Genomic DNA, 229,644 nt, shown 5'->3' with positions numbered 1-229,644 from the left:
TCAACTGACTCCCCTGAAACGTGATTGATAAGGTGGTGGGAATGGCCACGGGGCCATTCCTTCGATCGATTCTCAGCGCTGCGACGGGTCGCGGTATTCCTGGTATTGGCGCTGGGTCGCGATGTGCCCGGCGACATGTTTGGCATCGTGCCAAACGCCCCAGATAAAGCTCGAACCCCGACGTGACAGCCACGGCAGACCGACGAAATAAACCCCGGGCTCACTCGACACGCCACGTTGATGACGAGGCTTGCCCTTGGCGTCGAAGGCGTCGACTTGTAGCCAGCTGTAATCGACTGCATAGCCGGTGGCCCAAATGATCGAGGTGATACCCGCTTCCGCCAGATCCAGTTCAAGAATCGGGTTTGTAACGCAGTCAGGATCAGGAAGGGTGAAGCGGGCTTCAGGCTCTTCCGGCAGGTCCAGGCCATTGCGCGCCACGTAGGCATCTGCGGCATCCAGCAGCGACAAGTAGTTCTCGTCGCCAGCAGCGATGTTGCGCGCGAGGTCCTGCTGGAACGTCACCACGCCGTCGTTGAACGACTGGGTCAGCCCCACCAGTTTGACGCCTTGCTGTGCCAGTACCCGGAAATCCACGGTTTGCCCGCCACGCGCGCCGCTCACGGCAATGGTGACGTGCTCACGGCCCGGCTCCATGGTTTCCAGGTCCCACAGCCCCAACACCCCCAGCCACCAGCAGAAATCACGGTTGCGATAAGCACGAGGTGGGCGGTCATGTTGGCCGACCGACAAATAGACTTGCTTGCCGGCGCGCTGCAATTCATCAGCGATCTGCACACCGGAAGAACCTGCACCGACCACCAGCACAGCACCTTCGGGAAGCTGCTGCGGGTTGAAATACTGAGCCGAGTGAATTTGCGTGATGGTGTCGTCTTTCGGAGCAATCGGTGGAATGACCGGGCGCTGGAAAGGACCGGTCGCCGCCACCACCCGGTTGGCCTGAATCACGCCTTCGGAGGTTTCGATGGTGAAGCCCGGACGGTCACTGTTGCGCACCACTTTTTTGACTTCTACACCGGTACGAATCGGCGCTTCGAATTTCTCGGCATAGGCCTCGAAATAAGCCGCCACCTGATCTTTTGAGGCGAAGGCATCCGGCTCCAGGTCTTCGAAGGCCAATCCGGGAAAGCGGTCATGCCAGACCGGGCCGTTGGCCACCAGCGAATCCCAGCGCCCGGTGCGCCACGCTTCAGCGATGCGATTACGCTCCAGGACGAGGTGCGGCACACCGAGTTTGCTCAGGTGCTCGCTCATGGCGACGCCAGCCTGGCCGGCACCGACAACAAGCGTATCTATTTCTATCTTTTTATCATTCATGCTTGTGTCCTTCAGAGAGGCGACTATGGCGCGGCAAGTCGCGACAAATCAGCTGTTTTAATATTTGAATACCGCATCGATAACTTTACTGGCGGGGTCGTTTTATTGTGCTTAGCGAATGCCAATAGCGAAAATATGATTTTTGTAGTTGCTACCCATTAAAAAACTAACTCGCAACTAAACTCGGTATTCACTGAATGAATGCAATCATTGTGGGAGCGAGCCTGCTCACAAAGAACTTGAAAGCCCCGCGTTTATTCAGGCAATACGCGTAATCATTAATGACCTTCGCGAGCAGGCTCGCTCCCACATTTAAAGGAACGAGCCTGATAGTGGTTTAGAGCACGCCAATTTCCTTAGCGGTTCTATCGACGGCAATCTTCGTCTTGCCAATCAGTTCATCGATTTCAACGCGCGTTGCGATCAATGCCGGCGCCATGATCATGCGGCCGAGCGTCGAGCGAATAATCACGCCCTCTTCAAAGCCAATCGTGCGGCAACGCCAGGCGATGTCACCTTCGTTGGCGAAGCGCTTGCGGGTTGCCTTGTCCTCGGCAAACTGCAACGCAGCCACCAGGCCAACGCCCTGGATCTCACCCACCAGCGGGTGATTGCCAAATACCTCGCGCAGACACTGTTGCAAGTATGGGCCGGTGTCGCTTTTCACTTGGGTGACGACACCCTCATCGCGCAACGCCGTGAGGTTGGCAATCGCCACGGCCGCCGCCACCGGGTGACCGGAATAGGTCAGGCCGTGGGCAAACACACCGCCCTGCTCGACCAGCACCTCAGCCATGCGTCGGCTCAGAATCAGGCCACCCATGGGGATGTAACCCGAGGTCAGGCCCTTGGCGATCGACAGGGTGTCCGGCTCGAAATCAAAGTGCTGGTGGGCAAACCATTCGCCGGTACGACCGAAGCCACCGATCACCTCGTCAGCACACAACAACACGTCGTATTTGCGGCAGATGCGCTGGATTTCCGGCCAGTAGCTCTCTGGCGGGAAGATCATGCCGCCAGCGCCCTGGAAAGGTTCGGCGATGAACGCCGCGACGTTCTCCGCGCCCAGTTCGAGAATCTTGGTTTCCAGTTGCTGAGCGGCGCGCAGGCCGAACTCGGCCGGCGTCAGATCACCTTCATGGCCGAACCAGTAGGGTTCATCGATGTGCGCGACATCCGGAATCACCCCGCCCATTTCGTGCATGAACTTCATCCCGCCCATCGCGCTGGCCGCCAGGGTAGAGCCGTGGTAGCCGTTCCAGCGCCCGATCATGATCTTCTTCTGTGGCTTGCCGAGCACCTGCCAGTAACGACGCACGGTGCGGATCAGCACCTCGTTGGCCTCGGAGCCGGAGTTGGTGTAGATCGCGTGGCTGTAGTGCTTGGGCAGCAGGCTGAACAGCAGCTCGGAAAGCTCGACCACCGCCGGGTGAGTGGTGTGGAAGAACATGTTGTAGTAGGGCAACTGCTCCAGCTGACGGGTCGCCGCCGCGGCGAGATCCTTGCGCCCATAACCGAGGTTGGTGCACCACAAACCGGACATGCCATCGAGGTAACGATTGCCGTCGTTGTCCCACAGATGCAGACGGTCGCCACCGACGATCACGCGCGGCCCCTCTTCGTTCAACGCCTTCTGATCGAGGAATGCGTGAATGTGGTGGGCGGCGTCGGCCGCTTGATAGTCCTTGGTGTCGCGCTGGGGTTTGTAGTCAGTTGTCATCTCTTATTCTCCTGAATTGAATAAAGGTTCAGTTCCCGGTCACGGTAGTCAGCGGTGCCACGGCGGGCACGCGGCTGTCCTGCGATTCGTCTTGAATGAGTGGCTCTGGCGTGAACAGTGGTTTGCGCATCACGAACTTGACCCACACCACGGCAATCACCGATATCACGCCCAGCACCACACCGGCGCAAGCAAAAATACTGGCGGTCATCTCTGGCGTTGGCGATACGTGGTAGATCGCAAACAGCATGCCCAGAATGCCGACGACCTGTGGCCATGGATAAAACGGTGAGCGGAATGGACGCGCCAGATGGGGATAGCGCCGGCGCAAGGCGATGACATCGATGTGCACGATGATGTAGGCCAGCAGCCAGGCGAGCGCGGCCGCCAACAGCAGCAAGCTGATCGCCGCCGCGTCGTGCCCCAGAATGAGGATCGGCAGACCGGTGATCGCTGCAACGAACAGCACCGCCACCCACGGCGTACGACCGCGCGCCGTCAGCTTCTTGAATTGCGGGAATGCCTGACCGTTTTGCGCCATGCCGTAAAGCATGCGCGGCAACGCCGCCAGTGACGAATTCACGGTGCTGCACGTCGCGGTAATGGCCGCGACAACCAGGAACAACTTGCCAGCCTCACCGAAAACCGTGGTCGCCAGCAGGTAATGCGGCAAGGCATCACTGGCCAATTGTTCACGCGGGATGCACAGCAAAGCGCCGAAGCAATACAGGGCAATCACGCCGAAAATCACGGTCAGACCAATGGTCATCGAGCGTGGAATATTACGCTCCGGGTTGCGGGTTTCTTCCACCAGCGGGCAGACGAACTCAGCCCCGACAAAACCCCACACCGCCATCGCCGCCAACGTGATTGCGCCGAACTCCAGCGGGTTCCAGCCTTGATCCAGCGGCAGCTGCAAACTGGCCTGACCGTTACTCAGCGACGCCAGGCCCATGGCGACGAGAATCACCACCATCACCAGCGCCAGCACGTTCTGCAGCTTGGCGAAGACATCAATGCCGAACAGGTTCAAGACGGTGAACAACCCCAGCACGCCGTAGGCCACCACCATGTGCGGAATGACATCGGGATAGACCTTGCTGATCACCAGATCCAGCAACAGCAGTTCGGCGGAGAGCGCAAACATCGCCACCACCATGTAGCCCGAGAACGTCGCGAGAATCGCCGGAAAATGCCCGATCGCCACTTCGGTGTAACTGCTGAGGCTGCCCGCTCGCGGAATCATCAAGGCCAGTTCGGAGAACGACCAGGCATAGGTGATTGCCAGCACATAGGCGATGGCCAGCGGAATGATGAAGCCGAAACCGGCGATGCCCGCGCCTTGCAGCATCAGCACCATGACGCCTTGCGACACCACGACGCCCACCGCAACGGCCAGCAACGAGCCCAGCCCCAGGACCCGGCGCAAACCACCGGACGGCGCCTGGATGGACGCGGTTGTACTTGAACTCATGACAAACTCCCCGTGTTTTCTTGTTGTTGATCGCCTCCGCGTGGAAGGCAGGGATGAACATCGCGACTCATCCTTGAGTGGCGATTGAAGACAACAGCGGCTTAGCGGGCCGCCCAGGCGTTGAAACGCTCCTCAAGCTCTTCGCCGTGATCGACCCAGAACGTGGCATCCACCAGTTGACCTTCAGACAAATTGGCTTGAGCCGTGGGCAGTTGGGCGAGCGTGTCGGCCGGCAGTTGCGCCAGGACATCCTTGCGGATCGGACCGTAGGGAATCTGCGTGGAGAACGACTTCTGACCGCTCGCCTGGCTGGCAAACACGATGAAGCGCTCGGCCAGCGCCTTGTTCGGACTGCCGCGAACGATGGCCCAGTGATCAGGATCGTAGAGGTGACCGTTCCAAGAGATGGCCAGTTTCGAACCTTCCTTTTGCGCCACGGCAATCCGGCCGTTGTAGGCGGCCGACATCACCACGTCACCGGCCGCGAGCCATTGCGGTGGCTGGGCGCCGGCTTCCCACCACTGGATCGAGGGCTTGATCTGGTCGAGCTTGTGAAACGCCCGATCCACGCCTTCCTTGGTGCCCAGCACTTTGTACAGGTCATCCTGCTTGACCCCATCGGCGAGCAGCGCCACTTCCAGCGTGTACTTGGCGCCTTTGCGCAGACCACGCTTGCCGGGGAATTGCTGCAGGTTCCACATGTCCGCCCACGACGTTGGCGCCGCAGCCACCTTGTTCGAGTTGTAAGCGAGCACCATCGACCACACGTAACTGGCCACGCCGCACTCGCTGACCGCGCCCGGCAAATAGTTTTTTGAATCGCCGATCAGCGCCGGGTCCAGGCGCTCGAACAGCCCTTCTTCGCAGCCGCGCAGCAGCTCAGGGCTTTCAACTTCGACGACGTCCCAGCTGACCTGGCCGACATCGACCATGGCTTTGACTTTGGACAGTTCACCGCTGTACTCGCCGACCACAACTTTGCCGGCACCACTTTGTTCGAAGGGTTTGAAATAAGCCCCCTCTTGCGCGGCCTTGGTCGCGCCACCAAATGAAATAACCGTGAGACTTTCGGCCTGTGCAACTAACGGCACCGTACCGACCAGAAGCGCAGTTAAACCCGCCGCTGCTGCAACACTCGAAGTTGAATATTTGAACATGGAAGCTCCCTCACTTTTTAATTGTGATTAGTTACTGAGGCAGTCACGACCACGCGGCCGCAAGTACGCGCACTACAAGCCGCGCGAGAACATCTTTTTATTCTTTAACCGCACGCCAATAACGTGCGGCTATTCACTCAGGAAACACTCAACGCAATTGAAACCAGGTGGTTTTCAACTGGGTGTACTTATCAAATGAGTGCACTGACAGGTCCCGGCCGAAACCCGATTGCTTGCCACCACCGAACGGCACGCTGACATCGAGGGCATCCACGGTATTCACCGAAACCGTGCCGGCCTTCAGTGCACGCGCCACTCGGTGTGCGCGATTCAGGTCATCGCTCCACACCGAAGCGGCCAGGCCATAGATGCTGTCGTTGGCCAGGCGCACCGCTTGCTCTTCGCTGTCGAAGGTGGAAATCGCCAGCACCGGCCCGAACACTTCTTCGCGGGAGAGGTGCGAGTCATGATCGACGTCGGCAAAAATGGTCGGCTCGATAAAGTTGTCGGAGCCGTTGAAGCTCAAGCGACGGCCACCGGTAAGCAGTCGGGCGCCGTCTTCGTGGGCGCGCTCGATAAAATTCATCACCCGTGATGCCTGTGCCGAATCGACAATGGCGCCAGCGGCGCTCGCAGGATTCAGTGGATCGCCGGGCATCCAGGCTTTGGCTTTCTCCAACAGACGCTCGATAAACTCATCTTTGACCGAGTTCTGCACATACAGCCGCGAGTTGGCCGAGCACACCTCGCCCTGATTGAAGAAGATGCCGAACGCCGCTTTCTCTGCGGCCAGATCCAGATCCCGGCAATCGTCGAACACCAGGCTCGGGCTCTTGCCACCGCATTCAAGCCAGACTTGCTTGAGGTTCGATTGCGCGGCGTATTGCATGAAGTATTTGCCGACCTGAGTCGAGCCGGTGAACACCAGGCAATCGACATCGGGGTGCAGGCCCAACGCCTTGCCGGCGGACTCGCCCAGCCCCGGCAGCACGTTCAGCACGCCAGGTGGCAAACCGGCTTCCAGCGCCAACTCGCCCAGACGCAGCGCCGAGAACGGCGATTGCTCGGCGGGCTTTAGCACCACGCTATTGCCGGCCGCCAGCGCCGGGGCCAATTTCCAGGCGGCCATGTCGAGCGGGAAGTTCCACGGCACGACGGCCGCAACGACACCCAGCGCTTCACGGGTGATGGTCGCCAGCGCCGATGACGCGGTGGGCGCGACCTGATCATAGAGCTTGTCCAGTGACTCGCCGTACCAGGCGAACACATGGGCGGCACCGGGGACGTCGATGTTGTAGGCGTCCATCACGGGCTTGCCCATGTTCAGCGAATCCAGCAGCGCAAGCTCTTCACGGTGAGCCAGCACCAGCTCGGAAAGACGCAACATCACCCGCTTGCGCTCGACCGGCGCCATCCGTGCCCACGGGCCTTCGTTGAAGGCGCGACGTGCACTGCGCACGGCCAGTTCCACTTCCACTTCGCCACACGCGGCGACACGGGCAAGCAACTGATGGGTCGCCGGGTTGATCGAATCGAAGGTCGCACCTGAAGCGGCAGCGACCTGCCGGCCATCGATCAAGGCTTTATCAGAGAAGGTTTGCCGGGCAGCTCGTTGCTGCCAATAGTCGAGGTCGAACACGCTACGCTCCCTTTACGACCGCCTGGGTGGTCGGGGTTGTTATCAGAGGTTGTAGAGATAGTGCGGCAACCGTACGCAGAGGAAAATTATTAAAAATGTGCTCGGGGTATAAGAAAAAACTGGGTAAGCGCTGACCCAGTCCGGAACCCGCATAGGGTAAGGTTCAGTCAAACATCTGTGCGGCGGCCATTCGGTCTTGCAGCGCTAAACAAAGCAGAACGAGGTGCGTGTGGCTTCCTATACATTGCGGCAACTCAAGTATTTCGTCACAACGGTAGAAGCCGGTAGCGTCGCCGAAGCCTCGCGACAGCTGTACATCGCGCAGCCCTCGGTTTCCACCGCGATCAAGAGTCTGGAAGAGTCGTTCAACGTCCAGCTGTTCATCCGCCACCACGCCCAGGGCGTATCCCTGACGCCCACCGGCACGCGCTTCTACCACAAGGCGCAAGAACTGCTGCGGATGGCCAGGGAATTTGAACAGAATGCGCTGGCGGATAACGACACCGTGTCCGGTCAAATCGACATCGGCTGCTTCGAGACCGTCGCGCCGTTGTATTTGCCACAACTGATCGCCGGCTTTCGCAAGCTCTACCCGGGTGTGGACATCCGCATCCGCGATGGCGAACAACAAGAGCTGGTGCAAGGCCTGACCGCAGGCACTTTCGACGTGGCCTTCCTCTACGATCACGGGCTGGACGGCACCATCCAGACCACGCCGCTGATGCCACCGCAAAAGCCTTACGTCCTGTTGCCTGAAGGCCACCGCTTCGCCGACCAGAAAGAAGTATCGCTGCGGGATTTGTGCAGCGAGCCGATGATTCTTCTTGATGTGCAACCGAGCCGGACTTACTTCGTGAGCCTGTTCCACGAACTGGACCTGACGCCCAACATCGTGTTCAGCTCACCTTCGATCGAGATGGTGCGCGGCATGGTCGGCCAGGGTTTCGGCTTCTCGATCCTGGTGACCCGCCCGCATTCGGAATGCACTTACGATGGCAAGAAGGTGATCTCGGTGAACATCAAAGAACCGGTGACAATGTCCGGCCTGGCGTCCGCTCACCTCAAACGCAGCCAACTGACCAAGCCTGCGCAGTTGTTCGTGGACTTCTGCCGCGAACAACTGAGCCAGAAAGTCGCAAGCTCCCTGTAGGAGCGAGCCTGCTCGCGATGGACTTGAGAGCGCCGCGTTAAGCCAGTAAACACGCGTCATCGTTAACGACCATCGCGAGCAGGCTCGCTCCCACAATTAAATCTCGCCACTCAGGTAGTCAGCCAACCGCAGCAACATCGCATCGCAACCACTCAACTGCGCCAGCGCAATGAACTCATCAGGCTTATGCCCTTGATCCATGCTGCCCGGCCCACACACCACAGTGGGTATCCCGGCCTGGTCAAACAGCCCGCCCTCGGTACCAAACGCGACCGTGCCAAACGCTGAAGAATTGCTCAACAGCGCCAGCAACCGCGCCGCGTCACTCTCGGGCGGTGTCGCCAAACCGGGGTAAGCGCTCAGTGGCCGCAATCGAATATCCGTGTCCGCCTGCACCGCGCGCATCTTCGGCAGCACATGTTCCTCGGCGTAGGTTTGGAGCTGGTCCGCAACGACTTGAGCATCAAAGTCCGGCAGCGCCCTGACCTCAAAATCGAACTCGCATTCAGCAGGAACAATATTCAACGCCCGGCCACCTTTGATCACACCCGTTTGCACCGTCGAAAACGGCGGATCGAAACGTTCGTCGTGATGATCAGGATGCGCGAGCCCGGCACCGATGACGCCCAACTGGCCAATCAACTGCGCGGCATATTCAATCGCGTTCACGCCGTACGGCGCATACGCCGAATGGCAGGCGGCACCGCGCACCTCGCAGCGCATCGCCAACTTGCCCTTGTGACCCAGCACAGGTTTCAGCTCCGTCGGCTCGCCGATCAGGCACAGTTTGGGCTTGAATGGCCGCTTCTCCAGCTCGGCCAGCATGGGCCGGACACCCAGGCAGCCGATTTCCTCATCGTAGGAAAAGGCCAGGTGCACCGGACGCCGAAGCGGACGCTGCACGAAGGTCGGCACCGCCGCGAGCACCGAGGCGATGAAGCCTTTCATGTCCGCGGTGCCACGGCCGTACAGGCGCCCGTCCTTTTCCGTCATCTGGAACGGATCGACCGTCCAGGCCTGCCCGTCAACCGGTACCACATCGGTGTGGCCCGAGAGCACGACGCCACCGGATTTGAGCGGGCCGATGGTCGCGAACAGATTGGCCTTGGTGCCTTCTTCGTTGAAGAACAGCTCACTCTGCACACCATGCCTGGCCAGATACGCCTCGATGAAACGAATCAATTCCAGGTTGGAATCGCGGCTGACGGTGGCGAAACCGATCAGGCGTTCCAGCAGGTCGCGACTGGACGCCTCACTCATCGCCCGGCACTCCGTAGCTCGGTGCCGTCGTCGGGTTGAGTGCGCGCGTCAGGTAGTCCTGCATTTGTGGTCGATAGGCTTGCCAGAGGCCATCCAGCTGCCCGATGGGATCTTCCTCGGCCCAGTCGACCCGCAAGTCGATGATCGGCCACGTGTGATCACCCACCACTTTCAGCGCAGCGGAATGCACCGGCCCCGCCTCACCACCGGCCGTCATCGCCGCGTGCATGGCCGCCAGCAAACGGTCCGCCAACTGACCCGGCTCAGCCTCGAACGCCTCGACCATCGCCTCGATGACCTGCACATCGCTGAGCAAATTACCCGCCGCGACACACTGCTCGCCTTTCACCGCGTTGTGTACACCCAGCGACTCCTTGCCGCTGAACAGCGCAATCCGGCCCGACGCATCGATCACCGTCACTTGTCGGTACTGGCTCCAGCCATTGGACGTCAGCGCCCTGTCCAGCGCCGCTTCAGGTTCCAGATGCTGATGCTCCAGCAAATCCAGGATCTGCGGCCCCAGCGCCGGCAGCGTAATGTTCTGCGTAGACACCGCACCGACACCCGCCCGCGCCCATGGGCAGCGAGCGCCCACCGCAATGCTTGAAGAGCTGATGGCAATACCGAGCTGCCCGGTTTCAGGGCAGCGTCCGATAATCGAGAACGTCATGACTCACTCCTTAAAATTCCAATGCACGCGCAACTGCATTCTGTGCATGCACTGGAATGGGAGAAAGCAGGTTTTTTGTGGCTTTGGGGAAGGAAAAAACTGGTCAGGCCTGACGTGCTACTCAGGCGGATCAATCTGATCCAGCACCCGATTGGCGGTGATCTCCGCCAGCATCACGCTGTTGGAAATCCCCAGCAGGGCATTGCGCGACCCGCCGTCCAGGTGATCGACCAATTGATGGACCATGACGTCGATCGAGGCCAGGGTTTCGACCAGATAAACCGCAAGGGTTTCGGTGGAGGCCTGGGGGTCGACGGTAAACAGCGTACTGACGGAGCGCGGCGTGGCCTTGATGTCGGCGGTCGAGGGGAAGTGGAAGCTGAGGGCGCGTTCGGCGGCCTCGTTGAGTTTTTTCGAATCGGGTTCGTACGGGGATGCCGGATCGGTTTCCGGCGGATTTGGCGTTACCTTGAACATAATTGCGTCCCTTCTGAAGTAGGGCTGCAACCATCTCGCTACTAAACGAAAGGGTGGCAGCGGTGCGCAAGTTAGTAGACCGGCAAGGGAAAGCAAAAACCGGCGCGTCCGAGGACGCCATGCGCACAGCTGCCATAGAGTGCAGGTGATTACCTGACTGATGACGCTCGTGCGACCGCTTTACCTTAGCCGGGCTACTAAACCCGATCACTGATGAGCAGTGACACGAATCAAGTTACCGATGGCCCCCAGAGCGCACAAGCCGGCGGATTCTGGCGTACCCGTAGGCAACGGCGCAAGGTCTTGTAGCTTGCAGGAAGTATCCTTAAACGCCTTTCAACACGGACCATCCAGCGGAAAATCTGTAGGAGCGAGCTTGCTCGCGAAAGGCTCAAGGGCACCGCTGTGCATCTGGTTTTACGCGTTATCGTTTACGACCATCGCGAGCAAGCTCGCTCCTACAGGTTTACTTGCGCGGTTTGATCCGCGCAGTGGCTTCAGCCACCAAGGGATCATCCGGCCAATAGTGCTTCGGGTAGCGCCCCTTCAAATCCTTCTTCACCTCGGCGTAGGTGCTGCGCCAGAAGTTCGCCAGATCCTGCGTCACCTGCACCGGTCGCCGCGCCGGGGATAACAGATGCAGCTTGACCACTTGCCGGCCGCCGGCGATGCGCGGGGTTTCGGCGAGGCCGAACAGCTCCTGCAAACGCACCGCGAGAATCGGTGGTTGCTCGCTGTAATCCAGACGAATCGATGAGCCCGACGGCACGCTCAAGTGATGCGGCGCCTGCTCATCGAGCCGTTGCGGCAGCGGCCACGGCAGCAGGTTGTGGACGATGCTCGACAGGTCGAGGTTGGCGAAGTGGCTAAGCCGCGAGACCTTGCCCAGATACGGCATCAGCCAATGTTCGAGTCCCTTGAGCAACGCCGCGTCGCTGACGTCCGGCCATTCGCTTTCGCCCTTGCCGGCCATATCCAGCTGACGCAACAACGCCACCCGCGCCTGCCACTGACGCAGCTCCGGCGTCCACGGCAACAGCTCCAGGCCTTTGCGTCGCACCAGGTTGACCAACGCCTGGCTGCGGGCGGTTTCGTCGAGGCCGGTCAGCGGCTCGCGGCTGAGGATCAGCTCGCCGACCTTGCGCTGGCGTTCGGCGCGCAACACGCCTTCGCGCTCGTCCCAATCCAGTTGGTCGACAACGCGCACCTGTTCGGCCAGCACTGAATCGAACAGCGCCGGGTCGAAATCCGCGGCCAGATAAATCCGCTCTTCACGCTGCCCCTGACGACTGCCGAGGTCGGCGATCACCAGCCACGCTTGCTTCATCAAACTGTCCGCTTCGGCGAACAACGCCGCGCGACCGTTGGCCAGTCGATACTCGGCGCCACCGGCACGGCGCTGCTGGGCGACGCGGTCGGGATAGGCCAGCGCCAGCAGCGCGCCGAGCCAACGCGGATGATCGGGATCGCTGACCGGCTCCGACGCCTTGCCCCGCAGATAACCGCGATACTGCCGCGCCAGCTGTCGCGCTCGCTGCACGCCACCCTGAGCACCGCGTGCGGCGCGCTCTTCGCCAGACAAGAGCACCAATCGGCTGTGCAGATCCGCGCCAGCACCGCGCAAGATATCGCGCTCGCCGAGCAATGCCGCGACGTCACACGCCATGTCGGCCAAACCGAGCGCCTGGCCGCGCAACAGCAAATGGGCGATGCGCGGATGCGCCGGCAGTTCGGCCATGGCCTGACCGTGGCGGGTCAGCGCATCGCCCTCCAGCGCGCCCAAGCGTTCGAGCAAATCCTGAGCCTGTGCATAAGCGGCTGCCGGTGGAACGTCCAGCCAAACCAACTGGCCCGGCGTCACGCCCCAACGACCAAGTTGCAAGGCCAACCCGGCGAGGTCCGCCGACAGAATTTCCGCACTGCCGTAGGCCGCCAGTTGCTCGTGCTGATCCTGCGACCACAAGCGATAACACACGCCCGGTTCCAGTCGCCCGGCCCGGCCCGCGCGCTGCGTGGCGCTGGCCTTGGAAATGCGCTGGGTGTCGAGGCGGGTCATGCCGCTGCCGGGATCGAATCGTGGCACCCGCGCCAGCCCGGCATCGATCACCACGCGCACGCCATCGATGGTCAGGCTGGTCTCGGCGATGTTGGTGGCCAGCACGACTTTGCGCTTGCCCGGTGGCGCCGGATCAATCGCCGCACGTTGCGCGGCGAGGTCCAGTTCACCGTGCAACGGGCAAAGTAAAACCTGAGGGTTATCGCCCAGCGCATCAGCCAATTGCTGATGCACGCGCCGGATTTCCGCCTGCCCCGGCAGAAATACCAGCACGCTGCCGGTTTCGTCGTTCAAGGCTTCGAGGATGGTCTGCACCAGTCTCGGCTCGATGAATTCACCGGCCTGAAACGGTCGGCCCCAGCGCATCGCCACCGGGTACATGCGCCCCTCGCTGCGCAGGATTGGCGCATCGTCGAGCAACCCGGCCAGACGTTCGCCTTCGAGCGTTGCCGACATCAAGAGGATTTTCAGCGGCTGGTCGTCACGGAACAGTTCCCGACCGTTCAGGCTCAGGGCCAACGCCAGATCGGCGTCGAGACTGCGTTCGTGAAATTCATCGAAGATCAGCAACCCCACGCCGTCCAGCGCCGGGTCGTCCTGCAAGCGCCGGGTGAGAATGCCTTCGGTGACCACTTCAATTCGAGTCTTGGGACCCACCTTGCTGTCGAGCCGAATGCGATACCCCACGGTCTCGCCAACTTTCTCACCCAGCTCACTGGCCAACCGCTCCGCCGCCGCCCGCGCCGCCAGGCGACGCGGTTCGAGCATCAGGATGGTTTGCCCGGCCAGCCAAGGCTCATTGAGCAAGGCCAACGGCACGCGGGTGGTTTTACCGGCACCGGGCGGCGCTTCGAGCACGGCTTCATGGCGCGTAGCGAGGGCTGCACGCAGGGCGGGTAAAACTTCATCGATCGGCAAAGAAATCATGCTGGCTCCCAAACAAGCCGCGCAGTATAGCGACGAACAGCCCTATACCTTGAATGCTGAACGTATGCGCTCTGCGACTTCAGTGATAGTGACACCACGCAGCCCCACGGCTTTCATATCGACGTCCAGAGAGGGCATAACGTCGAGAAAGCTTCGCAAGTCGTTTGCGATGCTTTCCGGCAGATCAACATCTGATTCCGCCGAAAGAAGACGAGACAGAAGCAAAACGTCCTTCAAGTGTTTATTGCTTTTGCGGCCCGCCCCCTCCTCCACGCAATCCGGATGACTGAGATTGGTCCATGCCTGCGCCTTGAGCGGAATAAGCCGGTCAACGCCGATGTAGGCGAGATCGTTCGTATGATTGCGACCCGCGACGATGAAGCTGTAATAAGCATCGTCGAGCAAAATGGCCGATAAATCGGAAATCTCTCCATCGATTGGAACCGGGGTCAGATCAGCATTTTCTGGCAGCGTTAAACCGTCGGGTGCCCTTGAGAACAATTCTAGAAGAACCGGGTAACGTTCATCAGAAGGCTTGCCGAACCTGTACCGCTTTGACGGACCATCAAGCTCCTGTCGCTCGGTATAACCTCCGCGCTTGATGAACTCCCAGAACTCGGCACAGAACACTTCATCCAATGCTTCGATGATGAGCACGATGTCCAGATCTCGCGTTGATCGGAACTCAATGCCCGCCTCCTCAAGAGTAAGGCTGGCTGCAACGCCGCCGATGAGCACATATCGGTCCGCATGGCCGGCAAAGGCTTCGCGGAAGGTATCCAATCCTTTTACCATTCGATCTTCTCCATCATTTCATCAAGGCTCAGTTGAACCCGGTCGTCGACGTTGTTCCTCAGGCTCAGATAAAGAGACAGAGGATCGACGCTTTCTGGTGACATCGGAATTCGGGTTTGCCCTGTAATGTGATCAGGGGAATAGCTCCAGATCTCGACCTCAACGACCGGTTTGTCGAATGGGTCAACTTCCGCGCGACCGGAGCGAGCGACTTCCAAATCCCAACTTTCTTTGGTGAATGCAATAACGGGTATTGACGGCTCGTCCAGCAAGGACAGCCTGCTGAGCGCGGACAATCCTGCGACTCTTTGCGCCACGGGTTGCCAATCTGCATACACCACCCGCTTCACCGGGCTTTGCAGAACCGGCAGGGATTTTTCCCATAGGGTTTTAGGCGCAGCAACGAAACGCCAGAGTATTGATTTGCTACTGGATACCGGCTCTATCAATCCGAACGAATGAAGCTCTTTCATCGCCCTGGATATCGTCATTTTGGAGTAGAGGTCTGCGTCGACCAGATCGGTCCCCCGGAAGGTTTCATTCTCCTCCCAGCCTCGATTGAGGGTTGCGATGAGCACAGCCTGGCTAGCCGGGCTCAAGACAGTTTTTGCTGCCTGCCTGCTGCGATAGAACTCACGCATATCAAGCCCGAGCTGCGGTGCGAACAATTGGTTGCCAGGAACAACGAATTGAACACCGGCCTCAATAAGACGCTTGCGCTCAAATGACTGGAGTGCGCCGGTCGCATAGAGAATCGGGTGATCGATGATTTTTTTCAGAATGTCGATGTGCTTGCGAATCTTCGCTGCATTTTCGAAGGGCTCATGAGCGAGTAACACCACGCATTGACACCCATGCAATGTCACTACGTCGAAGGCGTACTCATCCAAGAGATAAAAAGGCAAGCCCTTGGATTTCGTCCAACGCTTAATCTCGGGCTTTACCCCGAAAATCAACTCGAAATAATTTTGAATCTCTTGCCGGCTAGTTCTCATCTCAGCACCAAGCAACACGATTGACGCACAGTAACAGCGCAAATGTTACCGTACAACTATCATGTTACAACTCAAAACAGTTTGCCTAATCGCACACCAATACAGCTTCATGGCGCGTAGCGAAGGCTTCACGCAGGTCGGGTAAAACTTCATCGATCGGCAAAGAAATCATGCTGGCTCCCAAACAGAGCGGCGAGTATAACGGCGAACTGCTCAGTGTTCGTTGCGGTCCTAATTCATATCGACGACGCTTCGTTTTGAAATTACCCAGGAGATTTCATATGCGTGTTCCCTTTCGCCTGATCGGCGGTGTTTTGGTCGCGACCTTGCTGACTCAACTGACCGCCTGCGGTTCGATTTTCTATCCCGATCGCCGTGGCCAGATCGACGGCAAGATCGACCCGGCGATTGCCGTGCTCGATGCCGTGGGGCTGCTGTTCTACATCGTTCCCGGCCTGATCGCGTTTGCGGTGGACTTCGCCACGGGCGCGATTTACTACGCACCGGGCGAGACCGCCCAGGTCGCCCCGGAAAAACTCCAGGAGGCCATCGGCGCCGACGGCAAGGTCGATAACCTCAAGTTGCAGACTATTCTGGAACGTGAGACGGGCCGCAGCCTGCCGCTGGACGATCCGCGCCTGATCCAGCACAAGGGCAGCACCCAGCAACTGGCCCTGCTTGGCCTGCAACCTGCCGCGTAATCGGTGCACTTGAAGGAACGACCGCACTCATGATCTCCAGCTCCGAACACGCCCGCCTGCTGCGGCTGGCGACCCGTGCCTCGGTGGCGGTGGCTTGCGCGTTGATCATCGCCAAAGCCATCGCCTGGTGGCTAAGCGGTTCGGTGAGCATGCTCGCCGGGTTGACCGACTCGGCACTCGACGGCGTCACCTCGCTGCTCAACTTGCTGGCGGTGCACTACGCCTTGCGCCCGGCCGATGACGATCATCGCTACGGGCATGGCAAGGCTGAATCACTGGCCGGCATGGCGCAGGCGCTGTTCATCGGCGGCAGTGCGGTGCTGATTGCGTTGCAGGCGTACGAACGTGTCAAGCATCCGGAACCGGTGGGCGCGCCGTGGATCAGCATTGGCGTGATTATCTTTTCGCTGGCCCTGACCCTGGCACTGCTGATGTTGCAGCATCGAGTGGTCAAGGCCACCGGCTCCAACGCGGTGCGCGCCGACTCCCTGCATTACCGCTCGGACATGCTGCTCAACGGCAGCATTCTGGTGGCGCTGGTATTGGCCGGATTTGGCTGGCATCAGGTCGACGCCTGGTTCGGCTTGGGAATTGCCGCGTATATTTTCTGGAGCGCGGTGACGATCGCCCGGGAAAGTTTTGCGGTATTGATGGATGAAGAACTGCCGCCGGATGTCAGCCAGCACATGCTGGAACTGGCGTGCAGCGTGCCGGGGGTGCTGGGCGCGCATGATTTGCGTACGCGGATTTCCGGCAACCAGTGGTTTGTGCAGTTGCACCTGGAACTGCCGGGGGAATTGACCTTGTCAGTCGCCCACAGCATCAGCGATCAGGCCGCCGATGCGATTCACGCCGCTTACCCGCGAGCCGAAGTGCTGGTGCACGCCGACCCGCAGGAAGTGGTGAATGCCGCCCGGGCTCAGAACGTCACGCGATAACCTCGACTGCTCAGGCAACCGCCCTGGGCTTGCCGGTAGGTTTGCACGACGGTCGGGTCCGGTTGATAGGTGTCGACACGCGGGTCGAAACCACTCTGCTCGACCGCCCAGCGGTAGCAATCGTAGCCATCCTGATTGACCTGCTCCGGCGACTGGCCGTTGGCCGGGTAGGCTTCAACGTCGATGCCATTTCCGGTTGCCAGCGGCTGTCCGGGCGGCTCGACCACCACGTAATCCCTAGTGCTCTCCTGATAGGCGTAGTACGAACCGGCCGCCAGGAACAACAGCGAGCCACCGATCCAGACTTCTCGGGCGTAATCAGGCAAATACTGGATGCGAATCCCGCGCGGCGGTTGCACCACCACGTAACGCGGGCCTTGCGGGCGATACCAGTAGCCACCGGAGTAGAAATAATCGCGACCGCCATAAGGCACGCGATAGTCACGATCAGGAAAGCGGTCGATCACATGCCCCGGCCGATACTGGGGGCCAGGTCCCCAGCCATTGCCGTGACCGCTCGGGCGACCTTGCCACTTGTCGTTACCGTTGGACGGTGCGCCTATGTAGCCATTCCAGTGCGGGTTGGGATCGTTGCGCCGCGGTTCGTCCTTGTAGTACCCACGGCGCGGCTCTTGGGTTTGCTGCACGGTGTCGGGCCGAGGCTGAATGGGCAAATCATTGGCCGGCAGTTGCGGCGGTGGTGGCGGCGAACGTACCCGGCTGTTGTAGTCGGGCGGTGGACGGCTCTGCCATTGGCCGTTGTTCTGGTTTTGATTCTGGCCTTGACCGTTGTGTTCGAACTGGCGGCTGTTGTCGCCACGGATGATGTCGTTGTTCTGTGGGCGCGGCTGATTGTTGCCGCCGTGCCCCTGATTATTGTTGCCCTGACGACCGCCGTCTCCATGCTGGCCGCCATCGGGGCCACGGTTCTGCGGCTCATCGGCCAGCGATTGCACAGTCACACTGACACACAGCAAACCAACACCGGCCAAACGCCAGATGCGCGACTTCATGCTTTTCCTCACTGCGGGTTAGGGCTTGTACGTAAGACTGGAAATGCACAGGCCGGTTCTGCAACAGGTTATCAGTCGCGAAACTTATTTATTGAGGGGGAAACGGCAAATTTCGGGCAAGAAAAAGGGGAGACCCGTCGGCCTCCCCTTGAGAACTTCGTCCGTGCTCGACGCTTATGACGTCGGCTCACCTCACGCCGTCTTCTGGACAGTGTGTAGCTCGGGGGCCTGCGCATCCCCGGTGGGGGTGGCGGCCGCGACTGGCCTGATTGGGCGAGTCGCACTGGACTGTTTGTCCGAGCAGTGATTCTGGTGATAAGAATAGGCTCGAGTCGCCGGCAGAGGATTGCGAAGATTGCTGAAATAAACATCACTTGCGCAATTTTTAACCCTGGATAGATAATCTGCCGCAATAGATACGACAAGGGACCGTTTGATGAGCAAACTCGACCGATACGACCTGAGCATTTTGGCTGAATTGCAGCGCGATGCGCGCATCTCCAATCAGGAGCTGGCCGAACGCATCGGCCTGTCACCTTCGCCCTGCTCACGTCGCGTCAAGCAACTGGAAGACGACGGCTACATCTCCCGCCAGGTCGCCCTGCTCGACCGCAAGATGCTCGGCCTGAGTCTGACCGCTTACGTGCTGATCGGCATGGACCGGCACACCCCGGAGCGATTCGAGAATTTCGAAGCGGCGATTCGTACCTTGCCGCAAGTGCTGGAATGCAGCCTGGTGACCGGGATGGATGCGGACTACCAGCTCAAGGTGGTGGTGCCGGACATGGATCATTATCAGAAGCTGCTACTGGGGCATTTGACGCGCATTGAAGGCGTGACCAGTGTTCGGTCGAGTTTTGTGTTGAATCAGGTTTTGAACAGCACCGAACTGCCTTTGACTCATTTGCGCAGCTAAATAGAGGGTTGTGGGGCTGACTGTGGCGAGGGAGCTTGCTCCCGCTCGGCTGCGAAGCAGTCGCAAGCCCGACACATGCGGTGTGCCTGAGATAACTCGATTGCAGATTTCAGGGCCGCTCCGCGTCCCGGCGGGAGCAAGCTCCCTCGCCACAGCCGCGACACACTGCCGCAGGCCAATACTGCACGCAATCTGCAAGGCGTATACTCCACGCGCCCTTTTAGCCTCGCCTGCGCTGGAGAAGTTCGATGGATCCTGCTGTATTCGAAGAGTGGATGATGACCGGACTGGTCAGCATCCTGATCATTTTCATGGGTTTCATCGTCTGGGATCTGGCGAAGAAGTCCAAGGCCGGGCGTTTCGGCTCATTCATTCTGTTCTTCGTGCTGGGCCTGGGCGTGGCGGCGTTCGTGATCAAGAGCGTGGTGATCGGCATGATCGAATCCGGCTCTTTATAAGCGCGCCGGCACTTCCTTCCACTGGCCCTGATCGAGCCCTTCGATCGTCCAGTCGCCGATCCTGACCCGCACCAGCCGCAACGTCGGCAAGCCCACCGCTGCCGTCATGCGCCGCACCTGACGGTTGCGACCTTCGCGAATCACCAATTCCAGCCAACAGGTCGGCACGCTTTTGCGAAAGCGTACTGGCGGATTGCGCGGCCACAACTCAGGCTCTTCCAATTGCCGCGCCTCGGCGGGCAAGGTCATGCCGTCGTTCAATTCAACGCCGTCGCGCAAACGCTGCAACTGCTCGGCGCTCGGCTCGCCCTCCACTTGCACCCAATAAGTCTTGGCCAGTTTGTGCTTGGGGTCGGCGATGCGCGCCTGAAGCTGACCGTCGTTGGTCAGCAGCAGCAAGCCTTCGCTGTCGCGGTCCAGTCGCCCTGCCGGGTAGATCCCGGGAATCTCGATGTAATCCTTGAGTGTCGCGCGCCCTTCGCCGTCGCTGAATTGCGTCAGCACATCGAACGGCTTGTTGAACAGGATCAGCTTCGGCTCGGCCGGTGGTGCCTTGGCAACACGACGCGCGGCTGAGGGAGATGGCTTCGCGCCAGGGCGGCGGGAAACGGGACGTTGTGGACGGGACATGGCGAAGAGAACATCTAGCGGTCAGGGCCCACTATGCTAGTGGCCTGACCGCCAAATGACCACGAGAACAATCAGCGGAACGGCGGCTCGTCGAAGCTACGCAGTTTGCGCGAGTGCAGCGAATTGAGTTCGGTGCGCAACAGATCCACCGCTTCGATACCGATCTTCAGATGCTGGCTGACAGCGCGCTCATAGAAGGCGTTGGCCGAGCCCGGCAACTTGATCTCGCTGTGCAGCGGTTTGTCCGAAACGCAGAGCAACGTGCCGTAAGGCACCCGCAAACGATAACCCTGGGCGGCGATGGTGCCGCTTTCCATGTCCACCGCCACGGCGCGGGACAGGTTGATCAGCGGTCGCTCCTGAGCCCAACGCAACTCCCAGTTACGGTCGTCGTAGGTCAACACGGTGCCGGTGCGCAGGCGCTTCTTCAGTTCGTCGCCCTTCTCGCCGGTGATGTTTGCCGCCGCTTGCTGCAAAGCCATCTGCACTTCGGCCAGGGCCGGGATCGGAATGTTCGGCGGCACTACCCGGTCGAGAATCCCGTCGCGACGCATGTAAGCATGCGCCAGCACGTAGTCGCCAATCGTCTGCGACTGACGCAAGCCGCCGCAGTGACCGATCATCAGCCAGCAATGTGGACGCAGCACGGCCAGGTGGTCGGTGATGTTCTTGGCGTTGGACGGGCCGACGCCGATATTCACCAGCGTCACGCCGTGGCCGTCGGTGGCGATCAGGTGATAGGCCGGCATCTGGTAGCGGTGCCAGACCACACCGGCGGCAATCGCCGAGGCTTCGCCGTGATCCATGCTCTTTTCGATGATCACGTTGCCCGGCAACACCATGCGCACGAAACGCGGATCGCTGCGCAACTGCTCCAGGCCATGGACGATGAACTGGTCAACGTAACGGTGGTAGTTGGTCAGCAGGATCCACGGCTGCACATGGCGCCAGTCGCTGCCGGTGTAATGCACCAAGCGGCGCAGGGAGAAATCCACTCGCGCGGCGTCGAACAACGCCAGCGGCAGCGGATCGGTGTTTTCCCAATCGTACAGGCCATCGGCGATGCCATCAGTGGCGGCCGACAGATCAGTGCTCGGGAACACCCGCGCCAGCACGGCAGCGGTCACGCCGGAGCCGGCCAGCTCATCGCCCTGCTCAACCACGTACGGATAAGGAATGTTTTGCTGGCTGACACCGACTTCCACGGTCACGGTGAAGTCGTGCATCAACGGCACGAGCTGTTCCAGCAGGTATTTACGAAAAGCCGCCGGATGGGTAACGGTGACGCTGTAGGTACCTGGCAACTGCACCTTGGCGTAGGCGCGGGTGGTCTGCGGGACTTCGCCCTGGCAATGGTAGGTCAGGCGCAATTCGGGATAACGAAACAGAGCACGCTGCTCGGCATCGGGCTCGACACGATCCTTGAGGTAGCGCTTGAGCGCCTGATTGAGCGCGGTGGTTGCACGATTGTGCAAAAGCGCAAGCCGATCCACGGCTTGCTCGGCGGTTTGAACGACAATAAAAGCTTCGGTCACGATCAGCATCCTGTGTTCTGACTTGCAGAGCTTCATCTTGCCTGCATCGCTGCTTCACGGGAACAGTGGCCACAATACAATTGCCTTGAACACCGCTCCCACAGGGGGCCGATGGTGATCAGAAACCTTGCGGAGTCGAACGGGCGACAATCGCTTCCACATCCAGGCCCCGCGGCAACGCGCCGTAAACCCGGCCACCGCCATTCAGGCGGCTGGCGATAAAAGCATCACTGACCGCCGAATTCCCCGCTTCCAGCAACAGCTTGGCCTGCAACCCAAGCGCAATGTCTTCGGTCAACTGCCGGGCGCGATATTGAATGTCAGTGGTGTCCTTGAACGCCGCCTGCAATTGTTGGATGTGCGCAGCCAGGCGTTTGTCGCCGTGCCCGTCGCCCAATTCGCTGAACAACGCATCCAGCACACCCGGTTCTTTCGACAGCGCGCGCAGCACGTCAAGGCATTGCACGTTGCCGGAGCCTTCCCACGTCGAGTTGACCGGCGCCTCGCGGTAGAGGCGCGGCAGGATGCTGTCTTCGACATAACCGGCACCGCCCATGCATTCGGCGGCTTCGTTGATCATGGCCGGCGCGCGCTTGCAGATCCAGTACTTGCCCACCGCCGTCACCAGGCGGGCGAATTTGGCTTCCTGGGCATCGTCCAGATGATCCAGCGCCCGGCCCATGCGCAAACTCAACGCCAGCGCCGCTTCGCTTTCCAGCGCCAGGTCCGCCAGCACGTTTTGCATCAAGGGTTGTTCGCTGAGCAATCTGCCGCCCACCGAGCGGTGAGCGCAGTGATGGCTGGCCTGGGTCAGCGCCTGGCGCATCAGGGAACTGGAACCGACCATGCAATCGAAGCGGGTCATGGCAACCATTTCGATGATCGTCGGCACGCCGCGCCCCTCTTCGCCGACCATCCATGCCAGCGCGCCCCGGAATTCCACTTCGCTGGAAGCGTTGGAGCAGTTGCCGAGTTTGTTTTTCAAACGCTGGATGTAGAACTGATTGCGCGTGTCATCCGGACGATGGCGCGGCAACAGGAAACAGGTCAGGCCCTTGTCGGTCTGCGCCAGGGTCAGGAAGGCATCGCACATCGGCGCCGAGCAGAACCACTTGTGCCCCACCAGTTCGTAGGCCTGGCCCGGACCGCTGGCACCCACCGGATAGGCCTTGGTGGTGTTGGCGCGCACATCGGTGCCGCCCTGTTTCTCGGTCATGGCCATGCCAATGGTCACCCCCACCTTGTGGGCCATGCCGACGTTACGCGGGTCATACTCAGTGGCGAGGATTTTCGGCAGCCATTGTTCCGCCAGATCCGCTTGCAGACGCAGCGCCGGGACACTGGCGAAGGTCATGGTCAACGGGCAACCGCTGCCGGCTTCGGCCTGACTGTGCAAATACGTCATGGAGGCGCGGGCCACGTGGGCGCCGGACTGCGGATGGGCCCAGGGCAACGAGGTCAAGCCATGCTCGACCGCCGTGCGCATCAGCTCGTGATAAGCCGGGTGGAACTCCACCAGGTCGATGCGGTGCCCGTATCGATCATGGCTGCTGAACACCGGTTTGTTCTGATTGGCCAGAAACCCGGCTTCCATCAACGGTCCACCGGCCAGTGCGCCATACGCGTCGATCCGCGACTCGGCCCAACCGGCACCGAAACGCCGCGACCACTCCTGTAACGGCAAGTCGATGCGATACAGGTTGGCACCGTCCAGTGACGGCGGCTGATTGGTGACTTCGTGGGTTTCGGCGAACTGATGCAGGTTCATGACGGGGCTCCTTTGGTCAGCCAAGGGATTTCAGTTAAGCACCGCCCCCCGGCTGAAAAAAGTGTCATACCCGCCTAACTGTCGGCGCTTTCGCCCTGTTGAGAACAGAGCACCCGGCGGTAGAGCGCCACCTGCAAGTCTTCGAACTTCACCGGTTTGCTCAGGTAATCGATCAGCGCACCGGTCGGACAGCGCTCGCGATCCACACCCTGGGCAATCACGAACACCGGCAATTGCGAACAACCCGGCAACGCGCGAATCTGGCAGCACACGGATACGCCGTCCATTGGCTGCAACTCGTAATCGAGCAACACGGCGTCCACCGTTTCACGCTGCAGGAAATCCAGCGCAGCGCTGGCGCTGTCAGCGGTGCGCACGCGAAACCCGAGCTTGAGCAACATGCCGCGCATCACCAATTGGTTGACGTTGTTGTCATCGACCAGCAACACCGCGCAGTCCTGCGGCAGTCGCAGACGCGAAAGATCCTGGGGCATGAAGGACGAAGGAGGACGCTCCAGCGCCGGCACTTCAAACTCGACGTCGAGCTGGAAGCGACTGCCGCGCCCCGGCTCCGAGCGGTGCGTCAGGCGACCGCCGAGCAGTTCGACCAATTGGCGACAAATCGCCAGGCCGACCCCCAGACCTCCGTATTCACGGGTCATCGAGCCGTCGAGCTGGAAGAAGCGCTGGTACATCGTCGCCTCGCCCAGATCGGTGAAGCCGATACCGGTGTCGATCACCGCGAACGACAACGCCAGCCGATCGGGCGTGACTGTTTTTCCGGACACCCGCAATGCCAGCCCGCCGACCCGGGTGAACTTGATCGCGTTATCCAGCAGGCACTCCAGGCATTGCGCCAACTTGGCGCTGTCACCGTGCAAACGATCCGGCACACCGGGCGCCACATCGACCTTGAAATCCAGCGACTTGCTCGTCGCGTTGCCGTCGAACTGCACACGCAATGCCTCGACCAAGCCGCGCAAGCTGAACGTCGACGGCGATGCCTTAAGCTTGCCGGCCTGCAACTCGGTCAGGGTGAGGATGCCGTTGACCATGCGCATCATCTCCCGCGCCGATCCGGCAGCGGTTTGCTGATATTGCTCGAGCTCCGGCTCCATCTCGACGGTTTGCATCAGCTCCAGAGAACCGATCACGCCATTCATCGGCGTGCGCAGCTCGTGGGTCAAGGTGGCGAGGAATTCGTCCTTGAGCTTGTTGCTGTGGGCCAGTTGCTGATTGAGCACTTCAAGCTTTTGTCCTGCGTCGAACAGGGTTTGCGCCTGCTGTTCACGCATGGCGTTGATGCGGTCGGCCAGGGCCAGGGACAGTAGCGCCACTTCGATGGCCGAGCCGATCTGGCTGGAGTACATGGTCAGGAAGACGTTCGGCAGATACCCCAGCACCATCATCGTGTTGATGATGCCGCCAAGCAAAAATGCCGACCAGGCAATGATGAAGTACCGTGCAACCCGCAACCCGCGCAACCAGGCAAATATCCCGGCGGCGAAGATCACCACGGTGAAGGTCAGCGCCAGGGCTGTCGCCAGGCGCAGGGCCAGGGCATAACTGGTCATCAGCGACAGCCCGACCACCAGCGCACTGAACGCCACCAGCGCCAGCAGCAAGCGGTCGAGCCCGCGGCTGTGGGTCGACGTCTGCAAGAAACTGCGGGCGAACTGACTGCCGAACAACCCGGCACAGCCAATGAAAAACGGCGTCGCGGCATTCGCCCACCAGGGATTGTCCGGCCAGAAGTACTGCACGGCCGCGCCGTTCACCGACAGCTGATACAGACCGAACGAAGCGATATAGAAGATGTAATAGAGGTAGCTGGTGTCACGCACGCTGAGGTAGATGAACAGGTTGTAAATCAACATGCCCAGCAATACACCGTAAATCAGCCCCAGCACATAGAGCCGCACGGGCTGCTCTTCGAGGTAGGCCGTGCTCGACCACAACGTGACCGGCGCCTGGATCGAGCCCTGGCTTTGCAGGCGCAGGTACACGGTTTGCGTCTGGCCGGGCGTGAAGTCCAGATTGAACAGGTAGTTGTTCTGGCGAATCTCGCGACTGGCAAATGGCAAGGCATCGCCCGTCTGCCGGACCCTCTGATAGTCGCCGGCGGCATCGGGCAAATAGAGATCAAGGTGGTCGAGCGGCGGATAGGCCAGTTCCAGCAGCCAGGTGCGTTGCGCCGCCGGGTGGGTCGGGCGGTATTGCAGGTCGATTTTCAGCCAGAACACCGAGCGCGAATAGCCGGCGTTGAGCGTGGCTTGATCATGAGGCTGGAAGTTTCCGGCGGCCGCTTGCGCGCGCACCTGGGCAATGCTCGCCTGACCGTCTGCGTCTTCAAACACTTGCAGGGATCGGCCCAGGGGAAGGCTCTGTGTGAACTCATCGAATTCGACGGCGTTCGCCAAAAGGGGCAAACACAACAGCAACATCAGCAAATAGCGCATTTATGCCCCAGCGTGGCCTGACCGGTTCTGTCAGGAAGCCCCCCATTCCTTTTGAGTAGACGTAAAACCGGTGTTTTCTGTTATTTGTTTGGATCCACTCTAGCATAGCCGTTGATGGCTATTGAGCACTACAGGAATTTTTCCTACAAAGGCTCTAGAACGGGCGTTCCAGCGACACAAACAGCCACATGAGGGAGACTGTGGCGAGGGAGCCAGCTCCCTCGCCACAATGGCGTGTCGCTACACCCGGAAAAACATGTTTGGTGGTAAGCTCGCGCACCATGAATATCTACAGCTCTCGCCCCGTTGTCCTCTGTCTCTCCGGCCACGACCCAAGTGGTGGCGCCGGCTTGCAGGCAGATATCGAAGCCCTGCTCGCTCAGGGTTGCCATGCGGCTCCGGCCGTCACCGCCCTGACCGTGCAAGACACGGTCAATGTCACTGACTTCCGCGTCCTCGACCGTGAGTGGGTGTTGGCCCAGGCCAATGCCGTGCTCAACGACTCCGAAGTGGCGGCCGTCAAACTGGGCATGCTCGGTTCCCTGGAAATGGTCGACACCGTGGTCGAACTGCTTTCGGCTAACCCGCACCTGCCAGTGGTCTGCGACCCGGTGCTGCGCGCCGGCGGTGGCGGACGACTGGGCAAGGATGAGGTCGGCTACGCCATGCGCGAACGCCTGCTGCCGCTGTCAATCATCGCCACTCCTAACCTCCCCGAAGCCCGCATCCTCGCCGAACTGCCTGAAGGCACCGCGGACGAATGCGCTGAAAAACTGCTGCCGTTCGTCAAACACCTGCTGATCACCGGCGGTCACGGCGACGAGACTGAAATCCACAACCGCCTCTACACCCGCGACGGTCTGCGCGAAACCTTTATCTGCCAGCGCCTGCCGGGCAGCTATCACGGTTCCGGTTGCACCCTGGCCAGCGCGCTTGCCGGTCGTCTGGCACAGGGCGAAAACCTCGCCAGCGCCGTACAGACCGCGCTTAACTACACGTGGCGCACCCTGCGCGATGCCGAGCAGTTGGGCAAAGGTCAGTTCGTACCGCGTCGCTTGCCGCTGGATTTCTGTTCGTAACTTTCAATTAGTGATGCGGTGAGGCTTGCCTGATGAAACTACGTGGCCTGTACGCCATTACCGACAGCCAGCTACTGGCCGGTAGATTTCTTTCGTACGTGGAGGCGGCGCTGGAAGGCGGCGTCACCCTGCTGCAGTACCGCGACAAGAGCAGCGACGAGGCCCGTCGCTTGCGCGAAGCCGAGGCCTTGCGCAACCTGTGCGATCGCTACAAGACCCAGCTGATCATCAATGACGATGCCGAACTCGCCGCGCGCCTGAACGTCGGCGTGCATCTGGGCCAGACCGATGGCCCGCTGTCGCCGACCCGCGCACTGCTCGGTTCCAAAGCGATCATCGGCTCGACCTGTCACGCGCAAATCGAACTGGCTGAGCAAGCCACAAAAGAAGGCGCCAGTTACGTCGCCTTCGGCCGCTTCTTCAACTCCAACACCAAACCCGGCGCACCGACCTGCAGCCTCGATCTGCTCGACCAGGCCCGCAAGCAACTGCACCTGCCGATCTGCGCGATCGGCGGCATCACCCTTGATAACGCCGCGCCGCTGGTGGCCCACGGGGTCGATCTGCTGGCGGTGGTGCATGGCCTGTTCGGCGCCGAGAGCACGGCAGAAGTGACCCGCCGCGCCCGCGCCTTCAACGAATTACTGAAAATCTGATTTGAGAGCCCGATCATGTCTCGTTCCGAAACCCTGTTTGCCAATGCCCAGAAACACATTCCCGGTGGCGTGAACTCGCCGGTTCGCGCGTTCAAGAGCGTCGGCGGCACGCCGCTGTTCTTCAAACACGCCGAAGGCGCCTACGTCACCGACGAAGACGACAAGCGTTATGTGGATTATGTCGGCTCCTGGGGCCCGATGATCCTCGGCCACAGCCACCCGGACGTGCTGGACGCAGTGCGCAAGCAGCTGGAGCACGGCCTGTCCTACGGCGCGCCGACCGAGATGGAAACCCAGATGGCGGATCTGGTCTGCTCCCTCGTGCCGTCGATGGAAATGGTGCGCATGGTCAGCTCCGGCACCGAAGCGACCATGAGTGCGATCCGCCTGGCCCGTGGTTTTACCGGTCGCGACAGCATCATCAAGTTTGAAGGCTGCTACCACGGTCACTCCGACAGCCTGCTGGTCAAGGCCGGTTCCGGCGCCCTGACCCAGGGCGTACCGAGTTCAGCCGGTGTGCCGGCGGCGTTCGCCAAACACACCCTGACCCTGCCGTTCAACGACATCGACGCCGTTGCAGCGATGCTCGCCGAAGTCGGCGAGGACGTGGCTTGCATCATCGTCGAGCCAGTGGCCGGCAACATGAACTGCGTGCCTCCGGCTCCGGGCTTCCTCGAAGGCCTGCGTACCCTGTGCGACAAGCACGGCGTGGTGCTGATTTTCGACGAAGTGATGACCGGTTTCCGCGTTGCCCTCGGTGGCGCCCAGGCTCACTACGGCGTAACACCGGACCTGACCACCTTCGGCAAGATCATCGGTGGCGGCATGCCGGTCGGCTGCTTCGGCGGCAAGCGTGAAATCATGCAGCGCATCGCTCCGCTGGGCCCGGTCTACCAGGCTGGCACGCTGTCCGGTAACCCGCTGGCGATGGCAGCCGGCCTGACTACCCTGCGCCTGATCAGCCGCCCGGGCTTCCACGCCGAGCTGACCGACTACACCACGCGCCTGCTCGATGGCCTGCAAGTCCGCGCCGATGCGGCGGGCATTCCGTTCGTGACCACCCAGGCCGGTGGCATGTTCGGCCTGTACTTCAGCGGTGCCGACGATATCGTGACCTTCGAAGACGTGATGGCCAGCGACGCCGCCCTGTTCGGTCGCTTCTTCCATCTGATGCTCGAAGGTGGCGTGTACCTGGCACCGAGCGCCTTCGAAGCCGGCTTCACCTCGATCGCCCACGGCGAAGCCGAACTGAAGCTGACCCTGGATGCCGCCGAGCGCGCATTTGCTGCACTGAAGTAACGCTGTTGTACTGACGCCGGCCAACGCCGGCGTCAGCTTTTCCCTGCACTCCTGCCCTTTTTCCTGTTCATCTGCTAATAATCCCCCGCAAAGTGGGCGATATATTTCCCGCGCAGCAGAAAAACGAGTAAAGACTTTGTAAGGTTGGCCCTGCTTATTTCATAATGCGCGCTTATTGGATCCCCTCGATGGGTCCGCGCGCCCTTCAGAGGTAAGTCGATTCCCATGAACCGCACCGGCCGCGCCCTTTCACTGGGCTGCCTGTTGCTCCTTCAGCCCCTGCTCGCGCTCGCACAAGCAGGTGGTAACTCGTTGTTAATCCCAGCGATGGGTCGCTGCACCCTCAATACCCAGCCGCAAGACCTGGCACAGGCACTCGCTGCCTGCCAAAAGGCGTCGGATGAAGGGGATGCACAAGCGCAATACGAGTTGGGTGAGTTCTATTACGAAGGCAAAAACGCGCCGCGCGACCTCAATCAAGCCCTGAGCTATTTCGAGAAGGCCTCACTGCAAGGTCACGCCCAGGCGCAATTCAAACTCGGCAGCATGTTCTTCCATGGCGAAGGCGTCCCGGCCAATAACGTTCAGGCGTATATCCTGCTGAAAATGGCGGCGGTCAACGGCGCTGAAGAGGCATTGGATACTGCGGACGAGGTCACCGAAAAGATGCCCCGCGAAGAACTGGAAGTCGCTACCCAGGTGCTTGGGCAAATTTTCCGTAAATATCTGATGGAGTTGCAAAGCGCCGACGGGCGTACGCCGTTCGCGCCTCTTCCCTGAATTGAATACGCCCCCTGTGGCGAGGGAGCTTGCTCCCGCTCGGCTGCGCAGCAGTCGTCGAATCAACCGATATGATCTACCGGCAAGAACGCGTAAGCTGATCTCAGGGCCGCTTCGCGCCCTAGCGGGAGCAAGCTCCCTCGCCACAGAAGCGCTCTAGCGTTTTACTTCTCAGGCATCGGCATCGGAAACGGCATGACATTGCCGACCGCGCCGCGGGCTTCGCTGATTTTCGGTGTTCCCAGGCGCTCGACCTCATCGATGCGCACGATCGAATGCATCGGCACAAAACTGCGCACCACGCCTTCGAACTGAGCCTTGAGCTTCTCTTCGCTCGGATCGACGACCACTTGCGTGCGCTCGCCAAAGACGAACTCTTCCACTTCCAGAAAGCCCCATAGATCACTTTGATAGATCTGCTTGGCGTACATTTCGAACACCTGGCCCTGGTTGAGGAAAATCACCTTGTAGATTGGAGCTTCACGTTTGGTCATGGTGGGCGAGCAACACATCGGGGGATAAAAATGAGGGCGCGAACTATAGCATAGCCATCGGACGCGTAGCGGTAGGAACCTGGGTTCATGTTCCCTATAATGCGCGGTTCTTTGAATCACGTGATGACTCTATTCCATGGCCAAGAAGCTTTACATCGAAACCCACGGTTGCCAGATGAACGAGTACGACAGCTCGCGCATGGTGGATCTGCTGGGTGAACACCAGGCCCTGGAAGTCACCGCTCGCGCTGAAGATGCAGACGTGATCCTGCTCAACACCTGCTCGATCCGCGAACGTGCCCAGGACCGGGTTTATTCGCAGCTGGGCCGCTGGCGCGAACTGAAACTGGCCAACCCGGACATGGTCATTGCCGTCGGCGGTTGCGTGGCCAGCCAGGAAGGCGCGGCGATTCGCGATCGCGCACCCTATGTCGATGTGGTGTTCGGTCCGCAAACCCTGCACCGCCTGCCGGAAATGATCGACGCCGCGCGCAGCAGCAAGTTGCCGCAAGTCGACGTCTCGTTCCCGGAAATCGAAAAATTCGACCACTTGCCCGAACCGCGCATCGATGGGCCGAGCGCCTATGTGTCGGTCATGGAAGGCTGCAGCAAGTACTGCACGTTCTGCGTGGTGCCCTACACCCGCGGCGAAGAAGTCAGCCGGCCGTTCGACGACGTGATCGCCGAGATCATTCACCTGGCCGAAAACGGCGTGCGCGAAGTGACGCTGCTGGGGCAGAACGTCAACGGTTATCGCGGCAAGACCCACGACGGGCGCCTGGCCGACTTGGCCGAGCTGATCCGCGTGGTCGCCGCTGTCGACGGCATCGACCGCATCCGCTACACCACCTCGCATCCGCTGGAGTTCTCCGACAGCCTGATCCAGGCCCACGCCGACGTGCCGGAACTGGTCAAACACCTGCATTTGCCGGTGCAATCAGGCTCGGACCGCATCCTCGCCGCGATGAAGCGCAACCACACCGCGCTGGAATACAAATCCAAACTGCGCAAACTGCGCGCCGCTGTGCCGGGGATCTGCATCAGTTCGGACTTTATCGTCGGCTTCCCGGGCGAAACCGAGAAAGATTTCGAACAAACCATGAAGCTGATTCAGGACGTGGGCTTCGACTTTTCCTACTCGTTCGTCTACAGCCAGCGTCCGGGCACTCCCGCCGCTGACCTGGCCGACGACACCCCGGAAGAGTTGAAAAAAGAACGCCTGAACGCCCTGCAACATCGCCTGAACCAGCAGGGTTTCGAAATCAGCCGACAAATGGTCGGCTCGATCCAGCGCATTCTGGTCACCGATTACTCGAAAAAAGACCCTGGCGAGCTGCAGGGACGGACCGAGAATAACCGGATCGTCAACTTCCGCTGCGACAATCCGACCCTGATCGGCCAGTTCGCCGACGTGCACATCGATGCCGCGCAGCCGCACTCGCTGCGGGGCTCATTGCTGCAATGACCCAACCTGTAGGAGCCGGCTTGCTGGCGATGAACGATAACGCGGTTCATCTGGTCCACCGCAATGCATCCATCGCCAGCAAGCCGGCTCCTACAGTGCAGTGTGCGCCGCCCTGTTATTTAAGAGCTTTCGCACCCGCGCCACTGGCGCTATCCTTGATTCATCACTATTGCCCCAGGGCGGCTAAATACGACCTTGAACGCACCCATCGAACCACATCGTTTCATCCTCGAGCCTTTTGAAGCTCGCCGCTTCGCCAATCTGTGCGGGCAATTCGACGAGCATCTACGTCTTATCGAACAGCGCCTGACTATCGAGATCCGCAATCGCGGCAATCAGTTCGAGCTGATCGGCGAGCCCAAACACACCACCTCCGCGGAAAACCTTCTGCGCCGCCTGTACCGGGAAACCAAGGGTACCGAGCTGTCGCCGGACATGGTTCACCTGTTCCTGCAGGAATCCGCTGTCGAAGAGCTGGACAATCACTCGCCCGCCGAAGCCTCCGTCGCCCTGCGCACCAAAAAAGGCATGATTCGCCCTCGCGGCTTGAATCAGCTGCGCTACGTGAAAGAAATCCTCGGTAACGACATCAACTTCGGCATCGGTCCGGCCGGTACCGGCAAGACCTATCTGGCCGTTGCCTGCGCGGTGGACGCCCTGGAGCGCGAGCAGATTCGCCGCATCCTGCTGGTGCGCCCGGCGGTTGAGGCGGGTGAAAAGCTCGGCTTCCTGCCTGGCGATCTGTCACAGAAGATCGACCCGTACCTGCGCCCGCTCTACGACGCACTGTATGAAATGCTCGGCTTCGAATACGTGGCCAAGCTGATCGAGCGCCAGGTCATCGAAGTTGCGCCACTCGCCTACATGCGCGGCCGGACGCTTAACAACAGCTTCATCATCCTCGATGAAAGCCAGAACACCACCGTCGAACAGATGAAAATGTTCCTGACCCGGATCGGTTTCGGCTCGACGGCCGTCATCACTGGCGACATCACCCAGGTCGACCTGCCACGCGGCACCAAGTCAGGTCTGCACCACGTGATTGAAGTGCTCAAGGACGTACCGGGCATCAGCTTCACTCACTTCCAGCCCAAGGACGTCGTGCGCCATCCACTGGTGCAGCGGATCGTCGAAGCCTATGAGCGCTTCGAAACCAAAGCGGCCGACGATGCAGCCGCCAAGGAAAGCCGCCGCGATGCTTGAGCTTGACCTGCAAATCGCCACCCAAGCCAGCGCCCCCAGCGAAGCCGAGTTCCGCCAATGGTGCGAACTGGCCTTGCGCCAGCGCACGGCGGATTCGGAAATGACCATTCGCCTGGTCGACGAAGCCGAAGGCCGCGAGCTGAATCACACGTGGCGGCAAAAAGATTACGCAACGAACGTCCTGTCGTTCCCGGCGGACGTGCCGGACGAGTTTCTCGACATTCCGCTGCTGGGCGATCTGGTGATCTGCGTGGCCGTGGTTGAACGCGAAGCCGCCGAACAAGGCAAGGAACTCAAGGCCCATTGGGCCCATCTGGTGATTCACGGCTGCTTGCATCTATTGGGTTACGACCATATAGAGGATGAGGAAGCCGAAGAAATGGAAGCACTGGAACGAACGTTGCTTGCTGAACTGGGCTTTCCCGATCCGTACGCGGACGACGAAACCGACGCATTCCCTACCGAAACAACAAAGGATTCAGAGTAATCGCTATGAGCGAAGATCGATCGAGCAACGGGCAGAAGTCATGGCTGGGTAAGCTCACCCAGGCTTTTGCCCACGAGCCGAAAAACCGCCAGGAGCTGCTGGAGCTGCTGCGCGATGCACACCAGAACAAACTGCTGGACAGCGAAGCGCTGGCCATCGTCGAAGGCGCCATCCAGGTTGCGGACCTGCAAGTACGGGACATCATGGTCCCGCGTTCGCAGATGATCAGCATCAAGGCAACCCAGACACCTCGCGAGTTCCTGCCGGCCGTGGTCGACTCGGCTCACTCCCGCTACCCGGTCATCGGCGAAAGCCACGATGACGTGATGGGCGTGTTGCTGGCCAAGGACTTGCTGCCGTTGATCCTCAAGGAGAACGGCGACAGTTTCAACATCAAGGACCTGCTGCGCCCGGCCACCTTCGTGCCGGAGTCCAAGCGCCTGAATGTGTTGCTGCGCGAGTTCCGCGCCAACCACAACCACATGGCCATCGTCATCGACGAGTACGGCGGTGTTGCCGGCCTGGTGACGATCGAAGACGTGCTGGAACAGATCGTCGGCGACATCGAAGACGAGCACGACGTCGAAGAAGACAGCTACATCAAGCCGCTGCCCAGCGGTGACTTCCTGATCAAGGCCCTGACGCCGATCGAGAACTTCAACGAGTTCTTCGACAGCGAATTCTCCGATGATGAATTCGACACCGTGGGCGGTCTGGTGATGAGCGCGTTCGGGCACCTGCCTAAACGCAACGAAATCACTGAAATCGGTGCCTATCGTTTCCGTATCCTGAATGCCGACAGCCGTCGGATTCACCTGCTGCGCCTGACGCCCATTGCTCGCTAAGGATTGAAATGCGCTGGACAACCCGCCCCGGCTGGCCCGGTAACCTGCTGGCCGTGGCGGCCGGTGCAATCACCACCCTGGCGTTGGCGCCGTTCGATATCTGGCCGCTGGCGTTGCTGGCGGTCGGGCTTTTCTACGCAGGTCTGCGCGAGCTGACGCCCCGCCAGGCCCTCGGCCGTGGCTGGTGCTTCGGCTTCGGCCTGTTCGGCGCAGGTACCAGCTGGATCTATTACAGCATTCACCACTTCGGTGGTGCATCGGTGCTGCTGGCCGGTTTCCTGATGCTGATCTTCACGGCGGCGATTGCCTGGTTCTTCGCCCTGCCGGCCTGGCTTTGGGCGCGCTGGCTACGGCGTAACGAAGCCCCGCTGGCGGACGCCCTGGCGTTTGCGGCGCTGTGGGTTGGCCAGGAGGCATTCCGCGGTTGGTTCCTGACCGGTTTCCCATGGCTTTATTCCGGCTACAGCCAGCTCGACGGCCCACTGACCGGGCTCGCCCCCGTCGGTGGGATGTGGCTGATCTCCTTCTCCCTGGCCCTGACCGCCGCACTGATCTACAACGGTGTGCGCCTGATCCGTGCCGGACGTAAAGGCTTCATCGTGATCGGCGCGTTGCTGCTGGTCGCCCCATGGATCGCCGGCATGGCCTTGAAGCACCACGCCTGGACCACCCCGGCCGGTGCGCCCCTGAGTGTCGCGGCGATTCAGGGCAACATCGAACAGAACATGAAGTGGGACCCGGCGCAACTCAACGCACAACTCGCGCTGTACCGCGACATGAGCCTGAGCTCAAAGCGTGTCGACCTGCTGATCTGGCCGGAAACCGCGGTACCGGTGCTCAAGGAATCCGCCCAGGGCTACCTGGACATGATGGGCAAATTCGCCGCAGAACGGGATTCGGCCCTGATTACCGGCGTCCCGATCCGCGAAGTGGTCCATCAGGAGAAGCGCTTTTTCAACGGTATTACCGTGGTCGGCGAAGGCGATGGCACCTACCTCAAGCAGAAGCTGGTGCCGTTTGGCGAGTACGTGCCGCTGCAGGATGTACTGCGCGGGTTGATCGCGTTCTTTGATCTGCCGATGTCGGACTTTGCCCGCGGCCCGGCCGATCAGCCAATGCTGCAAGCCAAGGGTTATCAAATCGCGCCGTTCATCTGCTATGAGGTGGTGTACCCGGAATTCGCCGCAGGCTTGGCCGCCCAGAGCGAGCTGCTGCTGACGATCAGCAACGACACCTGGTTCGGCACCTCCATCGGTCCGCTGCAACATCTGCAGATGGCACAGATGCGCGCCCTGGAGGCCGGACGCTGGATGATCCGCGCCACCAACAACGGCGTCACCGGGCTGATCAATCCGTTTGGCCAGATCACCGAGCAGATCCCGCAGTTCGAACGCGGCATCCTGTACGGCGAAGTGGTGCCGATGCACAACCTGACGCCTTATCTGCAATGGCGCTCGTGGCCGTTGATCATTGTTTGCGTGTTGCTGTTTGGCTGGGCGTTGATTGCCAACCGGATGGCGAAGACGGTCTAAACCCTGTGGCGAGGGAGCTTGCTCCCTCGCCACAGGTTGTTGACTATCGCTGTTACCGATAGAACAACGAATACCCCACCTGCCCCACCGCCTCATTCATCAACTGCCCGCTCTGCCAGATCGACTTGAACTCCGGCAACCAGCCTCCGAATAGCTGGGCGTCATCCGTGCCTAAAAAGCCCATCGGCGCCGGCACCACCTCAAACCCGGCCTTCTGGAAACTCCAGACCGCTCGCGGCATGTGCCAGGCGTGAGTCACAAGCACCACGCGCTTGACCCCTTCGGGCAACAACACCTCGGCGCTGAACTGCGCATTTTCCCAAGTCGTGCGGCTACGGCCTTCCTGCCAACGCACCGACACGCCGAAATCATCACGCAACGAGTCAGCCATCATCTTGGCCTCGGTGGGCGGCGTACCGTAATGCAAGCCCCCACTGGTCAAAATCGGCAGGCCCGAGGCTTTGGCCAGGCGCGCCGCATAGCGTTGACGCTCCAGGCCTACGCCGGTCGGCTGATCGGCGCCCCACGCGGAATCACCGCGCTCGCGCCCCGACCCCAGCACCACAATCGCATCAGCGTGTTGCGCCAGCGTCGCCCATTCGTCGAGTGCCAGCGGCGGCTCGCGCTCCAGGCGTGCAGCGCTCCATTGCACGACAATCGGCAGGCTCATCAGCAAAAAGCCGCCAAAACCCAGGGCAAAACACACGGCAGCCAGCCTTGGCCTTGAGCGCCGCCACCACCAGGCAAGCGCCAGCAGCAGCAAAAGAATGCCGGGGGGCAAGAGAAGTTGTTTGACGAAATAACGAAAAGGCATCGAGCATCTCCTTAAAGATGCCCGAAGCCTAAGTGGGTTGATGCAGTGCGACAATAAATATGCAAGGACTATGCTTCAAAAAACCCTGGAGCATGGCTCGGTGCCTTACTTGAACTGCAGGGACCGGACCTTTACCGCGTCTCTGCCGGGTACTTTGTCCTTGAGCCAGATAATCTTGGCTGAGCGTGGTGCGTCGAGTTGCTTCACTGCCTCGGACAAGCATCCGTGTGTCTCACGCTCGCTGCGATCCAGGTACGCCTTGACCAAAGCAAATTCTGCGGGGCTCAAGCCGCGCAATTCCAGCTCCAGTGGACGTTCATCACGCAACCGGCCTGCGGTTTTTGCCGCTTCCAGGGCCATTCCAAGACGATCGATCAGTCTTTCGTACAACTCCGGTTTAGTAGCTTTTCGTTGTGACTCAACCATCCCTCACCTCATTGGAAGATAAGACCTACTCCCCAGTTAGAGCTTAGCTTCCATGCACAAACCGGCTGAGCGCCGCGACCAACGGCCCTCGCGGCGTTTTTCGCAAGACGCGCGGCAGCAATCAGGGTTTCCCTCGGTAGAGTGCGGTCATGTATGCTACGGCGCTTCCTGTAACTCCACTTCCAGCGCGACTGGACACCGAAACGCCGAATTGGCGTGATCACCGTCCAGCGTTGCATTGAAGAGGATTAGGCCACCCCTATTCAGTTCAAAAGTAGCCATGCACGAACAATATCAGCCCCGTGAAATCGAAGCCGCCGCCCAGTCGTTCTGGGACGAGCAAAAGTCCTTTGAAGTCAGTGAACAGCCAGGCAAGGAGACCTACTACTGCCTGTCGATGTTCCCTTACCCCAGCGGCAAGCTACACATGGGGCACGTGCGCAACTACACCATCGGCGACGTGATCTCCCGCTACCAGCGCATGCAAGGCAAAAACGTTCTGCAACCGATGGGTTGGGACGCCTTCGGCATGCCGGCGGAAAACGCCGCGATGAAGAACAACGTAGCGCCCGCCAAGTGGACCTACGAGAACATCGCCTACATGAAATCCCAGCTGCGCAGCCTGGGCCTGGCAGTGGACTGGTCGCGTGAAGTGACCACCTGCAAGCCCGATTACTACCGCTGGGAGCAATGGCTGTTCACCCGCCTGTTCGAAAAAGGCGTGATCTACAAGAAAAGCGGCACCGTGAACTGGGACCCGGTCGACCAGACCGTCCTGGCCAACGAACAGGTGATCGACGGTCGCGGCTGGCGTTCCGGCGCGCTGATCGAAAAGCGCGAAATCCCGATGTACTACTTCAAGATCACCGCCTACGCGGATGAGCTGCTGGAGAGTCTCGACGACCTGCCGGGCTGGCCTGAACAGGTCAAGACCATGCAGCGCAACTGGATCGGCAAGTCCCGCGGCATGGAAGTGCAGTTCCCGTACAACGTCGATTCCATCGGCGAAGCCGGCACGCTGAAAGTGTTCACCACCCGTCCGGACACCCTGATGGGCGCGACCTATGTCGCCGTAGCCGCCGAGCACCACCTGGCCACCCTGGCCGCCCGCAACAATCCCGAGCTGCAAGCGTTCATCGCCGAATGCAAGGGCGGCAGCGTTGCTGAAGCCGACGTCGCCACCCAAGAGAAAAAAGGCCTGCCAACCGGCCTGTTCGTCGAACATCCGCTGACTGGCGAAAAACTGCCGGTCTGGGTCGCCAACTACGTCCTGATGCACTACGGCGACGGCGCGGTGATGGCTGTTCCGGCCCACGACGAACGCGATTTCGAATTCGCCCACAAGTACAACCTGCCGGTCAAATCGGTGGTGCGCACAAGCGCAGGCGACACCAACCCGGCGCCATGGCAAGACGCCTATGGCGAACACGGCACGCTGATCAACTCCGGTGAGTTTGACGGCCTGGACTTCGCCGGTGCCTTCGACGCCATCGAAGTGGCGCTGATCAAGAAAACACTGGGCGCCTCGCGCACCCAGTTCCGCCTGCGCGACTGGGGCATCAGCCGTCAGCGCTACTGGGGCTGCCCGATCCCGATCATCCACTGCGCCGCTTGCGGTGACGTGCCGGTGCCGGAAGATCAACTGCCTGTCGTGCTGCCCGAAGATGTCGTACCCGATGGTGCCGGCTCGCCACTGGCGCGCATGCCCGAGTTCTACGAGTGCAACTGCCCGAAATGTGGCCAGCCTGCCAAGCGTGAAACCGACACCATGGACACCTTCGTCGAGTCCTCGTGGTACTACGCCCGCTACGCCTCGCCGCACTTTGAAGGTGGCCTGGTGGAAAAATCGGCGGCCGACCACTGGTTGCCGGTGGATCAGTACATCGGCGGTATCGAACACGCGATTCTTCACCTGCTCTACGCGCGCTTCTTCCACAAGCTGATGCGCGACGAAGGCCTGGTGAGCTCCAACGAGCCGTTCAAGAACCTGCTGACCCAAGGCATGGTGATCGCCGAGACTTACTATCGTCGCGAAGCCAACGGTGCCTACACCTGGTTCAACCCGGCGGACGTCGAACTCGAGCGTGACAGCAAGGCCAAGGTCATCAGCGCCAAACTGAAAACCGACGGTTTGCCGGTGGAAATCGGCGGCACCGAGAAGATGGCCAAGTCGAAGAACAACGGCGTCGACCCACAGTCGATGATCGACCAGTTCGGCGCAGACACCTGCCGCCTGTTCATGATGTTCGCTTCGCCACCTGACATGAGCGCGGAATGGTCTGACTCCGGCGTCGAAGGTTCGCACCGCTTCCTAAAGCGCGTCTGGCGCCTGGCGCAAGCCCACGTCAGCCAGGGCCTGCCGGGCAAACTGGACGTCGCCAGCCTGAATGACGAGCAGAAAGCCGTTCGTCGCTCGATCCACCTGGCCATCAAACAAGCCAGCCAGGACGTCGGCCAGAACCACAAATTCAACACCGCCATCGCCCAGGTGATGACGCTGATGAACGTGCTGGAAAAAGCCGCACAAGCCACCGAACAGGATCGCGCGCTGATTCACGAGGGCCTGGAAACCGTGACGCTGCTGCTGGCTCCGATCACGCCGCACATCAGCCACGAGCTGTGGAATCAACTGGGTCACGCCGACCCGGTGATCGACGCCGGCTGGCCGGTGCAGGACGACAGCGCACTGGTGCAGGACAGCCTGACGCTGGTGATCCAGGTCAACGGCAAGCTGCGTGGCCAAATCGAAATGCCGGCCACCGCGACCCGTGAAGAAGTCGAAGCCGCCGCACGCGCCAACGAAAACGTGCTGCGCTTCGTCGATGGTCTGACCATTCGTAAAGTGATTGTGGTGCCCGGGAAACTGGTCAACATCGTCGCCAGCTAATTGGATCAGGCGCCAGGTCATGCCTGGCGCCGAGTAAAACCTTTCGGGCCGCATCATCGGCCCACATGGTTTCAAGGGGAGCAACACAATGATCAAACGCAACTTGCTGGTGATGGGCCTCGCGGTCCTGTTGAGCGCCTGCGGATTCCAGCTGCGCGGCACCGGCACCACCGAACTGGCGATCAAGGAACTCGACCTGAGCGCCCGTAACGCATACGGCGAAACCGTGACCCAACTGCGCCAGGTTCTGGAAAGCAGCGGCGTCAAGGTTTACACCGGCGCACCTTACAAGCTGTTCCTGGCCAACGAACAGGAAACCCAGCGCATCCTCAGCTATGCAGGCGCGGGCCGTACTGGCGAGTACCAGGTGACCACGGTGCTCAACTACGACATTCTTGGCCAAGGCAACCTGCCACTGATGAGCGACAAGCTTGAAGTGCAGAAAATCTTCATCCACGACGGCAACAACCTGGTGGGTTCTGACCAGGAAGCCACCGACGCTCGCAAGGAAACCCGTCGTGAGCTGGTTCAGCGCATGATGCTGCGCTTGCAGCAACTGACGCCGGCCCAGCTGGACCAGTTGCAGCAAACCGCTGATGCCAAGGCCAAGGCAGAAGCCGCGGCACTGGAAGCGGCGCAGAAGGCTGAAGCGGAAACCCCGCGTCAGTCGCCTATCGAACTGCCGCAGCAGTAAGTCTTACGGGGCGCTCAGGCGCCCCGTTTGCCGCCTTCTATGAAACTCGCTCCCGCCCAACTCGGCAAACACCTGCAAGGCGCTCTCGCGCCGGTCTACGTCATCAGTGGCGATGACCCTTTGCTGTGCCAGGAAGCCGCCGACGCTATCCGTGCCGCCGCCCGTCAACAGGGCTTCGATGAACGCCAGGTCTTTGCCGCCGACGCCAGTTTCGACTGGGGCACGTTGCTGCAAGCCGGTGCGAGCATGTCGCTGTTCGCCGAAAAACGCCTGCTGGAACTGCGCCTACCCTCCGGCAAGCCCGGTGACAAAGGTGCCGCCGCGTTCATCGAATACTGCTCACGACCGGCCGAAGACACGGTGCTGTTGATCAGCCTGCCAAAGCTCGACGGCAGTGCGCAGAAAACCAAGTGGGGCAAGGCGCTGGTCGAAGGCCCGCACACCCAGTTCGTGCAAATCTGGCCGGTGGATGCCAGCCAGTTGCCGAGCTGGATCCGTCAACGCTTGTCCCAGGCCGGGTTGTCCGCCAGCCAGGATGCCGTTGAACTGATTGCCGCACGGGTTGAAGGCAACTTGCTGGCCGCCGCCCAGGAAATCGAAAAGCTCAAGCTGATGGCCGAAGGCGGTCAGATCACTGTCGAAACCGTGCAGGCTGCGGTTGCCGACAGTGCGCGATTCGACGTCTTCGGGCTGACCGATGCGATTCTCAACGGCGAGGCCGCCCATGCCCTGCGCATGCTTGAAGGCTTGCGCGGTGAAGGTGTCGAGCCACCCGTGATCCTTTGGGCCCTTGCTCGCGAACTGCGGCTGCTGGCCAATATTTCGCTGCAATACAGCCAGGGCACCCCGCTGGACAAGGCCTTCAGCCAGGCCAGACCACCGGTTTGGGACAAGCGTAAACCGCTGATGAGCAAAGCCCTGCAACGTTACTCGGCGCAACGCTGGGCGCAGTTGTTGCTCGAAGCACAGCGCATCGATGCACAGATCAAGGGCCAGGCGGCGGGTTCGCCGTGGATGAGCCTGAGTCGGTTGACGTTGTTGATGGCGGGTCAGCGTTTGACGTTGCCTGCCGAGTAAGGTTTTGTAGCGAGGGAGCTTGCCCCCGCTGGGTGGAGCAAGCTCCCTCGCAACAGGTCGTCATTTCCTACATCGCGGGACTGGACAGAACCCCAACTTCGGCCGATGATTTGCCCCGCAAAAACCATTACTTGCGAGAGGTCATCATGAGCAAAAAGCCGTCCAAACGCGGCCCCAACAAGGCCAAATCCATCATCGCCCAGCCCCTGTTCCGCAGCCGACAAGAACGAGCCGGCAAGGGCAAAGGCAGCTACCGCCGCGAAGCCTTCCAGTCTGACAACTGGGAGGCTTCTTACTTTCTGGCGGCCTGAAAGGCATGCATCCGCTCAACATGTTAAGGTCTGCACTTGATCCGTTTTCCCTGGACCCGTGCATGCCCCTTTGTCTTTCCCGTCGTTGGCACCTGCGCCAATTGATTGCTGCCTCCAGCCTCGTTTTGCTAGTCGCCTGCGCGGAAAAACCCACCGCCGCCGATGCCCAGCCATTGAAGACCCTGCCTGTCGCCACCGCCCCCGCGGTTCTTCCGCCTGTGGTTCCCAACGGTGAAAATCTCGACATCCAGCCAACCCAGACCTTCGCCGAATGGCAGGCGGGTTTCCGCAAGGATGCCCTGGCCGCCGGCATTCGCGCCGATTTGTTCGACCGTGCCTTTGCCAATATCAGCTTCGACTCCAGCGTGATTCGCGCCGACCGCAGCCAACCCGAGTTCGCCAAACCGGTGTGGGAATACCTCGATGGCGCCCTGTCGCCGCTGCGGGTTCGCAAAGGTCAGGCGCTGGTCGACCAGTACGCCGACATCCTGCAAAGCATCGAGCAGCGCTATGGCGTCGATCGTCAGGCCCTCGTTGCCGTGTGGGGCATGGAAAGTAACTTCGGCCAGTTCCAGGGCAGCAAGTCGGTGATCAACTCGCTGGCGACCCTGGCTTATGAAGGTCGTCGCCCGGGCTTCGCCCACGCGCAATTGATTGCTGCGCTGCAAATTCTGCAACAGGGTGATATCGAGCCCGAGAAAATGCTCGGCTCGTGGGCCGGCGCCATGGGTCAGACCCAGTTCATCCCGACGACCTACAACACCCACGCCGTTGACTTCGATGGCGACGGGCGTCGCGACATCTGGGGCAGCGCCACCGATGCCCTGGCCTCGACCGCCCACTACCTGCAAAGCTCTGGATGGCAGAAAGGCCAGCCGTGGGGCTTTGAAGTGCAACTGCCAGGCAATTTCAACTACGTGCTGGCCGACGGCGCAATCCGTAAGAGCGTCGCTGAGTGGCAGCAATTGGGCGTCACGCTGCCCAACGGCGGCCGGGTTCCGGCAGGCTCTGAAAACCTGTCCGCGGCCCTGCTGCTACCGGCCGGCTACCGTGGCCCGGCCTTCCTGGTGCTGGACAACTTCCGCGCGATTCTCAAGTACAACAACTCGTCGTCCTATGCGCTGGGTGTGAGCCTGTTGTCCGAGCGGTTCAATGGCGCCGGCCTGATCAGCGGCTCGTGGCCAAAGGATGATCTGCCGCTGAGCCGTACAGAAAGGATCGAGTTGCAAAACCTCCTGAGCGCGCAGAATTACGACGCAGGCACGGCGGACGGCATTATCGGCGCCAACACGCGTAAAGCGATCCGCAGCGCCCAGCAGTCGTTTGGCTGGCCGGCGGACGGGTATCCGACGCACAAGCTGCTGGAAGGGTTGCGTAACCGTTAAAAGCTTCGCGGGCAAGCGCGCTCCCACAGGTTATTCGCAATCCCTGTGGGAGCGGGCTCGCCCGCGATGACTGACTATCAGGCGATGAAACTCTAAGGCCTGACCACCACATCCTGCTCCAGCATCAATTCCTTGCTCCCCGCATCCAGCCTGACCAGCGCCCCCATCGGCAGCGTCAGGTTCGGATCACAGTGGCCGCTGCGCCACCCGGACAACACCGGGATCCGCAAAGGCTCGAACGTCTGCTTGAGCAACCGCTCCAGCGCTGGCACGTCCACCCCCGCCACATCACCCACCAGCACCCCGCGCAGCTTGCCCAGTGTGCCGGCCAGTCGCAGGTGAGTCAGCAGCCGGTCAATGCGATACAGCGGCTCGTTGATGTCCTCAATGAACAGAATGACGCCCTCGGCATCGATTTCGTATGGCGTGCCCATGGTCGCGGCGATCATCGACAGATTGCCCCCCAGCAAACGCCCATGGGCAATGCCCGGCTCGATTGTGGTCAAGGGGTGGGCCACCGGATGCGCCAAAACGCTACCCGCTTTCACCTGCCCGCGCAGCATGTTGAAAAAAGAAGGCTCGGTGGGCTTCTGCCTGTCGCCCAGCAGATCGGCATTGAGCAACGGGCCATGAAACGTCACAAATCCTGCATAGCGACTGATCGCCAGGTGCAGCGCAGTGATGTCGCTGTAGCCGATGAAGGGTTTGGCGTTACGGCGCAGCAACTCGAAATCGATGCGATCGAGCAACCTCGGCGTGCCATAACCACCGCGCAGGCAAATGATCGCATCGACCTCGTCATCGGCGAACGCCGCGTGCAAGTCGTTGAGGCGGACCTCATCGCTGCCAGCCAGGTAACCCTCCTTCTGGTAGACACCGGGGTAAATCTTCAGTGAATAGCCTCGGGCGCGCATCCATTGCACGGCTTTATCAGTGTCCAGCGGCGCCGGCCCGGCAGGCGCAATGACGCCGATCACCCCTTGCGACGGCAAGGCCGGGACCGGGGTGTGAGGACAAAGGGTGTGGGTCGGTCGAACGGTCATCCATGAATCTCCCTGCGTGAACACTTGAGCACACAGTAGTCAGGAACGGGGACAAACAGAAGAGCGATTGTCGCCCCGCAGGTTGCAGAAAAAGACGGCAGTGGCCGTGGGCAGGCAAAAAAACGCCCGCAAGACTGAATGCCTTGCGGGCGCATTTTATTTCTTTCGGCGGATCAGGACGACATCAGCTCGGCCTTGACCAGCTTCGCCTGCTCGTCGGCGTGGTAGGACGAGCGAACAAGCGGACCGGAAGCGACGTTCTTGAAGCCCATCTTGTAACCTTCCTCGGCGAACCAGGCGAAGGTGTCCGGGTGCACGAAGCGCTGCACCGGCAAGTGGCTGCGTGATGGCTGCAGGTACTGGCCCAGGGTCAGCATGTCGATGTCGTGTTCGCGCATGCGCTTCATGACTTCGATGACTTCTTCGTCGGTTTCGCCCAGGCCCAGCATCAGGCCGGATTTGGTCGGAATATGCGGCATCATCTGCTTGAAGCGTTGCAGCAGGGTCAGCGACCACTGGTAATCCGAACCCGGACGCGCAGCCTTGTACAGGCGCGGCACGGTTTCCAGGTTGTGGTTGAACACATCCGGCGGCTCGGCGGCGGTGATTTGCAGGGCGATGTCCATGCGGCCACGGTAGTCCGGCACCAGCGTTTCCAGCTGCACGTTCGGCGACAGCTTGCGGATTTCGCGGATGCAGTCGGCGAAGTGCTGGGCACCGCCGTCACGCAGGTCATCACGGTCTACCGAGGTGATCACCACGTATTTGAGTTTCAGGTCGGCGATGGCGATGGCCAGGCTTTCCGGCTCATTGACGTCCAGTGGCTTCGGACGACCGTGACCAACGTCGCAGAACGGGCAGCGACGGGTGCAGATGTCGCCCATGATCATGAAGGTCGCGGTGCCACCGGAGAAGCACTCGCCCAGGTTCGGGCAGGAGGCCTCTTCGCAGACGCTGTGCAGCTTGTGTTTGCGCAACAGAGCCTTGATACGGTCGACTTCCGGGGACACCGGGATGCGCACGCGAATCCAGTCAGGCTTTTTCGGCAGCTCAGTGGTCGGAATGATCTTGACCGGGATGCGTGCAACCTTTTCGGCGCCGCGCAGCTTTACGCCGGCTTCAACCTTGGCACGCGGGGCCGGACGCTCGGTGACATCCTGCGTCGGGATCATGGTTTGCACTGCATCAGTAGTCATATCAGTCGATTCCGCCCGTTAGGGTCGTCTGCTCAGCATAGTCGAGGTGTTTGACGAGCTGCGCGCGCAGCCGGGCACTTACCTCGGCAAATTCAATCGATCCTGCGTGATCGCTCAGCTGGGTCATCGCCAGCCCGGCGTAGCCGCAGGGATTAATCCGTCGAAACGGTTCCAGGTTCATGTCCACGTTCAAGGCCAGGCCATGAAAGGAACAACCGTGGCGGATCCGCAGACCCAGAGAAGCGATTTTCGCGCCGTCGACATAGACACCCGGCGCATCCGGCTTGGCTGCCGCCGTCACGCCGTAGCTGGCGAGCAGCTCGATCAGGCATGACTCCATGCGGCTCACCAGGTCCCGTACACCAAACCCCAGCTTGCGCACATCGAGCAACAGGTAGGCCACCAGTTGTCCGGGGCCGTGATAGGTAACCTGCCCGCCCCGGTCGACCTGCACCACCGGGATATCTCCCGGCAGCAACAAATGTTCGGCCTTGCCAGCCTGGCCCTGTGTGAAGACCGGCGGGTGCTCGACCAGCCAGATCTCGTCGGCAGCATCAGTGCCACGTTCGTTGGTGAAGCGTTGCATGGCATGCCAGACCGGCTCGTAAGCCATCTGACCAAGTTCGCGAAAGCCCAGCGTGCGGGACATCACAACACCATGTGCACGAAACCGGTGGCCCGCAGTTCGCTGTTGATGTTGTACAGCTGGTCCTGGTCGGTCGCGACAATATGCAACTGGATCGTGGTGTATTTGCCGTTGGTGCTCTGGCGCTCATCCACGCGGTCATGGTTGATCGTCGCGTGTTTCATGACGATCTCGATGATTTTGTCCTTGTTGCCCACACCGGTATCGCTGATCACCTTAACCGGGTAATCAACATTGGGGAATTCGATCTTGGGCGCCTTTACTTCAGTATCGGTCATGGCGTAACGGCCTCGTAAGCGTAAGCCGTGGCGACGGCAAAGCCCCGCGCCGGATCAGCGCGGGGCTTTGCAGGTGCACACTATCAGTTGAACAAGCCGTAGAAGAATAGACGGATGCTATCCCACATGCGACGGAAGATACCACCCTCTTCGACGCCGTCCAGTGCGATCAGATCAGCGCTGTGCACCACCTTGTCGTCCAGTTTGACTTCGACTTTACCGATCACGTCGCCCTTGGCGATTGGCGCAACCAGTTGCGGGTTCATGGTCATGCTGGCAGCGAGCTTTTTCAGCTGGCCTTTCGGCAGGGTCATGGTCAGGTCTTGCGCCAGGCCGGCCTTGACCTGGTTGGTCGAACCTTTCCAGACAGGAGCCTGAGCCAGCTCGGCGCCTTTCTGATAGAAGGTCTGGGTTTCGAAGAAGCGGAAACCATAGGTCAGCAGCTTCTGGGTTTCAGCGGCGCGAGCCACTTCGCTGTTGGTACCGAATACCACGGCGATCAGACGCATGCCATCACGCACGGCCGAGGACACCATGCAGTAGCCTGCTTCGTCGGTGTGGCCGGTTTTCAGACCGTCGACCGTCTTGTCACGCCACAGCAGCAGGTTGCGGTTAGGTTGCTTGATGCCGTTCCAGAAGAACTCTTTCTGCGAGTAGATCGCGTAGTGAGCCGGGTCTTCGTGGATGATCGCGCGAGCCAGCACGGCCATGTCGTGAGCCGACGAGTAGTGCTCCGGGTTCGGCAGACCGGTCGGGTTCATGAAGTGGCTGTTGGTCATGCCCAGGTCGCCAACGGTTTTGTTCATCATGTCGGCGAAGGCATCTTCGCTACCGGCGATGTGCTCGGCAAGTGCAACACTGGCGTCGTTGCCCGACTGAATGATGATGCCGTGCAGCAGGTCGCTGACAGTCACCTGCGAGCCAACCTTGATGAACATCCGCGAACCGCCGGTACGCCAGGCGTTTTCACTGACGGTGACCGGATCGTTTTCACCGATCTGGCCGCGACGGATTTCCAGGGTCGCGATGTAAGCCGTCATCAGCTTGGTCAGGCTGGCTGGCGGCAGACGCTGGTCACCATTGTTTTCGACCAGCACGTTGCCGCTGCTGGCGTCCATGAGCACGTAGGCCTTGGCGGCCAGTTGCGGTGGCGACGGCATCATCTCGACCGCGAAAGCGGCAGGCGAGAGGAGCAGCGGGACTAGAAGGCACAGGCGTTTGGCAAAGGTGGTGATGTTCATCCGTCTCTCGAAATCGCTAATGGAAACTTGCCCGAGGGCAAAACTATTCAGACAGCCTTCTAACGGGCCATCGCGTGTTCAGTTGCTCACTCAGTAACCCTTGCCGGGCTTTTGTTCTTCAACGAGCCAACAACCTGGTTCACCCCCCAAAACCGCAGATGAACCGTCAATCAAGTTCTACGTATTGTTCAGCGGCTTACTCGGTCACTACGCTTGGCGAACCGAGATTGGCCAGGCGCACACTGTTCTGCACTTGCTGGATTTCACCCGGCGAACCGATTGGCCCCATGCGCACCCGATGCAGGGTCTGCTGATTGCGCACGATCGAACTGATGAACACCGGAGCGCTCACCATCCCGCTGAGCTTCGACCTCAGCAGTTCTGCAGCGTCCGGGTTGGCGAACGCGCCCACCTGCAGATACTGGCCAGACGCTGGTGCAGAAGCGTTTTTTTTTGCATCGATTTGTACAGGAACGACAGCGGCGGCGTGTTGTTGCGGCGGCGGAGTCCATTGCTCTACGGTACCGGCCGAAGCCGTAATGACCGGGGCGCTATTCTGCGCGACTTGCGGCTCGTTGAGCATTAAAGGCGCCGGACGGCCCTTGGCGGCCCACCATTGTTGCGGATCGATGCCTTCGACCTTGACCCGTGCGGTGCCGGTTTCGGCGTAGCCGAGCTTCTTGGCGGCGGCGTAGGACAAGTCGATGATGCGGTCCGAATAGAACGGCCCGCGGTCATTGACCCGCAGGATCACAGTCTTGTTGTTGTCCAGGTTGGTCACCCGAACGTAACTTGGCAGTGGCAGAGTCTTGTGGGCGGCACTCATGCCGTACAGGTCATAGACTTCGCCGTTGGCGGTGTTCTGACCATGGAACTTGGTGCCGTACCAGGACGCCGTGCCCGACTGCACGTAGGTTTTGGACTCTTGCAGCGGGAAGTAGGTTTTGCCCAGTACCGAATAAGGCGCGGCCTTATACGGGCCGGTGTGCAAGGTTGGCGTGGCATCCGGGATGCGCGAAACGTCGACGTCCCACCAGGGTGCGCCATCTTTGTGAGCCCGGTTGATGTCCAGCCCCGGCGTCGAGCGCACGGCAGTGGAGGACTTCTGGGCCGGCGCGCGGCTGGTCGAACAACTGGCGACCAGCACCGCCAACGCGGCAAATGCCATTAGCTTCAGGGGTTTATTCATAGGCATTGCCCGCATTACTTGACGCCCCGTGCTTGGACCAGCTGTTCAGACAGTTGATGTACGGCCATGGCGTACATCACGCTGCGGTTATATCGCGTGATCGCGTAAAAATTCTTCAGGCCCATCCAGTATTCAGGGCCATTCTCGCCTTCCAGTCGGAATGCGGTAACCGGCATATCATCGCGCAGCGCATCATGACTTGACCAGCCCAAGGCCCGCAACTCTCCAACGGTTTTAGTCGGCTCGATGCCGGTGGTCAAACCTTCATCGACCTGCTCGCCCCGCACATCGGCGCGGCTGACCACCGGTTCGCCGGCGACCCAGCCGTGACGCTTGAAGTAACTGGCGACGCTGCCAATGGCATCGTCCGGGTTGTTCCAGATATTGATGTGGCCATCACCGTCGAAATCCACCGCATAGGCGCGAAAGCTGCTGGGCATGAACTGCGGCAGCCCCATCGCCCCGGCGTAAGAGCCTTTGAGGGTCAACGGGTCGACCTGCTCTTCACGGGCCAGCAGCAGAAACTCGCGCAATTCCTTGCGGAAAAATTCGGCACGGGGAGGATAGTCGAAACCCAGGGTCGATAAGGCATCGATTACCCGGAAATTGCCGGTATTGCGGCCGAAAAAGGTTTCAACGCCGATGATCGAGACGATCACCTGGGCCGGCACGCCGTATTCCTGTTCCGCCCGGGCCAGCACTGCTTCGTGCTGGCGCCAGAAATCCACGCCGCGGGCGATGCGCGCATCGGTGATGAACATCGGGCGGTATTCGTTCCACTGCTTGACCCGCTCCGCGGGTTTCGAAATGGCGTCCAGGATCGACTGTTTGCGCTCGGCCTCGCGGAACACGCCCATCAGCTGTTCACCGGCAAAACCGTAGTCGCGGGTCATTTCACCGACGAATTCGGCCACTTGCGGTGAGCCTTCGTAATCGCCGGCCACCGCGTCCTGCGCAGTGCCAAGGATGCTTACCAGGCCGACCCACGGCGCATATCGAGTCGCCCAGCCACGCATTACTTGCATTGAACTCTTCACCTTATTCAAACCTGTGCGATCCACTTACGATGGGTATGGATCGACATCAAAACCCCAAACGCTGACAGCAGCGTCACCAGCGAAGTTCCTCCGTAGCTAATGAACGGCAACGGCACCCCCACCACCGGCAACAAGCCGCTGACCATACCGATATTGACGAAAACATAAACAAAAAACGTCATGGTCAACGCGCCGGCCAGCAATTTGCCGAACAATGTCTGGGCCTGGGCGGTAATCACCAGCCCGCGCCCGATCAATAGCAGATAGATCAGCAGCAGCGCACAGATGCCCACCAGGCCGAACTCCTCACCCATCACCGCAATAATGAAGTCGGTGTGGCTTTCCGGAAGGAAGTCCAGGTGCGACTGGGTGCCCAAAAGCCAACCCTTGCCAAACACGCCGCCGGAACCGATGGCGGCTTTCGACTGGATGATGTTCCAGCCAGTGCCCAGCGGATCGCTCTCCGGGTCGAGGAAGGTCAGGACTCGCTGCTTTTGGTAGTCGTGCATGACGAAGTACCACATGGCGACTGACACCGGCACAGCGGCGGCGAGCACACTGAGGATCCAGCGCCAGCGCAGCCCCCCCATGAACAGCACGAATGCGCCACCGGCCAGAATCAACAGCGACGTGCCGAGGTCCGGTTGGCGCACGATCAATATGAACGGAACACCGATCAACAGAAGGCTGATGCCCACGTGCTTGAGCTGCGGTGGCAGCGTGCGTTTGGACAGGTACCAGGCGATGGTCGCCGGCATCAGGATCTTCATGAACTCCGATGGCTGGAAGCGGATGACACCGGGGATGTTGATCCAGCGCGTGGCGCCCATGGCGTTGTGACCCATCACATCCACCACTACCAACAACAGCACGCCGATCACATACCCGACCGGTACCCAACGGGCCATGAAACGCGGTTCGAGCTGAGCGATGACGATCATCGACACCAGGCCAATACCGAACGAAGTGGCCTGTTTGGCCAGCAGATCCCAGCTCTTGCCACTGGCCGAATACAGCACGAACAGGCTGCCAGCGGCGAGGGTCAGCAGCAGGATCAGCAGCGGCCCGTCGATGTGCAGGCGTTGCAACAGCGTCGCGCGACGCCGCATCACATCCTCGCTGGAGAGCATGCGATCAAAATTATTCATCACGGGCAGTAGCCTCTGCACTGATAGGGTTGGCGTACTCGGCTTTGAGGTGGCCGTCCTGATCCAGCAGCCACGCATCCATGATCTGACGCACGACCGGCGCAGCCACGCCGGAGCCCGACTCACCGTTCTCGACCATCACCGAGACCACGATTTTCGGATCGTCGGCCGGTGCGAAGCCGACGAACAAAGCGTGGTCGCGATGGCGTTCCTGGACCTTGGAGCGGTCGTATTTCTCGCCCTGCTTGATCGCGACCACCTGAGCCGTACCACTTTTGCCGGCAATCCGGTATTGCGCACCAATCGAGGCCTTGCGTGCAGTCCCTCGGGCACCGTGCATAACCTGCTGCATGCCATGGTTCACTCGGGTCCAGTCCGCCGGGTCGCGCAGGATGATGTCCGGCATAGGGTTATGATCCACCGGCTTCTCGCCTTCGATGGTCTTGGCCAGGTGCGGGCGTTTCCAGATCCCTTTGTTGGCCACCAGCGCAGTGGCCTGGGCCAGTTGCAACGGCGTCGACTGCATATAGCCCTGACCGATCCCGAGAATCAGCGTCTCCCCCGGGAACCACGCCTGACGACGTGTTGCACGCTTCCACTCTCGCGTCGGCATCAGGCCTGGCGACTCTTCGAACATGTCCAGGGAAACTTTCTGGCCAATGCCGAACTTGGTCATGTAGGCCGACAGCCGATCGATCCCCAGCTTGTGCGCCAGATCATAGAAGTAGGTGTCGTTGGAACGCATGATCGCCGTATCGAGGTCGACGAAACCGTCGCCGGTACGGTTCCAGTTGCGATACTTGTGATCGTAGTTGGGCAGCATGTAGTAGCCCGGGTCGAACACCCGGGACGAAGCTGTCACCACGCCCGCGTCCAGACCGGCAATCGCCACCGCCGGCTTGATCGTCGAACCTGGCGGATACAGACCGCGCAGCACGCGGTTGAACAGCGGCCGGTCAATGGAATCGCGTAGCTCGGAATAGGCCTTGAAACTGATGCCAGTGACGAACAGGTTCGGATCGAAACTCGGCTGACTGACCATCGCCAGCACTTCACCGGTCTTCGGGTCCAGCGCCACGACAGCGCCGCGACGCCCGCCGAGTGCAGCCTCGGCGGCTTCTTGCAACTTGATGTCCAGGCTCAGGACGATGTCCTTGCCGGGAATCGGATCGGTACGCTTGAGCACCCGCAATACGCGGCCCCGAGCATTGGTTTCCACTTCCTCGTAACCCACCTGGCCGTGCAGTTCGGGCTCGTAAAAGCGCTCGATACCGGTTTTGCCGATGTGGTGGGTGCCGCTGTAATTGACCGGATCGAGGGTCTTGAGCTCTTTCTCGTTGATCCGTCCCATGTAACCCACCGAGTGCGCGAAATGCGCACCCTGCGGATAGTGACGAACCAGTTGCGCAACCACTTCCACACCCGGCAGGCGGAACTGGTTAACGGCGATCCGGGCGATCTGTTCTTCGGTCAGCTCAAACAGGATCGGCACCGGCTCGAACGGCCGGCGCCCCTGGCGCATGCGCTTCTCGAAAATCACCCGGTCCTCGGGCGTCATCTCCAGCACTTCGACGATGACGTCGAGCACTTGCTGCCAGTCGCCGGACCGCTCGCGGGTCATGCTCAGGCTGAAACTCGGCCGGTTGTCGGCAATCACTACGCCGTTGCGGTCGAAAATCAACCCACGGGTCGGCGGAATCGGCTGCACGTGGACGCGGTTGTTTTCCGACAGGGTCGAGTGGTACTCGTACTGGATCACCTGCAGGAAATACAGACGCGCGATCAGCACGCCGATCAGCGCCACCACCGCAATTGCCCCGAACACGACACGGCCACGCACCAGACGGGCGTCTTTTTCGTGGTCCTTGATGCGGATCGGCTGAGGCATGAGGGCAGAACTACTTGTGGTAAGGGTGGCCGGACAGAACTGTCCAGGCACGATACAGCTGTTCGCCGATGAGGATTCGCACCAACGGATGTGGCAACGTCAACGGCGAGAGCGACCAACGCTGATCGGCACGGGCACAGACTTCCGGCGCCAGCCCCTCGGGGCCACCCACCATGAAGTTGACGGTGCGCGAGTCCAGCCGCCAGCGATCGAGTTCCACCGCCAGCTGCTCTGTACTCCAGGGCTTGCCGTGGACTTCGAGGGTGACAACACGCTCGTTCGGCCCGACCTTGGCCAGCATGGCTTCGCCTTCCTGACGGATAAAGCGCGCCACGTCGGCGTTCTTGCCCCGGGTGTTGAGCGGAATTTCCACCAGTTCCAGCGCCAGCTCGGACGGAAGACGCTTGGCATATTCATGCCAGCCTTCTTCCACCCACTTGGGCATGCGAGAACCGACGGCGATCAGTCGCAGTCGCACAGCCGTTCCTTATTCCTGGTCTTTGTTGAGCTTGTTGAAATGCTCGTGACCAACTTCAGGGCTGTGGTGTTTGCCGTCGGCGGCACGGCTCTGCTCGGCACCTTTCCACAGGCGCTCCAGGTCGTAGAACTGACGGGCGTTGGAGGTCATCATGTGAACGATCACGTCGTCCATGTCCAACAGTACCCAGTCGCTGTCGCCCTTGCCTTCTTCACCCAGCGGCTTGATGCCCAGGGCTTTGACGGCTTCGCGAACCTTGTCCAGCATCGCGCCGATCTGGCGGTTGGAGGTACCGGTGGCGATAATCATGAAGTCGGTGATGCTCTGCTTGTCGCGGACATCGATGACCAGCACGTCCTGGGCCTTGACGTCTTCCAGAGCCGCCACGGCGATCTTGACCAGCTCGTCGCCTTTAGGCGGCTCGGCAGCCAGGACCTTCTCAGGCAGCGGGGCACTCTTGAACGTGCCTTTGCGCTTAACTTTGTTTACGTCGTTGTTCGTCATATAAAACTCGTTTTGCTCGTATGTTCGGGCGCTTCAATACACGTTGTTGCTACGTGCCTTGAGGCACTCCTATTCAGTTCGACGCACGGTAGAGTCCGTGCGCATCGATGTAGGCCAGGACCGCGTCGGGCACCAGGAAACGTACCGACTTACCGCTGGCCAGCAGTTGACGGATCTGGGTGGCGGATACCGCGAGCGGTGTCTGCCAGACGAATGCAATCTGTCCGCTCGGCCCTTTGAGGGCCAGCGGGTCGCTCACCGAGCGCGCTGCCAGCAGGTTGCGCAAGGCATCCGGCGGTTCGCTGTCGGCATCCGGGCGTTGCAACACCAGGATATGGCAATGCTGGAGCAACTCTTCCCAGCGGTGCCAAGTGGGCAGGCCGCAAAATGCGTCCCAGCCCAAAAGCAGAAAAACCTGGGTCTCTGCGGCCATTTCGGCACGCATCAACTCCAGGGTATCAATGGTGTAGGACGGTTTGTCCCGCTGCAATTCGCGGTCATCCACCACCAACGGTGCCACGCCGGCCACCGCGCACTCGACCATCGCCAAGCGGTCCTGCGCCGACACCTGCGGCGTATCCCGATGGGGTGGCCTGGCACTGGGTGTCAGGCGCAGTTCATCGAGAGCCAGGGTTTCGGCGACTTCCAGCGCACCACGTAAATGACCGATGTGCACCGGGTCGAACGTTCCGCCCAGCACGCCAATACGGCGAGGCAATGGCTCGCTGACGGTCGACGGGGCTGACGGGTCGAAGTCGCCCAAGTCAGGCCGGCTCCTGTCCGCGCAGCTGGCCATCACCGACCACGACATACTTCTCGCAGGTCAGCCCTTCGAGGCCGACCGGGCCGCGGGCGTGCAGCTTATCAGTAGAAATGCCGATCTCGGCACCCAATCCGTATTCGAAACCATCGGCGAAGCAGGTCGGGGTGTTGATCATCACCGACGACGAATCGACTTCAGCCACGAAACGCCGGGTGTCGCCCTGGTGTTCGCTGACAATCGAATCGGTGTGGTGCGAGCCGTAATGGTTGATGTGCTCGATGGCCTGCTCCAGTCCGTCGACCACGCGGATCGACAGAATCGCCGCCAAATACTCCGTGCTCCAGTCTTCTTCGCTGGCCGGCACGGCATCGATGATCGCCCGGGTGCGTTCGCAGCCACGCAGTTCGACGCCTTTTTCGCGGAACTGGGCTGCCATCGCGGGCAAGAAATCTTTGGCAACGGTTTGGTCGACCAGCAGCGTTTCCATGGCACCGCAGATGCCATAACGGTAGGTCTTGGCGTTGAACGCGATGCGTCGGGCTTTCGCCAGGTCGGCGTATTCGCCCACATAGACGTGGCAGATGCCGTCCAGGTGCTTGATCACTGGCACGCGGGCGTCACGACTGACACGCTCGATCAGGCCGCGACCGCCGCGAGGCACGATGACATCGACGTATTCAGGCATGGTGATCAGTGCGCCAACGGCAGCACGGTCAGTGGTTTCGACCACTTGCACCACAGCGGCCGGCAAATCGGCCTCGGCCAGGCCGCGTTGAATGCACGCCGCGATGGCACGGTTGGAATGAATGGCTTCGGAGCCACCGCGCAGGATGGTCGCGTTTCCGGACTTCAGGCACAGGCTGGCGGCGTCAATGGTCACGTTGGGACGGGATTCGTAGATGATCCCGATCACGCCCAATGGCACGCGCATCTTGCCGACCTGGATACCCGACGGACGGAAGCTCATGTCGCGGATCGCACCAACCGGGTCCGGCAGCGCGGCCACCTGACGCAAACCGACGATCATGCCGTCGATGCGCGCCGGGGTCAGCGCCAGACGCTCAAGCAGCGCCGACTCCAGACCACTGGCGCGACCGGCCGCCAAGTCCAGCTCATTGGCTGCAGTCAGCTCGGCGCGGGCGGCGTCCAATGCGTTGGCGGCAGCCTGCAGGGCGCGGTTTTTCTGCGCTGTGCTGGCACGGCCAATCACGCGAGACGCTTCGCGGGCGGCGCGACCCAAGCGGGTCATGTAGTCAAGAACGGACTCAGTCATGGTCTGGGCGTGGTCTTTTCTAAGGTCTTGGTAAAGAGTAAAGCGGCAGATTATAGCTGTCGTGCCTCCTGACTAACAGCGGTGACGGGCGGATGGTCGAAATGGAGGGCAAATTGCCGAGGTTCAGCCGGGATTAAGCTGCAAATTGTTATCATCACGACTCAATCAGCCCTGATAAACACTGTTCATCATGTCCAACCTGACTGTCCGAACGTCCGCTGCGGGCCTGCCTATGGGCCTTCCGGACGCGTTTTTCGACCGCGACGCGCAAATTCTCGCCCGGGACCTGCTCGGAAAAGTCATTCGTCATCGAGTTGGCGAACTGTGGCTCAGCGCCCGGATCATCGAAACCGAAGCCTATTACTGCGCCGAAAAAGGCAGCCATGCGTCCCTCGGCTACACAGAAAAACGTAAGGCTTTGTTTCTGGATGGCGGGCACATTTACATGTATTACGCCCGCGGTGGCGACTCCCTGAACTTCAGTGCCCAGGGCCCGGGCAACGCGGTACTGATCAAATCGGCCTACCCGTGGATCGATGAACTGAGCGGGCCGGCGAGCCTGGCGCAGATGCTGCTGAACAACCCCGACGCCCAAGGCCGCCCTCGCCCCTCGCAAAAGCTCTGCGCCGGGCAAACGCTGCTGTGCAAGTCGCTGGGTTTGAAGGTGCCGGTCTGGGATGCCAAACGCTTCGACCACGAGGTGCTACTGGTTGAGGACGTCGGCCAGCCCCCTGGCCACATCATCCAGACTACGCGCCTGGGCATCCCCCATGGGCGAGACGAACATTTGATGTACCGCTTTGTCGACGCGACCTACGCTGCCTGGTGCACGCGGAACCCGCTGCGTCGGGGGCAGGTCGAAGGGCGCGACTATTTTGTGCTGACTTGAGAATGGAAAGATCCCTTGTGGCAACGAGCCTGCTTGCTCCCACAAGGGGCGGACTGAAATTTCAATGGAGTTGTTTTTATGGGCTCATGGCTCGATAGCGTGACCGGTTGGCTGACGGTCAACCCGCAATGGCTGGCGGCGGCGGTGTTCATCGTGGCTTTTATCGAATGCCTGGCGATTGCCGGCCTGATCGTGCCCGGCACGGTATTGCTGTTTGCCGTCGCGGTACTGGCCGGCAGTGGCGCGTTGTCGCTAAGTGAAACGCTATTGCTGGGCTTCCTCGCTGGCGTACTGGGTGATGTGGTGTCGTATTTTCTCGGACGCCACTTCCATCAGAACATCCGGCGCCTGCCAGGCTTGCGCCATCACCCCGAGTGGATCGCCGGGGCGGAGTCGTACTTCCATCGCTACGGCATCGCCAGCCTGTTGGTCGGACGCTTTATCGGCCCGCTGCGTCCCATGCTGCCGATGGTGGCCGGAATGTTCGACATGCCCTTCCCGCGTTTCTTCGCCGTCAGCCTGCTGGCGGGCGCCGGATGGTCGGTGGCGTATCTGCTGCCAGGCTGGGCCACCGGCGCGGCCATTCGCTTGCCGCTGCCCGAAGGTTTCTGGCCGGAGGCCGGGATCGTTGCCGGCGCCATCGCCGTCATGGTCGGATTGAGCGCAACCAGCAGTTTGCGTCGACATCGCAACGCCACGGTATTCATTACCGGGATGAGCCTGCTGATTCTCGCCGGGCTGTTTATCGGCTTTCCCCATCTGACCGCGCTGGATCAAGGCGTCATGACCCTGGTCCAGGAACATCGCAAGCCCGTGCTGGATGAAGTTGCCGTGGTGCTCACGCTGATCGGCGAATTCCGCAATATGCTGTTGTTCAGTGCCCTGCTGGTGGCGCTACTGCTGATCACCCGGCAATGGCGTCAGGCGATCTTCGCTTGCAGTACGCTGCTTTTCACGGCGCTGGCCAACACCGCCACCAAAAACTTTTTCGCCCGCGTGCGACCGGAGGTGTTGAGCGACCCCCTGACCAGCTACAGCATGCCCAGTGGCCATGCATCAGGTGCCTTTGCGCTGTTCCTGACCCTGGCCGTGCTGGCGGGCCGCGGCCAACCCCCGCGGATGCGCCTGACCTGGTTGCTGGTGGCTTGCCTGCCGGCGCTGGCGATCGCCCTGTCGCGGGTGTACCTCGGCGCCCATTGGCCAACGGATGTATTGGCAGGTGCGATGCTGGCGGCATGCGTCTGCGCGGCGAGCTTGTGGCTGATCCAGCGCAAGGCGTCGCTCAATCCAATGCCGCCAAGAATCTGGTGGCTGATATTGCCGTCGCTGGTGGCTATGTTCGGGTTCTTCGTATTGCGGCATTTACCGCACACGATGCTGCGGTACGCCTATTAAAAAGATTCTTCACGCATTCCCAGGAAACACAGATAACGCGAAATCCGCAGGAGCCGGCTTGTTGGCGATAGCTGTGCGTCAGAAACAGCGTTGTCGTTTGAACGGTCGCCATCGCCAGCAAGCCGGCTCCTACAGGGAAGCTGCGCACGAACCAGATAGACAGGCCGGCCGGTAGGCCGCCTCGCGGCGCTCTGGCGGTTTTCGCCCCCTCGCGAGGCCGAGCGCAGGTTCTGCGCAGTGGGCAACCCGGCATGGATGCCGGGTTAGCCGCCCCCGGCCATGGATGGCCGATGGCGGCGGGCCCACGGAGCAGGACCGGAGCGAGGGCATGCCGAGCCACAGCGAGGCACCGAACGAAAGGGGCAAAAGCGCTTGGTTACTTGGCGCTTTTCCAAGTGACCCGCTGTAAAAGCGGAACCATAGGTGGCCGTTACCGCAGCAATGGATATGAACACTCTCAAAAAATACCAAGACAGACACACCGCCATCGCCAGCAAGCCGGCTCCTACAAGGGGAACGCGTTGGTAACGCATCAACGGAGATGCAGGTGTTTGATCGGAATACAGCGGGCAAAAAAAACCTTGAAAAAAAACACCCCGACCTGTCAGGCCGGGGTGTTTCTTAAAACATCTTCAGCTCATCGATGCTCAAGCACTTTGACGCTTGCGCATTTCAAGAATCAGGGCATCGGCGACTTGACCTGCGACGACTGCGGTGGCCTCAAAAGGCTGCATGTAGCTGGCATGTTTAAGCATGTAGCCCACGGCAGCGGCTTCCCAGGCAGCACGTTCGGTTGTGTAGATCGTCATGGTTGTAATTCCTTTTAGTAATGAAATTGGCCACTTCGTGTGGACATACGCAAACTAAATACATCCTTCGCGCTCTGCAATGCTGGCGATCCAGTCCAATCATTGCCAATTGCTGCTCAGGCAAACAACTCGCCCTGCAGCTCATCCAGTAGCGCTTGAATCGCATCCAGTCGTTGCTGCGGATCATCGAGTTGCAGCAAGTCGATCTTGTCGAGTTCGGCGAAGGGCAACAGGTAAGCCAACTGATTGGCCAGCGACTGCTGCCCGGTAGCTTCAGTGCCCATGTTCAGTGCTTCGACCATTGGGTGTTCAGCCAAGGCCTTGAGCAAGGCCACCAGATCGGCATCTTCATCCTGTAGCGGCTGTTCCGGCTCTTCGTCCAGCCACTCGACCTCGGCCACGATCAACTGATCCCGCTGTAATTCGGTGCGCAGTACGTTGAAGCGCCGCCCGCCCTGAACCCGAATCCCCAACAGACCATTGTCCTGGGTCTTGAAGTCGGTGATCAGCGCCTCGCATCCGACCAGCGCGTATCCTGCCGGGGCGATGCCGACTTCTTCGCCGTCGAGAATGCAGACCACGCCGAAGCCGCCGCCCTGTTTCATGCAGCGACCGATCATGTCGAGGTAGCGCGCCTCGAAAATCTGCAAGTCGAGGATGCAACCGGGAAACAACACTGTGTTCAGCGGGAAAAGCGGCAGGTTCATAGACATTTCCTTTACACCACCATCGACACCGCCAACGGCAGCAACACCGCCGTGGCCACGCCCATCAAACTCATCGCCAGCGCCGCGAAGGCGCCACATTCTTCACTTTCCTGCATCGCCACCGCCGTGCCGACTGCGTGGGCGGTCATACCCAGTGCCATGCCCCGGGCCTCGGGGCTGTGGACGCCGAGCCGGGTCAACAGACTCGGACCAAAGATCGCGCCGATCACCCCGGTGATCAACACAAACACCGCGGCCAACGCGGCGACACCGCCAATCTGCTCGGCCACCAACATCGCTATCGGCGAGGTGACCGACTTCGGCGCCATGGTCATCAGGATCATGTGCTCGGCTCCGAACCACCAGCCCAGCAGCACGCCCAGAACGGTGGCGACCACACCGCCTATCACCAGCGTAGTAAATATCGGCCAGAACAACTGCCGAATCCGCCGCAGATTCAGGTAAAGCGGCACGGCCAGCGCGACCGTCGCCGGCCCCAGCAGGATGCTGAGGATCTCGGTGCTCTTGCGGTACTCGACATAGGTCAGGCCGCAGCCCACCAATACACCGATCACCAGCAACATGGAGACCAGCACCGGCTGCAAAAAGATCCAGCGGGTTTTCTCGTAGGCGGCCAATACCAGCTGATAGGCGCCGAGGGTGATGCCGATGCCGAACAAGGGATGATGAATCACCGACGCCCAGGCGCCGTGCCAGTCGAAGATCATTGGCTGTCCTCGGGATGAACGTGGCGTTTGACCAGCCGCTGCATCAGCACACCGGCAAACGCCATCGACAGCAGCAGCGACAGGAACAGCGCGCCGACAATGGCCCAGAAGTCCGCGGCGATGTCGGTGGCATACACCATCACGCCCACGGCCGGCGGTACCAGCAGCAAGGGCAGGTAGCGCAACAGGCTGCTGGCCGCCAGGTTCAGCGGCTCACCCACCTGCCCCCGGCTGATCAGAAACACCAGCAACAGCAGCAGACCGATGATCGGCCCCGGCAGGAACGGCAAAAACAAATGGTTGATCGCGGTGCCGAGCAATTGAAACAGCACCAGCCAGGTCAGGCCACGTAACAACATCTTTCATCTCCCGCAAATCCGTCACCCGCATTGGCCCGGGCATTATAAGCATGCCTGCCCTATACATCGGCATTCGCCAAAAGCATGGTCGGTTGACCGGAGCGAATTGCCATGTTGATCTAAAGTGGTAATCCGGGCGGTCAAATCCCCCACCTTAAAACTATAAAACCGATGAACCCAAGGAGAGTCTCAATGCCCTATGTTCCAGTTGCAGAGCTCAATGATTATGTCGGCAAGGAACTCGGACGTTCCGAATGGCTCACCATCGATCAGGAGCGCATCAACCTGTTCGCCGAAGCCACCGGGGATTATCAGTTCATCCATGTCGACCCGGTCAAAGCCGCGCAAACGCCGTTTGGCAGCACCATCGCCCATGGCTTCCTGTCGCTGTCGCTGATTCCAAAACTGATGGAAGACATTCTCGTCCTGCCTGAAGGCCTGAAAATGGTGGTCAACTATGGCCTGGACAGCGTGCGTTTCATTCAGCCGGTCAAGGTCAATTCGAAAGTGCGCCTCAAGGTCGACCTGACCGAAGTCACCGAGAAAAAACCCGGCCAATGGCTGCTCAAGGCCACCGCCACACTCGAAATCGAAGGCTCGGACAAACCGGCGTACATCGCCGAACCGCTGTCACTCTGCTTCGTATAAATCTTACGGGATGCGAAGCAGCTCCCGCTGTTTCGCGTTTCCTGCCTCTGTATCGACTGTATAAGGACACATAGCTGCGGCATACTCGGTCGCCTAATTGCCCGGAACCCGCTATGCGCTCACTTGCACTCATTGCCTTGACCCTGATGCTCACCGCTTGCGGTGACGGCGAATCGCTGCTGCCGCCTGACGCCCGCCTGCCGGACGGCGGACGCTATCGCGGCGACTTGGTCAATGGCTTGCTGCAAGGCCAGGGCCGGATCGATTACCCGAACGGCAGCTGGTACGCCGGTGAGTTCGACAAGGGCCAATGGCACGGCCAGGGTGAATGGCACGGCAGCAATGGCGAGGTCTTTCGCGGGCAATTCAATCAGGGCCTGTTCGACGGTCAAGGCACACTGACAACCAACGGCAGCAGTTACAACGGCGGCTTCAAACTCGGTCGTCGCGACGGTGAAGGCACGCTCAAAGAAAACGGCATGACCTACCGCGGCGAGTTCAAGGCCGATCAATTTTCCGGGCTCGGCCGTCTCGAACTCGATGACGGCAGCGCCTATCAAGGCCAGTTCGCCCACGGCAAACCCAACGGTGAAGGCCAGCGCGGCGACGCCAGCGGCAACCAATACACCGGGCACTTCGTCGACGGTCAGCTGGAAGGTAAAGGAACATTCAACAGTGCCGACGGCGATATCTACGTCGGCGGTTTCAAGAACAATCAATTGCACGGCAAAGGCCGCTACGAAAACGCCGATGGCGACGTCTGGCTGGGGCAATTCAAGGAAGGCTCGCTCAACGGCAAAGGCGAGTTGATCGGCGCAGACGGCAGTCATTACATCGGCCACTTCAATGACTGGCGCTTCAGCGGTCAGGGCCGGCTGAACCTGGCCGACGGCAGTTTCTACGTCGGCCAGTTCGACAGCGACAGCTATCAAGGGCGCGGCACCCTGGTGCTGACCGATGGCTCGGTGCTCAGCGGCACGTGGGTCAACGGCCAGCGCGTGCGCGATGCCGATGGCAAGTTGCTGCCGGACACCCTCGAACTCGGCCTGCTGGCCCAGGGGCGCCTGCTTGAAGAAGCACTGGGCAACGTACCGGCCTCGACGCCAGCGATAGAGCTGTACACCCTGACCCTCGGCGGCGACGGCAAGCAGAGTGTGTTTCTGCGCGAATCCGACTATGTCGCCAACATGCTCACCAGTCGATTCGGCGCCTTTGGCCAGATCCGCCTGGTCAACCATCGCGACCACCTCGGCGACCGGCCAATGGCCACCCGGGAAAACCTGCGCCGCGCCGCGCTTACCCTGGCCGAGCGCAGCGGCCCGGAAGACCTGATCTTCATCTACCTGACCAGCCACGGCACCAGCGAACACGAATTGGTACTCGACCAGCCGCGCATGGAGCTGGCCGATCTGCCGGCGGATGAGCTGGCGGCCGTCCTCGCCCCGCTGAAGAACCGTGACAAGATCGTCGTGATTTCGGCGTGTTACTCCGGTGGCTTCATTCCCTCCCTTAAGGACGAGCGCACCCTGATCATGACCGCATCGCGGGCTGACCGCGTGTCGTTTGGCTGCTCTGAGGAAGCCAATTTCACCTACTTCGGCGATGCCTTGTTCGCCCAGGCATTGAACCAGACCGACGACCTGGAGCAAGCCTTCAAGCTGGCCAAGGCCACCGTCGCCGAGCGGGAGCTGGCCGACAACTTCGAGGCCTCCGAGCCGCAGATCTGGGCACCGAAAACCGTCCTCTCACACTGGCAGCTTTTGCGTAAACAACAGGCACGAAAAGCGCTTCAAAGTGTCTCCATTGACAACAAGGACGCAAAGAACAACTAAGCTGATCAGTATCAAGGGAGAAACACTATGTACTTGACGCCTCAGCATGTGCTGCTTGCCGGAGCCACCGGTTTGACCGGTGAACATCTACTGGATCGCTTGCTCAACGAGCCAACGATATCGCGAGTATTGGCCCCCTCACGCCGGCCGCTGGCCAAGCATCCACACCTTGAAAACCCGGTCGGCGACCCGGCGGTGTTCCTGCCGCAGTTGAACGGCCGGGTCGATATCGCCTACTGCTGCCTGGGCACCACCATCAAGCAGGCCGGCTCCGAAGAGGCATTTCGCGCCGTGGACTTGGACATGGTCGTGGCTTTTGGCAAACGCGCGCGGGAGATGGGCGCACGGCACCTGATCGTCATCAGTGCGCTGGGAGCTGATCGAAGGTCCTCGATTTTCTACAACAAGGTCAAAGGCGAGATGGAGCACGCATTGCGCGCGCAGGACTGGCCGCAACTGACCATTTGCCGACCATCATTGCTATTGGGCGAGCGTCTCGAACCGCGCCTGGCCGAGAAAGTCGCCGGTCCGCTGTCTCGACTGATCCCCGGCAAATACCATGGCATCGAAGCCTGCCAACTGGCCCGTGCGATGTGGCGCCTGGCGTTGGAGGAGCAAGATGGGGTGCGGATTGTCGAGTCGGATGAATTGAGGAAGTTGGGTAAATAATCGACGAACCTTGTGGCGAGGGCGCTTGCTCCCTCGCCACAAAAGCCAGGTTCGCCCCTACAGCCCGCCCGTCGCCTGAAAACTCACGCCGATCACCGTCAACAACGAAAGCGGCAACAGCAGCGTGTCGAGCAACGCACTGGCCGGCAGATCCACACCCGGATAGCTCGGCGCCTCCGCGCCGAAACGATCTTTCGCGCAGCAACCGCCATTCAACGCATACAAATCCAGCCGCGTTCCGGCGTACACCACCGGCGCGCCCGGCTTGGCCGCATCCAGCGTGCGCGCCGTGGCGCATCCGGCCAGCTGCAATGCCAGCACAACCACCAACAGCTTATTCATCGCTGGTCAGATGGTGCTCGCCCCAACGTGGCAGCATGTCCTGGGGAATGTTCAGCAGATTAAGGATTCGCGCCACGACGAAATCGATCAAATCGTCGATGGTTTGCGGCTGATGATAAAAGCCCGGCGAGGCCGGCAGAATCGTCACGCCCATGTTCGACAACTTGAGCATGTGCTCGAGGTGAATGCTCGAATACGGCGCTTCACGGGGCACCAGAATCAACTGGCGACGTTCCTTGAGCGTTACGTCGGCAGCACGTTCAATCAGGTTGTTGCAGGCGCCCGTGGCGATGGCCGACAAGGTGCCCGTCGAGCACGGCACCACCACCATCGCCGCCGGTGCGCCGGAGCCCGAAGCCACTGGCGACATCCAGTCTTCCTTGCCGTACACGCGAATCTGCCCGGCCTGAGCGCCGGTGTATTCGGTGAGGAAGGCCTGCATCATCTGTGGCTTGGCCGGCAACGTCACGTCGGTTTCAGTGGCCATCACCAACTGCGCAGCCTTGGAAATCAGGAAGTGCACTTCGCGGTCTTCGCGCACCAGGCAGTCGAGCAGACGCAAGCCGTATTGAGCGCCAGAAGCCCCCGTCATCGCCAGCGTGATGCGGTCCGGACCATTGTTCATTTCAGCGCCTCGGCGAGTTTGCCGTGCAGGCCACCGAAGCCGCCGTTACTCATGATTACCACGTGAGTGCCGGGCTGGGCCTGGCTCTTCACGCGTTCGATGATGCCTTCCAGCGAATCGCTGACGATCGACGGCACGGTGCACAGCGCCGCGGTGCCGGCCAGGTCCCAGCCGAGGTTGGCCGGTGCGTACCAGATCACCTGATCGGCATCAATCACGCTTTCCGGCAAGCCGTCACGGTGCGCGCCGAGCTTCATCGAGTTGGAACGCGGCTCGATGATCGCGATCAACGGGGCGTCGCCGATGCGTTTGCGCAGGCCATCCAGTGTCGTCGCGATTGCGGTCGGGTGATGTGCGAAGTCGTCGTAAATGGTGATGCCACGGACTTCCGCGACTTTTTCCATCCGCCGCTTTACGCTTTTGAAGGCGCTCAACGCCGCGATACCCATGGACGGCACCACACCCACGTGGCGCGCGGCAGCCAATGTGGCCAGGGCGTTGGCGACGTTGTGCTGGCCGGTCATGTCCCACTCCACCACGCCTTGGGAGATGCCTTCGAACATCACTTCAAACTTCGAACCGTCCTCGCTGTGCAACTTGACCTGCCACTGCCCGCCCGCGCCGGTGGTTTGCACCGGGGTCCAGCAACCCATGTCGATGACGCGTTGCAAGGCCGGCTCAGTGGTCGGATGGATCACCAGGCCTTCGCTCGGGATGGTCCGCACCAAATGGTGGAACTGGCGCTCGATGGCCGGCAGATCGGGGAAAATATCGGCGTGGTCGAATTCCAGGTTGTTCAGGATTGCCGTGCGCGGACGGTAGTGAACGAACTTGGAACGCTTGTCGAAGAAGGCACTGTCGTACTCGTCGGCTTCGATGACGAAGAACGGCGTATCGCCCAGACGCGCCGACACCGAAAAATTCTGCGGCACACCGCCGATCAGGAAGCCCGGGCTCATGCCCGCGTGCTCCAGCACCCAGGCAAGCATGCTGCTGGTGGTGGTTTTGCCATGGGTACCGGCAACCGCCAGCACCCAGCGACCTTGCAGCACGTGATCGGCCAGCCATTGCGGACCGGAGACATAAGGCAGGCCTTTGTTCAGTACGTATTCGACCGCCGGATTGCCACGGGACATGGCGTTGCCGATCACCACCAGGTCAGGGGCCGGGTCGAGTTGCGCCGGATCGTAGCCTTGGGTCAACTCGATGCCTTGAGCCTCAAGCTGCGTGCTCATCGGCGGGTAGACGTTGGCATCGGAGCCCGTCACGTGATGGCCCAGCTCTTTGGCCAGAACCGCCATCGAACCCATGAAAGTGCCGCAGATACCAAGAATATGAATGTGCATAGTCGACCTCGTAAAACATGGCCGCAGGTTAGCTTAGGGTGGGAAAATTCGCACTCTTTAGCTGAGATTAACCGCGATCACTGTGGCGAGGGAGCTTGCTCCCGCTGGGCTGCGCAGCAGCCCCAAACCGGTGCCCACGGATGCTGTGGCTGATCGCATCATGGGGCGACGGCTTCGCCGCCGAGCGGGAGCAAGCTCCCTCGCCTCAAAAGCGGTTTACCGGGCGATACCGTGTTTACGCAGTTTTCGATAGAGGGTGTTACGGCTTACGCCAAGCTGCTCGGCGGTATTGGTCATATGCCAGCGCGTCTGCTCTAGCGCATTGAGCAACGCCAGCCGTTCGGCATCCTCCAGCGGATGCTCCGATGGCTCTTCGACCACGTGCGCCACCGCCGATCGGGCCGAACGAATCATCGCCGGCAAATCTTCCAACCCGATCCGACCGTCGTCACACAACGCCGCCAACGTGCGCAACACATTGCGCAACTGCCGCACGTTGCCCGGCCAGGCAAAGCCCAGCAGGGCTTCCCGCGCAGGCTCATCAATCACCACCGTTTCACCGCGCGCTTCTTCGGCCAGTAAAAAGTCGAGCAGTTGTGATTTGTCACTGCGTTCACGCAATGCTGGCAGTGCCACCTCCAGGCCGTTGAGCCGGTAATACAAATCCTCGCGGAAGCTGCCGTCCTGCACCCGTTCCAGCAGATTGCGGTGGGTGGCGCTGATGATCCGTACGTTGACCGATTCCGGCTCGCCGCCGATCGGCACCACCAGGCGGTCTTCCAGCACCCGCAACAACCGTGTCTGCAGAGCCAGCGGCATGTCGCCGATTTCATCCAGGAACAAGGTGCCGCCATCGGCCTGCTGCAGCTTGCCGCGCATGCCTTCCTTGCGTGCGCCGGTGAAGCTGCCGCCGCGATAGCCGAACAATTCGCTCTCGATCAGACTTTCAGGAATGGCTGCGCAGTTGAGGGCAACGAAAGCTTTTTCCGCGCGTTGGCTGGCCTGATGGACCGCTTTGGCGAAGGCCTCTTTGCCCGAGCCGGTTTCACCGTTGATCAGCAGCGGCACGTCCCGCTCATAGACACGCAAGGCCTTGCGAAAGTCCGTCTGCAAACCGCTGTCGCCCAGGCAGATGCCAGCCAGCGCGGTCCGGTCCTCAATAACCGGAGCAGGCACCACCGGCAACGGCACGCGGCGCGACTCACCGCGCAACACGGCGAACAGTCGGCGCCCGTCACGGGTTCGCAGCGGCCAGCTCGCACTGGCAGTGATGCTCGCGCGGCCGAGCAATTCATCCAGCGAGCAGTCGAAAAACGCGTCCACCGGTTTGCCCAGCAAGCCACTGCGCACCACACCCAGCAGGTTCAGGGCGCTCTGGTTGACCGCGCTGATCCGCCCCTCGCCATCAAACGCCAGCAGCCCTTCGCTGAACAGCCCGACGGACTCGGCCTGCAAATGAAAACGCAGCAGCCACTGGTTGTCGAAACATCGCAGGAAATAGCAGCTCTCAATCATCTTCGCCGAAAGATTGACCAGGGCCATGGTGTGAAACTGACTCTGACGCGAGACATCGTGCCGCGCCGAGGACACGTCGAGCACGGCCAGCAGTTCGCCATGCGGGTCGAACACCGGGCTCGCCGAACAGGTCAGGCCCGTGTGACGACCACGGAAGTGTTCGTCCTGATGAATGGTCAGCGCCTGACGCTCCACCAGGCAGGTGCCGATACCGTTGGTGCCTTCGCAGGCTTCGCTCCAGTCGGCGCCGAGCCAGAGCCCGGCACGCTCGAAAATCTTCCGTTCGGTGGGGGCCGTCACGCAATTGAGGATCACCCCGCGCGCGTCGGTCAACAGCACCGCATGACCGGCGCCGGAGAGTTGCTGATGCAGGCTGGTCATTTCATTGCCGGCGATGTGCAGCACTTGCTGCAGGCGCTCGCGGCTTTCGAGGACGCGCCCATGCTCCAGCACCGTCGGCGCCATGGTCAGGGCCGGGTCGAGGTGATAATCCTCAAGACAGCGCAGCCAGGAACGGGCGATGGACGGATCGCTGCCTGGACCGTGCAGGTGGGTTTTCCCCTGCTTGACGGTCAACACTTGCTGGGCATGGCGACTCAAATGATTGTCGTGCATTTCTTATTATTCTCCCCGAAAGCAGTGCCCGCCCTTAAAGGAGTGGACACACACCTTGTGGCGAGGGAGCTTGCTCCCGCTCGAGTGCGAAGCGCTCGCCAGAATCTTGGCCGGCCGACTTTTTTTGGGGCCGCTGCGCGGCCCAGCAGGAGCAAGCTCCCTCGCCACAAAGCAGCGTCCCGTCGCCGAGCATCCTCCAGCCGGGCGCGCATTGCAATGCTGGCAAGACGCGTCAGTCACAGGATGTGCCATAAGCGGTACAAACTGTCACAGAGGGTGTACCGAAAGCGTCACAGGCGCCACCCGCCCGTCCGAGAAAAAATGCGCAAGGCCTTGATTTGCCTGAGCTGCGGGGCAGTGGCCCGACCTTTGCTCTACGCTTATAGCAAGCGCCCATGCGCTCTTCCTTACAAATACAAAAAGCCAAGGAGAAAACATCATGCGTTACGCTCACCCCGGTACTGAAGGCGCTATCGTTTCGTTCAAGAGCAAATACGGTAACTACATCGGCGGCGAGTTCGTCGCGCCTGTCAAAGGTCAGTACTTCACCAATACCTCGCCAGTGAATGGCCAACCGATTGCCGAATTCCCCCGCTCCACGGCCGAAGACATCGACAAGGCCCTGGACGCTGCCCACGCAGCGGCCGATGCCTGGGGCGCCACGTCCGCCCAGGCGCGCTCGCTGGTGCTGCTGAAAATCGCCGACCGCATCGAGCAAAACCTGGAACTGCTGGCAATCACCGAATCCTGGGACAACGGCAAAGCCGTTCGCGAAACCCTCAACGCCGACATCCCGCTGGCTGCCGACCACTTCCGCTACTTCGCCGGGTGCATCCGCGCCCAGGAAGGCAGCGCTGCCGAGATCGACGGAAACACCGTGGCTTATCACATCCATGAACCCCTGGGCGTGGTCGGGCAGATCATCCCGTGGAACTTCCCGATCCTGATGGCTGCCTGGAAACTCGCCCCGGCCCTGGCCGCCGGTAACTGCGTGGTGCTCAAGCCTGCCGAGCAAACGCCGTTGGGCATCACCGTGCTGATCGAACTGATCGGCGATCTGCTGCCACCGGGCGTGTTGAATATCGTCCAAGGTTTCGGCAAAGAGGCTGGCGAAGCCCTGGCCACCAGCAAACGCATCGCCAAGATCGCCTTCACCGGCTCGACCCCGGTCGGTTCGCACATCATGAAATGCGCGGCCGAAAACATTATTCCGTCCACCGTGGAGCTGGGTGGCAAATCGCCGAACATCTTCTTCGAAGACATCATGAAGGCCGAGCCGTCCTTCATCGAAAAAGCCGCTGAAGGCCTGGTGCTGGCGTTCTTCAACCAGGGCGAAGTCTGCACCTGCCCTTCCCGTGCGCTGGTACAGGAGTCGATCTACGACGACTTCATGAAAGAAGTCATGAAGAAAGTCCTGTCGATCAAACGTGGCGACCCGCTGGACACCGACACCATGGTTGGCGCCCAGGCGTCCGAGCAGCAATTCGACAAGATTCTTTCGTACCTGGAAATCGCCAAGGGCGAAGGCGCCGAGCTGCTGACCGGCGGCAAGGTGGAAAAGCTCGAGGGCAATCTTGCGAGCGGCTATTACATCCAGCCGACCCTGCTCAAGGGCACCAACAAAATGCGCGTGTTCCAGGAGGAAATCTTTGGCCCGGTGGTGAGCATCACCACCTTCAAGGATGAAGCCGAAGCCCTGGCCATCGCCAACGACACCGAGTTCGGCCTCGGCGCCGGCCTCTGGACTCGCGACATCAACCGCGCCTATCGCATGGGCCGCGCCATCAAGGCCGGTCGTGTGTGGACCAACTGCTACCACCTGTACCCGGCGCACGCCGCGTTTGGTGGTTACAAAAAATCCGGCGTCGGCCGTGAAACCCACAAGATGATGCTCGACCACTATCAGCAGACCAAAAACCTGCTGGTGAGCTACGACATCAATCCGCTGGGCTTCTTCTAAACGCGTCACTGCCATCGCCAGCCCGCCGGCTCCTACAGACCGCGTACACCTGTAGAAGCCGGCTGGCTGGCGATGGCATTTCGAACGACACACCACCCACAGCCTGGCTGCTCTGGCACGGGCCTTGCCTGTTCGCTCTACACGCAAATGCGCCGGCTATCTGGACTTCCAACCGAATCCGCGCAGGCACCACAGGACGCTATGCTCGACAGTATTTAAATACACCGGCACCGGAATATGGACCGATGCCTGCTTTATTACAGTGCACAGAGGCCCCTTCTGGACGCGAGCTTGCGCCTACAGGGATTGTCAGTGCTCTCAACGAATTGGAGGACACCGCCCATGGCCGTATATGCCCATTCCGTCGGCGCCCAGACCTATCGTTTTGACAACCTCAAGGACGTGATGGCCAAGGCCAGCCCGGCGCGGTCCGGGGATTTTCTGGCCGGCGTCGCCGCCCTCAACGATGGTGAGCGCGTCGCGGCGCAAATGGCGTTGGCCGATATTCCGCTGAGCCATTTCCTGCAGGAAGTCCTGATTCCCTACGAGGACGATGAAGTCACCCGCCTGATCATCGACACCCACGACAAGCAGGCCTTCGCCGTCGTCAGCCACCTCACCGTGGGCGGCTTCCGCGACTGGCTGCTCAGCGATGCCGCCGACGAACAAGTCCTGCGCGCCCTCGCCCCCGGCTTGACCCCGGAAATGGCGGCGGCCGTGTCGAAGATCATGCGCGTGCAGGATCTGGTGCTGGTGGCGCAGAAAATCCGCGTGGTCACGCAGTTTCGCGGCACTCTCGGCCTGCGCGGACGCCTATCCACTCGCCTGCAACCCAACCACCCCACCGACGAACCGGCCGGCATTGCCGCGAGCATTCTCGATGGCCTGCTACACGGTAACGGCGACGCCATGATCGGCATCAACCCGGCCACCGACAGCATCGCCTCGATCTGCGCGATGCTGGAAATGCTCGACGCGATCATCCAGCGCTACGAAATTCCGACCCAGGCCTGTGTGCTGACCCATGTCACCACGTCCATCGAAGCGGTCAATCGTGGCGTGCCTCTGGACCTGGTGTTCCAGTCGATCGCCGGCACCGAGGCTGCCAACGCGAGCTTCGGCATCAATCTGAATGTGCTCAAGGAAGGTTACGACGCCGGGTTGAGCCTCAATCGCGGCACCCTCGGGCAAAACCTGATGTATTTCGAAACGGGCCAAGGCAGCGCTTTGTCAGCCAACGCCCACCATGGCGTCGATCAACAGACCTGCGAGACCCGGGCCTACGCCGTAGCGCGACATTTCAACCCGTTCCTGGTGAACACCGTCGTAGGATTTATCGGCCCGGAATACCTCTACAACGGTAAACAGATCATCCGCGCCGGCCTGGAGGACCACTTCTGCGGCAAGCTGCTGGGGGTGCCGATGGGTTGCGACATCTGTTACACCAACCATGCCGAAGCCGATCAGGATGACATGGACACCTTGCTGACGCTGCTGGGCGTGGCCGGGATCAACTTCATCATGGGTATCCCCGGTTCCGACGACATCATGCTCAATTACCAGACCACCTCGTTCCACGATGCGCTCTATGCCCGGCAGACCCTGGGGCTCAAGCCAGCGCCGGAGTTCGAGCAGTGGCTGGCGAAAATGGGCATCTTCACCCAGGCGGACGGCCGGGTGCTCTTCGGCAACAGCCTGCCACCGGCCTTCCGCCAGGCCTTGGCGCAATTGGGATGAGTGTTGATATGGAAAAACCACCCTACGACCCCCACAACCCATGGCTGGAACTGCGACGCCTGACACCCGCGCGCATTGCCCTTGGCCGCACCGGCACCAGCATGCCCACCCGCGCGCAGCTGGACTTTCAATACGCCCACGCCCAGGCGCGGGATGCGGTGCATCTGCCGTTTGACCATGGCGCACTGCGCTCGCAACTGGCCGAACGCGGGCATGAAAGTGTTTTGCTGCACAGCGCGGCAATCGACCGCAACAGCTATCTGCAACGTCCCGATCTTGGGCGAAAACTGAGCGATGCGTCGGCACAAGTCTTACGTGATCACGCCTCGGCCCATCCGGGCGGCGTCGATCTGGTGATTGTGGTCGCCGATGGTTTGTCCGCTCTGGCCGTGCATCGCCATACGTTGCCGTTTCTGGCACGGCTGGAGGAACAGATTCGCGCCGAAAACTGGTCTGTCGCCCCGGTCGTGCTGGTGGAACAGGGCCGCGTAGCCGTGGCCGATGAAGTGGGCGAACTGCTCGGCGCCAAAATGACGGTGATCCTGATCGGCGAGCGCCCTGGCCTGAGCTCGCCGGACAGCCTGGGGTTATATTTCACATACCATCCAAAGGTCGGTCTGACAGACGCTTACCGCAACTGCATCTCCAATGTGCGCCTGGAAGGCTTGAGTTATGGCATGGCGGCACATCGTTTGCTGTATTTGATGCGCGAAGCCTGTCGGCGGCAGCTATCCGGGGTCAATCTGAAGGACGAAGCGCACGTTCAGACGCTGGAGTCAGACGCCGGTGCGGACATGAAAGGTAATTTCCTACTGAGCCCGCCGGATGCCTGAAGCGCTTCCGCATTGCACATTCGTTCCAGTTTCAGGCAGGATCGACCGACGGCTGCCAGTGTGTACCCTTTGCCGCCAGAGCACGTGAAGACAGCCACTTGAAGACGAGACCTACCATGCGGATTATTCAAGCGACCCTCGAACACCTGGACCTGCTGACCCCGTTGTTCGTCAAATATCGCGAGTTTTATGGCTCCCTGCCGTACCCGGACTCGTCCCGGGCGTTTCTCGAAAAACGCCTGCGTCGCAAGGAGTCGGTGATTTACCTGGCCCTGTCCGATGATGACAACAACAAACTGATGGGCTTCTGTCAGTTGTATCCAAGCTTCTCATCGCTTTCGCTAAAACGCGTGTGGATCCTCAACGACATCTATGTCGCCGAAGACGCACGCCGCCAGTTGGTCGCCGATAACCTGATTCGCACCGCGAAGAAAATGGCCAAGGAAACCAACGCCGTGCGCATGCGGGTGTCCACCAGCAGCGACAACGAAGTGGCACAGAAAACCTACGAATCCATCGGGTTCAAGGAAGACACCGAGTTCAAGAACTACGTGTTGCCGATTAGCGACGAGTTGTAGCCCCTCGCGGGGTCGGTCTCTACAACGAAGAGGCCGGCCCAGATCGCCTGAGATGCCTGGCGACCATCAATCCACCTGATGGAATTTTCCTTATCCCTCAAACTCAAGGGTTCATGGCGTCTTGTTGAGGGTTATTAATTGTCACCAGACTCACGCACGCTCTATCGACATGCGCCGCTACAATCTCGACGCGCTTTTCACCACCCAACTCGTATAATGCCGACCTTTCCGGCTTGTAAGAAAAACTACACCCCTCCGTAGGCTTTCGCGAAGTCATCCGCACAGGCCCGCAGACCCGGACCGTTATCACAGGTGCTTTCCATGGATTTCAACCCGCTCGACCTTATCCTGCATCTCGATGTTTACCTCGATTTGCTGGTAACCAATTACGGGCCATGGATCTACGCCATTCTGTTTCTGGTGATCTTTTGTGAAACCGGCCTGGTGGTGATGCCATTCCTGCCGGGCGACTCGCTGCTGTTCATCGCCGGCGCAGTCGCCGCAGGCGGCGGCATGGACCCGGTGCTGCTGGGAGGCCTGCTGATGCTGGCGGCGATACTGGGCGACAGCACCAACTACGTGATCGGACGAACGGCCGGCGAACGCCTGTTCAGCAATCCGAACTCGAAGATCTTCCGCCGCGACTATCTGCAGCAAACTCACGACTTTTATGAAAAGCACGGCGGCAAAACCGTGACCCTGGCGCGCTTCCTGCCCATCATTCGCACCTTTGCACCGTTCGTCGCCGGCGTTGCGCGGATGCCTTACCCGCGGTTCTTCGGGTTCAGCGTACTGGGCACGATCCTTTGGGTCGGCGGCCTGGTCACCCTCGGTTATTTCTTCGGCAACGTTCCGTTCATCAAGTCGAACCTGTCGTTGCTGGTTGTCGGCATCATCCTGCTGTCGCTGGTGCCGATGATCATCGGGGTCGTGCGCAGTCGCTTCGGCAACGCAGCGTCCAAAGCTCACCCGCGCTGACGTTAGATGTGGTCCCTGAGCGCCTGGCGTCGCCGGCGCATCCTGGCCAGACACCCGATTGCCGACGATCTGTGGCAACGGGTGCGCCATCATCTGACCTTTCTCGACGGCATCACCGCCGCCCAGGACCAATGGCTGCGTGAAGCCAGCGTGCTGTTCCTGGAAGACAAGCACCTGACCGCCCTGCCCGGTGTCGAGTTGCACCAAGAACAACGCCTGCTGCTCGCCGCCCAGGCGCAACTGCCTTTGATGAACCTGGGTGACCTGAACTGGTACCAGGGTTTTCACGAAATCGTCCTTTACCCCGACGACTTCCTCAGCCCCCAGCGTCATCGTGACGCCAGTGGCGTCGAACACGAATGGGACGGCGAACACAGCGGCGAGGCCTGGCAGCAAGGGCCGATCATCCTCGCCTGGCCCGGCGTGATGGCCAGCGGTGGCTGGGAAGGCTACAACCTGGTCATCCACGAACTGGCACACAAACTCGACATGCTCAACGGCGATGCCAACGGCCTGCCACCGCTGCATGCCGACATGCGGGTCAGCGACTGGGCCAAAGTGATGCAGGACGCCTACGACGATCTCGACCGGCAACTGGAGCGCAATCCGGACGCCGAGACCGCTATCGACCCGTATGCCGCGGAAAACCCTGCCGAGTTCTTCGCCGTCACCAGCGAATACTTCTTCAGTGCCCCGGATTTGCTGCATGAGGCTTACCCGCAGGTGTATGAACAGTTGCAGCTTTTCTATCGTCAGGACCCGCTCGGGAGATTGAAGCAACTTCAGGCCCATGATCCGGTCTATCAGGCACACGACTAAGGTCTACACGACCTCTGGTACATGGCGTCGGCGTAGGAATATGCCTATAATCGCCGCCACTTTTTGGTCAATCCGGCCAAGTGTTTTTGGTCAACTAACGGGGGCAACGCCCAATGAGCTACAGCAAGATTCCGGCTGGCAAAGACCTGCCGAACGACATCTACGTCGCGATCGAGATTCCGGCCAACCACGCGCCGATCAAATACGAAATCGACAAAGACAGCGATTGCCTGTTCGTTGACCGTTTCATGGCCACCCCAATGTTCTACCCGGCCAACTACGGTTACATCCCGAACACCCTGGCTGACGACGGTGACCCCCTCGACGTGCTGGTCGTGACCCCTTACCCGGTTGCGCCAGGCTCGGTGATCCGCGCTCGTCCAGTTGGCATCCTGAACATGACCGACGACGGCGGCGGCGATGCCAAAGTCATCGCTGTTCCACACGACAAGCTGTCCCAGCTGTACGTCGACGTGAAGGAATACACCGACCTGCCAGCACTGCTGATCCAGCAAATCGAGCACTTCTTCGCGAACTACAAAGATCTCGAAAAAGGCAAATGGGTGAAGATCGAAGGCTGGGCCGGTGCAGACGCCGCCCGCGAAGCGATCACCAAGTCGGTTGCTGCCTACAAAGGCTAAGCACTGCTGCGAGCTTCAGGCTTCAAGAAAAACCCCGGTTGATCCGGGGTTTTTTGTGGGCGCTCATAAAGCCTGATTAAACCGTCGGTGTAGGCCAGATTGGCTTCGGTTTTTCTTGTTTAATTTTCCCCGGGAGCGTCTTACATTCGGTCGTAAAATTCTGGCGAAATTTGAACGCCTCGTTGAACCAAAGCCTTACGCGGCGCCGGTAGACTCGCGTTTATGAAAAAGAATAAAACCTGCGGTCCGCGATTCAAAATGCTCCTCGAAGAGGCGAATATCACGACGACGGCATTTGCCGAATTCTTGAATATTCCCAAGCCACAAAATGTCCATAACTGGTACACCCGCGGAGTGCCTCACTACCGCATGGAAGAAGTCGCAAAAAAACTGTCCGTCAACATCAAGTGGCTGAAAATCGGCGAAGGGCCCAAAGACGCAATGGAACTGCGTTTGCTCGACGATTCCGGCAACACCCTCGACGCTCAGGCAATGCGCGGCTCTTACAAAGTCATCGAGCCCAATGATGTGGAACTGCCCTTCTATAAAGAAGTGGCGATAACACCCGGTGAGCTAAAAACCCACGTTATCAGAGATCCCGAGCAATCCATCCGCATGCTGCGCAGTGATCTCGACTCCCTGGAAATCAAGCACGCAGATGCCATCTGCACCCGCATGATCGGCAACAGCATGACCGAAAAAATCGAAGACGGCTCAATGCTAGCCATTGATCGCGGACTCACGCAAATTGTCGATGGCGAGATTTACGCCATTGAGCACGATGGCATGCTACGAATCAAATACCTGCACCGAGTCCCCGGCAATGCGTTGCGCATGCGCAGCCACAACAGCGCCGAGCACCCGGACGAAATCTTCAGGGCCGCGCAAATCGAAGAACAGAACATCAGAGTCCTGGGTTGGGTGTTCTGGTGGTCGACACTGAACAAGCGCAGGCCGGAAGTGCCATTTCTGTAGCGCCCGTACACCAGACTGGGAATTCCCCAAAAAAATCAGTATGCTGCGCCCCACATTTGCGCATCGACCCGCCCCGCGGCCCAGATCGCACCGACAAGGCAGATGATTTTCTCGCCAAGTCCCACAGCCGGACGCAAGATCCGGGTGTACGTTTTGAAGGCTGGCGCGGTTTACCAAAAATGATCCAAGCCAGTCCCCGAGAAGCCGGCCACAAGCCGGCTTTTTAATGTCTGAAAAAAAGCAAATTAAAAACGAGCAGTGCCCGCCCCGTCATCACAATCCCCCTCACGGATAACTAAACCCCTTAACCAACGTCAACTCCCCCACCGCCCTCATCGGCACCAGAAACGTCTCCATCTTTTCATCAGGCGTCCCCTCCTCGGTAATCACCGTCACCTGCGCCGTTGTCAGCGGTTGCACCGCATCCTCCTGCCCTGCTTCATCACTGCGGTAACCACCACCAAAGTAATTCACATACACCAGGTACTGGCCCTTGATCGGTGCGGGCATGGCGAAGATTTCCGGGCCGTAGCCGGTGGTGACGTCGACGTCGAGGGCTGCTCCGTTTGCGACGGCGCGGTCGCCGTACCAGATGTGGGCGCCGTCGGGGGTGATCAGGTGCAGGTCCAGGTCGGTGCCGTCGCTGTCCCAGGCCAGCAGTACGCGCAGTTTGGCCGGGGTGGCGCCGCCGCTGGCGTTGAGGAATTGCGTGCGGTGGCGTTGTTGGCCATCGGGGCTGCGCACTTCCACGCTGTTGCTGCCATTGGGAAACGAGAATGGGCGATCGAAACGGCCGGCGGGGTCGATTTTCAGGGGCATGCTGACGCCGTTGACGATCAGCCGACCGGGCTCGGGGGATTTCGGTGTGGCGTGGATCTGGCCACTGATTCGCGCGGTATTGGCTTGCCCGGCCGGGGTGTTTACCGACGAGGCGGGGTAATTGACGGTCTGGCGGAAGCTCTCGCCTTCACCTTCGGGCATTCCGGTTCGCCAGCCGCCGCTGGGGGTGTCGAGTTTGATGCCTTGCGCCATTGACCACGGCAACGCCGTCAGCGAACAGAGCAACAGCAAGACCTGTGAATAACGAAGTGTCATGGTCTATTCCAGCAAAAGGTGGCGGGCGAGCCCTTCGATGTAGGTTTCATCCTGGCCGTTGGGGTGTGCTTCGAAGGCCAGGTGCAGGTATTCGTGCGTCAGGTCGAGGCGGTCCTGCAAGGACAGCACGCCACGCACATAAATGCGCTGGCGTTCGCGGTCGACAAACGGGCGACCAAAACTCAGGCGGCAGACGGCGAAGGTGCTGACTTCGTTGTAGCCCACTTCGCCTTCCAGACGAGGACGCCAGCCGCGTCGCTGTTTTTGCAGCCACTCTTGCGCGGCGGGCAGTGCATCGCAGGAGGCCACGGGGTTGTCCCATCGGCTGAGGCTGGCGCGCGGGTAGGCGTGCAGCAAAATGGCGTCATAACGCTGGCCGGCGCGGGCCTGCTCGACGGCGTGTTGCCAGGACAATTTGTCCGGCCCGGGTTGATCAGAATGGTAAGTGACGGCGCTGCCCGCCAGCACCAGGTCGCTGGTCCACGCAGCGATGTTGCGCGCTTCGGTGGTGGCCGGTCGTGGGGCAACTCGTTGACGCTGGCTGCTGTCGTCGATGCTCAGGCAATCGCCGTGACGTGTGGCGTTTTGCAGCAGGTAAGTGCGGATGGCGACGGCCAGGGCTTTGGCGGCTTCGACCGGTTCAGGGGTGGCTTCGCGTTGAAGCACCCGCGCGACGTATTCCTCGCGATCCAGCCGGGCGACGAGTTTTTTATTGATCAGAAACAGTTCGCCGTCACTGTGGATATCGAGCTGGTTGCCATTGACGAACTCAACACGCAAATCGCCCTGAAGCGGCCCGGAAGACTGCGCACGATCACCCGACATTACGCGCCGAAGCGGGTAGCGAGAGAACAACTCGACCTCCACACACTTCCCGGTTTCCGCAGGCCGGGACGCAGGCACCACCGTCGCCAATGCCTGCGCAAAATCGCGCAGCACGCGCTGACTGGTCCCACGTCCGCCGGCCCAGATCGGCGTGCCGTCCGCTGTCCAGCCCGCGAAACCACCCTGACGTGATGTGGGGTCTTGATCGCCCAGCCAGCTCCAGGTTTTTATCCGCAAGCGGCTACCCAGCTCGCCGACGACATTGCCATCAGCCGCGCTCAGCACCACATCAAGCAACACTCGCCGCGCCTGCACCTGCGCCGGCATCACGGCCAGCGCGCGGAGCAACTCAACCACCGAAACACGGGTCGAAGGCTGCAAAGTAGCCAAATCCACTAACCATGGAGGTGCCTGCCGAGCCTGCCAATAACTCCGCCACTCAACCGCGTCGATCCCCAATCGTGCTGGCTCGAAATACAAACCGCAGGATTTCACCAACGCCTGATCGCGCTCGATTTTGCCACCGGCGGTGCAGCAATAGACTTCCTCTTTCGATTGTCCGTGACACTCATACGCCGGCTCACGGGTGCCGGTGTCTACCAGCCAGCCATAGACAAACAACTTCCACACGCTGCCCAACGGTGTCTGCAACGACTCCGACAACGGTTCGCGGGACATCAACTGCGACCGATTCAAAGACAACAATTCGTCCTTGAAGGCCAGGCGCAACGGTTCGTCCTGCGCCAGCGTCAGCGCAGGGATCAAACACAGCAGCCAGCAGACCAGAGGCCGGAACATGTCAGTGGACCGTGACCTGACCGAGTGCCGGTTTCTTTTCCTGGGCTTGATGCTGCGGGGCGTACACCTGAGTGAAGCGTGCCGCCGGCAGGTTGAACTGGCCTTTCTGCGAGAAACGCACCAAATGTCGCAAACGCAATTCGCCGCTCAGCGCATCGACGGGCACGGCATAGGCCAGTTGTCCCGGTTCGAAACGTGCTTTCTCCAGTGCCGTCGGTTCAGTGCCGGATTTGCCTTGCAGCTTGATGCCCCAAGTAGTGCGCTCGACATCGGCACCCGGTGGCAGCGGCACTTCGAGCAGGCCATAGCGCAGCGGCTTCGCTGCTTTGCTGGTGAGAATCACTTCGTCCAGGTACAGGCTGTCGCTGGACAGAGGTGCGTTGCCGACAGCTTCCAGTTTGAACGTGAAGGCTTCGTCACCCGGCACCAGTCGCGACAGGCGGCGGGTGATGGTCACGGCCATCGGATCGACTGGCGGCTGTCGGGTCAGGAAGCTCAATGCCGCACGCAGCGGACGCTCCTGCGCGCCCGACAGCGACAACACACTCGGCACCGGCGCTACGCCCTGCCACGTCCAGTACATTTCACCGGTGACACCGTGTTGCTTCTTCCAGCCCTCTCCGGGCGCCAGTGCGATGGTTGGCGAGGCCTGCTCGATACTGCGTTGCAGCCAGGTCAATGCCAGTGCCCGTTCGAGGGTCGATTGCTGCGGCAGCAGGCGTTGCAATAACGCTTGAGCGCGCGCCTGATCAAAGGGTTGCAGCGACAGGTTCAACGCTTCGGCGAACGGCTGCGAGCTGACGGCCAAACGCTCCTGCGCGTCCGCCAATTGACGATTGAACGCTTCCGGTAACGTCACCTTGGACTGACGCGCCAGCGATGCCGTCAACACACGCGCCGCCGCCAGCCCCAACGCCGAATCCGGATCACTCATGACAATGCTGTCTTCGCCGTCCTCCATCAGGTTCGCGGCATGGCCCTCGCCGGCTTTCGCCAGATCGTCCATCAAGCCGCTGAGCAAGGTGTCAACCGGCAACTGCATCTGTTTGGCGAACGACAGAATCAACGCGCGCTGCAACAGCGGGGTGTTCTTCGCCTGCTTCGAATAGACCTCCAGCACCCGCTGCCAATGCTCCGGTGGCAGGCTCAATTCCAGCACCTGGCTGGCGTGCCAATCCGCGTAATAGGCATAGGCCGTAAGGAACGCATCCGGTTCGCCATCCATGCCCCACCAGGTGAAACTCGCCGCAGGCCCGGCCATTTGCACCAGGCGCAAACGGCTGTTCTGCATGATCAGGCGCAAGCGATCACGGGTCTGCGGATTCGACGACAGCGTCGGATAGGCGATGCTCAGCGGTAACAAACGACTGGCCGTTTGCTCGACTCCACCGTACGGATAACTCAACAGATCATCCAGCGCCGAGCGGAACAGCGCCTGCGGGCTGTCATCCAGACGCAGGCGAATGTCCGTGGCGTCTGCCGGCAACGCCAGCGGCGTATCACCGCTGGCGACATCCAGACTTTGGCTTTGCGTCACTTGCCAGCCTTCGCCGCTTGCGCTCAAGCGCACAGCCAGGGCATCGGCGATTTTGCCGTCCTGCAGCAGTTCGGCGGTCCACTCGCCGCTCGTCAGCGCGAACGCGGGTAGCGGGATGTAGTTGATGCCATTGCTGAGCGTGACAGGTATGCGCTGCTCGCTGCCCGCGTAATGCGTCACCAACTCGGCCTTGACCGGGGTTTGCGCCTGACTGAAGGCAAACACACCGAGATCCGGCTGGTCGCCCGTGCGGAACTTGCTCGGCCCGCTCCACTTCAGGTACAGCGGTTTTTCCGAGCGCACGAACTGCTTTTTCTGCCCGACCTGACCGTCGTCGGCGATGGCCCGCGCGGTGATGCGCCAGCGGGTCAGCGAGTCCGGCATCTTGAAGGTGAATCGGGTTTTGCCCTCGGCATCAGTCAGCAGTTCCGGTTGCCAGGCGGCGGTGTCGACGTCTTCGCGACGAGGGCGCTCCAGCACTTTCACCCCGCGTTCGCTGCGGTTGGCTTTGCCCGGGGCACCGGGGCTGCCCGGCAGCGCGACGTCATAGCTGATGAACGACAGGCTGGCACTGGTGCGCACGTTGTTGCGTCGTGGGTGATAGAAGAACTGGTCGATGGTGGGTGCCACTTCCGGTTGCAGCGCGTAGACCATTTCATCGACCACGCTGACCGTCAGATGCGCCGGAATCGGCTTGCCGGCGAACTGCGTCGTCAGATCGACAGAAACCGTTTCGCCCGGCTGGTACGTTTCCTTGTCCGTGCTGATCGCCACGTCGATCTGCGGCGTAATCACCTTGATCCCGGCGTTCTGGAAGCTGTACTGCCCCCCCTTGGTGTACAGCACCGAGAACGTCAGGTTCGGTGCGAAACCGTCCTTCACCGGAATGCGCGCGCGGTACTGGGTGTCGCTGAGTTTTTCCATCTTCAACCAGTCGCCGCCCTTGGACAGCAGCGCGGTGGCCTCGACCTTGTCACGCTCCAGCGACAGCAGCGCATCGTTGATCGGCTCGGGGAAGGTGATCAACGCCAGCGCTTCATCACCGGCCTTGTACTCCGGTTTATCGAGGACAATTTCCACGGTACCCGGTACGGCTTTGACCCCGTCGCCGGTGACTGAATGCCCGGTGGCGCCGAGGGTTCGGCCGTGGTCGTCACGAAGTGTCAGGTTGTAGGTGCCGGGCCGTTCAAAGGCCAGGGTGAAACTTTTATCGGCGGCCGCCAGCTTGCCTTCGCCGGTGCTCTGGTCTTCCAGGCGAACCCAGCCGTAACTGCTCGGGGTAACCGCTGCGCTCTGTTCGCTTTCGTTGACGAAGCTGAACGCAACCTTGTCGCCCACCGCGCTGAACCGCTGCGGCGCGCTCAAGCGGAAATTCGCCGCACCACGATCGATGAGAATTTCCTTGGTGGTCTTGACCCGATACGCCGCGCCGTCACTGGCAAACACGGTGAGCATGTAGCGGCTCGGTTTGTCGGCGGCCGGCAGATCCAGAGTCGCATTGCCCTTGGCGTCGGTGGTCAATTCGGTGCTGCTCAGCTCCACCGGGAATTGCCCGAGGTATTGCAGTTCGTTGTCGACCATCGACAGTTGCTGGGCACGCAGGCTGAGGCTCAATTTGGCATTGGCCACCGGTTTGCCATCCGGGTACAGCAGCACCAGACTGCCCTTGACCGGCTCACCGGTGCGGTAATCCTGCTTGGCCAGGTTGAGGGAAATTTCGAAGTGCGGCTTGATGTATTCAGCCACGCGGAAGGCGCTGCTGTAGGCCTGATCCTTGTAGCTGAAGCGCAACTCGTAACCACCGGCCACGGCGTTGTCCGGCAACTGGAAGCGGCCTTGGGTACCGGCCTTCGAATCGAGTTTCAAATCCAGGGTTTGCAGTGCGGTGCCAGTCGCATCCAGCACAGTCACGCTGACGTCGGCAGCGCTTGGCTGCACCGAATCGCGGGCATTCTTGAACTCGCGACCGACGATTTTCAGCGACACCCAATCACCCGGCCGATACAGCGGCCGGTCGGTGAAGGCATAGAGTTTGGTGTCGTAGATTTCGCTGTCGTAGTAGAAGTTTTCCGAGACGAAAACCCCGCCCTCTTCGTCCTCGCCAATCACGAACGAGCGCTCGGGGCTGACGTGTTTCAGGCGCAGCAAACCCTCCGCATCGGTGGCGCCACTGCTCATCACGCCGAGGCCGTCGGTCCACAGCACATTGACCTTGGGCACCGAACTGCCTTGGTGTTTGCGCGCGGCCCACACCAGCAATTCATCACCGGCAATCTTGCTCACCGCGACGGTGTTGGAGACGAAGACCATGGTGGTGGCGCGGTACCTGCCGATCAGCGCTTCCACCAAATACAGCCCCGGCTTCAAATTGCCCAACGGGATGTAAACGTTACCCGGCGCGACGCTGACAAATTCGCTGGAAGAACCGGCCAGGTTCACGCCTTGCGGCGGCTGGATCGGTTTGGCTTGCCACAATGGATAGCGGAATTGGCTGACCACTGGCAGGCCCGGAATCAGCGCGAATTGTGGTGGCGCGTCGTAAGGCGTCGGCGCGGCCATGGCGGCGCCCATTTTCAGTTCCGGCACTTCCTCGGTGACCTGTTTGCGCGACTCATAGGAGAACGCCCGCTGCATCACGCGACGGGATTTTCGATACCAGTTGTCCCACAGGTACGCGAGCGTGTTGGACAAGCCTTCGCCCTTGAACTGGCCATCGCTGACCACGCGGTGCAGGTTCTTCTGGCGCTTGAGGAAGTCCAGCGGTTTGTCGATGCGATACACGCGAATGTCGGCGCCGCCGTAAGGCTCCATGCGAAAGCGCCGGTAGTCACGACCTGGCGCTTCGAGGCGCACCATCGCTTGTTCGTCGCTGGCAAAACTGCTGTCGGCCAACAGGAAAAAACTTTCGCCGGGGACCGGCGTGTAGCCGCTGGGTTCGACAGTGTCTTCGGCGTTGACCGCCGAGAAAGGCAACACCATGACCAACAGCAGAGACAGAAAACGCAGCATGCGGGCACCGGTCATTGGGAGAGAAAATTCAGTCGATAAACGCCGATGAAGTTGGGGTTGGCTGCATCGGGTATCCATCGGGTGTCCTTCCATGTCATGAGTTGTTGCAGGCTTGCCGAACGCATGCCGTTGTCGGTGGGAGTGGTGGTGCCGGTGTGATAGGCGATGAAGCGGCCCATCCAGATCATCAGGTGCTGGTCGTCGCCCTGATCGAAAAACATCAGGTCGCCGGGCCGTGCTTGCGCAACATCGCGACCCACCAGGTGACTGTTGAACTGAATCAACTTGATCGCATTGACGTACGGCCCGACCTTGCCGCCACCCTGTTGCCATTGTTGAGCGAGGCCACGCTGGGCGTCGCTCAATTGCAATTCCGGCGGCAGATAACGGTTGGACAGGCCATTGCTGCGCAGCCATTTGTCGTCGTGGACTTTCAGTGCCTCGTTGGCGGCAAACCGCACCAGCCCGGCGCAGTCCTGTTGGTACCAGCGCGGGCTCGGGCCCTGGCTCAGTTGCTCCTGGGCGATGCGCACAAACCAGGCGCGGAACACTTGGGATTGCTGCACATTCAGCGCGGGTGTTTCGATCGCCCAGGCACCCGCGCTTAGCAGCAAAGCGAGGAAACCGAGGCTGCGGATCAACGTGTTCACAGGGCTTTCCATTCCAGCGGCAGCCATTGCCAATGACCGTCCGGCTCGCTGCCTTCAGGCAGGGTCAGGGCGTACTTGCCATAGCCGCCGAGCTTGCGCAATTTCGGGATCAGGTAGGTTTGCGCGGCGTTGTAGAACACCGGTTCCATGTCCTGGGGCAGGCTGTCGAGAGTTTCCTGCTGCATCAGTTGCGCCATGGATTCGGGGCCGAAATACACCGGCATCAGCAGGTCTTTGGGCACCACATCGGCCATCGGCGGGAAGCGTTTGTCGAGGGTCCCGAGTGCCTTGTCCACCAGCTTGTCGTCGAGGGAAAACAGTAGCGTCGAACCATGCCGCGCGAGGCTCACGCGCATGAACGCCTTGCCGCTGATCGCGTCCGGATTCTCGGCAGCCTTGGCCGCGTAGGGACCGAAACTGGAGCTGACCTGACGCTGCCATTGATGGCTCTGGCCTTCCTGTTTCTCCACCACCGGGAACGCATGCTCATCAACCTTGCCTTCGTAGGCGCCGACCATCGAACCGAACAACTTGCCCAGATCGCCATCGAGGCTGGCACTGTCTTCATCCTTGAGACTGGCCACCAGCAGCGGCGTGTACAGGCGCGAGTCGGCGTACCAGCAAAGCCCTGCAGCACCGCCCATGTGCTCGGTCAACGCTTGAGCGGCGCGCTCTTCGGCACCGAGTTTTACCAGCAACGGTGTCTGTTGTTCAGCGGCCAGCGGCAGCGCCACACAAGCGCTGGCGCCCATGGGCATGGCTTGCCAGACCGGTTTGAAATCGAAGTCTGGCTGATTCTCCAGTTCATCCATGGCCAGGAAGCTGTGCCAGCCTTTATCGTCCATGTCGAAACGCAAGCCGGCGAAGTTGGGAATGAAGCGCTGATAACCCATGGCCAACACACTGGCGTTGACCGACAGACGCTGTTTCACCTCCGGCGCACGGGGTGGCAGGCCGAAGGCTTCAGGGAACAGTTTTTCGCCGTTGAGCAGCGCCGCGATGGCCTTGGTTGAAACGCCGCCCGCTTCCAGTGTCACGCCACTGTCAGGATCGTAAAGCCTGGTCGGGTTGGACAGCACCACCAGTTTGTCGCCATGGGAGCCGAACACCAGCGCCTTGCTGGCGTTGTAGGTGAGCTGGTAAAGCACCACGTCATCGGTGCCGACTTTCACGTCTGCGACTTTGCTGAGTTGCGAATCATCCAGCGCCACTTTTGCCAGCGGTTCCAGCACTTTGGCCAAGCCACCGCGATCCATCACCAGCAGGAAATCCTTGAGCCGCCCATCCGCCCCGCGCCACAGCGCGACGTCCGCCGGTTGGTCGAACAGTTGCTCGATCAGCGTGTCCTGCAACTTCAGGTCATGTTCGTAGATGATCCGCCGCAGGCTGCCGATCAGGCCGAGGCGATCGGCGTGGGCTTCGTAATAGAAGACGAAATCTTCGGTCAGGGTTTCCTTGAGGAACGGCACGGCCAGCAAATCCTTGGGCAATTGGCTCAAGGAACGGGTTTCGAGCAAACCATCGGGGCGGCTCATGCCCAGTTTTTCCGCCGCCAGTTGCGGCGCCGGCGCGGTGCTTTTTTTCATCAGCCAGCCCATGCCAGCGGCCACACCGGCGACCAGGCACAGCCCGACCACAATGGCCGGCCAGCGACGGGACGGTTTGGCGCTCGGTGTTTCGGCAGCCGGGGTAACAGAGTTATCGCTCATTTCACAAAACCCGATGTCATCCGTGGTGCGGGATGCTTAATAGTTGAAAGTCTTGACCAGCAGCAGGTCACCGATGGCCCGCAAGGGCACGATGAAAGTCTCGCGTTTTTCGTCGACGGTGTTTTCGTTGAGCACCAGGTTGATCTGCGAAGTGATCACCTCGTTCTGGTTGCCAGCCTCATCGAAGTTATAGCCGCCGCTGCCAAAGTTGCCCCAATAGTTGACGTAAACCAGATAGGTGCCATGCAGCGGCGCGGTCATGGTGAACATTTCCGGGCCGGGACCGTCGACGCCGTCCGGGTCGAGGCCGCCGCCGTTGGTCAGCGCCGAGTGAGCCCAGAACGCGTGTTGGCCGTCAGGCGTGATGATGTGCAGATCGAGTTCGGCCTTCGGATCATCCCAACCCAGCACCACGCGAATCCGCGCCGGCGTGCGCAAGTTATTGGCTTCATAGAATTGAACGCGCTTGAGCGACTGACCTTCTGCACTGCGCACTTCGACGCTGTTGGAACCGGCACCGAACGCATACGGCCGGGCGAAACGGCCCTGGTCGTCGGTGTACAGGTTCAGCGGATTGCCATTGACCGCCAGCGTGTGGGGCCCGCGTTGCGTACCGATGGCCTTGAGCTGGCCTTCGATCATCGTGCGATTACGCTGCACGCCCCGGTCGATGGGTGGCGTGGGATAGGCGACTCGCGGGTTTTCCGTGCGGTCCAGCAAACCGTTAAAGCGCCAGCCGCCCACCGGTTCCGACACTTCGGCACCCGGCGCGGCCATTGCCGGCACGCAGACCCACCCGATCAGCAGCAAAAAAAATGAGCGCATGTGACGCCTCCTGCCATGCATGACGAAACCTTGCGCCTGATCCTCGGCGCGTTACAGATGGAGATACTGCGTTTCGTCTGAAAGACCCGTGACGGTTGGGTCGTACAAGGCGCGAAGGTTAGACGCTGCTGCGCATCATCACAATCGGATCCCTTTGAAAATGCGGCGGGAATCACGCTGATCAATGGATGGTGAGCCGAATAATGCGTCTATTCGGCTCACAAAATGAGCCGAATCATTCGAAATGCCTGATTCACCGCTCACCTGTGGCGAGGGAGCTTGCTCCCGCTCGGCTGCGAAGCCGTCGCAAAATCACTGGATGGGCAAGTCAGTCAAAATTGCTGTGCCTGGTTTGGGGCCGCTGCGCAACCCAGCGGGAGCAAGCTCCCTCGCCACAGGGTTCAGCCGCCAAATCACCCCGCTCATTTGCCCATAAACCCCCTATCTGCTAGTGTCGCGCCGGTTTAACGTCAACCGGAAATCGCCGCCATGGCCCGCAAAAAAGCTGCACTGGATTTCGAACAATCCCTCGCCGACCTGCAAACGCTGGTCGAGCGTCTGGAGAATGGCGAATTGTCGCTGGAAGATTCGTTGACCGCTTTCGAGCAAGGTATCGGTCTGACCCGCGATTGCCAGGCGGCGCTGGCTCAGGCCGAGCAAAAGGTTCAGGTGCTGCTCGAGCGTGATGGCGAGTTGGCCGAGGAACCCTTCGACGCGGACCAGCCAGAATGATTGCAGCGTATTCGGCGACCAGCCAGGGTCGGGTCAATGCGGCACTGGAAACCCTGTTCACTGCACCGGGCCCTGAGCTGGCGCGGTTGTACGAAGCCATGCGCTACAGCGTGATGAACGGCGGCAAGCGCGTTCGTCCCTTGCTGGCCTACGCGGCCTGCGAAGCGTTGGGCGGCAAGCCCGAGCAAGCCAACGGCGCAGCCTGCGCGGTGGAGTTGATCCACGCTTACTCGCTGGTGCATGACGATTTGCCGGCCATGGACGATGACGACCTGCGTCGCGGCCAGCCAACCACCCACAAGAAATTCGATGAAGCCTGCGCGATTCTCGCCGGCGACGGCTTGCAGAGCCTGGCCTTCAGCGCCCTGCTCGACCCGCGCCTGAGCGATGCGCACGCGCAGATTCGCCTGCAAATGGTCAGCGCTTTGGCCAAGGCCGCAGGCCCGGCGGGCATGGTCGGCGGTCAAGCCATCGATCTTGGCTCAGTCGGCCTGAAGCTTGATCAAAAAGCCCTCGAATACATGCATCGGCACAAGACCGGTGCGTTGATCGAAGTCAGCGTCAAGCTCGGTGCCCTGGCCAGCGGCCGTGCCGAGAAGGACGAACTGAAATCCCTGCAGACTTATGCACAGGCCATCGGCCTGGCGTTCCAGGTGCAGGACGACATTCTCGACGTCGAAAGCGATACCGAAACCCTCGGCAAGCGCCAGGGCGCGGACATTGCCCGGGACAAGCCGACCTACCCGGCCCTGCTTGGCCTCGACGCGGCCAAGGCTTACGCGCTGGAACTGCGCGATCAGGCCCTGCACGCGCTGCGACCGTTTGACGCGGCGGCAGAGCCGTTGCGCGACCTGGCCCGGTATATCGTCGACCGGCGCAGCTGACGGCGTATCCGCCAAAAAAGACCAACGCGTGGGCAGGGGCCGATGCATCAGGTAAACTGCCGCATCTTTTATACCTATAACGATTCGCCTGATGCCCACGACGTTTCATGAGATTCCCCGCAAGCGCCCGACCACGCCCCTGCTCGACCGCGCGAACACGCCGGACGGCCTGCGCCGGTTAGGCGAAGCCGAGCTGGAAACCCTGGCCGATGAGTTGCGCCTGGAATTGCTCTACACGGTCGGCCAGACCGGTGGGCATTTCGGTGCCGGCCTGGGCGTGATTGAGCTGACCATCGCGCTGCATTACGTTTTCGACACCCCGGACGACCGGCTGGTGTGGGACGTCGGTCATCAGGCTTATCCGCACAAGATCCTCACCGGTCGCCGCGAGCGCATGGGCACCCTGCGCCAGAAGGACGGCATTGCCGCGTTCCCGCGCCGCTCCGAAAGCGAGTACGACACCTTTGGCGTCGGCCACTCCAGCACGTCGATCAGTGCCGCGCTGGGCATGGCGATTGCCGCCCGCCTGCAAAACAGTGATCGCAAGGCGATCGCGGTGATCGGCGACGGCGCGTTGACGGCCGGCATGGCGTTCGAAGCGCTGAACCATGCGCCGGAAGTGGACGCCAACATGCTGGTGATCCTCAACGACAACGACATGTCGATCTCGCGTAACGTCGGCGGCCTGTCGAACTATCTGGCGAAGATTCTTTCCAGCCGCACCTACGCCAGCATGCGCGAAGGCAGCAAAAAAGTGCTGTCGCGCCTGCCCGGTGCCTGGGAAATCGCCCGGCGCACCGAAGAATACGCCAAAGGCATGCTGGTCCCCGGCACGCTGTTCGAAGAGCTGGGCTGGAACTACATCGGCCCGATCGATGGCCACGACCTGCCGACCCTGATCGCCACCCTGCGCAACATGCGCGATCTGAAAGGCCCGCAGTTCCTGCACATCGTCACCAAGAAAGGCAAAGGCTTCGCCCCGGCGGAAGTCGACCCGATCGGTTACCACGCCATCACCAAACTCGAACCACTGGACGCCCCGGCCGCTGCGCCGAAAAAGGCCAGCGGGCCGAAGTATTCCGGTGTATTTGGCGAGTGGCTGTGCGACATGGCGGCGGCTGACCCGCGCCTGGTCGGGATCACCCCGGCAATGAAGGAAGGCTCCGATCTGGTGGCCTTCAGCGAACGCTTCCCGCTGCGCTACTTCGACGTCGCGATTGCCGAGCAACACGCCGTGACCCTTGCGGCCGGCATGGCCTGCGAAGGCGCCAAACCGGTAGTGGCGATTTATTCGACCTTCCTGCAGCGCGGCTATGACCAGTTGGTACATGACGTCGCCGTGCAGAACCTCGACGTACTGTTCGCCATCGACCGCGCCGGTCTTGTTGGCGAAGACGGCCCGACTCACGCCGGCAGCTTCGACCTGTCGTTCCTGCGCTGCATCCCCGGCATGCTGGTGATGACCCCGAGCGATGAGAACGAACTGCGCAAAATGCTCACCACCGGTCACCTTTACGAAGGCCCGGCGGCCGTGCGTTATCCACGCGGCAACGGCCCGAATGCAACCATCGAGAAAGACCTCGAACCGATCGAAATCGGTAAAGGCGTCGTTCGCCGCCAAGGCAGCAACGTCGCCCTGCTGGTGTTTGGCGTGCAGTTGGCCGAAGCGCTGAAAGTTGCAGAGAAGCTCGATGCAACGGTGGTCGACATGCGTTTCGTCAAACCGCTGGACGAAGACCTGGTGCGCGAAATCGCTGGCAGCCACACATTGCTGGTGACCATCGAAGAGAACGCGATCATGGGCGGCGCCGGTGGCGCGGTCAGCGAATTCCTCGCCCGCGAGAACATCCTCAAGTCGATGCTGCACCTCGGCTTGCCGGACATCTACGTCGAACACGCCAAGCCTGCGCAGATGCTCGCTGAGTGTGGGCTGGACGAGGCCGGCATCGAAGCTTCGATTCGCGAGCGCCTGCAACTGCTCAATCTGTAAACCCGATCTGCTCTTGTAGGAGCCGGCTTGCTGGCGATGGCGTCTTTGAAAACGCCATCGCCAGCAAGCCGGCGCCTACAGGACTGTGTACTCCCTTCGCTGCTACGAAAAACTATGAATTTCTCTCGCCTAGCCCTGACGCTGACCTTGCTGCCAGCCGGGCAACTGCTGGCCGACACCTTCGAACGCGATCAAGCCCTGAAGCTGCCCGACGTGCTGATCAGCGCCAACCGCCAGGTCGAAGCGCGTAACGACAGCAGCGCCGCCAACACCGTGTTCACCCGCGAAGACATCGACCGCCTGCAACCGAACAGCGTTACCGAACTGCTGCGTCGGGTACCTGGGGTGCAAGTCGCGCAAACCGGCGGACGTGGCAGCCTGCCGGGGATCTACATTCGCGGCACGCAGTCGGCGCAGAGCCTGGTGCTGGTGGATGGTCAACGCATCGGCAATTCGTCCTCGGGCGACAGCAATCTGCAGCACATCAACATTGAACAGGTCGAGCGCGTAGAAGTGCTGCGCGGCTCGCGATCGGTGATTTACGGCAGCGACGCGATTGGCGGGGTGATCCAGATTTTTACCCGGCGTGGCAGCGAACCGGGGTTGCGCCCGCAGATGCACGTTGGCTTTGGCAGCAACCAGACCTGGGAGCGCAGCCTTAATTTGTCTGGCGGCAATGAGCAGACTCGCTTCAATCTCGGCGCCAGCCTCGATGAAACCGCCGGGATCGATCGCACCCATGAGTCGTACCCCAGCGACAGCGATCACGATGCGTACCGCAATAAATCGTTCAGCATGAGCGTGAGCCATGCGTTGAGCGATGACGTCGAAATCGGTGCCAACTTGCTGGATAACCGGGGCAAAAGTGAATACGACAATCCGTTTGGCCGCTTCGACCTGAATACCTTCGAGTCCGTCCAGGAGCAGCCGTACAACAGATTCGATGTGAGCAGCGTCAGCAGCTACGTCGACGCGCGGGTCAACGACCTGTGGAAAACCCGGATTGAGTTCGGCCACAGCGAAAATCGCGAGAAAACCTTCGACAAGCTCAGCGATGAACGCAGCGTATTCAACACTTATCGCGACTCGGTGAACTGGCAGAACGACCTGACACTTAACGAAAGCAATAGCCTGATCCTCGGCGGTGACTGGTACGAAGACCGGGTCAACAGCAGCACCGCGTTCGACGAAGACAGCCGCTGGAACCGTGCGGCATTCATCCAGCATCGTTATCAGGCGGACAGGTTCTCCACCGAGCTGGGCCTGCGCCGCGACCAGAACCAGCAATTCGGTGGCCAGAACAGCTGGAGCGGGACCCTCACCCTGCCGCTGAATCCGGACAACGATGTGCTGCTGACCTACAGCGAAGGTTTCCGCGCCCCCACCTTCAACGACCTGTATTACCCCGACTTCAGCAACCCTGACCTGAAGCCGGAAACCTCGAAAAGCTATGAGCTGCAATGGCGCAGCCAATTGACCGAGAGCAGCCGACTGGAAGCCTCGCTGTACCGCACGGACATTGAAGACGCGATCATCTTCGGCAGTAACTCGCGCCCGGAAAACGTTGCTTCGGCACGGATCAACGGTTTTGAAGCCGCGTTGAAGCAGGATTTGTTCGGCTGGCAGAGCAACCTCGGCGTGGCGATCATCGACCCACGGGATCGCGACACCGGGCATACCCTGGCCCGTCGCGCACGACGCACCTTGAGCCTGGACCTGGATCGGCAGTTCGATCGACTGGGCCTCGGTGCCAGTTGGCAAGCAGTGAGCAGCAGCTACGACGACTTGAACAATCAACAGCCGTTGGGCGGCTATGCCTTGCTGGGGTTACGCAGCAGTTGGGCGCTCAATCGCGAGATCAAGCTGGAGTTGAAGGTGGATAACCTGCTGGACAAGGGTTACAGCCGCACGCTGTACAGCCATGACGGCAGCCAGTACGGGTATCGCGAAGAAGGTCGGGCGTGGATGTTCGGGGTGACCTGGACGCCGGAAATCTGAGCTTGAACACGTGACGTTTTGACTGGCCCCCATGAGGCCAGTCACCCGCTGAAACGTTCAGATCAGTGTGTCAGCCGCGCGCCTGAAGCCCTTCGACGAAGCCTGCGATACGACGACAGGCATCTCTCAACGCAGCATCGGAAACGGTGAACGAGATCCGCACAAATCCGGCGGTGCCGGCGCCGAACGCGCTGGCGTCGAGTACCGCAACCCCGGTAGCACGGAACAGCTGCCAGGCAAACTCGGTGCTCGACAGCCCGCACTCGCGTACATCCACCAACATGAACATGCCGGCTTCGGGCACCTTGCACTTGAGCAGCGGCACATTGCGCAAGCCTTCGACCACCAGGTTTCGACGTCGCAGATACAGTTCCCGCGCATGGCTGACCACCTGCTCATCCAGCTCCAACGCCTTGAGCGCAGCCGCCTGAATAAATCCCGGCAGCCCGTAGAGCATGCACAGCAGCAGGTTATCCAGATGACCGATCAGCGCTGGCGGACCCACCACCCAGCCGACCCGCCAGCCTGTCATGGCGTGGGACTTGGATAAGCTATTGAGCACCACGGTGCGGTCGGCCATGCCTTCGAAGCTCGCCACGCTCTGGTGCGGACGATCATAGGTCAGCTGACCGTAGACCTCATCGCTGATCACCCACAGGTTGTGACGCTGAGCGACCAGGGCAACAGCTTCGAGCTCCTCTTTGGTGTAGACGTTGCCGGTGGGGTTGTTCGGCGTAGCCAGGGCGATGCCGCGCGTCTTGTCGGTGATCACCGCTTCGATGGCCGCGAGGGTCAGGCGGAAATCATCTTCCCCCGGCTGGGCAATCGGTACCAGCAGCGCCCCCGAGGCCTGGATGCTCGCCGCATATGTCAGGTACATCGGCGCCGGTACCAGCACTTCATCACCCTGTTCGAACAGGCACATGGCGGTCGCGTACAAGCCATTCTGCGCACCGGCCACCAGCGCTACGTTGTCGGCGGACACCGGCTGGCCGAGCAAGGCCGTCTGTTTCGTGGCGATGGCTTCGCGCAGTTCCGGGCGACCGATCACATGGGTGTAGTGGGTGTCGCCTGCGTTGATTGCCTGAACCGCTGCCGCGCAAATTTCATCGGCAGTGGCGAAATCCGGATCGCCGATGCTCAGCACGATCGCATCTTCACCCCGCGCCTGCGCATCGCATGCGGCGTAGTGGATGTCCCAGGCTGTGACGGTTTCGCCGCTGATGCGCTCGACCATGGACGAGTATTTCATGTGAAGCTCCTTGAAAACCCTCGGGTTGACGTTCCTTTCAATGTTCAAGTCAGGCCTGACGTTGGGGTGTTTTGCCGTTACGAGCAAAGTCCTGTTCGATGACAATAGTTCGTTCGACGAAACCTGCGGTCACCCGTGGCGTCGCTGGCAGAACAGTTTGCCGGTCGTTTCCCGTTAGCGGTACGACGCAGGTGGCGCGCGGGCTGCGCCTCGGCCTAGCGATCGGGGGCGATCAATTGGCACAGCCTGGCAGTCGCCTCGACCATCTGCCCGCTTGGGCGTTCCAGGCCTTTGTCCGTCACCCGTCGCAACTGCCCCTGTTTTACAGCCGCCACCTGCGGCCAGGTTTTCCATGCATCGAGCTGCGTCTGATCGCTGGCCAGAATCACCTCGGGATTGCGCTGCAACACTGCCTCTACACTGACTTGCGGCGCTGGCAATGTCTGCTCGTCGAATACATTTCGCGCCCCGCAGACTTGCAGCGCATCGCTGATGATCTGCCCACCGCCGATGGTGTAAAGCGGCCGATCCCACACTTGGTAGAACACCCGCAACGGCTGATCCCGACGATAGCGTTGGCGCAGGTCCGCCAGTCGCTGACGCAAACCGGTCGCCAGCGCCGCCCCCCGCTCCGGTCGCCCGAGCTGAGCAGCTATCGCTTCGATCTGCGCGGTGAGCTGTTGGAAATCGTGGGGTTCGGCGACGTAGGTCGGGATATTCAAGCGTTTGAGTTGCTCACGCTGGGCCGGGCCGACGCTACCGGGCCAGAGCAGCAGCAAATCGGGCTGCAGGCTGAGCAAGCGCTCCAGGTCCAATTGGCCGTAGCGGCCAACAGAAGGCAGGTGCTTGAGTTCGGCGGGACGTTCGCCGGCATCCAGAACGCCCACCAACAGGTCGGCCGAACCCAGTTCAACGACGATTTCAGAGAGAGAAGGCGCGAGGCTGACAACTCGCTCGACCGCGACTGCCGAGCCGCTGAAGGCCAACAGCAAAACCGTCAGCCAGATCGCACGCATCAACCGAGCTGACGCGGAATACGGTAAAGATAGAACAGCACCGTGGTCGACAGCGCCAGCAACATCAGCGGTACCGCTTCAAGCCCCACGAACACGGCCAGTGCACCGATCCATGCCGGCAGGCCGGCGGCGAGGAAGGCCGTACGGCGCTTGGCTGCCAGGCTGATCCACGCGGCGGGCTCTTCAGGGGTATCGAGGGCTTTCTGGGTGGCGATCAATGCGTGTTTGTAGCCACCAAAAAATTTCAGGCTGACAAACATCGAGGCGACACCCGCGATGAACAACGGCATCGCCAGCACCGGCAAAATCGCCTCGCTCTGGCCGAATACAGCGTTGATCACGAACAGCGGCAACAAGGCTAGCGCCAGGTATTGCCACCAGTTGACGGACAGCCGCCGCCGTACCTGACCGCGCGTCACGCCCGATCTACCTCGCCCTGATGTTCGTTGCCCATCATGTGGTCGAGTTTGCTGGCCTTGGTCGCCAGGTAGAGTTTGTTGTGCGGGTTATGGCCGGTGTGCAGCGGCACGCGCTCGGCAACCACGATGCCCATGTCGGTCAAGGCTTTGACCTTGCGCGGGTTGTTGGTCATCAGGCGCAGGGACTTGACGCCCAGGTGCTGCAGCATCGGCAGGCACATGGCGTAATCGCGCTGGTCGGCGGCAAAGCCCAGGCGCTCGTTGGCTTCAACGGTGTCGGCACCGCCATCCTGCAATTCGTAGGCGCGGATCTTGTTCAGCAGGCCAATGCCACGGCCTTCCTGACGCAAGTACAGCAACACGCCGCGGCCTTCACGGGCGATGGCCTGCAGGGCGGCCTCAAGTTGCGAACCGCAGTCGCAACGCTGGCTGAACAAGGCATCGCCCGTCAGGCATTCGGAATGCAACCGGCCGAGTACCGGTGCACCATCGGCGATCTCACCCAGGCTCAGCACGACGTGCTCGCGGCCGGTGGCTTCGTCGAGAAAACCGTGCATGGTGAATTGCGCAAAAGGCGTTGGCAGCTTGGAAGCGGCGACAAAAACGACAGGCACCGGTGTGCTCCTGATCTAAAGAGTCTTAAGATTCGCAGGTCGGCATTGTAACAGCACGTTCCAGGCGACGCTTAGGCTGAATTATCGGCAATAACTATCAAAAAGTTTGATGTCCGCCCCGACAAACTCCATCCCTTGGGGGGAATCGCCGACCGCCAAGTCCGTGTTAATACTCTGCAAATGGATACGGTTGTTTCCAGCGTTCGAAGATCGGCTTGAGCTCGCCACTTTTCACCAGCACCTCCATGCGCTGATCAAACAGCTTCGCCAGGGCGCGGGCATTGGGGGTCTTGGCGAAACACAGGTACAACGGTAATTCCGCGATATGGGTGCTGCGCAACTGCGATGGATCCTTGGCCCGACTGCGCACGAAATCGACTTCTGTCAGCGCATCGATGTAAAAGTCGGCACGATTCTGAGTCAGCATAGAGACAATGCCGGTACGCCGCAGCACTTCGTTGTAACGGCGAACGTTGGGCAGATAATCCTGGAAGTCATAGCCCCGGACCCAGGCCAATCGATAGTCGCCCAGGGTCTCCGGCGTGGGCACCGGGCTGCTGGCCAACCCCAAGGCATAGATGTGATCGGTGTCGAAATTCCACTTGGGATAGATCAGCTCGGGGGATTCATCACGGTAGGAGCCGACACAGGCGTCGACTTCACCGCGCTCGGCCAGGCCCATGGAGCGCAAATAAGGTTCGGTGCGGATCTTCAGCGTGACGCCTGCCGGCTCAAAGACCTTGCGCAGCACGTCCCAACCGAGGCCGTGCCCATCGGCGGCGGTGTAGTCTTCCCATCCTTCGCTGGCGAGCTGAATCATCGAAGGCGTCTTCGCTGTCACCTCACCCGCCTGGGCGAATGAGCACAACAAGGCGAACACCATCACCATCAACCCGCGCCGAACCATCCCTAGATCTCCCACTTAACCCCTTAGGCGAAAATCCACACCAGCCCTTGCATCGCCAGCCAGGCAAACACCCCGGCCAATACGTCATCGAGCATGATCCCGACGCCGCCGTGAACGTGCCGGTCGATCCAGCGAATCGGCCACGGTTTGAGAATATCGAAGAAGCGGAACACCAAGAACCCCGCCAGCAACCACTGCCATCCTTCGGGCACCAGCCACAGGGTAATCCACATCCCGACCATTTCGTCCCAGACGATGCCTTCATGGTCGTGTACACGCAAATCATCGGCCACTTTGCCGCACAGCCAGAAGCCGAACAGCATGGTGATGCCCAGCATCAACCAATACCCCCAGTCGGGCAACATCTGCCACAGCGGGATAAAAGGTAGCGCAACTAACGACCCCCAAGTACCCGGAGCCTTTGGCAGCGTGCCCGAGCCGAAGCCGAACGCCAGGAAATGCCAGGGATTACGCCAGACCGACGGCGGTACGAATTCCGCCGGGACCTGTTTGGGATGATCTGTCACGGTGACTCCCGAAAATGTTGGTAACCCCGGGTTTGCGGGGTGATGTCCTGTCCATCGGCATCCAGCAGCGTCACGCCCTGCCCGATCACGACGCGGCCGATCACATGGATCGGCCAGCCGTTGGCCAGCAGCGCCGGCAACTCGACGGACGGTAAGGTGAACGCCAGCACATAATCGTCACCGCCGCTCAGGGCCGCGCTTTGTGCAGCGGACTGGCCAAGGAATGCCACCAGCGCTGGCGACAGCGGCAGCAGGTCGCGCTCAACCAGCAGGCCGGCTTTTGACGCGAGGGCGATATGCCCGCAATCCGCGAGCAGGCCATCGGAAATATCCATCGCCGAAGTGGCCTTGCCGCGCAAAGCCTGGCCCAGACCAAGCTGCGGTTGCGGCGACCAATAGTGCGCCAGCAACGGGTCGGCGATGGACGCAGGTGCCGTTCGCTGACCGAGCACCAGCGGCAACGCACCCGCCGCATTACCCAGCTCGCCACCGACACACAACAGGTCGCCCGGCTGTGCACCGCTGCGGGTCAACGCCTGGCCGGACGGCACGCGACCAAACACGGTCATGGTCAGGCTCAAGGGCCCGCGAGTGGTATCGCCGCCCACCAACGCCACGCCGCAGCTTTGCGCCATCTGGTTCAAACCACGGGCATAGGCTTGCAGCCAATCGGCGGTCACCGTCGGCAAGGTCAGGGCAAGGGTAAAGGCAACCGGAGTGGCGCCCATGGCGGCCAGGTCGCTAACGGCCACGGCCAGCGAGCGCTGACCGAGCAGAAACGGATCGCAGGGGTCGGCGAAATGCACGCCGGCCACTAACGTATCGGTAGAAATGGCCAACTGCTCCCCGGGAGGAACAGCCAGCAAGGCGCAGTCATCGCCGATCCCGAGGGCAACGCCTTCGCCGCCCTGCGCACAAGGCGCGGCGGCGAAGAAATGGCGGATCAGTTCAAACTCACCCATTGCTGAATCAAGCGCTGGTTAGCGCTTGAACGCCTTGACTTCAGCTTCACGCAGACGCGGGGCCAGCTTGTCGAGCACACCGTTGACGAACTTGTGGCCGTCGGTGGAACCGAAGACCTTCGCCAGTTCGATACCTTCGTTGATCACAACGCGGTACGGCACGTCGACGCGCTTGAGCAGTTCCCAGGTCGACAGGCGCAAAACCGCCAGTTCAACCGGGTCCAGCTCTTCGATGGTCAGATCGAGGCAAGGGGTGAGTGCGGTGTCGATTTCAGTCTTGAACTGCGGAACCCCGTGCAGAATCTCGCGGAAGTACGCGCCATCGACATCGGAAAAATCGTTATCGACCCGGAACTGCGCTTCGATCTCGTTCAGCGACTGCTTGGCCATGTGCCATTGGTACAGCGCCTGTGTCGCGAGCTGACGAGCTTCGCGACGCTTGACGCTTTTCGATGGCTTGCCGGCATCCGCAGGCTTTGGATCGCGCGGGTTGAAACGATCGCTTTCGTCGCTAATCACTTGGCCTCCAACTGCGCCAGCAGGCTGACCATTTCCAGAGCGGACAGGGCAGCTTCAGCACCTTTGTTACCGGCCTTGGTGCCGGAACGTTCGATGGCTTGTTCGATGGAATCAACGGTCAGGACGCCGAAAGCGACCGGTACGCCGAACTCCATGGACACCTGGGCCAGACCTTTGGTGCACTCGCCAGCCACGTATTCGAAGTGCGGAGTACCGCCACGAATGACCGCGCCCAGGGCGATGATTGCTGCGAACTCGCCTTTCTGAGCGACTTTCTGCGCAACCAGCGGGATTTCGAAGGCGCCAGGGGCGCGGATGATGGTGATGTCGCTTTCGCTCACGCCGTGGCGAACCAGGGCATCAACTGCACCGCTGACCAGGCTTTCAACGACGAAGCTGTTGAAACGGCCCACTACCAAAGCGTAGCGGCCTTTAGGGGCGATGAAGGTACCTTCGATGGTCTTCAGGGTCATTCGTTAGATCTCTTAAAGAGCCGGGACGCGTCTCGTACGCGTCCCTCAGTGATATTTGAACCGCGAATCCAGCGTCGGATCACGCATCGGCGTTCACTTGCAATCGTTGTGGCGAGGGAGCTTGCTCCCGCTGGGCTGCGTAGCGGCCCCTTTTGTGGGCGCTGCGCACCCAAGCGGGAGCAAGCTCCCTCGCCACAGTAAATCAAACAAGCCTTAAGTGAACAACGATGCCAAAACCCGATGCCTTATTCGGAGGGCACGTATTCTACAACTTCCAGATCGAAACCGGATATCGCATTAAATTTCATCGGTGCCGACATCAGGCGCATTTTGCGCACACCGAGGTCGCGCAGGATCTGCGAACCGGCACCGACAATGCTGTAGGTGGTCGGTTTTTTAACCTCGGTGTGATCGGCGGTTTCGCGGATATGCGCCAACAACACATCGCCATCGAGCGGGTGACCGAGCAACAGCACCACACCGCTGCCAGCCTCGGCAACCTTGGCCATGGCGGCGCGCAGGCTCCAGCGGCCGGGCTGATTGACCATCAGCAAGTCGCGCAGCGGGTCCATGTTGTGCACCCGAACCAGGGTCGGTTCTTCGGCGCAGACATTGCCCAGGGTCAGTGCCATGTGCACATCGCCTTCCACGGAATCACGATAGGTCACCAGGTTGAATTGGCCCAGTTCGCTGTCCAGCGGCTGCTCGGCAATCCGCTGAACGGTACGTTCGTGGATCATCCGGTAGTGAATCAGGTCGGCAATGGTGCCGATCTTGATGTCGTGCTCAGCGGCAAACGCTTCCAGTTCGGCACGACGGGACATGGTGCCGTCGTCGTTCATCACTTCGCAGATCACGCCGCTCGGCTCGAAACCGGCCATGCGCGCCAGGTCGCACGCGGCTTCGGTGTGGCCGGCGCGAGCCAGCGTACCGCCGGCTTGAGCCATCAGCGGGAAGATGTGGCCCGGGCTGACGATGTCATCGGCCTTGGCATCACGGGCCGCAGCCGCTTGCACGGTGCGTGCGCGGTCGGCGGCGGAGATGCCGGTGGTCACGCCAGTGGCGGCTTCGATCGATACGGTGAATTTGGTGCCGAACCCAGAACCGTTGCGCGGCGCCATCAATGGCAGCTTGAGCAGTTCGCAACGCTCGCGGCTCATCGGCATGCAGATCAGGCCACGGGCGTGCTTGGCCATGAAGTTGATGTGCTCGGGCTTGCAGCACTCGGCGGCCATGATCAGGTCGCCTTCGTTCTCGCGGTCTTCGTCATCCATGAGGATGACCATCTTGCCTTGGCGGATGTCTTCAACCAGTTCTTCGATGCTATTGAGCGCCACAAGGCACCCCCCTTCTTTCGAAATTAGAGCTCAGGATTTGAGGTAGCCGTTGGCGGCCAGAAAGCTTTCGGTGATGTTACTGGAAGCAGGCTCTGCGGCCTTGTCGCCCAACAACAGGCGCTCCAGGTAACGGGCCAGCAAGTCCACTTCCAGGTTCACCCGGCGACCCGGCTGGTACGACGCCATGATGGTTTCGCTCAGGGTGTGCGGAATGATGGTCAGCAGGAACTCGGCGCCATCGACCGCGTTCACGGTCAGGCTGGTGCCGTCGACGGTGATCGAGCCTTTATGGGCGATGTACTTGGCCAGTTCTTTTGGCGCGCGGATGCGGAATTCCACGGCGCGGGCGTTCTCGGTGCGGGCAACCACTTCGCCAACGCCATCGACGTGACCGCTGACCAGGTGCCCGCCGAGGCGCGTGGTCGGGGTCAGGGCTTTCTCCAGATTGACCGGGCTGCCGCTTTTGAGGTCGTTCATGGCGGTGCAATCCAGGGTTTCACGGCTGACATCCGCCGCAAAGCCGTTGCCCGGCAATTCAACGGCGGTCAGGCACACGCCGTTCACCGCGATGCTGTCACCCAGCTTGACGTCGCTCAGGTCGAGCTTGCCGGTTTCGACGTGAACCCGTACATCACCGCCCTTTGGGGTCAATGCACGAATACTGCCGATGGATTCGATGATGCCGGTAAACATGAGGTTCTCCTCGAGAACAAAGCCAGCGCTATAGCGATGGCCGGGAATTATACGCTGGCTGCTGGCGAAGGAATGGCAGTGACCCGCCAGTCATCGCCAACCGCGCGAATTTCGGTGATTTTAAGCTCGGGCGCATCCTTCATTTGCGCGAGCGGCCAATCCAGCAACGGCCGCGCCGAAGAGCCCAGGAACTTGCCGGCGATGAAAATCTGGAACTCGTCCACCAGCCCGAGCTGGGCAAAGGCACCCGCCAGCCGTGGACCGGCCTCGACCAGCACTTCATTGACCTGTCGGTTGGCCAGTTCGACCAGCAACTGACGAAGATCGACCTGCCCATCGTAACCCGGCACGATCAGGCATTCCGGGCCGTTGGCGTATTGCTCTTCCACCGCCACACAGGTAGCGACCAGTGCCGGACCGGCCTTGAAGAATGGCGCATCCAGCGGCACCCGCAGGCGGCCATCGACCAGCACACGCAGCGGCGGCCGGCTCATGGCCAATGCGGTTTGTTCGGCATCCAGACCGAGTTCATCGGCGCGCACGGTCAAACGGGCGTTGTCCGCCAGCACCGTATCGGCGCCAGTCAGCACCACGCTGGCCTGGGCACGCAGGCGTTGCACCGCCGAACGCGCCGCCGGGCCGGTGATCCATTGGCTTTCACCGCTTTGCATCGCGGTGCGGCCGTCGAGGCTCATGGCCAACTTCACCCGCACGAACGGCAAGCCGTGTTCCATGCGTTTGAGGAAGCCTTGATTGAGTTTGCGCGCTTCGCTTTCCAGCACGCCGCTTTCGGTGGCGATGCCCGCCTGTTCCAGACGTTGCAGGCCACGACCGGCGACTTCCGGATTGGGGTCCTGCATTGCCGCGACCACCCGCGCCACACCGGCATTCACCAGCGCATCGGCGCAGGGCGGCGTGCGGCCATGGTGACTGCAAGGTTCGAGGGTGACGTAAGCCGTGGCGCCCCGGGATCGCTCACCGGCGGCGCGCAAGGCGTGGACTTCGGCATGGGGTTCACCGGCACGCTCATGCCAGCCTTCGCCGACAATCTGCCCGCCCTGGACGATCACGCAGCCAACCCGCGGATTGGGGTGTGTCGTGTAGTGACCCTTTCGCGCCAGTTCCAGCGCGCGAGCCATGTAGTGCGCGTCGAGGACGGCCTGTTCGGCGGACGTGGTCATTCTTTCACCGGCTCACGGGCCAGGCGATCGATCTCTTCGCGGAACTCGTTGAGGTCCTGGAAGCGGCGATACACCGAAGCGAAACGAATATAGGCGACTTCGTCGAGCTTCTGCAGCTCGGCCATCACCAGCTCACCGACCACGAGGGATTTGACCTCGCGTTCGCCGGTCGCGCGCAGTTTGTGTTTGATGTGCACCAGCGACGATTCGAGGCGCTCGACACTCACCGGGCGCTTTTCCAGCGCACGCTGCATGCCGGCGCGGAGTTTTTCTTCGTCGAACGGCTGGCGACTGCCGTCGGTTTTGATCAGGCGCGGCAACACCAGTTCAGCCGTCTCGAACGTCGTGAAACGTTCGCCGCAGGCCAGGCATTCACGCCGGCGGCGCACCTGTTCGCCCTCGGCGACCAGACGCGAGTCGATGACCTTGGTGTCGTTGGCACCGCAGAAGGGACAGTGCATGGTGGCAGGCAACAAAAAAAGGGAGGGCCATGGTAGCGCATCCCGGTGGCAAGACAAGCCATAGGGTTTGCGGTATACAGACGGGATGATCATTTGATCCATGGATTTCATCATTCCGGAGCTGCCCATGTCGTTACGTCCGCTCGTTTTGCTCAGCCTTTTGAGCCTGTTGGTGGCCTGCAGCAGCGATGCACCGCAGCCCCAGCCACCGCCCCCGGGCCCTGCGCCGCAACAAGCGCAGAAAAAAGCCAAGGAAGCCGCCGAACTCGGCCCGCTGCCCGCGTACCAGCGCGAGTTGAGCGGCACCCTTCAGGGTGTGCCAACCGGCGCTGTAGTCGAACTCGCGCTGCTGGTGATCGACGACAAAGACCGGCCGCAACAATTGCTCGCCAGTTCCAGCCTGATCGGTAACAACCAGATATTGCCGTTCCACCTGCGCTTCAATCCGGAATCCTTTCCAGTGGGTGCCCGGGTTGAACTGCGTGGCCGCGCCAGCCAGTCCGGTCAGTTGATCCTGCACCTGCCGTCGCAACTGATCAGCCAGCCGACAACCCAGACACTGGGCCAGCTGCAGTTCGTCAAAGCCCCATGAGTGCACCGCTCGACCTGCAACAGGCGTTGGGTGAGTTGCTCGGTGATGCGCAATTGGTCGCCTGTGAACTTCCGCAGACCGACCTGAAGCTGTGGCTGATCGATGGCGACAACATGGACCGCGCCTTCAGCCCGGAAGAAACCCGGCGCATCCTGCACGAGCCGCCCTACTGGAGTTTCTGTTGGGCCAGCGGGTTGGCCGTGGCCCGTTACCTCGCAGAACACCGCCATTGGGTCGAAGGCAAGCGGGTGCTGGATTTCGGCGCCGGCTCTGGCGTGGCGGGGATTGCCGCGGTGAAGGCCGGGGCGCTGGAAGTGGTGGCCTGTGACCTCGACCCGCTGGCGATTGCCGCCTGTCGGGCGAATGCCGAACTCAATAATGTACAGCTCAGCTACTCGACGGATTTTTTTGCCGAGGCCGATCGCTTCGATCTGATCCTGGTGGCGGACGTGCTGTACGACCGGGCCAACCTGCCGCTGCTCGATGAATTTCTCAGCCGTGGCCGCGAAGCGCTGGTGGCGGATTCTCGGGTGCGGGATTTTCGTCATCCGCTGTATCGGCGTATCGAAATGCTTGAAGCGATGACCTTGCCGGACCTGGCCGAGCCGGAAGAATTTCGGCATGTGAGCCTGTACCACGCGCAGCGCGGCTAAGAGCATCGCGGGCAAGCCCGCTCCCACAATGGTCGGTGTGAACCACAAATTTTTTGACGACCCCAATTCCTGTGGGAGCCGGCTCGCGATGACGTCCTGTCACACGAAGCATCTCTAACGAACACCCCGCTTCCGGCGCGACCCCGCCAAGCCGTATAGTTGCCCCATTCACGCTTCTACGAGATTGCCCATGAGTCAGGAAACGCCGTACATCTTCGACGCCACGACTGCCGATTTCGACCAGTCAGTGATCGAGAACTCTTTCCACAAACCGGTACTGGTGGATTTCTGGGCCGAATGGTGTGCGCCGTGCAAAGTGCTGATGCCGATGCTGCAGACCATCGCCGAGAGCTATCAGGGCGAGTTGCTGCTGGCCAAGGTCAACTGCGACATCGAACAAGACATCGTCGCCCGCTTCGGTATCCGCAGCCTGCCGACGGTGGTGCTGTTCAAGGACGGTCAACCGGTCGACGGTTTTGCCGGAGCGCAGCCGGAGTCTGCTGTACGCGCCCTGCTCGAACCCAATGTGCAAATGCCGCCACCGGCCGCCGCCGATCCGTTCGAACAGGCCCAGGCACTGTTTGACGACAGCCGCTTTGCCGATGCCGAAGCCTTGCTCAAAGTGATCCTGGGCGAAGACAACACCAACGCCAAGGCGTTGATCCTGTACGCCCGCTGCCTCACCGAGCGCGGTGAGCTGGGGGAAGCGCAGGCGGTGCTCGACGCGGTCAAGAGTGATGAGCACAAAGCTGCCCTCGCCGGAGCCAAGGCGCAGATCAAGTTTCTCGGGCTGGCCAGGGACTTGCCGGATGCCGCTGATCTGAAGGCGCGACTGGCGAAAGACCCGCAGGACGACGAAGCGGTCTATCAACTGGCGATCCAGCAACTGGCCCGCCAGCAATACGACGCCGCACTGGATGCCCTGCTCAAGCTGTTCATCCGCAACCGCAGCTACAGCGAAGGCTTGCCACACAAGACCTTGCTGCAAGTGTTCGAACTGCTGGGTAACGATCACCCGCTGGTGAGCACCTACCGCCGCAAGTTGTTTGCTGCCCTGTACTGATCTCGACCTGTAGGAGCCGGCTCCTACAGCCAGCGGTAGAGCGGTGTATCCCCGCCGCTCTCCACCTTCACGTCCGGGCTATGGCGCAAACGCACCAACAGGCGTTTGCCCGCCGACGCATTGCCGGTCAGCCCTTCCAGTTGCTCCAGCAAATCCGGTCCACTCAACTGCCCTGCCTTGCGCAGCAGGTCCCTGGCGATCTGCCACAGCGCATCGTCCTGATTCTGCGGTTTGGCCGGCGCGGCGCTGACCTCGGTTTTTTCCACGGTCAACTGCGCACCCAGCTTCGCCCAGTCGGCATCATCCATCTCCAGGGTCAAATCCACCGGCCAGTCGCCGATGCTTCCGCGAATTCGCAACATGAGTCTGCTCCTGCACATTTCTGACCTGCATGCTCCCATGGGACTTGTGCAACGCCAAGCAGCCAGTCAAACTCCCCACACTTACGTTATAAGATTACATAACAAATTCTTCATTCAACTTTCGGAGACTCGCCATGCGTCGTCTGCTGCTCGCTTTGCCGTTTGCCTTGCTGCCCCTGGCTGTCGCCCATGCGGCTGACGAGCATGACCACGATCACGATCATGAACACGGCAGCCTTGGCGCCCACGAGCACGGTGTCGGTCGCCTCAACGCAGCACTGGACGGTCAGACCCTGGAGCTGGAACTGCAAAGCCCGGCGATGAACCTGGTGGGTTTCGAGCACGCCGCCACCACCGACGCCGATAAAGCCAAAGTCGCCGCCGTTCGTACTCAGCTGGAGAAACCACTGGCACTGTTCGACCTGCCGAAAGCCGCAGGCTGCGTGGTGAAAAACCAGGAACTGGAAAGCCCGCTGTTTGGCGATAAACCGGAAGTCGATGATGACCACGACGAGGACGCCAAGGATGAGCATCACCACGATCACAGCGAAATCCACGCTCACTACCAGTTCACCTGTGCCACACCAGCGGCGCTGAAAACCCTGGACCTGGCGAACATTTTCAACGCCTTCCCGGCGACCCAGAAAATTCAGGTACAACTGATCGGCCCGAGCGGGCAGCAAGGGGTTGAAGTGACGCCCAAGGCTGCCAGCCTGAAATTCTGAATCCACTGAAGATCCCCTGTGGGAGCGAGCTTGCTCGCTTCTACGCGGGCTCATCTCTCAACAGACCGGCTCCATATGACCCAAGCACTCATCGAACTGTCCGACCTGGGCTTCAGTTGGCCCGGTCATCCGCCGCTGCTGGACATCCCGGCGTTTCGCCTGGAACCGGGCGAAACCCTGTTTCTCAAAGGCCCCAGCGGCAGTGGCAAGACCACCCTGCTTGGCTTGCTCGGCGGCGTGCAAAAACCCGACCGCGGCAGCATCCGCCTGCTCGGCCAGGAGCTGACCGAACTCTCGGCCGGTGCCCGCGATCATTTCCGTGTCGATCACACCGGCTACATTTTCCAGCAGTTCAACCTGCTGCCGTTTCTGTCGGTGCGCGAGAACGTCGAACAGCCCTGCCACTTCTCGAAACTGCGCGCCGAACGGGCGAAACAGCGTCACGGCAGTGTTGATAAAGCCGCCGCCACCCTGCTCGCCCACCTGGGCCTGAAAGATGAAAACATCCTCGGTCGACGTGCCGATTCGCTGTCCATCGGCCAGCAGCAACGGGTGGCCGCAGCACGTGCATTGATCGGTCAGCCGGAACTGGTGATCGCCGACGAACCGACCTCGGCGCTCGATTACGACGCCCGGGAAAACTTCATTCGCCTGCTGTTCGCCGAGTGCCGCGAAGCCGGCTCGAGCCTGTTGTTCGTCAGTCATGACCAGAGCCTGGCGCCGCTGTTCGATCGCAACCTGTCGCTGGCCGAGCTTAATCGCGCCGCCACCCCGTCCGAGGTCTGAGATGTATTTGTTTCGTCTAGCCATGGCCAGCCTGGCTAACCGCCGCTTCACTGCGATCCTCACCGCGTTCGCCATTGCCCTGTCGGTGTGCCTGCTGCTGGCCGTGGAGCGCGTGCGCACCGAAGCCAAGGCCAGTTTCGCCAGCACCATCAGCGGTACCGACCTGATCGTCGGCGCGCGTTCCGGCTCGGTCAATTTGTTGTTGTACTCGGTGTTCCGCATCGGCAACGCCACCAACAACATCCGCTGGGACAGCTTCGAACACTTCGCCAACAACCCGAAAGTGAAGTGGGCGATCCCGATGTCCCTCGGCGATTCCCATCGCGGCTATCGGGTGATGGGCACCACCGAGGCCTACTTCGAGCATTACCAGTACGGCCGCCAACAACACCTGGAACTGGCCGACGGCCGACCCTTCGCCACCGACCCCTTCGAAGTGGTGCTCGGCGCCGAAGTCGCGCAGGCACTGCACTACAAACTCGGTGAAAAACTGGTGCTGGCCCACGGTGTCGCGGCGATCAGCCTGGTCAAGCACGACGACAAACCCTTCACCGTGGTCGGCATTCTCAAGCGCACCGGCACACCGGTGGACCGCACACTGCACATCAGCCTCGGCGGCATGGAGGCGATTCACATCGATTGGCACAACGGCGTACCGGCCCGGGGTAACGGGCGGATCAGTGCCGAGCAGGCCCGTAACATGGACCTGACGCCACAAGCGATCACCGCGTTCATGCTCGGCCTCAACAGCAAGATTTCAACCTTCGCCTTGCAGCGCGAGATCAACGAATTCCGTGGCGAACCGATGCTAGCGATCCTGCCGGGCGTAGCGCTGCAAGAGTTGTGGAGCCTGATGAGCACGGCGGAAAAAGCCTTGTTCGTGGTGTCGCTGTTTGTGGTGCTGACCGGGTTGATCGGCATGCTCACGGCGATTCTCACCAGCCTTAACGAACGCCGCCGCGAGATGGCGATCCTGCGTTCGGTGGGCGCGCGGCCGTGGCATGTTGCGACGTTGCTGGTGCTTGAGGCATTTGCCCTGGCGCTGTCCGGCGTGGTGGCAGGCGTGGCCCTGCTTTATGCGTGCATCGCCGTGGCCCAAGGTTACGTGCAAGCCAACTATGGGCTGTTTTTACCGTTGGCCTGGCCCAGCGATTATGAATGGACGCTGCTCGGTGGCATTCTGATCGCCGCGCTGCTGATGGGCAGCGTGCCGGCCTGGCGCGCTTATCGCCAATCCTTGGCCGATGGCCTGTCGATCCGTTTATGAGGACTTTGAAAATGCCCCGCGCTTTCCTTGCGCTGTTGATGCTGGTCGCCCTGCCCCTGTGGGCGGCCGAGCCGAAAGAGCTGACCTGGTCGGAAATGATTCCACCGGACGCGCCGCCGGAAGTGCCGAACATGACACCGTTGCACGACATGTCGAAGATGAGCGATGCACTGTCCGCCGAGTCGGCACCGGCAGCCAGGCAGGACATGCCCAACGCGCCGGTTGTCAAAGCGCTCGACGGCCAGAACATTCGCCTGCCGGGCTACATCGTGCCGCTGGAAGTGAGTGAGGACGGCCGCACCACGGACTTCCTGCTGGTGCCGTATTTCGGCGCCTGCATTCACGTGCCGCCACCGCCGTCGAACCAGATCGTGCATGTCAAAAGCGAGGTCGGCGTGAAGCTCGATGAGTTGTATCAGCCGTACTGGGTCGAAGGACCGATGCAGGTCAAAGCGTCGACCAGTGAATTGGCGGATGCCGGGTATCAGATGGAGGCGGACAAGATTTACGTGTATGAATTGCCGGAGTGAATCCGGCAGGTTTGCGCAGTCAGTAACACCGTCATCGCGAGCAGGCTCGCTCCCACATTTGGAATGCAATTTCCTGTGGGAGCGAGCCTGCTCGCGATGGGGACATCAAAAACACCACAAAACTAACCCCATTCCACTTTCATTGAGCTGCGTCAAAAGACCAAATAGTTAGCCGGCTTACCATTGGACATCGAAAATTTTTAACGTCCTTTGGAGCCCCCATGAACAAGTCCTTGCTCGGTGCCTCGCTGGTTGCCCTTGCGCTCGCAGCCCCGCTTGCCCACGCCCATGAGGCGGGCGACATCATCCTTCGTGCCGGCGCGATCACCACCAACCCAACCGCTGACAGCTCCAGTGTCAAGGTCGATCAAGGCCCGCTGAGCGGCGCCGACCTGGGTGGCAAGGCGACCATGAGCAGCGACACGCAACTGGGCCTCAACTTCGCCTACATGTTCACCAGCAACTGGGGTATCGAACTGCTCGCGGCGACGCCGTTCGAGCATGACGTGAAACTGAAAAACACCGCGCTGAGCGCCGCCAACGGCAAACTGGGTACGCTGAAACACCTGCCGCCAACCCTGAGCGTTGTGTACTACCCGCTGGACGCTAAATCCGACTTCCAGCCGTATGTCGGCGCAGGTATCAACTACACCTGGATCTACGACGAACACGTTGGCAGCGAAGCCAGTGCCGCCGGTTTCAGCAACTTCAAGGCGAAGAATTCCTGGGGCATGGCCTGGCAGATCGGCGCGGACTACATGCTGACCGATAACGTGATGATCAACGGCCAGGTGCGCTACATCGACATCGACACCCGCGCGACCGTGGAAAATAACGCAGTGGCACCGGGCACCCGGGCACGGGTGAACGTGGACGTCGATCCGTTCATCTACATGGTTGGTCTGGGTTACAAGTTCTAAGGATTCACGTGGTGGTGAATGGGTCGTTCCACGCCCTGCACGGGAACGATCAGCAACAAAAGAAGGCGCCTGTCAGGCGCCTTTTTCTATCGTCCCAGCAACCGCGCCAGGCCGACACTCATCGGCGTTTGCTCGGGGGCTTTGAAACGCTCCAGCAGTCGCTGGTTGTTCGCCCGCGAATGGCGAATGTCACCGGAGCGCGCCGGGCCGTAACTCACGGGCGGCAACTGGCCGACCACGACTTCAAGCGCGGCGAGCAACTGCTTGAGACTGGTCGCCTGATTCCAGCCAACGTTAACGGCGCCGACGTCAGCCTGCGGTTTTTCGATGCCCTGCATCAGCAGCTTGACCAGATCTTCGACGTAGAGAAAATCCCGGGTCTGCTCACCGTCGCCAAACACGGTGATCGGCAAACCTTTCTGCGCGCGCTCGCTGAAAATACTGATCACCCCGGAGTACGGCGAGGACGGATCCTGGCGCGGGCCGAAAATGTTGAAGAAGCGGAAGATCACCGGTTCAAGACCATGCTCGCGGCGGTAGAAATCGAAGTAATGCTCGCTCGACAACTTGTCCGAGGCATAGGGCGTCAACGGTGCCTTGGGCGTGTCTTCATCGATCGACTCGCCTTCGCCGTTATTGCCATATATCGCAGCGCTGGAAGCAAACAGCACGCGCTTGACGCCCGCCTGGCGCATGGCTTCGCAGACATTCAGCGAACCGATGAAATTGCTCTGGTGCGTCTTCACCGGATCGTCCACCGACGCCTGCACCGACGCCACGGCCGCCAAGTGCGCCACGGCGCGGCAACCGGCCACAGCCCGAGCCACCAGCGCGGCATCGGCGACGTCGCCGACGATCAACTCGACCTTGGGATTGTCCAGCGGCAGGTTGCTGCGCTTGCCGGTCGACAAATCATCAAGGATGCGTACCGAATGGCCCTTGGCGAGCAACGCGTCGGTCAGGTGCGAGCCTATGAAACCGGCGCCGCCGGTGATTAAAACGGGACTGTCAGCCATGGCGATAGAACCTGTCCAGTAGTCCGGGAAGTGCCGCACGCCAGGCGCGTGGCTTGATTCCAAAAGTGTGCAGAATTTTCTTGCAGGCCAGCACCGCGTGTTGCGGCTCTTCGGCGGCGTCCGGGCGCGCGGCGTGGGCCTGGGCGGTCGGTGCCTCGATGGCCAGCGCATGCAAGGCCCGCGCTTCAGTGAGGATAGCCTGCCCCAGCGCCAGCGGCGTGGTCGCCTCATGCCCGGCGTAGTGGTAGGTCCCCCACAGTGGCGCGGCGCAGTCGAGTTGCTTGAGCACCGAAATGATCACCCGGGCAGCGTCGTCCACCGGCGTCGGATTACCCCGACGGTCGTCGGCCAGCAACAACTCTTCAGGCTGTTCGGCCCGTGCGAGGAAACGTCCGAGGCTGCCGTCGGGACTGTCATCGAGCAGCCAGCCGAAACGGAGTAGCACGTGCTGCGGGCAAGTGGCGCGCACGCTTTGTTCGATCCGCCACAACGCCTGACCGCGCAGGCCCAAGGGCACCGGTTCGTCTTTTTCGCTGTAGGCGGTGGCGCGAGAACCATCGAACACGCGATAGCTCGAAGGCTGCAACAACACGATGTTGTGGTGCTGGCACAGCTCGGCGAGACGCTCGACCGCGCGCTCTTGCCCGGCCAGACGCTGCTCGCTGACCGCCTCGGCCTGGAACCAGTCGAAGTAGTAGGCGAGATTGATCAACGCGTCCGGGCGGGTGTCGTCGAGCAGTTGCGTCAGGCTCGCGGCGTCCCAGCCGTCTTGCGGCGGGCGGGGGGCGAGGAAACCGATGTCTTCCTCTGCACCGAGGCGAATCAGCGCCTGCCCAAGGGCATTTCCACCGCCCAGTAACATAAGGCGCATTCGCATAGAGTCAGCAGGCCCAGTCTGATTGAAACAATGGCTGTATCGACAACGCCCACGGGCGATGCCGTTGATAGATGCCGGAATCGTTGCATTTTGCGGGTTTAGTGCGCAACCGTCATCCGTAAAGTGTAGATGTCCGGGATTTCAGTGCGCCCCCTGTGGCGAGGGAGCTTGCTCCCACTGGGCTGCGAAGCGGCCCCAAATTGCTGGCGACTGCTACGCAGTCGAACGGGAGCAAGCTCCCTCGCCACAGGGGGGATTAATAAACCGAGCGGTACTTGCATCTGCCCGTCCCCACCCGCATAAATCACTCCATGAACCTGCCCATCCCCGCAGACAGTGCCCTGAACGGCTTCCACCCCGCCGTCAGTGCCTGGTTCAATCACACCTTTCCCGCGGTCACCGCCGCTCAGGCCCGGGCGTGGCCGTTGATTCGCCAGCGCCGCTCGACGTTGATCGCGGCGCCCACCGGTTCCGGCAAGACCCTCACCGCCTTCCTCGCCGTCATCGACGACTTGGTGCATCGCGGCCTGGAAAGCCCCGAAGGCTTGCCCGACGCAACCCTGGTGGTCTACATCTCGCCACTCAAGGCACTGTCCAACGACATCCGCATCAACCTGCAAAACCCGCTCGCCGGCATCACCGAACAATTGCGCCTGATGGGCCTGCCGCCATTGCAGATCACCACCGCCGTGCGCACTGGCGATACGCCGCAAAAAGACCGCACGGCGATGCGCAAAACCGCGCCGCACATTCTGGTGACCACTCCGGAATCGCTCTACGTGCTGCTCGGGTCCGATTCCGGCCGACAAATGCTCCGCTCCACGCGCACGGTCATCGTCGACGAAATCCACGCCATCGCCGCCAGCAAACGCGGCAGTCACCTGGCCTTGAGCCTCGAACGCTTGCAGGCGCTGTGCGCCGAGCCGCTGGTGCGCATCGGCCTGTCGGCCACGCAGAAACCCATCGACGCAGTCTCGCGCTTTCTCGCAGGCCGCGACCGTCCCTGCGAAATCGTCGACATCGGCCACGCCCGCCCACGGGATCTGGACATCGAAGTGCCGCCAGTGCCGTTGTCGGCGGTGATGGCCAATGATGTCTGGGAGCTGGTCTACGACCGCCTCGCCGCCCTCGCCCGAGAACATCGCACCACGCTGATTTTCGTCAACACCCGACGCCTGGCCGAACGCTTGAGCCGACACCTGAGCGAACGCCTGGGCAAGGACGCCGTGGCCGCCCACCACGGCAGCCTGGCCAAGGCGTTTCGCCTCGACGCCGAGCAGCGGCTCAAGCGCGGCGACTTGCAAGTGCTGATCGCCACGGCATCGCTGGAACTGGGCATCGACATCGGCGATGTCGACCTGGTGTGCCAGATCGCCTCGCCGCGTTCGATCTCCGGGTTTCTGCAAAGGGTTGGCCGGTCCGGACACCAGGTGGGCGGCACGCCCAAGGGTCGTTTGTTCGCCACCACTCGCGACGACCTGATCGAATGCGCCGCCTTGCTGGACTGCGTCCGCCGGGGCGAACTCGATACGTTATTGATCCCCGTGGCACCGCTGGACGTTCTGGCGCAACAGATCATCGCCGAAGTCAGTTGCCAGGAGTGGCAGGAACAGGCGTTGCTGGAGATGTTGCGTCGCGCTTCGCCCTACGCCGAACTCGACGACAAACACTATCAGGCACTGCTGCACATGCTTGCCGAAGGCTACAACGGCCGTCAGGGTATCCGCAGCGCTTACCTGCACCGCGACGCCGTCACCCGCAGCCTGCGCGGGCGCCGTGGCGCGAAGCTGACGGCGGTGACCAGCGGCGGGACCATTCCGGACAACGCCGACTACAGCGTGCTGCTCGAACCCCAAGGGCTGAACATCGGCAGCGTCAACGAAGACTTTGCCGTGGAAAGCATCGCCGGGGATATCTTTCAGCTGGGCAATACGTCCTATCGCATCCTGCGCGTGGATACCGGCAAAGTGCGGGTCGAAGATGCACAGGGCCAACCGCCGACCATTCCGTTCTGGCTCGGCGAGGCGCCGGGACGCAGTGCCGAATTGTCGGTGGCCGTCGCCCGTTTGCAAGTGCATCTCGATGAGTTGCTGGGCGCCACGCCGGGCAACTTGCAACCGAGTCTCGATTGGCTGACGGACACCCTCGGCCTGAACCTGGCCAGCGCCGGGCAATTGGTCGAATACCTCGCCCGGGCGCGCCAGACCCTCGGCGCCCTGCCATCGCAAGATACGCTGCTGATGGAGCGTTTTTTCGACGAGTCCGGCGGCACGCAATTGATCATTCACAGCCCGTTCGGCAGCCGCATTAACCGCGCCTGGGGCCTGGCCCTGCGCAAGCGTTTCTGCCGTACCTTCAACTTCGAACTGCAGGCCGCCGCCAGCGAAGATGCCATCGTACTGTCGCTGTCCACCAGCCACAGCTTTGAGCTGGACGACGTCTGGCGCTACCTGCACAGCAACAGTGCCGAGCACCTCCTGATTCAAGCGGTACTCGACGCACCGTTGTTCGGCGTGCGCTGGCGCTGGAATGCCGGGGTGGCCCTGGGCCTGCCGCGCTACAGCGGCGGACGTAAAGTGGCGCCACAAATCCAGCGAATGAAAAGTGAAGACCTGATCGCCAGCGTGTTTCCCGACCAGATCGCCTGCGTGGAAAACCTCGCCGGCGAGCGGGAAATTCCCGACCATCCGCTGGTGGAACAAACCCTCGACGATTGCCTGCATGAAGCCATGGACTGCGAAGGCTGGCTGGCCTTGCTGCGGCGCATGGAGCGCGGCGACGTTCGCCTGATCAGCCGCGACTTGCCGGCGCCCTCGCCGCTGGCTGCAGAAATCCTCAGCGCTCGCCCCTACACCTTTCTCGACGATGCGCCGCTTGAGGAGCGCCGCACGCAAGCGGTGCTCAACCGACGCTGGAGCGATCCGCAATCTACCGACGACCTCGGCGCGCTGGATGCCGAGGTGATTGCCGCTGTGGGCGAAGAAGCCTGGCCGACACCCGGCAACGTCGATGAGATGCACGAGGCATTGATGAGCCTGGCGTGCATCACCGACACCGAGGCCCGGGCCAATCCGCACTGGCTCGACTGGCTGCAAACCCTGGCCGACGGCGGACGTGCCTGCCAGATCAATCGTGCCCTGTGGCTGCCACGGGAACGCCTGACCTGCCTGCGGGCAATCTATCCACAGGCCGAGATGTGGCCGGAGCTGGGAGCGTTGCCGGGTTTTGATGAGCCCTGGGAAGTGGACGACGCCGTGCTGGAAGTGATTCGTGCGCGGCTCAGCGCTTTCGGCCCGTTGCCGCTGAAGGCGATTGCCGGACCGCTCGGGTTAGCGACGATTCAAGTCAACCAGGCCTTGGCGCAACTGGAGCGCGAAGGCTACGTGCTGCGAGGCCGATTCACCCCGGGCTGCGCCGAAGAAGAGTGGTGCGAACGGCACCTGCTCGCGCGGATTCACCGCTACACGGTCAAGCGTCTGCGGCGGGAAATCGAGCCCGTGGCGTTGCAGGATTTCATGCGGTTTCTGTTCGACTGGCAGCATCTGTCCAGCGCGACCCAAGGTCAGGGCACTGCGGTGTTGCCGGCGATCATCGCGCAATTCGAAGGCTACCCCGCCGCCGCATCAGCCTGGGACAGCGACATCCTCCCGGCGCGCATCAAGGACTATTCGCCGACCTGGCTCGATGAGCTGTGCCGCAACGGCAAACTGGTGTGGACTCGCCTGACCGCGCACAACAAGAGCGCTGGCACCGCCCTGCGCAGTACGCCCATTGTGTTGTTGCCGCGCAACCGGGTCGGGCTCTGGAGCGAGTTGACCGAGCAGACGCCGGTCAGCGAACTGTCGCCGAAAACACAAAAGGTCCACGCGGCCCTCAGTCAGCATGGCGCACTGTTTTTTGACGAGCTGACTCATGAAGCGCACCTGCTGCGCTCGGAACTGGAAATCGCCTTGCAGGAGCTGGTTGGTGCCGGGCTGGTGAACGCTGACAGCTTTGCCGGTCTGCGGGCGCTGATTACTCCGGCCAGCAAACGGCAGAACCGCAGCAGCCGGCGCGGACGCGGGGCCTTTGTCGGGGGGATGGATGACGCCGGGCGCTGGGCGTTGCTCAGGCGTGGTGTCGCTGCGCCGGTTGTGGATAATCCGCGTCCGGCGGCAACTCCCGCCGAGACCCTCGAACACATCGCCATGACCTTATTGCGCCGCTATGGCGTGGTGTTCTGGCGATTGCTTGAGCGGGAGGCAGACTGGTTGCCGAGCTGGCGGGAATTGCTGCGCACTTTCCATCGCCTGGAAGCCCGGGGCGAGATTCGTGGCGGGCGGTTTGTCAGTGGCCTGGCGGGCGAGCAATTTGCGTTGCCTGAGGCCATACCGTTGCTGCGGGAAGTCCGGCGTCGGCCCCATGACGGGAGCTTGATTGCGGTGTGCGGGGTCGATCCGCTGAACCTGGCCGGCACGCTGTTGCCGGGCGCTAAAGTGCCGGCGCTGGCGAGTAATCGTCTGGTGTATCGCGATGGGTTGCCGGTGGCGGCGGAGATTGCGGGCAAGCAGGTTTTCTGGATGGAACTGGAACAGTCGGTCAGTGCCGAGATCAGTAACAAGCTGATCCGGCATTGATGTTGTCTGGGCCGGCCTCTTCGCGGGCAAGCCCGCTCCCACAGGGTTTTGTGAACAACAGAAATCTCTGTGGGAGCGGGCTTGCCCGCGATGAGGCCAGCACAGCCGACACACCTATTGAGGATGCGCCCGACCCGGCATCAACAGCGCCGAATGCTCTGGTTCCTCAACGCCATCCAGCGGCGGCTCTGGATGCCGCGGCATCAAAACCTGCTGTGGATAAGTCTGCGCGAAATGCACCCACGGGCTGTTATCCACAAGCTTTTTCAAGCGTTGGTTGAACGCTCGGCTCACCGCATACTGACCACCCGACACGGTACGGAACTGCGCCGTCAGCACCACGCCATTGAGGTCCATTTTGTCGACGCCAAATACATCCAGTGGCCCCTGCAAGTTGTACCTGAGGAACGGGTCTTCGCTGATGGAATGCCCGGCCTCACGAATCAGCTCAATCGCCTTGTCGACATCGGTGTCGTAGGTGAACTGCACCGAGAAGAACGCATAGGCGAACTGCCGCGATTGGTTGGTCACTGCCTTGATCTGACCGAACGGCACCGAGTGCACAAACCCCTTGCCGTCGCGCAAGCGCAAGGTCCGGATGGTCAGGCCTTCGACCGTGCCGGCGTGTCCAGAATCGAGCACCACCCAGTCGCCGATGGACAAGGTGTCTTCGATGATGATGAACAAGCCGGTAATCACGTCCTGCACCAGTTGCTGGGAACCGAAACCGATCGCCAGGCCGATCACCCCGGCACCGGCCAGGAAAGGCGCAACGTTGATCCCCAGGTTGGCCATGGTGGTGATTGCGCAGATCACCACCAGAATGATTTTGATCGCGTTGCGCAGCAGCGGCAGGATGGTTTTCACCCGTGTGCTGGGCTGGCGCGCCGAGCGTTTATTGGCCGGGGGTTTCAGGGCTTCCTGGATCGCCGTGTCGAGCACGACCCAGACCATCCAGGTGATCAGGAAGATCAGGCCGATATGACTGAGCGAATCACTGATCGCCCGGCCGACCGAATTGCTCACCGCGAAATCGAACAGCGATACGCCCCAGATGCGCCCGAGGATATCGATGAACACGATGGCCATGGCGATGCGCAGCAAGGCGTGGGACAAGTTGAGAAAACGCGCTTTGTAGACACTGCTGCGGCGCACGTCGGCGGCACTGCGCGCCTTGAACAGGTGATGCAGCGTGGTGCTCAAAAACACCGTGGCAATCAGCAGGACCGTGGTGAACAGCGCACTGCGCAGTACCTGCTGATTGTCTGCACTGACGCTGATCAGATTGATGATCGAGACCAGCACCATCAACAGAATCGGCCAATACCAGAGCCCGGAAAAAATCCGCAGCGTTTCACGCAGTGCCGGCTGTTTTCGCCGTTGCGCCAGCGGCAGAATCCGAATCAGATGAGCGACCGGGCGGCGCATGCGGATCACCAGCAGACCAAAAGAAAACGAGGCTGCCAGACCGGTAAACACTGCGATGCTGCTGGTGAGGTTGTTGCCCAGCTGATGAGCGATCTGCGGGCTGGTCAGGGCATCACTGAGCGCGACAAGAAAACCGATCGCAAACAGCGGTCGCGGACTGTGCTGGCGAATAATATGTACTGCCTGGCGTTTGTGCCCGGTGTTGAACAGCACCACCAGCGACATCACCAGCGATGCCGCAAACACACCGCTACTGGTGGCATAGGCAAAGCACAACGCGAGCGCCCGCCCCGCGGATACCGGTAGAAACTGACTGGCATAAATTGTCAGTGGCAGGCTGACCAACGCCGCAATGCTGTAGGGCAACACGTAACCCAGCAAGGCCTGGCCACGCTCGCGAGTGAGTAGCAGCCGGTGTTCACACAGACGTTGGGCGGACCATTTGCCGAGCAACCATAGCGAGGCAAAAACAGCGGCCCAGACAAAGGTGAGCAACAGGAAATCACCGGTCACGTTCCAGCTCGAACGAGCAGACGGGCGATTGACCAACTGATCCACCTCATCCGCCGCGCGATCCGCGCGCAGACGCCAGGCGTCGACCAGGTTTTCATTGAGGTCGAGCTTGTTTTGCACCTCGTCAATGCTGGAACTGATGGCGCCCAGCAACCCGCCCTGTACCAGCGGTTGAGGGTGGGCCGGGGGCGTCGCGGCGGTGGCACTTGCAGGCACGCCCGGGATGGCGGCCGCTTCCAGCTCCTCGCTGCCCAGAAACAGCAACGCACCCAGTAACATCGCGGTCTTGAGCTTGATCAAGGCATCCGCTCCTTTGGATAAGACTGTAAGGAACTGATCAAGAAATGGCGGACTAGTTCGCCAGCGGCCCGTAACTGCCCGGCGATCTTCGCGCTATAGCCCGCAAGCCGGCGTCTACAGGTGTTATGGCAATCTCGCAAACGCATGCCGTTCATAGCCCCACCGAAACTTTCGTCGTCGCCCCGCAGTCAGCAAAAGAATGGGGCACTCAGACGGGAGGCGACATGGCGGCGATTCACATCGGAATTTCAGGTTGGCGCTACACACCCTGGCGGGGGGATTTCTACTCAATGGGCTTACCCCAGAAGCGCGATCTGCTCACCGCTCCCGGCGAACCCGCCGCCGAAGGAGTGCTGCCATGAGCATGTCCGAGCCGATCGGCGTCACGGACGAGCAAGCGTCCGTTAACACCGTCGTGCACCGTTTTACCGTGCTGACGGTCAACACACACAAGGGTTTCACGGCATTGAATCGCCGTTTCATTTTGCCGGAATTGCGTGAAGCGGTGCGCAGCGTCTCTGCTGACGTGGTGTTTTTGCAGGAAGTCCACGGCACGCACGAACAGCACCCAAAGCGCTACAGCAATTGGCCGGCGATGCCGCAGTATGAGTTTCTCGCCGACACGCTGTGGCCGCAGTTTGCCTACGGACGCAATGCGGTTTATCCGGCGGGCGATCACGGCAACGCGCTGCTGTCGAAATTCCAGATCGTTCGCCATGACAACCTCGACGTAACCATCAGCGGTCATGAAAACCGCGGCATCTTGCATTGCGTACTGCGCCTGCCCGGTGAAGGGCCGGAGGTCCACGCGATCTGTGTTCACCTGGGCCTGCGAGAAACCCACCGCCATGAACAACTCAAGTTGCTCGCCCGGCGCCTGGAGGAACTGCCAAGTGATGCGCCAGTGATCGTCGCCGGCGATTTCAACGATTGGCGCCAGCGCGCCGATGACCTGCTCAAACCCTGCGGATTGTACGAGGTGTTCGCCCAGCACCACGGCAAACCGGCGCGCAGTTTTCCGGCACGCCTGCCGGCCCTGCGCCTGGATCGCATCTATGTGCGCAACCTCAAGGCCAGCCGTCCGCAAGTGCTGACGACCCGGCCCTGGTCCCACCTTTCGGATCACGCACCGCTTTCGGTGGAGATCGAGCTATGAGCATCCCGTCGATGGAAAAAACCACGTTGGAAACGATTGCCGCGCCCCCCACGAGTGCGCCGACGGCGGTCGACGTCGAGTACGGCTGGCAAGGCAACAACCGGGTCGAACTGCTGGAAAACGGCGAAGCCTATTTCCCTCGGGTGTTCGAGGCGATGCGTCAGGCAAAAACCGAAATCCTCCTGGAAACCTTCATTGTCTTTGAGGACAAGGTCGGCGATGAATTGAAGGAGGTGCTCATCGCAGCGGCTCAACGGGGCGTGCGCGTCACCGCGAGTTTCGACGGGTTTGGCTGCGGCGAACTGAGCGCCGCTTACCTCACCGCCCTGAGCGGCGCCGGCGTGCACTTGCAAATGTTCGACCCGGCACCGAAGCGTTTGGGCATTCGCACCAATTGGTTCCGGCGCCTGCACCGCAAGATCGTGGTCGTGGACGGGACGATCGCGTTCATCGGCGGGATCAATTTTTCCGCCGACCATCTGGCCGATTTCGGCCCCGAGGCCAAGCAGGATTATTCGGTTGAAGTGCAAGGCCCGGCGGTGGCCGACATTCATCACTTCGCCCTGCTGCAATGCGGTCGCCCGGCGCGTGCCAAATATTGGTGGCAACGCCGACGACAACGTCGCTCGGAACTGGCCGTGACTGATCACGATGGCCAGGTGCGTCTGGTGTACCGCGATAACGCCGAGCACTCGACCGACATCGAAGAGGTTTACCGCCTGGCGTTGCGCACGGCGCAGCGGCGCGTGGTCATCGCCAACGCGTACTTTTTCCCCGGCTACCGGTTGCTGCGGGAAATCCGTAACGCGTCTCGCCGGGGGGTTGAAGTACGCCTGATTCTGCAGGGGCAGCCGGACATGCTGGTGGCCAAACTGGCAGCGCGCATGACCTACGATTACCTGCTCAAGTCCGGGGTGAAAATTTTCGAATACTGCGACCGGCCGCTGCACGGCAAAGTCGCGTTGGTGGACGAAGACTGGAGCACCGTCGGCTCCAGCAACCTCGACCCATTGAGCCTGTCGATGAACCTGGAGGCCAACGTGTTGATCCGCGACCGGGCATTCAACCGTGACCTGTTCGAACGGCTCGAAGAACTCAGCGACAACCATTGCAAGGCCATGTCGGTGGACAAGGCTCCGCGAGGGCGCATCTGGCATATGACCGTGGGGTTTCTGGTGTTCCACTTCCTGCGGCATTTCCCGGCCTGGGCCGGGTGGTTGCCCGCCCATAAACCACGTCTGAAAGCGTTCACCCCACCGACCGGGAGCGATCAACATGAGTCGCACTGAAGCACACGCGGCGCCCCACGCCGATCACCCGGCCAAGTCGCGTCTGGGCCGCTGGAAAAGACCGCTGACCCTGCTGTTTTTTCTGGCGCTGATCGTCCTGTTGACGATGTTTGCCCAGCGCATCGAATGGGCCGAAGTGCTCGAAACCCTGGCTGATTTCAAGGTGCGTACCTTGATCATCGCGTCGAGCCTCACCGCGGTGAGTTTTCTGGTGTATGCCTGTTTCGACCTGATCGGCCGCACTTACATCCGCCAGGACCTGACGTGGAAACAGATCCTGCCGGTGGGGATCATCAGCTACGCCTTCAACCTCAACCTGAGCGCCTGGGTGGGCGGCATCGCCATGCGTTATCGCCTGTATTCGCGGCTTGGCGTGAGCAAAGCCAACATTGCGAAAATCCTCGGGCTGAGCCTGGCAACCAACTGGTTCGGCTACATGCTGATCGCTGGCGTGGTGTTCAGCAGCGGACTGGTGCGGATGCCGCCAGGCTGGCAACTGAGCAGTGGTGCCCTGCAAGCGGTGGGCGTGCTCCTGCTGTTGGTGAGCGCCGGGTATCTGGCGGCGTGCCAGTTTTCCAGGCGTCGGGAATGGTCGATCCGCGGCGTGGAAATCAATCTGCCGTCGCTGCGCATGGCGATCCTGCAACTGGCCCTCGGTGCCTTGAACTGGTCGCTGATGGCGGCGGTGATTTTCACTTTACTGCCGAGCAAACTGGATTATCCGTTGGTGCTTGGCGTGTTGCTGATCAGCGCGATTGCGGGAGTCATCACCCACATCCCGGCCGGGCTTGGTGTACTGGAAGCGGTGTTCGTTGCCCTGCTGCAACATGAAGCATCGCGAGGCAGCCTGGTGGCGGGGTTGCTGGCGTATCGGGCGATCTATTTTCTACTGCCGCTGTTGATCACGCTGGTGATGTATTTGCTGGTGGAGGCCAAGGCCAAATCGTTGCGGATCTCGAAGAAACCCAAGTGATGGGCAGTGCCTGCTCGCGAAGGTGTCCAGAAGAACACCGGAAAATCACTTGGACTGAATAATGCTCAACCGCTCACCCACCACCATTTCCGTGATCCAGTCCACGAGGATCGAGGTGTAAGCCTGCTGTGAAACGGGATCACTCAGTGCGTGATCGGCACCGTCGATAATCCGGTGGGTCAACGAATGCGTCTGCTGGCACGCCGCGCGGTAACTCATGATGGTTGCGTGGGGAACGTAGTCATCGGTTTCCGATTCCACCAGCAGCACATCCCCGGTGAATGCCGAGCACGCATGCAAGGCGCGATTGCTGTCGGCGCGCACCAGCGTACTGCGGTAATCGCGCAGGTCGAGCTTGTCCAGATCCCGCTTCGGCGTGTGCCATTTATCGTCGCGATACAGCGCCGGCACCCGCAGCGCCAGCCATCGCACGGGGCGCAACGACGTCAGGATCGAGGCCAGGTAGCCGCCGTAACTGGTGCCCACCACGGCAATGGCCGACGTATCGAGCGCCGGGTGTGCCAGCAAGCGGTCGTAGGCCGCCAGCAAATCACGCAGATTATCTTCGCGGGTCACCCGCGACAGGGGAATGCCGGTGCCGCCGGTGTGGCCGCGCAGGTCGAACGTCAGACAGACACATCCAAGGCCGGCGATCCCCTTGGCCCGCTCAAGGTCCCGCTCCTGACTACCGCCCCAACCGTGCACAAACAGCACGCCGGGGACCTTCGATTTGGGACTGAGGAACGTCCCGCTCATTTGTTCATCATCGATGTCGATTTGAATGCTTTCGCTTCTAGCCGTCATAGGATTTGACCGTTACGTACTTGAGAAGAAATTCACTGTTGTGCGCCGGTCCGCGGTACACCTCGATGGCGTCCACAGGCAGCGGCTGGTCGATGTAGGTTTCCACCGAGGACACGCGAATGGCGCGCATTCCCGGGTCATTGAAAAAGGCCTGCAACGCCGCCACTTCGGCGCTGCTGGCACCGCCCATGCGCCACGATTGTTCGAGCACACCACTGCGCTGCTTGCCGTCGCTGGCCACTCCTTGGGCGATGTCGTAGTTGCGCCGCGAGGCATAGAACGCGGGATAGGCTTCATCAGCGGCTTTGTCGAACACCTGCGCTTGATGAATCGCCAGTTGCACATCATCCGGCAAGTCCAGTTTCAGCAACGCGTCATAGTCGCCCTGCACCACCAGCAGGTTGGAACCACCATAGACCTCTTCGCCGTGGGCGTCCTTGGTCAAGTATTGATCACCGCAATAACTCAGCACTTTGCCACCGATAAAACTCTGACCGACGCTGTGGGTGATCACCTGGCCCAGGTCCTGCTCCAGCACTACACCTTCGGTGAACAATGCTTTGGCCTCGGGGCGCGCGAGGACGTCGTCAAATTCATCGAGGCTGCTGATCACTTCCTGACCGCGCCCGGCGCACGCATGAATGGGCTTGATACGGATCGGCCCGGTGTAGAGCAAATGCTCCGCCGCCGGCCGTGCATCTTCGAAAGAGAACACGCTGAGGCCGTCGAGCACGACACTGCGCACCCGTTCGGAAAACAGCGGCGCCCAGCCTTTCGGCGCATGGGCGTGATGGTTCAACAGACCGTGGCTGATGGCTTTGGTGCAGATGAAATCATGCTCGACATACCCGCCCCATAAATCTTCCGGCCCCTCGACGCCCAATTGCCGAGCGGCTGCGGCGCCCACCAGGGTTTGGGTCGGCAGCAGGTAAAGATCGCGACCGTCATGCTGTTGCGGGTCGTAGCTGCCACCGAATTTGAGCCCAAGGATTTGCGCCAGCCAGCGGGCCAACGCGCGGTTGGTTTCGACTTCGTGCACCGGCGCATCGGCGTGCACTGAGTGGGCGACCACCAGTTTCTTGCAGTTTGGTGGGGTCATGCATCCCCCTCGTCGCTTGATGAGTGTAGTGGTTGGGGTGCAGAGATCAGGCCAACCGCAGCGGTTGAAAAAGGTTTTTCCAATCAGTCGGTTGCAGGATCGGTGATGGCAGGACGCCTGCTTTATTCTGCACGACCGCTACGCCATTTCTTGCAATTTGCACGATTGATAGGTGAATACGATCCCGCAGGGGATTTGTCGTGATGCCTCTATCGAGCCGCGTTACTCGGCGTCACCCCAAACCGCGTCCGGTAATCACTCGGTGCCAGCCCGGTAATTTTCTTGAACGTCGAACGGAACGCCCCCGGATCCTGATAGCCCACGGTCCAGGCAATGTGATCGATGGTGCCATTGGTGAACTCAAGCATTTCCCGGGCCTTGCCGACGCGCAAATGCTGGCAGTACTCGGTGGGTTTGAGCCCCGTGGCCGCACGAAACCGGCGCAGAAACGTGCGCTCCTCCAACCCTGCCCGCTCAGCCATCGTCGGGAGCGAAACGTCGGTGGCGCCGGTGCTTTGCAGCCAGTGCTGGACCTTGAGGATCGACCCGTCGCCATGGTTGAGGATTGGCGCAAAGTTGCTGCCGCATTCGCTGGCGCTGTCGCTGTGCTCGACCACCAGGAAACGCGCGGTGCCCGTGGCAATGCTGGGCCCCAGCAGACGATCCACCAGACGCAGGCCCAGCTCGGACCAGGCCATCAGCCCGGCGGTGGTGATCAGGTCACCATCGTCGACAATCGGCGTGTCGGCCTTGAGCTTGATGGCCGGATAGCGTTCGGCAAAGGCCTTGGCCGAAGTCCAGTGGGTCGTGGCGCTGCGACCGTCGAGCAGACCACTTTCGGCCAACAGCAGTGAACCCACGCAGACACCGCCCAAGGTCGCGCCGCTGGCATGTTGTTGGCGAAGCCAGCCGAGCAATTTTTGCGGTGCCTGGCCTTCGGAGAACCCGGCGATTGACGGCGGAATCATCACCGCCACCAATGCGCGGTCGGTGCCGGGGTGGCTGTCGTAGACCCGCACCGGTTCCTGATCACCCTCGACCCGCCAATGGCTGACACGCAACAGCGGCAAATGCGCTGCCGGATGCTCCTCGGCGATTCGGTTGGCCACCCCGAACAGGTCCGTCAACCCATGCACCGCCGCCATTTGCGCACCGGAGTAGATCAGCACACCCAGCTCGGCGATTGCCCTTTGTGCATCCATTGTCAGTTTTCCCCTTTCTATTGTCGGTGCGGCCAATCCTCGAAAGGCCTGCCAAAGCCAATACTTCATTCCACACCCAAACCGCACTTCGAGGAAACAGTCATGGCCAAGCAAGCACTCATCGTAGTTGATATCCAAAACGACTACTTCCCACAAGGCAAGTGGCCGCTGGTCGGCGCAGATGCCGCCGCAGACAACGCCGTTCGCCTGCTCAAGGCCTTCCGCGAGGCCGGTGATTCGGTGGTGCACATCCGCCACGAATTCACCTCCGAGCAAGCGCCTTTTTTCACCCCGAACTCCGAGGGCGCAAAACTGCACCCCAAAGTCCTCAACCAAGCCAACGAGCCGGTGGTACTCAAGCACTTCGTCAACTCGTTCCGCGAAACCGAACTACAGTCAATCCTCGACGAGCAAGGCATCAAGGAACTGGTGGTCGTCGGCAGCATGAGCCATATGTGCATCGATGGCATCACCCGCGCCGGCAACGACCTCGGCTACAGCGTCACGGTGATCCACGATGCGTGTGCCTCACGTGACCTCGAATTCAACGGCGTAACCGTTCCAGCGGCACATGTTCATGCCGCCTTCATGTCGGCCCTGGGCTTTGCCTATGCCAGCGTGGTGTCCACCGATGAGTTCCTCGCCCGTTAATTCAGCGCTTGCCAAGGGCTAGCCCGCATCAAAAAAGCAAAAGCCCATGGCCGCAATGCCATGGGCTTTTTACCAGTGAGTCTGGACGATCTGCATCGAACGCAATACTGCCAGAACCCTGAAAAGTCATGCCGAAGCCAACAATGTCCCCACTCCCAACGCATCCGCGCAGGAGTGTTGCTTTCACCCCATGCCACTTTCAAGACAACTCACTGGAAGCCTGAACAATGAACAGCACGACGATAAGCACTGACAGCCTGACGAAAAAAACCCTCGGTCTGACCACCCAGGCGATCGGGACCTACGGCATCTACTTCGCCCTCGCCGTTATCTACTTCTGGTTCGGCGGTATGAAATTCACCCACTACGAAGCACAGGGGCTGGTTCCGTTGGTGAGCAACAGCCCGTTCCTGGGTTGGGTCTATCAGCTTTTCAGTGTCGATCTGTTTTCCAGTTTGCTGGGTGTCCTGGAGGTTTCGATCGGCGTACTGATTGCCGGTCGCTTGCTCTCGCCAAAGCTCTCATTGATCGGAGGTGCCTTGTCGGCCGTGCTGTTTCTCACCACATTGAGTTTCATGTTCTCGACACCCGGCGTGATTGAGCCCGGTCTTGGTTTCCCGGCCATAACCGTAGCGCCAGGCCAGTTCCTCCTCAAGGACATCGGTTTGCTTGCTGCATCCCTGTTCGTGGCGGGCCACTCGCTGACCCGACTGGAGACGCCTTGAACTGACAACGTCGCCCGCCGATGACCTGTATCAGTTCATGGATTCAGGTCATCGCCGCCCTCGGCAAGTACCGCTCCCTCAACGGTCAATGATTTCATCCAGTCCCGTGGACTGCAGCCGGTCTTGCGGCGAAAGGCACGGGCAAGAGCCGATGGACTTTCATAGCCCACCTCATCGGCGATCAGCGTGATCGGCCGCCCCTCCCGCAGACGCTTCTGCGCCAGACTGATCCGCCAGCTCAACAAATAATCCAGCGGGGTTTGTCCCAGGACCGCACGAAAATGCACTGCGTAGGCGGCGCGCGACATGTTCGATTCGTCCGCCAGTTCGGCCACGGACCAAGGCCGTTGAGGTTGGTTGTGCATCTTCATTAGCGACCGCGCCAGGCGCACGTCGGCCAACCCAGCCATCATCCCGGTACTCAACTGCTGATGGTCGAGCAAATGCCGGAACAGCAGGATGATCAACAGTTCGAACAGGCGATCAAGTACCGCCTCCCGGCCACAATGCCCACCCGAGGCCTCACTGAACAGCCATCTCAAGGTGTCCGCCAGTTGTGGCAGCTCATCCAGGGGCAGCACCAGCAGGTCCGGAAGCGAAGCACATATCGGATTGCTTACGCCGCCATCAAACAGCATCGACGCGCACAACAGTTGAGCACCTTCAGCCTCACTGGCGATGAGCTGATGACGACTCGGGCGCGGCAGGAAAATCAGGCTCGGGCAAACCAGTAACAAGTCACTTTTGCCAGGCCCTTTGAGCGTGACAGTGCCACCTTGCAACAAATGAATAAGACCGCGTTGATCGGCCCCATCATAGGAAGACACTCCGCACAGCTTGCCGCTGTAAAACAGGTGTGCGCGTACGCCGAACTGTGACAACAACGTGGAAAGGCGATCCATGGGGCAACTCTTCACAGGAACTACATCTGAAGGAGAGTATCACCGCACGTAGAAGCTTGGTCAGGCCTGGACCTCGGCAAGATTTGCCAGGTTAAAAAACAAAAAGCCCGGCATCCATCAGGAGGCCGGGCTTTTCAGGTTCTATTCCGGGTTGCAGGAATCAGAAGGGTAGTTCACATAAGGCGGAAAATTAGAAAGCGATAACTCTTCTAACACCCTGACTCTATGCGAATTTCCTGACCGTACGCGTGAGCACTACAAAAAAATGTAAAGAAAGTCCGCGCGGGACTGAATGCGACTGCTTGCCTTCCTTTCCCCCCACTCTTGCGTAAAGCATATGCTTTACAGAAAAAGAACGCCGACCGCCTGACGCTAGCATCGGCAAGACTGGCTGACCGGGAAGAATAGCTAGCAGACAAACCTGCTACACCCACATCCCTGCCATCGCAATCTATCCGATTCCCCCCTCCAACGACTAAATCCGGCTACTCACGAAGGATTAGCACCCTGAGCCTCCTCTTAGAACGCACCAACGAACGTTTTCACGAGATGCGCACTGTAGAGACTTTCCGATTGCCAAGTCGATTGGTGCCTCGCCCTGCTGAGAAACTTGGTGCAAAGCCGAAACCGCCTTCTTAATCGGCCGCATCGAATCCGGTGGGTAGCTGGCGCGAATGGGGGGGAAACGATGCCTGGATTACTCCAGCTCTTGATCCACGAGCACCGCTGACCACCTAAAATGTCATCAAGAATCGTCCACCTGAGGGCGAGGGAATAAAGGAGGCAAAGGGTGTCCTAATGCCTCCGCGATCTCGACCATGGGTGCAACAATGGACGACGATCGCCAGAACCCCTCGAGCTCATCCATCTGTCGACCTCCCCATTGATAAGAAAGTAAACTGGCTATGCTCGAATCTGCTAGAAGACTCTAAAGCCCGGACCACAATGCGAGAAAAGGACAGTGATGATAAATGTCAACGAGGAAGTAGCTGATTCTGAAGCTGAACCTATTGAAGGCCTAGACAAGGATGAGGATATTTCCTTTGGCGATTATCCAATCGATACAGTATTAATCCGGAACGAAAACAGGACAGTCCATGATGTCCTGCGTCGCATCGAGAAAGGAAGTTTTGTCATGGACCCAGACTTTCAGCGAGATTTCATTTGGGCCGAAGACAAGCAATGCAAGCTTATAGAATCGGTAATGATGCGAATACCTCTACCGGTTTTCTATCTAGCGGAAAATATCAAGGGACAAATGATAGTCGTTGATGGCCTCCAGAGACTATCGACTTTCCAACGCTTCGTGAATAACGAGCTAAAGTTAAAACTACCGCACCAAAGCGAACTCCACAATAAACATTTTCAAGACTTATCTCCAAAACTGCAAAATCGAGTCGAAGACTGCAACTTAGTATTATATGTTATTGACGCCAAGGTTCCCGCACAGGCACTACTCGACATATTTGAACGAGTAAATGGAGGCGTGCCTCTTACCCGCCAACAAATGCGAAACTGCTTGTATTCCGGCAAGGCTACACGCTTTTTGAAAGAAGAATCAAAAAACAACGCATTTATAAAATCCACAGGCGGAAGCCTGAATAAAAAAACGATGCGCGATCGCGAACTAATAAATAGATTCTGTGCTTTTGAGCTTTTAGACTTGTCCCGCTATAAAGGTGACATGGATGACTTCTTAGCGCAGGCTTTAGAAAAGATGAATGAGCTATCAGAGCGTGAGCTTGAGCAGCTTTCGGCACGATTCAGAGCAAGTATGCGAAACAATTTTCTAATTTTTTCAAAGCATGCGTTTCGGAAGCATTCATCGCCTTACGATAGCAGGAGTGTGATTAACGCTTCACTTTGGGACGTGATGTCAACAGGCTTGAGTCGTTACCCAGAGTCATTGGTGGAAGCTCATGCAGAGGAGCTGCATAGTGGATTCTATACGCTTATGGAAAACGCTATATTTAGAGAGGCGATTTCCTTAGGCACAAATCAGGTCGCGCGCGTCAGCTCGAGATTCGACCTGACCAAAAAAATGCTAGAGGAGGTTCTTGGTGATCAGTAAAATTGAACTGCGGAATTTCAAATGTTTCCAGTTACTTAAACTACCACTTGCGGAACTGACTCTGCTTGCAGGTTCAAATGCCTCTGGAAAATCCTCACTGCTGCAGGCGCTAGTAGTATTACATCAAACCATTCGAGAAAATGAATGGAGCACACGACTAATACTAAATGGCGGAATTCTTAACCTAGGCACGGTGCAAGATGTAATAAATAAAATTCACGGCCGCAACGAGTTTGATTTAGCGCTGACAAACGAGGAGTCGACATACCGCTGGACCTTTACGGGCGATAGGCCTGAAATGTCTATGGAAGTAAGTTGTCATCCCAAAAGAGATGATTCGCCCAAGGAAATCTTGAATAAACTGTTACCCGCCGGTGCAGGATGTGAACCTACAGTCTGCTCCACACTTGAGTCCCTAACTTATATAACAGCCGAGCGAATTGGTCCTCGTGACTTCTATCCTCTAGAGGATAGAAGTACTATTCAAACTGTTGGGCCAAAGGGAGAGCACGCTGTCAGCTGCTTATATCGCTTGGCAGAAAAGCCAATAACTCAAAAAATGTGTATAGACACTGCACCACCTACGTTGATGAGACAGGTAGAAGCGTGGATGCAGTACTTTTTCCCGGGGTGTGGCATCGAGGTGACACCCATTGCTCGTATGAACGCTGTATCGCTGGGCATCCGAACTTCAGCGGAAACTGACTATCATCGACCAGTCAACGTCGGATTCGGTCTCACCCAAGTTTTGCCAATTATAGTCGCTATATTATCGGCAAATGAAAACGACTTGATTCTGATTGAAAACCCTGAGGTCCATCTCCATCCAGCGGGCCAGGCATTGATGGGAAGCTTTCTAGCAATGGCTGCCGGAGCAGGATCTCAAATAATATTAGAAACACATAGTGATCACGTGTTAAATGGGATTAGGCGAGCGGTGCGAAAAAAGGTACTTACTCAGTCTCAGGTTGCATTGCACTTCTTTCGTCCTTCAACACCTGAGTTGGATCAGGTTGTCTCACCGCAGCTTGACGCTTCCGGAAATGTTGATTTTTGGCCGGAAGGTTTCTTCGACCAGTTCGATAAGGATATGAATCACTTCGCGGGGTGGGGAGAGTGAGATGGAACTTTTTTTCAATGAATGCTCGTTGCATGGTCAATTCGCGGATACACAAAGCTTTGAAGACTCCTTAGAGGTGCTGATGGCGATGCGAGGGGTAGCGAGAAAATATGATCGCGACCTTTACTGCCATCGCCAGCTAATGCAATCGATGGTAACCCACCAACTGAACCTTCCTCAGACAATGCGGAGTCTTGATAGAAATAAAGCGTCTGCATTAATGGGGTGGCTGGGACGAACAGGTCCTTTTTGGGAGGATACCCGTCGCCACCCAACAGAAGAGTATTTGGAATGTCTAAACGAAGTCGTCACAGATACGGCTATTGGTGAGTGCGCTTATCTAAGTTTTTTGAGTAAAGAGGCGCAACTTACGAGTATCTCTCCGTCAGGCTGGAGTAATTCCTTGCTTGAGGTAACCTGGCATCGAGCGGAATTGCCTACCCAAAGTAAAAATTTGATCAATCATTTCACTGCTGCGACTCTTGAAGCCGAATTGCAAAAAGCTGAGCCACCAATGCAATCATGGGAGCAACTGGCCCGGACATGTCAACAAAGATTCGGCGCCTTACACTTCTCGGCTGCCACCTTTGCCCCACTAACAGGCACTCCTTTTGTAGCTGCTGCGGCTAGAAGCATTCTGGACCTCTTAGCAATACTCACAAAATTTAAGACAACCCATATCATAGATAGCGGCAGAAATCGCGAAGGAGATGAACTTTATCAGACTTATTTCACCGGACCGAGAGCATGGTTTTCGGATTCTAGCGATCGAGAGAAACGTGATTTTGAACACGAGATGAGATTTGTGCATCCGGAGCAGCAAGGAGAGAAAATATCTGCTCCATACCACGGAAAGGTTCAAACGCCCCAAATGCGAATACACTTTTCGTGGCCTGTAACCGCTCAAACACCGCTGTACATACTTTACATTGGCGACAAAATCACCAAGTACTAATAACTGGCGGGAGGGTGGGGTATCGCCAGAAACTTTATTTCGGCAATACCCCTGCTCAATACACGGACTATCGGCGGATAGATAGTCATTCATGAGACACCAGTTCAACACTACGTAAGTCGTACTGAACTGGTCAGATCAAAGACTTCTCAGCAGCTCACATGCATCCGCCCAAGAGTATGCTCCATCCAGCGGATGATGCTCAAAAACCATTAGATAACGATAATCACGTCCAGCACACTTCTCCCATAGCTTACCAAGCTCGATCTTCGCTCCCGAGTCAGAATTATCCCTATCTCCTCCCTTCGTTTCTAACAAAATAATCAACCCTGAACTAAGCCGCAATATAAAATCAGGGTAATGATTTATAGGACCATTTAACGAAAATCCGCGGCCGCTGGCATTTCGATGCCACCACCTTACATTGTCACAGTCAGAGAGAAATTCAGACATCCTCTCTTCCAGCCCGTTTCCTTTTTCCTCGCGGACATAAAGCGAATTTGAAGCCGCGACTGACGCTATGAGACGAGGAGAAATCTCGAGGGGGAGCATATAAAAAGGTCGAGTATCTACTTTATTCAGATCAATCCAGTTTTTGAATCGTCGACGAGAAAAGGCGAGCATTTCGCTTCGCACTCGCTGCTTTATACTTTCAACATATGAGTGCTGCTGCTCTAAAATCTCATCCAGCTGACCAACACTAAGACGAGCCAATATCTTCTTAATGTAAGCTTGAAGGTCTGATTCCGCCAAGGGTGGCATTTTACCGAGCCAGCTACTGACTAGCCCAGTGAGTTGTCGTCTTTTGGCGTCAGCATCAAGGCTCGACAGGTAATCTTTTAGCTTTCGGACCTCGTTATCTTTGAGACGTATACGAGTGGGTTCGTAGTCTCCCTGCGAATCACCAACTCTCAGAAGATCGAGCTTTACTAGATCGCCACTTACAGGTGCAACTGAAAAATCATTTATGTCACAGTCAGCAAGACGAAACTCATGATCGACAAGCTGAGACTTCTCAAGGAGAACATCTCCAGCCTCATCAGCAAAAATTAGGCCGGGCGGTGCTTTCCTAAAAAACTGCGGGAGTTTTAGAGATTTGATCTCATCTAAAAACTCCGGACGGAGCGAGTACAATTCCATTGCGCTTCTTACCTCCGCAGGTATGTGACCACTCAGGTTTGCCGCGCTCGCTGCCACCAGCTCCGCATTCGCCTCCCTTGCAGCAAGCATGGTCGAAGCTAAGAAATCTTGACCTTCACCAGCATCTGTTTTGGCAGAGGTTAGATCAACTGAAGTTGAGTGTATATTAGACTTCGAAAAAAGAGGAAGATCACCAGTCGCGCCGTGCAAGGGCGTAACTTTCGCTGTAGTTTTAAGCTCTAATTTAGGCTCATCTTGACTCAAATCTGGCGTTCTGAAATCCGCGCGACTAAACCCTGCACGATTAAGCCCAGCGACAATTCGTTCAAGCGTGTTACTGAATATGCTCGACGCAGTCAGGACGTAACTCATATTTAATGGTTCGTGCCCGTGCGCGCGAACATAGGGTTGCCTTAAAATTCGGCCCAGTATTTGCTCAACATCTACAGGTGATGATCTGTCGGCAAGAGTGGCTAGGACGTAGGCAAACGGACAATCCCACCCCTCTTTTAATGCGTTCACTGTAATTACAAATCTCACAGAGCACGAGGGAGACATGAGATCAATCCCACTCAACTCGTCCCTATCAGCGGTTTTTATTTTAATCCAGTCCTCTTGAACTCCATGTTCGAGCAGTTCAGCTTTCACTTTTTCAAAAGTTTGTGCATCTGCTTTATTCCTACTTTCGGCCTGGATTAAAGCTATCGGGCGAATGTAGGATCCCCCCAGGAGCTCTTCCGCCTGCGACTCCGCCTCGAGACGAGCTCTAAGATCTATAGTGTGTGCTATTACGGAGCTTCTGCTGGGAAGGTTTCTAACGATAACCGGTAGCTTCACCATGTGCTGATCACGCATAACCAAAGCATCGACGAAACTGATGATGTTAGCTCCCATGCGCGGAGTAGCAGTCAGTTCAAAAACGAAGCTTGGGTTCAAGTTACGAAGCATATCCTGCGAAAGGCTGCTCGTGACATTATGGCTTTCATCAACAATTATGACCGGCTGTAAGCCTGCCATCGACGCGACGAGAGAAAATGGGTCGACTCCTTCACCAACTGCGATAGCAGTAGATGACAGATCATCCAAGGCGGAGTTCTCTTGGTATAGTTTTCGATCATCTTTATTACGCGCCTTCAAGCTGTCGTACGTAAGCACTGCTAAAACAAGGCCATCCTCAACTTCGTCTCGAGAAAGGTGTCCAGACAAGAGATCCCGCTTATCCATGATACTCACGCGGCCTTCAAAAAGCCGATTGAGGCTCTGCCTATACGGGTGAGTAGGATTGCGCAGCGCGCTTAACACTTGCTCCAGAATCGACAGCGAGGGAACCAGCCACAAGCACAAGCGGGCGTCGCCTTGGCGTTTCTGGAGCGATTTAAATATGCTGGATACCGCATGAAGCCCTATGAAGGTCTTTCCCCCGGCAGTGGGAACCTTGGCACAGACTTGCGGTGCCCCATGTACGGGATTCTGATACCCAGGCATCTTGGTGGCGCCCCGTGCGTCCCAATGCGCTCGGTAGGCAAACTGAGCATCGTCACAAGCAGTCCAACGACGGAGAAAGAGCTCCAAATCTTCAATGACCTGACTCTGATAGCTATTCAATTGCATTGTCTAGTTCCTCAGAGCCGAGCAATATCGCGGGGAATTTTTTTGAATCCTATGCAGTGACGTCGCATAAAATCTTCGCCTAGTGCAAGTTGGTCCGCATAAATTAGAACGGGTCCTACCTCCTTCACCAAATCGGCTAAAAGCTCGAGATCTAGGGTAGTTGCAGTTTTATCTTCATACGCAAAGAAAACCCTTAACCCATTTGCCTCGCCCAACCAATAAGGGTGTCGTGCTGCTTCAGAGTTAAGGAGAGAGGCTTTAGGTATTCCCTCTTGCCAGGCAACATACTCTCGAATAGCGGTTAGTCCGACTTTCGGATTTAGATTCCCATACTCTACGAACAGTGGCTCCCCTAAGGAATAGTACGTAAATGCACCTCCGAGCCCCGGTATCGCTTTATTTTTTCTCCGTATCCCTCCATGACGCGCTTAATCCGTTCTGCTGTCAGAGATTCGGCATAATCCATCATTTCAATCAAGACAAAGCGACGTGTACCTTCATCTTGCAAATTAGCTTTAAGCACCGCGTGCCCGGTGGTTCCCGACCCCGCAAAAGAGTCAAGTACGATCGAATCGTGGTCTGCGGCAATATCGAGAATACGAGCGATCAACGTGCTAGGTTTTGGAGTGTCAAATGATGAAGCCCCAGAAAAAATTGCTCGCATTTCATTTTTCGAGCTACGGTTGCTACCCACATCTTTTTTCCAAAGAGTCCGGGGAACTAAATCTCCAACCTCATTCAAGTAGCGCTTGATACTTGGCCGCGCGTCCCCAGTAGGCCCCCACCATACGCGCCCTTCAGAATCCAGGGATCGAAGGCGGTCCTCCGACACCCGCCAAAATCGACCTGGAGGGGGGGAAAACTCACGCCCTGTAGGACCAGAGATAGTGAACAATCCTTTTGAATATGGCTTATTAGCAAACGGATCACCCGCGATCCAGGAACCATTGGGGTCGTCATCCGGGTTTTCATATATGGAGTCCGACTCAGCCGTCCTTGCCAACCTAGCCGGCACCCAGTTGGGGCGTTTAGAGTAGACTAAGATGTAATCATGGTCGGTTGAAAACTGATTGGCAGAATTACGTGGAGAGTCAGCCTTCTCCCAAATCACGCATGTGACAAAATTTCCCACCCCGAATATTTCGTCCAGAATGGGGCGTAATATTCCTACTGCGTTGTCATCAATGGATACCCAGATCGATCCATCATCCGAAAGTAACCGATGCAATAGTTTTAAGCGAGGATACATCATGCACAGCCATTTATCTTGGCGACTCATATCCTCATTTTCTTTGCCAACAACCTTACCAAGCCATTTCTTTATACGGGGGTCATTGACATTATCGTTATACACCCAGCCTTCATTGCCAGTATTATAGGGCGGATCAATGTAAACACACTTCACTTTTCCTTCATATTCTGGCAGCAAACTCTTAAGCGCCTCCAAATTATCACCCTGAATAACTTTGTTATCCACAGTGTTCTTTGGGCACGATGATGTTGCCTTAAAAGTATAGTGATCGCGTAGAACGCGATAGGTTACATCCCGATGATGGTTTCGGACCTGATCCTTACCCACCCAGTGCAATGTCGGCATGGTGCTCGCCTTTTCCTCAAAAATAACGCATAAACCACCTCGCAAGGCAGCCGGTGATTTGACACTAATGATCACCTGCAAGGCAAGCGGATGCTGCCCTTGGGCAAAGCGCTATAACCGTCCAAGCAACGACGCACCTTTCTGACACCGTCGCTTAAGGCGATGGCTTCCACCTAAACTGAGTGGATACCATTTTGGCCGTTTCAAGCGGCCTCAAGGCTTTGGTCACCGCTCAGTGCACGCAGCCTGACCCTCGATTGCCAACGTCGCGTTGATCCACATCCTCAATGACAACCTCGTCCATAAATGGACACGCATGCATGCGCAGAAGAACCTGGCGCTGCAAACTGCCCTCATCCCAAATCAAGGCATTGCCACCGGCATTTTGTCGGGACTGATGACAGAACTGCATTGGCTATCTCTGAAGTAGCGGAATCAGGCGGGGCGGACACTTTGGCTTAGCCGCCCGCAGCACTCATCACGTTCCATTTTTGTTCCAACCGCCGTAGTGTCATGATGCCATAAGCCGTCTCGCCAGCGCTGAAGATGAGGATGGCACCCCTTGATTGGAAACCGAATGGAATCTGCGATCAATGAATGACTCGACTGGAACGCTCTCGCCCACAACATCCGAAGCCACAGCGCTTGCATCAATACTTGAATGGTCTGCCAAATGTCCGGACTGGCAGAAAGATGCCCTACGCAGGATCTATCTGAAGGAGAGACTGGACGAAGCTGACCACGCCGAGCTTTTTGAAATCAGCAAGGGAACTGTGGTGGGGATACCATTAATGGACACCCATCTGAAAGATCCTAATGCGGGTGGCGCAGTCGTGACGCTCCACCGTCTCCACGGCCTGAAGAACGTGAATGCTCTGGCGGAAGGCGAAGCATTAGCTTTTGCTAAAAAAGGGATGACTGTCGTGTATGGTGACAATGGGGCGGGGAAATCCGGATACGCCAGGGTGTTGAAACACCTGTGCCGAGCTCGCAAAGCACAACGCGATATCATTCTTCCTAATGTGTACCTTAACTCCACCGCAAAACCATCGGCCTGTGTCGACTTCGCGGTGGGTCAGCAGCACCAAAAAAGCCAATGGGTCTTCGGCACCCCCTCCGATGCTCGATTGTCGGCAGTCAGCGTGTTTGACAGCAGCACGGCCAACATTCATGTAGATGGTGCGAACAACCTTGCGTATACCCCAGTTGCGCTTGGAATCCTTGCCTCACTTGCTGAGACATGCAAGACCCTGAGCGTTCGCTACCAGCAGGAAATATCGACCATTCGGTCTCAAACACCTGCCCTCATGCATTCCCCCACCTGCAAGCCAGGAACAGGCGTTGGATTAGTATTTCGCACTTTAAGCCACAAAACAGATAAGTCGAAAATAACAGCCTTGTCCGCGATGACACCTAAAGAAATCGCACGACTTGAGAGCCTAACCAAGGAGCTCGCAGAGGACCCTCAAACCCTACACAAACAGTTATTGGGACGAAAGCGTAGGATTGAAAAGGGCTTAAAAGCACTGTCTGACCTAGACGATGCGATATCGGACGATTGTTATCTGAGCTTGATGTACGAGTTGAAAGCGCTCAAAGACGCCAAGTACGCTGCGACAATAGCTTCGACGAAGCTGTTCTCCAATCAACCGCTTCCGGATGTTGGTTCAGATGTATGGCGCACCCTATGGACTGCCGCGCGCGATTACTCGGTAAAGCACGCATACCACCGTAAGCCGTTCCCTAACGTAGATGATGGCGCGCGCTGCCCCTTGTGCCAGCAAGCCTTGTCGGACGAAGCAAAAGATCGGCTTGAATCCTTCGAGACCTTCGTCAAAGGGGAAAGCGAACGACAGGAAACGCTCGCTCAACAGACTTACAGTCTATCCCTGCGAGCATTGAAAAATGCTAGGCCGATCATCAGAAGAATTCCGGAGAGCGCCGCGTGGTACCGGGATGACCTCGGGCAGAAAGAGCTATCGCAGAAACTCAGAAAAGCCTTCGTTCAGGCCTCGTGGAGACTTCGCGCAATCATTCGCTTCCGGGATCCTGAGGACGCGCGCGAGTTACCGCCTCTTCCCGTCATGCCCATTGATGACCTCTCTGCCCTTATTATCTCCATCGATACCACCATCAGTGCGTTGACCGCAGAAAATGATTCACTTGAACGCAAAGCTCTAGTCAATGAACGTGACGAGCTAATCGACCGAAAATGGCTCGGCATAGTCATCACTGAAGTTATGCAACAGATTGACCGTCTGAAGCAGATAGAAACTCTTGAGCAGCTAGCTAAACAAACCGCTACGCATCGCATCAGTGCTCATACGACAACGCTGGCCCGTTCTCACGTGACCGACCACCTCAAAGCCTGCTTCGATAACGAGATCACTAAGCTGGGGATCTCGATGCTGGGAATCGAGCTCCGGCAAGTCAGAACTGTAGGAGGTGTGCCGCAATTCCAGGTGCGTCTAAAGGGTGAAACGAAACACGCGGCTGGCCAAGTCCTCAGCGAAGGAGAGCATCGCTGCGTAGCCCTGGCCGCGTTTCTCGCCGAACTTGCCACCACCAATACTCGCTCAGCAATTGTATTTGACGATCCGGTGTCGTCGCTGGACCACATTCACCGGCAAGCGGTGGCGGAGCGGCTGGCTGAGGAGTCAATGCATCGGCAAGTAATCGTACTTACACATGATGTGGCGTTCCTTCTATTGCTGGAAGAGGCATGCAGGGAGCTAAAAACTCCGATCGCCTACCGTTTGATTAGCCGAGGCTCCCAACAACCGGGTTATTGCAACGAAAGCCCGCCGAATGACGTACTACCGATCGATCAGGTCCTGTCGTCATTGGCGAAACACCTCACCAATGTTTCAAATCTGCACGATCGGGGTGACTCTGCTCGCTGGCGGTCGGAGGTCAACAACTTTGATGTAGAGCTGCGCACCGCCTGGGAGCGGGCAGTTGAAGAAGTCGTGAAGCCGGTACTAAGGCGATTGGGGAGGAAAGTGTCCACCGGTGGTCTTCTACAATTGACGGTACTGACTGAAGGCGATCATAAAGAGATGCGTCAGGCATATGGACGTCTATCAATGCTGCTTCACAATCAGCCTGATGGGTTGAGCGAGAAATTACCTTCACCAGACACGATACAATACGAGATAGACACCCTCTCCAATTGGGTTACTTCGATTAGAAATCGACAACAAGCCATTGCTCCGTGACACAGCGGAGCCTCCCCGCTTAGTGCACGTGCCTGACACTATCGCCCCCAAGCGATAGCGTCAGGAAGGCGTGCTCCCGGACATACACAAAGCGCTTGGTGTCGCGAACACTTCAGTTGCTCCCCTCCAGTGCGGGTAGTAGGTAGGCGTTCCGCCAACTCAGCTTGCGTGGTTGGGGTATTGCGCAGACTCGCCCATCCAATTGCATTCGACCTGACCAGCCATTTGCATGGAATTGACCACCACATTTCATGGACCTTGAGCGGCAGAGAACGACTGCGGATTCAAACAGTGGCTGTAATAATAGCCAGCCTACGCTCCGTCCTGGAGCCTGTATGCTGAAAGCAAAGCCAGAGCCGTTTGTAGGAGTCAGCGATGAAAATAACCGGAAGAGTCGAAGTCGAGACCGTCACGGATGTCGTGTGCGATGTATGCCGTTGCTCCACCCGCTTGGATACTGGCGGGCATCAGTTCGGCACCCTACAAGCACACTGGGGCTATGGCACTGCCCATGATGGGGAGCGCTATGAGCTGCACCTGTGTGAGGAATGCTTCTTCCGAACGTTGGCTTACCTCAAGCAGGAGCGGCGAACTCAACATCTGCTCAGCGAGAACGGCCAGGATCTCACCGATAATCTTGGTCTGGTCGCGAAGGATGATTATTTTGGTGACGCTGGAAGCCGATAGATAGTCTCCGTAAATCGCAAGCGGTCGGATACGAAGAAGCGTTTGCCCTGCACATCTTGCGTGGTTAGATGGACGCCCACTTATGCGGCAGGAGCTCGGTGAGGGGCAGCTACTAGGGTCGCGGTAGGGATGGCAGTTGTGCGAATGAGAATGTACTTGTGCTCGCCTAGTCACTCCAAATCGAGGCCAAAAAAAACCGCCTGAGGGGCGGTTTTCTTTTGCGGGTCTGGTTGAGAGACCTAACCTGCGGGTTCCACTAGATACAGTCACTGAGGACAATCATAAATAACGATTCCACAAGCGTCAACAAGGCTCTACAAGCGTTCACAAGAGATTTCGAGCCTAGATCGGTTGCCTGCGAGCATGGCGACAGGCCATTCTTAGCTTACGGTTTTGTCCGTTTTCTCTATTCACCCCGGTACGTATAGCGCGTGGCATGACGTCGGGCGTTGGCGCCTTGCGCTGGGTCAAAACCGCCCGTGCGCTTCGGTGAGACCTGCTCGCAGATCTTGGTAGCTCACCTATTTGAGCCACCCCTAGCTCATGCCTGAACGATAGCGTTCACGCGCAGATCCGCATAGGTGGACTCCCGCCTAATAACGTAAGCTGGGATGTGCGGATGCTCACGTTGAAACTCCACATGGAAGACTTGGAATGACTCGAATTATTGAAATCCTGATGTACACCTTAAAGCCAGGATCGGGATTGGACTTTCATCAAATAATGCAGAATGTAAGTGTTCCGCTTCACCTAGAAGCAGGCATAGATGTCGTTTCTTATGGCAGCTCATTACATGATTGTGACAGCTATCACCTAATTCGCTCCTATGAAAGCGAGAGCCATCGCCAAGTATCTCAAGATGCTTTTTACGCAAGCGCTGCCTGGAAACAGGGCCCGAGAGAAGACATTATCAGTCGAATTGAAATCAGTACAACGACAGTTATGGCGCTCGCTCAAGACGTAATTGATGCCATCAGAGCTTCCGTAGATCTATCTAGAGCCGAGGCTCGATCCGCGTAGCTGACATCGACAAAGGCAGACCCCGTAGCCTTAAACGCGGGGATCAGGAAGATGTGTTGGCCGGACGGTTACGCTACTAGGTGGACACCATCGCCCTAAGCGAGGGCGTCAGGAAGGCGTGTTTGCCGGACGGTTACGGTAGTAGTTTTGTGGACCCGCGTTAAGGTTTACATGCAAAGGGAGACTCGCTACTGAGCTTGTATCCACCAAGTTGAGGTTGGCGCGTTCCTTCTGAATCTATACCGTCCACGAGACTCCTTGCGCGTACCTGCAGCAGACGTTCCTTTGCTTGGTAACCTCAAGGATCTGGTCGCTTCATAATTGTTGTGCCGGTGGTAGCCTAGGCATTGGTTCCCTAAGTGTCCCCGCGCCCAACCAAAGCAACGGAGAAATTATTCGAATGGATTCAGCCCCCCCATTAGTGGATTCCCGATACAAAAATCCAGACAACGATCCCCGAGGGGCATACTTACTTTCAGATCTGACTGCACCGTTTCATCGCCCGGCAATGACATATCAACTGAAAGGTCATATGCCACCAGCTGGTCGATCCTGGCGTTACACCCAAGAGGCCACTGCGGCGCTGGAACTGGATGGCAGAATTGTTTTCCCATTAGCTGGTAGGCCCAGACTCAAGCGTTACCTGAGTGAAGTGATCCCCGAAAGTAAAGCTTGGACTGCTACGGAAGCGTCTTCTCGTCTTGAGGTTATTGTTAGAACAGCAATGAAAGCCATGGCTTCTGAGATAGCTAATAATCCGCTGACGCTCAGATATGTTGAATGGCGAGATCTTGAAAGGGTCATGCGAGAGATATTTGAGGAGCTTGGATTTACTACAGAATTAACTAGACCTGCACAAGATGGTGGCTTCGACCTTCGTTTGGAAACAATCGACGATGGTGAGCCCTGCGTCTTTTTAGTTGAGATTAAGCACTGGCTTCCAAGCGGACAAAAGCCGGGAACCAAAACTCTCAGTGCCTTGATAGACGTCGTTGCAAGAGTCGGCGGTCCGACCAAGGGATTGCTTTTATCAACCTCGGGATTCACAAGAAATATCCTGAGCGGGCGAACTGAAGTTGAGCAGCACAGCGTCCGGATTGCGGGGCAGAGTAAAATTGTTTCGTTGTGCCAGAGCTACCTCGAAAGCATCGAGGGAATCTGGCTACCCACCACTCACCTGTCGGAAATGTTGCTTCAAGGTTCAAGATAGATGCCCAAGAGGGATGATACGGTTGAAACTACACCGAGTTTGGGCAGGGTAAAACGTACACAGAAGAAATCGCTCAAATTTGAGCTAGGGATGGCTCAACCATGAACGCTATCGCTCAAATTTGAGCTAGGGGTGGCTCCCCCCCCAAATTTGAGCCACGGATGGCTCAATCTTGATCATCATCGTTTATCAAGCTTGCGCAGGCTCAGCGATGGGCGGGCTCGCCCAAATTTCGGCTAGTTTCCGAAAAAACCCATTCATACTCCCCTTTCACCTGACGCATCAGCGCTTCCAAAGCTGCAGAATCTTTGATTGTGTAGGCGACCGCCAAAACCGTCAGTGGGTGGACGTTCAAAACGGCAGCAAGATCTTCGACTTTCTCAAGAGTCGGGCATTTCAAACCCCTTTCGAGAGAGCTTAGGTAGGTTCTGCTGCTGATTACACCAAAGTCTTCCTGAGTCATCCCCCTTCTGTTGCGGATGAGTTTGAGAGCCGTTCCAAACGCAGGCTTCAGTTCCATGATCCATCCTAAAATGAAACATGAAGCCTCCGCGAACTCTATAGGACTACAATCTATAGGACTCATTTGCCAAAGGGACGCTCCACATGTTCACCACCCCGCATTGGGCGCTTCTTAGCGAGCCCGGTTCAGAAAGCGACGCGCTCCATTGGACCGCAGTGGAGCACACCCTCAATCTCCCATGGTTTTACCTAACCCTGCTGCGTGTTACACCGACCGGTACGCGAAGATCGATGATTCAGGTAATGGATCCGGCTCTCCTTTGCAGACTGATACAGACAAGACCACAACACACGGTGATTGAAACAATAAAACTTGTTAGTCCAGATTATTTAAATGAGTCAGGCGACTGGAGAATGGAAAAATTAGTTGATCTAACTATTTATCACTGTAGCGCCTACGGCACCGTGGAGGCATACTCAGTCGAAGGCAATAAAGTTTACTATCAGCCAAACAATCATATATCGGCCACAGATCTAATATCTAAGGCGACAGAAAAGAAGATCATCTACAAAGAACAACAACACCAATTGACCCCCTTTTAAACGTGACAGGGCGCCGCATCTACTCTTCATCTTTGGACCGAGAGTTAAGTTTCAATATTGACTGCATCCAGGCGCCTGCCAGCCGCATTTCCTGGCGCAATGATGCCAACTCAACGGAGCTTAGTGCTTGTGATTGCGATAAAAAGCAAACGGTCTCAAGCTTTTCACTAGCAGAACACAGGCGTCTAACTGTTTCTCTTGTGCAGAAGACGTTTCGTCCGCAGCAACTAGAAATATATTTAAATATCATAATATTTCACTCCCGCTCAATGTACGCTAACCAAGCTTACACCCTCCAGCTACCACTGAAAATTCCACCGTGAGATTTCAGCCGTGTAGAATTACCATTGAAACCCGAGCTTTGACATTCCATGACAACGCGAATAGAACTGGACTGGGCTACCTATCCACACTCAGTCGCCACCAAAAGTTTAGGGAGAAAGTCAGTTTTCACGTCCCTACAACACTAATCGGTATTAGCATCCAAGCTCCCCACTGGCGGAATGGGGCTATCGAGGTGCCTAAGGATGCTCTCTGCAGTACGCAGACTTGGTAGCCCCTCTAGCGAGCCGCCAGGCATATCGATGCTGCTCATCTGAGCGCCAAACCTTGCTCTGATGTTGTAGGCAATTTGCTGCCATCTCAGCAGCCATTTCGCCTCTCGATCTTTATATGCCTGCAACTCCCTTTCGAGCTGCTCAACCTTGAGCGCTAGCTGGCCAGAATCTCTAGCCGCGTTTTTTTGTTTAGCCGCCAATCCTCCCGCAAGCGAGGCCTTGGCCGCGTCGAACGCGACCTTTATTTCAAGACGCGCATTCAAGGCCTGCCGAGTAAAGCCAAATTGGTCCTCCAAGATTTTCCATCGCAACCCAGATCCGAGGTCGCCAAGAGCCCATCGATCTAGCTCTTTAATGATGGCTTTAATATCAGCGGAATCCATTCGCTTTGCAAACTTGCTCATGCCTATTCTCCAAGTGCGCTAGCTTTAATAACCTCAGCGTCCAACTGAAAATCGTCCAACATTGCTGTTAGCGTTTCGATCTTTTTCTTTGAGTGCGCCATCCACTGGTTGCTCTCACCTGGTCTGCTGGACTGGGACTTAGCCAGCGCATTTTCGTATTGAACGACTTCAACTTCAAAAGCGCGAACTACACCTGCTTTTTTGCTATCGTCGTCTTTCTCCCAAGAAAAGTCGGAACATTTTGCATGACATTCGAGATGATTCGGACATGGTGCCTGCGACAGATTACGGGTACACATGCCAGTACCAAGCTCATGAACGCCAGAAATCTTGGCTCTCAGGTAAGCCTCTTTATACTCAATTGGCAGCTGAACATAATTATCAGCAATTGCGCCGCCGATTTTACCTTCGCGAATTTTCTCTTGATATATCAGCGCTCTTTTTTCGCGCGAGGTGTGCTGATAGGCTTTAGTATCATTCGCATATCTTCGTCCAAACCACTTGGTTTGAACAAAATCACTCATTCCTCCATCGTTCAGAAGCGTGTTAATGGTGTGCCTGAAATCATGGCTTGAATAATCAGGTTTGACGCTACCATCGCCATACTCATGCGTAAGGGGCTCAAGATGGTCTCTCAAAAAAGTTGCGAACATTGAATGAGTTACGGTTGTGACCACACAGATAGAAACACCACCCGAAGACATACCTTGATATCGCAAGAATAACAAATCTTCCTGATGGAAGACTTGACCGGTGGTAGCGATGCGAATGGCATCGTTCAAGCGCGGATCAAATGTACTTTCGCAGTAGGAAATCAACCCTCGCTTTGTTGTGAAGCGCGAAGGCTTCGCTGGGCGTCTACCTTGAGATGTAAGTTTTTCAGGGTCAGGGAAAGTATGGCCATTCAATGTCAGCCAGCCGTTTGGGCGTAACACGGTAAAGCTGAAACCCAACGCTTCCAAGTCCGCAATATAAAACCTGCAGTCGTCGGCGTAAGGCGTGATCCAGCGTAGATCGGGACCGCCTGTTTTTCGCATTTCAACTGCGGTCGATCTCGCAGCCAGAGTCATTGCCGTTAATTCGCCGATCACGTCCTCAATAATTGGTGCAGCCTCGGATGGCAGCCAAACCCTGTCAATTGGGTGATGATTGTCCCCCAAACTTGTCTTCATCAAAAAATACTTTAGGTAACGCCTACCGTCTGCATCAATCGCGATTTGCTGTACAGGTAATGTAGCGACTTCACTATAGCGCCTGCCTATACATGACAAGATGACGAGCATCAGGACGTACATTCGATACTTATGGTGCCTCGGCACGTTTTGATACAGCATACCTATAAGCTTAAACACTTCAAGATCAATAATTCGAGCCCCTGAGGTCTGCTCGAGAACGTGAGGCGAATCTAATCGCTGCTGCTTAGCACCGCTGGCGTTTGCAGGGCGCTTCAATCCTGAATACTTGTACTCAAACCTAACGTTGCACAATTGATTGGCGTCGCAATGGCCCGCAAATTCGTTTACCGCCTTATGGAGATTATATGCGGTTGAGTCCTTATAGTGACTTGATATGAGCCTGCATGCAGCTTCAAGGTCTTCTACCACTAGCTTTGATAACGGACGTTTCTCTCCGCCTACGCAGTGACTGATGTAACTGATTGCCGTAACAAACATCTGATGGTTGCTGATCTTCTGGTTACCCCGATGTGCTCTCAGGGAGAAGAGTGATTTTGCAACCGTTGCCCAATCACCTTCCAAGGGAAGGCCTCCAATATTCGGAGCATGTCTGAAATAAATGCTAGGCTTGCCGGACCGACGAGCCGAAAGAATCGTAAGTGGACCAGCAGTAAACATCCAGCTTGGCTCGCCCCAGCTAATCTCTTCAAAGCCCAACATACGCAGCATCCGAGCTTTTCCTGCCAGACGACTTAGGTTTGCTACGCGATCTAGTTCAATCTTACTTAAAAAAGCCGCTACCTTTGCCATTACGCCGAGACTCCTTTGACTTCCTTACACTTCTCAACAACTTGTCCAACGGCGAAGATAATTTCGTCGAGCTGCATCGCTATGCGCTTGTTACCCGACTCGAATTTAACTTCACGCTCGTTTATCAGATACAGCAGAACGGCTTCATGATCTGCATTGATATAAGCTTGGAATTTCGGACACTTGTAACAAGAGTATGGTGGATGAAGTGAACATAGCGAGTGCTTACCACAAACACCCAAATCAATATCAGGAGCGTCTTCAATGTAAACAAATGGGATGTGCTTTCCAGCATCCTCTTCGTTTACGGCACTATGCCCTGGTGCAATGAATTCACCTCGAAAGAAACCGAGCATTTGCGCGTAAGGGCCAATCAAAGCCTTATCCAATAATTCGACTATATTTCCCGCCAGGTCGAAATAAACCTGTACATGTTGGAGGTCTGTATGATCAAGAATTTGAGCCAACTGCCGCTGAGCAACCCCGTCTTTTACAAGATTCGTGGCCAATGTATAGCGAAGGCGTCTAGGACTAAGATGCAGCAACATATTAGTAAGAGGTGAGATTATACGGTGCGTCAGAACAAAGCCCTGAAGCAGCGTCGCAAAATATCCTGACTCATAGTTGAAGAATGCCTCGCGTTGACCCGCCTTCGCCGCTGCAGTATTGACGGCGGTGTTGAAAAACAGTGGCCTGTCAAAATCTTCTGGATTTACACCCATCCACGTATCTGGCTCAGTGATTCGATTCACTGCAATGAGTTGTTGTATATAGGGTGCGAACTCTGTCGGAAGCTGCGCCTCAACAAAATCATCGCGAGGGTTTAGCAATTTCTTTTTGATACGCGGGTACTTTATTACCCAACAAGGTTCGTCCAAACCTGGAGCCACGTTGATGAGATCACTTTCTCGCAACCATGATAGATTGGCGGGGTTTCTACCATGAGCAATAAATAAAGCTAAAGCAGCTCGTTGCTGATAGTCAGAAACAGAGTTACAGGTAGTATTATGCAGCGCATTATATAGTGGCTGTAGCTCATAGACACGGTGCAGTGGGCCGGCGTCCACGTCTTCATTCTTTACCGCCGCACCTTTGGGGCCGCCCGGTATTCGGAGCGCTTCCAACACACAGGCATACTCGTCATTAAAGCCAATCTCACTAAGGTATTGACTACACCAGAGATACCAAGACTTTACGCGAGGGACTTGATAGAGCTTATGATCCCGTCTTGTGTCAGCGAGCATCTTCTCTACGTATGCGACCAATTCCTCTTCAAAATTGACGACATTAGCATCATTGAATTCTGGATTTACGAGCAGAAGGAAGCGCCAACAGTCAGTGTAAACGTTATAGGCATATGCAGCAGATATATTTTTTATGACATGCATACAGTAACGCATGAGCGCGTAGCGGAATTTTAAATTCTTAATACGATCAAACGTACACGTTGCGAATCGACCACTGGTAGACGGTAAGTGCCAGCTTAACCCACTAGTGTCGATAACATGTCCTTCTCTACTTATAATCGACTTAGGGATGGGCTCCCACTGCTCAACCTGCTCAGGCTGTTTTACCCGCGCTTGATTCGTAACTTGCATATTCTAAAAAGCTCCTCATAAGTGTGTCATGATACTTAGACTGAATAGCACTTGCTTGACGAACAATTTCTCCATGAATATAAACTTCCTGAGAGCGTACGCTGCTGTCCCCCCTTAGATAAGCCAAAACTTGTTTCCGCTCATCCTCCGGAACACCCCTCTCAGCCATCTCCCTCTCGGTCATACTTGAATAGGTGTGCCGGAGAGATTTCGGGGTGAGGTTTGAAGGAAGCTCATCCTTGAATTTCGCGCGAATAATCTGAAAGTAATTCGATATGCTGTTTCCGTGTAATGGATCCCCCTCATCCGAGACAATTAGGTACTGATGATCCTTACCAACGCGATCCATAACTTTTTCTCGATGGACTTCAACATACTCATCGATAAGTCGCAGCAGAGTCGGCTTCTGCACAATGAGATCCCGTCCATTTCGCTTAACCCTTGGTTGTGGGCGTCTTAGGTCATTGGGATCTGCCTTACGCCTTAATACTCGAAGAGCTGAGACACTTCCAAACTCGACGTCCTCCAGCCTAAGAGTCAGCACTTCCGCCGGCCGCAGACCAAAATTGAGCATAATCATTACAATTAGAAAGTTTCTAAATCTAACATGGTGATTTATGCCATATGCCTTTTCGTTTCTGAAATCGACGCACCAAATTAAGTCCTTAACCTGGGAATCCCTCAACCCCTTCGTTATCGACTTATTCTGAGGGGGATTATTTATCTCCTGGCTGCTCAGGAGTCTATCTACGTGATCTTTATGAGCACTCACTCTCACGAGCGCGGGATCGCTTGAGGCTAGCGAACCTAGCGTTACACGAAAGCACCAGCTAATAAACTGCCTAACAGTAATCAGCCGGAGCTTGTAGGTAAAAGGGGATACGGCGACCTTCCTGCTATGGCTTATAGATTCGAGCCTGGCTTGACCTGGACGGACTTTAACCCCAACCCGCAGACGCTCACACAGACTTCCCGTGATCTCAGCCTCAGTGAACATACGCTCGCCAGCCATATATGCTGAGAAATCAATACGACGCGCATCGAACCATGCAAAGAGGATAGCTAGCTCTCTAAGATTCCTTGTTAATGTGTTAGGACTAAGATCCCGCCTAGTGAGGACCCACTCATTCGCAAGTGGTATGGGCAAGCCAAAGTCATCGAGCAGGATAGGAAGATTTTGTCCCGAAGGGTGCCGCACCATCCTCACTTCCATACGTCCCCCAACCTTTACACATTATTACGTCGGCTTTTATCTTTACATTCTTTGATTGTGGGGCAATTGTAGGTCAGCTTTACACATGGCGAAAAAAAACCCTCTTAGCTTTACAGCGAAGAGGGTTTTCATCTAACTCTAAAAGATCAGCGAGTAAGGAGTTTTAACTCCTAAAGTCCCCCGCTTACCTTTACAACTAAATATTATGTAGGTTAGAACGGGATATCGTCATCAAAGCTGTCGAAATCCGGAGCCGGTTGCGGTGCAGCCTGTTGTGGGGCTGGACGCTGTGGCTGCTGTTGCGGTGCAGGGCGTGGAGCCTGCTGGCGCGGAGCGGATTGCTGGTAGTTGTTACCGCCGCCCTGGCCTTGTTGGTCGCCCTGAGGACGGCCGCCCAGCAATTGCATGGTGCCTTGCATGTCCACCACGATTTCAGTGGTGTAACGCTTGATACCGTCTTTTTCCCACTCGCGGGTCTGAAGTTTGCCTTCGATGTAAACCTGCGACCCCTTACGCAGGTACTCGCCAGCGATTTCCGCGACTTTGCCGAACATCGACACACGGTGCCATTCGGTTTTTTCGACTTTCTGACCGGTTTGCTTGTCGGTCCATTGCTCGCTGGTCGCCAGACTCAGGTTGGTCACGGCGTTGCCATTCGGCAGGTAGCGAACTTCAGGATCCTGGCCGCAAGTGCCGACCAATATGACTTTGTTAACCCCACGGGCCATTACGTTCTCCTAGGCTACGCACGCTGCCCCGGCCGGGTTGTTCACCAGGCTCTCAAGGGTGGTGCGATCCAATAGTTCGGTGTCCAATTTGATGTAAATGGCCGCTTCATCAGCGACTATCACTGCATCTGTTACCCCTACGACGGCCTTCAGGCGCTCGACCAGACCCGCTTCGCGGATCGCCTCGGGCGACAACGGCAAGCGCAGGCTTGTCACGTAGGGAGGTTCACGCATGGTAACAGCAAAGACCAGCCAAAGTGCAGCCAGCCCGGCGCAACCGAGGAACACAACCGACAAACCGCCATGCTGGAACAACCAGCCGCCGAGGATACCCCCCAGTGCCGATCCGAGGAACTGACTGGTGGAATAAACCCCCATCGCCGTGCCTTTGCCGCCTGCCGGTGAAACCTTGCTGATCAGCGACGGCAACGAAGCTTCCAGCAGATTGAACGCGGTGAAGAACACCACGGTACCCATCACCAGAGCCCGCAAGCTATCGCCGAACTGCCAGAAGAATAGCTCAGTGAGCATCAGCGTCACGACGGCGCCGAGCAAAACTCGTTTCATTTTGCGTCGCTTCTCGCCGTAGATGATGAACGGGATCATCGCGAAGAAGGAAATCAACAGCGCGGTCAGATACACCCACCAATGCTGCTCCTTGGGCAGCCCGGCCTTTTCCACCAACGCCAGCGGCAAGGCAACGAAGCTCGACATCAGCATTGCGTGCAAGACGAAAATGCCCAGGTCCAGACGCAGCAAGTCCGGGTGCTTGAGGGTCGGAATCAAAGCCTGGCGCGCCACGCCGGATTCGCGATGCTGCAACGGCCCGGTGGAGCGCGGCACCATGAACATCACGATCACGATGCCGAACAGCGCCATGCCGCCCGTGGCGAGAAACAGCCCGGACAGGCCGAAGGCGCTGGTCAACAAGGGCCCGACCACCATGGCGACGGCGAACGACAAACCGATGGTCATGCCGATCATGGCCATGGCCTTGGTCCGGTGCTGTTCGCGGGTCAGGTCCGACAGCAACGCCATGACCGCTGCGGAAATCGCCCCGGCGCCCTGCAGGATGCGTCCGGCGATCACGCCCCAGATCGAATCGGCGTTGGCCGCCAATACGCTGCCGAGGGCGAAGACGATCAGCCCCAGGTAAATCACCGGACGGCGGCCGATGCGGTCGGAAATGAAACCAAACGGAATCTGGAAAATCGCCTGGGTCAGGCCATAAGCGCCAATCGCCAACCCGATCAGGGCCGGGGTCGCGCCTGCCAGGTCCATGCCGTAGGTCGCCAATACCGGCAACACCATGAACATGCCAAGCATACGGAAGGCGAACACCAGGGCCAGACCGCTCGCCGCGCGGGTCTCGCTGCCACTCATGCGTTCGCTGTGGGGATCGTGCATGGAAAAACCTCATGTGAACCGGCGGCGATTCTACCAGTCCCATCGATTGGCAGGGTATATCGCGACGCTTTGCCGCGTGTAGATGACAGAGCTTTCATGTAAGCCTGCAATGACATCATTCGATAGTGTGCATCCATCCAGTATTTGGCCGTATACTCCTACGTTTTCGACGCCCGCCAAGCGAGGCCACTTTGGACAAGATCCTGATTCGTGGGGCTCGAACCCACAACCTGAAGAATATCGACCTGACCCTGCCACGGGACAAGCTGATCGTCATCACCGGCCTCTCGGGCTCCGGCAAGTCATCCCTGGCTTTCGACACCTTGTACGCCGAAGGTCAGCGCCGCTACGTCGAATCGCTGTCGGCGTATGCCCGCCAGTTTCTGTCAATGATGGAAAAGCCCGACGTCGACACCATCGAAGGCCTGTCGCCGGCGATCTCCATCGAACAGAAATCGACCTCGCACAACCCGCGCTCGACCGTCGGCACCATCACCGAAATCTACGACTACCTGCGCTTGCTGTATGCCCGCGTGGGTATTCCGCGCTGTCCGGATCACGATATTCCGCTGGAAGCGCAGACTGTCAGCCAGATGGTCGACCTTGTCCTGGCACAACCGGAGGGCAGCAAACTGATGTTGCTGGCCCCGGTGATCCGCGAGCGTAAAGGCGAACACCTGTCGGTCTTCGAAGAGCTGCGTGCCCAAGGCTTTGTTCGCGCCCGGATAAACGGCAAGCTTTACGAGCTGGACGAAGCGCCCAAGCTCGACAAACAGAAAAAACACACCATTGATGTGGTGGTCGACCGTTTCAAGGTCCGTGCCGACCTGCAGCAACGTCTGGCCGAATCCTTCGAGACCGCGCTGAAGCTGGCGGATGGCATTGCCCTGGTGGCACCGATGGACGACGAGCCCGGCGAAGAGATGATCTTCTCCGCGCGCTTCGCCTGTCCGATTTGCGGCCACGCCATCAGCGAACTCGAACCGAAACTGTTTTCCTTCAACAACCCGGCCGGCGCTTGCCCGACCTGCGATGGCCTGGGCGTGAAGCAGTTCTTCGACATCAAGCGGCTGGTCAATGGCGAGCTGACGCTTGCCGAAGGGGCGATTCGCGGCTGGGACCGGCGCAACGTCTATTACTTCCAGATGCTCGGGTCGCTGGCGTCGCATTTCAAGTTCAGCCTGGAAGTGCCGTTCAACGAGCTGCCGGCCGATCAGCAGAAACAAATCCTGCACGGCAGCGGTTCGCAAAACGTCGACTTCAAATACCTGAACGACCGGGGCGACATCGTCAAACGCTCGCACCCGTTCGAAGGCATCGTGCCGAACCTGGAGCGTCGCTACCGCGAAACAGAGTCTGCCTCGGTGCGTGAAGAGCTGGCCAAGTTCCTCAGTACCCAGTCGTGCCCGGACTGCCGCGGCACCCGCTTGCGTCGTGAGGCGCGGCACGTGTGGGTCGGCGAGAAAACGTTGCCGGCGGTGACCAATCTGCCGATCGGCGATGCCTGCGATTACTTTGGCGGACTGAAACTGACCGGTCGTCGCGGTGAAATCGCCGACAAGATCCTCAAGGAAATCCGCGAACGCCTGCAGTTTCTGGTCAACGTCGGGCTCGACTATCTGTCGCTGGATCGCAGCGCGGACACATTATCCGGCGGTGAGGCACAGCGTATTCGCCTGGCCAGCCAGATCGGCGCGGGCCTGGTGGGTGTTCTGTACATCCTCGACGAACCATCGATCGGTCTGCACCAACGTGATAACGACCGACTGCTCGGCACCCTGAAGCACCTGCGCGACATCGGCAACACGGTGATCGTCGTCGAGCACGACGAAGATGCTATCCGTTTGGCCGACTACGTGGTGGATATCGGCCCGGGGGCTGGGGTGCACGGCGGGCATATCGTCGCCGAAGGCACGCCGGCCGAGGTCATGGCGCACCCTGACTCCCTGACCGGCAAGTACTTGTCGGGTCGGGTGAAAATCCAGGTGCCCGCCAAACGCACGCCCCGCAACAAGAAGCTGTCGTTGTCGCTCAAGGGCGCTCGCGGCAACAACTTGCGCAACGTCGACCTGGAAATTCCAATCGGCCTGCTGACGTGCGTGACCGGGGTCTCCGGTTCGGGTAAATCGACGCTGATCAACAACACGCTCTTCCCGCTGAGTGCTACCGCTCTGAATGGCGCGACAACGCTGGAAGCCGCGCCCCATGACAGCATCAAAGGCCTGGAGCATCTGGATAAGGTCGTCGATATCGACCAAAGCCCGATCGGTCGTACACCTCGTTCCAACCCGGCGACCTACACCGGTTTGTTCACGCCGATTCGCGAGCTGTTCGCTGGCGTGCCCGAGTCACGCTCACGCGGCTATGGTCCGGGGCGTTTCTCCTTCAACGTCAAGGGCGGACGCTGCGAAGCTTGCCAGGGTGATGGCCTGATCAAGGTCGAAATGCACTTCCTGCCCGACATCTATGTGCCGTGCGACGTTTGCAAGAGCAAGCGCTACAACCGCGAAACCCTTGAGATCAAATACAAGGGCAAGAACATCCACGAAACCCTCGAGATGACCATCGAGGAAGCACGTGAGTTCTTCGATGCGGTGCCGGCGCTGGCGCGCAAGCTGCAAACGTTGATGGACGTCGGCCTGTCGTACATCAAACTGGGGCAATCAGCGACAACCTTGTCCGGTGGTGAGGCCCAACGGGTGAAACTGTCCCGCGAGCTCTCCAAACGCGATACCGGCAAGACCCTGTACATCCTCGACGAGCCAACCACCGGTTTGCACTTCGCGGACATCCAGCAACTGCTCGATGTACTGCATCGATTACGCGACCATGGCAATACGGTCGTTGTGATCGAGCACAACCTGGACGTGATCAAGACTGCCGACTGGCTGGTCGATCTTGGACCGGAAGGCGGCTCCAAGGGCGGGCAAATCATCGCAGTGGGTACACCGGAAGACGTGGCCGAAATGAAGCAATCTCATACCGGCTTCTACCTGAAACCGCTGCTGGAACGTGATCGGGCCTGAATCCGGGCCAAGAAAAAGCCCCTGTCACTTCACTAGTGACAGGGGCTTTTTTATATCCGCAGCAATCAGGTATGCGACTGCAGGTAATTCTCCAGCCCGATCAATTTGATCAGACCCAACTGCTTTTCCAACCAGTAAGTGTGGTCTTCTTCAGTGTCATTGAGCTGAACACGCAAGATCTCGCGACTGACGTAATCCTTGTGCTGTTCGCAGAGCTCAATGCCTTTGCACAGTGCGGCGCGGACTTTGTACTCAAGACGTAGATCCGCTTCGAGCATCTCCGGCACGGTTGTACCCACATCGAGGTCGTCCGGACGCATACGTGGCGTGCCTTCGAGCATCAGAATGCGACGCATCAGAGCATCAGCATGACCTGCTTCTTCTTCCATCTCGTGGTTGATACGTTCGTAGAGCTTGGTGAAACCCCAGTCCTCATACATCCGCGAATGGACGAAATATTGATCACGCGCGGCCAGTTCGCCGGTCAGCAACGTGTTGAGGTAATCGATAACGTCTGGGTGGCCTTGCATCGCCCTACATCTCCCTGCTTGAAAGTCTGTAGTTTGAACCACGACGGCGGATTGGTCACTCCGTTTACGCGATAAAAGCGAAGATATTCTGAGAAAAGTGGTTGAAATAACGCAAAAACCGCCCAATTAAGGGCGGTTCTGCTTCTCATTTAGACTTCGTTAAGCTGTACGTTGAGCAACTTTGCGATTGCTTCTCCATACGCCGGGTCGGCCTTGAAGAAATGCTGCAGCTGACGGTCGATCACGTCACTCGAAACGCTCGCCATTGCTCCAGCGATATTGCTGACCAGCAGGTTTTTCTGTTCATCGCTCATCAACCGAAACAGCGCACCGGCGTGGCTGTAGTAGTCGGTATCCGCACGATGATCGTAGCGATCAGCAGCGCCGCTCAACGCCAATGCAGGCTCAGCATAACGAGGTGCCTGTTTAGGCGACTCCACGTAGCTATTCGGCTCGTAGTTCGGTGCTGCACCGCCATTGCTACCAAACGCCATCGAGCCATCTCGCTGGTAAGTATTCACCGGACTGCGAGGCGCATTCACCGGCAGTTGCTGGTGGTTAGTGCCCACACGGTAGCGGTGCGCATCCGCGTACGCGAAAACACGACCCTGCAGCATGCGATCCGGCGACAGGCCCACACCCGGCACCATGTTGCTAGGACCGAAAGCGGCTTGCTCAACTTCAGCGAAGTAATTGAGCGGGTTGCGATTGAGTTCGAGCACGCCGACTTCGATCAGCGGAAACTCTTTCTGCGACCAGGTCTTGGTGACATCAAACGGGTTTTCATAATGAGCGGCTGCCTGATCTTCGGTCATGATCTGGATGCACACGCTCCATTTCGGGAAGTCACCGCGCTCGATAGCCTCAAACAGGTCGCGCTGAGCGTAATCCGGATCCGTGCCAGCCAGACGCGCAGCATCTGCCGGTGCCAGGTTCTTGATCCCTTGCTGGGTCTTGTAGTGCCACTTGACCCAATGACGCTCGCCGTTGGCATTAATCAGACTATAAGTGTGGCTACCAAAGCCGTGCATGTGGCGGTAACCATCAGGGATGCCGCGATCTGAAAACAGGATCGTGACCTGGTGCAGCGCCTCTGGAGAATGCGACCAGAAGTCCCACATCGCCTGAGCGCTTTTGAGGTTGCTCTGCGGCAGACGTTTTTGCGTGTGGATAAAGTCCGGGAATTTCAGCGGATCACGAATGAAGAATACGGGCGTGTTATTGCCGACAATGTCCCAGTTGCCTTCTTCGGTGTAGAACTTCAAGGCAAAGCCGCGGGGGTCACGCTCAGTGTCAGCAGAACCACGCTCACCACCTACAGTGGAGAAACGCAGAAACGTCGGAGTCTGTTTACCCACAGCCTCGAACAGCTTGGCGCTGGTGTACTGAGTGACATCACGCGTCACGGTGAACGTCCCGTAGGCACCCGAGCCTTTGGCATGTACACGGCGTTCCGGGATATTTTCGCGATTGAAGTGGGCGAGCTTCTCGATCAGATGAAAATCGTCGAGCAGCAGCGGGCCACGAGGGCCGGCGGAGCGGGAATTCTGGTTGTCGGCGACAGGAGCGCCACTGGCGGTGGTAAGCGTTTTATTTTGGCTCATGCGATCTCTTCCTTTGTCGGTCTAGAACTGCCGGCTAATCGGCTGAGAGGAAGTATTGATGATCGAGATGACATCTTCTAATTCATTGACTATTAGCAATCGATAGAGAAAGCCTAACTGGATTCGCAAGCTATCAATCAGCTTGGCAAACTTTTCGAGCGCGCACAAAAAACCGGGCACTAGGCCCGGTTCTTTGTTTCAGACTGACGTCTTACTCGGCAGATACAGCTTCGCCAGCAGTAGCACGATCAACCAACTCGACGTACGCCATAGGCGCGTTGTCGCCAGCGCGGAAACCGCACTTGAGGATGCGCAGGTAGCCACCCTCACGGGTAGCGTAACGCTTGCCCAGGTCGTTGAAGAGCTTACCAACGATAGCTTTCGAACGAGTACGGTCGAAAGCCAGACGGCGGTTAGCAACGCTATCTGTCTTGGCCAAAGTGATCAGCGGCTCGGCAACGCGGCGCAGTTCTTTAGCTTTTGGCAGAGTAGTTTTGATCAGCTCGTGCTCGAACAGCGACACCGCCATGTTTTGGAACATGGCCTTGCGGTGCGAGCTGGTGCGGCTCAGGTGACGACCACTTTTACGATGACGCATGGTTCATTCCTTACCAAACACTACGTTCGGTGATTACGACGATCAGGCAGTCGCCTTGTCGTCCTTCTTAAGACTTGCAGGCGGCCAGTTGTCGAGGCGCATGCCGAGGGACAGACCGCGGGAGGCCAGAACGTCCTTGATTTCAGTCAAGGATTTCTTGCCCAGGTTCGGAGTCTTCAACAGTTCTACTTCGGTACGCTGAATCAGGTCGCCGATGTAGTAAATGTTTTCCGCCTTAAGGCAGTTAGCCGAACGTACAGTCAGTTCCAGATCGTCAACCGGGCGAAGCAGGATCGGATCGATCTCGTCTTCCTGCTCGACAACCACTGGCTCACTGTCACCTTTGAGGTCGACGAACGCAGCCAACTGCTGTTGCAGGATGGTTGCAGCGCGGCGGATAGCCTCTTCAGGATCCAGAGTACCGTTGGTTTCCAGATCAATAACCAGCTTGTCCAGGTTAGTACGCTGCTCGACACGGGCGTTTTCCACCACGTATGCGATACGGCGAACCGGGCTGAACGAAGAGTCAAGCTGCAAGCGACCGATGCTGCGGCTTTCGTCTTCATCGCTCTGACGCGAGTCGGCTGGTTCATAACCACGACCACGAGCTACTACGAGCTTCATGTTCAGGGCGCCGTTAGACGCCAGGTTAGCGATTACGTGATCGGGATTAACGATCTCGACATCATGATCCAGCTGAATATCGGCAGCGGTAACCACCCCCGAACCCTTCTTCGACAAGGTCAGCGTAACTTCGTCACGGCCGTGCAGCTTGATAGCCAGACCTTTAAGGTTCAACAGGATTTCAATTACGTCTTCCTGTACACCTTCGATGGCGCTGTACTCGTGGAGCACACCGTCAATCTCGGCCTCGACTACTGCACAGCCAGGCATTGAGGACAACAGGATGCGGCGCAGCGCGTTGCCCAGGGTGTGGCCAAAACCACGCTCGAGAGGCTCGAGAGTGATCTTGGCGCGGGTTGGACTGACAACCTGCACATCAATGTGGCGGGGTGTCAGGAACTCATTTACCGAAATCTGCATGGATGCACCTATTTTCTAGCCCTTACTTGGAGTAGAGCTCGACAATCAGGCTTTCGTTGATGTCGGCGGACAGATCACTGCGAGCTGGAACGTTCTTGAAAACGCCCGACTTCTTCTCAGTGTCTACTTCTACCCATTCTACGCGGCCACGTTGGGCACACAGATCGAGAGCTTGGACAATGCGAAGTTGGTTTTTTGCTTTCTCGCGAACAGCAACCACGTCACCAGCACGAACCTGGTAGGACGGAACGTTAACGGTCTGACCGTTTACGCTGATCGACTTGTGCGATACCAGCTGACGGGATTCGGCACGAGTCGAACCAAAGCCCATACGGTATACAACGTTGTCCAGACGGCATTCGAGCAGTTGCAGCAGGTTTTCACCGGTTGCACCTTTCTTGCCAGCAGCTTCTTTATAGTAGCCGCTGAATTGACGCTCGAGAACGCCGTAGATACGACGGACCTTCTGCTTTTCACGCAGTTGGGTGCCGTAATCGGACTGGCGACCGCGGCGTTGGCCGTGGATACCAGGTGCTGCTTCAATGTTGCACTTCGATTCGATCGCGCGCACGCCGCTCTTCAGGAAGAGATCGGTGCCTTCGCGACGAGCGAGTTTGCATTTTGGACCAATGTAACGAGCCATTCTTTACAATCTCCTGGATTACACGCGGCGCTTCTTCGGCGGACGGCACCCGTTGTGCGGGATTGGCGTCACGTCGGTGATGCTGGCGATCTTGTAGCCACAGCCGTTCAAAGCGCGGACTGCGGATTCACGACCTGGACCTGGACCTTTGACGTTAACGTCGAGGTTTTTCAGGCCGTATTCCAGCGCAGCTTGACCAGCACGTTCAGCAGCTACTTGAGCAGCAAACGGGGTGGACTTGCGGGAACCGCGGAAACCCGAACCACCGGAGGTAGCCCAGGAAAGAGCGTTACCTTGACGGTCGGTAATGGTCACGATGGTGTTGTTAAAAGATGCATGGATGTGGGCGATGCCATCAACCACTGTCTTTTTAACTTTTTTACGAGGACGAGCAGCAGGTTTTGCCATGATTAAATTCCTGTCGATTCGCTGGGGCGATTACTTGCGGATCGGCTTACGCGGACCTTTACGGGTACGCGCGTTGGTCTTGGTACGCTGACCGCGTACTGGAAGACCACGACGATGACGCAGACCGCGATAGCAACCGAGGTCCATCAAGCGCTTGATTTTCATGTTGATTTCGCGACGCAGGTCACCTTCAGTGGTGAACTTCGCCACTTCGCCACGCAGCTGTTCAATTTGCTCGTCGCTCAGATCTTTGATCTTTGCTGCTGGGTTTACCCCAGTCTCTGCACAAATTTTCTGTGCAGTAGTGCGACCAACACCATAGATGTAGGTCAGCGAGATAACAGTATGCTTGTTATCTGGAATGTTAACGCCTGCAATACGGGCCATTCAGTGGGACTCCAATTGACAGCTACCTACGCCCCGGAAGCCAAGAAATAGGGCGCGAGATAATATCGCTGTAATAACAAATAATCAACCCGGTAGCGCACTAGCTACCGGGCTTGAAGCACAATCACACTCAGCCTTGGCGCTGTTTGTGACGCGGTTCCGCGCTGCAAATTACTCGAACAACACCTTCGCGGCGAATAATCTTGCAGTTGCGGCACAGCTTTTTCACCGATGCACGAACTTTCATCACCAACTCCTCGAACCTTATGGGTACTCAGCGCAACATGCCGCTGCCGTAACCCTTCAGGTTGGCTTTCTTCATCAGGGATTCGTACTGGTGCGAAACGAGGTGCGATTGTACTTGGGACATGAAGTCCATCACAACCACGACGACGATCAGCAACGAGGTCCCGCCAAGGTAGAACGGAACGTTGGCTGCAACCACCAGGAACTGGGGCAACAGGCACACGGCCGTCATGTAAAGAGCACCGAACATGGTCAAGCGAGTCAGAACGCCATCAATGTAGCGCGCAGACTGCTCACCTGGACGGATGCCCGGAATAAAGGCACCGGACTTCTTCAGGTTTTCCGCTACGTCTTTCGGATTGAACATCAACGCCGTATAGAAGAAGCAGAAGAAAATAATCCCTGCACTAAACAGCAGAATATTCAACGGCTGACCAGGAGCGATCGACTGCGAGATGTCCTGCAACCAGCCCATACCTTCAGACTGACCGAACCAGGCACCCAACGAAGCCGGGAACAGCAAAATGCTGCTCGCGAAGATAGCCGGAATAACACCGGCCATGTTCACCTTAAGCGGCAAGTGGCTAGTCTGCGCAGCAAACACCTTACGGCCTTGCTGACGCTTGGCGTAGTGAACAGCAATACGACGCTGACCACGCTCAATGAACACCACGAAACCGATAATCGCTACTGCCAGCAAACCGATGGCAACCAGGGCGAAGATGTTGATATCACCCTGACGTGCAGACTCGAAAGACTGCCCGATCGCTCTCGGAAGACCGGCGACGATACCTGCGAAGATCAACATCGAGATACCGTTGCCTACACCGCGCTCAGTGATCTGCTCACCCAGCCACATCATGAACATCGCACCAGCCACAAATGTGGTTACCGCAACGAAATGAAAGCTGAAGTCAGCAGTGAACGAAACGCCCTGCCCCGCCAAGCCGATGGACATGCCAATGGCTTGAACGAGAGCGAGGACGACAGTGCCGTAGCGGGTGTACTGGCTGATCTTGCGACGGCCAGCTTCACCTTCCTTCTTCAACTGTTCCAGCTGCGGGCTGACGGCGGTCATCAGTTGCATGATGATCGATGCCGAAATGTACGGCATGATCCCCAGTGCAAAGATGCTCATCCGCTCCAGCGCGCCGCCGGAAAACATGTTGAACAAGCTAAGAATGGTCCCCTCATTCTGTCGAAACAGGTCCGCGAGTCGGTCCGGGTTGATACCTGGAACCGGGATGTGTGCGCCTATTCGGTAGACGATAATCGCCAGGAACAGAAAACGCAGACGAGCCCAGAGTTCAGACATACCGCCTTTGCCGAGCGCAGAGAGAGCACCTTGCTTAGCCATTTATTCCTCGAACTTGCCGCCAGCTGCTTCGATAGCCGCACGCGCACCTTTGGTGGCGCCGATTCCCTTGCCGATAGTGACAGCGCGAGTCACTTCACCGGACAGCATGATTTTCACACGCTGTACGTTGACGTTGATCACGTTGGCATCTTTCAGGGACTGCACGGTGACGATGTCGCCTTCCACTTTAGCCAGCTCGGACAAACGCACTTCTGCGCGGTCCATGGCTTTCAGGGAAACGAAACCGAACTTCGGCAGGCGACGATGCAGCGGCTGTTGACCGCCTTCAAAGCCTGGAGCAATGGTGCCACCGGAGCGGGAGGTTTGACCTTTGTGACCACGGCCACCAGTCTTACCCAAACCACTACCGATACCACGGCCCGGACGATGCTTTTCGCGACGGGAACCCGGCGCTGGACTCAGATCATTGAGTTTCATCGATTAACCCTCGACACGCAGCATGTAGTAAGCCTTGTTGATCATCCCGCGATTCTCGGGAGTATCCTGGACTTCTACAGTGTGACCGATGCGACGCAGACCCAGACCCTTAACGCACAGTTTGTGGTTAGGGATGCGGCCGGTCATGCTTTTGATCAGCGTTACTTTAACGGTAGCCATGATCAGAAGATCTCCTTGACGCTTTTGCCACGCTTGGCGGCAATGGATTCAGGAGACTGCATTGCTTTCAAACCCTTGAAAGTGGCGTGAACCACGTTTACCGGATTAGTCGAGCCGTAGCACTTGGCCAGAACGTTCTGAACGCCAGCAACTTCGAGAACGGCACGCATTGCGCCGCCAGCGATGATACCGGTACCTTCAGAAGCAGGCTGCATGTACACCTTCGAAGCGCCGTGAGCGGACTTCATTGCGTACTGCAGAGTGGTGCCGTTCAGATCAACCTGGATCATGTTGCGGCGAGCAGCTTCCATTGCCTTCTGGATCGCAGCAGGCACTTCACGCGACTTGCCACGGCCGAAGCCAACACGGCCCTTACCATCACCAACCACGGTCAACGCGGTGAAAGTGAAGATACGGCCGCCTTTAACGGTTTTGGCTACGCGGTTAACTTGAACCAGCTTCTCGATGTAGCCTTCGTCGCGCTTTTGGTCGTTATTTGACATAACTTAGAACTCCAGCCCAGCTTCACGAGCAGCATCAGCCAGCGCTTTAACGCGGCCGTGGTACTTGAAGCCAGAGCGGTCGAAAGCCACCTGCGAGACGCCAGCGGCCTTAGCACGCGTAGCGACCAGCTGGCCAACCTTAGTGGCCGCGTCGATGTTGCCAGTGGCGCCATCACGCAGTTCTTTATCCAAAGTCGAGGCACTTGCCAGGACTTTGTTGCCGTCGGCCGAAATGACCTGGGCGTAGATGTGCTGCGAAGAGCGGAACACGCAGAGACGCACGACTTCGAGTTCGTGCATTTTCAGGCGTGCTTTGCGAGCGCGACGCAGTCGAGTAACTTTTTTGTCGGTCATTTGCTATGCCCTACTTCTTCTTGGCTTCTTTACGACGGACGACTTCGTCCGCGTAGCGCACACCTTTGCCTTTGTACGGCTCTGGTGGACGGAAGTCGCGGATCTCGGCGGCCACTTGACCTACCAGCTGCTTGTCGATGCCCTTGATCAGGATATCGGTCTGGCTAGGAGTCTCAGCGGTGATGCCTTCCGGCAGTTCGTAATCCACTGGGTGCGAGAAGCCAAGAGCCAGGTTCAGCACTGTGCCTTTAGCTTGCGCTTTGTAACCAACACCGACCAGCTGGAGCTTGCGCTCGAAGCCTTGGCTTACGCCTTGGACCATGTTGTTTACCAACGCACGAGTGGTACCAGCCATTGCGCGAGTCTGTTGATCGCCATTGCGAGCAGCAAAACGCAGCTCACCGGCTTCTTCAACGATCTCAACGGACGAATGGATGTTCAGTTCGAGAGTGCCCTTGGCACCCTTCACCGAAAGCTGTTGGCCTGCGAATTTTACTTCGACACCGGCTGGCAGCTTAACGGGGTTCTTAGCGACGCGAGACATGCTTATCCCCCCTTAGAACACAGTGCAAAGAACTTCGCCGCCGACACCGGCAGCGCGCGCAGCACGATCAGTCATCACACCCTTGTTGGTGGAGACGATAGACACACCGAGACCGCCACGAACTTTCGGCAGATCTTCGACGGACTTGTACTGACGCAGGCCTGGACGGCTAACGCGCTTCACTTCTTCGATAACCGGACGGCCTTCGAAATATTTCAGCTCGATAGACAGCAGTGGTTTGATTTCGCTGCTGATCTGATAACCCGCAATGTAACCTTCGTCCTTCAGGACTTTGGCAACAGCTACCTTCAAAGTAGAAGATGGCATGCTTACGACGGACTTTTCAGCCATCTGGGCATTACGGATTCGAGTTAGCATGTCCGCTAACGGGTCCTGCATACTCATGGGCTAGACGCTCCTAATACAGAAAAATTAGCCTTGCGGCTACTACGTGTCGCCGAGAATCTCCGAGCGTATAAAAACACGGGCTCAGGCGAGCCGGGTATTCTAGACACACCCCAGAAATGAATCAAGCCCCAAAAGGGGCTTGATTCAGATTCAAGGCCACCGGCGGTCAGGATCTTGCGAACCTGAACACCGAGACTTTGACAGTACTTACCAGCTGGCTTTAACCAGGCCTGGTACGTCACCACGCATTGCCGCTTCACGCAGTTTGTTACGGCCAAGGCCGAACTTGCGGTAAACGCCGTGTGGACGACCGGTCAGGCGGCAGCGGTTACGCATGCGCGAAGCGCTTGCGTCACGTGGCTGCTTCTGCAGGGCTACTGTAGCTTCCCAACGCGCTTCTGGACTTGCGTTCAGATCAACGATGATTGCTTTCAGTGCTGCACGCTTTTTGGCGTACTTGGCAACCGTGAGCTGACGCTTCAGCTCGCGGTTTTTCATGCTCATCTTGGCCATGGTCCTACTCCAATCAGTTGCGGAACGGGAATTTGAACGCACGCAGCAGAGCGCGGCCTTCATCATCGTTCTTGGCAGTGGTGGTCAGGGTAATGTCCAGACCGCGGAGAGCATCGATCTTGTCGTAGTCGATTTCCGGGAAGATGATCTGCTCTTTTACGCCCATGCTGTAGTTACCACGACCATCGAAGGACTTGGCATTCAGGCCGCGGAAGTCGCGAACCCGAGGCAGGGAGATCGACAGCAGACGATCCAGGAATTCGTACATACGCTCACGGCGCAGAGTCACTTTGACGCCGATCGGCCAACCTTCACGGACTTTAAAGCCAGCGATGGATTTACGAGCGTAGGTCACAACGACTTTCTGGCCGGTGATCTTTTCCAGGTCAGCAACAGCGTGCTCGATGACTTTTTTGTCGCCGATCGCTTCGCCCAGACCCATGTTCAGGGTGATTTTGGTAACGCGCGGAACTTCCATCACGTTCGAAAGCTTAAGTTCTTCCTTAAGTTTCGGAGCGATTTCCTTCCGGTAAATCTCTTTTAGTCGTGCCATGGTCTTCTACCTAGCAGTGTTCAAGCATCAACCGCTTTTTGGGTCGACTTGAAGACACGAATTTTCTTACCGTCTTCTACTTTGAAACCAACGCGGTCAGCCTTGTTGGTTTCGCCGTTGAAGATGGCGACGTTGGAAGCGTGCAGTGGCGCTTCTTTCTCGACGATACCGCCTTGTACGCCCGACATCGGGTTAGGCTTGGTATGGCGCTTGACCAGGTTCAGACCACCAACAACCAGACGGTTGTCAGCAAGAACCTTCAGCACCTTACCGCGCTTACCTTTGTCTTTGCCGGCGATCACGATGATCTCGTCGTCACGACGAATCTTTTGCATGTCGGATCTCCTTACAGCACTTCTGGGGCGAGCGAGACGATCTTCATGAACTTCTCAGTACGAAGTTCACGGGTCACTGGCCCAAAGATACGGGTGCCGATCGGCTCTTGCTTGTTGTTCAGAAGAACAGCAGCGTTGCCATCAAAGCGGATAATGGAGCCATCAGCACGACGTACGCCGTGACGAGTGCGGACTACAACAGCAGTCATCACTTGGCCTTTTTTCACTTTACCGCGAGGAATTGCTTCCTTCACGGTAACTTTGATGATGTCACCGATACCAGCGTAACGACGATGGGAGCCACCCAGCACCTTGATGCACATAACGCGGCGAGCGCCGCTGTTATCGGCCACATCGAGCATGGATTGAGTCTGAATCATATAATTTCTCCGACCCCTAGTCCTTAGACTTCCACAGCGCGTTCGAGAACATCAACCAGCGCCCAAGACTTGGTCTTGGCCAAAGGACGAGTTTCACGAATAGTGACTTTGTCGCCGATGTGGCACTGATTGGTTTCGTCGTGCGCGTGCAGCTTAGTCGAACGCTTAACGTATTTACCGTAGATCGGGTGCTTAACGCGACGCTCGATCAGAACGGTGATGGTTTTGTCCATCTTGTCGCTGACAACACGGCCAGTCAGCGTACGGACAGTTTTTTCGGCTTCAGCCATGATTACTTACCTGCCTGCTGGTTGAGCACAGTCTTCACGCGAGCGATGTCACGCTTAACTTGCGAGAGCAGATGAGACTGCCCCAACTGGCCAGTTGCTTTCTGCATACGCAGATTGAACTGGTCGCGCAGCAGGCCGAGCAGTTGCTCGTTCAGCTGCTGTGCGGATTTTTCACGAAGTTCATTCGCTTTCATCACATCACCGTCCGTTTAACAAAGGAGGTGGCGAGCGGCAGCTTTGCAGCAGCCAGGGCGAAAGCCTCACGCGCCAGCTCTTCAGAAACACCCTCGATTTCATACAGGACTTTGCCTGGCTGAATCTGGGCAACCCAGTATTCCACGTTACCCTTACCTTTACCCATACGAACCTCGAGAGGCTTTTTGGAGATCGGCTTGTCCGGGAATACACGGATCCAGATCTTGCCGCCACGTTTTACGTGACGGGTCAGAGCACGACGCGCTGACTCGATCTGACGAGCGGTGAGACGACCACGAGCAACAGACTTCAGCGCGAACTCGCCGAAGCTGACTTTGCTACCGCGCAATGCCAGGCCACGGTTGTGACCAGTCATTTGCTTGCGGAACTTCGTACGCTTTGGTTGCAACATTTGGCGTACCCCTTACTTAGCAGCTTTTTTACGAGGCGCTGGTGCTTGTGGTTTCAGCTCTTCTTGGCGACCACCAATTACTTCGCCTTTGAAGATCCAAACCTTTACACCGATCACACCGTAAGTGGTGTGAGCTTCGTAGTTGGCATAGTCGATGTCGGCACGCAGGGTGTGCAGTGGCACACGACCTTCGCGATACCATTCAGTACGTGCGATTTCAGCACCGCCGAGACGACCGCTCACTTGGATTTTGATGCCTTTGGCACCAATGCGCATGGCGTTCTGTACAGCGCGCTTCATAGCGCGACGGAACATTACGCGACGCTCCAGCTGCTGAGCTACGCTCTGCGCAACCAGCATACCGTCGAGTTCCGGCTTGCGGATCTCTTCGATATTGATGTGCACAGGCACACCCATTTGCTTGGTCAGGTCCTGACGCAGTTTCTCAACATCTTCACCTTTCTTCCCGATAACGATACCTGGACGAGCGGTGTGGATGGTGATACGTGCAGTTTGGGCCGGACGATGGATATCGATACGGCTTACGGACGCGCTTTTTAGTTTGTCTTGGAGATACTCACGCACCTTCAGATCAGCGAACAAGTAGTCCGCATAAGTCCGACCGTCTGCGTACCAGACGGAGGTGTGCTCCTTGACGATTCCCAGGCGAATGCCAATGGGATGTACTTTCTGACCCATCTCTTCGACTCCGTTACTTGTCAGCAACCTTGACAGTGATATGGCAAGACCGCTTGACGATGCGATCAGCACGGCCTTTGGCACGTGGCATGATGCGCTTCAGCGAACGCCCTTCGTTGACGAAAACGGTGCTGACCTTCAGGTCATCAACGTCTGCGCCTTCGTTATGCTCGGCGTTGGCTACGGCCGACTCCAGCACTTTCTTCATGATCTCGGCGGCTTTCTTACTGCTGAAAGCCAACAGGTTGAGCGCTTCGCCCACCTTCTTCCCGCGGATCTGGTCGGCGACCAAGCGGGCTTTCTGGGCGGAGATTCGAGCGCCCGACAACTTAGCGGCTACTTCCATTTCCTAACCCCTTAACGCTTGGCTTTCTTGTCTGCCACGTGCCCACGATAAGTGCGGGTACCGGCGAACTCGCCCAGTTTGTGGCCGACCATGTCTTCGTTAACGAGAACTGGGACGTGTTGACGACCGTTGTGTACTGCGATGGTCAAACCGACCATTTGTGGCAGGATCATCGAACGACGCGACCAGGTTTTAACTGGTTTGCGATCGTTCTTTTCCGCCGCCACTTCGATCTTCTTCAGTAGGTGAAGATCGATAAAAGGACCTTTTTTCAGAGAACGTGGCACTGTCGTATCCCTCTATTTACTTGCGACGACGGACGATCATTTTGTCGGTACGCTTATTACCACGAGTCTTCGCGCCCTTAGTCGGGAAGCCCCATGGCGATACCGGATGACGACCACCAGAGGTACGACCTTCACCACCACCATGTGGGTGGTCAACCGGGTTCATGGCAACACCACGAACGGTTGGGCGAACGCCACGCCAGCGTTTGGCACCAGCTTTACCCAGCGAACGCAGGCTGTGCTCGGAGTTCGAGACTTCGCCCAGGGTCGCACGGCATTCAGCCAGCACTTTACGCATTTCACCGGAACGCAGACGCAGGGTAACGTACACACCTTCACGAGCGATCAGCTGAGCCGAAGCACCAGCGGAACGAGCGATCTGTGCGCCTTTACCTGGCTTCAATTCGATGCCGTGTACGGTAGAACCGACTGGAATGTTGCGCAGTTGCAGAGCGTTGCCTGGCTTGATTGGAGCCAGGGCACCTGCGATCAGCGTGTCACCAGCACTCACACCCTTAGGGGCGATGATGTAGCGGCGCTCGCCGTCTGCGTAGCAGAGCAGTGCGATGTGAGCAGTACGGTTTGGATCGTATTCGATACGCTCGACAGTGGCGACGATGCCATCTTTGTCGTTGCGACGGAAATCGACCATACGGTAATGCTGCTTATGACCACCACCGATGTGACGAGTGGTAATACGGCCATTGTTGTTACGACCACCAGTCTTCGACTTCTTCTCGAGCAGCGGTGCGTGAGGAGCGCCTTTATGCAGCTCCTGGTTGACCACCTTGACCACAAAACGGCGGCCAGGGGAAGTCGGTTTGCATTTAACGATTGCCATGATGCACCCCTTCCTTACTCAGCACTGCTGCTGAAATCGAGATCTTGGCCTGGCTGAAGGGAGATAACTGCCTTCTTCCAGTCATTACGCTTGCCCAGACCGCGAGCAGTGCGCTTGCTCTTACCCAGAACATTCAGGGTAGTAACACGCTCTACTTTCACGCTGAACAGGCTTTCGACGGCCTTCTTGATTTCCAGCTTGGTTGCGTCAGTAGCAACCTTGAAAACGAACTGACCTTTCTTGTCTGCCAGAACCGTAGCCTTCTCGGAAACGTGCGGGCCAAGCAGAACTTTAAATACGCGTTCCTGGTTCATCCCAGCAGCTCCTCGAATTTCTTCACGGCCGACACGGTGATCAACACCTTGTCGTATGCGATCAGACTAACTGGATCGGAACCTTGCACGTCACGTACATCTACGTGTGGCAGGTTACGAGCAGCCAGGTACAGGTTCTGATCAACAGCGTCCGACACGATCAGAACGTCGGTCAGGCTCATGTTGTTCAGTTTGCCCAGCAGGTCTTTGGTTTTCGGCGTTTCAACGGCGAAATCCTGAACCACGACCAGACGATCAGTACGCACCAGCTCAGCAAGGATGGAACGCATTGCTGCGCGATACATCTTCTTGTTCAGCTTCTGGGAGTGATCCTGTGGACGAGCTGCGAAAGTGGTACCGCCGCCACGCCAGATTGGGCTACGGATAGTACCGGCACGAGCACGGCCAGTACCTTTCTGACGCCATGGGCGCTTACCGCCACCACGAACGTCGGAACGGGTCTTTTGCTGCTTGCTACCTTGACGGCCGCCGGCCATGTAGGCCACGACTGCTTGGTGAACCAGCGTCTCGTTGAACTCGCCGCCAAATGTCAGTTCGGAAACTTCGATCGCTTGAGCGTCATTTACATTTAATTGCATGTCAGCTTCCCCTTAACCGCGAGCCTTGGCTGCTGGACGTACAACCAAGTTGCCGCCAGTAGCGCCAGGAACAGCGCCCTTGACCAACAACAGATTGCGTTCAGCGTCCACGCGCACTACTTCGAGGGACTGCACGGTCACGCGCTCAGCGCCCATATGACCGGACATTTTTTTGCCCTTGAATACACGACCAGGAGTCTGGCACTGGCCGATAGAGCCTGGAACGCGGTGGGATACGGAGTTACCGTGGGTGTTATCTTGCCCGCGGAAATTCCAACGCTTGATCGTACCCTGGAAGCCTTTACCCTTGGACTGACCGGTTACATCAACCAGTTGACCAGCGGCGAAGATTTCAGCGTTGATCAGATCGCCGGCCTGGTACTCGCCTTCTTCAAGACGGAATTCCATTACGGTACGACCAGCGGCAACGTTCGCCTTAGCGAAGTGGCCAGCCTGAGCTGCTGTTACACGCGAAGCACGACGCTCGCCGACAGTGACTTGCACTGCACGATAGCCATCGGTCTCTTCAGTTTTGAACTGGGTGACGCGATTCGGCTCGATCTCAATGACCGTGACCGGAATGGAGACACCTTCTTCGGTGAAAATACGGGTCATACCGCATTTACGACCGACTACACCAATAGTCATGTTGTAAACCTCATGAGTGTACGGGGCTTTCACCCGCTATGGCCGCCCATTTCAGAGCGTTACACGACTAAGACCGAGTCTTAGCCGAGGCTGATCTGCACTTCCACACCGGCCGCAAGATCAAGCTTCATAAGAGCATCAACGGTTTTATCCGTTGGCTGGACGATGTCCAGAACGCGCTTATGAGTACGGATCTCGTACTGGTCACGCGCGTCTTTGTTGACGTGCGGGGAGACCAGAACGGTGAACCGCTCTTTACGGGTAGGCAGTGGAATTGGACCACGCACTTGAGCACCAGTACGTTTCGCGGTTTCCACGATTTCCTGGGTTGATTGGTCGATCAGGCGATGGTCGAAAGCCTTCAACCTGATACGGATTTGCTGATTTTGCATTGGATTTCAGACTCCGGCTGCTATTCCCACCGGGCGCAATACGCCCGTTAAAAGGAGGCGCAATTCTATAGACGCCCCAGATAGGTGTCAACCCAATAAAAAAGCCCCCGCTGAGCGGGGGCTTTTTCAAAGCATCGAAGCTATCTCAAAAGAGATGCTTACTCGATGATTTTAGCTACAACACCAGCACCAACGGTACGGCCGCCTTCACGAATAGCGAAGCGCAGACCGTCTTCCATTGCGATGGTTTTGATCAGGGTAACAGTCATCTGAATGTTGTCACCTGGCATTACCATTTCAACGCCTTCTGGCAGCTCGCAGTTACCGGTCACGTCAGTAGTACGGAAGTAGAACTGTGGACGGTAGCCTTTGAAGAACGGAGTGTGACGGCCGCCTTCTTCCTTGCTCAGAACGTAAACTTCTGCGGTGAACTTGGTGTGCGGCTTAACCGAACCTGGCTTAACCAGAACCTGACCACGCTCAACGTCGTCACGCTTGGTGCCACGCAGCAGAACGCCGCAGTTCTCGCCAGCACGACCTTCGTCGAGCAGCTTGCGGAACATCTCAACACCGGTGCAGGTGGTGGTGGTGGTGTCACGCAGACCAACGATTTCCAGTGCATCTTGAACGCGAACGATACCGCGCTCGATACGACCAGTCACAACAGTACCACGACCCGAAATCGAGAATACGTCTTCGATTGGCATCAGGAATGGCTTGTCGATAGCACGCTCTGGTTCTGGGATGTAGCTGTCCAGAGTTTCAACCAGTTTACGAACGGCAGTGGTGCCCATTTCGTTGTCGTCTTTGCCTTCCAGCGCCATACGAGCCGAACCGATGATGATTGGAGTGTCATCGCCCGGGAAGTCGTAGGTGGACAGCAGGTCGCGAACTTCCATCTCAACCAGTTCCAGCAGCTCTGCGTCGTCTACCAGGTCAGCCTTGTTCAGGAAAACCACGATGTACGGAACGCCTACCTGACGGGACAGCAGGATGTGCTCACGGGTTTGTGGCATCGGACCATCAGCGGCCGAGCAAACCAGGATCGCGCCGTCCATCTGGGCAGCACCGGTGATCATGTTCTTCACGTAGTCAGCGTGACCTGGGCAGTCAACGTGAGCGTAGTGACGAATCTTCGAGTTGTACTCGACGTGCGCGGTGTTGATGGTGATACCACGAGCTTTTTCTTCTGGAGCGCTGTCGATTTTATCGAAATCAACGATTGCCGAACCGAAAACTTCGGAGCAAACGCGAGTCAGAGCTGCGGTCAGAGTGGTTTTACCGTGGTCAACGTGACCGATGGTGCCAACGTTGACGTGCGGTAGGGAACGATCAAATTTTTCTTTAGCCACGACAATTAACTCCTTGCCTAAAGGACTGAATCAGCCTTGTTTTTTGGTAACGGTTTCGACGATGTGCGACGGAGCCGTATTGTATTTTTTGAATTCCATAGAGTAGCTTGCGCGCCCCTGGGACATCGAACGAACGTCGGTCGCATAACCGAACATCTCGCCCAACGGAACTTCAGCACGGATAACCTTACCGGAAACCGTATCTTCCATACCCAGAATCATGCCGCGACGACGGTTCAGGTCGCCCATCACGTCACCCATATAGTCTTCAGGCGTAACAACCTCTACCGCCATGATCGGCTCGAGCAACTCACCACCGCCCTTCTGGGCCAGTTGCTTGGTCGCCATGGAAGCAGCCACCTTAAACGCCATCTCGTTCGAGTCGACGTCGTGGTAAGAACCATCAAACACGGTAGCCTTCAGGCCGATCAGCGGATAGCCGGCAACAACACCGTTCTTCATCTGCTCTTCGATACCCTTCTGGATAGCCGGGATGTATTCCTTAGGAACCACACCACCCACTACTTCGTTCACGAATTGCAGACCTTCCTGACCTTCGTCAGCAGGTGCAAAACGAATCCAGCAGTGACCGAACTGGCCACGACCGCCGGACTGGCGAACGAACTTGCCTTCGATTTCGCAGCTCTTCGTGATGCGCTCACGATAGGAAACCTGAGGCTTACCGATGTTGGCTTCGACGTTGAACTCACGGCGCATCCGGTCAACCAGGATGTCCAGGTGCAGCTCGCCCATGCCAGAGATGATCGTTTGACCAGTCTCTTCATCAGTTTTTACGCGGAAAGACGGGTCTTCCTGAGCGAGCTTGCCCAGAGCGATACCCATTTTTTCCTGGTCATCCTTGGTCTTAGGCTCAACGGCAACCGAAATAACCGGCTCCGGGAAGTCCATGCGAACCAGGATGATTGGCTTGTCAGCGTTGCACAAGGTTTCACCAGTGGTGACGTCCTTCATGCCGATCAGGGCCGCGATGTCACCAGCGCGTACTTCCTTGATCTCTTCACGGGCGTTTGCGTGCATTTGCACCATACGACCCACGCGCTCTTTCTTGCCTTTAACCGAGTTGATCACGCCGTCGCCGGAGGCCAACACGCCCGAGTAAACTCGAACGAAGGTCAAGGTACCCACGAATGGGTCGGTAGCGATTTTGAACGCCAGAGCCGAGAACGGCTCGTTGTCGTCTGCATGACGCTCCATCTGCTTTTCCTCATCATCCGGGTCAGTACCCTTGATGGCAGGAATGTCAGTTGGTGCAGGCAGGTAGTCGATAACGGCGTCGAGAACCAGGGGAACACCCTTGTTCTTGAACGAAGAACCGCAAACAGCCAGAACGATCTCACCAGCGATGGTACGCTGACGCAGAGCGGCCTTGATTTCCTCGGTGGTGAGCTCTTCACCTTCGAGGTACTTGTTCATCAGCTCTTCGCTGGCTTCGGCCGCAGCCTCAACCATGTTGCTGCGCCACTCTTCAGCCAACTCCTGCAGCTCAGCAGGGATAGCTTCGCGACGTGGAGTCATGCCCTTGTCAGCATCGTTCCAGTAAACCGCTTCCATGGTCATCAGATCGATCTGACCCTGGAAGTTGTCTTCGGAACCGATAGCCAACTGGATCGGCACCGGAGTGTGACCCAGACGCTGCTTGATCTGAGCGATCACGCGCAGGAAGTTCGCGCCGGCACGGTCCATTTTGTTCACGTAAACGATACGCGGAACACCGTACTTGTTGGCTTGACGCCATACGGTTTCGGACTGAGGCTCAACACCGGAAGTACCACAGAACACAACGACAGCGCCGTCGAGTACACGCAGGGAACGCTCTACTTCAATGGTGAAGTCTACGTGACCCGGGGTATCGATGACGTTGAAGCGGTATTGGTCCTTGTGCTGCTTCGCAGAACCCTGCCAGAAGGCGGTAATAGCAGCAGAAGTAATGGTAATACCACGCTCCTGCTCCTGAACCATCCAGTCTGTGGTCGCGGCGCCGTCATGCACCTCGCCCATCTTGTGACTTTTGCCAGTGTAAAAAAGGACGCGCTCGGTGGTGGTGGTTTTACCAGCATCCACGTGAGCAACGATACCAATGTTACGGTAGCGATTAATCGGTGTAGTACGAGCCATAAAGCCCTCGCAAAATTAGTGACGCTAAAATTAGAAGCGGTAGTGCGAGAAAGCTTTGTTAGCTTCAGCCATACGGTGCACGTCTTCACGCTTCTTAACTGCAGCACCTTTACCTTCGGCAGCGTCCAACAGTTCGCCAGCCAAACGCAGAGCCATAGACTTCTCGCCGCGCTTACGGGCGAAGTCTACCAACCAGCGCATTGCCAGAGCGTTACGACGGGACGGACGAACTTCAACCGGAACCTGGTAAGTAGCACCGCCTACACGGCGCGACTTTACTTCGACCAGCGGAGCGATGGCGTCGAGAGCTTTCTCGAAGATTTCCAGGGGGTCGCTGTTCTTGCGTTCTTTAACCTTTTCCAGCGCGCCATAAACGATACGCTCGGCAACGGCTTTCTTGCCGCTTTCCATCACGTGGTTCATGAACTTGGCCAGGATTTGGCTTCCGTATTTTGGATCGTCAAGCACTTCGCGCTTGGCTGCTACGCGTCTTCTTGGCATGGATAAGCCCTCAAACGGTCTTCAGGTTCGCTCGGAATCGGTGCCCTGTACGGGACGCCTCCGACCTTACTCTTATCGACTCAGAAAAATAGAAAATCAGTTTTACAAAAAGCCGCTACTACTTAGGCTTCTTGGTACCGTACTTCGAACGACCCTGGTTACGACCTTTAACGCCGGAAGTATCCAAAGAACCGCGAACGGTGTGGTAACGAACACCTGGCAAGTCTTTTACACGACCGCCGCGGATCAGTACCACGCTGTGCTCTTGCAGGTTGTGGCCTTCACCACCGATGTACGAGGAAACCTCGAAACCGTTGGTCAGACGCACACGGCATACTTTACGCAGTGCCGAGTTAGGTTTTTTCGGCGTAGTGGTATACACACGGGTGCACACGCCACGACGTTGCGGGCAGTTCTGCAGCGCAGGTACGTCGGATTTCTCGACGATACGCTTACGCGGCTGACGTACCAGCTGGTTGATAGTTGCCATCTACTAGCTCCACTGTTGTCTTGCGACGCTATTGTCTTGCAAGAAAAGCAAAATGGCAGGAACGAATCCCCGCCAAATTTAGGGGTACAAGAGTCTAAAGAGGATCTTGCCCCCAGTCAAGGCAAGGCCCCGACGTCTCCACCCATCGAACCTCGACAATTTGTCTGGATTCGATGAACGGAGCTGCCAGGGCCTTGCGCTCATTTATCGCAGAACTCAGTTACCGCTAGAGTTCAGCGCTTCGGTCAGTGCAGCTTCCACTTCACTGGCGCTTACGCGCAACGGCTTGTCGGCATCACGACGACGCTTACGCTCGCTGTGATAAGCCAGGCCGGTACCAGCCGGGATCAGACGACCCACGACCACGTTTTCTTTCAGGCCGCGCAGGTAATCGCGCTTGCCGGTTACCGCCGCTTCGGTCAGTACGCGAGTGGTTTCCTGGAAGGAAGCCGCCGAGATGAACGATTCGGTGGACAGCGATGCCTTGGTGATACCTAGCAGAACGCGAGTGAACTTGGAGACAAATTTGTCTTCGCCGCTCAAACGCTCGTTCTCTACCAGAACGTGAGTCAATTCCATCTGGTCGCCCTTGATGAAACTGGAATCGCCGGATTCAGCAATTTCAACTTTACGCAGCATCTGACGCAGGATGGTCTCGATGTGCTTATCGTTGATCTTCACGCCTTGCAGACGGTAAACGTCCTGGATCTCGTTAACGATGTACTTGGCCAGCGCACTCACACCCAGCAGACGCAGGATGTCGTGTGGATCGCTTGGGCCGTCGGAGATAACTTCGCCGCGGTTTACCTGTTCGCCTTCGAACACGTTCAGGTGACGCCACTTCGGAATCAGCTCTTCATACGGATCGCTACCGTCGTTCGGAGTAATGACCAGACGGCGCTTGCCCTTGGTCTCTTTACCGAACGCGATGGTGCCGCTGACTTCAGCCAGAATCGACGCTTCCTTCGGACGACGAGCTTCGAACAAGTCGGCAACACGCGGCAGACCACCGGTGATGTCACGGGTCTTCGAAGTCTCTTGCGGGATACGAGCGATAACGTCACCGATCGCGATCTTCGCACCATCCGCTACACCGACCAAGGCGTTGGCTGGCAGGAAGTACTGAGCGATAACGTCAGTGCCTGGCAGCAACAGATCCTTGCCGTTGTCGTCGACCATCTTCACGGCAGGACGGATGTCCTTACCAGCCGCTGGACGGTCTTTGGCATCGAGTACTTCAATGTTGGTCATACCGGTCAATTCGTCAGTCTGACGCTTGATCGTGATGCCTTCTTCCATGCCCACGTAGGTCACGGTACCTTTCATTTCGGTAACGATTGGGTGAGTGTGCGGATCCCACTTGGCCACGATTGCGCCAGCGTCGACCTTGTCACCTTCTTTAACCGAAATCACAGCACCGTATGGCAGCTTGTAACGCTCACGCTCACGACCGAAGTCATCAGCGATAGCCAGCTCACCGGAACGGGACACAGCAACCAGGTGACCATCCACTCGCTCAACGTGCTTCAGGTTATGCAGACGGACGGTACCGCCATTCTTCACCTGAACGCTGTCAGCAGCGGAGGTCCGGCTTGCCGCACCACCGATGTGGAACGTACGCATCGTCAGCTGGGTACCCGGCTCACCGATCGACTGTGCAGCGATTACGCCGACAGCTTCACCAATGTTCACCTGGTGACCACGAGCCAAGTCACGGCCGTAGCACTTGGCGCAAATGCCGTAGCGGGTTTCGCAGCTGATCGGCGAACGCACGATCACTTCGTCGATGCTGTTCAGCTCGATGAATTCAACCCACTTCTCGTCTACCAGCGTGCCGGCAGGAACGATAACGTCCTCGGTACCTGGCTTGAATACGTCACGGGCAATAACACGACCCAATACGCGCTCACCCAGCGGCTCTACAACGTCACCGCCTTCAATGTGCGGAGTCATCAGCAGACCGTGTTCGGTGCCGCAATCGATCTCGGTTACAACCAGATCTTGCGCTACGTCTACCAGACGACGGGTCAGGTAACCGGAGTTCGCAGTTTTCAACGCGGTATCCGCCAGACCTTTACGAGCACCGTGAGTCGAGATGAAGTACTGAAGTACGCTCAAACCTTCACGGAAGTTCGCAGTAATCGGCGTTTCAATGATGGAACCGTCCGGCTTGGCCATCAGGCCACGCATACCGGCCAGCTGACGAATCTGAGCTGCGGATCCCCGCGCACCCGAGTCGGCCATCATGTACATCGAGTTGAAAGACTCTTGGTCGACTTCGACGCCATGACGGTCGATGACTTTCTCTTTCGAGAGGTTGGCCATCATCGCCTTGGAAACTTCGTCGTTCGCCTTGGACCAAAGGTCGATCACTTTGTTGTACTTCTCGCCCTGGGTAACCAGGCCGGAGGCGTACTGACTTTCGATTTCTTTCACTTCGTCGGTAGCAGCACCGATGATGCGGGCTTTTTCGTCCGGGATAACGAAGTCGTTAACGCCGATGGAAACGCCGGAAATGGTCGAGTAGGCAAAACCGGTGTACATCAACTGGTCAGCGAAGATCACGGTCTCTTTCAGACCAACCACGCGGTAGCACTGGTTGATCAGCTTGGAGATCGCTTTTTTCTTCATCGGCAGGTTGACGACGTCGTACGACAGACCTTTTGGCACAACCTGGAACAACAGCGCACGGCCGACAGTGGTGTCGACGATACGGGTGTTGGTCACGCTGCCGCCATCACGGTCGTTGACGGTTTCGTTGATCCGCACTTTGACTTTAGCGTGCAGTGCGGCTTCGCCGGCACGGAACACACGGTCAACTTCCTGCAGATCCGCGAACACACGACCTTCGCCTTTGGCGTTGATCGCTTCACGAGTCATGTAGTACAGACCCAATACAACGTCCTGCGACGGAACGATGATTGGCTCACCGTTGGCTGGCGACAGAATGTTGTTGGTCGACATCATCAACGCACGCGCTTCGAGCTGGGCTTCCAGCGTCAGCGGTACGTGCACGGCCATTTGGTCGCCGTCGAAGTCGGCGTTGTACGCGGCGCAGACCAGAGGGTGCAGCTGGATAGCCTTACCTTCGATCAGTACCGGTTCAAACGCCTGGATACCCAGACGGTGAAGGGTCGGCGCACGGTTGAGAAGAACCGGGTGTTCGCGAATCACTTCAGCGAGAACGTCCCAAACTTCCGGCAGCTCGCGCTCGACCATCTTCTTGGCAGCTTTGATGGTGGTAGCGAGACCACGCATTTCCAGCTTGCCGAAAATGAACGGTTTGAACAGCTCGAGAGCCATTTTCTTCGGCAGACCGCACTGGTGCAGACGCAGGGTCGGACCTACGGTAATTACCGAACGACCGGAGTAGTCAACACGCTTACCGAGCAAGTTCTGACGGAAACGACCCTGCTTACCCTTGATCATGTCAGCCAGGGATTTCAGAGGACGCTTGTTGGAACCTGTGATAGCGCGGCCACGACGACCGTTGTCGAGCAGTGCGTCGACGGCTTCCTGCAACATACGTTTTTCGTTGCGCACGATGATGTCCGGCGCGGACAGATCCAGCAGGCGCTTCAAACGGTTGTTACGGTTGATCACACGACGATACAGATCGTTGAGGTCGGAAGTCGCGAAGCGACCGCCATCCAGCGGGACCAGTGGACGCAGATCTGGCGGCAGAACCGGCAGAACGGTCAGCACCATCCACTCTGGCAGGTTGCCGGAACCCTGGAAGGCTTCCATCAACTTCAGACGCTTGGACAGCTTCTTGATCTTGGTTTCGGAGTTGGTTTGCGGAATCTCTTCGCGCAGACGGCCAATCTCGTGCTCCAGGTCGATAGCGTGCAGCAGTTCGCGGACAGCTTCGGCACCCATGCGGGCATCGAAATCGTCGCCGAACTCTTCCAGCGCTTCGAAGTACTGCTCGTCGTTCAGCAGCTGACCTTTTTCAAGGGTGGTCATGCCTGGATCGATAACGACATAGCTCTCGAAGTAGAGAACGCGTTCGATATCACGCAGGGTCATGTCCATCAGCAAGCCGATACGGGACGGCAGCGATTTCAGGAACCAGATGTGGGCAACAGGCGAGGCCAGTTCGATGTGCGCCATACGCTCACGACGAACTTTTGCCAGCGCGACTTCAACACCGCACTTCTCGCAGATCACGCCACGATGCTTCAAGCGCTTGTACTTACCGCACAGGCACTCGTAATCCTTTACCGGGCCAAAGATCTTGGCGCAGAACAGGCCGTCACGCTCAGGTTTGAACGTACGGTAGTTAATGGTTTCCGGCTTTTTAACTTCACCGAACGACCACGAACGGATCATCTCAGGCGATGCCAATCCGATACGGATGGCGTCGAACTCTTCGACTTGACCCTGGTTTTTCAGCAAATTCAGTAGGTCTTTCAAGGCCTTTCCTCCTGGCGGAGCAGAGAGCGGGCAATCCTGCCCCGCTCTCGATTCGCGTCACGTGTTATTCGGTTTCCAGATCGATATCGATGCCGAGGGAACGAATTTCCTTGATCAACACGTTGAAGGACTCGGGCATGCCCGGCTCCATACGGTGATCGCCATCCACGATGTTTTTGTACATCTTGGTACGGCCGTTCACATCGTCCGACTTCACTGTGAGCATTTCTTGCAGAGTGTAAGCGGCACCGTATGCTTCCAGTGCCCAGACCTCCATCTCCCCGAAACGCTGACCACCGAACTGCGCCTTACCACCCAGCGGCTGCTGGGTAACCAGGCTGTACGAACCGGTAGAACGAGCGTGCATCTTGTCGTCTACCAAGTGGTTCAGCTTCAGCATGTACATGTAGCCAACGGTAACCGGGCGCTCGAACTTGTTGCCGGTACGGCCGTCGGTCAGCTGCATCTGGCCGCTTTCTGGCAGGTCTGCCAGTTTCAGCATGGCCTTGATTTCGCTTTCCTTGGCGCCGTCGAACACTGGAGTGGCCATAGGAACGCCGCCACGCAGGTTTTGAGCCAGATCCAGGATTTCCTGATCCGAGAAGTCATCGAGGCTTTCCTGACGACCGCCGATCTCGTTATAGATCTCGTGCAGGAACTTACGCAGTTCGGCGACTTTGCGCTGTTCTTCAACCATGCGGTTGATCTTCTCGCCCAGACCTTTGGCCGCGAGGCCAAGGTGGGTTTCGAGGATCTGACCAACGTTCATACGCGAAGGTACGCCCAACGGGTTGAGAACGACGTCGACCGGGGTGCCATTGGCATCGTGCGGCATGTCTTCAACCGGCATGATCACGGAGACCACACCTTTGTTACCGTGACGACCGGCCATCTTGTCGCCCGGCTGGATGCGACGACGGATTGCCAGGTAAACCTTGACGATTTTCAGCACGCCTGGAGCCAGGTCATCGCCCTGCTGCAGTTTGCGCTTCTTGTCTTCGAACTTGTCGTCCAGCAGACGGCGACGATCGACGATGTAGGCCTGAGCCTTCTCGAGCTGCTCGTTCAGAGCATCTTCAGCCATGCGCAGTTTGAACCACTGGCCGTGCTCAAGACCGTCGAGTACTTCGTCGGTGATGTCCTGACCCTTCTTCAGACCGGCGCCGCCTTCGGCTTTGTGGCCGACCAGAGCGGAACGCAGACGTTCGAAAGTAGCACCTTCAACGATGCGGAACTCTTCGTTCAAGTCCTTGCGGATCTCGTCGAGCTGAGACTTCTCGATCGACAGTGCACGAGCATCACGCTCAACGCCGTCACGGGTGAAGACCTGTACGTCGATGACAGTACCTTTGGTACCGGTAGGTACGCGCAGGGAGGTGTCTTTAACGTCGCTGGCTTTCTCACCAAAGATCGCACGCAGCAGTTTTTCTTCCGGAGTCAGCTGGGTCTCGCCTTTCGGAGTGACCTTACCCACCAGGATGTCGCCTGCGCCTACTTCAGCACCCACGTAAACGATACCGGCTTCGTCCAGCTTGTTCAGTGCAGCCTCACCCACGTTCGGGATGTCCGCAGTGATTTCCTCTGGGCCAAGCTTGGTGTCACGGGCCACACAGGTCAGTTCCTGAATGTGGATCGTGGTGAAACGGTCTTCTTGAACAACGCGTTCCGACAGGCAGATGGAGTCTTCGAAGTTGAAGCCGTTCCATGCCATGAAGGCGATGCGCATGTTCTGACCCAGCGCCAGTTCACCCATGTCGGTGGACGGGCCGTCGGCCATGATGTCGCTACGCTGTACCCGATCACCTTTACGCACCAGCGGACGCTGGTTGATGCAGGTGTTCTGGTTGGAGCGGGTGTATTTGGTCAGGTTGTAGATGTCGACACCAGCTTCACCGGTTTCAACTTCATCATCAGCAACACGAACCACGATACGGCTGGCGTCGACAGAGTCGATCACGCCGCCACGACGAGCCACGACGCAAACGCCGGAGTCACGGGCTACGTTACGCTCCATGCCGGTACCGACCAGCGGCTTGTCAGCACGCAGGGTTGGTACAGCTTGACGCTGCATGTTCGAACCCATCAACGCACGGTTGGCGTCGTCGTGCTCGAGGAACGGAATCAGCGACGCAGCAACCGAAACTACCTGCTTCGGCGAGACGTCCATCAAGGTTACGTCTTCCGGCGCCTTAACGGTGAATTCGTTCAAGTGACGAACAGCTACCAGCTCGTCGATCAGGACTTTCTTGTCGTTCATCGTGGCCGAAGCCTGAGCGATCACGTGATCTGCTTCTTCGATGGCGGACAGGAATACGATCTCGTCGGTGACCAGAGCGTCTTTCACCACACGGTACGGGCTCTCGAGGAAGCCGTACTGGTTGGTGCGCGCATAGGCAGCCAGGGAGTTGATCAGACCGATGTTCGGACCTTCCGGCGTTTCAATCGGGCATACACGACCGTAGTGAGTCGGGTGTACGTCACGAACTTCAAAGCCGGCACGCTCACGAGTCAGACCGCCAGGGCCGAGTGCAGAGACACGACGCTTGTGGGTGATCTCGGACAGCGGGTTGTTCTGGTCCATGAACTGGGACAGCTGGCTGGAACCGAAGAACTCTTTCACCGCCGCAGCCACAGGCTTGGCGTTGATCAGGTCTTGCGGCATCAGGCCTTCGCTTTCAGCCATCGACAGACGCTCTTTGACCGCACGCTCAACACGTACCAGGCCAACGCGGAACTGGTTCTCGGCCATTTCGCCTACGCAGCGAACACGACGGTTACCCAGGTGGTCGATGTCATCGACGATGCCTTTACCGTTACGGATGTCGACCAGAGTCTTCAGTACCGCGACGATATCTTCCTTGCACAGCACGCCCGAACCTTCGATCTCGGTACGACCGATACGACGGTTGAACTTCATCCGGCCGACCGCAGACAGGTCATAGCGCTCAGGGCTGAAGAACAGGTTGTTGAACAGGGTTTCGGCAGCGTCTTTGGTTGGCGGCTCGCCAGGACGCATCATGCGATAGATCTCGACCAGCGCTTCCAGTTGGTTGCTGGTGGAGTCGATCTTCAGCGTGTCGGAGACGAACGGCCCGCAGTCGATGTCGTTGGTGTACAGAGTTTCGATGCGAACAACGCCGGCCTTGGCGATTTTCGCCAGGATCTCGGTGTTGAGCTCGGTGTTGCACTCTGCCAGGATTTCGCCGGTTGCCGGATGCACGATGACCTTGGCGGTTGTGCGACCCAGGACGTAGTCCAGTGGCACTTCCAGCTCTTTGATCCCGGCTTTTTCCAGCTGGTTGATGTGGCGAGCGGTGATACGACGACCTTGCTCGACAATAACCTTGCCTTTGTCGTCCTGGATATCCAGAACAGCGATTTCACCACGCAGACGCTGAGGCACCAGCTCCAGGCTCAGGTTCTCGCCCTTCACATGGAAAACGTTGGTGGTGTAGAACGCGTCCAGCACTTCCTCGGTGGTATAGCCGAGCGCGCGCAGCAGTACCGATGCAGGAAGCTTGCGACGACGGTCGATACGCACGAACACGCAGTCTTTCGGGTCGAACTCGAAGTCCAGCCACGAACCGCGGTAAGGAATGATGCGCGCGGAGTACAACAGTTTACCGGAGCTGTGCGTCTTGCCACGGTCGTGGTCGAAGAACACGCCCGGGGAACGGTGCAGCTGGGAAACGATTACACGCTCGGTACCGTTGATTACGAAGGTACCGTTCTCAGTCATCAGGGGGATTTCACCCATGTAGACTTCTTGCTCTTTGATGTCCTTGATCGCTTTGTTCGACGATTCTTTGTCGAAAATGATCAGGCGCACTTTTACCCGCAAAGGTACGGCGTAAGTTACACCGCGCAATACGCATTCTTTGACATCAAATGCCGGTTCGCCCAGACGATATCCGACGTACTCCAGCGCAGCATTGCCGGAGTAGCTGATGATCGGGAAAACGGATTTGAAGGCCGCATGCAGGCCCACGTCGCGGAACTGATCTTTAGTCGCTCCCGCTTGCAAGAATTCACGATACGAATCCAGCTGGATGGCCAGGAGGTACGGCACATCCATGACGTCCGGCAACTTGCTAAAGTCCTTGCGGATACGTTTTTTCTCAGTATATGAGTAAGCCATCAGCGTTCCCCAGCTTGGTCACCTGCTTGTTTGGCCCCTCCCGACGGGAGCAGCCAGAAAATCGTGCAAACCCCATGGTTTGCGCCACCGCATCGGGTGGTTACAGCACGTTACCGGCACCGACCCAGTCGGCTGCCAATAACGGAAAAAGGCCGGTGGCAAGAGCCACCAGCCATCAGCCTGTCGCTTATCGCTCGGGCTGGAGGAGCAAAGTCGATGCTTACTTCAGCTCGACTTTAGCGCCTGCTTCTTCCAGAGCTGCTTTGGCTTTGTCAGCTGCGTCTTTGGCAACAGCTTCCAGAACCATGGCAGGAGCGCCGTCAACTACAGCCTTGGCTTCTTTCAGGCCCAGACCGGTCAGTTCACGTACTGCCTTGATCACGTTAACTTTCTTCTCGCCAGCTTCAGTCAGCATGACGTTGAATTCAGTTTGCTCTTCAACAACGGCGGCAGCAGCAGCTGGACCAGCCGATGCAGCTGCAGCGGTAACGCCGAATTTTTCTTCGAAAGCTTTGATCAGCTCAACAACTTCCATTACGGACATGTTGCCAACTGCTTCAAGGATATCGTTCTGAGAGATAGACATGAATCTAATTCCTGATATTGGGGACGGCCTACGCGACCATCGAAAAAAACAAAAAACGCGAGAAGTTGACGAGCCTTAGGCTGCAGCAGCTTCTTTCTGGTCGCGAATTGCCGCCAGGGTACGAGCCAATTTGCTGGTAGCGCCTTGAATCACGCTCATCAGCTGAGAAATTGCTTCGTCACGGGTCGGCAGAGTTGCCAGTACGTCGATTTGGTTAGCTGCGAGGAACTTGCCCTCGAACGCAGCTGCCTTGATCTCGAACTTGTCCTGACCCTTTGCGAACTCTTTGAAGATCCGGGCAGCAGCGCCTGGATGTTCTTTGGAGAATGCAATCAGGGTAGGGCCAGTGAACACGTCGTTGAGGACACTGAATTCAGTGTCAGCAACAGCGCGCTTGAGCAGGGTGTTACGTACAACACGTACGTAAACGCCAGCTTCACGAGCCTCTTTACGGAGTCCGGTCATCGCGCCTACTGTTACGCCACGGGCATCAGCCACGACAGCGGACAGAGCGACTTTGGCAGCCTCGTTGACTTCAGCGACGATGGCCTTCTTGTCTTCGAGTTTAATTGCCACGGGTTTAACTCCTGCTTGTTACCGTTTCATCTGGTCGAAACCGGATGTCGTTTTGGTGTCTGATTCGGTAAGGAACCGGGAGCACCATCTGCGTAGGCTTGTGGTTTAAGACTTGCGTCGCCTACGGTCTTGGATAGCCCCCGCCAGGCAGGGACCCCAATTTTTCAATTGACGCAATCGCTTGCGCCAATCGTTGTCTTACGCGTCGAGCGAGCTTTGGTCGATGACCAGACCTGGGCCCATAGTGGTGCTCAGGGTAACGCGCTTGACGTAGATGCCTTTCGAGGAAGCTGGTTTGATACGCTTCAGATCAGCGATCAGGGCTTCAACGTTTTCCTTCAGCTTGACGGCATCGAAGCCGATCTTGCCAACGGAAGTGTGGATGATGCCGTTTTTGTCGGTGCGATAACGAACCTGACCAGCCTTGGCGTTTTTAACCGCGGTAGCTACGTCTGGAGTTACGGTGCCGACTTTAGGGTTAGGCATCAGACCACGTGGACCGAGGATCTGACCCAACTGACCCACAACGCGCATTGCATCCGGGGATGCGATAACTACGTCATAGTTCAGGTCGCCGCCTTTCATTTCGGCAGCCAGGTCGTCCATACCTACACGGTCAGCGCCGGCAGCCAGAGCGGCCTCAGCAGCTGGACCCTGGGTGAACACAGCAACGCGAACGGTCTTGCCAGTGCCGTGTGGCAGCACAGTAGCGCTACGAACGACCTGGTCGGATTTACGCGGGTCAACGCCCAGGTTAACAGCTACGTCGAACGACTCGCTGAACTTGACAGTCGACAGCTCAGCCAGCAGGGCAGCAGCGTCTACAAAGTTGTAGGACTTGCCTGCTTCGATTTTGCCGGCGATAGCCTTTTGACGCTTGGTCAGCTTAGCCATTACACACCCTCCACGTTAAGGCCCATGCTACGAGCAGAACCGGCGATGGTACGCACGGCTGCTTCCATATCAGCTGCAGTCAGATCCGCGTTTTTGGTTTTCGCGATTTCTTCCAGCTGAGCACGAGTTACAGTGCCAACCTTAACGGTGTTCGGACGAGCGGAACCGCTGGTCAGACCGGCCGCCTTCTTCAGCAGAACCGAAGCAGGGGTGGATTTGGTTTCGAACGTGAAGCTACGGTCGCTGTAGACAGTGATGATCACTGGAGTCGGCAGACCTGGCTCAAGACCCTGAGTACGGGCGTTGAAAGCCTTGCAGAATTCCATGATGTTCACGCCGTGCTGACCCAGAGCAGGACCAACAGGTGGGCTTGGGTTAGCCTGAGCGGCCTTCACTTGCAGCTTGATGTAAGCGGTAATCTTCTTGGCCATGAGGCACTCCAATTACGGGTTCAAACGCCTCGAAAGGCTCCCCGGTTACTTGCGCGTTTATCCCAGTGACGACAAAACCCCACAGCCTAAGGCTGCGGGGTTGGGATGCTTGCTCAGTTAGACCTTTTCGACCTGACTGAACTCCAACTCTACCGGGGTAGAGCGTCCGAAAATGAGCACTGCGACCTGGATCCGGCTCTTCTCGTAGTTAACCTCTTCGACCGTGCCGGTGAAATCGGCAAACGGACCGTCGTTAACGCGAACCGACTCGCCCGGCTCGAACAACGTCTTCGGCTTGGGCTTATCGCTACCGTCAGCGACGCGACGCAGAATCGCTTCTGCCTCTTTATCAGTAATCGGTGCCGGCTTATCAGCTGTACCGCCGATAAAACCCATCACCCGAGGAGTATCCTTGACCAAGTGCCAAGTACCCTCATTCATATCCATCTGTACCAGCACATAGCCAGGGAAGAACTTACGCTCGCTCTTGCGCTTCTGGCCGTTGCGCATCTCGACCACTTCTTCAGTGGGAACCAGAATCTCGCCGAAGCCATCTTCCATGCCAGCCAGCTTTACACGCTCGATCAACGAACGCATGACATGCTTCTCGTAACCCGAGTAAGCATGCACAACATACCAACGCTTAGCCACGGGACACCCTTAGCCGACAATCAAGGAGACAAGCCAACCGAGCAGGGAATCAAGCCCCCACAACAGCAACGCCATAACCAGGACAACAGCCACAACGATCAACGTGGTCTGCGTGGTTTCTTGGCGAGTTGGCCATACGACTTTACGAATCTCGGTGCGCGCTTCCTTAACCAGTACGAAGAAAGACTTGCCCTTAACTGTCTGCAGGCCTACAAAGGCAGCTACAGCAGCAATCACAAGCAATGCGAGTACGCGGTACAGGATCGGCGAAGCAGAGTAATACTGATTACCAACAACGCCAACAACCACCAAAGCGACTACCACTAGCCACTTGAGCAGATCGAAGCGAGAGCCTTGAGCTTCAGCTTTAGGAGTCATCTATGAAGATCCTGTGAAAAGAAAGCCAGATACACCGAGTGAATCTGGCAGGTCAGGAGGGAATCGAACCCCCAACCTACGGTTTTGGAGACCGTCGCTCTGCCAATTGAGCTACTGACCTAAAACAAAATCAGGCCGACCATTATGCCGGCCCGAAAAAGACTTTACAACATTTAACTCTTAGACCCAGGCACGGCACCAACACCAGCAAGCGAAACATCCAACCCTGCGGCGCGACCGACTACAACCCCAGCCCTTAAAACAAAGGCAGATATTTTCATATCTGCCTTGTTATATGGAGCTCTTGAGCGGATTTGAACCGCTGACCTCACCCTTACCAAGGGTGTGCTCTACCAACTGAGCTACAAGAGCGAAACACTGTGCAAAACCTGTAAACTTGGAGCGGGTAGCGGGAATCGAACCCGCATCATCAGCTTGGAAGGCTGAGGTTCTACCACTAAACTATACCCGCGAGGCTTACAGCTCTCGCTAAAAATGGTGGAGGGGGAAGGATTCGAACCTTCGAAGTCGTAGACGTCAGATTTACAGTCTGATCCCTTTGGCCGCTCGGGAACCCCTCCTAAGCGAGCCGGCATTCTACATCATGCCAGCCTTCTGTCAAGCATTTTTCTCATTAAAAACCTGAGCTTAGCTGCGTTGACCTCGCTTCACTTCGCTCACCGTTTCCGGTGTTCGCTGTGGAGCGGGCGCCATTCTATGCAAACTATTCGAAGGGTGCAACCCCCTCACAAGGCATTATTTTATGTTTTAACTCATTGAATTCTTTAGAAAGGTTTATCAGCTGCAGATCATCCAGCCAGCGCCGGCTTTCAGGGGCTACGCGCAGCCAATAGCCAGCGGATTCAGAGCTACCCCGAGGCAACGCCTGAAACTTCACCTCCATGCCTGTCAGTCTTCGCTCAAGCCCCTGAGCAACGTCTTGACGCGCAAAGCCACCCACATAAAGACAACCAGGATCGGCCTGGCCCGGCTTCTCTTTATCTTTAGGCGCGACCTCGGTCTCGCTCAACAGCCGGATATCCTGCTGCGACCCTCGATACAAACTCAAAGGCGTTACATCCTTGGCACGCAGCGGAGCCTCTTGTTGATGCCATATGTAATAAAACACATTGAGAACAAGCAGCAGCAGAAACAACCAACGCATAAGAACCTCAGGCCAAAGGGCACGCCATAGCCAAACCGACAAATACGAGATCAGGGACTACCTTGGCCTCAGGCACCATCTCGGAGACCAGGGCTGCGTCACCACCCGTAAGGAAAACCGTGAAGTCCTCCCCCCAATGGCCCCGCGCCAACTCTAGCTGCGTCAGCACGAAACCCCGAAGCATCAATAGGCAACCCCGCTCGACAGCCTCAACTGTAGTGCGGCCTGGATCGAGACTTTCCAGCGCACGCTCAGCCGCAAGATCCCCGTAACGAATTTTGCGAGTATGCGTGCGAAGCTGATTTCGCATTAACGGCATACCAGGACATATGAACCCACCGAGATGCCCCCCATCCGCAGCGACGAAGTCGGCAGTGACAGCGGTCCCGAAATCCAATACGAGGCACGCACCACCCGCCAAATGGAATCCACCGAGCAGGGCGAGCCAACGGTCAAGCCCCAGCTTCTCGAATTCTTCATATCCGTTTCGTACGCCGGACATCTCTCGTGCAGGCGACGCACTAACGACCGATACATCGAAGGACTCTTTCAGCAGAGAGATCAATAACCCGGTCTCCTCTGGCGTCCTCACACTGACCAGCCGGCAGTACTTGAGCGCCAACCCGCTGAGCTGCTTCAAGTCCGAGAGCAAGGCAAGATCCGAATCCACGACCCCACCACCCCGCGCCACCCGGGCATTCGATTCGAGCACACGCCACTTGATGAAACTATTTCCGCAGTCGAGCTCAAGAATCATTGCGCAACCTCAGGCTCAGCTCGCCACCACTAAAGACTTTTTCCACACCATCCACCTTCAAGCGCAGGGCGCCCTGACTATCGATACCCAGTACCTCGCCATCTATTTGATTTACACCCGCAATCAATGACACAGCGCGCCCCTGCCACAAGTGATGTTGCTCCCACTCAGCCTGAATAGCAGAAAAGCCTGCAGCCTGATGACGAGCGAGATACTTCTGCAGCATCTCTCCGAGTGTCGCCACCAGCTGATTACGATCAAACATCTTCCCGGACTCCAGGCGCATGGACGTCCATTGCTGATCGACCTCGTCGGTCATCTGCATGTTTACATTAATCCCAACACCCAGAACCACATGACAGACGTCTGCTGGGTCTCCCACCAACTCAAGCAGAATTCCGGCAATCTTCTTTTGACCTACCAGGACATCGTTCGGCCACTTCAAACCCGCCTCGGAAATCCCAAGCTCACGCAACGCCTGCATGACAGCAAGCCCCACGACAAGACTCAGCCCCTCCAGTTGACGCATCCCACCGTCAATACGCAATACCAGGCTGAAGTAAACGTTCTCGGCAAACGGACTGGCCCACTTTCGCCCTCGGCGCCCCCGCCCCGCCGTCTGCCGCTCGGCGAGCACCAAAAAAGGCGCGATCTGGAGACGATCAATCGTTCGAAGAGCCTCAGCGTTAGTCGAATCAATAGAGTCGAAAACCAGAACAGGCCATTGCCAAGAAGGAGAAAGCCTCGCTATCTCGGCGGGATCAAGCAGCGTCAATGGCGCCGCCAATTGATAACCACGCCCGCGAATTTTATGAATGGACAACCCCAGGTCTGCCTCCAAATGCTGAAGCTGCTTCCACACAGCGCTACGACTAACGCCGAGGGCAGCACCAAGCGCTTGACCCGAATGGAATCGTCCATCTTTAAGAAGCTTTAACAACGTCAGCATGCAAGTCTCGCCTCACAATGAGGCCCGCATGATAGCCACGCGCCGAGCAATTGCATAGAAATCGAGCAAGACAGATTTTCCTGCGGGCAAAACAAAACCCCAACTGCTTTCGCAATTGGGGTTTCGGAATTTAATCTTGACGATGACCTACTCTCACATGGGGAAACCCCACACTACCATCGGCGATGCATCGTTTCACTGCTGAGTTCGGGATGGGATCAGGTGGTTCCAATGCTCTATGGTCGTCAAGAAATTCGGTGTGCCGACTCGTCTTTCAACGCTTCAGCAAATTGGGTATGCGATAGTCTTGCGGTTTTGTGAACGATACGAACTTTCGGTTCATTGCGTCTTCACACACCGCAATCTGATGCTCTTTCGAGTAATCAAATTGCTTGGGTGTTATATGGTCAAGCCTCACGGGCAATTAGTATTGGTTAGCTCAACGCCTCACAGCGCTTACACACCCAACCTATCAACGTCGTAGTCTTCGACGGCCCTTCAGGGGACTCAAGGTCCCAGTGAGATCTCATCTTGAGGCTAGTTTCCCGCTTAGATGCTTTCAGCGGTTATCTATTCCGAACATAGCTACCCGGCAATGCCACTGGCGTGACAACCGGAACACCAGAGGTTCGTCCACTCCGGTCCTCTCGTACTAGGAGCAGCCCCTCTCAAATCTCAAACGTCCACGGCAGATAGGGACCGAACTGTCTCACGACGTTCTAAACCCAGCTCGCGTACCACTTTAAATGGCGAACAGCCATACCCTTGGGACCGGCTTCAGCCCCAGGATGTGATGAGCCGACATCGAGGTGCCAAACACCGCCGTCGATATGAACTCTTGGGCGGTATCAGCCTGTTATCCCCGGAGTACCTTTTATCCGTTGAGCGATGGCCCTTCCATACAGAACCACCGGATCACTAAGACCTACTTTCGTACCTGCTCGACGTGTCTGTCTCGCAGTCAAGCGCGCTTTTGCCTTTATACTCTACGACCGATTTCCGACCGGTCTGAGCGCACCTTCGTACTCCTCCGTTACTCTTTAGGAGGAGACCGCCCCAGTCAAACTACCCACCATACACTGTCCTCGATCCGGATAACGGACCTGAGTTAGAACCTCAAAGTTGCCAGGGTGGTATTTCAAGGATGGCTCCACGCGAACTGGCGTCCACGCTTCAAAGCCTCCCACCTATCCTACACAAGCAAATTCAAAGTCCAGTGCAAAGCTATAGTAAAGGTTCACGGGGTCTTTCCGTCTAGCCGCGGATACACTGCATCTTCACAGCGATTTCAATTTCACTGAGTCTCGGGTGGAGACAGCGCCGCCATCGTTACGCCATTCGTGCAGGTCGGAACTTACCCGACAAGGAATTTCGCTACCTTAGGACCGTTATAGTTACGGCCGCCGTTTACCGGGGCTTCGATCAAGAGCTTCGCGTTAGCTAACCCCATCAATTAACCTTCCGGCACCGGGCAGGCGTCACACCCTATACGTCCACTTTCGTGTTTGCAGAGTGCTGTGTTTTTAATAAACAGTCGCAGCGGCCTGGTATCTTCGACCGGCGTGGGCTTACGGAGCAAGTCCTTCACCCTCACCGGCGCACCTTCTCCCGAAGTTACGGTGCCATTTTGCCTAGTTCCTTCACCCGAGTTCTCTCAAGCGCCTTGGTATTCTCTACCCAACCACCTGTGTCGGTTTGGGGTACGGTTCCTGGTTACCTGAAGCTTAGAAGCTTTTCTTGGAAGCATGGCATCAACCACTTCGTGTTCTAAAAGAACACTCGTCATCAGCTCTCGGCCTTAGAATCCCGGATTTACCTAAGATTCCAGCCTACCACCTTAAACTTGGACAACCAACGCCAAGCTGGCCTAGCCTTCTCCGTCCCTCCATCGCAATAACCAGAAGTACAGGAATATTAACCTGTTTTCCATCGACTACGCTTTTCAGCCTCGCCTTAGGGACCGACTAACCCTGCGTCGATTAACGTTGCGCAGGAAACCTTGGTCTTTCGGCGTGGGTGTTTTTCACACCCATTGTCGTTACTCATGTCAGCATTCGCACTTCTGATACCTCCAGCAAGCTTCTCAACTCACCTTCACAGGCTTACAGAACGCTCCTCTACCGCATCATCCTAAGATGATACCCGTAGCTTCGGTGTATGGTTTGAGCCCCGTTACATCTTCCGCGCAGGCCGACTCGACTAGTGAGCTATTACGCTTTCTTTAAAGGGTGGCTGCTTCTAAGCCAACCTCCTAGCTGTCTAAGCCTTCCCACATCGTTTCCCACTTAACCATAACTTTGGGACCTTAGCTGACGGTCTGGGTTGTTTCCCTTTTCACGACGGACGTTAGCACCCGCCGTGTGTCTCCCATGCTCGGCACTTGTAGGTATTCGGAGTTTGCATCGGTTTGGTAAGTCGGGATGACCCCCTAGCCGAAACAGTGCTCTACCCCCTACAGTGATACATGAGGCGCTACCTAAATAGCTTTCGAGGAGAACCAGCTATCTCCGAGCTTGATTAGCCTTTCACTCCGATCCACAGGTCATCCGCTAACTTTTCAACGGTAGTCGGTTCGGTCCTCCAGTCAGTGTTACCTAACCTTCAACCTGCCCATGGATAGATCGCCCGGTTTCGGGTCTATTCCCAGCGACTAGACGCCCTATTAAGACTCGCTTTCGCTACGCCTCCCCTATTCGGTTAAGCTCGCCACTGAAAATAAGTCGCTGACCCATTATACAAAAGGTACGCAGTCACAGAACAAAGTCTGCTCCCACTGCTTGTACGCATACGGTTTCAGGATCTATTTCACTCCCCTCTCCGGGGTTCTTTTCGCCTTTCCCTCACGGTACTAGTTCACTATCGGTCAGTCAGTAGTATTTAGCCTTGGAGGATGGTCCCCCCATATTCAGACAAAGTTTCTCGTGCTCCGTCCTACTCGATTTCATGACTAAGAGATTTTCGCGTACAGGGCTATCACCCACTATGGCCGCACTTTCCAGAGCGTTCCGCTAATCTCAAAGCCACTTAAGGGCTAGTCCCCGTTCGCTCGCCACTACTAAGGGAATCTCGGTTGATTTCTTTTCCTCAGGGTACTTAGATGTTTCAGTTCCCCTGGTTCGCCTCTTGCACCTATGTATTCAGTACAAGATAACCATCTTATGATGGCTGGGTTCCCCCATTCAGACATCTCCGGATCAAAGTCTGTTTGCCGACTCCCCGAAGCTTTTCGCAGGCTACCACGTCTTTCATCGCCTCTGACTGCCAAGGCATCCACCGTATGCGCTTCTTCACTTGACCATATAACCCCAAGCAATCTGGTTATACTGTGAAGACGACATTCGCCGAAAATTCGAATTTCTCAACTAAGAGAACTCACAAATTTTACCTTAGCCTGATCCGTTACCAGTGAAAGTAACGTTCAGTCTATCTTTCTATCACATACCCAAATTTTTAAAGAACGATCTAATCAAAAGACTAGAAATCAATATTCATCAGTGAATATTCATTTCTAAACTCTCAAACTTTCGAAGCAGTTTATGGTGGAGCCAAGCGGGATCGAACCGCTGACCTCCTGCGTGCAAGGCAGGCGCTCTCCCAGCTGAGCTATGGCCCCATAACAAAATTGGTGGGTCTGGGCAGATTCGAACTGCCGACCTCACCCTTATCAGGGGTGCGCTCTAACCAACTGAGCTACAGACCCAATTTCGAGCTTGTAACTGTTAGCTCAGAGCTATCAGCTTGGAGCTTAAAGCTGCTTCTATCGTCTTCTTCAATGAATCAAGCAATTCGTGTGGGAGCTCATGGAGCAGCTGAGTCGTCGATTAAGGAGGTGATCCAGCCGCAGGTTCCCCTACGGCTACCTTGTTACGACTTCACCCCAGTCATGAATCACACCGTGGTAACCGTCCTCCCGAAGGTTAGACTAGCTACTTCTGGTGCAACCCACTCCCATGGTGTGACGGGCGGTGTGTACAAGGCCCGGGAACGTATTCACCGCGACATTCTGATTCGCGATTACTAGCGATTCCGACTTCACGCAGTCGAGTTGCAGACTGCGATCCGGACTACGATCGGTTTTATGGGATTAGCTCCACCTCGCGGCTTGGCAACCCTCTGTACCGACCATTGTAGCACGTGTGTAGCCCAGGCCGTAAGGGCCATGATGACTTGACGTCATCCCCACCTTCCTCCGGTTTGTCACCGGCAGTCTCCTTAGAGTGCCCACCATTACGTGCTGGTAACTAAGGACAAGGGTTGCGCTCGTTACGGGACTTAACCCAACATCTCACGACACGAGCTGACGACAGCCATGCAGCACCTGTCTCAATGTTCCCGAAGGCACCAATCCATCTCTGGAAAGTTCATTGGATGTCAAGGCCTGGTAAGGTTCTTCGCGTTGCTTCGAATTAAACCACATGCTCCACCGCTTGTGCGGGCCCCCGTCAATTCATTTGAGTTTTAACCTTGCGGCCGTACTCCCCAGGCGGTCAACTTAATGCGTTAGCTGCGCCACTAAGAGCTCAAGGCTCCCAACGGCTAGTTGACATCGTTTACGGCGTGGACTACCAGGGTATCTAATCCTGTTTGCTCCCCACGCTTTCGCACCTCAGTGTCAGTATCAGTCCAGGTGGTCGCCTTCGCCACTGGTGTTCCTTCCTATATCTACGCATTTCACCGCTACACAGGAAATTCCACCACCCTCTACCATACTCTAGCTTGTCAGTTTTGAATGCAGTTCCCAGGTTGAGCCCGGGGATTTCACATCCAACTTAACAAACCACCTACGCGCGCTTTACGCCCAGTAATTCCGATTAACGCTTGCACCCTCTGTATTACCGCGGCTGCTGGCACAGAGTTAGCCGGTGCTTATTCTGTCGGTAACGTCAAAATTGCAGAGTATTAATCTACAACCCTTCCTCCCAACTTAAAGTGCTTTACAATCCGAAGACCTTCTTCACACACGCGGCATGGCTGGATCAGGCTTTCGCCCATTGTCCAATATTCCCCACTGCTGCCTCCCGTAGGAGTCTGGACCGTGTCTCAGTTCCAGTGTGACTGATCATCCTCTCAGACCAGTTACGGATCGTCGCCTTGGTGAGCCATTACCTCACCAACTAGCTAATCCGACCTAGGCTCATCTGATAGCGCAAGGCCCGAAGGTCCCCTGCTTTCTCCCGTAGGACGTATGCGGTATTAGCGTTCCTTTCGAAACGTTGTCCCCCACTACCAGGCAGATTCCTAGGCATTACTCACCCGTCCGCCGCTGAATTCAGGAGCAAGCTCCTGTCATCCGCTCGACTTGCATGTGTTAGGCCTGCCGCCAGCGTTCAATCTGAGCCATGATCAAACTCTTCAGTTCAAACATCTTTGGGTTTTGAGAAAACCCTAAACTTGGCTCAGCAATCGTTGGTTACATCTTTGATTTCTCGCGGAGTAACTTGTGATGCTGATAATCTGTTGACTAGCAGTCTGACTCCACAAGCACCCACACGAATTGCTTGATTCAGTTGTTAAAGAGCGGTTGGTTAAGATCTTTCGTCTCAACCGAGGCGCGCATTCTACAGCAGCCTCATTTGCTGTCAAGTGGTTATTTTCAGAAGTTTTCAAGGATTTCCTTAACAACTTCAACCACTTGCGCTTTCGATCTCTCGTCAGCGGGAGGCGAATTCTACAGCGTTACACGCTGCTGTCAACACCTCTTTTTCAACTTCCTTTGGGCTTCGACGACCTGAAGCAACTTGCTGCCGAAAACTTCGTAACTCGTTGTTTACCAAGGAGTTTTCCGTTTCGACTGCGCCGGAAGTGGGGCGAATTATAGGCCTCTAGAATTCGCCGTCAACCCCTTATTTCAGGTTTATTCGGATTTGAGTGTAATACGCGCAAATGCCTTCTTCCCTGCCTGACAAACATGGGTCGCACCCAGTACGCATATAAAGGTGCGATCGACAACCTCACCATCTATACGCACACCACCGGAACCCAGGAGATCTCGCGCCATCGCCGAGTTCTTAACCAGCCCTGCTTTATTAAGTACAGCAGCGATCGGCATATCCTCGGCAGCAGTCAATTCGATTTCCGGCAGATCATCCGGCAGCTCGCCATCCTTCATGCGGTTGCCAGCGGCGCGATGAGCATTGGCTGCAGCCTCCTCACCATGGAAGCGCGCAACAATCTCTTCAGCCAGCTTGATCTTGATATCGCGCGGATTAGCACCCGCCTCTACATCAGCACGCAATGCATTGATCTCATCCATGGAGCGGAAGCTGAGCAACTCAAAGTAGCGCCACATCAGCGCATCCGGAATGGAAACCAGCTTGCCGTACATAACACCCGGCGCTTCCTGGATACCGACGTAGTTGCCCAACGACTTGGACATCTTCTTCACGCCATCCAGGCCTTCGAGCAGCGGCATGGTCAAAATGCATTGCGCTTCCTGACCATACCCACGCTGCAGCTCGCGCCCCATGAGCAGGTTGAACTTCTGGTCGGTACCACCCAACTCAACATCCGCACGCAGGGCAACCGAATCGTAGCCCTGAACCAGCGGATAGAGGAACTCGTGAATGGCAATTGGCTGATTGGTCGTGTAGCGCTTGTCGAAGTCATCGCGCTCGAGCATCCGCGCCACGGTGTATTGAGAAGTCAGACGAATGAAGTCGGCCGGCCCCATCTGATCCATCCAGGTGGAGTTGAACGCCACTTCTGTCTTGGCGGGATCAAGAATCTTGAAAACCTGAGTCTTGTAAGTCTCAGCGTTCTCCAGAACCTGCTCACGGGTCAACGGAGGACGAGTTGCACTCTTGCCGCTCGGATCGCCGATCATCCCGGTGAAGTCACCGATCAGGAAGATCACCTGATGCCCCAGCTCCTGGAACTGGCGCAGCTTATTAATAAGCACGGTATGACCCAGGTGCAGATCCGGCGCGGTCGGATCGAAGCCTGCCTTAATACGCAGCGGCTGGCCGCGCTTGAGCTTTTCAACCAGCTCGGACTCGACCAACAGTTCTTCTGCACCACGTTTGATCAGCGCTAGCTGCTCTTCAACCGACTTCATAACCAACCTGCAAGGCTCAGATTCAAAGGGAACCAACCATACAAGAACGCGCGTCAAATACAAGGTTTGCCCGGCGCGCGGACGCCAATCCACAGACAGGGCGTCTGCAGACTTGCTTCAGAGATGATTTGGTTATATTTTATACAGTTATTTCATCTTCATCATGTCATTCATCTTTTCCAATTCATTTTTTCAAAGTCAAAAAATTACTTATGACCAAAGAATCGTCTAAAGCGCCACCGCTTTACCCGAAGACCCACCTGCTCGCAGCGAGCGGCATCGCCGCCCTTCTGAGCCTGGCGCTTCTGGTATTTCCTTCCAGTGATGTAGAAGCCAAAAAGACAACCCTGAGTCTTGAACTGGAAAGTCCTGCTGAACAACTGACACAAGATCAAGACGCTGCTGAAGCCGTCGAAGCCACAAATGAGCCAGCAGTTTCTCCGTTCGCGCAGATTGAAAACAGTGCCGAAGATTCACCTCAAACCGCTGAAGCCGCACCAGAACCAGCTCCCGCAGAAGTGGTTGCCGAGGAAAAGAAGGCCCCCAACCACAGGGAAGTGATTGTCGCCAAGGGCGATACGCTCTCCACCCTTTTCGAGAAGGTCGGCCTTCCTGCCACTTCGGTACATGACGTGCTCGCCAGCGACAAGCAGGCCAAGCAGTTCAGCCAGCTCAAGCGCGGGCAGAAACTCGAATTCGAATTGGGTCCGGATGGCCAGCTGAGCAACCTGCACAGCAAGGTCAGCGACCTCGAAACCATCACCTTGAGCAAGAATGACAAGGGCTACACGTTCAACCGCATTACCGCCAAGCCGACCGTACGTTCCGCCTATGTTCACGGCGTCATCAATAGCTCGCTATCGCAATCTGCAGCTCGCGCCGGCCTGTCTCACAGTCTCACCATGGACATGGCCAGTGTGTTTGGCTACGACGTCGACTTCGCCCAGGATATACGCCAGGGTGACCAATTCGACGTGATCTACGAGCAGAAAGTGGTCAACGGCAAAGCTGTCGGCAACGGGCCGATCCTGTCTGCCCGGTTCACCAACCGCGGTAAGACCTACACGGCCGTGCGTTACACCAACAAACAAGGCAACACTAGTTATTACACCGCCGATGGCAACAGCATGCGCAAGGCTTTCATCCGTACTCCGGTTGACTTCGCCCGCATCAGTTCGAAGTTCTCCATGGGCCGCAAACACCCGATTCTCAACAAGATCCGCGCCCACAAAGGTGTGGACTACGCAGCGCCGCGCGGTACGCCAATCAAGGCTGCAGGTGATGGCAAGGTATTGCTGGCTGGTCGCCGCGGCGGTTACGGCAACACCGTGATTCTCCAGCACGGTAATACCTACCGCACGCTGTATGGCCACATGCAAGGCTTCGCCAAAGGCGTCAAGACTGGCGGCACGGTCAAGCAGGGCCAGGTTATCGGCTACATCGGCACTACCGGCCTATCCACCGGCCCGCACTTGCATTACGAGTTCCAGGTGAATGGCGTGCACGTCGACCCGCTGGGGCAGAAAGTCGCGATGGCAGATCCGATCTCCAAAGCCGAACGCGCACGCTTCCTGGCACAGAGCCAACCGCTGATGGCGCGCATGGACCAGGAAAAAGCCACTCAGCTGGCTTCGGCCAAGCGCTAAGTCATGGCGCTTTATATAGGTGTGATGTCCGGGACCAGTCTTGATGGCCTGGATATCGCGCTGATCCAGCAGACTCCGGCGATCAAGCTGATCGCCACGCACTACATTCCCATGCCCGATTCCCTGCGCACAGAGCTGCTTGGCTTGTGCGCCAGCGGTCCGGACGAGATTGCACGCTCAGCCATCGCCCAGCAAAACTGGGTAAGGCTGGCGGCACAGGGTATCAATACCCTCCTCGCTCAGCAGAATCTCACCCCTGACGATATTCGCGCGATTGGCAGCCATGGCCAGACCATTCGCCACGAACCAGCACGCGGCTTCACGGTGCAAATCGGCAACCCCGCACTGCTGACCGAGCTGACGAACATCACCGTGGTCAGCGACTTCCGCAGCCGCGACGTAGCCGCCGGCGGTCAGGGCGCGCCTCTGGTTCCAGCCTTTCATGAAGCCTTGTTCGAAGAGCGTGCCGGCAACCGTGCCGTCCTGAACATCGGCGGTTTCAGCAACCTTAGCCTGATCGAGCCTGGCAAACCGGTGGCCGGCTTCGACTGCGGTCCGGGCAATGTGCTGCTCGATGCCTGGATTCAACAGCAGCGCGGCGACAGCTATGACCGTGACGGCCAGTGGGCCGCCAGCGGCAAGGTCGAACCTGCCCTGTTGAAGTCACTGCTCAGCGACCCATTCTTCGTTACTCAAGGCCCGAAGAGCACCGGCCGGGAAGTGTTCAACCTGCCATGGTTGATGCAGCACCTGGCGCAGCTACCGACCTTTGCGGCCGAAGACGTCCAGGCAACACTGCTTGAGCTGACCGCCCTGACCATCATTGAATCGTTGCAAGGCGCGCAGAACGACACTCAAGAAGTGCTGGTCTGCGGCGGTGGGGCGCATAACGCCGCACTGATGAATCGCCTCGCCAGCCTGCTGCCAAAGGCGCAAGTCAGCAGCACATCAGCCTATGGCGTCGATCCTGACTGGGTCGAAGCCATGGCGTTTGCCTGGCTCGCTCACTGCTGCCTCGAAGGCATCGCCGCCAATCGCCCAAGCGTTACCGGCGCCCGTGGATTGCGAATCCTCGGCGCCATCTACCCCGCATAAACCCCAGACAGCAAAACGCCGCAGGGCCGGAAGGCCATGCGGCGTTGAGTGATGCTGGAGCGCTGATCAGATCGAGAACGAAGACCCGCAACCACATGTAGTGGTCGCGTTCGGGTTCTTGATAACAAAACGCGAACCTTCCAGACCTTCCTGATAATCCACCTCAGCGCCTGCCAGGTACTGGAAGCTCATCGGATCGACGACCAGACTCACTCCTTCGCGCTCGACGATGGTGTCGTCATCGGCCACTTCTTCATCGAAGGTGAAGCCGTACTGAAAACCTGAACAACCGCCGCCCGTAACGAATACGCGCAGCTTCAAGCGATCATTCCCCTCTTCATCGACCAGGCTCTTCACCTTGTGCGCGGCACCGTGGGTGAATTGCAAAGCCGTGGGGGTGAAGGATTCGACGCTCATACTGACTATCTCCCGGCGTTACGCCGTCATATTGCGTGATGACGCGCATTATCCGCTTCTCCTAGAAAAGCGGTCAACTATTGTTATGGTATATCAACCAATCCAACCGCCAGCCGAAAATGCAAAAAGGCCCGTTTAACGGGCCTTTTTACTGTGCGCGATCGAGTCCTACGGCAACATGCCTGCGTGGGACAGACCAAAGCGCTCATCCAGACCGAACAGGATGTTCATGTTCTGCACCGCCTGACCCGACGCACCTTTGACCAGATTGTCGATCACAGACAGCACCACCACCAGATCTCCGTCTTGCGGACGATGCACCGCGATACGGCACACGTTGGCTCCGCGAACACTGCGGGTTTCCGGGTGGCTGCCGGCTGGCATTACGTCGACGAACGGTTCGTTGGCATAACGCTTTTCAAACAGCGCCTGCAGATCCACCGAGCGATCCACGACGGTCGCGTACAGCGTCGAGTGAATGCCACGGATCATCGGCGTCAGGTGCGGGACGAAGGTCAGGCCGACGTCTTTGCCGGCCGCCCGACGAAGGCCCTGGCGAATTTCCGGCAAGTGACGGTGACCTTTGACGGCGTAGGCCTTCATGCTTTCCGACGTCTCGGAGTACAGCGAGCCTACAGCAGCGCCACGACCGGCACCGCTGACGCCGGATTTGCAGTCGGCGATCAAGACGCTGGTATCCGCAAGACCGGCTTCAAGCAGCGGCAGGAAACCCAATTGCGTGGCCGTTGGATAGCAGCCCGGCACAGCAATCAGGCGCGCCGTCTTGATTTGCTCGCGGTTGACTTCCGGCAGCCCGTAGACCGCTTCGTCCAACAGCTCCGGTGCGCCGTGCGGCTGGCCATACCACTTGGCCCATTCATCGGCGTCCTGCAGACGGAAGTCTGCCGACAGGTCGATGACTTTGGTGCCGGCGGCCAGCAGCTCACCTGCCAAGGCATGGGCGACGCCGTGTGGCGTAGCGAAGAACACCACGTCGCAGGCCCCCAGGGTCTTGATGTCCGGAACGCTGAACGCCAGGCCGTCGTAATGGCCTCGCAGGTTCGGATACATATCGGCCACGGCCAGGCCTGCCTCGGATCGGGAAGTGATCACAACCACTTCAGCTTGCGGATGTTGCGCCAACAGACGCAGCAGTTCGACACCGGTGTAACCCGTGCCGCCGACGATACCGACCTTGACCATAAACCTGCCCTCAACGAACCCACTGGAAAGCCGTCGATAATAGGGGCCGCGCGCGCCTGCGACAACCGGCAAGGTGACGTGCGGACGCTCAAGCCTCTACTATTCGGGCTACCGTGAATCCTGGAATAACTAAAAATGCTTTTTCTTTGGCTCAAAGCGCTCCACATCGTCAGCATCGTTTGCTGGTTTGCCGGTCTGTTCTATTTGCCGCGCCTGTTCGTTTATCACGCCCAAAGTGAAGACACGATCAGCAAAGAACGCTTCAGCCTCATGGAGCGCAAGCTGTACCGGGGCATCATGGGACCGGCGATGATCGCGACCCTGATCTTCGGTGGCTGGCTGATCAGCCTGAACCCCAGCGCGTATTTCGGCCAAGGCGGCTGGATGCACGCCAAGTTGACTCTGGTGGTGTTGCTGATCGGCTATCACCACATGTGCGGCGCGCAGGTGAAGCGATTTGCGCGTGGCGAAAACACCCGCAGCCATGTCTTCTTTCGCTGGTTCAATGAAGTGCCGGTTCTGATATTGCTGGCAATCGTAATTCTGGTCGTGGTTCGGCCGTTCTAATTCCAACAGACAACTCACCGGGGTACTTCCAATGTCGCTGCCCGCTCTGCTCGAACAACGCCTGCGTCTGCCCGTGGTGGCAGCGCCGATGTTCCTGATATCCAACCCGCAACTGGTGCTCGCCTGCTGCCGCAACGGCGTGGTCGGCAGCTTCCCGGCATTGAACCAGCGCGAGAGCAGCGGCTTCAAAGCCTGGCTGGAGGAGATCGAAGCAGGGCTGGCGACAATGGAGAACCCTGCGCCCTATGCGGTCAATTTGATCGTCCACAACAGCAACCCTCGACTGCAGGCTGACCTTGATATCTGCATCGAGCACAAAGTGCCGATCGTGATCACCAGCCTCGGCGCGGTGAAAGAACTGGTCGATGCAGTCCACAGCTACGGCGGCCTGGTGTTCCATGACGTGACAACCCGTCGCCATGCCGAGAAGGCTGCCGAGGCCGGTGTGGATGGACTGATCGCCGTGGCTGCAGGCGCCGGCGGGCATGCCGGGACCTGGAGCCCGTTTTCGCTGATCGCCGAGATCCGGCAGTTCTTCGACAAGACTCTGTTGCTGGCCGGCTGCTTGAACCACGGCCACGAAATTCTCGCTGCACAACTGCTCGGAGCGGACCTCGCCTACTTCGGCACGCGATTTATCGGCACCACCGAAAGTCATGCGCCTGACGCTTATAAAGAGATGCTGCTGACATCCAGAGCTGCGGACATCGTCCATACTCCAGCGGTGTCAGGTGTACCGGCGAGCTTCATGCGCCAGAGCCTGGAGGCCGCTGGCTTTGACATGGCGGCACTGCAAAACAAAGGCGAGGTCAATTTCGGCTCTAAACTCAAGCCGTTGAACGACGAAGCCAAAGCCTGGAAAACCGTATGGTCCGCGGGCCAGGGCGTAGGCGAAATCGATGATTTGCCGAGCGTTGACCAGTTAGTCGCGCGCCTCGACGCCGAGTATCGCAAGGCTCTGGAACACGCTGCGCAACTGCCCAAGCGGTGGCCACGCTGAAACAAATATGGGCCAGCCAATCAGCGCTGGCCTTACACTCGCGGTACTAAAACTCTCGCGACAAGGATGCCTCGGCAATGAGCGAAAACCGTTTCAAGATCGTGTTCGACGGCGCTTTGCTGCCAGGTGTCGATATCGGTACCGCCAAACTCAATCTCGCGGCGCTGTTCAAGAGTGACGTCAGTGCCATCGAGCGCTTGTTCAGTGGCCGGCCTGTGGCACTCAAGCGCGACCTGTCTCACGCCGATGCACAAACCTACCTCCAGGCACTGAAGAACACCGGTATCGAGGCCCGCATCGAGTCCGAACCTTCGATCGAATTGAATCTGTCCGACGTTCACGAGCATGTGCCAACTGCCGCCGTCGCAGAACCGCAATCCCCTTACGCCCCTCCATTGGCTAATGTGGGTGAAGGTGTTGCGGGGTTCGCCACACTCAAACCCTTTGGCGTTGAAGGGCGTATCGGGCGTCTACGCTTTCTCGCCTGGTCGATGGTGCTGAGCCTCGTGACAATGGCCGTCGTTGGTGTGTTCGCCATCATCGGCCTCGCGCTGGTGAGCAGCGACTCGACCGCCGGCCTGATCATCGGTGGCATCCTGGCCTTCTTCCTCTGCCTGGCGTTCCTCATCGCCAGCATCATGATCAGCGTCCAGCGCTTGCACGATATTGGCTGGTCAGGCTGGCTATGGCTGCTGAACCTTGTGCCATTCGTGGGCAGTTTCTTTCCGCTGTTGCTGCTGGCAATGCCGGGAAATCAAACCGCCAACCGGTATGGCGCTCCGCCGCCGCCCAACAGCACTGCGGTCAAGGTGCTGTCTGCGTTATGGCTCGTGGTGATTGCGCTGGTTATCGTCGGTGCACTGGCGGGAGGCCTCTCGGCCATTCAGGACGAATACGAAAACACCCTCGAAAGCAGCTACCAAAGTGGCTCGGTCACCAGCGACGAAATTGAAATCGAGGTCGAACCAGACGCAAATTCGGCCGCCGATGCAGCCGAAGAAGCCCAGCCCCCTGTAGACTCTGCGAAAGAATGAACAGCGCTCCCCACCCGTGACATCCGCGTCGCGGCGCGGAGCTGTTGCGATGGAGAACTGCATGACCCGTTACGCTCTGATCACTGGTGCTTCCAGCGGCATCGGCCTGGCGATGGCCGAAGCGCTGGCCCGGCGCGGCCGCAGCCTGCTTCTGGTGGCACGACAGCGTGATCAGCTGGAAAGTATTGCGACTGAACTGACTCAACGCTTTGGCGTGGAAGTGCTGTTCCGTGCCTGCGACCTGGGCGAACCGCTGCGGTTGTCCGGGTTCCTGCTGGAGCTGGAGGAAAGCGACCGCCAGATCGACTTGCTGGTCAACTGCGCCGGTATCGGTACGTGCGGACCCTTTCTGGCCCAGGACTGGATGACCGAGCAAGACCTGATCGAAGTAAACATCCTGGCCCTGACCCGCCTGTGCCACGCCATCGGTAACAGCATGGCGCTACAGGGCGGTGGGCAGATTCTGAATGTCGCCTCGGTCGCGGCCTTTCATCCCGGCCCATGGATGAGCACTTATTACGCGAGCAAGGCCTATGTGCTGCACTTCTCCGAAGGGTTGCGCGTCGAGCTGAAAAAATGTGCGGTCAAAGTCTCGGTGCTCTGCCCCGGTCCGACCCGCACCGGTTTTTTCCGCACCGCGCAGCTGAACGCAGACAAACTGGCCGACAGCAAACTGCTGATGAGCCCGGAAGAAGTCGCGCTCTATACCGTGCGGGCCCTGGAGAAAAACCGCGCAATCATTATTCCGGGTCGGCGCAACCGCTGGTTCGCCACCCTGCCCCGCTTCGGCTCGCGCTGGCTGATCCGGACAATCACCGGCATGGTCAACAAGGCTTACTGCCCACGCTGACCGGCCTGCCAGGTAAAAAGCTGGGCTCGGGCAAATCCCGTGAGTACACTCAGGCCAGCCCAAACAACGGAGAAAACAGCTGTGGATACTCTGTTCACCAAGATCATCAACCGGGAAATCCCGGCAAAGATTATTTACGAGGACGACCAGGTCCTGGCCTTCCACGACATCGCCCCACAGGCACCGGTACATTTTCTGGTGATTCCGAAGAAGCCGGTGCGCACCCTGAACGACCTGACCGAAGATGACAAAGCATTGGCCGGGCACATCCTGTTCACGGCCCAGCGCCTTGCCATGGAGCTGGGTTGTGAAAAAGGTTTTCGCGTTGTCATGAACTGTAATGAAGAAGGTTGGCAGACTGTCTATCACATTCATATGCATGTGTTGGGTCAGCGCCAGATGCACTGGCCGCCGGGCTAATTGTTAGCCAGCGGTTATCGCAGCCGGCGTGCAGGCGATGGCGTTCTTAATGACGCCATCGCCTGCACGCCGGCTTCTAGGGTGGGGTGGTGACCTCACACATGACCCAGCGCAAACCTTCCCCGGCCGATTGGGTTAAACTGGCCGCCGAGATTCCTCCGGAGGTCAGCATGACTACCCAACGTCACTACTCGCCGATTGACCGCCTTCTGCTGCAAGCCGATGCCGCGATGCGTACTTTGCTGCCGTTCAGTGGCCAGCCGTACCGCCCGTCGCCCGCCATCGTGCAGCCGGATGTGAAAATGAGCGACGAAGACACCCGGCACGTCGCCGGCCTGATGCGCATCAACCATACCGGCGAGGTCTGCGCCCAGGCGCTGTACCAAGGACAGGCCCTGACCGCCAAGCTGCCGCAAGTGCGCGCCGCCATGGAACATGCCGCCGAAGAAGAAGTCGACCATCTGGTCTGGTGCGAACAACGCATCCACCAGTTGGGCAGCCACACCAGCATTCTCAATCCGCTGTTCTACGGCATGTCGTTCGGGATCGGCGCTGTTGCGGGGCTGATCAGTGACAAAGTCAGCCTGGGGTTCGTTGCGGCGACAGAAGATCAGGTGTGCAAACACTTGAACGAACACCTTGAGCAACTGCCGGCCGAGGATGAAAAGTCCCGGGCGATTCTTGAGCAGATGCGCCTTGATGAAGAGCAGCATGCCGAAAGCGCGCTGGAGGCCGGTGGTTTTCGTTTTCCGGCGCCGGTGAAGTTCGGGATGAGTTTGTTGGCCAAGGTGATGACCAAGAGCACTTATCGGATCTGACCTCTTCGCCAGTAAGCTGGCTCCTGCAGCGGAGGTGCGACAGATATGAAAAAGGCGACTGCCGTGAGGTAGTCGCCTTTTTCATGAATCATTGAATCTCGACTCAGCCGAGCTCAATGATTTCGTAGTCGTGGGTAATTTCGACCCCGGCCGCGCCCAGCATGATCGAAGCCGAGCAGTATTTTTCGGCGGACAGTTCGATGGCGCGCTTGACTTGGGCTTCTTTCAATCCTCGGCCCTTGACCACAAAGTGCATGTGGATCTTGGTAAAGACCTTCGGGTCCTCAGTCGCGCGCTCGGCTTCGAGGAACGCTTCGCAGCTCTCGACAGCCTGACGGGACTTCTTGAGGATGCTGACCACATCGAAGTTGCTGCAACCGCCAACACCCAGCAGGAGCATTTCCATCGGCCGGACACCCAGGTTGCGACCGCCGGCATCGGGCGGACCATCCATCACCACGACATGACCGCTACCGGATTCGCCGAGGAACATGGCTTCGCCAGCCCATTGGATGCGTGCCTTCATCGCCAAGACTCCACTGTATAAAAAAGGGTCGCCAGCTTAGCACAGCCCCTTGAGGTGAAAGCGTCCCGAGGTCCTAGGACTTATCCATCTGCCGTGTAGGTAAAATCTCGAATATTGCCAGAAGTGTCTGTTAAGCTGACGCCAATTCGCTGACGCACAACCAGCCTTTGCCGCGGCTTGCGCAATTCATAAAAAATCAAACATACCGTGCAGTTTTTTCGGGATACAACCATGGTTGCTATTGCCCCCACACTCAAGATTAAAAACCTCGATAAACTGCTGATGCATTGTCAGCGTCGTCGCTATCAGGCCAAGAGCAACATCATTTGTGCCGGAGACCGCTCAGAGACGCTGTTCTTCATCATCAAAGGATCGGTCACCATCCTGATCGAGGATGACGACGGTCGGGAAATGATCATCGCGTATCTCAATACCGGGGACTTCATCGGCGAGCTGGGCCTGTTTGAACAGGCGGGCCTGGAGCAGGAGCGCAGCGCCTGGGTGAGGGCCAAGGTCGAATGCGAAGTCGCGGAAATCAGCTACGCGAAATTCCGCGAACTGTCGCAGCAAGATCCAGACATTCTTTACGTGCTCAGCGGACAAATCGCACAACGCCTGCGCAACACCACGCGCAAGGTGGGTGACCTGGCGTTCTTCGATGTGACCGGCCGCGTTGCACGTTGCCTGCTGGAGCTGTGCAAACAGCCAGACGCCATGACCCACCCCGACGGGATGCAGATCAAGGTAACCCGTCAGGAAATCGGGCGAATTGTCGGGTGTTCCCGGGAGATGGTCGGTCGCGTGCTCAAGGATCTTGAGGAGCGCAACCTGGTGGACGTCAAAGGCAAGACCATGGTGGTCTTTGGTACTCGATAAGTTCGAAAACCTAGCCGCTGAACATCTGCTTGAGCATTAGCCCGTAGAGTTCGTCCAGACGGGCCAACGCATCCGGCGCCGCGAACTTTTCATGCAGGGCGATGTGGCTTTCGGCGTGAACCCTCTGCTCCAGACCGCACGCCTGGTTGAAGCGATTGACCGCCGCGACCATCGACTCTCGTTCGTTATCAATCAACATCGCCCCGTGCACCAGCCCGACGGGACGCTGACCGTCCTGACTCTGGCGCCAGCGCTGGGCGGTGCCGACCATCTTGCGGCCGTCCAGGTTAACGTTGAAGCGTCCGTCGCAGAACGCACCGTCGATTTCACCGAGGGACGACGTGCCGCCCAACTCATCCAGCAACTGGCAGATCGGATCGCACAGACGCCGGTAGCCGGATTCGATGCGGTTCAAATCGCCTTCGCTGCGCGGTGGTGCGTAAACCAGGGCAATGTTGATCGTTGTGGCTGACTGAGGAACCGGTTCGCCGCCGGTATCGCGCAACAACACTGGCCAGCCCGCCGCTGCCGAGACTTCACATGCAGCATCGAAACCTGGCAAACGATTCAATCGGCGAGGCATCACCAATGCCTGATCGCTCGGTTGCCAGAACAGCAGGCCAAACTCCGACTCACCGGCACAGACCGACGCCAACAGATCCTGTTCGGCTTGCAGGCCGGCTTCGATGGTCAGAGCATCTGGGGTCATATAGAAATCCGAAAGACGTTCAGTCTGTAGTGAATCTTATACCGCCATCGCGAGCAGGCTGGCTGGTTGGCTGGCTCCCACAGTGGACCTGTGGTGCCAGCAAATCCTGCTCGCGATGGGGTCGACTCGATCTGCGGGCAATCAGTCCAGTGAAGAACCGCTGACAGGAACGCCACGCTCAGGGAAGAACAGACGCTGCAGCTCGGTGCCCGGGCTTTCGGCGCGCATGAACGCCTCGCCGACCAGGAACGCGTAGACGTCGCTGATTTCCATCAACTCGACATCGGCGCGATTGAGGATGCCGCTTTCGGTGATCACCAGGCGATCGCGTGGAATGCGCGGCAGCAGGTCGAGGGTGGTTTCGAGGCTGACGTCGAACGTGTGCAGGTTGCGGTTGTTCACGCCGACCAGCGGCGTGTCGAGGGTTTTCAAGGCCCGCTCCAGCTCGTCACCGTCGTGGACTTCCACCAGCACATCAAGGTCGACGCTTTTGGCCACGGCCGCCAGCTCAGCCATTTTCACGTCATCCAGCGCGGAGACAATCAACAGCACGCAATCGGCACCGAGCGCACGGGCTTCAATGATCTGGTACGGGTCGATCATGAAATCCTTGCGAATGACCGGCAGCTGGCACGCCGCACGAGCCTGTTGCAGATACGCATCGGCACCCTGGAAGTAGTCGATGTCAGTAAGCACCGAAAGGCAGGTCGCGCCGCCCTTCTCGTAGCTTTTAGCGATGTCGGCTGGAACGAAGTGCTCGCGGATCACGCCTTTGCTCGGCGAAGCTTTCTTGATTTCAGCGATGACCGCCGGCTGTTTCAGCTTGGCCTGAGCCTGCAACGCCTTGGCAAAGCCGCGGGGTGCATCGGCCGCCTTGGCCAGGTTTTCCAGCTCGGCGAGGCTTACGCGAGCACTACGCTCGGCAACTTCCTCGACTTTTCGCGCCAGAATCTTTTCCAGAACCGTCGGTACACTCATCCCTCATTCTCCACTTTGAATACCGCGGTAAATGCACCCAACTCCTCAAGTTTTTCCCGAGCGAGACCGGTATGCAGCGCATCGTGCGCCAGGGCTACGCCCTCTTTCAGGCTGCTGGCATGGTCGGCGGCGTACAGCGCAGCGCCGGCATTGAGCATGATCATCTCCGCAGCCTTCTGACCGTTTTCGGTCTTGCGCTTGCCCAGGGCATCGCGAATCAGCTCAAGGGATGCCGCCGGGCTTTCCACCGCCAGGCCGTGCAGGCTCTGGCTTTTCATGCCCAGATCTTCCGGCTCGACCCAGTATTCGGTGATTTTGTCGTCCTTGAGCTCCGCCACGAAGGTCGGTGCCGCCAGGCTGAACTCATCCAGGCCATCTTTCGAATGCACCACCAGCACGTGTTTGCTGCCCAGACGCTGCAACACTTCGGCCAGCGGCCGGCACAATGCCTGGGTGAACACGCCCACCACCTGATGTTTCACGCCGGCCGGATTCGTAAGCGGGCCGAGCATGTTGAACAGCGTACGCAAGCCCAGATCCTTGCGCGGACCGGCGGCGTGTTTCATGGCGCTGTGGTGGGTCTGGGCAAACATGAAGCCGATACCGACGTTGTCGATGCAGCGCGCCACCTGGACCGGCGTCAGGTTCAGGTAAATACCGGCGGCTTCGAGCAGGTCGGCACTGCCGCTCTTGCCCGAGACCGCGCGGTTACCATGCTTGGCCACGGTGCAGCCGGCCGCCGATACGACGAACGCGGAAGCGGTCGAAACGTTGAAAATATTCGCGCCATCACCGCCGGTGCCGACTACATCGACCACGCCGTCGAGGGTCTTGAGCTCGACCTTGTCCGCCAGTTCGCGCATGACCGACACGGCGCCGACGATTTCGTCGATGCTCTCGCTCTTCATGCGCATGGCCATCATGAACGCGCCGATCTGCGCCTCGGTGCATTGGCCGGTCATGATTTCGCGCATCACATCGCGCATTTCATCGGTGCTGAGGTCGAGGTGATCGACGATACGGCTCAGGGCTGTCTTGATATTCATGAGGAGTCCTTAGCGCGTGCCGCCGGTTTGTTTGAGGAAGTTGGCGAACAGTTCGTGGCCCTGCTCGGTCAGGATCGACTCAGGGTGAAACTGCACGCCTTCGATGTTCAAGGTCTTGTGACGCAGGCCCATGATCTCGTCGACCGAGCCGTCTTCGAGCTGAGTCCATGCGGTCAGTTCGAGGCAATCAGGCAAGGTTTCGCGTTTGACGATCAAGGAATGATAGCGGGTGACGGTCAGCGGATTGTTCAGGCCGGCAAAGACGCCCTTGTCTTCGTGGAACACCGGGCTGGTCTTGCCGTGCATGACCTGGCGGGCGCGGACCACATCGCCACCAAAGGCCTGGCCGATGGATTGATGGCCCAGGCACACGCCCAGAATCGGCAGCTTGCCGGCGAAGTGTTTGATGACGTCAATCGAGACGCCGGCTTCGGTCGGGGTGCAAGGACCGGGAGAAACAACGATGCGCTCTGGGTTGAGGGCTTCGATTTCGGCAACAGTAAGCTCATCGTTGCGCACGACTTTGACCTGGGAGCCCAGCTCACCAAGGTATTGCACAACGTTGTAGGTAAAAGAGTCGTAGTTATCGATCATCAGCAACATGGCGTTAAGAACCTCTAAAATTTACTGACTTAATACAGCCTTCGAATGATTTACCCGCAGCGTCCTGCACTTTGGCGGTCGCTGGAATCGCGAAGCAAAGCGCAGTGTCACGAAACAAAGAAGGCAATGCGGTAAAGATCCGGCCGGGCCGGCAGAAGGATTCAGGCGCGCCAACGCCAACGGGCGTGTGCCTTGATGACTTGATCCAGGAGTTTGCTGACGATCAACACGGGGAAGGTCTCATTTATACGTCTTGGCACAGTAACTTAGCTGGGCAGAGCGTGCAATATGGGGTGATCGAAGCAAGTAAAACATTCGCCAGGTTCGCGCCGAATGGCGTCAGGCTCTATAGTTTTTTGGCACTGTCGTTTCATCCACTAAAACAATAAACAAACGGACTTGCTCATGATCAGACAGACGCTGTTCACACCGCTTGTCGGTTGCCTGCTCGCCATGGCCTGCGCCCAGGCGAGCGCGGCACCCAATCCTTTTTCGAACTTCATCGTCTTTGGCGACAGCCTCAACGATGCGGGGCAGTTTACCGACACGGGCGGGCCTGCCGGTTCGACGCTGCGCTTCACCAACCGGACCGGGCCTACATATCAGGACGGCAGCGGCGAAGTGTATTCCGCCAACTCAACACAACTGCTTGGGGGCAGGCTTGGATTCTCAGCGGACCAGACCGCCGCGTCGACTTCAGCCGCCCGCGCCGCCCAAGGCCTGCCGGATGGCAACAACTGGGCCGTTGGCGGCTACCGCACCGACCAGATCCTCGCTTCAATCACCACCGTATCTGCTACGGGTGAACGTGCGCGAGCGGGTTACTTACCGGCCAATAGTCTGCGCGCCGATCCGAACGCGTTGTATTACCTCTCCGGCGGCGGTAACGACTTCCTGCAAGGACGCGTGCAAAGTGGCGCCCAGGCGAATGCCGCTGCGGACCGCCTGGCCAACAGCGTTCAGGTCCTGCAAACGGCCGGCGCCCGATACATCATGGTCTGGCTGTTGCCGGACCTGGGACTGACACCGGCCATCAATGGCACCCCGCTGCAGGGACCGACCTCGCAACTGAGCGCGGCTTTCAACCGGCAACTGGTCACTCGACTGGCGGGGATCGATGCTGAAATCATTCCGCTGAACATTCCCCTGTTGTTGCAGGAAACCTTCGCCGATCCGGCGCGATTCGGCTTTGCAACAGGCCAGAATCTGACGGCGACCTGCTTCAGCGGTGACGGCTGCACCGAAAACGCAACCTTCGGTATCAACAGCGCCACCCCGGACCCCAGCCAGCTGATTTACAACGATGGGGTGCATCCGACCGAGGCCGGGCAAAAGCTGGTGTCGGATTACGCCTATTCCCTGCTCGCCGCGCCTTGGGAGCTGACGCTGCTGCCGGAAATGGCCCACGCCACATTACGTGCGCATCAGGATGAACTGCGCAGCCAATGGCAATCCGACTGGGAGGACTGGCAGGCTGTTGGCCAATGGCGCGCCATTGTGGCCGGTGGTGGCCAGCATCTCGATGTCGATCACCAAAGCAGTGGCGCCGACGCCGATGGCAGCGGCTACAGCTTGAACATCGGCGGCAGCTATCGCCTCAATGACGCCTGGCGCGTGGGTGTGGCGGCGGGGTTCTATCGTCAGGATCTGGAGGCAGGCGATACCGATTCGGACTACAAACTCAACAGTTACCTGGCCACTGCATTCGCCCAATTCCAGCAGAACCGTTGGTGGGCTGATGCCGCGTTGACCGGCGGCAAGCTGGATTATGACAATCTCAAACGCAAATTCGACCTGGGCGCTGGCGAAGGTGCGGAGAAAGGCGACACCGATGGCTACCTCTGGGCTTTCAGCACACGCATCGGCTATGACATTGCACAGCCGGGCAGTGACTGGCACCTGTCGCCGTTCATCAGCGCCGATTACGCGAAAGTAGAGGTCGACGGTTACTCGGAGAACGCCACTCGCTCCACGGCACTGACCTTTGCTGACCAGAAGCGCGATTCAAAGCGTTTGGGCGCCGGGCTGCAGGGTAAATACCAGATCACCCCGCAGACTCAGGTGTTTGGCGAATACGCCTACGAACGCGAGTACGACGATGACACCCAGGACGTGAACATCGCGCTCAACAGCCTGCCGTCCCTCGACTTCACGCTGGATGGCTATACCCCTCAAACCCATATGAATCGCGTGAGCCTTGGCGTCAGCCACAAGTTGACGGCCGACCTGGCCCTGCGCGGCGGGTATACGTTGCGCAAGGATGATGACTTTACCCAGCAAGGCATCAACGTAGGCGTTGCGCTGGACTTCTGATCAAGCAAACAGCACGCATAAAAAACGCGGCGCCTTGACGGGCGCTGCGTTTTTTTATGCAGGTGAAGCCAATGTGGGAGCGAGCCTACTCGCGAAAGCGGTGGATCAGGCTACATCAATGTTGGCGGTGCCGGCCTCGTCGCGGGCAGGCTCGCTCCCACAAGGATTAGCGGCGAAATCAGGCGTCCGGAGTTTGTTCGGCCAGGGCCACTGCGCGGAACATCGCACGGCGCTTGTTCAGGGTTTCTTCCCATTCCAGCGCTGGCACCGAGTCGGCGACGATGCCGCCACCGGCCTGCACGTGCAGTTCACCGTCCTTGATCACCGCCGTGCGAATCGCGATGGCGGTATCCATGTTGCCGTTCCAGGCGAAGTAACCGACGGCACCGCCGTAGACGCCACGCTTGACCGGTTCCAGTTCGTCGATGATTTCCATCGCGCGAATCTTCGGTGCGCCGGACAAGGTGCCCGCCGGCAGAATCGCCCGCAGCGCATCCATCGCCGTCAGCCCTTCCTTCAATTGCCCGGTCACGTTGGAAACGATGTGCATCACGTTCGAATAACGCTCGATGACCATCTTCTCGGTGAGCTTCACCGAGCCCACTTCCGACACCCGACCGGTGTCATTGCGGCCCAGGTCGATCAGCATCAAGTGCTCGGCAATTTCCTTGTCGTCGGACAGCAGGTCTTTTTCCAGCGCCAGGTCAGCTTCTTCGTTGGCCCCACGCGGGCGGGTGCCGGCGATCGGTCGCACGGTGATCAGGTTGTCTTCGACCCGCACCAGCACTTCCGGCGAACTGCCGACGACGTGGAAGTCGCCAAAGTTGAAGAAGTACATGTAGGGCGTCGGGTTGAAGCAACGCAGTGCGCGGTACAGGTCGATGGGTGCAGCCTTGAAGTCGATCGACATGCGCTGGGACGGCACGACCTGCATGCAGTCACCGGCCAGGATGTATTCCTTGATGGTGTCGACGGCTTTTTCGTAATCGTCCTGGGTGAAACTGGAGCGGAACACCGGGTCAGCCGCTTGCTGCTTGCTGAAATCGAGGCCACGACGCGGGGTGATCGGCTGACGGAGTTTTTCCAGCAACTCTTCCAGGCGTGCTCGCCCTTGCTCGAAGGCGTCTTCCTGAGCGGGGTCGGCCAGGACGATCGCGTGCATTTTGCCGGCGAGGTTATCGAACACCACCACCGCGTCGGAAACCATCAGCAGAATATCGGGCACGCCCAGCGGGTCCGGGTTCGGGCACTTGCCCAGACGCTTCTCCACATAACGCACGCAGTCGTAACCGAAGTAACCCACCAAGCCGCCGTTGAAACGCGGCAGGCCGGCGATGGTCGGCACGTTGTAGCGGGCCTTGAAGGCTTCGACGAACGCCAGCGGGTCTTCCACGTCGTGGCTTTCGGTCTCGACGCCATCAATGGTCACGCTGACATGATGATCGTGAACCCGCAGCACGGTGCGGCACGGCAGGCCGATGATCGAGTAACGCCCCCATTTCTCGCCACCCTGCACCGATTCGAGCAGATAGGAGTTCGGCTCATCCGCCAGTTTCAGGTAGATCGACAGCGGTGTGTCGAAGTCGGCCAGGGTTTCGCAGGCAAGCGGGATGCGGTTGTAGCCGGCAGCGGCCAAACGCAGGAATTCTTCGCGGATCATGAGGTGCCTCGTGGCTTGAGGGTCTAACAGTCAGGTATGCAAACGCGCCGGATAACCGGCCAGGATCAAGTCAGGCGCGCCAACGCCAGCGGGCCAGGGCCTTGATGACTTTCATCCAGAGTTTGCGAGTGACCACCACGATGGGATTTCCAGGAGGGGATTGAACAGCGTCGGGCAACGTTATCCCAGCGGCAAGATCCAGGCAACCGGGAATTAACTTGCGCAGATCGTCGATCACCAGCGCCGGCGACTCTTCGGCGATTGGCCGGCCATGGTTATAGCCGTAGCTCAGCGCCACGCACTTGACGCCGGCTGCCTTCGCCGCCAGCACATCACTGCGCGAATCGCCGACGAACAAGGATTGCGAGGCCGGGATGTTGGCCATTTTCATCACGAAAAACAGCGCGGCCGGATCGGGCTTTTTCTGTGGCAGGGTATCGCCACCGATGATCCATTTGAAATACCGCCCGATCTTCATCTGATCCAGCAGTGGCGCGACAAACCGCTCCGGCTTGTTGGTGATCAGCGCCATCTCCACGCCCTGCTTGTGCAGCCATTTCAGGGTGTCGCGCACACCGGGATAGACCACGGTCAACTCGTGGCTTTCGCCATAAGCCTGCATGAAGATCTCCAGCGCCTGCTCGGCCTCGGTGTTGTCGACCATCGAATGATCGATACCACCGGCCAGCGCCCGTCGCACCAACACAGGGGCGCCATTGCCCACCCACTCGCGCACCGATTCGATGCCGGCAGGTTGGCGTCCGAGTTTGAGCAGCATGTTATCCACAGCCGCCGCGAGATCGGGGACCGAATCGATCAACGTGCCATCCAGATCGAACATCACCAGACGCGGCAAACGCCCTGGGAACAACTGCTCAAAGCCACTCATGGGCGAGCCAGCGCCAATTCGGAACGCATCTTGTCGATGACTTCCTGATAGTTCGGCGCATTGAAGATGGCCGAACCGGCGACGAAGGTGTCGGCGCCCGCCGCAGCGATTTCACGGATGTTGTTCACGTTCACGCCACCGTCGATTTCCAGGCGGATATCGCGACCGGAAGCATCGATCAACGCCCGTGCTTCGCGCAGTTTGTCGAGGGTGCCGGGGATGAACTTCTGCCCGCCGAAGCCCGGGTTGACGCTCATCAGCAGGATCATGTCGACCTTGTCCATCACGTACTTGAGCACGTCCAGCGGGGTCGCCGGGTTGAACACCAGACCGGATTTGCAGCCGCCTTCGCGGATCAGTTGCAGGGAACGGTCGACGTGCTGCGTGGCTTCCGGGTGGAAGGTGATGTAGGTCGCGCCGGCTTCGATGAAGTCTCCGACGATGCGGTCCACCGGGCTGACCATCAGGTGCGCGTCGATCGGCGCGGTCACGCCGTACTTGCGCAGCGCCGCGCAGACCATCGGGCCGATGGTCAGGTTTGGCACGTAATGGTTGTCCATGACATCGAAGTGCACGAAGTCGGCGCCAGCGGCCAGGACATTGTCCACTTCTTCACCCAGGCGGGCGAAGTCGGCGGAGAGAATCGACGGAGCAATTACGAAGGGCTGCATGACGCACCTTTTCTGAGCAGAATCACGATGGCGCGCATTGTATACCTCATGCTTTGGCGCGCGCACCGTGAGCGCGATGATCAGTAGGCGGCGCGGTAGATCTTCTCGATATCAATCGCGCTCAATTTGCGCGGATTGTTGCGCATCAAGCGCTCAATGCCCGCGGCTTCCACTGCCATGGCCGGGATGGCGTCCTCGGGCACCCCGAAGCTGCGCAGGCCGGTGGGGATTTCCACCGCAGCACACAACTGAGTCATGGCCTCCACGGCTTTGTCGGCCGCGTCATTGGCGCTCAGGTGCGCGGTTTTCACACCCATGGCTTCGGCAATATCCTGCATGCGTTCGACGCAGGCCATCTTGTTCCAGGTCATGACATAGGGCAGCAGCAAGGCGTTGCTGACGCCATGAGCAATGTTGAAGCGCCCGCCCAACGGATACGCCAACGCATGCACCGCGCCGACCCCGGCATTGCCGAACGCCATGCCGGCCATCAGGCTGGCGGTGGCCATGTCTTCACGGGCCTGCAGGTTAGAGGGGTTGGCGTAGGCCTTGGGCAGCGCCTTGGCGATCAACTTGATGGCGCCGATGGCCAGGGAATCGGTGATCGGCGAGGCATTGACCGACAGATAGGATTCGATGGCATGCACCAACGCATCGACACCACTGGCGGCAGTGACGCTGCGCGGGCAGGTCAGGGTCATTTGCGGGCTGACCAGCGCCACGTCCGGCAATAGATAGTCGCTGACGATGCCCTTCTTCAATTGCGCGACCTTGTCGGAAAGGATCGCCACGTTGGTCACTTCCGAGCCGGTGCCGGCGGTCGTCGGGATCGCAATCAACGGCGGGCCTTTACGCGGCACCTGGTCGACGCCGAACAAATCCTCCAGGGCGCCGTGATAACCGGCATACGCCGCGACACTCTTGGCGATGTCGATGGCACTGCCGCCGCCCAGACCGATCAAGCCGTCATGCCCGCCTTCGCGGTAGACCCGCATGCAGTCTTCGACAATGGCGATTTCCGGGTCAGGCAGCACTCGATCAAAGATCTCGTAGGTTCGACCGCCCAATTGCGCCAGTGCCAGCTCTACCGTGCCGGACTTGACCAGCGCGGCGTCGGTGACGATCAGCGGGTTGTCGATGTCCAGACGCGTCAGCTCGGCCGCCAGTTGCTCGATGGCCCCTGCGCCGGTGATCAGTTTGTGAGCGATTTTGAAAGAGGAAAGACTCATGTGCGCAGCCTCTTATAGGAGTGGGAGCTGGGCACAAGAGTAGCTGGGGATTGGGCGTTGTCTGCTATTCAGGTCATGAATGACCCCATCGAGCTTTCCACTTCCCCTTGTAAGAGCCGGCTTGCTGGCGAATGGCGCAACGCGGTGCACCTGATACACCGCGTTGCATCTTTCGCCAGCAAGCCGGCTCCTACAAGGTGTGGTGTCAGACCTGTGCGGTACGCAGTTTTTCGCTACGGCCACGCAGCCATTCCAGGGTCAGCAGCAGGATCACCGAGAAAGCGATCAGCAGCGTCGCGGCGGCGGCGATGGTCGGGCTGAGGTTTTCGCGGATGCCGCTGAACATCTGCCGAGGCAAGGTCGCTTGCTCGGGGCCGGCGAGGAACAGTGTCACCACGACTTCATCGAACGACGTAGCGAAGGCGAACAGCGCACCGGAAATCACGCCCGGCGCGATCAGCGGCAGCGTCACACGACGGAACGCAGTCAGCGGCGACGCACCGAGGCTGGCAGCGGCGCGTACCAGGTTATGGTTGAAACCCTGCAACGTTGCCGACACCGTGATGATCACGAACGGCACGCCCAGCACCGCATGCACCACGATCAGCGAGAAGAAGCTGTTGCCCAGCCCCAGCGGCGCAAAGAACAGGTAGCTGGCCACACCAATGATCACCACCGGCACCACCATCGGCGAAATCACCAGCGCCATCACCAGCGCCTTGCCGGGAAAGTCGCCGCGAGTCAGGCCGATGGCCGCCAGCGTACCGAAGACCATCGCCAGCACCGTGGCCGCCGGGGCGACGATGATGCTGTTCTTCAGGGCGCGCATCCACTCCGCCGAGGCGAAGAAGTCGTGATACCACTGCAGCGAGAAGCCTTGCAGCGGGTACACCAGGAAGCTGCCAGAGTTGAACGACAGCGGGATGATCACCAGCACCGGCAGGATCAGGAACAACAGGATCAAGCCGCAGAGAATCCGCAAGCTGTAGAACCACACCCGCTCAATGGGCGACATATAAGGACTCAGCATCTCAAACTCCCCTTAGCTCAGGCGCAGGCGGCTCGCGCCCACCAGCCAGCTGTAAATCAGATAAAGCACGACCGTCGCCAGCAACAGCAGGCCGCCCAGCGCGGTCGCCATGCCCCAGTTGATGCTGGTGTTGGTGTAGAAGGCGACGAAGTAGCTGACCATTTGATCGTTCGGGCTGCCCAGCAGCGCCGGGGTGATGTAGTAGCCGATGGCGAGGATGAACACCAACAGGCAACCGGCACCGACACCGGCATAGGTCTGCGGGAAATACACCCGCCAGAAACTGGCGAACGGATGGCAACCGAGGGAGATCGCAGCACGCATGTAGGTCGGCGAGATGCCTTTCATCACGCTGTAGATCGGCAGGATCATGAACGGCAGCAGGATGTGCACCATCGAGATGTAGACCCCGACCCGGTTGAACACCAGCTCGATCGGCTTATCGATGATGCCCATGGCCATCAGGCCGCTGTTGATCAGGCCACCCGATTGCAGCAACACGATCCACGCCGCGACTCGCACCAGGATCGAGGTCCAGAACGGCAACAGCACCAAGATCATCAGCAGGTTGCTCTGCCGCGAGGGCAGGTTCGCCAACAGGTAAGCCAACGGATACGCCAGCACCAGGCAGATCACGGTGATGACCAGGCCCATCCAGAAGGTGCGGGCGAAGATGTCGAGGTAGATCGCCTGGTCCGGGGTGGCCGGGGCGATTTCGCCGAGGTCGTCGATGCGGTGATCGACGGCCGCCAGCAAGTAGTACGGGGTGATGCTGCTGGTGTTGCGGCGCACCGCTTGCCAGTAGGCCGGATCGCCCCAGCGCTCATCGAGACCTTCCAGCGCTTCTTTATAAGAGGCCGGTTCAGTGGCGAGCGGCAAGGCGCGGGCGGTTTTGGTCAGCAGGCTGCGGTAGCCGGCCAGTTCCATGTTCAGGCGTTTGGACAAATCGCCCAACATTTGATTCTTGCGGGCTTCGGCGAGGTCTTCGGCGGCCGCTTTGTAAACCGGTTCAGCGGGCAGGCCGCGGCCGTCCCAACTGGCGATGGCGGACACAGTGCGCGGCATGCCGCCGACCACTTCCGGGTTGCCCACGCTTTTGTAGAGCAGCGCCACGATCGGCACCAGGAACACCAGCAACAGAAACAGCACCAGCGGCGCGATCAGCGCCTGTGCCTTCCAGCGGTTGACCCGCTCGGCATGCTTGAGCCGCTGCTTCAAGGTGGGGTCAGTGCCCGCGTTGACGGGAACGGCGATAGCCATGGCGTACTCCGGAAATCTTTGATCAATCGATAATGTGGGGAGCGAACTTTGTGGCGAGGGAGCTTGCTCCCGCTGGGCTGTGAAGCGGCCCCAAGATTGTGGTGGCAATACCCATTTTGTGAGTGCTTCGCACTCAAGCGGGAGCAAGCTCCCTCGCCACAAAAGCCCGCCCTCACTAGAGGGCGAGCCCTCTACTTATTTCGCCGCCCAGGAATTGAAGCGCTGTTCCAGTTGCTCGCCGTTGTCAGCCCAGAAGCTGACGTCGATTTGCACTTGGTTGGCGATGTTTTCCGGGGTGGTCGGCATGTCTTTCAGGACATCCTTGGCCAGCAACGGTACGGCTTGGGTGTTGGCCGGGCCGTAGGCGATGTTTTCCGAGTAAGTCTTCTGCTGCTGTGGCTGCACCGAGAAGGCGATGAATTTCTTCGCCGCTTCGGCACGCTTGGCGTCCAGCCCCTTTGGAATGGCCCATGCATCGAAGTCGTAGATGCCGCCGTTCCACACCACTTTCAGGTTGCTTTCTTTCTGCACGGCAGCGATACGGCCGTTGTAGGCCGAGCTCATGACCACGTCACCGGAAGCGAGGTATTGCGGCGGTTGTGCGCCGGCTTCCCACCACTGGATGCTCGGCTTGAGTTCATCGAGTTTCTTGAACGCGCGGTCCTGACCGTCCTTGCCGGCCAGCACTTTGTAGACGTCTTTGGGCGCAACGCCGTCGGCCATCAGTGCGAATTCCAGGGTGTACTTGGCGCCTTTACGCAGGCCACGCTTGCCCGGGAACTGCTTGGTGTCCCAGAAATCCGCCCAGCTGGTCGGTGCGGTTTTCAGCTTGTCTGCGTTGTAGGCCAACACGGTCGACCACACGAAGAAGCCCACGCCGCATGGCTGGATGGCGCCCTTGACGTAATCTTCAGCCTTGCCGAACAACGCCGGGTCCAGTTGCTCGAACATGTCTTCGTCGCAACCACGGGACAGTTCTGGCGATTCAACCTCTACCAGATCCCACGACACGCTTTTGGTGTCGACCATGGCCTTGACCTTGGCCATTTCACCGTTGTATTCGCCCGCCACGATCTTGCCGTTGCCCGCCGCTTCCCAGGGTGCGTAGAAGGCTTTGACCTGCGCCGCCTTGTTCGCCCCGCCAAAGGACACCACGGTCAGGTCCGGGCCTGCGGCCATCGCGTGCGAGGCGCCGATCATGCCCATGACCAGAGCTGTGAATTTCAGGGATTTCAACATTTATATTGTTCTCCACGTGCAGGGTTGGTGAAGCAGAAGGGCGATCAGTTCGCCTCTAGAAGTGGGTCGAGCGCACGAACGTGTTCGACCTGCCAGCCAAGCGGTACCACATCGCCGACCGCCAGCCCTGGATCGAGCTCGGCAATCGGTTGTTTCACGAAGAAGTCGGTCTTGCCGCAGACTTCCAGGCGAACCCGGACGTGGTCGCCCAGATAGATGAATTCCGCCACCCTTCCCGAGAAGCGGTTGACGCACGACTCGCTGGAACCGTTGAGGCTCACGCGCTCCGGGCGAATAGACAAGGTGACGGGTTCGCCGGTCCGGCCGACGTTGACCGCCAGGGCTTCCACCTTTTCACCGCGACCCAGTTCCACGATGCAACGATCGCCGGTCTGGCTGTGCAGACGGCCATTGAGGCGGTTGTTCTCACCGATGAAGTTGGCGACGAAGGTGTTTTTCGGCTCTTCGTAGAGGGTGCGCGGCGGCGCGATCTGCTGGATTTCGCCTTGATGGAACACCGCCACCCGATCGGACATGGTCAGGGCTTCACCCTGGTCATGGGTCACGTAGACCACGGTCACGCCTAGACGCTGGTGCAGGTGTTTGATTTCCATCTGCATGTGTTCACGCAGTTGTTTGTCGAGGGCGCCGAGGGGTTCGTCCATCAACACCAGTTGCGGCTCGAACACCAAGGCGCGCGCCAGTGCCACACGCTGCTGCTGACCACCGGACAGTTGCGCCGGGTAACGCTGGGCGAACGCATCGAGCTGCACCATGCTCAGGACTTTTTTGACTTTGTCGCTGACGTCGCTTTTATTCAGCCCGCGCACGGTCAGCGGGAACGCCAGGTTCTCGGCGACGGTCATGTGCGGGAACAACGCGTAATTCTGGAACACCATGCCGATATCGCGCTTGTGCGGCGGCACGTTGTTGATCGAGCGCCCGGCCAGCAGGATTTCACCCGCGGTCGGTGTTTCGAAGCCAGCGAGCATCATCAGGCTGGTGGTCTTACCGGAGCCGGACGGCCCGAGCAAAGTGAGGAATTCGCCTTTGCGAATGTCCAGGTTGAGGTCTTTGACGATCAGGTTTTCGCCGTCGTAGCTCTTCTGCACTCCACGAAAGCTGACCAGAACATCATTGGCCCCTGCACTTGAATCGACCTGGCTCATACCCACACCTTTGTTGTTGATGACTGCTGTGAACTAAGCCTAGTGGACGCCGGGACCTGCGCAAATCGGGGCGCAGGAGAGATTGGCCTCAGCCGGATGGAAGGTTGGGGGTAGGGATTGCCCTACAAGGATGGCGCGTTTTGGCAAACGCAGCGGCAAGCTGTTGGCTACGAGCCGCGAGTAATGGCAAAAACGGTGGCGGGCAGTGTCGTAAATGGATATGACGCTGCGTTTTTCTGTAGGAGCCGGCTTGCTGGCGAAGGGCGCGCATCCATCAAATATTGATGCGCCTGATACATCGCCAACGCCAGTAAGCCGGCTCCTACAGGGAATTGGGTGCGGTCAGAGAAGTTTGTGTTCCATCGCGTACTTCACCAGCTCGGCCAGTGAGGTGATGTTGAGCTTCTGCATCAATCGCGCCTTGTGGGTGCTGATGGTCTTACTGCTCAGGGCCAGTTGCTGGGCGATGTCGTTGACGTTGGCGCCTTGGGCCAGGCGTTCGAACACGGAAAATTCACGCTCTGACAGCAGTGAGTGCAACGGTCGCGAATCGGTCAGGCCGACTTCAAAGACCATGCGATCGGCCAGGTCAGGATCGATATAACGCCCACCCGCCGCCACCCGGCGGATGGCCGTTAGCAACAGCGCCGGATCGCTGTCCTTGGTCGCATAACCGGCAGCCCCGACTTTCAACGCCCGAGCGGCCATCTGCGCTTCGTCATGCATCGACAGCACCAGGATCACCGGCGGATTGTTCAGCGCTCGGATCCGTGGAATCGCTTCCAGGCCATTCACCCCCGGCATGGAGATATCCAGCAACACCACCTCGCAGGGGACATGCCGCAACGTTTCGAGCAATTGCTCGCCATTGCTCGCCTCCCCCACCACCAGCAAATCCTTGGCGAGGCCGATCAGTTGCTTGATGCCTTCGCGGACGATGGTGTGGTCTTCGGCTACCAGTACACGGATCACTTACTTCTCCTCATCAAGCGGCACTCGCACGATAAGGGTCGTGCCCTCCCCCAACTCACTTTCAAGCGACAACTCACCGCCCATGATCAACACCCGCTCGCGCATGCCGACCACGCCGAAGGATGTCGGCCTGCCAGCTGTGGCGACAAATCCTACGCCATCATCGCTGACCGTCAGACACAACTCGTCGCCTTCAAGGGCCAGCGTCAGTTCAACAGTATGCGCCTGAGCGTGGCGCATGACATTGGTCAGGGCTTCCTGAAGGATTCGAAACAGACCGATTGCCTTGGCGTCGCTGAGCATCGGCAAATTGTCCGGTACCTGCACCAGGCACGGGATCTGCGTGCGCGCCTCGAATCGCCGGGCCTGCCATTCAATGGCCGAGGCGATCCCTGCATCGAGGATCGGCGGGCGCAATGCCGTCGCCACATCGCGGACCAGCTGAAACAACTGGGCGATCAAACGCTTCATGCTGTTCAAGCGCTCGTTCAAACCAGGGTCAAGGTGCGCGTAGGCCAGTTCGCACATCGACGTTTCCAGCTTCAACACGGTCAGCATCTGACCCAATTCGTCGTGAACTTCCCGGGCAATGCGCGCCTTTTCCTCTTCACGCACGCTCTCCAGGTGCGCCGACAATTCCCGCAGCTGCGCCCGGGAGCTGGCCAGTTCCAGTTCGATGCGCTTGCTCTCACTGATGTCCCAGACAATGCCGTCCCAGACGTAGGCGCCGTCCTCCAGTTGACGGGTGATCGCCTTGATTTCCGCCCAGCGTTGTTCACCCTGGCGCGTCAGGATTCGCCCTTGCCAGGACCAGTCGCTATCAGTGTCCAACGCATGGTCCTGGGTCTGGTGATAGCTGGCTTTGTCGTCAGGATGCACCAGACTGCGCAGGCCTTTGTCGCGATGCGCCAGGACCGCCGGCGCATAACCGACCAGGCTTTCACTGCCCTCACTGATGTAGGCAAAGTCGATTTGGCCTGTCACCGGCGCCCGTTCCAGACGAAAGACCAGGCCTGGCACATTCGCCGCGATCCCTTGCAGCCGCGCCTCACTTTCCTGCAATGCTGCCAGGGCGCGGCGCCGCTCGGTGACGTCGGTGAGGTAGACCACCAGGTATTCGCCATCGCGAAAGCGCAGGAAGCTCAGCGACACATCGGCGGGCAGGATGCTGCCATCGGCCCGCAAGCAATTGGTTTCGAAACTTTGCGGCGACTCGTCGCTGGCTCTGGCGCGCTTCCACAGGTTCAGCCAGCGATCCATGTGCAGGCCGGGTTCGAAATCAATCAACGGGCGATCGATGATCCCGCCCGATGGATAGCCGAGCATGGTTTCGGCGGCGCGGTTGGCGTAGCGCACGTGGCTGTCCCAATTGACCCAAAGGATGCCGACGGTGCTTTGATCGATGGAAAACTGGGTCAGTCGCAGCGCTTCTTCACTGGCGGTACGCAAGCAGATGTCCGCTTGCGCGGCCGCCAGTCGCTGCTCGAGGCTGTGGTGCTGACGGCGCTGCCAGAACACGATCGCCATGCTGCTCAGCGCCACAATCAACAACAGCAGGCAGAGGTTTTGCCAGAACCCGGGGGACTCGGTCAGCCGCGGGTACTTGGGTTGCAGCCACTGGTTGTGCAGGGTTTCCAGATCCTTGGCCGGGATCGCCCGCAGCGCACTTTCGACGATACCGGCCAGTTCCGGTTTGTCGCGCCGCGTCGCCACCCGCAGCAATTGCGGTAGACCGATGTCACCCACCACCACCAGGCCGGCGAATTCCGGCTCGACCGACAGGCGCCCCAACTGCGCCTCATCGACCACGGCATAGCCAGCTTGCTGGCTCAACAACAATTGCAGTGCCTGACGCTCCATCGGCACGCCCTGAAGGTTCAGATGCGGATAGTTGCCACGCAGGTAGTCGGCGGTCGCGCTGGGCATTCGCACGGCCACGCGAGTCTGGCTGTCGAGTTTTTCCAGCTCCACCGCACCGGTGCTTTTCTGGTCGCTGACGACCAGTTGCGGCACTCGCATGTACGGATCGGAAAACTGCCAGAGGCGCAGACCACCGGGCGTCTGGCTCAGCCCCGGGGCGATATCGATTTCACCCGCACGCGCGGCGGCTTCCAGCTGTTCAAGATCAGGAAAGTTGCGCCAGCTCAGCTCGACGTTGAGCGACTTGGCCAGCCACTTCATCAACTCGACATTGACCCCGGACAGGCGCTGCAGGCGGCGATCGTATTGAGCGTAGGGCGCTTGCAACACCAGCCCGACACGCAATTCGCCCTGTTGTGCCAGCCATTGTTGCTGGGCGGCGGACAACACGGCGACGTGGGCCGCAGGCGCGGCCGCCGCCCAGCCCATCAAGGGAAACCACAACCAGCCGATAACCCACAGGCAGCGAAAACGCATCATCGAACTCTCACACACTGACAAATACTGACCAACCCATTAGGCTGCCGGAATCACTTCTGGCCTGGAATATCCGATGCCCCCTGTCTACCGCCTGGCACTGCCAGCATTGTGCCTGTCGCTGATCCTGCCATGCGCTTTTTCCGTCGAGGCTGCCGACCCGGCACCTGCCGCCGTGGAACAACCCGCGCAGGAAAAGCCGCTTGAGCGCCAGCCGTTGCCTGAGCGTAGTCAGGAAGAAGCGACTGCACTCGAACGAAAAATTCCTGCCCAGGAGCAGCAACAACTGCAAGCGGGTAGCGACACGTTCCTCGCCTTGTGGAAACCGGCCAATACCGCCGAACCGAAAGGCGCGGTGATTATCGTCCCGGGCGCTGGCGAAACCGTTGACTGGCCGCAAGCAATCAGTCCGTTGCGCCGCCAATTGCCCGACGCGCAATGGAGCAGCCTGAGTATCACCTTGCCGGACTTGCAAAGCGATGCCATCGCGCCACGCGTCGCCGAAGCACCACCGACGCCGAAAACGCCGGACGTCGGCAGCAAAGACGCGACCACCGCCGCCCCCATCGAGCAGGCTGCGGGAGGTGAAGCTGAAGTGGCTGACAAACCCGTCGCTGAAACCAGCGAAGAACATTCCAAGGCTGACGCCGAACGAATCTTCGCCCGCATCGATGCGGCGATTGCGTTTGCCGAACAGCAGAGCGCTCGCAGCATTGTCGTATTGGGGCATGGCACCGGCGCGTATTGGGCCGCGCGTTATCTGAGCGAGAAGCAGCCATCGCAGGTCGAACGCTTCGTCATGGTCGCCGCGCAAACGCCTGGGCAAGCGAAACCCGAGCTGGACGAACTTGCGCCAACGCTGAAGCTACCCACAGCCGACATTTTCTACATGGACAAGCCGCTGGACCGCAACGCGGCATTGGCGCGGTTGCAGGCCAGCAAACGCTTGAAGACTTCGGCTTTCAGTCAGGTGTCGCTCAAGGCGCTGCCGGGCGACAGCAAAGCGCAGCAGGAACAGCTGGTTCGGCGGGTGCGGGGTTGGTTGAATCCGCAGAATACGGCGAATTGATAGAGCGCGTCGCCCCCATCGCTGGCAAGCCAGCTCCTACGGGATTTATGTCGATGACAAAATTTGTGAACGACTCAAATACTGTGGGAGCTGGCTTGCCAGCGATGGCGCCATTGAAAACAACACCTGACTGTCCTGTTAGCGAAAATCCCGCCGCTGCCGAATCAACGTATAGGCACTGTGCAGTTCCCGGGTTTTCTCGGTGGCCTCACGCACCTGCGACACCGTCGCCCCACTGCCGGCAATCTTGTCCGGGTGATGGCGGCTGAGCAGACGTCGGTAGGCACGTTTGATCTGCTCCGGCTCCGTGGTAGCCGACACCCCCAGCAACCGCAAGGCATCCTGATAGCTTGTAACGCCGTTACCCAGCGGACGTTTCTGCGGCTCGTAGTCGTGGGCCAACGCCTGGACCTGATGAGTCGTCCAGCCCAGCCATTTGCCCCATTGCGCGAGCAGTTCGCGCTCCTGATGACCGGCGCGACCATCGGCCCAGACCATTCGCCAACAGGCACGCAAGACACCTTCCGCCGCATGGGGTTGATTGCTCAACCGGCGTAGATAACCGCGCAAGCGGTCGTCGCCCGACTTGCCACGATTGAACGCGGCAATCGCCCTACGCTGGGACGGTTCGTTCATTTCCAGCGCACGCATTTCCTGACGCGCCTGCTGGATATGACCGTCCACCACCCGCCCGTCGCACTTGGCCAACCTGCCGAGCAACACGAACAGCAGTTCATCGTTGCGCAATGCCGGACGACCGCCGAGCTTTTCCCGCAAATGCGCCCAGCTCTGCAAGTGCAGGCGCCGATCCAGCGCCTGCCCCAACAAAGCACCGAGCATGGCCCCCGGAATGCTGGCAATGGCAAAACCCGCTCCGGCTCCGATCAGAGTCCCTGGCCACAACACGTCAGCGGCCCGCTTCGATGAGGGCTTCCACTTCGGCCAGGCGCTCGTGGGTGCCGACATCCACCCACAGCCCGTTCAGGCGCTCGCCGGACACCTGCCCGTTCGCCATGGCGGCTCGCAGCAACGGTGCCAGTTTGAAAGCCCCGGCGGAGCAACCTTCGAACAGTTGCGGGTGCAGTACCGCGATGCCGCTGTAGGTCAGAGTGTCTGCCGCTGGCTGCCCGTCGCGAACCTTTCCGTCGATCAGCTGGAAATCGCCGCTTGGGTGATGAGCCGGATTGGTCGCGAGCACCAGATGCGCAAGGCCGACAATCGGCTGATGCAGCACACTGAAGTCGTAATCGGTCCAGATATCGCCATTGACCACGACAAAGGCTTCATCACCCAGCAACGGCAACGCACGGTAAATCCCGCCGCCGGTTTCCAACGGTTCGCCTTCCGGCGAATACTGAATGCTGACGCCATAGCGCGAACCGTCGCCCAGGTAATCTTCGATCTGCTGCCCCAACCAGGCGTGGTTGATCACGATCTCGGAAAACCCGGCGGCCGCCAGCGCTCGCAGGTGATACTCGATCAGCGGCACTCCGCCAGCGCGAACCAGCGGCTTTGGCGTGGTCAGGGTCAGCGGGCGCATGCGCTCGCCTTTGCCCGCCGCGAGAATCATCGCCTTCATGCTTTCACTCCAGCACGCAGACTGGCCAGCAATACATCCAGTTCCGCCAGTTCCGGGCGGCGGGCGATCACTGCATCTATATAGGCAAAGAAACGCGGCACATCACTTAGATAGCGCGGCTTGCCGTCGCGGTGGCAGATGCGGGCGAAGATGCCGATCACCTTCAGGTGACGTTGCACACCCATCAGATCACTGGCGCGCAGGAAATCTTCAAAGTCCGGCTGCACCGGGATATCCAGCGCCGAGGCCTGCTGCCAGTAACTTTCCAGCCAACCGCGCACGCGCTCTTCGGGCCAGCTGAGGAACGCATCCTTGAACAGGCAAGTCACGTCGTAGGTCACCGGACCGTAGACCGCATCCTGGAAATCCAGCACGCCGGGGTTCGGCTCGCTGAGCATCAGGTTGCGCGGCATGTAGTCGCGATGGACCAGGACCTTTGGCTGAGCCAGCGCGCTGTCGATCAACAAATCGCTGACTTGCTGCCAGAGCACTTGCTGCGCAGCGTCGAGCTCAATCCCCAATTCGCGCTTCACGTACCACTCGGGAAACAGTTCGAGTTCGCGGCGCAACAATGCCACGTCGTAACTGGGCAGCGGTGCGACCATCGGCAATTGCTGAAAAGCCAACAGCGCTTGCAGGGCATCGCTGAACAAATCGTCGGCATTTTCGCTGTCGATCACGTCCAGATAGGTCTTGTTGCCCAAGTCATTGAGCAAAAGAAATCCGCGCTCGAGGTCTTCGGCATAAATTTTCGGCACATTTATTCCGGATTTCGCCAGTAAAAAAGCGATATCCACGAAGGGTTTGCAGTTTTCCTGGGGCGGTGGCGCGTCCATTACGACGAAACTTCTACCGGCGCCTTCCCAACGAAAATATCGCCGGAAACTCGCGTCGCTACTGGCCGCGGTCAACGTGGCCGGGGGTACGGCGCCCCAGCCCTGATCCGCAAAAAGGATTGCCAACTGCTCATCGAGCCAAACTTTCAGGTGTTGCAAACGTACATCTTGGTCAGGCATTGCAAGGGTCTCCGACGGCGCTAGCCGTCAAGCGGGTCATGCTTTATTATCCAGCATCTTTTTCAGACCATCGAGAGGCGTGCGGCCCACACCGCGGGCAGATGGCACGCAGGAAGCCCGGACTAATAAGATGGCATTGAAATCCCCCGCGTTTCGTAAAAAATTTCCGTTGT

215 protein-coding genes, 6 tRNA genes, 3 rRNA genes and 1 pseudogene (2 of these 225 running past the window's edge) are annotated in these 229,644 nt (G+C 58.4%); 73 read left to right on the top strand and 152 right to left on the bottom strand.

Annotation, left to right across the window (positions count from 1 at the left end):
- The 6 genes from KHO07_RS03690 to KHO07_RS03665 form a co-directional block, all read right to left on the bottom strand.
- Position 1 carries a 1-nt sliver of a RidA family protein gene (locus KHO07_RS03690; RefSeq protein WP_150734680.1) on the bottom strand. Its footprint begins 425 nt before the window's first position, so just 1 of its 426 coding nucleotides falls inside the window; only part of the start codon is in view: it crosses the left edge, with 1 base visible at position 1; its stop codon lies beyond the left edge, outside the window.
- Between the two features lie 71 nt (positions 2-72).
- Positions 73-1,338 carry an NAD(P)/FAD-dependent oxidoreductase gene (locus KHO07_RS03685; protein ID WP_212626494.1) on the bottom strand — a complete coding sequence of 422 codons (1,266 nt, stop codon included), beginning with the start codon at positions 1,336-1,338 and terminating at the stop codon, positions 73-75.
- Positions 1,339-1,675: 337 nt separating this feature from the next.
- Positions 1,676-3,058, bottom strand: a complete 1,383-nt coding sequence (locus KHO07_RS03680) for an aspartate aminotransferase family protein (protein ID WP_212626493.1) — start codon at positions 3,056-3,058, stop codon at positions 1,676-1,678.
- Positions 3,059-3,086: 28 nt separating this feature from the next.
- Positions 3,087-4,532, bottom strand: a complete 1,446-nt coding sequence (locus KHO07_RS03675) for an APC family permease (RefSeq protein ID WP_212626492.1) — start codon at positions 4,530-4,532, stop codon at positions 3,087-3,089.
- Positions 4,533-4,633: 101 nt separating this feature from the next.
- Positions 4,634-5,689 carry an ABC transporter substrate-binding protein gene (locus KHO07_RS03670; protein WP_212626491.1) on the bottom strand — a complete coding sequence of 352 codons (1,056 nt, stop codon included), beginning with the start codon at positions 5,687-5,689 and terminating at the stop codon, positions 4,634-4,636.
- Positions 5,690-5,837: 148 nt separating this feature from the next.
- Entirely contained in the window at positions 5,838-7,328 is a 1,491-nt protein-coding gene (locus KHO07_RS03665) for an aldehyde dehydrogenase (RefSeq protein WP_212626490.1), read from the bottom strand.
- 229 nt (positions 7,329-7,557) lie between these two features.
- Between KHO07_RS03665 and KHO07_RS03660 the strand changes: the two genes are divergently transcribed.
- Positions 7,558-8,478, top strand: coding sequence for a LysR family transcriptional regulator (locus tag KHO07_RS03660; RefSeq protein WP_150734674.1), 921 nt, complete (start codon positions 7,558-7,560; stop codon positions 8,476-8,478).
- A gap of 96 nt (positions 8,479-8,574) precedes the next feature.
- Here KHO07_RS03660 and argE read toward each other — a convergent pair whose 3' ends face one another.
- The 6 genes from argE to KHO07_RS03630 form a co-directional block, all read right to left on the bottom strand.
- On the bottom strand, positions 8,575-9,738 hold the full coding sequence (gene argE / locus KHO07_RS03655) for an acetylornithine deacetylase (RefSeq protein ID WP_212626489.1): 1,164 nt from the start codon (positions 9,736-9,738) through the stop codon (positions 8,575-8,577).
- Positions 9,731-10,408: a DUF1028 domain-containing protein gene (locus KHO07_RS03650; protein ID WP_212626488.1), complete on the bottom strand. Its 678-nt coding sequence runs from the start codon at positions 10,406-10,408 to the stop codon at positions 9,731-9,733. Before KHO07_RS03650 ends, argE begins: the two co-directional genes overlap by 8 nt.
- Before the next feature lie 117 nt (positions 10,409-10,525).
- A complete protein-coding gene (locus KHO07_RS03645) occupies positions 10,526-10,885 on the bottom strand; it encodes a DUF6124 family protein (protein WP_212626487.1) in 360 nt (119 codons plus the stop codon).
- Positions 10,886-11,351: 466 nt separating this feature from the next.
- On the bottom strand, positions 11,352-13,868 hold the full coding sequence (hrpB, locus tag KHO07_RS03640; protein ID WP_212626486.1) for an ATP-dependent helicase HrpB: 2,517 nt from the start codon (positions 13,866-13,868) through the stop codon (positions 11,352-11,354).
- A gap of 42 nt (positions 13,869-13,910) precedes the next feature.
- Complete coding sequence (locus tag KHO07_RS03635; RefSeq protein WP_150734670.1) at positions 13,911-14,663, bottom strand: nucleotidyl transferase AbiEii/AbiGii toxin family protein; 753 nt, start codon at positions 14,661-14,663, stop codon at positions 13,911-13,913.
- Positions 14,657-15,658, bottom strand: a complete 1,002-nt coding sequence (locus KHO07_RS03630) for a hypothetical protein (RefSeq protein WP_212626485.1) — start codon at positions 15,656-15,658, stop codon at positions 14,657-14,659. Before KHO07_RS03630 ends, KHO07_RS03635 begins: the two co-directional genes overlap by 7 nt.
- Positions 15,659-15,939: 281 nt before the next feature.
- Between KHO07_RS03630 and KHO07_RS03625 the strand changes: the two genes are divergently transcribed.
- Together KHO07_RS03625 and KHO07_RS03620 are read left to right on the top strand one after the other, a co-directional pair.
- Positions 15,940-16,359, top strand: a complete 420-nt coding sequence (locus tag KHO07_RS03625) for a polyribonucleotide nucleotidyltransferase (RefSeq protein ID WP_212626484.1) — start codon at positions 15,940-15,942, stop codon at positions 16,357-16,359.
- Positions 16,360-16,388: 29 nt separating this feature from the next.
- Entirely contained in the window at positions 16,389-17,297 is a 909-nt protein-coding gene (locus tag KHO07_RS03620) for a cation diffusion facilitator family transporter (RefSeq protein WP_212626483.1), read from the top strand.
- Here KHO07_RS03620 and KHO07_RS03615 read toward each other — a convergent pair.
- Entirely contained in the window at positions 17,279-18,310 is a 1,032-nt protein-coding gene (locus tag KHO07_RS03615) for a DUF6515 family protein (RefSeq protein ID WP_212626482.1), read from the bottom strand. The two genes, KHO07_RS03620 and KHO07_RS03615, sit on opposite strands and share 19 nt — an antisense overlap.
- A gap of 436 nt (positions 18,311-18,746) precedes the next feature.
- Between KHO07_RS03615 and KHO07_RS03610 the strand changes: the two genes are divergently transcribed.
- Positions 18,747-19,226 (top strand): Lrp/AsnC family transcriptional regulator, encoded by a 480-nt coding sequence (locus KHO07_RS03610; protein ID WP_007937367.1) that lies wholly within the window; start codon positions 18,747-18,749, stop codon positions 19,224-19,226.
- A 248-nt stretch (positions 19,227-19,474) separates the two neighbouring features.
- On the top strand, positions 19,475-19,684 hold the full coding sequence (locus tag KHO07_RS03605) for a DUF2788 domain-containing protein (RefSeq protein ID WP_150734665.1): 210 nt from the start codon (positions 19,475-19,477) through the stop codon (positions 19,682-19,684).
- Here KHO07_RS03605 and KHO07_RS03600 read toward each other — a convergent pair.
- From KHO07_RS03600 to KHO07_RS03585, 4 genes are all read right to left on the bottom strand, one after another.
- Positions 19,679-20,314 (bottom strand): pseudouridine synthase, encoded by a 636-nt coding sequence (locus KHO07_RS03600; protein WP_244858264.1) that lies wholly within the window; start codon positions 20,312-20,314, stop codon positions 19,679-19,681. The genes KHO07_RS03605 and KHO07_RS03600 overlap by 6 nt on opposite strands.
- 71 nt (positions 20,315-20,385) lie before the next feature.
- Positions 20,386-21,885 (bottom strand): AMP nucleosidase, encoded by a 1,500-nt coding sequence (amn, locus tag KHO07_RS03595; protein ID WP_191635258.1) that lies wholly within the window; start codon positions 21,883-21,885, stop codon positions 20,386-20,388.
- An 82-nt stretch (positions 21,886-21,967) separates the two neighbouring features.
- A complete protein-coding gene (locus KHO07_RS03590; RefSeq protein ID WP_212626481.1) occupies positions 21,968-23,617 on the bottom strand; it encodes an acyl-CoA dehydrogenase family protein in 1,650 nt (549 codons plus the stop codon).
- Positions 23,618-23,691: 74 nt separating this feature from the next.
- Positions 23,692-26,076 carry a hybrid sensor histidine kinase/response regulator gene (locus KHO07_RS03585; protein ID WP_212626480.1) on the bottom strand — a complete coding sequence of 795 codons (2,385 nt, stop codon included), beginning with the start codon at positions 26,074-26,076 and terminating at the stop codon, positions 23,692-23,694.
- A 281-nt stretch (positions 26,077-26,357) separates the two neighbouring features.
- Between KHO07_RS03585 and KHO07_RS03580 the strand changes: the two genes are divergently transcribed.
- The 4 genes from KHO07_RS03580 (at position 26,358) to KHO07_RS03565 (ending at position 29,890) form a co-directional block, all read left to right on the top strand.
- A complete protein-coding gene (locus tag KHO07_RS03580) occupies positions 26,358-27,155 on the top strand; it encodes a hydroxymethylpyrimidine/phosphomethylpyrimidine kinase (protein WP_212626479.1) in 798 nt (265 codons plus the stop codon).
- A gap of 32 nt (positions 27,156-27,187) precedes the next feature.
- A complete protein-coding gene (gene thiE, locus KHO07_RS03575) occupies positions 27,188-27,811 on the top strand; it encodes a thiamine phosphate synthase (protein WP_075949081.1) in 624 nt (207 codons plus the stop codon).
- 15 nt (positions 27,812-27,826) lie between these two features.
- Positions 27,827-29,110, top strand: coding sequence for a glutamate-1-semialdehyde 2,1-aminomutase (hemL, locus tag KHO07_RS03570; RefSeq protein ID WP_150734660.1), 1,284 nt, complete (start codon positions 27,827-27,829; stop codon positions 29,108-29,110).
- A gap of 225 nt (positions 29,111-29,335) precedes the next feature.
- On the top strand, positions 29,336-29,890 hold the full coding sequence (locus tag KHO07_RS03565) for a tetratricopeptide repeat protein (RefSeq protein ID WP_150701587.1): 555 nt from the start codon (positions 29,336-29,338) through the stop codon (positions 29,888-29,890).
- Between the two features lie 164 nt (positions 29,891-30,054).
- Here KHO07_RS03565 and KHO07_RS03560 read toward each other — a convergent pair whose 3' ends face one another.
- A complete protein-coding gene (locus KHO07_RS03560) occupies positions 30,055-30,384 on the bottom strand; it encodes a DUF1820 family protein (protein ID WP_003185742.1) in 330 nt (109 codons plus the stop codon).
- Positions 30,385-30,520: 136 nt separating this feature from the next.
- Between KHO07_RS03560 and miaB the strand changes: the two genes are divergently transcribed.
- The 5 genes from miaB (at position 30,521) to lnt (ending at position 35,916) form a co-directional block, all read left to right on the top strand.
- Positions 30,521-31,849 carry a tRNA (N6-isopentenyl adenosine(37)-C2)-methylthiotransferase MiaB gene (miaB, locus tag KHO07_RS03555; protein ID WP_150734659.1) on the top strand — a complete coding sequence of 443 codons (1,329 nt, stop codon included), beginning with the start codon at positions 30,521-30,523 and terminating at the stop codon, positions 31,847-31,849.
- A gap of 195 nt (positions 31,850-32,044) precedes the next feature.
- Positions 32,045-33,052 (top strand): PhoH family protein, encoded by a 1,008-nt coding sequence (locus KHO07_RS03550; protein ID WP_150701589.1) that lies wholly within the window; start codon positions 32,045-32,047, stop codon positions 33,050-33,052.
- Complete coding sequence (gene ybeY, locus KHO07_RS03545; RefSeq protein WP_150734657.1) at positions 33,045-33,539, top strand: rRNA maturation RNase YbeY; 495 nt, start codon at positions 33,045-33,047, stop codon at positions 33,537-33,539. The genes KHO07_RS03550 and ybeY overlap by 8 nt, the downstream gene beginning before the upstream one ends.
- A 5-nt stretch (positions 33,540-33,544) precedes the next feature.
- Entirely contained in the window at positions 33,545-34,384 is an 840-nt protein-coding gene (locus KHO07_RS03540; protein WP_007909641.1) for an HlyC/CorC family transporter, read from the top strand.
- A gap of 8 nt (positions 34,385-34,392) precedes the next feature.
- The gene (gene lnt / locus KHO07_RS03535; protein ID WP_150734656.1) at positions 34,393-35,916 is read left to right on the top strand and encodes an apolipoprotein N-acyltransferase; all 1,524 of its coding nucleotides are present in this window, start codon (positions 34,393-34,395) and stop codon (positions 35,914-35,916) included.
- Positions 35,917-35,968: 52 nt separating this feature from the next.
- On the opposite strand, the gene KHO07_RS03530 is transcribed toward lnt, so the two are convergent.
- The gene (locus KHO07_RS03530; protein ID WP_212626478.1) at positions 35,969-36,730 is read right to left on the bottom strand and encodes a YdcF family protein; all 762 of its coding nucleotides are present in this window, start codon (positions 36,728-36,730) and stop codon (positions 35,969-35,971) included.
- A 105-nt stretch (positions 36,731-36,835) separates the two neighbouring features.
- Positions 36,836-37,156 carry a hypothetical protein gene (locus KHO07_RS03525; RefSeq protein ID WP_077045550.1) on the bottom strand — a complete coding sequence of 107 codons (321 nt, stop codon included), beginning with the start codon at positions 37,154-37,156 and terminating at the stop codon, positions 36,836-36,838.
- 280 nt (positions 37,157-37,436) lie between these two features.
- Between KHO07_RS03525 and leuS the strand changes: the two genes are divergently transcribed.
- The 5 genes from leuS (at position 37,437) to KHO07_RS03500 (ending at position 43,510) form a co-directional block, all read left to right on the top strand.
- Positions 37,437-40,043, top strand: a complete 2,607-nt coding sequence (leuS, locus tag KHO07_RS03520; RefSeq protein ID WP_212626477.1) for a leucine--tRNA ligase — start codon at positions 37,437-37,439, stop codon at positions 40,041-40,043.
- An 88-nt stretch (positions 40,044-40,131) separates the two neighbouring features.
- Positions 40,132-40,737 (top strand): LPS assembly lipoprotein LptE, encoded by a 606-nt coding sequence (lptE, locus tag KHO07_RS03515; RefSeq protein WP_150701594.1) that lies wholly within the window; start codon positions 40,132-40,134, stop codon positions 40,735-40,737.
- Between the two features lie 39 nt (positions 40,738-40,776).
- Positions 40,777-41,814 carry a DNA polymerase III subunit delta gene (holA, locus tag KHO07_RS03510; RefSeq protein ID WP_150734653.1) on the top strand — a complete coding sequence of 346 codons (1,038 nt, stop codon included), beginning with the start codon at positions 40,777-40,779 and terminating at the stop codon, positions 41,812-41,814.
- 146 nt (positions 41,815-41,960) lie between these two features.
- Positions 41,961-42,125 carry an alternative ribosome rescue factor ArfA gene (gene arfA / locus KHO07_RS03505; protein WP_056855798.1) on the top strand — a complete coding sequence of 55 codons (165 nt, stop codon included), beginning with the start codon at positions 41,961-41,963 and terminating at the stop codon, positions 42,123-42,125.
- A 62-nt stretch (positions 42,126-42,187) separates the two neighbouring features.
- Positions 42,188-43,510, top strand: a complete 1,323-nt coding sequence (locus KHO07_RS03500; protein WP_212626476.1) for a lytic murein transglycosylase — start codon at positions 42,188-42,190, stop codon at positions 43,508-43,510.
- Positions 43,511-43,602: 92 nt separating this feature from the next.
- Here KHO07_RS03500 and KHO07_RS03495 read toward each other — a convergent pair whose 3' ends face one another.
- The 13 genes from KHO07_RS03495 to KHO07_RS03435 all read right to left on the bottom strand — a co-directional run bounded on the left by KHO07_RS03495 (position 43,603) and on the right by KHO07_RS03435 (position 56,194).
- Complete coding sequence (locus KHO07_RS03495) at positions 43,603-44,553, bottom strand: LD-carboxypeptidase (protein WP_212626475.1); 951 nt, start codon at positions 44,551-44,553, stop codon at positions 43,603-43,605.
- 173 nt (positions 44,554-44,726) lie between these two features.
- Positions 44,727-45,725, bottom strand: a complete 999-nt coding sequence (gene lipA / locus KHO07_RS03490; protein WP_162279065.1) for a lipoyl synthase — start codon at positions 45,723-45,725, stop codon at positions 44,727-44,729.
- 25 nt (positions 45,726-45,750) lie between these two features.
- A complete protein-coding gene (gene lipB / locus KHO07_RS03485; RefSeq protein WP_212626474.1) occupies positions 45,751-46,398 on the bottom strand; it encodes a lipoyl(octanoyl) transferase LipB in 648 nt (215 codons plus the stop codon).
- Positions 46,398-46,673, bottom strand: a complete 276-nt coding sequence (locus KHO07_RS03480; protein WP_034148129.1) for a DUF493 domain-containing protein — start codon at positions 46,671-46,673, stop codon at positions 46,398-46,400. The genes lipB and KHO07_RS03480 overlap by 1 nt, the downstream gene beginning before the upstream one ends.
- An 83-nt stretch (positions 46,674-46,756) precedes the next feature.
- Entirely contained in the window at positions 46,757-47,914 is a 1,158-nt protein-coding gene (locus KHO07_RS03475) for a D-alanyl-D-alanine carboxypeptidase family protein (RefSeq protein ID WP_150734650.1), read from the bottom strand.
- Between the two features lie 196 nt (positions 47,915-48,110).
- A complete protein-coding gene (locus KHO07_RS03470) occupies positions 48,111-49,118 on the bottom strand; it encodes a septal ring lytic transglycosylase RlpA family protein (RefSeq protein ID WP_150734649.1) in 1,008 nt (335 codons plus the stop codon).
- A complete protein-coding gene (gene mltB / locus KHO07_RS03465; RefSeq protein ID WP_150734648.1) occupies positions 49,118-50,128 on the bottom strand; it encodes a lytic murein transglycosylase B in 1,011 nt (336 codons plus the stop codon). The genes KHO07_RS03470 and mltB overlap by 1 nt, the downstream gene beginning before the upstream one ends.
- A gap of 17 nt (positions 50,129-50,145) precedes the next feature.
- Positions 50,146-51,249: a rod shape-determining protein RodA gene (gene rodA, locus KHO07_RS03460; protein ID WP_191635261.1), complete on the bottom strand. Its 1,104-nt coding sequence runs from the start codon at positions 51,247-51,249 to the stop codon at positions 50,146-50,148.
- Between the two features lie 31 nt (positions 51,250-51,280).
- Complete coding sequence (mrdA, locus tag KHO07_RS03455; protein WP_150734646.1) at positions 51,281-53,176, bottom strand: penicillin-binding protein 2; 1,896 nt, start codon at positions 53,174-53,176, stop codon at positions 51,281-51,283.
- Between the two features lie 10 nt (positions 53,177-53,186).
- Positions 53,187-53,654, bottom strand: coding sequence for a 23S rRNA (pseudouridine(1915)-N(3))-methyltransferase RlmH (gene rlmH, locus KHO07_RS03450; protein ID WP_007937439.1), 468 nt, complete (start codon positions 53,652-53,654; stop codon positions 53,187-53,189).
- Between the two features lie 9 nt (positions 53,655-53,663).
- Positions 53,664-54,158, bottom strand: a complete 495-nt coding sequence (gene rsfS, locus KHO07_RS03445) for a ribosome silencing factor (RefSeq protein ID WP_150734645.1) — start codon at positions 54,156-54,158, stop codon at positions 53,664-53,666.
- 73 nt (positions 54,159-54,231) lie between these two features.
- Complete coding sequence (gene nadD, locus KHO07_RS03440) at positions 54,232-54,876, bottom strand: nicotinate-nucleotide adenylyltransferase (RefSeq protein WP_212627583.1); 645 nt, start codon at positions 54,874-54,876, stop codon at positions 54,232-54,234.
- A gap of 46 nt (positions 54,877-54,922) precedes the next feature.
- Entirely contained in the window at positions 54,923-56,194 is a 1,272-nt protein-coding gene (locus KHO07_RS03435) for a glutamate-5-semialdehyde dehydrogenase (RefSeq protein WP_212626473.1), read from the bottom strand.
- A 190-nt stretch (positions 56,195-56,384) separates the two neighbouring features.
- Between KHO07_RS03435 and KHO07_RS03430 the strand changes: the two genes are divergently transcribed.
- Both KHO07_RS03430 and KHO07_RS03425 read left to right on the top strand, forming a co-directional pair.
- Positions 56,385-57,083: a DNA-3-methyladenine glycosylase gene (locus tag KHO07_RS03430; protein WP_212626472.1), complete on the top strand. Its 699-nt coding sequence runs from the start codon at positions 56,385-56,387 to the stop codon at positions 57,081-57,083.
- A gap of 78 nt (positions 57,084-57,161) precedes the next feature.
- Positions 57,162-58,478 carry a bifunctional DedA family/phosphatase PAP2 family protein gene (locus KHO07_RS03425; RefSeq protein WP_212626471.1) on the top strand — a complete coding sequence of 439 codons (1,317 nt, stop codon included), beginning with the start codon at positions 57,162-57,164 and terminating at the stop codon, positions 58,476-58,478.
- A gap of 647 nt (positions 58,479-59,125) precedes the next feature.
- Here KHO07_RS03425 and KHO07_RS03420 read toward each other — a convergent pair.
- The 4 genes from KHO07_RS03420 to KHO07_RS03405 form a co-directional block, all read right to left on the bottom strand.
- Entirely contained in the window at positions 59,126-59,287 is a 162-nt protein-coding gene (locus KHO07_RS03420) for a hypothetical protein (protein ID WP_212626470.1), read from the bottom strand.
- Between the two features lie 116 nt (positions 59,288-59,403).
- On the bottom strand, positions 59,404-59,994 hold the full coding sequence (locus KHO07_RS03415; RefSeq protein WP_212626469.1) for an LON peptidase substrate-binding domain-containing protein: 591 nt from the start codon (positions 59,992-59,994) through the stop codon (positions 59,404-59,406).
- 11 nt (positions 59,995-60,005) lie between these two features.
- Positions 60,006-60,722 carry an LrgB family protein gene (locus tag KHO07_RS03410; RefSeq protein ID WP_075949055.1) on the bottom strand — a complete coding sequence of 239 codons (717 nt, stop codon included), beginning with the start codon at positions 60,720-60,722 and terminating at the stop codon, positions 60,006-60,008.
- A complete protein-coding gene (locus tag KHO07_RS03405) occupies positions 60,719-61,081 on the bottom strand; it encodes a CidA/LrgA family protein (RefSeq protein ID WP_212626468.1) in 363 nt (120 codons plus the stop codon). Before KHO07_RS03405 ends, KHO07_RS03410 begins: the two co-directional genes overlap by 4 nt.
- Before the next feature lie 192 nt (positions 61,082-61,273).
- Here KHO07_RS03405 and KHO07_RS03400 point away from each other — a divergent pair, with 192 nt between their 5' ends.
- The 3 genes from KHO07_RS03400 to KHO07_RS03390 all read left to right on the top strand — a co-directional run bounded on the left by KHO07_RS03400 (position 61,274) and on the right by KHO07_RS03390 (position 64,230).
- Complete coding sequence (locus KHO07_RS03400) at positions 61,274-61,729, top strand: MaoC family dehydratase (protein WP_150701613.1); 456 nt, start codon at positions 61,274-61,276, stop codon at positions 61,727-61,729.
- 113 nt (positions 61,730-61,842) lie between these two features.
- Positions 61,843-63,561, top strand: a complete 1,719-nt coding sequence (locus tag KHO07_RS03395) for a C13 family peptidase (protein WP_212626467.1) — start codon at positions 61,843-61,845, stop codon at positions 63,559-63,561.
- Positions 63,562-63,588: 27 nt separating this feature from the next.
- Positions 63,589-64,230 carry an oxidoreductase gene (locus KHO07_RS03390; protein ID WP_075949051.1) on the top strand — a complete coding sequence of 214 codons (642 nt, stop codon included), beginning with the start codon at positions 63,589-63,591 and terminating at the stop codon, positions 64,228-64,230.
- Positions 64,231-64,287: 57 nt separating this feature from the next.
- Here KHO07_RS03390 and KHO07_RS03385 read toward each other — a convergent pair whose 3' ends face one another.
- The 4 genes from KHO07_RS03385 to KHO07_RS03370 all read right to left on the bottom strand — a co-directional run bounded on the left by KHO07_RS03385 (position 64,288) and on the right by KHO07_RS03370 (position 68,673).
- Positions 64,288-64,572: a YceK/YidQ family lipoprotein gene (locus tag KHO07_RS03385; RefSeq protein ID WP_150734638.1), complete on the bottom strand. Its 285-nt coding sequence runs from the start codon at positions 64,570-64,572 to the stop codon at positions 64,288-64,290.
- Entirely contained in the window at positions 64,565-65,197 is a 633-nt protein-coding gene (ubiX, locus tag KHO07_RS03380) for a flavin prenyltransferase UbiX (protein WP_075949049.1), read from the bottom strand. Before ubiX ends, KHO07_RS03385 begins: the two co-directional genes overlap by 8 nt.
- Entirely contained in the window at positions 65,194-66,543 is a 1,350-nt protein-coding gene (gene mpl / locus KHO07_RS03375) for a UDP-N-acetylmuramate:L-alanyl-gamma-D-glutamyl-meso-diaminopimelate ligase (protein WP_212626466.1), read from the bottom strand. The genes ubiX and mpl overlap by 4 nt, the downstream gene beginning before the upstream one ends.
- A gap of 216 nt (positions 66,544-66,759) precedes the next feature.
- A complete protein-coding gene (locus KHO07_RS03370; protein ID WP_212626465.1) occupies positions 66,760-68,673 on the bottom strand; it encodes a sigma-54-dependent Fis family transcriptional regulator in 1,914 nt (637 codons plus the stop codon).
- A 439-nt stretch (positions 68,674-69,112) separates the two neighbouring features.
- Between KHO07_RS03370 and KHO07_RS03365 the strand changes: the two genes are divergently transcribed.
- The 8 genes from KHO07_RS03365 to KHO07_RS03330 all read left to right on the top strand — a co-directional run bounded on the left by KHO07_RS03365 (position 69,113) and on the right by KHO07_RS03330 (position 77,194).
- A complete protein-coding gene (locus tag KHO07_RS03365) occupies positions 69,113-70,633 on the top strand; it encodes an aldehyde dehydrogenase family protein (RefSeq protein WP_150734634.1) in 1,521 nt (506 codons plus the stop codon).
- Positions 70,634-70,975: 342 nt separating this feature from the next.
- Entirely contained in the window at positions 70,976-72,370 is a 1,395-nt protein-coding gene (locus tag KHO07_RS03360) for an ethanolamine ammonia-lyase subunit EutB (RefSeq protein ID WP_150734633.1), read from the top strand.
- Positions 72,371-72,378: 8 nt separating this feature from the next.
- On the top strand, positions 72,379-73,203 hold the full coding sequence (eutC, locus tag KHO07_RS03355; RefSeq protein ID WP_212626464.1) for an ethanolamine ammonia-lyase subunit EutC: 825 nt from the start codon (positions 72,379-72,381) through the stop codon (positions 73,201-73,203).
- A 116-nt stretch (positions 73,204-73,319) separates the two neighbouring features.
- A complete protein-coding gene (locus KHO07_RS03350; protein WP_150734631.1) occupies positions 73,320-73,781 on the top strand; it encodes a GNAT family N-acetyltransferase in 462 nt (153 codons plus the stop codon).
- 321 nt (positions 73,782-74,102) lie between these two features.
- A complete protein-coding gene (locus tag KHO07_RS03345) occupies positions 74,103-74,759 on the top strand; it encodes a DedA family protein (RefSeq protein ID WP_150701623.1) in 657 nt (218 codons plus the stop codon).
- A gap of 6 nt (positions 74,760-74,765) precedes the next feature.
- On the top strand, positions 74,766-75,578 hold the full coding sequence (locus KHO07_RS03340; RefSeq protein WP_150734630.1) for a zinc-dependent peptidase: 813 nt from the start codon (positions 74,766-74,768) through the stop codon (positions 75,576-75,578).
- Positions 75,579-75,691: 113 nt separating this feature from the next.
- Positions 75,692-76,219: an inorganic diphosphatase gene (gene ppa, locus KHO07_RS03335; RefSeq protein WP_007990564.1), complete on the top strand. Its 528-nt coding sequence runs from the start codon at positions 75,692-75,694 to the stop codon at positions 76,217-76,219.
- A 222-nt stretch (positions 76,220-76,441) separates the two neighbouring features.
- Complete coding sequence (locus tag KHO07_RS03330; RefSeq protein WP_212626463.1) at positions 76,442-77,194, top strand: S24 family peptidase; 753 nt, start codon at positions 76,442-76,444, stop codon at positions 77,192-77,194.
- Between the two features lie 285 nt (positions 77,195-77,479).
- Here KHO07_RS03330 and KHO07_RS03325 read toward each other — a convergent pair whose 3' ends face one another.
- Genes KHO07_RS03325 through KHO07_RS03300 form a run of 6 tightly spaced genes read right to left on the bottom strand, consistent with a single transcriptional unit; the run spans position 77,480 to position 87,642 of the window.
- The gene (locus KHO07_RS03325; protein WP_212626462.1) at positions 77,480-78,289 is read right to left on the bottom strand and encodes a DUF2135 domain-containing protein; all 810 of its coding nucleotides are present in this window, start codon (positions 78,287-78,289) and stop codon (positions 77,480-77,482) included.
- Positions 78,290-78,292: 3 nt separating this feature from the next.
- Positions 78,293-79,912: a DUF2300 domain-containing protein gene (locus tag KHO07_RS03320; protein WP_212626461.1), complete on the bottom strand. Its 1,620-nt coding sequence runs from the start codon at positions 79,910-79,912 to the stop codon at positions 78,293-78,295.
- 1 nt (position 79,913) lies between these two features.
- Complete coding sequence (locus tag KHO07_RS03315) at positions 79,914-84,473, bottom strand: alpha-2-macroglobulin (RefSeq protein ID WP_212626460.1); 4,560 nt, start codon at positions 84,471-84,473, stop codon at positions 79,914-79,916.
- The gene (locus KHO07_RS03310) at positions 84,470-85,120 is read right to left on the bottom strand and encodes a DUF1175 family protein (RefSeq protein ID WP_150734625.1); all 651 of its coding nucleotides are present in this window, start codon (positions 85,118-85,120) and stop codon (positions 84,470-84,472) included. The genes KHO07_RS03315 and KHO07_RS03310 overlap by 4 nt, the downstream gene beginning before the upstream one ends.
- Complete coding sequence (locus KHO07_RS03305; RefSeq protein WP_212626459.1) at positions 85,105-86,817, bottom strand: DUF2138 domain-containing protein; 1,713 nt, start codon at positions 86,815-86,817, stop codon at positions 85,105-85,107. The genes KHO07_RS03310 and KHO07_RS03305 overlap by 16 nt, the downstream gene beginning before the upstream one ends.
- 36 nt (positions 86,818-86,853) lie before the next feature.
- Positions 86,854-87,642 (bottom strand): DUF2135 domain-containing protein, encoded by a 789-nt coding sequence (locus KHO07_RS03300; protein WP_150734623.1) that lies wholly within the window; start codon positions 87,640-87,642, stop codon positions 86,854-86,856.
- A 489-nt stretch (positions 87,643-88,131) separates the two neighbouring features.
- On the opposite strand from KHO07_RS03300, the gene KHO07_RS03295 reads away from it, so the two are divergent.
- The 4 genes from KHO07_RS03295 to KHO07_RS03280 all read left to right on the top strand — a co-directional run bounded on the left by KHO07_RS03295 (position 88,132) and on the right by KHO07_RS03280 (position 93,246).
- On the top strand, positions 88,132-88,374 hold the full coding sequence (locus KHO07_RS03295) for an exodeoxyribonuclease VII small subunit (RefSeq protein WP_007894317.1): 243 nt from the start codon (positions 88,132-88,134) through the stop codon (positions 88,372-88,374).
- A complete protein-coding gene (ispA, locus tag KHO07_RS03290; RefSeq protein WP_150734622.1) occupies positions 88,371-89,258 on the top strand; it encodes a (2E,6E)-farnesyl diphosphate synthase in 888 nt (295 codons plus the stop codon). The genes KHO07_RS03295 and ispA overlap by 4 nt, the downstream gene beginning before the upstream one ends.
- Before the next feature lie 91 nt (positions 89,259-89,349).
- The gene (gene dxs, locus KHO07_RS03285) at positions 89,350-91,248 is read left to right on the top strand and encodes a 1-deoxy-D-xylulose-5-phosphate synthase (protein ID WP_212626458.1); all 1,899 of its coding nucleotides are present in this window, start codon (positions 89,350-89,352) and stop codon (positions 91,246-91,248) included.
- Between the two features lie 114 nt (positions 91,249-91,362).
- The gene (locus KHO07_RS03280; protein ID WP_212626457.1) at positions 91,363-93,246 is read left to right on the top strand and encodes a TonB-dependent receptor; all 1,884 of its coding nucleotides are present in this window, start codon (positions 91,363-91,365) and stop codon (positions 93,244-93,246) included.
- Between the two features lie 70 nt (positions 93,247-93,316).
- Here KHO07_RS03280 and KHO07_RS03275 read toward each other — a convergent pair whose 3' ends face one another.
- The 13 genes from KHO07_RS03275 to nrdR form a co-directional block, all read right to left on the bottom strand.
- Entirely contained in the window at positions 93,317-94,498 is a 1,182-nt protein-coding gene (locus KHO07_RS03275; protein WP_212626456.1) for an aminotransferase class I/II-fold pyridoxal phosphate-dependent enzyme, read from the bottom strand.
- A gap of 215 nt (positions 94,499-94,713) precedes the next feature.
- The gene (locus KHO07_RS03270; protein ID WP_150734618.1) at positions 94,714-95,514 is read right to left on the bottom strand and encodes a cobalamin-binding protein; all 801 of its coding nucleotides are present in this window, start codon (positions 95,512-95,514) and stop codon (positions 94,714-94,716) included.
- Positions 95,514-95,933 carry an MFS transporter gene (locus KHO07_RS03265; protein ID WP_150734617.1) on the bottom strand — a complete coding sequence of 140 codons (420 nt, stop codon included), beginning with the start codon at positions 95,931-95,933 and terminating at the stop codon, positions 95,514-95,516. The genes KHO07_RS03270 and KHO07_RS03265 overlap by 1 nt, the downstream gene beginning before the upstream one ends.
- Positions 95,930-96,547 (bottom strand): GTP cyclohydrolase II, encoded by a 618-nt coding sequence (gene ribA, locus KHO07_RS03260; RefSeq protein WP_075948644.1) that lies wholly within the window; start codon positions 96,545-96,547, stop codon positions 95,930-95,932. Before ribA ends, KHO07_RS03265 begins: the two co-directional genes overlap by 4 nt.
- Before the next feature lie 166 nt (positions 96,548-96,713).
- A complete protein-coding gene (locus KHO07_RS03255; protein WP_212626455.1) occupies positions 96,714-97,454 on the bottom strand; it encodes a transporter substrate-binding domain-containing protein in 741 nt (246 codons plus the stop codon).
- 23 nt (positions 97,455-97,477) lie between these two features.
- Positions 97,478-97,981, bottom strand: coding sequence for a phosphatidylglycerophosphatase A (locus KHO07_RS03250; protein WP_075948646.1), 504 nt, complete (start codon positions 97,979-97,981; stop codon positions 97,478-97,480).
- The gene (thiL, locus tag KHO07_RS03245; protein ID WP_212626454.1) at positions 97,978-98,943 is read right to left on the bottom strand and encodes a thiamine-phosphate kinase; all 966 of its coding nucleotides are present in this window, start codon (positions 98,941-98,943) and stop codon (positions 97,978-97,980) included. The genes KHO07_RS03250 and thiL overlap by 4 nt, the downstream gene beginning before the upstream one ends.
- A gap of 18 nt (positions 98,944-98,961) precedes the next feature.
- Positions 98,962-99,462 (bottom strand): transcription antitermination factor NusB, encoded by a 501-nt coding sequence (gene nusB, locus KHO07_RS03240; protein ID WP_003185935.1) that lies wholly within the window; start codon positions 99,460-99,462, stop codon positions 98,962-98,964.
- Positions 99,459-99,935, bottom strand: a complete 477-nt coding sequence (gene ribE / locus KHO07_RS03235) for a 6,7-dimethyl-8-ribityllumazine synthase (RefSeq protein WP_003228649.1) — start codon at positions 99,933-99,935, stop codon at positions 99,459-99,461. The genes nusB and ribE overlap by 4 nt, the downstream gene beginning before the upstream one ends.
- A gap of 245 nt (positions 99,936-100,180) precedes the next feature.
- Complete coding sequence (gene ribBA / locus KHO07_RS03230; protein ID WP_150734614.1) at positions 100,181-101,272, bottom strand: bifunctional 3,4-dihydroxy-2-butanone-4-phosphate synthase/GTP cyclohydrolase II; 1,092 nt, start codon at positions 101,270-101,272, stop codon at positions 100,181-100,183.
- A 30-nt stretch (positions 101,273-101,302) separates the two neighbouring features.
- A complete protein-coding gene (locus tag KHO07_RS03225) occupies positions 101,303-101,965 on the bottom strand; it encodes a riboflavin synthase (protein ID WP_084319673.1) in 663 nt (220 codons plus the stop codon).
- A gap of 47 nt (positions 101,966-102,012) precedes the next feature.
- A complete protein-coding gene (gene ribD / locus KHO07_RS03220) occupies positions 102,013-103,146 on the bottom strand; it encodes a bifunctional diaminohydroxyphosphoribosylaminopyrimidine deaminase/5-amino-6-(5-phosphoribosylamino)uracil reductase RibD (RefSeq protein ID WP_150734613.1) in 1,134 nt (377 codons plus the stop codon).
- Complete coding sequence (gene nrdR / locus KHO07_RS03215) at positions 103,143-103,607, bottom strand: transcriptional regulator NrdR (RefSeq protein WP_003228656.1); 465 nt, start codon at positions 103,605-103,607, stop codon at positions 103,143-103,145. The genes ribD and nrdR overlap by 4 nt, the downstream gene beginning before the upstream one ends.
- Before the next feature lie 127 nt (positions 103,608-103,734).
- Between nrdR and KHO07_RS03210 the strand changes: the two genes are divergently transcribed.
- The 3 genes from KHO07_RS03210 to trxA all read left to right on the top strand — a co-directional run bounded on the left by KHO07_RS03210 (position 103,735) and on the right by trxA (position 105,915).
- A complete protein-coding gene (locus KHO07_RS03210; RefSeq protein ID WP_212626453.1) occupies positions 103,735-104,199 on the top strand; it encodes a YbaY family lipoprotein in 465 nt (154 codons plus the stop codon).
- A complete protein-coding gene (locus tag KHO07_RS03205; RefSeq protein ID WP_150734610.1) occupies positions 104,196-104,852 on the top strand; it encodes a 50S ribosomal protein L11 methyltransferase in 657 nt (218 codons plus the stop codon). The genes KHO07_RS03210 and KHO07_RS03205 overlap by 4 nt, the downstream gene beginning before the upstream one ends.
- A 190-nt stretch (positions 104,853-105,042) precedes the next feature.
- Positions 105,043-105,915, top strand: a complete 873-nt coding sequence (gene trxA / locus KHO07_RS03200) for a thioredoxin (RefSeq protein ID WP_212626452.1) — start codon at positions 105,043-105,045, stop codon at positions 105,913-105,915.
- Positions 105,916-105,938: 23 nt separating this feature from the next.
- On the opposite strand, the gene KHO07_RS03195 is transcribed toward trxA, so the two are convergent.
- A complete protein-coding gene (locus KHO07_RS03195; RefSeq protein ID WP_150734608.1) occupies positions 105,939-106,277 on the bottom strand; it encodes a hypothetical protein in 339 nt (112 codons plus the stop codon).
- A gap of 134 nt (positions 106,278-106,411) precedes the next feature.
- Here KHO07_RS03195 and KHO07_RS03190 point away from each other — a divergent pair, with 134 nt between their 5' ends.
- From KHO07_RS03190 to KHO07_RS03170, 5 genes are all read left to right on the top strand, one after another.
- Positions 106,412-107,002 (top strand): DUF2796 domain-containing protein, encoded by a 591-nt coding sequence (locus KHO07_RS03190; RefSeq protein ID WP_212626451.1) that lies wholly within the window; start codon positions 106,412-106,414, stop codon positions 107,000-107,002.
- A 75-nt stretch (positions 107,003-107,077) separates the two neighbouring features.
- Positions 107,078-107,788, top strand: coding sequence for an ABC transporter ATP-binding protein (locus tag KHO07_RS03185; protein WP_212626450.1), 711 nt, complete (start codon positions 107,078-107,080; stop codon positions 107,786-107,788).
- A 1-nt stretch (position 107,789) separates the two neighbouring features.
- Positions 107,790-109,055 (top strand): ABC transporter permease, encoded by a 1,266-nt coding sequence (locus KHO07_RS03180; RefSeq protein WP_212626449.1) that lies wholly within the window; start codon positions 107,790-107,792, stop codon positions 109,053-109,055.
- A gap of 11 nt (positions 109,056-109,066) precedes the next feature.
- The gene (locus tag KHO07_RS03175) at positions 109,067-109,585 is read left to right on the top strand and encodes a DUF3299 domain-containing protein (protein ID WP_150734604.1); all 519 of its coding nucleotides are present in this window, start codon (positions 109,067-109,069) and stop codon (positions 109,583-109,585) included.
- 221 nt (positions 109,586-109,806) lie between these two features.
- Positions 109,807-110,505, top strand: coding sequence for an OmpW family outer membrane protein (locus KHO07_RS03170; RefSeq protein ID WP_150734603.1), 699 nt, complete (start codon positions 109,807-109,809; stop codon positions 110,503-110,505).
- A gap of 86 nt (positions 110,506-110,591) precedes the next feature.
- Here KHO07_RS03170 and KHO07_RS03165 read toward each other — a convergent pair whose 3' ends face one another.
- Positions 110,592-111,521, bottom strand: a complete 930-nt coding sequence (locus tag KHO07_RS03165; protein WP_212626448.1) for an NAD-dependent epimerase/dehydratase family protein — start codon at positions 111,519-111,521, stop codon at positions 110,592-110,594.
- Positions 111,514-112,398, bottom strand: a complete 885-nt coding sequence (locus tag KHO07_RS03160) for a sugar nucleotide-binding protein (protein ID WP_075948660.1) — start codon at positions 112,396-112,398, stop codon at positions 111,514-111,516. Before KHO07_RS03160 ends, KHO07_RS03165 begins: the two co-directional genes overlap by 8 nt.
- 311 nt (positions 112,399-112,709) lie before the next feature.
- On the opposite strand from KHO07_RS03160, the gene KHO07_RS03155 reads away from it, so the two are divergent.
- The gene (locus KHO07_RS03155) at positions 112,710-117,014 is read left to right on the top strand and encodes a DEAD/DEAH box helicase (RefSeq protein WP_212626447.1); all 4,305 of its coding nucleotides are present in this window, start codon (positions 112,710-112,712) and stop codon (positions 117,012-117,014) included.
- 114 nt (positions 117,015-117,128) lie between these two features.
- On the opposite strand, the gene KHO07_RS03150 is transcribed toward KHO07_RS03155, so the two are convergent.
- On the bottom strand, positions 117,129-119,255 hold the full coding sequence (locus tag KHO07_RS03150) for a mechanosensitive ion channel family protein (protein ID WP_212626446.1): 2,127 nt from the start codon (positions 119,253-119,255) through the stop codon (positions 117,129-117,131).
- Positions 119,256-119,479: 224 nt separating this feature from the next.
- Between KHO07_RS03150 and KHO07_RS03145 the strand changes: the two are divergent.
- The 4 genes and pseudogenes from KHO07_RS03145 to KHO07_RS03130 form a co-directional block, all read left to right on the top strand.
- Positions 119,480-119,572 (top strand): annotated as a pseudogene (locus KHO07_RS03145) (DUF72 domain-containing protein); the annotation flags it as partial.
- A 41-nt stretch (positions 119,573-119,613) separates the two neighbouring features.
- Positions 119,614-120,411 carry an endonuclease/exonuclease/phosphatase family protein gene (locus tag KHO07_RS03140; RefSeq protein ID WP_212626445.1) on the top strand — a complete coding sequence of 266 codons (798 nt, stop codon included), beginning with the start codon at positions 119,614-119,616 and terminating at the stop codon, positions 120,409-120,411.
- Positions 120,408-121,700 carry a cardiolipin synthase ClsB gene (clsB, locus tag KHO07_RS03135; protein ID WP_212626444.1) on the top strand — a complete coding sequence of 431 codons (1,293 nt, stop codon included), beginning with the start codon at positions 120,408-120,410 and terminating at the stop codon, positions 121,698-121,700. The genes KHO07_RS03140 and clsB overlap by 4 nt, the downstream gene beginning before the upstream one ends.
- Positions 121,687-122,673 (top strand): lysylphosphatidylglycerol synthase domain-containing protein, encoded by a 987-nt coding sequence (locus tag KHO07_RS03130; RefSeq protein ID WP_212626443.1) that lies wholly within the window; start codon positions 121,687-121,689, stop codon positions 122,671-122,673. Before clsB ends, KHO07_RS03130 begins: the two co-directional genes overlap by 14 nt.
- 45 nt (positions 122,674-122,718) lie before the next feature.
- Here KHO07_RS03130 and KHO07_RS03125 read toward each other — a convergent pair whose 3' ends face one another.
- From KHO07_RS03125 to KHO07_RS03115, 3 genes are all read right to left on the bottom strand, one after another.
- Entirely contained in the window at positions 122,719-123,477 is a 759-nt protein-coding gene (locus KHO07_RS03125) for an alpha/beta fold hydrolase (RefSeq protein ID WP_212626442.1), read from the bottom strand.
- Entirely contained in the window at positions 123,467-124,576 is a 1,110-nt protein-coding gene (locus KHO07_RS03120; RefSeq protein WP_212626441.1) for a DUF3182 family protein, read from the bottom strand. Before KHO07_RS03120 ends, KHO07_RS03125 begins: the two co-directional genes overlap by 11 nt.
- A gap of 209 nt (positions 124,577-124,785) precedes the next feature.
- A complete protein-coding gene (locus KHO07_RS03115; RefSeq protein WP_150734593.1) occupies positions 124,786-125,778 on the bottom strand; it encodes a GlxA family transcriptional regulator in 993 nt (330 codons plus the stop codon).
- A 102-nt stretch (positions 125,779-125,880) separates the two neighbouring features.
- On the opposite strand from KHO07_RS03115, the gene KHO07_RS03110 reads away from it, so the two are divergent.
- Together KHO07_RS03110 and KHO07_RS03105 are read left to right on the top strand one after the other, a co-directional pair.
- The gene (locus KHO07_RS03110) at positions 125,881-126,429 is read left to right on the top strand and encodes a cysteine hydrolase family protein (protein WP_150734592.1); all 549 of its coding nucleotides are present in this window, start codon (positions 125,881-125,883) and stop codon (positions 126,427-126,429) included.
- A gap of 227 nt (positions 126,430-126,656) precedes the next feature.
- Positions 126,657-127,154, top strand: coding sequence for a DUF417 family protein (locus KHO07_RS03105; protein WP_212626440.1), 498 nt, complete (start codon positions 126,657-126,659; stop codon positions 127,152-127,154).
- Positions 127,155-127,189: 35 nt separating this feature from the next.
- Here the strand turns inward: KHO07_RS03105 and KHO07_RS03100 are convergent, their stop codons facing one another.
- Complete coding sequence (locus KHO07_RS03100) at positions 127,190-128,056, bottom strand: AraC family transcriptional regulator (RefSeq protein WP_212626439.1); 867 nt, start codon at positions 128,054-128,056, stop codon at positions 127,190-127,192.
- A gap of 964 nt (positions 128,057-129,020) precedes the next feature.
- On the opposite strand from KHO07_RS03100, the gene KHO07_RS03095 reads away from it, so the two are divergent.
- Genes KHO07_RS03095 through KHO07_RS03085 form a run of 3 tightly spaced genes read left to right on the top strand, consistent with a single transcriptional unit; the run spans position 129,021 to position 132,202 of the window.
- Positions 129,021-130,127 carry a DUF262 domain-containing protein gene (locus KHO07_RS03095; RefSeq protein ID WP_212626438.1) on the top strand — a complete coding sequence of 369 codons (1,107 nt, stop codon included), beginning with the start codon at positions 129,021-129,023 and terminating at the stop codon, positions 130,125-130,127.
- The gene (locus KHO07_RS03090) at positions 130,117-131,247 is read left to right on the top strand and encodes a DUF3696 domain-containing protein (RefSeq protein ID WP_212626437.1); all 1,131 of its coding nucleotides are present in this window, start codon (positions 130,117-130,119) and stop codon (positions 131,245-131,247) included. The genes KHO07_RS03095 and KHO07_RS03090 overlap by 11 nt, the downstream gene beginning before the upstream one ends.
- Position 131,248: 1 nt before the next feature.
- Positions 131,249-132,202, top strand: coding sequence for a hypothetical protein (locus KHO07_RS03085; protein ID WP_212626436.1), 954 nt, complete (start codon positions 131,249-131,251; stop codon positions 132,200-132,202).
- 138 nt (positions 132,203-132,340) lie between these two features.
- Here KHO07_RS03085 and KHO07_RS03080 read toward each other — a convergent pair whose 3' ends face one another.
- Entirely contained in the window at positions 132,341-134,953 is a 2,613-nt protein-coding gene (locus KHO07_RS03080) for a DEAD/DEAH box helicase family protein (protein ID WP_212626435.1), read from the bottom strand.
- Between the two features lie 352 nt (positions 134,954-135,305).
- Positions 135,306-136,550 (bottom strand): site-specific DNA-methyltransferase, encoded by a 1,245-nt coding sequence (locus KHO07_RS03075; RefSeq protein WP_212626434.1) that lies wholly within the window; start codon positions 136,548-136,550, stop codon positions 135,306-135,308.
- Between the two features lie 593 nt (positions 136,551-137,143).
- Here KHO07_RS03075 and KHO07_RS03070 point away from each other — a divergent pair.
- The 4 genes from KHO07_RS03070 to KHO07_RS03055 all read left to right on the top strand — a co-directional run bounded on the left by KHO07_RS03070 (position 137,144) and on the right by KHO07_RS03055 (position 142,685).
- Positions 137,144-139,768, top strand: a complete 2,625-nt coding sequence (locus tag KHO07_RS03070) for an AAA family ATPase (RefSeq protein ID WP_212626433.1) — start codon at positions 137,144-137,146, stop codon at positions 139,766-139,768.
- Positions 139,769-140,143: 375 nt separating this feature from the next.
- Complete coding sequence (locus tag KHO07_RS03065) at positions 140,144-140,455, top strand: hypothetical protein (protein WP_212626432.1); 312 nt, start codon at positions 140,144-140,146, stop codon at positions 140,453-140,455.
- A gap of 654 nt (positions 140,456-141,109) precedes the next feature.
- Positions 141,110-141,475, top strand: coding sequence for an NIPSNAP family protein (locus KHO07_RS03060; RefSeq protein ID WP_212626431.1), 366 nt, complete (start codon positions 141,110-141,112; stop codon positions 141,473-141,475).
- Positions 141,476-141,875: 400 nt separating this feature from the next.
- A complete protein-coding gene (locus KHO07_RS03055; RefSeq protein ID WP_212626430.1) occupies positions 141,876-142,685 on the top strand; it encodes a restriction endonuclease in 810 nt (269 codons plus the stop codon).
- A 205-nt stretch (positions 142,686-142,890) separates the two neighbouring features.
- Here KHO07_RS03055 and KHO07_RS03050 read toward each other — a convergent pair whose 3' ends face one another.
- Complete coding sequence (locus KHO07_RS03050; protein WP_212626429.1) at positions 142,891-143,205, bottom strand: helix-turn-helix transcriptional regulator; 315 nt, start codon at positions 143,203-143,205, stop codon at positions 142,891-142,893.
- A gap of 86 nt (positions 143,206-143,291) precedes the next feature.
- On the opposite strand from KHO07_RS03050, the gene KHO07_RS03045 reads away from it, so the two are divergent.
- Entirely contained in the window at positions 143,292-143,750 is a 459-nt protein-coding gene (locus KHO07_RS03045) for a hypothetical protein (RefSeq protein WP_212626428.1), read from the top strand.
- 466 nt (positions 143,751-144,216) lie between these two features.
- On the opposite strand, the gene KHO07_RS03040 is transcribed toward KHO07_RS03045, so the two are convergent.
- The 6 genes from KHO07_RS03040 to KHO07_RS03015 form a co-directional block, all read right to left on the bottom strand.
- Positions 144,217-144,711 carry a protein kinase gene (locus tag KHO07_RS03040; protein ID WP_212626427.1) on the bottom strand — a complete coding sequence of 165 codons (495 nt, stop codon included), beginning with the start codon at positions 144,709-144,711 and terminating at the stop codon, positions 144,217-144,219.
- 2 nt (positions 144,712-144,713) lie between these two features.
- Positions 144,714-146,696 (bottom strand): integrase, encoded by a 1,983-nt coding sequence (locus KHO07_RS03035; protein WP_212626426.1) that lies wholly within the window; start codon positions 146,694-146,696, stop codon positions 144,714-144,716.
- Entirely contained in the window at positions 146,696-148,294 is a 1,599-nt protein-coding gene (locus tag KHO07_RS03030) for a tyrosine-type recombinase/integrase (RefSeq protein WP_212626425.1), read from the bottom strand. The genes KHO07_RS03035 and KHO07_RS03030 overlap by 1 nt, the downstream gene beginning before the upstream one ends.
- On the bottom strand, positions 148,257-149,291 hold the full coding sequence (locus KHO07_RS03025; protein ID WP_212626424.1) for a site-specific integrase: 1,035 nt from the start codon (positions 149,289-149,291) through the stop codon (positions 148,257-148,259). The genes KHO07_RS03030 and KHO07_RS03025 overlap by 38 nt, the downstream gene beginning before the upstream one ends.
- A gap of 428 nt (positions 149,292-149,719) precedes the next feature.
- Complete coding sequence (locus KHO07_RS03020) at positions 149,720-150,235, bottom strand: single-stranded DNA-binding protein (protein ID WP_007970128.1); 516 nt, start codon at positions 150,233-150,235, stop codon at positions 149,720-149,722.
- A gap of 9 nt (positions 150,236-150,244) precedes the next feature.
- Complete coding sequence (locus tag KHO07_RS03015; RefSeq protein ID WP_150734589.1) at positions 150,245-151,642, bottom strand: MFS transporter; 1,398 nt, start codon at positions 151,640-151,642, stop codon at positions 150,245-150,247.
- A gap of 191 nt (positions 151,643-151,833) precedes the next feature.
- Here KHO07_RS03015 and uvrA point away from each other — a divergent pair, with 191 nt between their 5' ends.
- On the top strand, positions 151,834-154,668 hold the full coding sequence (uvrA, locus tag KHO07_RS03010; RefSeq protein ID WP_150734588.1) for an excinuclease ABC subunit UvrA: 2,835 nt from the start codon (positions 151,834-151,836) through the stop codon (positions 154,666-154,668).
- Between the two features lie 65 nt (positions 154,669-154,733).
- Here the strand turns inward: uvrA and bfr are convergent, their stop codons facing one another.
- The 55 genes from bfr to tyrS form a co-directional block, all read right to left on the bottom strand.
- Positions 154,734-155,198, bottom strand: coding sequence for a bacterioferritin (gene bfr, locus KHO07_RS03005; protein WP_003228714.1), 465 nt, complete (start codon positions 155,196-155,198; stop codon positions 154,734-154,736).
- Between the two features lie 149 nt (positions 155,199-155,347).
- Positions 155,348-156,802: a catalase gene (locus KHO07_RS03000; RefSeq protein WP_150734586.1), complete on the bottom strand. Its 1,455-nt coding sequence runs from the start codon at positions 156,800-156,802 to the stop codon at positions 155,348-155,350.
- A 211-nt stretch (positions 156,803-157,013) separates the two neighbouring features.
- A complete protein-coding gene (gene rplQ, locus KHO07_RS02995; RefSeq protein WP_007970429.1) occupies positions 157,014-157,400 on the bottom strand; it encodes a 50S ribosomal protein L17 in 387 nt (128 codons plus the stop codon).
- 42 nt (positions 157,401-157,442) lie between these two features.
- A complete protein-coding gene (gene rpoA, locus KHO07_RS02990) occupies positions 157,443-158,444 on the bottom strand; it encodes a DNA-directed RNA polymerase subunit alpha (protein ID WP_007970428.1) in 1,002 nt (333 codons plus the stop codon).
- Between the two features lie 22 nt (positions 158,445-158,466).
- A complete protein-coding gene (rpsD, locus tag KHO07_RS02985) occupies positions 158,467-159,087 on the bottom strand; it encodes a 30S ribosomal protein S4 (protein WP_003176404.1) in 621 nt (206 codons plus the stop codon).
- An 18-nt stretch (positions 159,088-159,105) separates the two neighbouring features.
- Positions 159,106-159,495: a 30S ribosomal protein S11 gene (gene rpsK / locus KHO07_RS02980; RefSeq protein ID WP_002555466.1), complete on the bottom strand. Its 390-nt coding sequence runs from the start codon at positions 159,493-159,495 to the stop codon at positions 159,106-159,108.
- A 30-nt stretch (positions 159,496-159,525) separates the two neighbouring features.
- The gene (rpsM, locus tag KHO07_RS02975; protein WP_009045849.1) at positions 159,526-159,882 is read right to left on the bottom strand and encodes a 30S ribosomal protein S13; all 357 of its coding nucleotides are present in this window, start codon (positions 159,880-159,882) and stop codon (positions 159,526-159,528) included.
- Between the two features lie 130 nt (positions 159,883-160,012).
- Complete coding sequence (gene rpmJ, locus KHO07_RS02970) at positions 160,013-160,129, bottom strand: 50S ribosomal protein L36 (RefSeq protein WP_002555468.1); 117 nt, start codon at positions 160,127-160,129, stop codon at positions 160,013-160,015.
- 27 nt (positions 160,130-160,156) lie between these two features.
- On the bottom strand, positions 160,157-161,485 hold the full coding sequence (gene secY, locus KHO07_RS02965) for a preprotein translocase subunit SecY (protein WP_015097035.1): 1,329 nt from the start codon (positions 161,483-161,485) through the stop codon (positions 160,157-160,159).
- Complete coding sequence (rplO, locus tag KHO07_RS02960; protein WP_003228720.1) at positions 161,486-161,923, bottom strand: 50S ribosomal protein L15; 438 nt, start codon at positions 161,921-161,923, stop codon at positions 161,486-161,488. It abuts the gene before it with no gap.
- A gap of 3 nt (positions 161,924-161,926) precedes the next feature.
- A complete protein-coding gene (gene rpmD, locus KHO07_RS02955) occupies positions 161,927-162,103 on the bottom strand; it encodes a 50S ribosomal protein L30 (RefSeq protein ID WP_003176408.1) in 177 nt (58 codons plus the stop codon).
- Between the two features lie 2 nt (positions 162,104-162,105).
- Positions 162,106-162,606, bottom strand: coding sequence for a 30S ribosomal protein S5 (gene rpsE, locus KHO07_RS02950; protein ID WP_003186035.1), 501 nt, complete (start codon positions 162,604-162,606; stop codon positions 162,106-162,108).
- Between the two features lie 3 nt (positions 162,607-162,609).
- Positions 162,610-162,960: a 50S ribosomal protein L18 gene (gene rplR, locus KHO07_RS02945; protein ID WP_003186037.1), complete on the bottom strand. Its 351-nt coding sequence runs from the start codon at positions 162,958-162,960 to the stop codon at positions 162,610-162,612.
- Positions 162,961-162,970: 10 nt separating this feature from the next.
- Entirely contained in the window at positions 162,971-163,504 is a 534-nt protein-coding gene (rplF, locus tag KHO07_RS02940) for a 50S ribosomal protein L6 (RefSeq protein ID WP_003176412.1), read from the bottom strand.
- A 12-nt stretch (positions 163,505-163,516) separates the two neighbouring features.
- Complete coding sequence (gene rpsH / locus KHO07_RS02935; RefSeq protein ID WP_017848802.1) at positions 163,517-163,909, bottom strand: 30S ribosomal protein S8; 393 nt, start codon at positions 163,907-163,909, stop codon at positions 163,517-163,519.
- Between the two features lie 210 nt (positions 163,910-164,119).
- Positions 164,120-164,425, bottom strand: coding sequence for a 30S ribosomal protein S14 (rpsN, locus tag KHO07_RS02930; protein WP_003176414.1), 306 nt, complete (start codon positions 164,423-164,425; stop codon positions 164,120-164,122).
- 13 nt (positions 164,426-164,438) lie between these two features.
- Complete coding sequence (rplE, locus tag KHO07_RS02925; RefSeq protein ID WP_003210069.1) at positions 164,439-164,978, bottom strand: 50S ribosomal protein L5; 540 nt, start codon at positions 164,976-164,978, stop codon at positions 164,439-164,441.
- A gap of 20 nt (positions 164,979-164,998) precedes the next feature.
- Positions 164,999-165,313, bottom strand: a complete 315-nt coding sequence (rplX, locus tag KHO07_RS02920; RefSeq protein WP_003186046.1) for a 50S ribosomal protein L24 — start codon at positions 165,311-165,313, stop codon at positions 164,999-165,001.
- Between the two features lie 11 nt (positions 165,314-165,324).
- Positions 165,325-165,693: a 50S ribosomal protein L14 gene (gene rplN, locus KHO07_RS02915; protein WP_002555479.1), complete on the bottom strand. Its 369-nt coding sequence runs from the start codon at positions 165,691-165,693 to the stop codon at positions 165,325-165,327.
- A 23-nt stretch (positions 165,694-165,716) separates the two neighbouring features.
- A complete protein-coding gene (gene rpsQ / locus KHO07_RS02910; RefSeq protein WP_003176419.1) occupies positions 165,717-165,983 on the bottom strand; it encodes a 30S ribosomal protein S17 in 267 nt (88 codons plus the stop codon).
- A 2-nt stretch (positions 165,984-165,985) separates the two neighbouring features.
- Positions 165,986-166,177, bottom strand: coding sequence for a 50S ribosomal protein L29 (gene rpmC / locus KHO07_RS02905; protein WP_002555481.1), 192 nt, complete (start codon positions 166,175-166,177; stop codon positions 165,986-165,988).
- Positions 166,177-166,590 carry a 50S ribosomal protein L16 gene (rplP, locus tag KHO07_RS02900; protein WP_003228729.1) on the bottom strand — a complete coding sequence of 138 codons (414 nt, stop codon included), beginning with the start codon at positions 166,588-166,590 and terminating at the stop codon, positions 166,177-166,179. The genes rpmC and rplP overlap by 1 nt, the downstream gene beginning before the upstream one ends.
- Positions 166,591-166,602: 12 nt before the next feature.
- Positions 166,603-167,289 carry a 30S ribosomal protein S3 gene (gene rpsC, locus KHO07_RS02895; protein WP_003176422.1) on the bottom strand — a complete coding sequence of 229 codons (687 nt, stop codon included), beginning with the start codon at positions 167,287-167,289 and terminating at the stop codon, positions 166,603-166,605.
- Between the two features lie 13 nt (positions 167,290-167,302).
- Positions 167,303-167,635 carry a 50S ribosomal protein L22 gene (gene rplV, locus KHO07_RS02890; protein ID WP_003103908.1) on the bottom strand — a complete coding sequence of 111 codons (333 nt, stop codon included), beginning with the start codon at positions 167,633-167,635 and terminating at the stop codon, positions 167,303-167,305.
- Between the two features lie 11 nt (positions 167,636-167,646).
- Entirely contained in the window at positions 167,647-167,922 is a 276-nt protein-coding gene (gene rpsS, locus KHO07_RS02885; RefSeq protein ID WP_002555486.1) for a 30S ribosomal protein S19, read from the bottom strand.
- 16 nt (positions 167,923-167,938) lie between these two features.
- Entirely contained in the window at positions 167,939-168,763 is an 825-nt protein-coding gene (gene rplB, locus KHO07_RS02880) for a 50S ribosomal protein L2 (protein ID WP_008018194.1), read from the bottom strand.
- A 14-nt stretch (positions 168,764-168,777) separates the two neighbouring features.
- Entirely contained in the window at positions 168,778-169,077 is a 300-nt protein-coding gene (gene rplW / locus KHO07_RS02875; RefSeq protein WP_002555488.1) for a 50S ribosomal protein L23, read from the bottom strand.
- Positions 169,074-169,676, bottom strand: a complete 603-nt coding sequence (rplD, locus tag KHO07_RS02870; protein WP_003228735.1) for a 50S ribosomal protein L4 — start codon at positions 169,674-169,676, stop codon at positions 169,074-169,076. Before rplD ends, rplW begins: the two co-directional genes overlap by 4 nt.
- A 12-nt stretch (positions 169,677-169,688) precedes the next feature.
- A complete protein-coding gene (rplC, locus tag KHO07_RS02865; protein WP_003186059.1) occupies positions 169,689-170,324 on the bottom strand; it encodes a 50S ribosomal protein L3 in 636 nt (211 codons plus the stop codon).
- 80 nt (positions 170,325-170,404) lie between these two features.
- Entirely contained in the window at positions 170,405-170,716 is a 312-nt protein-coding gene (gene rpsJ / locus KHO07_RS02860; RefSeq protein ID WP_003186070.1) for a 30S ribosomal protein S10, read from the bottom strand.
- Positions 170,717-170,874: 158 nt separating this feature from the next.
- A complete protein-coding gene (gene tuf, locus KHO07_RS02855) occupies positions 170,875-172,068 on the bottom strand; it encodes an elongation factor Tu (protein ID WP_034148074.1) in 1,194 nt (397 codons plus the stop codon).
- A gap of 30 nt (positions 172,069-172,098) precedes the next feature.
- Complete coding sequence (fusA, locus tag KHO07_RS02850) at positions 172,099-174,204, bottom strand: elongation factor G (protein WP_150734585.1); 2,106 nt, start codon at positions 174,202-174,204, stop codon at positions 172,099-172,101.
- A gap of 30 nt (positions 174,205-174,234) precedes the next feature.
- On the bottom strand, positions 174,235-174,705 hold the full coding sequence (rpsG, locus tag KHO07_RS02845) for a 30S ribosomal protein S7 (protein ID WP_002555493.1): 471 nt from the start codon (positions 174,703-174,705) through the stop codon (positions 174,235-174,237).
- A gap of 118 nt (positions 174,706-174,823) precedes the next feature.
- Positions 174,824-175,195 carry a 30S ribosomal protein S12 gene (gene rpsL, locus KHO07_RS02840; RefSeq protein WP_002555494.1) on the bottom strand — a complete coding sequence of 124 codons (372 nt, stop codon included), beginning with the start codon at positions 175,193-175,195 and terminating at the stop codon, positions 174,824-174,826.
- A gap of 216 nt (positions 175,196-175,411) precedes the next feature.
- The gene (rpoC, locus tag KHO07_RS02835) at positions 175,412-179,611 is read right to left on the bottom strand and encodes a DNA-directed RNA polymerase subunit beta' (protein ID WP_007984408.1); all 4,200 of its coding nucleotides are present in this window, start codon (positions 179,609-179,611) and stop codon (positions 175,412-175,414) included.
- Between the two features lie 64 nt (positions 179,612-179,675).
- A complete protein-coding gene (gene rpoB / locus KHO07_RS02830) occupies positions 179,676-183,749 on the bottom strand; it encodes a DNA-directed RNA polymerase subunit beta (RefSeq protein ID WP_056855886.1) in 4,074 nt (1,357 codons plus the stop codon).
- Positions 183,750-183,969: 220 nt separating this feature from the next.
- Positions 183,970-184,335: a 50S ribosomal protein L7/L12 gene (rplL, locus tag KHO07_RS02825; RefSeq protein ID WP_056855887.1), complete on the bottom strand. Its 366-nt coding sequence runs from the start codon at positions 184,333-184,335 to the stop codon at positions 183,970-183,972.
- Between the two features lie 75 nt (positions 184,336-184,410).
- Positions 184,411-184,911, bottom strand: coding sequence for a 50S ribosomal protein L10 (rplJ, locus tag KHO07_RS02820; RefSeq protein ID WP_007970413.1), 501 nt, complete (start codon positions 184,909-184,911; stop codon positions 184,411-184,413).
- A gap of 198 nt (positions 184,912-185,109) precedes the next feature.
- A complete protein-coding gene (rplA, locus tag KHO07_RS02815; RefSeq protein WP_008041297.1) occupies positions 185,110-185,805 on the bottom strand; it encodes a 50S ribosomal protein L1 in 696 nt (231 codons plus the stop codon).
- Positions 185,805-186,236 (bottom strand): 50S ribosomal protein L11, encoded by a 432-nt coding sequence (rplK, locus tag KHO07_RS02810; RefSeq protein WP_007933726.1) that lies wholly within the window; start codon positions 186,234-186,236, stop codon positions 185,805-185,807. Before rplK ends, rplA begins: the two co-directional genes overlap by 1 nt.
- A 117-nt stretch (positions 186,237-186,353) precedes the next feature.
- A complete protein-coding gene (gene nusG, locus KHO07_RS02805; RefSeq protein ID WP_007933727.1) occupies positions 186,354-186,887 on the bottom strand; it encodes a transcription termination/antitermination protein NusG in 534 nt (177 codons plus the stop codon).
- Between the two features lie 9 nt (positions 186,888-186,896).
- Positions 186,897-187,265 carry a preprotein translocase subunit SecE gene (gene secE, locus KHO07_RS02800; protein WP_007896620.1) on the bottom strand — a complete coding sequence of 123 codons (369 nt, stop codon included), beginning with the start codon at positions 187,263-187,265 and terminating at the stop codon, positions 186,897-186,899.
- Positions 187,266-187,310: 45 nt separating this feature from the next.
- Positions 187,311-187,386: transfer RNA gene (locus KHO07_RS02795), tRNA-Trp, on the bottom strand.
- Positions 187,387-187,561: 175 nt separating this feature from the next.
- Positions 187,562-187,637 (bottom strand) — tRNA-Thr (locus KHO07_RS02790).
- Positions 187,638-187,663: 26 nt separating this feature from the next.
- Positions 187,664-187,737, bottom strand: a tRNA-Gly gene (locus tag KHO07_RS02785).
- Between the two features lie 24 nt (positions 187,738-187,761).
- A tRNA-Tyr gene (locus tag KHO07_RS02780) sits at positions 187,762-187,846 on the bottom strand.
- Between the two features lie 143 nt (positions 187,847-187,989).
- Positions 187,990-188,430 (bottom strand): hypothetical protein, encoded by a 441-nt coding sequence (locus KHO07_RS02775; protein ID WP_212626423.1) that lies wholly within the window; start codon positions 188,428-188,430, stop codon positions 187,990-187,992.
- Positions 188,431-188,437: 7 nt separating this feature from the next.
- Positions 188,438-189,187, bottom strand: a complete 750-nt coding sequence (locus KHO07_RS02770) for a pantothenate kinase (protein WP_212626422.1) — start codon at positions 189,185-189,187, stop codon at positions 188,438-188,440.
- Complete coding sequence (birA, locus tag KHO07_RS02765; RefSeq protein ID WP_212626421.1) at positions 189,177-190,136, bottom strand: bifunctional biotin--[acetyl-CoA-carboxylase] ligase/biotin operon repressor BirA; 960 nt, start codon at positions 190,134-190,136, stop codon at positions 189,177-189,179. Before birA ends, KHO07_RS02770 begins: the two co-directional genes overlap by 11 nt.
- 134 nt (positions 190,137-190,270) lie before the next feature.
- A 5S ribosomal RNA gene (gene rrf / locus KHO07_RS02760) occupies positions 190,271-190,386 on the bottom strand.
- A gap of 153 nt (positions 190,387-190,539) precedes the next feature.
- Positions 190,540-193,433, bottom strand: a 23S ribosomal RNA gene (locus tag KHO07_RS02755).
- Between the two features lie 240 nt (positions 193,434-193,673).
- Positions 193,674-193,749: transfer RNA gene (locus KHO07_RS02750), tRNA-Ala, on the bottom strand.
- A gap of 10 nt (positions 193,750-193,759) precedes the next feature.
- A tRNA-Ile gene (locus tag KHO07_RS02745) sits at positions 193,760-193,836 on the bottom strand.
- A 122-nt stretch (positions 193,837-193,958) separates the two neighbouring features.
- Positions 193,959-195,495 (bottom strand): 16S ribosomal RNA (locus KHO07_RS02740).
- The 16S, 23S and 5S rRNA genes sit together here with 2 tRNA genes alongside, the layout of an rRNA operon.
- Positions 195,496-195,990: 495 nt before the next feature.
- Complete coding sequence (tyrS, locus tag KHO07_RS02735; protein ID WP_150736159.1) at positions 195,991-197,190, bottom strand: tyrosine--tRNA ligase; 1,200 nt, start codon at positions 197,188-197,190, stop codon at positions 195,991-195,993.
- 212 nt (positions 197,191-197,402) lie between these two features.
- Here tyrS and KHO07_RS02730 point away from each other — a divergent pair, with 212 nt between their 5' ends.
- Both KHO07_RS02730 and KHO07_RS02725 read left to right on the top strand, forming a co-directional pair.
- Positions 197,403-198,836, top strand: a complete 1,434-nt coding sequence (locus KHO07_RS02730) for a peptidoglycan DD-metalloendopeptidase family protein (protein ID WP_212626420.1) — start codon at positions 197,403-197,405, stop codon at positions 198,834-198,836.
- A gap of 3 nt (positions 198,837-198,839) precedes the next feature.
- Positions 198,840-199,931 (top strand): anhydro-N-acetylmuramic acid kinase, encoded by a 1,092-nt coding sequence (locus KHO07_RS02725; protein ID WP_212626419.1) that lies wholly within the window; start codon positions 198,840-198,842, stop codon positions 199,929-199,931.
- A gap of 66 nt (positions 199,932-199,997) precedes the next feature.
- Here the strand turns inward: KHO07_RS02725 and erpA are convergent, their stop codons facing one another.
- Complete coding sequence (gene erpA, locus KHO07_RS02720) at positions 199,998-200,348, bottom strand: iron-sulfur cluster insertion protein ErpA (RefSeq protein WP_007906865.1); 351 nt, start codon at positions 200,346-200,348, stop codon at positions 199,998-200,000.
- Between the two features lie 168 nt (positions 200,349-200,516).
- On the bottom strand, positions 200,517-201,551 hold the full coding sequence (gene argC / locus KHO07_RS02715; RefSeq protein ID WP_212626418.1) for an N-acetyl-gamma-glutamyl-phosphate reductase: 1,035 nt from the start codon (positions 201,549-201,551) through the stop codon (positions 200,517-200,519).
- Between the two features lie 135 nt (positions 201,552-201,686).
- Between argC and hemJ the strand changes: the two genes are divergently transcribed.
- The 6 genes from hemJ (at position 201,687) to coq7 (ending at position 206,240) form a co-directional block, all read left to right on the top strand.
- Positions 201,687-202,118 carry a protoporphyrinogen oxidase HemJ gene (gene hemJ / locus KHO07_RS02710; protein ID WP_075946129.1) on the top strand — a complete coding sequence of 144 codons (432 nt, stop codon included), beginning with the start codon at positions 201,687-201,689 and terminating at the stop codon, positions 202,116-202,118.
- Between the two features lie 31 nt (positions 202,119-202,149).
- Complete coding sequence (locus KHO07_RS02705) at positions 202,150-203,118, top strand: nitronate monooxygenase family protein (RefSeq protein ID WP_212626417.1); 969 nt, start codon at positions 202,150-202,152, stop codon at positions 203,116-203,118.
- Between the two features lie 77 nt (positions 203,119-203,195).
- The gene (locus KHO07_RS02700; RefSeq protein WP_212626416.1) at positions 203,196-204,152 is read left to right on the top strand and encodes a DUF805 domain-containing protein; all 957 of its coding nucleotides are present in this window, start codon (positions 203,196-203,198) and stop codon (positions 204,150-204,152) included.
- Between the two features lie 61 nt (positions 204,153-204,213).
- Positions 204,214-205,002 carry an SDR family oxidoreductase gene (locus KHO07_RS02695; RefSeq protein WP_150736153.1) on the top strand — a complete coding sequence of 263 codons (789 nt, stop codon included), beginning with the start codon at positions 204,214-204,216 and terminating at the stop codon, positions 205,000-205,002.
- Positions 205,003-205,083: 81 nt separating this feature from the next.
- Positions 205,084-205,422, top strand: coding sequence for a histidine triad nucleotide-binding protein (locus KHO07_RS02690; protein ID WP_212626415.1), 339 nt, complete (start codon positions 205,084-205,086; stop codon positions 205,420-205,422).
- 170 nt (positions 205,423-205,592) lie between these two features.
- A complete protein-coding gene (gene coq7 / locus KHO07_RS02685; protein WP_075946508.1) occupies positions 205,593-206,240 on the top strand; it encodes a 2-polyprenyl-3-methyl-6-methoxy-1,4-benzoquinone monooxygenase in 648 nt (215 codons plus the stop codon).
- A gap of 103 nt (positions 206,241-206,343) precedes the next feature.
- Here coq7 and KHO07_RS02680 read toward each other — a convergent pair whose 3' ends face one another.
- On the bottom strand, positions 206,344-206,766 hold the full coding sequence (locus tag KHO07_RS02680) for an OsmC family protein (protein WP_008061600.1): 423 nt from the start codon (positions 206,764-206,766) through the stop codon (positions 206,344-206,346).
- A gap of 231 nt (positions 206,767-206,997) precedes the next feature.
- Here KHO07_RS02680 and crp point away from each other — a divergent pair, with 231 nt between their 5' ends.
- On the top strand, positions 206,998-207,642 hold the full coding sequence (crp, locus tag KHO07_RS02675; RefSeq protein WP_150736150.1) for a cAMP-activated global transcriptional regulator CRP: 645 nt from the start codon (positions 206,998-207,000) through the stop codon (positions 207,640-207,642).
- A gap of 10 nt (positions 207,643-207,652) precedes the next feature.
- On the opposite strand, the gene KHO07_RS02670 is transcribed toward crp, so the two are convergent.
- The 4 genes from KHO07_RS02670 to KHO07_RS02655 form a co-directional block, all read right to left on the bottom strand.
- Positions 207,653-208,351 (bottom strand): lipoate--protein ligase family protein, encoded by a 699-nt coding sequence (locus KHO07_RS02670; RefSeq protein ID WP_212626414.1) that lies wholly within the window; start codon positions 208,349-208,351, stop codon positions 207,653-207,655.
- 141 nt (positions 208,352-208,492) lie between these two features.
- Complete coding sequence (gene trpC, locus KHO07_RS02665; RefSeq protein WP_212626413.1) at positions 208,493-209,329, bottom strand: indole-3-glycerol phosphate synthase TrpC; 837 nt, start codon at positions 209,327-209,329, stop codon at positions 208,493-208,495.
- Positions 209,326-210,375 carry an anthranilate phosphoribosyltransferase gene (trpD, locus tag KHO07_RS02660; protein ID WP_150736147.1) on the bottom strand — a complete coding sequence of 350 codons (1,050 nt, stop codon included), beginning with the start codon at positions 210,373-210,375 and terminating at the stop codon, positions 209,326-209,328. Before trpD ends, trpC begins: the two co-directional genes overlap by 4 nt.
- A 9-nt stretch (positions 210,376-210,384) precedes the next feature.
- Positions 210,385-210,978 (bottom strand): aminodeoxychorismate/anthranilate synthase component II, encoded by a 594-nt coding sequence (locus KHO07_RS02655; protein WP_150736146.1) that lies wholly within the window; start codon positions 210,976-210,978, stop codon positions 210,385-210,387.
- A gap of 104 nt (positions 210,979-211,082) precedes the next feature.
- On the opposite strand from KHO07_RS02655, the gene KHO07_RS02650 reads away from it, so the two are divergent.
- Positions 211,083-211,367 (top strand): hypothetical protein, encoded by a 285-nt coding sequence (locus tag KHO07_RS02650; protein ID WP_191635297.1) that lies wholly within the window; start codon positions 211,083-211,085, stop codon positions 211,365-211,367.
- Positions 211,368-211,383: 16 nt separating this feature from the next.
- Positions 211,384-213,291, top strand: coding sequence for an esterase EstP (estP, locus tag KHO07_RS02645; protein ID WP_212626412.1), 1,908 nt, complete (start codon positions 211,384-211,386; stop codon positions 213,289-213,291).
- 178 nt (positions 213,292-213,469) lie between these two features.
- Here estP and trpE read toward each other — a convergent pair whose 3' ends face one another.
- From trpE to KHO07_RS02595, 10 genes are all read right to left on the bottom strand, one after another.
- Positions 213,470-214,951 carry an anthranilate synthase component I gene (trpE, locus tag KHO07_RS02640; RefSeq protein ID WP_034147360.1) on the bottom strand — a complete coding sequence of 494 codons (1,482 nt, stop codon included), beginning with the start codon at positions 214,949-214,951 and terminating at the stop codon, positions 213,470-213,472.
- 70 nt (positions 214,952-215,021) lie between these two features.
- On the bottom strand, positions 215,022-215,840 hold the full coding sequence (locus KHO07_RS02635) for a phosphoglycolate phosphatase (protein WP_150736143.1): 819 nt from the start codon (positions 215,838-215,840) through the stop codon (positions 215,022-215,024).
- Positions 215,837-216,511, bottom strand: a complete 675-nt coding sequence (gene rpe / locus KHO07_RS02630; RefSeq protein WP_053162900.1) for a ribulose-phosphate 3-epimerase — start codon at positions 216,509-216,511, stop codon at positions 215,837-215,839. Before rpe ends, KHO07_RS02635 begins: the two co-directional genes overlap by 4 nt.
- Before the next feature lie 80 nt (positions 216,512-216,591).
- Complete coding sequence (locus KHO07_RS02625; protein ID WP_212626411.1) at positions 216,592-217,740, bottom strand: iron-containing alcohol dehydrogenase; 1,149 nt, start codon at positions 217,738-217,740, stop codon at positions 216,592-216,594.
- 205 nt (positions 217,741-217,945) lie between these two features.
- Entirely contained in the window at positions 217,946-218,770 is an 825-nt protein-coding gene (locus tag KHO07_RS02620; RefSeq protein WP_007910157.1) for an ABC transporter permease, read from the bottom strand.
- 12 nt (positions 218,771-218,782) lie between these two features.
- Complete coding sequence (locus KHO07_RS02615; protein ID WP_212626410.1) at positions 218,783-220,030, bottom strand: ABC transporter permease; 1,248 nt, start codon at positions 220,028-220,030, stop codon at positions 218,783-218,785.
- A 195-nt stretch (positions 220,031-220,225) separates the two neighbouring features.
- Positions 220,226-221,269, bottom strand: coding sequence for an ABC transporter substrate-binding protein (locus KHO07_RS02610; protein WP_212626409.1), 1,044 nt, complete (start codon positions 221,267-221,269; stop codon positions 220,226-220,228).
- 44 nt (positions 221,270-221,313) lie between these two features.
- Positions 221,314-222,438: an ABC transporter ATP-binding protein gene (locus KHO07_RS02605; RefSeq protein WP_150736140.1), complete on the bottom strand. Its 1,125-nt coding sequence runs from the start codon at positions 222,436-222,438 to the stop codon at positions 221,314-221,316.
- Between the two features lie 342 nt (positions 222,439-222,780).
- Complete coding sequence (locus KHO07_RS02600) at positions 222,781-223,410, bottom strand: response regulator transcription factor (RefSeq protein WP_020798801.1); 630 nt, start codon at positions 223,408-223,410, stop codon at positions 222,781-222,783.
- Positions 223,411-225,810 (bottom strand): sensor histidine kinase, encoded by a 2,400-nt coding sequence (locus tag KHO07_RS02595; protein ID WP_212626408.1) that lies wholly within the window; start codon positions 225,808-225,810, stop codon positions 223,411-223,413.
- A gap of 73 nt (positions 225,811-225,883) precedes the next feature.
- Between KHO07_RS02595 and KHO07_RS02590 the strand changes: the two genes are divergently transcribed.
- Complete coding sequence (locus KHO07_RS02590; protein ID WP_212626407.1) at positions 225,884-226,876, top strand: alpha/beta hydrolase family protein; 993 nt, start codon at positions 225,884-225,886, stop codon at positions 226,874-226,876.
- A gap of 138 nt (positions 226,877-227,014) precedes the next feature.
- On the opposite strand, the gene KHO07_RS02585 is transcribed toward KHO07_RS02590, so the two are convergent.
- The 3 genes from KHO07_RS02585 to KHO07_RS02575 are packed head-to-tail and all read right to left on the bottom strand — an operon-like array spanning position 227,015 to position 229,471.
- On the bottom strand, positions 227,015-227,782 hold the full coding sequence (locus KHO07_RS02585; protein WP_150736160.1) for a TerB family tellurite resistance protein: 768 nt from the start codon (positions 227,780-227,782) through the stop codon (positions 227,015-227,017).
- Between the two features lies 1 nt (position 227,783).
- Complete coding sequence (murU, locus tag KHO07_RS02580; RefSeq protein WP_150736137.1) at positions 227,784-228,455, bottom strand: N-acetylmuramate alpha-1-phosphate uridylyltransferase MurU; 672 nt, start codon at positions 228,453-228,455, stop codon at positions 227,784-227,786.
- Complete coding sequence (locus KHO07_RS02575; protein WP_212626406.1) at positions 228,452-229,471, bottom strand: phosphotransferase; 1,020 nt, start codon at positions 229,469-229,471, stop codon at positions 228,452-228,454. Before KHO07_RS02575 ends, murU begins: the two co-directional genes overlap by 4 nt.
- A gap of 130 nt (positions 229,472-229,601) precedes the next feature.
- On the opposite strand from KHO07_RS02575, the gene KHO07_RS02570 reads away from it, so the two are divergent.
- A protein-coding gene (locus KHO07_RS02570; protein WP_212626405.1) for an LPS-assembly protein LptD crosses the window boundary here: on the top strand, positions 229,602-229,644 show its beginning. It continues 2,756 nt past the right edge of the window; the window shows 43 of its 2,799 coding nt (coding positions 1-43); it begins with the start codon at positions 229,602-229,604; its stop codon lies beyond the right edge, outside the window.

The organism is Pseudomonas sp. PP3 (assembly GCF_905336995.1).
Lineage (GTDB): Bacteria > Pseudomonadota > Gammaproteobacteria > Pseudomonadales > Pseudomonadaceae > Aquipseudomonas > Aquipseudomonas reinekei.
Note: the sequence above shows the minus strand (reverse complement) of the source record. Positions and strands in the feature narration are given on the sequence as shown.

What these genes read in the sequence shown, in the direction of transcription:
- KHO07_RS03210 (WP_212626453.1), top strand. Translation starts at nt 103,735, where the DNA reads ATGTCGTTACGTCCGCTCGTTTTGCTCAGCCTTTTGAGCCTGTTGGTG.
- rpsC (WP_003176422.1), bottom strand. Translation starts at nt 167,289, where the DNA reads ATGGGTCAGAAAGTACATCCCATTGGCATTCGCCTGGGAATCGTCAAG.
- KHO07_RS03625 (WP_212626484.1), top strand. Translation starts at nt 15,940, where the DNA reads ATGCGTGTTCCCTTTCGCCTGATCGGCGGTGTTTTGGTCGCGACCTTG.
- KHO07_RS03295 (WP_007894317.1), top strand. Translation starts at nt 88,132, where the DNA reads ATGGCCCGCAAAAAAGCTGCACTGGATTTCGAACAATCCCTCGCCGAC.
- KHO07_RS03480 (WP_034148129.1), bottom strand. Translation starts at nt 46,673, where the DNA reads ATGACCGATACTGAAGTAAAGGCGCCCAAGATCGAATTCCCCAATGTT.
- KHO07_RS03125 (WP_212626442.1), bottom strand. Translation starts at nt 123,477, where the DNA reads ATGACGGCTAGAAGCGAAAGCATTCAAATCGACATCGATGATGAACAA.
- rpsE (WP_003186035.1), bottom strand. Translation starts at nt 162,606, where the DNA reads ATGTCAAATAACGACCAAAAGCGCGACGAAGGCTACATCGAGAAGCTG.
- KHO07_RS03560 (WP_003185742.1), bottom strand. Translation starts at nt 30,384, where the DNA reads ATGACCAAACGTGAAGCTCCAATCTACAAGGTGATTTTCCTCAACCAG.
- KHO07_RS03050 (WP_212626429.1), bottom strand. Translation starts at nt 143,205, where the DNA reads ATGGAACTGAAGCCTGCGTTTGGAACGGCTCTCAAACTCATCCGCAAC.
- KHO07_RS03585 (WP_212626480.1), bottom strand. Translation starts at nt 26,076, where the DNA reads ATGCGCTATTTGCTGATGTTGCTGTTGTGTTTGCCCCTTTTGGCGAAC.
- KHO07_RS03300 (WP_150734623.1), bottom strand. Translation starts at nt 87,642, where the DNA reads ATGCGCTCATTTTTTTTGCTGCTGATCGGGTGGGTCTGCGTGCCGGCA.
- KHO07_RS02680 (WP_008061600.1), bottom strand. Translation starts at nt 206,766, where the DNA reads ATGAAGGCACGCATCCAATGGGCTGGCGAAGCCATGTTCCTCGGCGAA.
- rpsK (WP_002555466.1), bottom strand. Translation starts at nt 159,495, where the DNA reads ATGGCAAAACCTGCTGCTCGTCCTCGTAAAAAAGTTAAAAAGACAGTG.
- KHO07_RS03400 (WP_150701613.1), top strand. Translation starts at nt 61,274, where the DNA reads ATGCCCTATGTTCCAGTTGCAGAGCTCAATGATTATGTCGGCAAGGAA.
- clsB (WP_212626444.1), top strand. Translation starts at nt 120,408, where the DNA reads ATGAGCATCCCGTCGATGGAAAAAACCACGTTGGAAACGATTGCCGCG.
- rpmD (WP_003176408.1), bottom strand. Translation starts at nt 162,103, where the DNA reads ATGGCTACCGTTAAAGTAACGCTGATCAAAAGCATGACCGGCCGCATC.
- trxA (WP_212626452.1), top strand. Translation starts at nt 105,043, where the DNA reads ATGAGTCAGGAAACGCCGTACATCTTCGACGCCACGACTGCCGATTTC.
- rpsD (WP_003176404.1), bottom strand. Translation starts at nt 159,087, where the DNA reads ATGGCTCGTTACATTGGTCCAAAATGCAAACTCGCTCGTCGCGAAGGC.
- rplF (WP_003176412.1), bottom strand. Translation starts at nt 163,504, where the DNA reads ATGTCTCGCGTCGCTAAGAACCCCGTTAAGCTGCCAGCCGGTGTCGAA.
- KHO07_RS03255 (WP_212626455.1), bottom strand. Translation starts at nt 97,454, where the DNA reads ATGGTTCGGCGCGGGTTGATGGTGATGGTGTTCGCCTTGTTGTGCTCA.
- KHO07_RS02575 (WP_212626406.1), bottom strand. Translation starts at nt 229,471, where the DNA reads ATGCCTGACCAAGATGTACGTTTGCAACACCTGAAAGTTTGGCTCGAT.
- rsfS (WP_150734645.1), bottom strand. Translation starts at nt 54,158, where the DNA reads ATGACGAACAACGACGTAAACAAAGTTAAGCGCAAAGGCACGTTCAAG.
- rpoA (WP_007970428.1), bottom strand. Translation starts at nt 158,444, where the DNA reads ATGCAGATTTCGGTAAATGAGTTCCTGACACCCCGCCACATTGATGTG.
- rplD (WP_003228735.1), bottom strand. Translation starts at nt 169,676, where the DNA reads ATGCAATTAAATGTAAATGACGCTCAAGCGATCGAAGTTTCCGAACTG.
- KHO07_RS03430 (WP_212626472.1), top strand. Translation starts at nt 56,385, where the DNA reads ATGTCCAACCTGACTGTCCGAACGTCCGCTGCGGGCCTGCCTATGGGC.
- KHO07_RS03095 (WP_212626438.1), top strand. Translation starts at nt 129,021, where the DNA reads ATGATAAATGTCAACGAGGAAGTAGCTGATTCTGAAGCTGAACCTATT.
- KHO07_RS03565 (WP_150701587.1), top strand. Translation starts at nt 29,336, where the DNA reads ATGAACCGCACCGGCCGCGCCCTTTCACTGGGCTGCCTGTTGCTCCTT.
- KHO07_RS03385 (WP_150734638.1), bottom strand. Translation starts at nt 64,572, where the DNA reads ATGAATAAGCTGTTGGTGGTTGTGCTGGCATTGCAGCTGGCCGGATGC.
- KHO07_RS03645 (WP_212626487.1), bottom strand. Translation starts at nt 10,885, where the DNA reads ATGTTCAAGGTAACGCCAAATCCGCCGGAAACCGATCCGGCATCCCCG.
- KHO07_RS03025 (WP_212626424.1), bottom strand. Translation starts at nt 149,291, where the DNA reads ATGTTCACTGAGGCTGAGATCACGGGAAGTCTGTGTGAGCGTCTGCGG.
- KHO07_RS02595 (WP_212626408.1), bottom strand. Translation starts at nt 225,810, where the DNA reads ATGATGCGTTTTCGCTGCCTGTGGGTTATCGGCTGGTTGTGGTTTCCC.
- trpD (WP_150736147.1), bottom strand. Translation starts at nt 210,375, where the DNA reads ATGAATATCAAGACAGCCCTGAGCCGTATCGTCGATCACCTCGACCTC.
- secY (WP_015097035.1), bottom strand. Translation starts at nt 161,485, where the DNA reads ATGGCTAAGCAAGGTGCTCTCTCTGCGCTCGGCAAAGGCGGTATGTCT.
- hemL (WP_150734660.1), top strand. Translation starts at nt 27,827, where the DNA reads ATGTCTCGTTCCGAAACCCTGTTTGCCAATGCCCAGAAACACATTCCC.
- KHO07_RS03055 (WP_212626430.1), top strand. Translation starts at nt 141,876, where the DNA reads ATGGATTCAGCCCCCCCATTAGTGGATTCCCGATACAAAAATCCAGAC.
- rplP (WP_003228729.1), bottom strand. Translation starts at nt 166,590, where the DNA reads ATGTTGCAACCAAAGCGTACGAAGTTCCGCAAGCAAATGACTGGTCAC.
- KHO07_RS03600 (WP_244858264.1), bottom strand. Translation starts at nt 20,314, where the DNA reads ATGTCCCGTCCACAACGTCCCGTTTCCCGCCGCCCTGGCGCGAAGCCA.
- KHO07_RS03620 (WP_212626483.1), top strand. Translation starts at nt 16,389, where the DNA reads ATGATCTCCAGCTCCGAACACGCCCGCCTGCTGCGGCTGGCGACCCGT.
- rpsJ (WP_003186070.1), bottom strand. Translation starts at nt 170,716, where the DNA reads ATGCAAAATCAGCAAATCCGTATCAGGTTGAAGGCTTTCGACCATCGC.
- KHO07_RS03195 (WP_150734608.1), bottom strand. Translation starts at nt 106,277, where the DNA reads ATGTTGCGAATTCGCGGAAGCATCGGCGACTGGCCGGTGGATTTGACC.
- KHO07_RS03635 (WP_150734670.1), bottom strand. Translation starts at nt 14,663, where the DNA reads ATGGTAAAAGGATTGGATACCTTCCGCGAAGCCTTTGCCGGCCATGCG.
- KHO07_RS03315 (WP_212626460.1), bottom strand. Translation starts at nt 84,473, where the DNA reads ATGACCGGTGCCCGCATGCTGCGTTTTCTGTCTCTGCTGTTGGTCATG.
- KHO07_RS03320 (WP_212626461.1), bottom strand. Translation starts at nt 79,912, where the DNA reads ATGTTCCGGCCTCTGGTCTGCTGGCTGCTGTGTTTGATCCCTGCGCTG.
- mrdA (WP_150734646.1), bottom strand. Translation starts at nt 53,176, where the DNA reads ATGCCTCAGCCGATCCGCATCAAGGACCACGAAAAAGACGCCCGTCTG.
- KHO07_RS03115 (WP_150734593.1), bottom strand. Translation starts at nt 125,778, where the DNA reads ATGGATGCACAAAGGGCAATCGCCGAGCTGGGTGTGCTGATCTACTCC.
- KHO07_RS03120 (WP_212626441.1), bottom strand. Translation starts at nt 124,576, where the DNA reads ATGACCCCACCAAACTGCAAGAAACTGGTGGTCGCCCACTCAGTGCAC.
- KHO07_RS03175 (WP_150734604.1), top strand. Translation starts at nt 109,067, where the DNA reads ATGCCCCGCGCTTTCCTTGCGCTGTTGATGCTGGTCGCCCTGCCCCTG.
- nrdR (WP_003228656.1), bottom strand. Translation starts at nt 103,607, where the DNA reads ATGCACTGTCCCTTCTGCGGTGCCAACGACACCAAGGTCATCGACTCG.
- mltB (WP_150734648.1), bottom strand. Translation starts at nt 50,128, where the DNA reads ATGCAAGTAATGCGTGGCTGGGCGACTCGATATGCGCCGTGGGTCGGC.
- KHO07_RS03280 (WP_212626457.1), top strand. Translation starts at nt 91,363, where the DNA reads ATGAATTTCTCTCGCCTAGCCCTGACGCTGACCTTGCTGCCAGCCGGG.
- birA (WP_212626421.1), bottom strand. Translation starts at nt 190,136, where the DNA reads ATGCTGACGTTGTTAAAGCTTCTTAAAGATGGACGATTCCATTCGGGT.
- KHO07_RS03075 (WP_212626434.1), bottom strand. Translation starts at nt 136,550, where the DNA reads ATGCCGACATTGCACTGGGTGGGTAAGGATCAGGTCCGAAACCATCAT.
- holA (WP_150734653.1), top strand. Translation starts at nt 40,777, where the DNA reads ATGAAACTCGCTCCCGCCCAACTCGGCAAACACCTGCAAGGCGCTCTC.
- KHO07_RS03310 (WP_150734625.1), bottom strand. Translation starts at nt 85,120, where the DNA reads ATGGAAAGCCCTGTGAACACGTTGATCCGCAGCCTCGGTTTCCTCGCT.
- KHO07_RS03405 (WP_212626468.1), bottom strand. Translation starts at nt 61,081, where the DNA reads ATGTTGTTACGTGGCCTGACCTGGCTGGTGCTGTTTCAATTGCTCGGC.
- KHO07_RS03080 (WP_212626435.1), bottom strand. Translation starts at nt 134,953, where the DNA reads ATGCAATTGAATAGCTATCAGAGTCAGGTCATTGAAGATTTGGAGCTC.
- KHO07_RS03165 (WP_212626448.1), bottom strand. Translation starts at nt 111,521, where the DNA reads ATGGCTGACAGTCCCGTTTTAATCACCGGCGGCGCCGGTTTCATAGGC.
- KHO07_RS03030 (WP_212626425.1), bottom strand. Translation starts at nt 148,294, where the DNA reads ATGCAAGTTACGAATCAAGCGCGGGTAAAACAGCCTGAGCAGGTTGAG.
- KHO07_RS03540 (WP_007909641.1), top strand. Translation starts at nt 33,545, where the DNA reads ATGAGCGAAGATCGATCGAGCAACGGGCAGAAGTCATGGCTGGGTAAG.
- KHO07_RS03020 (WP_007970128.1), bottom strand. Translation starts at nt 150,235, where the DNA reads ATGGCCCGTGGGGTTAACAAAGTCATATTGGTCGGCACTTGCGGCCAG.
- rpmJ (WP_002555468.1), bottom strand. Translation starts at nt 160,129, where the DNA reads ATGAAAGTTCGTGCATCGGTGAAAAAGCTGTGCCGCAACTGCAAGATT.
- fusA (WP_150734585.1), bottom strand. Translation starts at nt 174,204, where the DNA reads ATGGCTCGTACTACACCGATTAATCGCTACCGTAACATTGGTATCGTT.
- KHO07_RS02695 (WP_150736153.1), top strand. Translation starts at nt 204,214, where the DNA reads ATGACCCGTTACGCTCTGATCACTGGTGCTTCCAGCGGCATCGGCCTG.
- ppa (WP_007990564.1), top strand. Translation starts at nt 75,692, where the DNA reads ATGAGCTACAGCAAGATTCCGGCTGGCAAAGACCTGCCGAACGACATC.
- rplA (WP_008041297.1), bottom strand. Translation starts at nt 185,805, where the DNA reads ATGGCTAAGCTGACCAAGCGTCAAAAGGCTATCGCCGGCAAAATCGAA.
- KHO07_RS02730 (WP_212626420.1), top strand. Translation starts at nt 197,403, where the DNA reads ATGACCAAAGAATCGTCTAAAGCGCCACCGCTTTACCCGAAGACCCAC.
- KHO07_RS03160 (WP_075948660.1), bottom strand. Translation starts at nt 112,398, where the DNA reads ATGCGAATGCGCCTTATGTTACTGGGCGGTGGAAATGCCCTTGGGCAG.
- KHO07_RS03130 (WP_212626443.1), top strand. Translation starts at nt 121,687, where the DNA reads ATGAGTCGCACTGAAGCACACGCGGCGCCCCACGCCGATCACCCGGCC.
- KHO07_RS02775 (WP_212626423.1), bottom strand. Translation starts at nt 188,430, where the DNA reads ATGCGTTGGTTGTTTCTGCTGCTGCTTGTTCTCAATGTGTTTTATTAC.
- dxs (WP_212626458.1), top strand. Translation starts at nt 89,350, where the DNA reads ATGCCCACGACGTTTCATGAGATTCCCCGCAAGCGCCCGACCACGCCC.
- bfr (WP_003228714.1), bottom strand. Translation starts at nt 155,198, where the DNA reads ATGCAAGGCCACCCAGACGTTATCGATTACCTCAACACGTTGCTGACC.
- KHO07_RS03180 (WP_212626449.1), top strand. Translation starts at nt 107,790, where the DNA reads ATGTATTTGTTTCGTCTAGCCATGGCCAGCCTGGCTAACCGCCGCTTC.
- ispA (WP_150734622.1), top strand. Translation starts at nt 88,371, where the DNA reads ATGATTGCAGCGTATTCGGCGACCAGCCAGGGTCGGGTCAATGCGGCA.
- hemJ (WP_075946129.1), top strand. Translation starts at nt 201,687, where the DNA reads ATGCTTTTTCTTTGGCTCAAAGCGCTCCACATCGTCAGCATCGTTTGC.
- KHO07_RS03205 (WP_150734610.1), top strand. Translation starts at nt 104,196, where the DNA reads ATGAGTGCACCGCTCGACCTGCAACAGGCGTTGGGTGAGTTGCTCGGT.
- KHO07_RS03675 (WP_212626492.1), bottom strand. Translation starts at nt 4,532, where the DNA reads ATGAGTTCAAGTACAACCGCGTCCATCCAGGCGCCGTCCGGTGGTTTG.
- rplE (WP_003210069.1), bottom strand. Translation starts at nt 164,978, where the DNA reads ATGGCACGACTAAAAGAGATTTACCGGAAGGAAATCGCTCCGAAACTT.
- KHO07_RS03275 (WP_212626456.1), bottom strand. Translation starts at nt 94,498, where the DNA reads ATGAAATACTCGTCCATGGTCGAGCGCATCAGCGGCGAAACCGTCACA.
- tyrS (WP_150736159.1), bottom strand. Translation starts at nt 197,190, where the DNA reads ATGAAGTCGGTTGAAGAGCAGCTAGCGCTGATCAAACGTGGTGCAGAA.
- KHO07_RS03680 (WP_212626493.1), bottom strand. Translation starts at nt 3,058, where the DNA reads ATGACAACTGACTACAAACCCCAGCGCGACACCAAGGACTATCAAGCG.
- rplW (WP_002555488.1), bottom strand. Translation starts at nt 169,077, where the DNA reads ATGAACCAGGAACGCGTATTTAAAGTTCTGCTTGGCCCGCACGTTTCC.
- KHO07_RS03605 (WP_150734665.1), top strand. Translation starts at nt 19,475, where the DNA reads ATGGATCCTGCTGTATTCGAAGAGTGGATGATGACCGGACTGGTCAGC.
- KHO07_RS03100 (WP_212626439.1), bottom strand. Translation starts at nt 128,056, where the DNA reads ATGGATCGCCTTTCCACGTTGTTGTCACAGTTCGGCGTACGCGCACAC.
- KHO07_RS02770 (WP_212626422.1), bottom strand. Translation starts at nt 189,187, where the DNA reads ATGATTCTTGAGCTCGACTGCGGAAATAGTTTCATCAAGTGGCGTGTG.
- lptE (WP_150701594.1), top strand. Translation starts at nt 40,132, where the DNA reads ATGATCAAACGCAACTTGCTGGTGATGGGCCTCGCGGTCCTGTTGAGC.
- ribD (WP_150734613.1), bottom strand. Translation starts at nt 103,146, where the DNA reads ATGACCACGTCCGCCGAACAGGCCGTCCTCGACGCGCACTACATGGCT.
- KHO07_RS03155 (WP_212626447.1), top strand. Translation starts at nt 112,710, where the DNA reads ATGAACCTGCCCATCCCCGCAGACAGTGCCCTGAACGGCTTCCACCCC.
- KHO07_RS03225 (WP_084319673.1), bottom strand. Translation starts at nt 101,965, where the DNA reads ATGTTTACCGGCATCATCGAATCCATCGGCAGTATTCGTGCATTGACC.
- rplR (WP_003186037.1), bottom strand. Translation starts at nt 162,960, where the DNA reads ATGACCGACAAAAAAGTTACTCGACTGCGTCGCGCTCGCAAAGCACGC.
- KHO07_RS03035 (WP_212626426.1), bottom strand. Translation starts at nt 146,696, where the DNA reads ATGGCAAAGGTAGCGGCTTTTTTAAGTAAGATTGAACTAGATCGCGTA.
- rpsG (WP_002555493.1), bottom strand. Translation starts at nt 174,705, where the DNA reads ATGCCAAGAAGACGCGTAGCAGCCAAGCGCGAAGTGCTTGACGATCCA.
- rplK (WP_007933726.1), bottom strand. Translation starts at nt 186,236, where the DNA reads ATGGCCAAGAAGATTACCGCTTACATCAAGCTGCAAGTGAAGGCCGCT.
- KHO07_RS03370 (WP_212626465.1), bottom strand. Translation starts at nt 68,673, where the DNA reads ATGCACGACAATCATTTGAGTCGCCATGCCCAGCAAGTGTTGACCGTC.
- eutC (WP_212626464.1), top strand. Translation starts at nt 72,379, where the DNA reads ATGGAAAAACCACCCTACGACCCCCACAACCCATGGCTGGAACTGCGA.
- KHO07_RS02705 (WP_212626417.1), top strand. Translation starts at nt 202,150, where the DNA reads ATGTCGCTGCCCGCTCTGCTCGAACAACGCCTGCGTCTGCCCGTGGTG.
- KHO07_RS03580 (WP_212626479.1), top strand. Translation starts at nt 26,358, where the DNA reads ATGAATATCTACAGCTCTCGCCCCGTTGTCCTCTGTCTCTCCGGCCAC.
- argE (WP_212626489.1), bottom strand. Translation starts at nt 9,738, where the DNA reads ATGAGTGAGGCGTCCAGTCGCGACCTGCTGGAACGCCTGATCGGTTTC.
- lipA (WP_162279065.1), bottom strand. Translation starts at nt 45,725, where the DNA reads ATGATCCCGACGCAGGATGTCACCGAGCGTCCGGCCCCGCGTGCCAAG.
- KHO07_RS03530 (WP_212626478.1), bottom strand. Translation starts at nt 36,730, where the DNA reads ATGCCTTTTCGTTATTTCGTCAAACAACTTCTCTTGCCCCCCGGCATT.
- KHO07_RS03425 (WP_212626471.1), top strand. Translation starts at nt 57,162, where the DNA reads ATGGGCTCATGGCTCGATAGCGTGACCGGTTGGCTGACGGTCAACCCG.
- KHO07_RS02605 (WP_150736140.1), bottom strand. Translation starts at nt 222,438, where the DNA reads ATGAGCCAGGTCGATTCAAGTGCAGGGGCCAATGATGTTCTGGTCAGC.
- thiE (WP_075949081.1), top strand. Translation starts at nt 27,188, where the DNA reads ATGAAACTACGTGGCCTGTACGCCATTACCGACAGCCAGCTACTGGCC.
- KHO07_RS03410 (WP_075949055.1), bottom strand. Translation starts at nt 60,722, where the DNA reads ATGATCTTCGACTGGCACGGCGCCTGGGCGTCGGTGATTCATCATCCC.
- lnt (WP_150734656.1), top strand. Translation starts at nt 34,393, where the DNA reads ATGCGCTGGACAACCCGCCCCGGCTGGCCCGGTAACCTGCTGGCCGTG.
- murU (WP_150736137.1), bottom strand. Translation starts at nt 228,455, where the DNA reads ATGAAGGCGATGATTCTCGCGGCGGGCAAAGGCGAGCGCATGCGCCCG.
- KHO07_RS03325 (WP_212626462.1), bottom strand. Translation starts at nt 78,289, where the DNA reads ATGACACTTCGTTATTCACAGGTCTTGCTGTTGCTCTGTTCGCTGACG.
- KHO07_RS03045 (WP_212626428.1), top strand. Translation starts at nt 143,292, where the DNA reads ATGTTCACCACCCCGCATTGGGCGCTTCTTAGCGAGCCCGGTTCAGAA.
- rplO (WP_003228720.1), bottom strand. Translation starts at nt 161,923, where the DNA reads ATGAAACTCAATGATCTGAGTCCAGCGCCGGGTTCCCGTCGCGAAAAG.
- coq7 (WP_075946508.1), top strand. Translation starts at nt 205,593, where the DNA reads ATGACTACCCAACGTCACTACTCGCCGATTGACCGCCTTCTGCTGCAA.
- lipB (WP_212626474.1), bottom strand. Translation starts at nt 46,398, where the DNA reads ATGTCCCGCACGCTGGGCTTTCGCGAACTTGGTCAGATGGCTTACGAG.
- KHO07_RS03435 (WP_212626473.1), bottom strand. Translation starts at nt 56,194, where the DNA reads ATGACTGAGTCCGTTCTTGACTACATGACCCGCTTGGGTCGCGCCGCC.
- trpE (WP_034147360.1), bottom strand. Translation starts at nt 214,951, where the DNA reads ATGATCCGCGAAGAATTCCTGCGTTTGGCCGCTGCCGGCTACAACCGC.
- leuS (WP_212626477.1), top strand. Translation starts at nt 37,437, where the DNA reads ATGCACGAACAATATCAGCCCCGTGAAATCGAAGCCGCCGCCCAGTCG.
- KHO07_RS03590 (WP_212626481.1), bottom strand. Translation starts at nt 23,617, where the DNA reads ATGAACCTGCATCAGTTCGCCGAAACCCACGAAGTCACCAATCAGCCG.
- KHO07_RS03630 (WP_212626485.1), bottom strand. Translation starts at nt 15,658, where the DNA reads ATGAGAACTAGCCGGCAAGAGATTCAAAATTATTTCGAGTTGATTTTC.
- KHO07_RS03040 (WP_212626427.1), bottom strand. Translation starts at nt 144,711, where the DNA reads ATGAGCAAGTTTGCAAAGCGAATGGATTCCGCTGATATTAAAGCCATC.
- crp (WP_150736150.1), top strand. Translation starts at nt 206,998, where the DNA reads ATGGTTGCTATTGCCCCCACACTCAAGATTAAAAACCTCGATAAACTG.
- rpmC (WP_002555481.1), bottom strand. Translation starts at nt 166,177, where the DNA reads ATGAAAGCGAATGAACTTCGTGAAAAATCCGCACAGCAGCTGAACGAG.
- KHO07_RS03420 (WP_212626470.1), bottom strand. Translation starts at nt 59,287, where the DNA reads ATGACGATCTACACAACCGAACGTGCTGCCTGGGAAGCCGCTGCCGTG.
- estP (WP_212626412.1), top strand. Translation starts at nt 211,384, where the DNA reads ATGATCAGACAGACGCTGTTCACACCGCTTGTCGGTTGCCTGCTCGCC.
- KHO07_RS03105 (WP_212626440.1), top strand. Translation starts at nt 126,657, where the DNA reads ATGAACAGCACGACGATAAGCACTGACAGCCTGACGAAAAAAACCCTC.
- KHO07_RS03015 (WP_150734589.1), bottom strand. Translation starts at nt 151,642, where the DNA reads ATGCACGATCCCCACAGCGAACGCATGAGTGGCAGCGAGACCCGCGCG.
- KHO07_RS03415 (WP_212626469.1), bottom strand. Translation starts at nt 59,994, where the DNA reads ATGAACCTGCCGCTTTTCCCGCTGAACACAGTGTTGTTTCCCGGTTGC.
- KHO07_RS02610 (WP_212626409.1), bottom strand. Translation starts at nt 221,269, where the DNA reads ATGTTGAAATCCCTGAAATTCACAGCTCTGGTCATGGGCATGATCGGC.
- rodA (WP_191635261.1), bottom strand. Translation starts at nt 51,249, where the DNA reads ATGCGGCGTCGCGCGACGCTGTTGCAACGCCTGCACATCGACGGGCCG.
- KHO07_RS03085 (WP_212626436.1), top strand. Translation starts at nt 131,249, where the DNA reads ATGGAACTTTTTTTCAATGAATGCTCGTTGCATGGTCAATTCGCGGAT.
- KHO07_RS03060 (WP_212626431.1), top strand. Translation starts at nt 141,110, where the DNA reads ATGACTCGAATTATTGAAATCCTGATGTACACCTTAAAGCCAGGATCG.
- KHO07_RS03065 (WP_212626432.1), top strand. Translation starts at nt 140,144, where the DNA reads ATGAAAATAACCGGAAGAGTCGAAGTCGAGACCGTCACGGATGTCGTG.
- argC (WP_212626418.1), bottom strand. Translation starts at nt 201,551, where the DNA reads ATGGTCAAGGTCGGTATCGTCGGCGGCACGGGTTACACCGGTGTCGAA.
- secE (WP_007896620.1), bottom strand. Translation starts at nt 187,265, where the DNA reads ATGACTCCTAAAGCTGAAGCTCAAGGCTCTCGCTTCGATCTGCTCAAG.
- KHO07_RS02725 (WP_212626419.1), top strand. Translation starts at nt 198,840, where the DNA reads ATGGCGCTTTATATAGGTGTGATGTCCGGGACCAGTCTTGATGGCCTG.
- rpsM (WP_009045849.1), bottom strand. Translation starts at nt 159,882, where the DNA reads ATGGCCCGTATTGCAGGCGTTAACATTCCAGATAACAAGCATACTGTT.
- KHO07_RS03170 (WP_150734603.1), top strand. Translation starts at nt 109,807, where the DNA reads ATGAACAAGTCCTTGCTCGGTGCCTCGCTGGTTGCCCTTGCGCTCGCA.
- rplB (WP_008018194.1), bottom strand. Translation starts at nt 168,763, where the DNA reads ATGGCAATCGTTAAATGCAAACCGACTTCCCCTGGCCGCCGTTTTGTG.
- KHO07_RS03330 (WP_212626463.1), top strand. Translation starts at nt 76,442, where the DNA reads ATGAAAAAGAATAAAACCTGCGGTCCGCGATTCAAAATGCTCCTCGAA.
- KHO07_RS03390 (WP_075949051.1), top strand. Translation starts at nt 63,589, where the DNA reads ATGTACTTGACGCCTCAGCATGTGCTGCTTGCCGGAGCCACCGGTTTG.
- KHO07_RS03305 (WP_212626459.1), bottom strand. Translation starts at nt 86,817, where the DNA reads ATGAGCGATAACTCTGTTACCCCGGCTGCCGAAACACCGAGCGCCAAA.
- ubiX (WP_075949049.1), bottom strand. Translation starts at nt 65,197, where the DNA reads ATGAACAATGGTCCGGACCGCATCACGCTGGCGATGACGGGGGCTTCT.
- rpsH (WP_017848802.1), bottom strand. Translation starts at nt 163,909, where the DNA reads ATGAGTATGCAGGACCCGTTAGCGGACATGCTAACTCGAATCCGTAAT.
- trpC (WP_212626413.1), bottom strand. Translation starts at nt 209,329, where the DNA reads ATGAGTGTACCGACGGTTCTGGAAAAGATTCTGGCGCGAAAAGTCGAG.
- KHO07_RS03500 (WP_212626476.1), top strand. Translation starts at nt 42,188, where the DNA reads ATGCCCCTTTGTCTTTCCCGTCGTTGGCACCTGCGCCAATTGATTGCT.
- KHO07_RS02625 (WP_212626411.1), bottom strand. Translation starts at nt 217,740, where the DNA reads ATGAGTCTTTCCTCTTTCAAAATCGCTCACAAACTGATCACCGGCGCA.
- KHO07_RS02615 (WP_212626410.1), bottom strand. Translation starts at nt 220,030, where the DNA reads ATGGCTATCGCCGTTCCCGTCAACGCGGGCACTGACCCCACCTTGAAG.
- rpe (WP_053162900.1), bottom strand. Translation starts at nt 216,511, where the DNA reads ATGCAGCCCTTCGTAATTGCTCCGTCGATTCTCTCCGCCGACTTCGCC.
- ribE (WP_003228649.1), bottom strand. Translation starts at nt 99,935, where the DNA reads ATGACCCTGAAGACCATCGAAGGTACCTTCATCGCCCCTAAAGGCCGC.
- thiL (WP_212626454.1), bottom strand. Translation starts at nt 98,943, where the DNA reads ATGGGTGAGTTTGAACTGATCCGCCATTTCTTCGCCGCCGCGCCTTGT.
- rplV (WP_003103908.1), bottom strand. Translation starts at nt 167,635, where the DNA reads ATGGAAGTAGCCGCTAAGTTGTCGGGCGCTCGAATCTCCGCCCAGAAA.
- rplQ (WP_007970429.1), bottom strand. Translation starts at nt 157,400, where the DNA reads ATGCGTCATCGTAAAAGTGGTCGTCACCTGAGCCGCACCAGCTCGCAC.
- KHO07_RS03495 (WP_212626475.1), bottom strand. Translation starts at nt 44,553, where the DNA reads ATGACCGTTCGACCGACCCACACCCTTTGTCCTCACACCCCGGTCCCG.
- amn (WP_191635258.1), bottom strand. Translation starts at nt 21,885, where the DNA reads ATGAAGCTCTGCAAGTCAGAACACAGGATGCTGATCGTGACCGAAGCT.
- KHO07_RS03650 (WP_212626488.1), bottom strand. Translation starts at nt 10,408, where the DNA reads ATGACGTTCTCGATTATCGGACGCTGCCCTGAAACCGGGCAGCTCGGT.
- KHO07_RS03360 (WP_150734633.1), top strand. Translation starts at nt 70,976, where the DNA reads ATGGCCGTATATGCCCATTCCGTCGGCGCCCAGACCTATCGTTTTGAC.
- ybeY (WP_150734657.1), top strand. Translation starts at nt 33,045, where the DNA reads ATGCTTGAGCTTGACCTGCAAATCGCCACCCAAGCCAGCGCCCCCAGC.
- KHO07_RS03365 (WP_150734634.1), top strand. Translation starts at nt 69,113, where the DNA reads ATGCGTTACGCTCACCCCGGTACTGAAGGCGCTATCGTTTCGTTCAAG.
- rplX (WP_003186046.1), bottom strand. Translation starts at nt 165,313, where the DNA reads ATGCAAAAGATTCGTCGTGACGACGAGATCATCGTGATCGCCGGCAAA.
- KHO07_RS03475 (WP_150734650.1), bottom strand. Translation starts at nt 47,914, where the DNA reads ATGAACATCACCACCTTTGCCAAACGCCTGTGCCTTCTAGTCCCGCTG.
- rpsN (WP_003176414.1), bottom strand. Translation starts at nt 164,425, where the DNA reads ATGGCCAAGATGAGCATGAAAAACCGCGAGCTGAAGCGTCAGCTCACG.
- KHO07_RS03270 (WP_150734618.1), bottom strand. Translation starts at nt 95,514, where the DNA reads ATGCGTGCGATCTGGCTGACGGTTTTGCTGTTGGCCTTCAGCGGCTCG.
- erpA (WP_007906865.1), bottom strand. Translation starts at nt 200,348, where the DNA reads ATGAGCGTCGAATCCTTCACCCCCACGGCTTTGCAATTCACCCACGGT.
- KHO07_RS03670 (WP_212626491.1), bottom strand. Translation starts at nt 5,689, where the DNA reads ATGTTCAAATATTCAACTTCGAGTGTTGCAGCAGCGGCGGGTTTAACT.
- KHO07_RS03685 (WP_212626494.1), bottom strand. Translation starts at nt 1,338, where the DNA reads ATGAATGATAAAAAGATAGAAATAGATACGCTTGTTGTCGGTGCCGGC.
- KHO07_RS03110 (WP_150734592.1), top strand. Translation starts at nt 125,881, where the DNA reads ATGGCCAAGCAAGCACTCATCGTAGTTGATATCCAAAACGACTACTTC.
- rpsQ (WP_003176419.1), bottom strand. Translation starts at nt 165,983, where the DNA reads ATGGCTGAAGCCGAAAAAACTGTCCGTACGCTGACTGGCCGTGTTGTC.
- KHO07_RS03395 (WP_212626467.1), top strand. Translation starts at nt 61,843, where the DNA reads ATGCGCTCACTTGCACTCATTGCCTTGACCCTGATGCTCACCGCTTGC.
- rplL (WP_056855887.1), bottom strand. Translation starts at nt 184,335, where the DNA reads ATGTCTATCTCTCAGAACGATATCCTTGAAGCAGTTGGCAACATGTCC.
- KHO07_RS02670 (WP_212626414.1), bottom strand. Translation starts at nt 208,351, where the DNA reads ATGACCCCAGATGCTCTGACCATCGAAGCCGGCCTGCAAGCCGAACAG.
- KHO07_RS03340 (WP_150734630.1), top strand. Translation starts at nt 74,766, where the DNA reads ATGTGGTCCCTGAGCGCCTGGCGTCGCCGGCGCATCCTGGCCAGACAC.
- KHO07_RS02590 (WP_212626407.1), top strand. Translation starts at nt 225,884, where the DNA reads ATGCCCCCTGTCTACCGCCTGGCACTGCCAGCATTGTGCCTGTCGCTG.
- KHO07_RS03000 (WP_150734586.1), bottom strand. Translation starts at nt 156,802, where the DNA reads ATGAGCCAAAATAAAACGCTTACCACCGCCAGTGGCGCTCCTGTCGCC.
- KHO07_RS03185 (WP_212626450.1), top strand. Translation starts at nt 107,078, where the DNA reads ATGACCCAAGCACTCATCGAACTGTCCGACCTGGGCTTCAGTTGGCCC.
- miaB (WP_150734659.1), top strand. Translation starts at nt 30,521, where the DNA reads ATGGCCAAGAAGCTTTACATCGAAACCCACGGTTGCCAGATGAACGAG.
- KHO07_RS03190 (WP_212626451.1), top strand. Translation starts at nt 106,412, where the DNA reads ATGCGTCGTCTGCTGCTCGCTTTGCCGTTTGCCTTGCTGCCCCTGGCT.
- KHO07_RS03615 (WP_212626482.1), bottom strand. Translation starts at nt 18,310, where the DNA reads ATGAAGTCGCGCATCTGGCGTTTGGCCGGTGTTGGTTTGCTGTGTGTC.
- KHO07_RS03525 (WP_077045550.1), bottom strand. Translation starts at nt 37,156, where the DNA reads ATGGTTGAGTCACAACGAAAAGCTACTAAACCGGAGTTGTACGAAAGA.
- KHO07_RS02655 (WP_150736146.1), bottom strand. Translation starts at nt 210,978, where the DNA reads ATGTTGCTGATGATCGATAACTACGACTCTTTTACCTACAACGTTGTG.
- KHO07_RS02700 (WP_212626416.1), top strand. Translation starts at nt 203,196, where the DNA reads ATGAGCGAAAACCGTTTCAAGATCGTGTTCGACGGCGCTTTGCTGCCA.
- KHO07_RS03610 (WP_007937367.1), top strand. Translation starts at nt 18,747, where the DNA reads ATGAGCAAACTCGACCGATACGACCTGAGCATTTTGGCTGAATTGCAG.
- KHO07_RS03140 (WP_212626445.1), top strand. Translation starts at nt 119,614, where the DNA reads ATGAGCATGTCCGAGCCGATCGGCGTCACGGACGAGCAAGCGTCCGTT.
- rplN (WP_002555479.1), bottom strand. Translation starts at nt 165,693, where the DNA reads ATGATTCAGACTCAATCCATGCTCGATGTGGCCGATAACAGCGGCGCT.
- KHO07_RS02620 (WP_007910157.1), bottom strand. Translation starts at nt 218,770, where the DNA reads ATGCTGAGTCCTTATATGTCGCCCATTGAGCGGGTGTGGTTCTACAGC.
- arfA (WP_056855798.1), top strand. Translation starts at nt 41,961, where the DNA reads ATGAGCAAAAAGCCGTCCAAACGCGGCCCCAACAAGGCCAAATCCATC.
- rplC (WP_003186059.1), bottom strand. Translation starts at nt 170,324, where the DNA reads ATGACTATTGGTGTAGTCGGTCGTAAATGCGGTATGACCCGTATTTTC.
- KHO07_RS03070 (WP_212626433.1), top strand. Translation starts at nt 137,144, where the DNA reads ATGAATGACTCGACTGGAACGCTCTCGCCCACAACATCCGAAGCCACA.
- KHO07_RS03345 (WP_150701623.1), top strand. Translation starts at nt 74,103, where the DNA reads ATGGATTTCAACCCGCTCGACCTTATCCTGCATCTCGATGTTTACCTC.
- KHO07_RS03470 (WP_150734649.1), bottom strand. Translation starts at nt 49,118, where the DNA reads ATGCGGGCAATGCCTATGAATAAACCCCTGAAGCTAATGGCATTTGCC.
- rpoB (WP_056855886.1), bottom strand. Translation starts at nt 183,749, where the DNA reads ATGGCTTACTCATATACTGAGAAAAAACGTATCCGCAAGGACTTTAGC.
- hrpB (WP_212626486.1), bottom strand. Translation starts at nt 13,868, where the DNA reads ATGATTTCTTTGCCGATCGATGAAGTTTTACCCGCCCTGCGTGCAGCC.
- KHO07_RS03350 (WP_150734631.1), top strand. Translation starts at nt 73,320, where the DNA reads ATGCGGATTATTCAAGCGACCCTCGAACACCTGGACCTGCTGACCCCG.
- rpsL (WP_002555494.1), bottom strand. Translation starts at nt 175,195, where the DNA reads ATGGCAACTATCAACCAGCTGGTACGTCAGCCGCGTAAGCGTATCGTC.
- KHO07_RS02635 (WP_150736143.1), bottom strand. Translation starts at nt 215,840, where the DNA reads ATGAGTGGCTTTGAGCAGTTGTTCCCAGGGCGTTTGCCGCGTCTGGTG.
- mpl (WP_212626466.1), bottom strand. Translation starts at nt 66,543, where the DNA reads ATGCACATTCATATTCTTGGTATCTGCGGCACTTTCATGGGTTCGATG.